Below are 230,686 nucleotides of genomic sequence, written 5' to 3'. Positions count from 1 at the left end.
ACAGTGCCAGCGCACCGACCGACAACGGCGTTGCCGCGCCGCCACCGACCAGTGTCGCGCCGTTCGCCAGTTGCACGGCGCCGCCGAACTGGCCGCTGCCGCCGAGGCTTGCGCCGCTGGCGACGTTGACGTTAGCGCTATTAAGCACGCCATTGACCAGCAGGCTACCCGCCTGCACCGAGGTATTACCGGTGAAGCCGTTGTTGCCGGTCAGGAGCAAATCACCACTGCCGGTTTTGTTCAGCGTGCCAGCGCCAGTGAGGTTGCCGGTGTAGCTGCCGTCGGCGTTCTGCGCGAAGGTCAGCGTGGCGTTGTTGACGATTGCACCTTGCAGGCTGCTGGTGTCGCCGAACGTGCTGCCGCCGTTCAGGGTGGTGCCGCCGCTATAGGTGTTGGCGCCGTTGAGGGTCAGATCGCCTGCGCCATTTTTCACCAGACTGCCCGTGCCAGTGACAGCGCCGATCAGCGTAGTGTTCTGGTTGCCGGCGAGGGTCAATTGCCCGCCCAGATTGATCGCGTTGGCCAGTTGCAGCGCCGAGGTGCTGTCGAGGCTGCCATTGCCGGTCACGTTCAAGGCACCGCTGCTGATCGCGCTGTTGTTGCCGAGAATCAGCGCGCCGGCGTTGAGTTGGGTGCCGCCGCTGTAGCTGTTATTGCCGTTGAGGGTCAGGCTCGACGCGCCGGCCTTGATCAGGCTGCCTGCGCCGCTGACCACGCCGCCCAGCGTCAGGGCGTTGGAGCCGGCGACGGTCAGGCCACCGTTGAGCACCACGGCATTGCCGAGGGTGACGGCGGTGTTGCTGTCCAGCGCGGTGCCCGCAGCGGCGGTCAACACACCAGTGCCGAGGGCCGCGTTGTTGCCGACCACGATCTTGCCGCCATTGAGCGCCGTGCCGCCGGTGTAACCGTTGGCCGCGTTGAGCACCAGCGTACCGGTGTCGTATTTGCCCAGCGTGCCGCTGCCGTTGAGCGCCACACCAATCGTTGCAGTGGCGTTCGGGTCTACCCGCACCGTGGCATTGCCCAGCGAACCGTTGACCAGATTCAGCGAACCCGCCGTGCCGTTGACCAGGCTGTAGCCATCGGTGACGAACTGCATGCCGGTGACGGTTTGCGCACCGTTGACGGTGACCGTGCCAGCCGCGCCCTGGAACACCGCGAAGTTGTTGGTCCAGGCTTGGTTGGTGGTGCCGTTGACGTCGGTCCAGTTGGTGGTGCCGGTGCCCCAGGTACCGCTGCCACCCTCTACCGAACCGTTGGCGACCAGCTGATTGCCGTCCCAGAACTGCACGGTGACGCCCGGTGCAGTCACCAACAGGTTGATCTGATTGGCCAGCGCGGTTTGCAGGGTCAGGTCGCCCGGGGTCACGCTGCCCGGCACGCTGCCGATCAGCATGCCGTTGTCGGTCAGGCCGCCGGTGTAGTTGATCAGGCGATACACGCCGCTGCCGAAACCACCGATGTCACTGACGTTGAGCGTGCCGTCGAGGGTCAGGTTGCCGCCGACATTGACCAGCGCATTGCCGCCACCGGACACCGGAGTGCCGAGGCCGACGTCGAAGTTGGAGTTGCCGTTGAACACCAGCGAGTCGACCGACAAGGTGCTGCCGGTAACGCCTGCCAGATGACCGCCATCCGCCACGGTCACAGCACCGGTCAAGGTGCCGCTGCCCCCGAGGGTGCCGCCGTTGTTGACCAGCACGTTGCCGCTGGCCAGCGAACCGTTGACCTGCAGGGTGCCGGCGTTGACGCTGGTGTCGCCGGTCAGGTCGCTGATGCCGCTGAGGGTCAGGGTGCCGGTGCCGAGCTTGGTCAGGCCGCCGTCGCCGCTGAGGATGCCGGCGAAGGTGCTGCTGATATTGTTGCCGCCAAGGCTCAATGTGTTGCCCGTGCCGATCAACGCCGTGCCGCTGCCAGTGAGGCTGGCCAGGCTGCCCGAGGCGCCAAGGTTGAGCGCCGCGCCGCTTGCGAGATTGAGCGTGGCATTGTTGCCGAGCGCCCCGCTGCTCAGCGTGGTCAGGCTGCCGGCGAGCACATCGAACGTGCCGCTGAACGTGTTGCTGCCGCTCAGCGTCATGTCGGACAGACCGTTCTTGGTCAACGTGCCCGCGCCGGCGATCACACCACCGAGGGTCAGATTATTGTTACCGGCCAGGCCCAGATTGGCGTTGACGTTGAGGTTGTTGGCCAGTACCAGCGGCGCGGAATTGTCGAGGGTCGAGGCGCCTGCCACGGTCAGCGCGCCGCTGCCCAGCGAGCCGCCGGTGCCGAGCGTCAGCGTGCCGGCGTTCAGCGTGGTGCCGCCCGAGTAAGTATTGATGCCATTGAGCGTCAGGTTCGACGCGCCGTTCTTGATCAAACCGCCCGCGCCGCTGACCACACCGGCGAGGGTCAGGTTGTTGCTGCCGGTGTTGCTCAGATTGGCGTTGAGCACGACGTTGTTGCCCAGGCTCAGCGCGCTGTTGCTGTCCAGCGCCGAGGCACCGGCCACGGTCAGGTTGCCCAGACCCAGCGCCGAGTTGCTGCCGGCGGTCAGGGTGCCGGCGTTGAGGGTGGTGCCGCCGAGGAAGTTGTTGTTGCCGCTGAGGGTCAGGTTCGACGCGCCGTTTTTACTCAAGCTGCCGGCACCGTTGACCGTACCGGCAAGCGTCAGATCTGCCGTGCCGACGATGCCGAGGTTGCCGGCCAGATTGACCGCGTTGTTCAACGACACCGCCGTGCTCGCATCCAGCGTGGTGCCGCCCGCCGCATTCAAGGTGCCGGAACCCAGCGCCGAGTTCGACGCCAGAATCAGTCCACCGGCATTCAAGGCCACCGGGCCGAGGAAGGCGTTATTGCCGCCAAGGGTCAGGTTGGCCGTGCCGGTTTTGATCAGGCCACCCGTGCCGCCAATCACGCCGTTGAGGGTCAGGGCATTGCTGCCGACCACGGTGAGGTTGCCGTTGAGCGTGGCCGCGTTGGCCAGCGTCACCGCCGCATTGCTGTCCAGTTGCGTGCCGGCATTCGCCGTCAACGTACCGGTACCCAGTGCAGTGTTGCTGCCCACGATGATTTTGCCGCCGTCCAGTTGCGTGCCGCCGGTATAGGCGTTGGCACCGCCCAGCACCAAGGTGCCGCTGTCGAGTTTATTGAGGATGCCGCTGCCATTGATGTTGGCGTTGATGGTCGCGGTCACGCCCGGATCGACGCGCAACGACGTGGTGCCGCCAGTGCCGTTGACTGCCGTGAGTTGCCCCGCCGCGCCATTCACTACGTTGTAGCCGTCAGTGAGGAATTGCATGCCGGTAAACGCTTGTGTGCCGTTCACCGTCACCGTGCCGGCGGTGCCTTGGAATACTGCGAAATCGCCGGCCCATGGTTGGTTGACCAGACCGTTGGCATCGGTCCAGTTGGTGCCGACCGCGTTCCAGGTGCCGCTGCCGCCATCGACCACACCGTTGGCGATGGTCTGACTGCCGTCCCAGTAACGGATGTTGACGTTCGGCGCCGACACTTGAATGTTGATCTGATTGGGCACGCCGGTCTGCACCAGCAGATCGCCGAGGCCGTAACCGACCGGCACGCTGGCGACGTCCAGACCGAGATTGGTCAGGGCGCCGGTGTAGTTGAACAGGCGATACACGCCAACGCCAAAACCGCCGGCATCGGTGACGTTGAGATTGCCGTCGAGGGTGAGGTTGCCGCCGACATTCATCAGCGACGTGGTCGACGGTGTTGCCAACGCGACATCGACGTTACTGCCGGCCGCGAGAGTCAACGCACTGGCAGACAGTTGGTTGCCCGACGACAAGGCCAGATGGCCGCCGCTGTTGATGTTGACGCTACCAATTGCCGAACCGGTGCCGGTGAGGGTACCGCCGGTGTTGACGTTGACCTGCGCACTGGCCAGCGAACCGCTGAGGTCGACGGTACCGCCATTGATCGCGGTGTTGCCGGTGATGCCGTTGATCCCGGTGAGGTTCAAGGTGCCGGTGCCGACTTTGACCAGGCCACCGCTGCCACTGAGATCGCCGTCGAAGGTGCTGGTGACGTCGCCGCTGCCGACGGTCAGCAGGTTGCTGCCGGTCAGTTGCACACTGCCGCTGCCGGTCAGCGCACCGAGGCTGGCGTTGCTGCCCAGATTGAGCCCGGCGCCGGCGCTGATGTTGACCCCGGAGGTATTGCCCAAGGCGTTGTTGTTGAGCGTGGTGACGCTGCCGGAGATGATGTTCAGCGCACCGGTGAAGGTGTTGTTGTTCGCCAGGGCCAGGTCCGACAAACCGTTTTTGGTCAGGTTGCCGGCACCGTCGATGATGCCATTCAAGCTCAAATCGTTGTTGCCGGCGACGGTCAGCCCGGCGTTCAAAGTGATCGCGTTGCCGATGCCGAACGACGCGCTGTTATCCAGCGTCGCCGCGCCGCCGACGATCAATGCGCCGCTGCCCAGACCGTTGGCATTGCCCAAGGTCAGCGTACCGGCATTCAAAGTGGTGCCGCCGCTGAAAGTATTGTTGCCGTTGAGGGTCAGGTTGGCAGTGCCGTTCTTGATCAGTGGGCCAGTACCGCTGGTGACGCCGCCGAGGGTGAGATTCTGCGTGCCGCCCACGGTCAGTCCGGCATTCAGGGCGACCGCGTTGTTGAGGCTGACCAGCGGCGAGTTGCTGTCCAGCGTCGACGCGCCAGCGACGGTCAATGCGCCAGAACCCAATGCCGAACTGTTGCCGACGGTCAGTGTGCCGGCATTCAGCGTGGTGCCGCCGAGGTAGTTGTTTGCTGCATTGAGAATCAGATTGGCCGTGCCGTTTTTCACCAGGCTGCCGGCACCGCTGACCAGACCGGTCAGCGTCATATTCGCCGTGCCGCCGATGTTCACGGCGCCGGCCAGCGCGACGGCGTTGTTCAGGCTGACGGTCGTGTTGGCGTCCAGCGTGGTGTTGGCCGCCGCGTTCAACGTACCGGAGCCCAGCGCGGTGTTACTGCCGACGATCAGTTTGCCGGTGTTCAACACGGTGTTGCCAAAATAAGTGTTGGCGCCGTTGAGGGTCAGGTCGGCAGCGCCGTTCTTGGTCAATCCACCGATACCGGCGACCACACCGCCAAGGGTCAGCGCATTGGTGCCGCCTACAGTCAGAGTGCCGGAGAGGTTGACGTTGTTGGCCAGCGTCGCGGCAGCGCTGGCATCGAGGGAGGTGCCGTTCGAGGCGTTGAGTGTGCCGGTACCAAGAGCTGTGCTGGAGCCGACAATCAGTGAACCGGCATTCAGCGCCGTGGTGCCGGTGTAGGTGTTGTTGCCGTTGAGGGTCAGGCTCGAAGCGCCGGTTTTGATCAGCCCGTTGCCGCCACTGATCACCCCGCCAAGGGTCAGTGCGTTGGCGCCGCCGGCGGTGAGGTTGGCGTTGAGAATCACGTTGTTGTTCAGGGTCACGGCCGAGCTGCTGTTGAGTGTGCCCGCGCCTTCCACCGTCAAGGCCCCCGTGCCCAATGCTGCGCCGTTGCCGACGGTGAGGCTGCCAGCATTCAGCGTGGTGCCGCCGCTGTAGGTGTTGGTGCCGTTAAGCGTGAGATTGGCGGCGCCGTTTTTCACCAGCTGGCTGGCGCCGCTGATCACCCCGCCGAGGTTCAGCGCATTACTACCGCCGATCCCCAGGCTGTTGTTGAGAATGACGGCGTTGTTCAGGGTCACCGCCGCATTACTGTCGAGGGTAGCTACACCGCCCACGGTGATGTTGCCGCTACCCAGCGCCGCGTTGGCGCCTGCGGTGATCGTACCGGCGTTCAGCGCAATGGCACCGAGAAAGGTGTTGGCGCCATTGAGAATCAGGTTGGCTGCGCCGTTTTTGGTCAGCCCGCCGCTACCGCTGACGATGCCGCCGAGGGTCAGGTTGGCGCTGCCGCCGACGTTGAGATTGCCGCCGAGCGAGACCGCGTTGGTCAGTGCGACTGCGGTGCTGGCGTCGAGCGTGGTGCCCGCCGCCGTGGTCAGCGCGCCAGTGCCGAGCGCGGTGTTGGAGCCGACAATCAGCGTGCCGGCATTCAGTGCGGTGCCGCCGGAGAAGGTGTTGTTGCCGCTGAGGCTCAGGTTCGCCGTGCCGCTCTTGATCAGGTTGCCGGCGCCGCTGACGACGCCGCTCAAGCCCAGTGCCTGGGTGCCGCCAATGGTCACGCCGCCGGCCAGTGCGACGGCATTCGCCAGTGTCACCGCAGTAGTCGCATCCAGCACCGTGCCGGCCGCCGCACTGAGTGCGCCGGTCCCCAGCGCGGTATTGCTGCCAACGAACAACGTGCCGGCATTGAGGGCGGTGTTGCCTGAGTTGCTGTTGTTGCCGGTCAGGGTCAGGCTGGCGGTGCCGCTTTTGGTGATGCCGCCAGTGCCGCTCAACACGCCGCCGAGGGTCAGCGCATTGCTGCCGAGCACGTTGAGCGCGCCGGTCATGCCGATGTTATTGGCCAGCGTCACGTTGGTGGTGCTGTCGAGGCTGGTGCCGGCGGCGGTGTTCAGCGCACCGCTGCCCAGCGAGTTGTTATTGGTCACCAGCAGGCTGCCGGCACTGAGTGTGGTGGTGCCGGTGAAACCGGAGTTGGCGCCGCTGAGGGTCAGGCTGCCGCTGCCGGTTTTGGTCAGGCCGCTGCTGCCGCTGATCAAGCCGCCGAGGGTCAGTGCGCCCGTGCCGCCGGCCGTCAAGGTGCCGCCGAGGCTGATGGCGTTGGCCAGGCTGATGGTGCCCGGTGCGCTCAGCGTTGTCGCGCCGGTGACGTTGAGGCTGCCGGTGCTGAAGGCCTGATTGTTGCTGACCTGCACCGTGCCACCGTTGAGCGTGGTGTTGCCCAGATAGGTGTTGGCGGCGCCGAGGTTAAGTTGTCCGGTACCGGCCTTGGTGAAACCGCCGCTGCCGGAAATCACCCCGCTCAGGGTAGTGGCATTGCCGCCTTGTACCGTGACGCCGCCGGCACCGACGGAAATCAGATTGCTGATGTTCAACCCGGCATTACTGGCCTGCAGAATCCCGCCGTTGGACGTGAGCACGCCGCTGCCGAAGGTGGCGTTGTTGTTGAAATTCGCGATACCGCCGTTGAGCGTGGTCGCACCGCTGACCAGTGGCCCCTGCAAGGTCCAGGTGCCGCTGTTGAGGGTCAGGTTGTTGAAGTTGACGTAGGTGGCGCTCGATGCCGTGCCATTCTCGGCGATACCGCCGCCGACGCCGCTGGTGTTTTGCAGGATCAGGCTGTTAGTCCCCCCCGCACCGCCATCCACCGTACCCGTCGGGGCGAAAGTCAGGTTGATATTGACCAGACCACCAAGGCCGACACTGATCTGCACGCCGTCACCGACCTGCACCGAAGAACCGGTCACGGCCGTGAAGGTGTTGGTGCTACCCGCGCCCATCGACACACCGCCGGTAATCGCACCGGCGTTGGTGAAGGTGTTGCCCGCCGCCGAGGTTTCGAAGGCTATACGGCCGTTGATGACACCAGTGTTGCTGTTGGTCATGTGGACCTGCGAGCCACCGTAGACGCCGATCACCGGGGTGTCGGCCAGGGTGATGCCACCGATCGAAAGTCCGGTCGAGGTAATGGTGCCGTTGTTGGTGAGGGTGGTGGTGCCGGCAGCGGCGTTGTTCACCGCGATGGCCAGGCCATTGACGCTGGTCAGGTTAAGCCCAAGCAACATGCCGGTACCGCGCATGATCGCGCCCGTATTGTTGAGCACATTGACCGTGCTGGTCGCGCCGTTCCCGATAAATGCACCGCCGCTCAACACCGATATCAGCCCAAGGACTGCCGGATCCATGATGCCGGAGTTGTTCAGGGTGATGCCGACCCCCGTCAGGTCCATGACATGCCCGCCAAGGGTCGCGTTCATCTGCGCGCCGCTGTTGACGTTGACCGTCAGGTTGTTCGTGGCACTGGCGAAGTCGTTGGGAACCAGTGGCAGTGGCGGCACCCCCGTACACGTCACGATTGAACCGGCCGTGGAGCATGTGGCCAGCGCAGGGGCACTGATCCCGCCGAACAGCAGCCCGGCGACGCTCAGATGCACAGCAAGGGAAAGAGGGGAAAAACGCGAAACGAGGGCGATACCAAACCTTGCTTCCACGGGCTACTCCTTGTCGTGGCCAATTTCTTCCTTGAAGGCGTGCAAAGCCGCGCTTATTCCACACGCGAATCAAGACTGCGACGGTCATCACAAAACCGTTGATTGGGGACAAAGCTAGTAGACGCCCGGCAATGGGGCACGGATTAAATGGTGTTAATACTTTAATACTAGAGGCGTCTGGAATAAGCGTTTCAGCCCGTATCCACGGGGCTCCAACCTGCCCCAGGACCTCGGGTATGGCCTTTGTGGCGAGGGGATTTATCCCCGATGGACTGCGCAGCAGGCCCACGCTTCCAAGGGCCGCTACGCGCCCCATCGGGGATAAATCCCCTCGCCACAGGATTCGTACCCGACGGCATTTTTTACGCTCTTGAAAAATGTGATCGTTCTGTCAGAAAAACCGTTGAAATCGACGAAATATCAACGAATTGAAAACATTGGTACGCCTTGTGCAAACGTTTGCGTAACGTCAATCTCAAGGTTTTCGTAACAAAACCGTACAAGCCCACGGAACACGGGCCTCGATCCGCAAAAAAGGACTTTGAATGCATACCGCATCCCCCTTTCGCGCACCGTTTGCGCGCACGTTTGCTGTTTCCTTGCTTCTTACTGGCGTTACCGGACTTCTCAGCGCCAGCGCTTTCGCTCAGCCCGCGCTGCCGGAAGAATCCGCCCAGGGCGAATCCCTCAGCCCGGAAGCCAGCCCGCCGAAAAAAGGTGCCTACCTGTCGGACTGGTACAACCAGGACCTGATGCTGATCGGCAGCAAAGACATCAGCTTCGGCCCGCAACCGGCCGACGATATCTACCTGGAATATGAGTATTTCGGCCGCAAGGGCCCGTTCGAGCTGTACGGCTACATCGACGTGCCGAAGATCTTCAACATCGGCAACAGCCACGACAAAGGCGTGTGGGACCACGGCTCGCCGGTGTTCATGGAGCACGAACCGCGCATCTCCATCGACTACCTCGCCGGCCGCAGCCTGGCCATCGGCCCGTTCAAGGAATGGTACGTCGCGTTCGACTGGATCTACGACCACGGCAGCCGTAAAGAGAATCGCGCCAACACGCTGTACAGCGGTTTCGGCACCGACATCGACACCCACTCGCGGGTCAATCTGTCGGCCAACCTCTACGGTCGCTACCAGTGGGAAAACTACGGCGCGAGCAATGAATATTCGTGGGACGGCTACCGCGCGCAGCTCAAGTACATCGTGCCCATCGACAAATTCAGCAACGGCGCCTCGCTGACCTACATCGGTTTTACCAACTTCGATTTCGGCTCCGACATCCACAAAGACAACCCCGCTCGCACCGCCAACGCGACGGTGGCGACCAACGTGTTGCTCTACTCCTTCACCCATCTGCGCTTCACGCTGGTGGGGCGTTATTTCCACAACGGCGGCAACTGGGAGGACGGCAGCGAGCTGAATTTTGGCGACGGTAACTTCCGCGCGCGTTCCAATGGCTGGGGTTACTACGCCGGCGTCGGTTATCAGTTCTGATTTTCAAGGAGGTTTCATGCAAGCAATGATGCGTTTGACACTGGCCGCTGCGGCCCTGCTCTCTTCCACCGCTTGGGCGGTTGAGGCGCCGATCCAGCCGAAAGTCGTGCTGATCACCATGTTCGCGCCCGAGGCGCAGCATTGGATCGATCGCCTGGAACTGAAACAGGAAATCCGCGTGCCGGGCCTGTCCGCCGAGTACCCGAGCATCCGCTGCAATACGCAGCAGGTGTGCCTGTTGACCACCGGCATGGGCCAGACCAACGCTGCCGCCTCGACCCTGGCGTTGGCGCTGTCGCCGAAATTCGACCTGCGTAAAAGCTATTTCCTGATCGCTGGGATCGCCGGGATCAGCCCAAAACACGGGACCATTGGCACCGCGGCATGGGCGCACTATCTGGTGGAGTTCGGCACGCAATGGGAGATCGATTCGCGCGATGCTCCGTCGAACTGGCCGACCGGTTATCTGGGTATCAACACAAAAGGCCCGAACGAAAAACCGCCGCTGGACTACAAGACCGAAGTCTTCGAACTGAACGCGAAACTGCAGGACAAAGCCTTCGCCCTGAGCCACAAGGTTGAACTGAGCGAGAGCAAGGAATCGGCAGCGTGGCGCCGGAAATATCCGTCAGCCCCAGCCAATCAGCCACCGGTGGTCACTCGCTGCGACACGTTGGCCGGCAACACCTGGTTTTCCGGTACACGCTTGAGCGAGCGGGCCGAGGTCTGGACCAAACTGCTCACGGATAACAAGGGCGAATACTGCACGACGCAGCAGGAAGACAACTCCACCTATGAAGCTTTATTGCGGGCCAGTCGTGAAGGTCTGGTCGATGTTCAACGCCTGGCCGTGGTGCGCGCCGGCTCTGACTTCGATCGCCCTGAGCCGGGCGGCAGTGAAGTCGACAACCTGCTGAAATACGCCGATCAGGGAGGTTTTGCCCCGGCGCTGGAAAACCTCTATCGCGCCGGCCATCCGCTGGTGCAGGACATCCTCACGCATTGGACAGCCTGGGAAAATGGCGTCCCGCAATCCTGAGCCCAACACAAATCAACTGTAGGAGTGAGCCTGCTCACGATAGCGGTGTGTCTATTAACGAATACTTCGTCTGACACACCGCTATCGCGAGCAGGCTCACTCCTACAGGGGGTTGGCGGGGGGTCAGGGAATCAGGATGACTTTGTCACCGCTGCCCTGATTCACATCCGCATAACGCTGAAGACCATCGGCCAATGGCGACTCGACCAGACCTTGCGGCAACGGCAACGCGCCTTCGTCGAAGAGTCGGCCAAACTGGCCCAACATCGCCGCACAGGCTTCAACGCCGTACAGCAACGTATTGACGCCCACCACCGAACCGCCCTTGCGGTACAGCGCCAGTGCCGGCAATTGCACATGGCCGTCTACCGGTGCGGCGATGATCGCGATTCGACCAAAGATTGCCAGTGCCGCCACCGACGCCGGCAGCCAGAAACCGGTGGTGTCGAAGATCACTTCAGCGCCCCCCTGATACACCGCGTTGACCTGCGCGCCGAGGTCTTCAGGTTTATCCAGCTGAATCGTCTGGTAACCCTGCGCCTGCAAATCCTTGACCTGCTCTGGACGCCGCGCCGCCGCCAGGATCTGCGCGCCGCGCACTTTGGCCAAGGCCAATGCCGCCGTGGCCACCGCACCGCCGCCGATCACCAGCAGGCGCGTGTCGGCTTTTACCAGACTGCGTTCCAGCGCATCCCACGCCGTGGTGTACGGCACGCCGAGACTGGCGGCCTGGCTGAAACTCAGACGCGATGGTTTGAGGGCGACACCGTTGGCCGGCAGTTTGACGAATTGCGCGTGAGAACCATCGGCGAAAAAACCCAGCTCGCGACCGGTGCCCCAGACTTGTTGACCGATCAATGCTGGCGGGCCTTCAACCACCACACCGGCGAAATCGCGACCGGGTATGCGCGGCAGCGTGGTGTAGGGGAAACGGCCGAGGACGTTTTTCACATCGCTGGGATTGAGACCAGCGGCCTTGATCTGTACCAGCACCTCGTCAGCGCCGGGGGTTGGGGTCGGAACGTCGACGAAACGCAGGGAAGACAGGTCGCCGGTTTTATCGAATTGCAGTGCTTTCATGGCTTGATCCACCGAAGAGAAAGGAAACTCAGGACAACCAGCCGGCGACCAGTTGCCGGCCCATCGGCCACAATTGCTCACCGGCCAGCATGCCGAGCAGACCGACCAGCGCGATGGCCGGCGGTGCGGGAGAACGGAAATCCAGCGCGCCGTACAGCAGGCCAACGCCCAGACCAATGGCCAGCGAAATCAGGTAGTTCATGGGGGAGGAACTCCGCCGATTGCAAGGAATGGGCAGAGTCTAGGGAATCGAGTGCGAAGGCATCGGCCAACGACTTCTGAATTTCGGCCAACCCTGCCGAAACCACCACAAAACCCTGTGGGAGCTGGCTTGCCAGCTCCCACAGGGTTTGTGCCGGTTCAGGAGGTAACGTTGTTACAGAGTGAATTGTGAGGGGGCGACGCCCAGTTCGCGGCGGAACATGTCGCTGAAGCTGCTGGGCGAGTAGCCGAGTTCGCGGGCGATCACGCTCACCGCCACGCCCTGAATCAACTCCGCCACCGCCGTCGCCAGTTGCACCTGTCGGCGCCACTCGGCGAAGCCCATGCCGAGACTGTCCTTGAACAGCCGCGCCAGGGTGCGCACGCTGGCCCCGGCATTTTCCGCGTGTTGCTCGAAAGGAATGTCCAGTGAGGGCGCCGCCATCACCGCTTGGCACACGTTCATCAGACGCCGATCGGAATCGTCCGGCAGCGGGATTTTCAACTGCGAACGGCGGGCGCGTTGCAGCTCCAGCAACGCCAGTCCGACCAGCGCCTCGTAGTACGCCGGGTCTCCGCTGTCGCCCTGCTCCACCAGCCCGACAATCAACTCGCGCAGCAACCCACCGACCTCGATCACCTGCACCGTCTGATCCAGCGTCGCCGCCAGCGCCGGGCGCAAGTAGATATTGCGCATCTGCAGATCCGACACCACGCGGATCCCGTGCGGCACACCGGGCGGCAACCACACCGCCCGCTGCGGCGGTACCACCAACGCTTCATGCGGCGTCTCGACCCACATCACCCCGCTCATCGCGTACAGCAACTGCCCCCAGGCATGCGCATGCGGCTCGATAAACAACCCACGCGGATACGTCCGCGCCACGCGCTGCACGGGCACATCGGTGTCACTGAGATCGGGGGGCGCGGCGAGGGCCATGGCGAGTATTCATTGGGGTTGGTGGAGGCGCCATGGTAACCAGTGCACCGATGCGTCGCCAATGACAGATACCGTCGGACAATCCGAGTGAATTTTCCCGGTGCGCCGCGATCCTTCTATTACCACAGGGAGGAATACGGGCTTTATGAACAACGCAAAACTCTATGTCATCGAATACACCCTTCACGGCACGCCCAAGTCGTTCATTATCCGCTCGGACAAAATGGACAACGCCGAGGCTTGGCACTGGGCAAGCTGCGACGCCGGCGTCGGGCGAATCCCGCGCTTTGGCCGTGAAAAGGTGCAGAAAACCAGCAAACCGATGGCGGAAAAATTCGGCGTGGAAAACGTCGTCTGGCGACCGACCAGCTAAGCTCAGCCTGGCGGTCGGCATCATTCGGGGGAATGCACAATGAGCAACATCAGCAGCGAGGCGCACCTGGACTATGGCTTGGACACGCTCTTTGGGCGCATCACCAAAAGTGTGGATTGTCGCGTGGGCCTGGAAGCGGTCGAGGATGATCCGTTCTGCTTCGCGCTGAGGGTACCAGCGCCGTTACCCGACGACCTCGACCAGGCGAAAACCGTGGTGGTCAGGGTCGAAGGCCGACGGCTGCAAGGGACGGTGCGCCATACCGAGCGCATGGATGATGCGAGTTTGAAACTGGAAGTGGAGCCTGATTAGGCTCCACTTTTTTTGCGCCGGGTTTATTTCGGATGCGCGCAATGGCAGCCCTTGCTTGAGCACTCCTCGCCACTCTTGTGGTGGTGAGCGCAGGCTTCGCAGCAGTAGTGTTTGCCGTGCACGGCGTAGGAATGATCGCCTTCTTTGATGGTGCATTTGCAGCCGGGGCAATCGCATTTTTTATCGGGCATGGAACAGACTCCTTGTGTGGTGGTTGTCTGAGGCTTGGAGGGCAAGCCGTGATACCCAGTGTAGGAGCTGCCGAAGGCTGCGATCTTTTGATCCGGATTTTTTATTGGGGTTTGGGGGACATATCCGTTGCTGCGGATATGGCTTCCGACGGTTTCGCTCTTATCAGCGAGTCCCTTTTTCAAACGCCGGAATGCCGGCCCGGCGAAAATTCAAAAACCAGAGCCAGATCAAAAGATCGCAGCCTTCGGCAGCTCCTACGGGGGATTGCATCGAAAGATTGGCAGGCTGCCAGCAAGCGAAGCCGATAAACCATGTAGGAGCTGCCGCAGGCTGCGATCTTTTGATCTTGCTCTTAAAAGATAAAGTCAAAAGATCGCAGCCTTCGGCAGCTCCTACAGGGGATGATGGTATGGCTGGGAGAGGTGGGTCGGCTGTCAGGCCGCCTTCGCGAGCAAGCTTTGCTCCTACGAAGAACAACAGCTGAACGCGCACCGCTTGCCCCCCAAAAAACCCGAATCAATCCCCCGTACGCACACTGCTCCGATACATAAACACCAAAGCCAACCCCAAACACCCCATCGCCAAAACCCGGCTACCGGACAAATCGATCGCCGGGTTGCCAAACCAGCCAAAATTATCGATCAACATCCCCATCCCCAACTGCCCGACAATCACCGCCACGGTCGCCACCGCCGTACCGACCCGAGGCACAGCGCCGACCATGACAATCATGTACACCACGCCAAACAGTGCCCCACTGAGCTGCCACTTCGGCACATCAAGCAAACTCACCGAATGCGCCGGTTCGAAAAACACAATCAGCAATCCGGTCACCAGCGCACCCACGGCGAACGTCAGCAAACTGCTGCGCAACACGCCGACAGTTTCCCCCAAGCGCCCATTGATCGCTGCCTGAACACTCAGCACCGCACCTGCCGCAACCACCACGGCCAACAAAATAATCAGACTCATCATCAACCCCGAGCAATCAAAACAAGTGCCGCCACAATCAGCAACAACGCCAGCCAACGTTCACCGTTGACCTTCTTGCGCGCCGTCCCGAACCAGCCGAAATGGTCGATCAACACACTCTTGCCGACTTGCCCGGAGAGGATCGCGATCATCGTCATGGCGATGCCGATGTGCGGCGTGGCCAGGGTCAGTACCACCACGTAGATCGGCCCGAGAATGCCCCCGATCAACTGCCAGCGCGGCAAGGTGTTCAGCGCCGGGCCCTTCTGCGGGCCGGCAAACAACAGCAGCAAAAACAGAATCGCCGAGCCCACGCCAAAGATGCTCAACGTCGCCCACAGATGCCCGACCTGCGCGCCCAATGGCCCGAGCAACCCGGCCTCTACCGACAACCCCATGCCCGCCATTATCACCAGCGGCAGCAATAACCAGCGCAGCCCCGGTTTGGCCACCGGTGCCGCCACATTCACTTCATCCAACGTTTGCATAAACACAATCCAGCCCAGTCAACGATGGCGCGGATTATCGGCTGGCGTCGCTGTGCGATAAATGGGAGCATCCGGACAACACTTTTGCGCATCACGCACAGCAGGACAGATCATGCACGGGCTCAGCGAACTCGGATTCAAGGCACTGCGGTTATTTGTGGCCGTGCTCGACCATGGCAGTTTTTCCGAAGTGGCCCGCCGCGAGGGCGTGGCGCCCTCTTCGATCTCCCGGCAAATCCAGTTGATGGAGCAGGCGCTGAACCAGCAATTGCTCTACCGCCACACCCGCGCCGTCACGCCGACCGAAGCCGGGCGCATGCTCGGCTACCACGCGCGATTGTTGCTGGTGCAACTGGAAGAAGCTGAACAAGCCTTGCAGGAACAGCAAAGCGAACCCACCGGCCTGGTGCGCATCAACGCACCGGTGGTCTTCGGTCAGCGGCATCTGACGCCGTGGCTGGGGCAGTTGTGCGCGCGCTATCCGAAGCTGCAACTGGATATCCAGCAGACCGACCACTACGTCGACCCGCTGCAGGAAGGCGCGGATTTGCTGTTTCGCATCGGCCCGCTGCACGACTCGAGCATGCAGGCGCGGATTGTCGCGCCGCACCGCTTTCAGGTCGCCGCCAGCCCGGCGTATCTCAAGCGTCACGGCACACCGCAACAGCCTGAAGACCTCGCGCAGCATCAATGCCTGGCCTACAAAGGCGCGGCCGGTCTGCAACGCTGGTTTTTCCGCCGCGAGGGTGAAGACTGGACACCGTATTCGGTGAAAGGCCCGATCACCGGCAACCATGCCGACACCCTCACGCAAGCCGCCGAACAAGGTTTGGGCCTGGTGATGTTTCCGTCGTGGCTGATTGGCGAAGCGGTGCGCGAAGGCACGTTGGTGCCGGTGCTGGGGGAGTATCAGGTGTCGAACAGCCTGGAACCGCAGCAGATCGCGGTGCTGTGGCCGGGCAGCCGCCGGCTGTCAGTGAAGGTGCGCACGGTCATCGACTTCTTCATCGAATGCTTCGGCGAAATCCCCTACTGGGACAGACCATGATTTCCCATGTAGGCGCTGCCGCAGGCTGCGATCTTTTGATCTTGATTGTTAAAAACCAGATCAAAAGATCGCAGCCTGCGGCAGCTCCTACATTGGATTGTGAGGGGAGTCAGATACGGAACTGGCCCACGAGTTTGCCCAGGCGCTGGCCAAGTTCGGCCAGGCTGCGTGAGGTCTGCGCGCCGAGTTGCGTCTCATCGGCGACGTTGTCCACCGCCACCGCAATCTGATGCACGCTGCGGTTGATCTCCTCCGCCACCGCCGTCTGCTCTTCCGCCGCACTGGCGATCTGCGCGTTCATCGAGTTGATCGTCGCAATCAGCGACGCCATTGCATCCAGCGACGCGCCAGCCTGATTGGCCTGTTGCGAGGTGCCGTCACCGGCCTCGCTGGAGCGGCGCATCGCCTCGACCGCCTGCTGCGTACCCGCCTGCAAGCGGTCGATCATGCCCTGAATTTCCTGGGTGCTGATCTGCGTGCGACTGGCCAACGCGCGCACCTCGTCCGCCACCACGGCAAAGCCGCGCCCGGCCTCACCGGCGCGCGCCGCTTCGATCGCCGCGTTCAGCGCCAGCAGGTTGGTCTGCTCGGCAATCGAACGGATCACCCCGAGCACGCCGACAATCGAGGTCACGTCCTGCTGCAGGCTGTCGAGGGAGACACCGCTGCTGCGGATGTCATCGACCAACGCATGAATCTGTTTGATGCTGCCCGCCACCACGCGCTTGGCGCTCTGGCCTTCTTCGTCGGTCTGCTGGGCGGCGACGGCGGCGTTCTGCGCGCTCTTGGCCACTTCCTGCGCGGCGGCAGACATCTCGTTGATGGCCGTGGCGACCTGATCAGTCTCGTGACGCTGCCGCTCCATCGCCTGATCGGAACGCTGCGCCTGATCGGACACCTGCGTCACCAGCCCGGTGAGTTGCGTGGTCATCTCGGTGATCTGCCGCACCAGGCCGTGGATCTTGTCGACGAAGCGGTTGAACGAGCCGGCCAGCTCGCCGAGTTCGTCCTGGCTGGTGATGTTCAGGCGGCGGGTCAGATCGCCCTCGCCTGCCGCGATGTCGTCGAGGTTGGCTTTCATCAGGGTCAGCGGACGCAGAATGGTATTGGCCAGCAGCATGCCCGCCGCCGCGATCACCAACAGCACCACCAACGCCACGCCGACGATGCTCAGCACCACGCCTTGCATGCGTTCCTGCACCTGCGCTTCAACCTGCGCCACTTGCGCTTCGATGCCGTCGAGATTGACCGAGGTACCGACGGCCATGTCCCACTTCGCCAGGTATTCGGTGTAACCGAGTTTCGGCACCAGCACTTGCGCATTGCCCGGCAGCGGCGAGCTGTATTGCAGATAGTGAGTGCCGTCCTTCGCGACCTTCACCAGGCCCTGATTGACGTAAACACCGTTCGGGTCGCGATTGTCCTTGAAGCTTTTGCCCACGCCTTCCGGGTCGTTGGCCTTGAACAGGCGCACGGTCTCGGAGTCGTAGCCGAAGAAGTAGCCGTCCTTGCCGTAGCGGATACCCGAGAGCAATTTGATCGCTTGCGCCCGCGCCGCTTCATCGCCCGGGGCGGCCGCGTCGTAGAGCGGTTTGATCGTAGTCATGGCCACGGCCACATAACTTTGCAGGGTCGCTTTGGCGTCGCCGAGCAGGCGTTCGCGGGTCTGTTCGACCTCTTTGTGCGCTTGTTCCTGGAGGATGAACAGCGTGGTCAGGCTGATGACCAGCGCAAAGAGCAATACCGGAAGAACGGCGAGGGACAGGACTTTAGCCTTGAGGCTCAGGCGCATTGTGGGGGCTCACTCTTTTGGTTTTATTGGCGTGGTTAAAGGCTTTAACGGCACGCCAGAGCAAAAGTTGAAGCCGCAAAAAAAGATCGCAGCCTTCGGCAGCTCCTACAGAGATCGATGTAGGAGCTGCCGAAGGCTGCGATCTTTTGATCTTCAGAGGCTAAATTACAACACCATCGCGGCCACCCAGCCGAACGCCAGCAGCGGCAGGTTGTAGTGCAGGAACGTCGGCACCACGGTGTCCCAGATGTGGTGATGCTGACCGTCAACGTTCAAACCGGAGGTTGGCCCCAGCGTCGAATCCGAGGCCGGCGAACCGGTATCGCCCAACGCCCCGGCAGTGCCGACGATGCACACGATCGCCATCGGGCTGAAGCCCAACTGCACGCACAACGGCACGAAAATCGCCGCCAGAATCGGCACGGTCGAGAACGACGAGCCGATACCGATGGTCACCATCAAACCCACCAGCAACATCAACAACGCGCCGATGGCCTGACTGTGATCGATCCACGCCGCCGCGCTTTCGACCAGGGTGCGCACTTCGCCGGTGGCCTTGAGCACTTCGGCAAACCCCGAGGCCGAGATCATGATGAAGCCGATCATCGCCATCATCTTCATGCCTTCGGTGAACAGGTCGTCGGTTTCACGCCATTTCACGATGCCTGACGCCGAAAAGATCAGAAAACCGGCCAGCGCGCCGATAATCATCGAGTCCAGCAACAGTTGAATGATGAACGCAGCCGCAATCGCCAGACCGGCAATGCCAATGGTTTTCGGGTTGTAGGCCACGCTGACCTGCTCGACCTGTTCAATCTTCTCCAGATCGTAAACGCGCTTTTTGCGGTAGCTGAAAAACACCGCCACCAACAGACCGAAGACCATGCCCAGCGCCGGAATCGCCATGGCGTGCATGACATTGATCTGGCTGATGTCGACGCCGGCCTTGCTGACGTTGGCCAGCAGAATCTGATTAAGGAAGATGTTGCCGAAGCCGACCGGGAACACCATGTAGGGCGTGATCAGACCGAAGGTCATGACGCAGGCGATCAGGCGGCGGTCGAGTTGCAGCTTGGTCAGCACATATAGAAGTGGCGGCACCAGCAGCGGAATGAAGGCGATGTGGATCGGCAGAATGTTCTGCGAAGCGATCGCCACCACCCACAGCAAACCAATCAGCAGCCATTTGACGCTGCCGCCGCCGCTCGAATGCTGCCGGTCAACCATCGCCAGGGCCTTGTCGGCCAGCGCATGGGCCAGGCCGGACTTGGCAATAGCCACGGCGAAAGCGCCGAGCAGCGCGTAGGACAACGCCACCGTCGCCCCGCCACCGAGACCGCTGTTGAACGCCTTGAGCGTGGCATCGATGCCCAGACCACCGGTCAGGCCACCGACGAGCGCGCCGACGATCAAAGCGATCACCACATGCACGCGGGACAAGCTGAGCACCAGCATGACGCCGACCGCGGCTATGACTGCATTCATTTCACTACCTCAAAAAACACTGCGATGGAAAACACACCGCCAGACAGGATGAGTCCGCCAACGGGTTACCGGCGGATTTGCAAAGAGGGTCTTATTAGAAGGGCGCGCACTGTGCCGCAGAGTGGCGGCGGTGTCAAAACTACAGGGTGATTGATCGTTCCCACGCTCTGCGTGGGAATGCCTCAATGGACGCTCTGCGTCCGCTTTGGGACGCGGAGCGTCCCGGGCTGCATTCCCACGCAGAGCGTGGGAACGATCACGTCCAAAGCATGACAGTGCGGCAATTGGTCATATTGTGTTTCAGGGATAAAGAAAGCCGATTTGCGGCCGTTACAGTGCAAAGTCTCAGATATTTATCGAATAAGGACGTCTCCATGTCGCTCAGACAACTTTCCATCCAATGGAAAATCACCCTGCTCGCCGGCCTCTGCCTGGCCGGTATCGTGACCCTGTTGGTGGGTCTTTCGCTGTATCGCATGGAGCACAGTTCCGAACTGGTGAAAGCCTCCAGCATGGAGATGCTCACCGAGTCCGCTCAGGCGCGCATCGAGTCGCAAGGCGAAGTGCAAGCCGCCGGCATTCGTCAACAGTTCATGGATGCCTATCAGTACGGCCACGGCTTCTCGCGGCAGGTGCTGTTCCTGCGCGAACAAGCCGAGAAGCGCTTCCTCGATGCCTTCGACCTGCGCGAAGACATGACCCGTCAGGTCAAATCCGCGCTGCAAGCCAACCCGGACCTGCTCGGCCTGTCGCTGGTGTTCGAAGCCAATGCGTTGGACGGCAAGGACGAACTGTTCGCCGGCCAGGCTGAGCTGGGCAGCAACGACAAGGGCCGTTTCGCCTTGTACTGGTCGCAACCGACCCCGGGCAAAGTCACCTCGATGGCCCTGCCGGAAAGCGACATGGCCGACACCAGCACCGGCCCCAGCGGCCAGGCCGCGAATGCCTGGTTCACCTGCCCGCGCACCACACTCAAACCGTGTGTGATCGAACCGTACTTCTACGTGATCGACGGCCACAACGTGCTGATGACCAGCATCGTTTTCCCGCTGACGGTCAACGGCAAAGTCATCGCCTCGCTGTCGGTCGACATCAACCTCAACAGCCTGCAAGCGATCAGTCAGGGCGCGAGCAAGAAGCTCTATGACGGCCAGACCGCCGTGAGCATCATCAGCCCGACCGGTCTGCTCGCCGGGTACAGCCCGGACGCCGGCAAACTCAGCCAGCGTCTGGACGCCGTGGACAAAACCAGCGGCAGCGAACTGCTGCGCATGCTCGCGGCCAGCAGCAGCGTCAGCAGCCTGCACAGCAATGGTCAGCTGAAAGTGCTGTCGCCGTTCCAGCCGATTCCCGGCGGCCCGTCGTGGGCCGTGTTGCTCGATGTGCCGGAGAAAGTCCTGGTCAGCCGCGCCGAAGCGCTCAAGCAACAGCTGGACGCAAGCAACAATTCGGGCACGCTGATCGAGCTGAGCCTCGGCGTGCTGGCCGCGTTGATCGGCCTGCTGCTGGTATGGCTGATGGCGCGCAGCGTGACCAAGCCGATCCTCGGCGTGGCGCACATGCTTGAAGACATCGCCAGCGGCGAAGGTGATCTGACGCGCCGTCTGGCCTACGACAAGCAGGACGAACTCGGCCAGTTGGCCGGTTGGTTCAACCGTTTCCTCGACAAGTTGCAGCCGATCATCGCCGACGTGAAGCGCTCGGTGCAGGACGCACGCAACACCGCCGACCAGTCCTCGGCCATCGCCACCCAGACCAGCGCCGGCATGGAGCAGCAATACCGTCAGGTCGATCAGGTCGCCACCGCCTCCCACGAAATGAGCGCGACCGCGCAAGACGTCGCGCGCAGTGCCGCACAAGCTGCCGAAGCCGCCAAGGATGCCGATCGCGCCACCCGCCAGGGCCTGACCGTGATCGACCGCACCACCGCGAGCATCGACACCCTCGCCGCTGACATGAGTGCAGCCATGGTGCAAGTCGAAGGCCTGGCTGCCAACAGCGAGAAAATCGGCACGGTGCTGGAAACCATCCGCGCCATCGCCGAACAGACCAACCTGCTGGCGCTCAACGCCGCGATCGAAGCGGCCCGTGCCGGTGAGGCCGGCCGCGGTTTCGCGGTGGTCGCCGACGAGGTCCGCAACCTCGCCCGCCGCACGCAGGAGTCGGTGGAAGAAACCCGTCAGGTCATCGAGCAATTGCAGAGCGGCACGCAGGATGTGGTCGGCTCGATGAACAACAGCCATCGTCAGGCACAGGGCAGTGTCGAGCAGGTAGGCCAGGCAGTGACCGCGCTGCGTCAGATCGGCGAGGCAGTGACGGTGATCAGCGACATGAACCTGCAGATTGCCAGCGCGGCGGAAGAGCAGAGCGCGGTGGCTGAAGAGATCAACAACAACGTGGCGACGATTCGCGACGTGACGGAGTCGTTGTCCGGGCAGGCAAATGAGTCGGCGCGGGTGAGCCAGTCGCTCAACAGCCTGGCGAATCAGCAGCAGAGCTTGATGGACCAGTTCCGCGTCTGACCCACACGACAGGTAGGAGCTGTCGAGTGCAACGAGGCTGCGATCTTTTGACCCTGCTTTAAAGATCAAAAGATCGCAGCCTGCGGCAGCTCCTACAGGGTGATGCGGGGGATCAGCGGCGCGGCAGTTCGATGAGGACTTTCAAGCCGCCCCACTCACTCTCGCCCAACACCAGCAACCCGCCCCACGTGTCGACGATGTCGCGCACAATCCCCAGCCCCAGGCCATGTCCGTGGGTCTGTTCATCCAGCCGCGTGCCACGACTGAACACCTGCGCGCGCTGTGCTTCGGGGATCCCCGGGCCGTCATCTTCCACGCTCAGGGCAAAACCATCCGTACGCTCGATCACACTCAAGCGCACCTCGGCATCCGCCCATTTGCAGGCGTTGTCCAAAAGGTTACCGAGCAGTTCGAGCAAATCCTCACGGTCCCACGGCAACTGCAGCCCGGCTGGCGCAACGTAGCTCAACGCCAGGTGCTCACCGTGAATCATGTTCAGCGTCGCCAGCAGCCCGGGCAATTCCGCATCACAATCAAACAGCGCGCCCGGCAGCGCATCACCGGACAACCGTGCGCGATTGAGTTCGCGATTAAGCCGCTGCTGCACCTGCTCCAGTTGCTCCTTGAGGATCTTGCGCAGCTCGGGATGGCCATCGAGTTTCTCACTCGACGCCAGGCTCAACAGCACCGCCAGCGGCGTTTTCAACGCATGCCCGAGGTTGCCCAAGGCATTGCGCGAACGCTTGAGGCTGTCTTCGGTGTGGGCAAGCAAATGGTTGATCTGCGCCACCAGTGGCTCCAGCTCCACCGGCACCTGATCATCGAGTTGCGAGCGCTGACCCTGCTGCAATTGCGCGATCTGCTCGCGCGCCCTTTCCAAAGGCTTCAACGCGCGGCGTACGGTCAGGCGCTGCAAGAACAGAATGAGCAGCAATGCCGCCAGACCCAGGCCGAGGCCGATCTGGCGCATGCGCTGAAAGCTCTCGCGCACCGGCGTGTAATCCTGCGCGACGCTGATCGAGATCGACTGTCCCAGACGCCGATAATCCGAACGCAGCACCAACAGTTGCTGACCGTCCGGGCCCAGTTGCAGGTTGCTGTGCAGACCGGACTGCTCCAGCAGCGGCAGATCCTGATCCCACAGCGAGCGCGAACGCCAGTGGCTGTCGGCAAAATCGATGCGGAAATAATGCCCGGAAAACGGCCGTTGATAGGCCGGCGACAGGTGCCGCTCATCCAGCTGCAAGCCTTGCGGGCCGCGCACCAGTGCCACCAGCAGGCTTTCGCTGTCGTTGCGCAGGCCGGCTTCGAGGTAACGCTGCAAACCCACTTCGAACAACCACAAACTGGTTTGCGCGACGACCAGACCGACGATCACCATCACGCTGATCAACCCCAGGCTCAAGCGGCGCTGGATCGACCTCACGAAGCCTGCCCGCCGAACAGGTAACCCTGGCCGCGACGGGTTTCGATGACACTTTTGCCCAGCTTGCGGCGCAGGTGATTGACATGGACTTCGAGGACGTTGGAATCACGCTCGGTTTCACCGTCGTAGAGGTGTTCGGCGAGGTGGCTTTTCGAGAGGATCTGCTCTGGGTGCAGCATGAAATAGCGCAGCAGACGGAATTCGGCGGCGGTCAGTTGAATGTCGGCACCGTCACGCACTACGCACTGGCGGCCCTCATCCAGATGCAGGCCGGCGGCCTTGAGCGTCGGCTGATTGGCCTGGCCCTTGGAGCGACGCAGCAGCGACTGAATCCGCAAGTACAGCTCTTCGGGGTGAAACGGTTTGGTCAGGTAATCGTCGGCGCCGGCCTTCAACCCCTCGATGCGCTCGGCCCAGGAATCACGCGCCGTGAGGATCAGCACCGGAATGGCCAAACCGCCGGCACGCCATTGCGCGAGCACCTCAAGCCCCGGCACGCCGGGCAGACCGAGGTCGAGAATGATCAGGTCATAGGGCTCGCTGCTGCCCTGATACACCGCATCGCGGCCGTCCGCCAGCCAATCGACCGCATAGCCCTGGCGTTGCAGGCCGGCGAGTAGCTCGTCGGCCAGCGGTACGTGGTCTTCCACCAATAGCAAACGCATCGATCAATCTTCCTTGTCTTTCACAAGTTCGCCAGTGTCGGCCTTCAGGTGCAACTCGCGGGCCACGCCTTCGGCGGTCAGCAACTCGACTTCATAAATGTAGACGTCGTGCTTTTCTTCCAGCTCGACCTCCAGCAGTTTCGCGCCGGGGTAACGGTCCATCGCCTGTTGCAGCACTTGCTCCAGCGGCAGAATCACGCCCTGCTTGCGCAGATTGAGGGCTTCGTCCGGACCGAGGTCGCGGGCCATCGCCGTCGAGCAAAACATCACCAGCGCCAACGCCGTGCGGCGCGTGGCGCAAACATTAACCTTCATTACGTATCCTGATGATCCTTGAGAACCTGCCCAGTCACCGCGTCTAATTCCAGATCCCACTCGAGACCCTGCGGATCACGCATTTCGACCTGATAAATGTACTTGCCGTACTGCTCTTCCAGCTCGGTGTCGGTGATCGTCGAGCCCGGATGTTTGGCCAGCGCCGTGGCGTTGAGCTTCTCGAAGGAGACGATAGTACCAGCGTCACGCAGACGCAGGGCTTCATCGGGGCCCAGATCGCGGGCGTGGGCGAGGCTGGCGGTGAAGCCGATGAACGCGGCAATGGACAGGGCAGTCAGGGTTTTCATGGTGTCTCCGTATTTTTTATGTGTTGCATACGGCGGGCACCTTAGCGATTTCAACTTAACTGAAACTGAATTGCCATCATCGTCCCACCCCAACACATCACCCCCTGTAGGAGCTGCCGCAGGCTGCGATCTTTTGATTTGGTCTTTTACTAAAAGCAAGATCAAAAGATCGCAGCCTGCGGCAGCTCCTACAGGAATTTGTGACATGTGCTTATAATTGTTTGCTTGCTAACGATCGAGACCGGTATGACCGCCATCCACATCAAATTCCCCGTCCTCACCCTTAAAGCCGGCCCTCGCGCCATGGCGCGGATTCGCGCGCAAGGCCTGAACGCCGCTGACGTCGGCACCCTGCCCGGCGCCGCGGGCGGGCCGAAGGCGTTGGGGATTCAGGGGCTGGATCTGGCGCTGTTCGGTGAATGGCTGCCGAGTGCGCCGCGCGAGCGTTCGCTGATCGGCGCCTCGGTCGGTTCCTGGCGCTTCGCCAGCGCCTGCCTGCCGGACGCCGCCGAAGGCATCCGCCGTCTCGGACATCTGTACGCCGAGCAGAACTTCAACAAAGGCGTGACCATGGCCGAGATCAGTCAGAGCTCGCAGCGCATGCTCAATGACCTGCTCGATGGCCGCGACGCGAGCATCCTCGACAACGCGCATTACCGCTTGAACATCATGGTGGTGAAAAGTCAGGGGCGTCTGGCTGATGACCATCGCGGTCGCCTCGGCCTGGCGCTGGGTTCGGTGATCGCCGACAACCTGCGGGGCCGCGCGCGGCTGTCGCGGCATTTCGAACGGCTGATCATCCACGATCCGCGTCTGGCGCCACCGGTGAATGCGCTGAACGACTTCCCCTCGCGCTTCGTCGCCCTGAATGTCGGCAACCTGCGTCAGGCGCTGCTGGCCTCGGGCTCGATCCCGATGGTCATGGAAGGCGTGCGCGACTTGCCGGGCGCCGGTGCCGGCACCTTCCGCGATGGCGGTCTGCTCGACTATCACCTCGACCTGCCCTACAGCGGCGACGGCATCGTGCTCTATCCGCATTTCACCGACCGGGTGATTCCGGGCTGGTTCGACAAGACCCTGCCGTGGCGCAAGGCTTCGGTGCAGCGCTTGCAGGACGTGCTGTTGCTCGCGCCGTCGAAGGAATATCTGGCGCGCCTGCCTTACGGCAAACTCCCTGATCGTAATGACTTCAAACGCTTCATGGGCGATGCGCCGAGCCGGCAGAAATACTGGCATGCGGCGATGGACGAAAGCCGCCGCCTGGGTGATGAGTTCCTCGAACTGGCTGCCAATGGTCGCCTCGCCGAGCGCTTGCTGACCCTTTAGTCAGCACGCCCAAACACAAGCTGGTAAACTCGCCGCCTGCCCGAATCGCTGCGGCGAACACCATCTGAACAGAGCCGAAAATACCGTGGAAATCTTCAAGGAATTTACTTTCGAATCCGCCCACCGCCTGCCGCACGTCCCGGACGGCCACAAGTGCGGACGTCTGCACGGTCACTCGTTCAAAGTGGCGCTTCACCTGAGCGGCGACCTCGATCCGCACACCGGCTGGATCCGCGATTTCTCCGAGATCAAGGCGATCTTCAAGCCGCTGTACGAGCGTCTGGATCACAACTACCTGAACGACATTCCCGGTCTGGAAAACCCGACCAGCGAAGTCCTGGCCAAATTCATCTGGAATGAAATGAAGCCATTGCTGCCGGAACTGAGCGCGATCCGTATCCACGAGACCTGCACCAGCGGTTGCATCTATCGCGGCGAGTAAAATGCAAAAAGGGTCGTGAGCTGCATTGCTCACGACCCTTTTTTTATCCGCTCACAGCGTTCATGCGCTGAGTGCGTCGATCACCGTCTTCAACTCGAGGGTCGCCCCTGCTTCCTGCGTTCGCCGCAGGGCCGTCATGAGTTGCTCGACATTCAAACGCTGCTCCTGCCCTTCGATGACCATACGCAAGAACATCGGTACACGCGATTCTTGATCCTGCGGCTCGACGTCGCGCACGATCAGGGTATGCGCATTGTCCGGATCGATCAGCATCAAGTGCCCTTGCGCTTCGGACAACAGCAGTCGCTCGTTGCCGGCCATCTCCAACACCAATGTGTGCTCGACCGATACCCCGTCTTCAGCCGCACGCCGACGATCCAGCACAATACACTCCAGTCGCTGCCAGGCCTCTTGCGACACGCGGCTCGTCTGCGTCAACGAGCCGAAAGCAAGGATCAGCGTCTCGACACCGTCGAGCAACAAGGGCTGCAAGTCACTGATCTCTACGGAGCTGTCCAGCGTGAGCACCTCGCCCACGCGGCCGGCATGGCTGTCGGTGAGCCAGATGTAATCCCTTGATCCGCGATTGAAAACCAGATTGTCCCGCGGGTCGAACAGCAGCGTTTCCTGCTGTTTCTTGACACCCAACAGCGCTGACCACTGCCCGTCGGGTCGTGCGCTGACCTCATACAAATGATCCTGATCCGCAACGTAGTAGGTGTAGCGCCCGCCGCTGCTTTCAACCGGCAATATCGGCGCGTGAGCATGGCCTGCCAGCAGAGCCTTCAGACGTTCGCGCAACGACAAACCGGAGTCTCTGGCTTGAGACCATTGATTTTCCACACTGACGATGCGTGCAGGTTGTCGATCCAATAGCTCCAGGTTCACGCCTTCACGCGTTCGCCCCCGCAACCCCTGGCCGTCAGCGACCACCTCGACAAACGCCCACTCGGACCAGACTTTTTCTGCCGCTGGCAGTCGTTCCGGCGACAGCAGTCGTGTGCCAGTGGCAAACACCTCTCGCAGATCTTTTAACGAACCTGTCGCCTGACGATAGAGTTGCCCTGCCTCGATATCCAGTAACCATGCCGCCTGGCCATCCGGGGTCAGACTGAGCAACGCCAGTTCTTTGCCGGGGCTGACCTGGCTCACTAACAGTTGACTGTCGACACACCAGGCCGCGAGCAACGTGCCATGGCTGAAACCCGCCAGGCCAATCACGGGAATGGGTTGCTTGCCATGCTGCTCGACCAGCGCAGGCAGTGCCCCCAGCCAGTCCGTGTGTTGTTCGAGCCAGCGCTTGCCGACGCCAATAAAGGTCAGCACGGCATTTTTATCGACCTCGAACAGTTGGCCATCGGCTTTCGTCAGGATGTAGCGTCCTGCCGAATGAGTCAGCTCTGTCACGTTGCTTTCGATGACTTCATCCAGTGCGGTGTCATAGCCTGAAGGATTGGAAAAAACCCGTAGCAGTTGCTTGTGGGTCACATCGTAGATCAGCATCGCGTCACTGGCCGACTCGTCCCACATCAGCATGATTCGCTGCACCGGTTCCTGAGCGAGCTGATCGTCATTCACATAGAACCTGTCGTCACTCAAACGCAGCCAGCCCGACAGGATCGCCGTGTTGTCGGCATACCCACGCAGCCCCACAAACGGCGCGGAGGTCCAGGTACTCATCGGTATATCCACAGCGATAATTTCATCCAGTTGCGGGTCAGGTTGGCGGAATCGATCCAACGGTGCCTTCCAGTACGCCTGCATGCCGACCGCTTCATTCCAATGACTTTCATAAGCGTTGATATGAAAGAAGGTGATCGTATTGGCAGAGATCAGATATTCCAGGGTGTAGCGGGTGGTCTCATCCCTGGTTTTTTCCTGGACGACGCGCAGCTTTCCATCAGCGGTCAACTCACAGCCGATGATGGTCGAACCTTTCCGCGGACTCAGCAGACGATAGGCGTGCCTGATGAGACCGGTGCTGACGTCGACGCGCCATACCGTTGCGTGCGCGGGGTGATAGAACCACGCCTGCTGACCCGAGACCGCGCCCAATACAACGCCCTCAAGCAACGAGGCCGGAAGGTTGCGCACGTACAGCACTCGGTTCTCGGCCACGTCGTAATAACCGGTGGTGTAGTGCACATCGGATTCACGGTTGAAGGGGACAATGAAGTGATGCAGCGCCACGTAATCGTTTGCCAGCCGGTTGGCCTGCGCAAGCGCACGCAGGCGCGTCAACACCAGGGCCATGTCGACCGGTTCATCGCTGCTGTCAGCCGTGCGCTTGTTCAGCGTGACAGACAATAACTGCCAAGTGTTTTTCTCACGATCAAACTGAAAGCGTTCGCCCCCCTTGAGCTGGAGGAAACCTTTGAAGCCAGTGATTCTGACTCCGTCGACGAGCAGATCATCGCCCTCGAATCCGACCTGTTTTTCACTCGCCCAAGGGGCACTGATCAACCAGCTCACATCATTGAAGGGCTCGTACTTCGCCAAGCGTACCGCGACGATCCCCGGGGTCAGTCCGAGCTGATAGACCCCGGATTGGCCGGTGATGTCGTAACTGATGAGCTGATGCCATTCCTTCGGCAATTCGGGAATAAGCAACTGCCGGGCCTGTTCATCGAGCTTCACCGTGATGGCGGTCGGCTTGTTGACGGGGAGCAGTTTGTAAAGGATGTGCGGCAGTGAGGGCGTGGAGAAAAACTTGAACCGCTGATCCGGGTCAGGCCAGGCAAATTCCAGCGTCTGCTTCCAGTCATCGAGAATGTTCGGAAACGAGGTGCTGATCGCCTCGATGCCACCCTTGTACGCGGGCCTGCCCTCGTAGACCGTCTGGTAGGTTCGCAGACGCAAGAAAAGATCCTCGTCCGGCCCATGCCCGGATGACCCTAACTGGTATTCATAACCGTAGTAACAAAGCGGTGTGCAGGGCAGCACGACGGCGTGGATTTGCCGCTCACTGTTGCCGGCAAATTCGAAGCTGTCCGCGCGGCCAAGCGCCTCGCGAATATTGATGGCCCGGTGCATGTCCTCCGGTTTCGCGCTGTAATCAGGCAGCCCCAGCGTCGAGAAATTCGCTGGGAAAAACTTCTGACTGTCGAACCTTACCCGGCGCGCCTGTAAATCCAGCTCGGTGATGACCGCTTCAACCGCAAACCTCAATACCCCGTCCTGACATTCGACACCCTCCTGCCCATAGGCTTCGTGAATCATGAACAGGTGCCGGCCAACGGCCCGGGCCTTGTCGCTGATCTGCCCCAGGTTGCTGGCAATCGCTGTAAAGCCGATGCCGAGCCCCAGCAACGGCACTGCCAGAAACGACGCCACCGTACCCACCGTCCCGCCAACCGCCAATGCGGTCAAGTCAAGTCCTAGCGCCGCCACGTTGAACACCAGCTGGGTGGTAAGTCGCGACCGCTCTTCATCATTGTTTGCCAGCGTCAGGCCATGGATGTCGAAGCCAATGTTGACCAGCGAAAAGCCGATCCCGACGCCGGTCGAGACCCGCCCGAGCAACCGTCCCGACAAAGAAGCATGTTGTTTGACCAACGCCTCTTCGCTGGCCGCCACCTGCCGTACCAGGTTGATCATCTGCACCGAATCCGTCAGCACGCCATAAGCCAGTTGCGCGTAACTCACATAAACTTGCACCTGCATGGCGATAGACAATGCCGGCACTGAACCCGCCTTTTGCTGATACTCGCGACTGCGCATTTCCGTCACCAGTGTCTGGATCGCAAAGGCGAAACTCAGCCGACTGCCACCCTCTCCCGCTCCAGGACCGCCGGCATTGCCGGAGACCGCATCGACCAGTTGCTGAATATGCTTTTTGATTTTGATGAAACGCGTATCGGCGGTAGTGACAAGGACCGTTTTTGCGGGATTGAGCGCGTCCACCATCGTCAGGCTGAAGCCCTGCGCTACGCTGCCCTTGACCGTCTCGAGCAAAGGCAGGTATTCGCCGCTCAGGGCGTATTTGTCACGCAGTTGTGTGGTCGCCAGATCGAGTTCACGCGTGAGGTAACGAGCATCCAGTTGTGACAGGCTTTCGCCCATTCGCGCGTTTTCCGAGAGCTGGCGTGTACGCAGCGTGGCCTGTTTATCCCACACGCCGACGGTCTGATCACCGGCAATCGGCGCGCTCTCCAGCAGACTGCCGACTTGCAGACTTGAAGGCAGCACTGTTTCAGCGATAGCGGCGGCGTTCAGTTCAACCACCCTGAACTGCAAGTCGGTCGCATCGGCCAGCCCATACAACCCGGCCAATTCAGCGCCGTCGCGCCGCAAATGGTCTTCGATACCTTGCTGCATCAACGCGCCCTGAGCAAAACCATACACCGCAAAATTCGGTTCGAAGAAGCGATAGCTGGTGTTGTCGCCCGTCACGACTTTGGCCACCAGCAACGCATGGCTACCGGTATCAAGCAACAGAACGGCGGTGTCTGTTTTCGCTTCGAGGGTTTGCATGATCGCTGGCAGATCGTGCTGCCCCAACAGCGTGCCGACCTCGAACAAGCGCACATCACTCAGATCGTCCAGTGCCGACAGCAAGGCACGGGAATCGGCTTCGTGCGCGTCCAGGCTGGCATTGGCGACCCGGCCGATAACGGCGCGCTCGGCACCCTCGCCACGGCTGAATGCTGCAGCCATGAGCAATGCCAGGGGATAACAGCGACGGCCGGGATCACCCGGCGAGTGCACCAGAAACGCCTGCGGCAATTGCCGGACAGACACCGCGCCACGGCTGAAAAACTGTTCACGGACACTCGCGGCATATTTAAGAATCCGCGTACGGTATTCCCATTGCGCGGTGCTATTGATTTGCGCAATGCGCTGGCCCCATTGCTTGAGGGTCATGGGTTCAGTCAACGCCAGTGCCTTGAGCGCATGGGCGCTCTGGTTGCCTGGCTTGGCCTGGCGCGCCAACGCTGCCTGGAAAGCCTGCGGCTGACGCGTCAGCAAGACTTTTTCGATCGCTTTAAAACGCGCGAAAACGCCACCGTCGGCGGTTTCACTGGCAAGTGCTTGCGCCGCTTGCCAGGCATCGGCAAATCCTGCGGCATCCAGAGTCTGTGCACCAAACAGTCCGCCGATGATAGCCCGATGCAACGGACTCAATTGCTCAAGCGGCAGCGAACCACGTTCCAGGTGCACCAGCAGCTCATTGAGATTACGCGGATGCTGCGCCCCGATGGATTGGGGTATTTCGTCGATCGTCTGATTGAGTATCTGCCGGCGTTCATCGAGGCTCAGACTGGCATTGCTCTCGAACACCACGTCACCCGTGAGCTTGTCGGTCATGGCGCGGATAAAGGGGTCGCCCAGATCATCGATCAGGCGTTGAACAATCGCGGTCACCAGCACCGGCTTGCCCTCGATCACCGGCCAGCCGCGCTTGAAGGTCAGCGTATTGCCGGGTTTAAGCAGTTCATGCAGATTGCCGGTGTAACGCGCTTTGAATTTGCCGTCGCGCCAGGCTTGTTGTTCGTTTTGCACCCATACAGAGTTGCCGTCAGCGCGTTCAATCCAGCCACTGATCAACTCCTCCTCAGTCGCGGTGTTATAGCCCTCTTGCAGGTATTGCGACGCCTGGATTTCTGAGGCGCCGCGGGTTGTGTATTGATAATCCGTGAATAAACGAGACGCCACCAATAGCGCTCCCGGCCCGGTCAAGGCGATGGTGCCTCCGGCGCCAGGCACCACACCATCACGATGGTAACCGTCAATGGCACTGATGATGCTTCCTTCATAAGTCTGCCAGATCTGCTTTAACGCGACGTTTCCGGAAAAAGGAAAGTCCACCTCACCCAACATGTTTTGAATAACACCAAAACTGCTCTCATCACTCCACGCTCGCCCGGTTTTATCCAAGTGAAGTTCTACCGCTTCAATCACATTGTAGTAATAACGAATCAGTTCCAGGGTGGCGCTGGTCATCCCCGCCCGCGGATGTGCAGCGATATACGCATTCATCAATTTCGGCGCAACATCACCTGTTGGCGGGTTAGAGGCCCCCATACCCAACATATCGCCAGAAGCAGCCTGGCGTATGAGGGGCGCAAAAATTCGATCAAGGGGCGGGTTACTTTCTGCAAACGCTTCAAGTGGGGGGAGGTACTCTTTCGGAATATGCTTTTTCAGATTTTTGTATCGACTTGCGTCGCGACCCGGCATTAATTGCCGATTGTGATCAAGTAATAATTGCAGGACACCTGAGCGAGCCTCATGGCTTAACGTTGAAAGATCAACTCCGCCCATTTCGCTGACCAATGGCGGTAAGTAGTCAAGGTCGCTGTAGGTACCGCCCTCCTGATAGACAGCTTGCAAACGCACCAGATCAGAAGCGGCTGCAAAGTTACCCCTCAAGGAAATTTCTCGGTCATAAGCAGACCACAGGAAATGCGATGCGAATTCCTCTCGGGCATTGCGCAATCGCACACGGTCGTCGGCCATGTCCAGATGGCTTTGCAGGTACCGTTTGCGCGCAGCGAGCAGTTGCGACTTATCCTGGGCAAACGCCTCGACCAGAAACTCGATACGTGCCTCGTCAGCACCAAGGCCGCGCCGTTGCGCCTGGTGGATGAAATCAAACGCCTGACGCCGCAGTACGGCCAGTCGTTCTTCATAGAGCTGGCCGAGCGCAACTCTGGAAATCGGTTGGTCGCCACCCGAGCGCATGGCATCTGCCTTGGCCGCCTGAATGAGCGTGCGACTGACATCGAAAGCCATCAACGCGTCCGGGTCGTACCAGATATTGAAAGTGAAACCTTCGGGAGCCCGGGCTTTCCAGATGTTGAAGTAATCGCGCTGGTTGGCGCCAAACATGGCACCGCCCACCCAGACAAAATGCATCTGGCTGGGCACCTCTGTTGCAGAAAGTGTCACTGTGTTCTGCAGACGCCGATGGTAATCATCAACTTTATTGCGCAAGTAGCCAATGCCTTCATCGTTAGAGCCTCGCCCTAACGTCTGCAGTGTTTCCTTCAACAGACTTATGACCTGGAACATACCCTCTGACGTTTCCTGTACCTGCGCAGCGGCGTAATACCGAAGCGCCGCCTCGTATTGCTCGGTACCGTGAAAGGCTGACAGAACTGCTTTAAATCCCACAGGATCAACAAAGGTGTGCCATTCCTGATGTTCACTGTTAACGAACTGCTCTAAAGCCATTTTCAATAAATCCATTTAATATGAAACAAGAAAACATTGACCCACGATTTGTCGCCACCTACTGGCAACGAGACCGACACGGCAAATGCAGAACTAAAACAAAACTACTCAGCCTGAGCAAAAACAGCAAAAACAATACATCACAGATCATTACTGACATATTCAATGAACAATGAACATTTCCAGACAAACACTACTGAACAATGAACTTGCGTGACCTGACATCCAACACTTGATAAAACTTCAACACGCCAGCCTTGATTGATTATGCTAGTGGCTGAAAAACGCGAGGAGGACAGCCCCATGACGAACGGATTGCTGGATCAAGTCTTCGACTTCAACGGTCAGCCGGTGTGGCATGCGGTCCGTGGCGACGGCCCGCCGCTGGTGTTCGTGCATGGCACGCCCTTCTCGTCCTGTGTGTGGCATCGCATCGCGCCCTTCTTTTTCGCCACGCATCGTGTGCACTGCTTCGATCTGCTCGGTTATGGGCGCTCTGCAAAACCCGACGCCGATGTCTCCCTTGGCGTACAAAATCAATTGTTGGCGCAGTTACTCGATCACTGGGCTATTCAAAACCCCGACGTCGTTGCTCACGACTTTGGCGGTGCCACGGCGCTGCGCACGCACCTGCTCAACGGCAAGGATTACCGCAGCCTGACGCTGATCGATCCGGTGGCGCTGACGCCGTGGGGGTCGCCGTTCGTGCAGCATGTCCGCCTGCATGAAGCGGCATTCAGCGGCCTGCCCGATTACATCCAGCGCGCCATCGTGCCGACCTACATTCGCGGGGCGATTCACCGGGCGATTCCTGACGACGAACTCGCACCCTACGTTGAGCCATGGCTCGGCGATCCGGGGCAAGCGGCGTTCTATCGGCAGATTGCGCAGATGGACGAGCGCTATACCCGTGAAGCAGAAAACTTGTATCCGAGCATCCGCTGCCCGGTACAGATTCTCTGGGGTGAGCAGGATCAGTGGATTCCCATCGAGCGTGGCCGAGCGTTACATAAAATGATCCCGGGATCACAATTCCACCCGATTCCCAACGCCGGCCACCTCGTCCAGGAAGACGCTCCCGAGGCCATCGTCGCCGCCCTGCTGCGCTTTCTCTGACCTTGATCGTTCCCACGCTCTGCGTGGGAATGCCTCAACGGACGCTCCGCGTTCGGCTTTGGGTGGGACGCGGAGCGTCCCGGGCTGCATTCCCACGCAGAGCGTGGGAACGAGCAAAAAACAAAATCAAAAGATCGCAGCCTGCGGCAGCTCCTACATTGGGCTTGGGGGTGTTCGGGTGCACTGTTTTCGCGCCGACTGGCGTGTCTCGTCTATACATAACCCGCGCCACCCGGCATTTGGCACGACCACTGCAACCCTCCCCCGCGTCTTCCCTTTTCAGCAAGGACCGCCCCATGACGCAGCACGCCCCCGGCAACGATTACCCCCTCAGCGAAGTACCGATGCATGCGCGTAAAGGCCTGGCCTCTACGGCGATGGTGTTACTGGGCTTCACGTTTTTCACCGCGACCATGTTTGCCGGCGGCAAGCTCGGCGTGGCGTTCAGTTTCGGCGAGATGATGGCGGTGATCATCGTCGGCAACCTGCTGCTTGGGTTGTATGCCGCAGGTTTGGGTTACATCGCCTTCAAAAGCGGCCTCAATTCGGTGTTGATGGGGCGTTTTTGCTTCGGCGAAGTCGGCAGCAAACTCAGTGACTTGATCCTCGGTTTCACCCAGATCGGCTGGTACGCCTGGGGCACCGCGACCGCTGCGGTGGTGCTCGGCAAATACTTCGAGCTCGATGAGGGCACCGTGCTCGGGCTGATGGTGCTGTTCGGTCTGGTGTTCTGTGCCACGGCTTACGTCGGTTATCGTGGGCTGGAGATTCTGTCGTACATCGCGGTGCCGGCGATGATGTTGCTGCTGATGCTGTCGATGTGGGTGGCGACAGTGAAAGTCGGCGGCTTCGAGGGTTTGCTCAGCGTCGTACCGAGCGGTTCGCTGGACTGGTCGACGGCGATTACTCTGGTATTCGGCACCTTCGTCAGCGGCGCAACTCAGGCGACCAACTGGACGCGCTTCTCGCGCTCAGCGCGTGTCGCGGTGCTGGCCAGCCTGATCGGTTTTTTCATCGGCAACGGTTTGATGGTGCTGATCGGCGCGTACGGCGCCATCGTCTATCAACAACCCGACGTGGTTGAAGTGCTGCTCCTGCAAGGTTTCGCCATGGCCGCGATGGCCATGCTGTTGCTGAACATCTGGAGCACTCAGGACAACACCATCTACAACTTCGCCGTCGCCGGTTGCAACCTGCTGCGCACCGGTCGGCGCAAGACCGTGACCCTGGCCGGCGCGGTGATCGGCACCCTGCTCGCGCTGCTCGGCATGTACGACATGCTGGTGCCGTACCTGATTCTGCTCGGCACAGTGATCCCGCCGATTGGCGGGGTGATCATGGCCGACTTTTTCTACCGCTGGCGCGGGCGTTATCCGCGCCTGGCCGACGCACGGCTGCCAGCGTTCAACTGGCCGGGCCTGGGGGCTTACGCGGTCGGTACCGTCGCCGCGTTCAGTTCGCCGTGGGTCGCGCCGCTGGTAGGGATCGCCGCTGCCGCGCTAACGTATGTCATCGTCACCGGCGCGCTCGGCGCTCGCAGCGCAGCCGCGCCACTACAAGACTTATAAAAAAGGATTCGCCTGATGCACATCATCAACGCCCGTTTGCGCAACCAGGAAGGTTTGCACGAATTGCACCTTGAAGACGGCCTGATTCGCAGCATCGCCCGGCAGACCGAAGCGCCGACACTGGGCCCCGACGACCTCGACGCCGGCGGCAATCTGGTGGTGCCGCCCTTCGTCGAGCCGCACATTCACCTCGACGCCACCCTCACCGCTGGCGAACCGCGCTGGAACATGAGCGGCACGCTGTTCGAAGGCATCGAATGCTGGGGCGAGCGCAAGGTCACCATCACCGAAGAAGACACCAAGACCCGCGCAAAGAAAACCATCCAGACCCTCGCCGCGCACGGTATTCAGCACGTGCGCACCCACGTCGACGTCACCGATCCACAACTCACCGCACTGAAAGCCATGCTCGAAGTGCGCGAAGAAAGCCGTCACCTGATCGACCTGCAAATCGTCGCGTTCCCACAGGAAGGCATCGAGTCGTTCCGCAATGGCCGCGAGTTGATGGAAGAGTCGATTCGCATGGGTGCTGACGTGGTTGGCGGCATTCCGCATTTCGAATACACCCGCGATCAAGGCGTCAGTTCAGTGAAGTTTCTGATGGATCTGGCCGAGCGCACCGGTTGCTTGGTCGACGTGCATTGCGACGAGACCGACGACCCGCATTCGCGCTTTCTCGAAGTGCTCGCCGAGGAAGCGCGCAGTCGTGACATGGGCGCCCTCGTCACCGCCAGCCACACCACGGCGATGGGCTCCTACGACAACGCCTACTGCGCGAAACTGTTCCGCTTGCTCGGGCATTCCGGGATCAGTTTTGTCTCCTGCCCGACCGAAAGCATTCACCTGCAAGGCCGCTTCGACAACTTCCCGAAACGCCGTGGCGTGACCCGCGTGAACGAGTTGCTCGAAGCCGGGATGAACGTGTGTTTCGGCCAGGATTCCATCGTTGATCCGTGGTATCCGCTGGGCAACGGCAACATCCTCCGAGTGCTTGAGGCGGGTCTGCACATCTGCCACATGCTCGGTTATCGCAATCTGCAAAGTGCGCTGGACTTGGTCACTGACAACAGCGCCAAAGCGATGCATCTGGGCGAGCGCTATGGGCTGGAACAGGGGCGCCCGGCGAACCTGCTGATTCTGTCGGCGGACAGTGATTATGAGCTAATCCGCAGCCAGGGTTTGCCGCTGTACTCGATTCGCGCCGGCAAAGTGCTGATGAAACGGACGATGCCGGTGGTGGAGTTCGTCTAAGGTGGAGAAACCGGCGTCGCCATGACGCCGGCAACCCCCTGCGATGGATGCTCCTTCATGCTGAAGTTCGTGCGTAGTTGATTAGCCGCCATCCTCAATTACTTGAGGATTTTCCAATGAACCACACACCCTCGCCCATGGCCTCGCTGTACCACGAAGGCCGACAGACGTTTACCGAACTTGTACCCGACGGCGGCGCTCGGCTCGATGCGCTGTTTCACACCGTGCCCGCGCTGGGTGAATTGGCGGTTGGGGTGGTTTACGGGCATTTGCACGCGCGCCCTGGCCTCGATCCGCGCCTGCGGGAAGCGGTGTCGTTTGCAGCCATTGTGGCGTCGGGCATGGTCGGCCCGCCATTGAGTGTGCATCTTAAGACAGGGCTGGCCTCGGGGTTGGCCCCCGGTGAAATGACTGAGGTGCTGTTGCAGGCCTCGGCATTCGCGGGGTTTGCGCGGGCGGTGAGTGCGGCGGAACAACTCAATCGGCTGTTCGACGAGTCTGGGTTGGCATCACCGCCGGCACCGACACCCCGTGAAATCGCGTTGGAATTCTGTGAGCAAGTGCGCGGCGGGCACGCGCCGATGCCGGTCAGTGCAGCGGTGAAACGCCTGTTGAAACATGCGCGGCAGCTGGCATTGCAGGCCAGTTCGGCGCACGCGGTGATTGTTGAATGTTTCGAGGATGAGCCGTCGCCCCGCGCATTGCTGCGGCTAGAAGTGCAGGGTGAGCAGGTGGTGTCGGTGACGTTGTTCAAGGCGCACTGACGCGGTGTCCTGGCGGGCCCCATCGCTGGCAAGCCAGGCTCCCACAGGGTTTGGGGGGTGAACACAAAAACCCGGTACACCAATAATCCACTGTAGGAGTGAGCCGGACCACCCTTCAAATCATATGTTGCCTGACTCACCGCCATCGCGAGCAGGCTCACTCCTACAATGGTTCAGAGGTGCACACAAATAATGTGGTCGCCGCAAAACCCTGTGGGAGGCCAGTTCGGCGCACGCGGTGAATGTTGAATGTTGAATGTTTCGAGGATGAGCCGTCGCCCCGCGCATTGCTGCGGCTAGAGGTGCAGGGTGAGCAGGTGGTGGCGGTGACGTTGTTCAAGGCGCACTGACGAGGTGTCCTGGCGGGCCCCATCGCTGGCAAGCCAGGCTCCCACAGGGTTTGGGGGGTGAACACAAAAACCCGGTACACCAATAATCCACTGTAGGAGTGAGCCTGCTCGCGATAGCGGACCACCCTTCAAATCATATGTTGCCTGACTCACCGCCATCGCGAGCAGGCTCACTCCTACAATGGTTCAGAGGTGCACACAAATAATGTGGTCGCCGCAAAACCCTGTGGGAGGCCAGTTCGGCGCACGCGGTGATTGTTGAATGTTTCGAGGATGAGCCGTCGCCCCGCGCATTGCTGCGGCTAGAGGTGCAGGGTGAGCAGGTGGTGTCGGTGACGTTGTTCAAGGCGCACTGACGAGGTGTCCTGGCGGGCCCCATCGCTGGCAAGCCAGGCTCCCACAGGGTTTGGGGGGTGAACACAAAAACCCGGTACACCAATAATCCACTGTAGGAGTGAGCCTGCTCGCGATAGCGGACCACCATTCAAATCATATGTTGCCTGACTCACCGCAATCGCGAGCAGGCTCACTCCTACAATGGTTCAGAGGTGCACACAAATAATGTGGTCGCCGCAAAACCCTGTGGGAGCCTGGCTTGCCAGCGATGGCAATTGTGAATTCAGCCGATCAACCGCGCCGTACCAAACAACCTGACGCGCACCCGCTCGCCGTCGATTGCTTCCAGCAGAATCGGTGCCGTGCCACCGGGCATGACCACCTGCACTTCTCCGGCTTCGACCCAACCCACCCGCCATGCCGCACACGCTACCGCACTGGCGCTGGTGCCTGATGACGCCGTCGGCCCTTCGCCACGCTCGAAGACCCGCGCGATGATTCGCTGCGCAGACTCACGCACCGCCCATTGCAGATTGACGCCCGCCGGACACGGGTCGCCAGCGCCGGTCGGCATGGCATAAGCGATCTGTGTCAGGCCTTCATTCAGTGGCGATTCACGCATTTGTTCGTTACTCGGCAAGGCTGACTTGTCGCCAAGCAGCGTCACGCAATGTGGATTGCCGATGCGCACAAATTGGCTGTGCGACCAGGTGGGATCAAGTGCCGCCAATGGCTGAATTCTGCTGACCTTCCGGCCATTGAAATCAACATTTTCAACGCTCTGCGCATCCACCGCGCACGGCCCAAAATCCGCTTGACCGAGGTCGAGCCAGAAGCCTTTCACGCCTTCGACTTCGGCAGGTTTCACCGACGTTTCCACCGCCTCACCTTTATCGTGATGAACGCGCAGCAACGCGCCCTGCTCTGCCAGCAAACCTTGCTCGGTCAGCGCCTGGGAAAATATCGTCAGACCGTTGCCACTGCGCTCGGCGAGGGTGCCATCGGTGTTGACGATCAACACATCGAACGGCGGCGAGGTCTGGAACGGGCCGATCAGCAGGCCGTCGCTGCGGTGGGATTTGCTGTTGGCTGGGCGCTTGCCATCGGGCCAGTCGCAGCAGCGTTTGATAGCGGCCTCAGTCCAGGACTGGCGCAAGGATGCGCACTCGGCAGCGCTGGCAGGCAGATCAATGCCCGCCTCGCGCAAGGCTTGCGGCGAAACCACACCGTAGATATTGCCCCGCGCATCATAAAACTGCGTCATCACTCGTAATCCCTGCAACCGAAAAAACCCACTGTAAACCGCATTCCCCTGTAGGAGCTGCGGAACGCTGCGATCTTTTGATTCTGATCTTGAAAACAAAGATCAAAAGATCGCAGCGTGCCGCAGCTCCTACAGGAGAAGGTAGGATGTCGTCTGTACTTCCTCGAATGACGGGCGATCGAACCTCGACGCCGTATCACTGTCCTTCGGGGACGCGAAGTTTTTTGCCAAGGATTGATATGACCAGCCTCAACGCCCAAGACACCTTCGTCCCCGGACGCCTGCAACAGATGTCCACGCGCATCGCCTTTTTCATTGCCGGGCTCGGCATCGCGGCGTGGGCGCCGTTGGTGCCGTACGCCAAGGCGCGCGCCGGACTGGATGAGGGCACGCTCGGTCTGTTGCTGTTGTGCCTGGGGGTCGGTTCGATTCTGGCGATGCCGCTGGCGGGGATTCTCGCGACGCGTTTCGGCTGTCGGCGCGTGGCCACGGGCGGCACGTTGTTGATTTGCGCGGCGTTGCCGTTGCTGGCGACGGTGTCGTCGATCCCGGCGCTGATTGCCACGCTGTTCATGTTCGGCGCCGGGCTCGGCACGGTGGATTCGACGGTCAACCTGCAAGCGGTGATCGTCGAACGGGCCAGCGGCAAGAACATGATGTCGGGCTTTCACGGCTTGTTCAGCCTCGGCGGAATCGTCGGCGCGGCGGGCGTCAGCGCCTTGCTCGGCCTTGGCTTGACGCCGCTCACCGCCATGCTGGTGGTGGTCGTGGTGCTGATCGCCGCGCTGTTCAAATGCGTGCCGCACATGTTGCCCTACGGCAGTGAAAGCTCGGGCCCGGCTTTTGCCATTCCCCACGGCATCGTGCTGTTCATCGGCGGGATGTGCTTTATCGTCTTTCTCACCGAAGGCGCGGCGCTGGATTGGAGCGCGGTGTTCCTGGCGCAGGAGCGCGGGATCGACACGGCCTATGCCGGATTGGGTTACGCGGCATTCGCGTTGACCATGACGGCGGGACGCTTGATGGGTGACCGGATTGTGCGGATCGTCGGCGCCACGCGGATCATTCTGTTTGGTGGGCTGTTGGCGGCGGCGGGTCTGTTTCTGGCAACGTTCGCACCGAGCTGGGAAGCGGCGCTGGTCGGTTATGCGCTGGTCGGCGCCGGCTGTTCGAACATCGTACCGGTGCTGTACACGGCGGTTGGCAAGCAGACGGTGATGCCGGAAAGCATCGCGGTGCCGGCGATTACCACGTTGGGTTATGCGGGGATTCTGGCGGGGCCGGCGGTGATCGGCTTTGTCGCGCATGCCAGCAGTTTGAGCTTTGCCTTTGGGCTGATGGCGGTGCTGCTGGTTGCCGTCGCGATTGGCGGGAAAGTCCTGAAAGTCTGAAGCAAAAGATCGCAGCCTGCGGCAGCTCCTACATGAGATCGTTCCCACGCTCTGCGTGGGAATGCCTCAATGGACGCTCCGCGTCCGCTTTTGGACGCAGAGCGTCCCGGGCTGCATTCCCACGCGGAGCGTGGGAACGATCAGTTAAAAACCAACACTCGCCTGCACAAAGAACGTGCGCGGCGCCCCCACGTACATCCCCGAATTGTTATCGCTGGAACGGGTGAAGTACTGCTTGTCGAAGATATTCTTCACCCCCGCGCCCAACTTCAAATTCGACACCTGCGGCCCGAAGTCATAGCCGCCACGCACGTTCCAGGTCACGTAACCGGGAATATCGCCGTACTGCCCGTCCGCCGTGCCTTCGGTGATGTAGTTGCCGTTGAAGCTGCCATCGGCATTCACCCCGGTACCCGGCGAACGCTGTTTCGACTGGGCGAAACCGTCGATGTTGTAGGTCCAGCGGTTGATGTCGTAACGCAAACCCACCGTCGCCACCTGACGCGAATAGAACGGCAGATCACGGCCCTTGAAGCCCGGAATTTCACCTTCATACGTTGCGCGGGTGTAGGTGAAACCGGCGTTGGCGGTCAGGCCATCAAGACGCGGATCCAGCGCCGCCATGTCGTAATGCACCGACGCTTCAAGGCCCTGGTGTTTTGTCGCACCGAGATTCGTCCAGCCGACGTCGTTGCTGATGTATTGCAGTTCGTCATCGAAGTCGATGTAGAACAGCGTCACTTCACCGCCCCACACATCGTCGTTGTAGCGCGTGCCGATTTCGTAGGTCTTGGCCTTTTCCGGCTCCAGGCCGTTGGCGGTCTGGTCACCCGAACCGCCCTGCCCCAGCTGAAAATACTGCAGGCTGCCGAACGAGGTTTCGTAGTTGGCGAACAGTTTCCAGGCGTCCGACAGGTGATACATCACGCTCAGCGCCGGCAGCGGTTCATTGCTTTCGATGCTGCGGTTTTTCTCCGGCACGCGTTTGCCGGCGGTGTCGAGCACGGCGCGATCGTGCCAGTCAGTGCTGATGTGTTCGAAGCGAATGCCGGGCGTGATCGTCCAGTTGCCAACGTCAATCTTGTTGTCGACGTAGACCGAGTTAGCCTCGGTGCCGCCGGTACGATCCTGGAAGACGTGACCGTCAGACGTCGGCGTTACCACCGGCTGATTGTTGACCAGCGCCAGACGGCTCGACTGCTCGTGCATAGCCTCTTTCAAATAGCGATAACCGACGCTGACTTCCTGGCTGGTCGGGCCGACATCGAACACTCGCGACACCCGTGGCTCGATGCCCAGCGTGTAGTAGGAACGCGGGTACGAGCTGAGGGTTTTCTGGTCGCGGGCGGCGATGGTGCTGCCGCGAAAACTGTCGGTGTAGTAGGTCAGCACTTCGGCCTGGGTGCGCTCGTCAATCTGGCGAATCCACTTGAACGACACGTCTTTGCGGCGACCGCTGAATTGGTCGTAGTCGCGCACCGAGTCGTACGGTTTGTCGTCGTACTGCTTTTGCGTCAGACCGCCGGGCATGTCGGCGCTGGCGTCGTAGTAGTGGAAGTTGAGGCTGAAATCGTCCTGATCGGTCGGCGCCCAGTGGGTCTTGAGCAGCACGTCGTCGATGTCGTTGCCGTTGTTGCGCTCGCGGTAACCGTTGCCATTGACGCCGGAATACAACAGCGCCACGCCCATGCCGTTGTCGGCGGTGCCGCCAAGGAACGCGCTGTCGATGTGTTTCCAGCCGCCGTACTGGGTGGTTTCCAGCGTGGTGCCGATTTCACCGGTGGCTTTTTCCGGAATCGCGCGGGTGACGAAGTTGATCACGCCACCAACGTTCTGCGGCCCATAACGTACCGAACCGGCGCCACGGACGACGTCGATGCTGTCGAGGTTACCGGAGGAAATCGGCGCCATCGACAGTTGCGGCTGGCCGTAAGGGGCGAACGCGGCGGGCACGCCGTCGATCAAGACAGTCGAGCGCGGCGACAGGCGCGAGGTCAGGCCACGCACACCGACGTTGAGGGAAATATCGCTGCCGCCGGTACCGTTGTTGTCCTGCACCTGCACGCCCGGCACACGCTTGAGCACGTCGCTGACGTTCATCGCCCCTTGCTCGACCATCGCTTCGCGGCGAATCACCGTGCGTGCGCCGGGGTGGTTTTGCACCACGGCGGCGTCGGCATCACCGAGCCAGTCGCCGACCACTTTGATGTCGGTGACGCCCAGCTCCAGCGGGCCGTTGCCGGCGGCGGAAGTCGTCGCGGGCGACAGCGTTACCGAGCCTTCGTTGATCTGATAATCCAGACCGCTGCCTTGCAGCAACTGGCGCAGCGCTTGTTCCGGCGAGATGTCGCCATCGACCGCCGGGGCCTGTTTGCCGGCAACCAGATCGGGGCTGAAAAACACTTGCAGCGAAGTTTGCTGGCCCAGCTCACTCAGGGCCTGCCCCAACGGCTGGGCGCGGATATGAATCGCTTCGCCAGCAAACGCCAGCGGCATCGCCGCATTGACCGCCAACGCGAGGGCCAGCGGTAACCAAGGGGATTTTTTATTGTGGGCAGTGGTGGTTTTCACGTCGTACGTAGTCCTGTGGATCGCAAGAGTGTGCGGCTGTTAATGCAAACCAGTTGCAGTTGAACAGGAAGACGATGAACTCGAAAAAAACCTGAATTTTATTTTGAAATTATTTCCTGGCTGCCGTCCGCATGGGTGCGAACCGCCACCGGCAGGATGCTCGGCAAGGCTTTGAGCAAAGCCTCGGTGTTATCGGATTTGAACACGCTGGTCAGGCGCAGGCTGGCCACGGCGGGGTTGCTGACCGTCAGCGGCTTCTCGCGATAACGTGACACTTCGGCGGCTACTTCGCTGAGGCTGGCATTGTTGAAGACCAGTTTGCCGCTGCGCCACGCGGTCAGTTCCGCTGGGTTGACCGCATAGGCTGCGGCGACTTTGCCCTGCGCATCAACGTAAGTGCCGAGGCCGGCAGTCAGACTTATGAATTCATTGTCCGGCGCATTGTGCCCCTGCACTTTCACCGTGCCCTGCTCCACCGCCACGCGGGTTTGCGTGACGTCGCGACGCACATCGAATCGCGTGCCGGTGACCGTCACCTTGCCGCTGCCGGCCTCGACCACGAACGGTCGTGAGGTATCGTGCTCGACACTGAACATCGCCTCGCCTTCGCTCAATTCGATCAACCGGCGATCTTTTTCAAAGCGCACCTGCAAGCGGCTGCGACTGTTCAGATCGATCACCGAACCGTCCGGCAGCGCTACGTGTTTGCGCTCGCCCAACGCCGTGCTGAATTCGGCGCTATAACCGCCCGGATGATTCAAACCGCTGAACAAGCCGAGACCGAGTGCCACCGCCACCACACTGGCGGCCACGGCATAACGCAACAACGGCCGCCGTTCGCGGCGCGGCGGCGGCGTTTCAACCAGCGCCTTGAGGCGCGGCGCCGGCAACAAATCAGCCGCGGTCCACAGCCCCTGCAGCAACTGAAATTCGTCGCGGTGCTGCGGATGCTCATTCAGCCAGGCGTCGAAGCGCTGCTGCTCGTCGGCACTCACGGCCGGCTCCTGCAAACGCACAAACCAGCGCGCCGCGTCATCGCGCACGGTGGTTTGCCCGCACGCGCAATCACGAGTATCCATCATGGAATGTCCTGTCCGGCCGGGAATATAAAGACACACAACCCCCTGTAGGAGCTGCCGAAGGCTGCGATCTTTTCGCCATAACGCCCATTCACGACTGCAACCCGTCCAGGCGATCACGCAAATGCCGCAGGGTGCGGATCATATACTTTTCGACCATGTTCTTGGACAACCCCAGGCGATCGGCGATTTCCGCCTGGGTCAGCCCTTCGATCTTCTGCCAGACAAAAATCTTCCGGCAGTTGACCGGCAGTTCGCCGAGCGCCCGTTCGATGGAATCGGCCAACTGGATCGCATGCATGTAATGCTCCGGGTCGCCGGACGACGACGCACTGTGATCGATCGCCTCCGACTCCATGGCACCCCGCCGATCCTCACACCGATAACCGTCGACCGCGATATTGCGCGCGGTCTGATGCAAATACGCCCGAGGCTGCTGCACCGTCGCCGAATCGGATTCGAGCACCCGCACAAAAGTGTCGTGCGCCAGATCCTCGGCCTGCGCGCGATTGCGCAGGCGCCGGGTCCAGGTGCCGATCAACTCTTCGTAATGCTCGAAAAAGCCGGGTCTGCGGGGACGCATGGGGGATTGGGCGGTGTGCTGAAGAAAGGGGCGTGAATAGTAATGCTTCCTATTAAGCCCGGCAAATCATTCCAGCCTGGTGGCGACTGTAGGTTTTCAAAAAAGATGGCAAAAATGGCAAATAAATGATCCAGACAGCCTATCTAACTAATTGTTTTCTTTAACGAAGCTCTCCACATGGAATGCGATAAAAGGGGTGAAAGCTTGCTTCAGCAGCGTGCTGAAAAGGGGTTTCAGCATTGCTGAAGATCTACAAAAAATTCTTCATCTTGGGCAAGCGGCTGCTCTTAGATAAGTAGCGAACCTTAATGTGCACTGCACATTGCACACTGCGCATTCGAATATCTATAAATACTTAACAAAATTCCGCCAGACACTTACTTATAAAAATACTTTTTACAAAAAAATAAATCTAACAACCTCGAAATAATTATTGTCATCGCGAATTTTATTGAATTAAGATTCGACCTTATCGGCGCGCCGAACCACCTCAGAAATACACTTACGTGTTATCGGCTTCGTAGTCAGGCGCAGAAATATACTTACGCGTTATCAACCCAAAGGCAGATGCCGGAATACACTTACGTGTTATGCACAGGAAGAGTATCTAAAGAGCTTTACACTTACACGTTATTGAACCCCTGATAGATTCAGGAAATTATAACTACGTGTAAAAATTGGTTAGCAAGACACTCTGGTTTTGCCGGAGGTTATGAGCCGTTCGTCATAAAAACGAAAAAAGCCAGAAATGAGTTTTAGACTCACTACCTAGCTTCAAGAGAGGAGGTACCAGAATGTAAAACGCGGCCAACCTTGAGGGGTTAAGACCGCGACGAAAAAAAAATGAAGCAACTACTAGTGTGGTGCTCGTAGTTTCTTCCATTTTTTCGTCGTCTGTCAACCCCCTCCCATAACTTCGATTTCAGCGAGGCTACTCGACGGGAAAGTGTTGCCTGTCGAAAGCCTCAAACCCAATGCACTTGTCGAGCGTTGTGTAGACGCACGCTCGTGAGGGAGTTGCAGATGCCTGTACGAAAAGTCGTAACGCGAAGGTCCAACCATTTCAGGGGATTTCACCCGTCACGTAAAAATGGACTGCCTATTGCTTGGGAATCCCAGTTGGAAGCTAGCTTCCTTCGTTTGCTAGAGCTTTCCCCTGAAGTCCTGACATATGAAGTCCAGCCGTCATTAGAAGTATTTTCCATGGACGACAGCGAAACCAAATATATACCGGACGTACGCGTCAACTTTGTCGATGGGACGACCGTGTGGTTTGAAGTTAAACCATCGATGCGCCTTCTCAACCATAAGGTGACGCTGAAAACCAAGGCGATACAAGCTCACTTCGAAAGTACGGAGCGCACATTTCATATTGCGACAGAAAAATTAATTCTCGCGATGCCAATGGCAGACAACCTTCTAACGCTGATGTACCACCGGCGCGGAGAGGATGTATCGGAAGCGTACAGTGAAAGCTTGAGTTCTAAGTTTAACAGCAATTCTCCTCAGACTCTGGCTGACTTGATTGAGCTATTGGGTGCGCAAGAAGCATGGCGATTATTGGGTTTGGGTTACATAGGTATAGATCTGAGAAATCCTATTTCCGCCTCGACTCCAATCTTCCTGAGCGGAGGTCATCGCCATGAAAACCTTTTCGCTTAAACCGTCCCTTGTGATAATCCATGAAGATCGAGCTATGCGCTTCATGGGGAAAAGCATAAACCACAAACTTATCTTCAAGGACGAATACGGAGAACCTATTATCTTCTCCGAGAGAGAATTTTATAGTCTTTTCAATGAACGAAAGATCACCATCGATCAAAATCAGCCTCACCTGGGCAAAATCCCATACGTTCGTAATGTCGCTCCAGATTTGACGTGTTTTCCGAAACATCACTCGGAAGAGGCGGTGCGACGTAAACGCTATCTCGATGCAGCAAGTTTTGAAGGCGAGTTACCTAGTAGAAAAGAACTGAATAAACAGCTTCCGGTGATTGCCAAGAAGCTTGAAGACCCGAAGGGAGCCCCTTCAGCGATTACGTTTAGACGCTGGTATTACAAAGCGAAAGGTAACAGCATTGTTGCTTTAGTACCTCTGCACACAAAAAAAGGTCGAGCAGCAGTATTCACTCCTGAGCTAGAGGACTTGCTCCTAGATGTTCTAAATACGATTTATTTTAAACCCGAGTCGGTACCAATTAAGCATGTTTACGAAGAATTCATTCGTCGGACCCTCGAATACAACAAGGATAAATTGCCCTCCGTACAGCTGAAACACATTTCTGAATCTACTGTTCGACGCTATATCGAAAAGCTCGACCCTTATCAGGTCGAAGTCAAAAAAAATGGACGGCATGCGGCAGATAAAAAATTCTCGAAAGCGGTTGGACAGCTTACCGTCAACAATATTCTTGATCGTTGGGAAATTGACCATACGGCACTCGATGTAATGGTGGTGGATCCAGTTACAGGCCGGGTGATTGGACGCCCTAACCTCACTGTCGTAATAGATCGCTACAGCAGGATGATCATGGCGTACTGGATTCACTTTGCCGCAGCCAATACGGAAAGTGTTTTGCGCGTGATAGAAAGAGCGATTACTCCCAAAGCATCTTGGCTCGCGAAATTTCCTAAGGTGATAAATGAATGGCCAGCTCGCGGCCTCCCCTTGCGTATTGTTCCTGATAACGCTGCCGAATTTCACGCTGACAATCTGGTGATCGCATTTACGGAAATGGGTATCGAAATAATGTTCCCACGCTCTAGGGGCCCTCAAATGAAAGGTGCTGTCGAGCGTTTTTTTAGAACGCTAAATATGGGTCTCATTCATACGCTTCCAGGCACAACCTTTTCAGATGTCAAAAAACGCGGTGATTACATTCCTGAAAAGCACGCGTGCCTAACGTTACAGGCCCTAGAGTCAGCCCTTATTAAATGGATAGTCGATATCTATCACCAAACACCACACAAAGGGCTTGGTTTGAAGACCCCCATGGCATTCTGGAAAGCCGTGGAGCCATCTCGTGTCATACAGATGCCAGCAGATCTTGACGCCCTTGAGACCGCGTTATCGCACAGAAAAATTTCGACTATACAAGCGTATGGCATACAACTGTCCAACAACTTTTATCACTCTGATGAGCTCGCCAGCTTACGAATTAGATTGGGCGAAGAAAAAAAGGTCCAGATTAGATATCGCGACGAGCTCGGTCACATTTGGGTACACGATCCTTTCCGCAACGTTTTTTTTGAAGTTCCTGCTAAGGACAAACGACTCGTAGGTATGAGCCGGGACTTATACAGGGTTGCGACAAAAGCAGCTAAATTCGAAAACGTAAGCAGTATAGATCGAGAGGCCATTCAGCGCGCATACCATCAACTCCGTGTAGATATAGAAGAGGAGCGTCGCTCTAACAAACTGCGTACTCGACGTGACGCTGCAAAAAAAGAGGCTACTTTGAATAAAAATTCTAGCAGCCAACCCATAGCAGCACCTTCACCGAACTCCTATGAATATCCTTTTGTGGAAAATGATAACGACGAAACTCCGTCGATGTTCCCTGTTCAATCATTTTCCCCAATGGAGGTGTGACATGAGTCTGACACCAGCCACCGGAGAGACCTCCAGGCTAAGCAACCATTTCATTACCACCCCTCAGATCGAGCGAACTTCGGCCCGAGTATATGAAGTTATCGATGATACAAGAGCCTCTGGAAAGGCGAAAGGACTTGTCATTTGTGGACCCAGCGGCGCTGGTAAAAGCACCATGATCAAAAAGATCATAAAGGATCGTCGCATTGAGGTCGCTGATGGTAATGAGTTTAAGACCATTTACATGGACATACCCTCAAAGCCCACCACAAAATCGATGGGGGAAGCGTTTCTGGAAGCTCTACAAGATCCTTTTGCGAGAAAGCATGGCCACTCGGCGGAGTTCAAATTGCTTCGAATTGTGGGCTTAATTAAGGCAATCGGAACTGAGCTAATAATTTTCGACGAAGTCCAACACATCGTTGAGTATCGCCGAAACACTGAAGAAACAAGCAAATGGATCAAGTATTTAATGAACCACACCGGTGTTGCTGTGATCCTTATAGGCATGCGAGAAACTCAAGAAATCTTGAACAATGACCAACAATTGCGCAGGCGTTTTTCCGCCACTATTGACTTTGACAGATTCAAAACCAGCAACTCTTCCTCAAACTACTTCTCCTCGCTACTCAAAACCCTGGAGACCATTATCAAAGTTAAGTCCGTCAGCCTCACAACCAGCGAAATGCTGCAGAGATTCTACTACGCCTCTTACGGGCTCATAGACTATCTGATAAAGATACTTGATCGCGCAGTATTTCTTGTTATGAAAAACAAACTGGAGGGAATTACCCTAGAGGTGCTTTCCCAGGCATTTGTCGACGAAGTTTGGAGTGACGCAAAGGACAACCGCAATCCTTTCTCCTCTCAGTTTAACTTCCGCTCCCTTATCGGGCGCAACGAACCTTTCTATAAAGTTGACAAGGATCAACAATAACGAGGAGCGCCACCATGCTTTATAAAAGCGCTGAACACGTCGACCAACAATTAATAATATTGAGAGAGCAAAATGAGGCCAGAGAACTTGCCGCAATGCTTAGAATGCACGCCGCAAATGAGGTGCCTGCACCACCCACCATCAATTTATTGATCAAAACCAAGCTTTTTCCTTGGGAAAGCCTTGAAAGCTTACTCTTCCGTGTATCTACGTTGAATCACCTTTCAGGTATCTCCATTCTGCAGCGTGCACTCATGCTTCCGGAAAATGGGGTGATGTCGACTACGCGACACCTGCAGTTAGGCGTAGCGCTAGGCCAGGACCTGAGAGCACTATCTCCAACCATTCCAACCCTAATGAGCAAATCGACGATTAGGCTGCAGGGGCATCTGTTACCGATCAAGCACCTCGCGCTCAGTTCGTCCCGCGTGTGCCCACATTGCGTGGAAGAACTTGGATACGGGAAGTCATATTGGTCGTTAGCCCCGTTTTCCGTCTGCGAGACTCATAAATGTATGCTGATCGACAGTTGCCCTGCATGTGAAAAGCCGTTATCAGCAACACGCCCCGCTTACGATCGTTGCTCGTGTGGCGCACGTTACTCAAAAATGTACTCAACTGACTGTTCTGAGCCGCTACAAGAGATGGGCAGCATCATTGCGGCCAAATTTACCAGGCAACCTATTGCTGATGGCAGTCGCTTTTATCCGGATGAAGTTCTTTCGATGGAGTTGCTTGACGTACTGGAGTTGCTGGCGTTTCTAGCTGCTCTGTCAGAAGACCCGGGTACGACGTACCTGGACTTAAACCGTAAAGTCGTGAGCCTAAAACTTTGTCATCGGCGCTGTAAAAAGGCGACCAGCGCACTATCGGACTGGCCGAATGGTTTCCACAGGCTACTAGCCTCCACTCGAAGTTTTAGGTCGTACAACGAGACGGCCGCCACTGTATACAACAGCATTTCTCACGTCATTGGCGCGATCCCTGCAGGGACGCAACGAAAGTGGTGCCGCTTTATTCTGTCCGGCGTGGAGAGCTTTTTGAGTAAGCGAGAATCGTGGAGCCATTCTTCTAATTAGAGGAGAGCGTACCGATGTTCGGCCTAACAGTTGACCTGAGTGTTATTCCTGGCGAAAGCCTGACGAATTTCCTGCAACGAGTAGCTGCCGCCAACTTTTTAAAGTTAACAGATCTCGTGGCACACTTTAGGGATTCTACAGGGCCGAACATTTTTCCGGACTCACTGCTCCCAACAACGTGGAGATCAGCCTATGAGCACCTGACATCTCAAACCACTAACAAAACGTGGTCTTGTCTAAATCCCAAAATTTGCACCTCCTGTTTTTCGGAGCATCAACAAATCAAGGAGCCCTGGGACCTGACACTAAACACAGTCTGCGCTTCACATAACATTTTGCTCAGAGATCGGTGCCACCACTGCGCAAGTCCATTCAACCTCCAAACCATCGAATGCCAAAAATGTCTGCGTTGTGGTGCCTCAATCTTTAACTGTGCAACAGCGCACGACATCGCCTCTCAAGAGGCGGTGTGGTTGTGTTGTGAATTTGAAAAGCGACTGAGGGGCACCTACTCCCACTGCGGCTCCCCCATCGACCAATTGGATGCCCTGGATCTTCACTGCATTACAATGTGGTTAGCAGACCTTGGAAGCATCGCTGAAAATGCCTTTTCAAAGAGAACCAACAACCTGCGTCAGGTAGAGAGCGTTTATCTCATGACCGCGATGGCCGGCCGACTTTTGTCGGACTGGCCAGCTTCACTTCATTGCTCACTTCAAAAACTGGATGCCCTTATTGCTACCTCCAAGAGGAATTCAGCGGCGAGACATGCAGATCGTTTGAGAATGAACATCTATGAAGGACTCACGAGCCACGCCTTTGATTTTGTTCGTTCTGAGCTTGAAACGCATTCACTTCATCCAGACTCCACCCGAGGCAATTCGCATCTCGGCTTCCATTTACCCAGTGAGTCCCGGCAACTGGTTTCTTTGGAGGTCGCTTCAAAGGCACTCAACCTTGACGTACAACTGCTTAAACGGTTGATCGCCGAAGGTGAACTTCTCAGCTACAAAGGCATCTCTGCATGCGGCAACAAAACGATTGTCGTCGATCTGATACAAGCTAGACAGCTCGCCGCTACCCTGCCTCCTTTGTTGAATATTGCGCAAGCCGCCAATCAACTAAAGCTGCCAATTAGCACCATCAAAGTGCTGTGCAAAAACGGCTGTTTTACTTGCCGAGGTGGTCGGCCCGCTGCAGGACAATCGTGGTGGATCGATACAAACTCGTTCGACATCTCCAAAGCATGCCTCAAACACCGACGACCAAGCACGAGCACCCTCTCCTTGAGTGATGCACTTCGTCATCCCTTCCTGTCAGGGGAATGGGTAATTCACCTTTTTGAAGCAATTCAGGAAGGCACCTTATCCGTCTCAATCAAAGCAAAATCGGATGCCAGTGTGATTGGAGAGTGGCGACTGGGAAGTAATGAATGGCAGGCCTGGCTCAGCGCGCATATAAGTCAAATGACTGCTTCTCAATCGCTAAGCGTTCCACAGGCTGCCGAAATTCTCCATATTGCAAACGACGTCGCCTATACCCTCATTCGTTACGGGCTGCTGAATTCGACCGTTGAACTCAAAAACGGTGTTGCATCACAACGGATCAATTTGGATGCGATCGAGAACTTCAAGCAATCCTACATTTTGGGAAATGAGCTTGCCAAAACCCTCTGTTTAACCTCAAGGAAGACGGCCAGTCACATGAAGAAGCTGGGTTTGGTACCCGTCGCAGGCCCCTTCTCAACTCCTCTGAAATGTCGGCAATACGTCTGGCAGAAAGATGCATTCTTAGAAAGCAACGACCGCAGCCCATGTAACGACTCTCATCGAAAAAAGCCGCCTTCCTCAGGGTTGCCCGGGAGGCTGCTCGGTATATCAAGGAACGAGACTTTCCACGGTTAGACAAAGCGGACCAGCTAATGGCATCCGCTTAATCCAATGAACTAAGTCATCTCAATGACCCGACTGTGGTCGCTTTTTTCTTGCGAAACACCCTCTCTTCCTCGATTTATCAAGACTTGGGCGCAGCACCTCCACCTCGCTTGGTAAGGTCAATACCGATGACCTTGATATCCTCAACATTGGGGTACTGGGGCGCCAGGGTTTCCCAATGCTGTTGCAGGGCAGTGACGAGTGCATTGAAGGAAACCCGCTTACTGCCAAGGGGAGCCCAGGTCTTTTTGCCCCCGTGATTGACTAATAAAAAGATCCCGCAACTCGATCGAACGTCTCGTAGATAGTCACCGCATAGCTGGTTCTCGAGGCGCTCGAAAAGCTGAGATCCAGTCCACTTATCCGCGAGCTTCAGTTCTACTGGGACGGGTCCATCAAACACACTGCTTTGGACCCTGAAATCAGGTCGTTTGTCGTCCGCAAGCTGCTCCTCTTGCGGAATGACATATCTCCCTGCTGCGCGATCGCGACACCAGTTGCCTATGAATTTGCGAATAGAGGTTTCTTGGCTAAACGGTATGAGAATCTCCGCAATGCTCGAGTCGCCATTCTCCAAGTCGTGTTTGAGGTCGCAAAGTCGATCAATGGCAAGGTTCCAGAGATCTCGATGATTGGATGGCGTGCTTTCCAGCGCCTCGTGAAACTCTACAACCTTCGTGGGCTCCCATGGAGGCGTCCTAGCATCTGCCGTAGCTTTCTGCTCAGCGTAAAAAGCGCTCCAAGCTCGAAGACGTTCTGCAGGGTGCTCACGAGCGATTTCTCCCAAAGCGAGAAAGGCTTCCTTGCCAGGAGTTTCTCGAATAAAAGCTAAAAGTGCGTCTCGAGCATCCTGAGCGTCATCTCTAAGGCCTGGCGAGTACACTCCTTTGCCAGCACGGTCGATGTCATCAGCCATACGAACGTGGGTGTGGATCAGCAGGTACAGAGACTTCGCATGCTCGACCGTTTTGTAGCTCTGCCGACACCGGCTGGCAAACCGGTTGCCCACAATGACCGTTAAGCAAAGCATGGCGAAATTCGCCTTATCCTCGTCACAGGAAAGTGTATCAAGACGAGCCGCCAATGCCGGAATAGCATGGGCAGGATCCACACCTATCCACACTGCAAACCATGTGGGAGCAATTTCTGGATTGATCTCTTCAGTGGCTCGCGTACTCGCAAGCGTGGCCAAGACTTCATCTTCTATAGGGGAGTCCTGAGCAATGCTCAAGGCTAGCTGAAGTGCCTCCAGGCTTTTCATTGGGCTTTCGAGACGCGCCAATAGCAGAGCAGCGAGCGACTCATACATCCAGCCCCCACCCCAGCGCACTTTTCGCAATATGTAGTAGTCGAAGGACTCCGTGTGCTCTGCTTCGAGCTCGTATTCAATTTCTCGCCATACAACCTTGAGGACCGACTCAGGGAAGCGCCCAAACAACTTCGAAAACCACTCAGGGAAACCGTTGAGCTCCAGTAGGCCGTAACGAGTTGCGCACTCGACATCTTCAGCAGAAAGCTGCGAGAAACACACGGGCTCTTCTTTGGTTTCAATGGCAATTCCCATCAGTCCAAAAATCACCTGATATGGCGTTGAGTTGACGACTGCACCCTCCGAGGGCAGCGTAGGGCGGTAACCACGCCAAAAGCTGATGGCGCCTTCGCGAAAGGCTTGAGCAACGGGCAAGCCGAACTCCCCTATGAGCGACTGCCAATCGCCACTGCCCCAGGTGTTTGATGCTGGCGAGCCCTCTTGCATCCGATCCACCAAATACGCTTGGCTATGAGTCATCACGCCCGGCTCATTGCTGTTTAATCTCTCAACGTCTGCAGCGAGACCGTTCCTCCAAGAACGACGGTGGTCTTCTTCCAGAGCTTGTCGCTGAGCTGCTTCTTCCTGCCACTGCGCCTGTTTTAGCTCCCATTCCTGGACTACTCGCTTCGGTGGGTTTCTAAGCGTTTCTAACTTTTCGGATAGCTGGGGATCGAGCCCGGCAGCCCTCTCCAGCTGCTTCTCCCAAGAAGTCGGGCGGTCATTTTCCGCGTAGATATGAAATGCCAGGCTGAGCGCCATGAGACGATCTTCCGTGGCCGAGCGGCTGAAGATGTCTTCGCAGACGAGATCGAAATTCTCTCTATTAAATGACCAGAATGGTTGGAAGCCGGTCAACTGCCAGACGTTAACCACTGGTTCTCCGCGATGGACGTTACCTTTACGGGCCAGTGCAACGTCATGCCAGAACAATTGATAGTCGAGTTGCGGCCAAGCCGGCACAATTTTTCTGAGACTGTCGGAAAGCTCACGAGCGTTCAGCTCATCATAAATCTGTGCTTGAGGAAGCATGCACAAAATCGACAGCACGGACGCGTCGAGCGTAAAGGCATCTCTCGCCTCAAGGAGACGCAGTATCGCCCTGCCAGCCATCTGCGCAAGCCAGCCATATTTTTTGGAAATAGTGCAGATACCGAGCTCAACAATCGGAGGCTTGCCCAAAAGTATGCTGAGCCCGCGGATGATTGCTGGAAGGCTCTCCTGGGGGCAGTCTGTGGCCAAGGTGGAAAGCTCGGATGCCAGCTTGTCACCACTACTGTAACGCGGTTTCTTGGCGGATCGCTCGACTGCCTCCAGCAACCATCGTATCCATTTTTCGTCGAACGGAAGGTTGTCCAGCATTTCGGCTAGCCAGTCGCGATTAATGTCACCGGTTTCTGCCAACAGTGCCTCGCGCACATGCTCGATATCTTCAGGTGACCCTAGATCGATGACTGCGCGAATTGCTGCAAGTCGGCTGTGCTTATTCTTCGCACTGAGAGCGAACTGCTTTGCTTCGCACAGTGCACCCACGACCTCCCCTTGCCATATCATTCTCAGCAGGAACCAAACAATGTCGTCGTTGGTGCGGTACTGCTGCAGCAGCTCTCTAATGTCTTGGGTGAGGTCGGTGTGAGCAAATCGTTGGACAGCCGAATAGTCGGTTAGCCCCCAGCTATGGGCTGGTTGCGCTAACTGCTCGCATGCTTTGGTCAAGACGCTGCGCCTCGTACTCAGAGGAAGCTGGCCTGGATCACCACCCTCAAAGAATACTTCCGGGGCGACCCGAGCCAACCGGGCGCAAACGCGCGCGTCCAGTAGCGCCAGCCACGGCAAAATTGGACGCATCGTTGGGTCGATGACTTCAAGCCCATACTGAGTGCGGAAAAACAGGTTCTCGATTCTGACACGAGATGCTTCGTCCAGAATTAGCTGATGTAACCACTCAGCAGTCAAATACTCTCGAACAGAGCGGTGATGGAAGCGAACCGTGCCGTAAATGCCTTCGTCGAAAACCGGGCGGCTCAGCAAAGCGGCGCACTCTCCATCATCCCAGTGCTTGAGCACTGCCCGAATGGGAATTCCTTTTTTGTTGTCCTCACCGTCAGGGACGCGAATGGCGGATGTCTGCCCCAGCGTTGTCGCTGCTGCAATGAGCCGAACACCTTCCCTTAGTTTCTCCGCAGAAATGGGCCGGAGTTCCGAGCGATTCTGGTCACGCTCTTCAAGGCGACGCTCGATACTGCTCTTCATCAGTTCAAAACGCGTTCCGATACGGTGGTGCTTGTGCCAAAAATCGACCAACTCCACAAAGTCCTGTGGGCGCGTGGTAAGAGACCATGCTTCCTTACGTTCTACCTCAGTACGAAACGCTTTGATGTCCTGGACGCCAGTGGCACTCAAAAAGCGATCGATCTGCTCTCCATGAATGTCGTCTAAGGTGACTAGGAGGAACGGGGCGTGTGGCTCTGCGTTGGTTTGAGCCAAAGTGTCCTGAGCATGCACTCCTTGCACCTCATCTATCCGTGAGGTGTCTGGCTTGTAAGGAAATACTTGTTTACAGAGCAAAAGATCCGTCCTAGCCCTCCACGCTGTGCTCCGACCCGTGATTAGAATGTGCGCTTGCGAACCAATGTCTTTGGTCAATAACCCAACCTTCCGGATCGCAAGATCGAAATCCCGAGGATCACGCAGCCGAGCTTCATCTACTGAATCCATGAGCAGCCAGCCCTCCGCGCCGGATGCACGCCAGCTCTGAAATTCCTCGAACGTACCTTCTTCGAAAGCACCCTCTAAGAATTCCCGGACGTATTCGATCCGAAGGAAGAAAGCGGATTTACCTTCACTACGAAGCTGTCGTGCGACATTTCGGATTTCCGCAGTCTTACCTGAACCCGCCTCCGACAGCACAATCACTCGGTGATGCCTGAGCAAATCAGGCCATTGCAGCGCCCCCTGTCTCCCCGGTCTGACGCTAAGACCCGTATCGTCGCTAGCGTCGGAGTCGAGAATGATTTTGGAAAAGGTGCGCTCGAGGGAAATGAAGGCGTCCAGGTGCCCAGTCATAGCAAAATCTCAAGAGGATGAAGAGGAGCCGAGTGTGGCCCGTCGAAACCTTCCCATCCTACATGAGCTGCCTCTTACTCGCGGGTATGACAACAACGTATTTACTCGTTTGTAGCGAGGCCACTGGGCTGCGACCAGTCTCATCGCCCCCTGTCGCATTAACATACGCAGCGTGTTCAGAAGTCGACAGTGAAACTGCCCCTGACTGACTTTGGGCAGGGGCTTAATGGCTTTCGTACGATCATGGCACGCCAAATGACGGCCACAGTCTCGGTGCATGGGTATTGGCGTTCAATTTTCCCGCAACCTTTCGCTTTTTCTTCCGGAGCAAATCAACACGGTTGAAATTGCGATTACGCCCAGATAAGTGAGGTTCTAGCCATCCTCCCTAGTGATGCCATGCTGCGCGAAAAGCTCCTTGAAAAAATTAACTGCCAATACTCGCGATTGATCACCAATTTCTACGGCACCATCGCGCAGGAATGTGTCCTGAAACTCGCCTCCACCGAAGCGGTAAACCTCGTATCTCAGTAACCTCAGACGTCGATCCTCGGCAACCATTGCTGCGTACCTAGCCGGAGCAGGCTTGCCATCGATTGCATAGTGATGCTGCCCATCCACCTCAATGACTATCCGGACACCGTGTTCAAGAAGTAACAAGAAATCCATTCTCTCCCGCAGCAGCACCTTGTCTGGCCCCCTCTGCCGTGAGGTTTTTGGATCGTAGTGAAGATAGACTTGTGGAATCAAAGCCGGTAACCGTTCTTTGAACTGTGGCGCCAACTCACGGTAGTAACTGTCGAAGAGCACTGCTTCGCCTGGGGATCGCGCTTGTTTCACCGAATCTCTCAATCGACGATAGAGGCTTCGCTGTGCGACATCCAGATCATCCACACCTTCGCGTCCTCCCCACCAGCCCACGAGATCGCTCCATAGCAAACCTTTCTCGCTCAATGCGCGGTCATAGATTAGGGCGTCATGTTGATTTCTGATGCCAACCTCATTGTTGATCGCATCAGTGAAATACAGATCTGGCTTGCTGTTGATCGAGGCAAAAATCAGGTTCTTGGCGGCGCCCTGTACCCCTGAAGAAATGCGTCGAATGCCATAAACATCCCGGCGTGAGATCTCCTTGATCACCGTCAGTGAAAAACCGTCAGCCACGAGTAGTTCATTAAGCACTGGCACCAGGACTTTCTGTTCTGGGTCTGTTCGGCATTCGGGAGATAGGACACAAGCGATCAGATCAAAAAAACGCTGTTGTGAGCATGTCATCGCTCCACAGTATTTCAGTACGGTGGAGTTGGAGTAGTCGTTGCGCTGTACGAAATGCTCTACAACGTCGGTGTAAAGCGTGTTGAGAAATCCGTGCTCGGGCCCAGACATACCCCAATTTGGATTCAACACGTTGAGTCCATCCAAAGCTGGAATCTCACCAAAAAGCGGATGGACCTGGTCCAAGGTTCCGAGGATTGCACGTCTGGTGATATCGGAGATGCGATGACTCTCAGGCGTCATCAGCTCACCGACCAAGTCCTCCAGTTCCGCATCCCCAATTTCATCGATGACATTTTTTGCGAGGGCGAGCAGCTCGTTCAGATTGTGACCGTGCAACCGAGAGCGAACGTATGACCGTTTGCTGCGATAGGCTTCTTCCTCGGTCCCTACCTCCAGACCAAGCTTGGTGCACAGCCCAGGCAGGTCGTATGCTTTAACACTGTGAAGCGAAGCAGCAATCGCGTCTCGTATGTCCTCCAGGCTAATGTTTTTTGCGTGCACCAATGGTCGCCCTCACTGATAAGAATTCGCGTTACAGCACTGTGTAGGCCACACCATCCGGACGTGCTTCGGCCCTTATATTTTCCAGGCGCATTCAGCCACCCTCCTGAACGACTGAAAAGCCACGCATCTATTAACCCTCAAGGAGCTTCAGATCTGTGCTATCGAAAACACTGTCACGTATTTGTACTTCTTCTTGAACTTCTTCTTGGCGTCCATTTCAGCAACGATTTTGCTGAGGGTACTGGTGTCGTAATGGACAATCTCATAATCACCCTCAAACACAGTTGACACATGCAGGGTAACCCGTAGCTTCGAAGACGCAGCTTTTGCAACGGTCGCAGATTTCGACCCTCGTGCCGGCCTCGAACCAACCGAGGTATCGACGCGGCCAGCTGACGTTGAGGTATTCGTAGAGTCCATTGCTCCGAAGAGCGCTCGACGCATCTCCTCTTCACTCAACTGTGTGGTCATTCATTCTGTTTCTTCATTTCGGTTAGGTTGGATGTCATTTTTTCTCAAATAAGGCACCTTTTGGATCGCCTAAATCAAAGGTACTGCTCTAAAGGCTTGGCAATCATAGCGATCGAGCTTGTCATGAGTTCACTCGTAAAGTTGCGACCAAGGTACAACAGCCTTACTCAATTGAAGGTTGCCCATACGGGACACAATTCTTAGCCGAGCATGCTGCCGGTGAAACTCCTGCCACTGAAATGAAAGCCTCTCATCTTCAATGACCGCCACCACGCCGTTCAGCGATCCTACTCGTACGTTTAAGGATTTATTAGGTACTGATGACAGAATTTAAACAGAAGCTGATCGAAGGTGTCAGGAGCAACGTGGTCAACAGCTGAGTTAGAACGACTCAGATTTTCGCCAGTAATTGAGCAACTGGATGTTGTCACCAGTGCCTGATCCCGGAAGTCGCGAATCTGATCCTGAACCGCTGTTCTAGCCCCGTTGCGAAAATCCCGCAGTTTTTGCGGTACGAGGGAGGCAGAGCGAGAGTTCGGCATCAGGCGAACAGCGTGAGAAAACGAGATGTCGATTTCTGCGCCACTCTGGCTGCGAACCACAAAACACCGCGTGCCGTGGATGGTGGTTTGAGCGGATAGCTCAGACACCCCGCCCGAAGACTTTTCGGCCCATTCGTCATGATGCAGAAAAAGGCAGAAGAGAAACTCAGCATCTACACCACCAATGCTGCAGCCGTCGGGAGTTCTTTTAAGTATCTGGCGACACCGCTCGGTGACCAGCGTTTTAGTGGCAAAGATCTCATCATTAATCAGGTATGGCACAGAATCGACTCCCATTGTGATGACCGTCGGCGACAGCGCAAGGAGAGCGCAGCTAGCGTCTACAGGAATTGCGCCAAACCTACATACCATACAAGATGAGCGCTCAAAACCGAGACCACTCAAGAGGATCCGGCTTCGACCATGACTCTCAGAATCCGCCCCTGCGTTTGCGTTAAAGGAGACCTACAGTTTTACGCAAACGGCCAATGCATCGCCTGCAAAGGAACTGGGGTACTAGACACATACCGAGTCGGCGTTCTCAAGAATAACCTCAATGCTAAGCGTCCCAGTTTTGAAGAGTATTTGTCGTTTGATGGCGCACACTGTCACCGTATCTACAAACGGCTTTCGGAAGACTGGCGTTGCCCGGGTTGTTGGCGGACAAAATTTGAAATTCTGCGATGGACAATACTTTTTCCGCACAAGCCGGAAAGCCGTCGCCCTGGCTGGGCCGGTGGGTACCATGAGCACCATGACCATGCGTGCAATAGGTATTTCAGTCCTGGAGGATTGTCCTCGTGCAAACCTCGCTTCGCTCCCAGCGTAGTTTGTGAGCAATGTAACTCTGCTGACAGCGCGGCGAAGAAAGTACTGAAACTACCGACTGATTTCTCATTTTCTCCTACGGAAATCCGTCAGTTTGTGTCCGCCTATGCGCACGGTAAGCATCTGGTCGACTATCAGATAGCTCATGCCATCTATCTAGCACTTCAGCCGTGATCTGTTGAAAATGGGCGATGCCCAAATGCCCCTTGCCTCAGCGCGATGCAAGGGGCTACAAAGGTAAAATCCCCTCAACGAAGTAGGGCTGAACCTAACGTGTGAGTTAGCGCGGAGACCAGCAAACTTCACCTTCCTGAATCACTCCTGGAGTCCGACCATAGCGATCTACCAGAATAGGAGTCAGCGACGAATGCAGGATTTCCAATTCGGGAACCATCATTGCTACATACTCTTCGAAGCTGGGGTGCTTTTTCCAATACCCTGAGTCGATCGCTCTGTGGAGTGATCGGTCAAACCAACCCCGCGTAACTTTCAGCAGACCTTCGACCCGATCAGCCACCTCTTTGCCGTGGCTTACCTCGTCGTATCCGTCCTTTTTCATTAGCTCGCGCTCCACAAAAGTACCTGGTCGATACTTCAGCTTTTCTTCCGCCTCCATGACGCGCTCGTGAAAATCTCGATGCAGCTTTTGATCTGACTTCAGGTCAGCGGCGAAACGATAATCACAGTAAAGACAGTGGCTAACACTATTAGAACCTTCAGGTGTGTCCACATGCTGATTGATGACCACATCAAACCATCGGTTCAATTCGTGAAAATTTCGAGCGCCGCACAGTTCAGCAGCGGCCAAATCCAAACGATTCGTGTGAGGCAGTTCGGGTGCAGTGGCTTTGAGTTGCTTGGCAAGATGCTTGACGCGTTGTACGTCAGCGAATGTAAGAGTGCGTTTCATTACAGCCTCCGAGGCTGGGCCTGTCATCCACTACGAGAACCCAATACAGGGTTTGTTCAGTACGGTCACGGTAGTGCCTTGGCTTTGCGTTGGTGGATGGCAGGCACCTACCGGATGCCTTCTGTAAAGACTACGCTAGACAATCCTCTTTCTGCAAATCCCAGAAGTCACAATTGACAACACACCGCATGTGGTGAGCGAATCCCAATCTGATCCAAGCAGAAATCATCACCCAATCCAATTGGGTCGAGTGATCTGACTGCGCCCGCATGTGAGAGGTTTACTCTGAGGTCCGGCAAAAAAACATTCGCCAGACTTACTCCCAACACCACCGTTTTGCGACTATTGTTGAGGCTCCTCACGGAAGACAAAAAAGTATGCCGACGCGCGATGTATCGTTAGCCCTCTTAGAGCACAGTCTTCAAGAGCCCGACCTGGAAATGTTGCGGCCGACGGAGGCCAGCTACACGTGCTTACTGCTGCAGCCCTGTGGGCCGATTTTTGCCTCAGAGCAGCGCATTGGTAGCTACGATGTGCCCCTCGCCACGGCCAAGAGCTTGTCGATGCTACGGATGGCACGTGATAGAGGCGCGCACCTTGCCGTCACGCCTGAATATTTCATGCCGTGGGCAGCGCTGGAGGAGGCTATAGCCACTGGCATCACGCCAGCTGAAGGTGTCCTTTGGGTTTTGGGTTGCGAGAGCATCACCCAAGAAGCGCTGGGGCAATTCCAACAGAGCGTTAGCGATCACTGCTTAGTTATTCATGAACCATGGCAAGGCTTAGAAATCGATCGCGATCTCTTCGACCCTGTAGTTCTGATGTTTCAGGCCAAACGCCCAGACGGGTCTTCTAGACTGGTCGCGCTTGTTCAATTCAAAACGTTCCCTTCTAGAGATGAGTTTTTTCTGGAGGAGCGATTGTTGCGACGGGGAACTCAGATCTATAGATTTCGAGGCCGTAGTGGACATCTAACAGCGGCCGTCATCATCTGCTCAGATGCCTTTGCTTTAAGGGATGAATGGCTAGCTGACTTCAATGATCGCTCTACATTGATTCATATTCAGCTCAATCCAAGTCCACGTAACGCAGCATACCGAAACTATCGAACCACAACGTTCAATACAGACCCGCGCGCCAGCAATTGCCATATCGTCTGCCTAAATTGGGCGCAATCCATCGTCCAATACGGTGCCCCTGGAACCCCTCCTGACGCATGGAGCAACGTTGCTGCATCGACGTGGTACTGCTCCGCAGAGGATTGCTCATCAAAAGATGAGATCGTCATACCGAATCATAATCTGGGCATCTACTACGCCTACATGACTGAGCGGCGCCACGCTCTTGTTTTCCACTATGACGAAGCGGTATTCGAGCTACGAGTACCGAAAGTGTTAACTGTTGGCAATGCAATCATCGCCAATCGCAACGGTCCGATTGCGTTCCAGCGATACACATGGGCGCCTGTTGCTCAAAAATGGATGGTAGGAGAAGCCCCTGATGCAGGGTTCACTGCACTTGCTGCTGGCGACCCGCGTTCGCAAATTGCGCTCCAGCAAGTAATTGCCTCCCAAAACCCTTTGGCCATTGAACGTGTACTAGCGTTAAGCGCTGGACAAATCACTGGCCGCCCGAATTGGTGCGCACTGAAAGATATCGACTCCTGCAAGATTGGCCCTGACGAAGTCGTACGCAGATTGACCGTCGCTCAGGACCGTGAAGGCCGAGATTTTCGTCATCAACGACTTAGTACAGCGGCTCAAATTCACCATGAAATACTGAACCGCGTTGAATGGCCTCCGCAGGTGGATGGAGTCGATGCAACGTCTATTTTGCGATGGGACGCGGCAGATCCTAATTTCAATGTGATGACATCAGATAACAAACCCACGCTCATCGCTTACCTAGGTGACTTGCCCCCACCTCACGAATTAGAAATGATCGCAGACAAACTTTATGAGCTGCTACGCCAAGCCGGTGGCCCCCACCAAAAGCGGTTGTGCATAGCATACCGGGAGTTTGGTGAACTCAAGTTTGCGGGAATTGATGCTCTAACCCGCTTCGATGACCCTGCAGACGACAAGACCGAATTTCTCGCTGTTACTCCGCTCGATCACACGGAACCCTCATATGGTTGATTCAGCCTCGTTACGTCACACGATCACGGAAAAACTCTCCCGGGTTCAAGACTTGGGCGACGGCATTTTTCGCGGGGAACGCATCTACCAAGGAATAACCTTCGCAACGGCTTACATCGACCTATCAGACAGTGTTATCCAGCGGGCAGCGAATCTTGCGAAATTTCAAGAAGGCTTGCTTGGGAGTGAATTCTTCACGGCTGATGGCGACCAGCGCTGGAACAGCTATCTGTACTTTTGGGCAGGCCCTCAATCGCAGATCGACGATCGCTTTTTGGAAGCAAAAGCACGCATCGAGAGGGATCGACATTTTGCGAGAAAGTTTGTGCTAACTGAGGAGGATCTCCTCGGTCGTTTTGATACTCTCTCGACTCAAGAACACAGCGCATTGGTATCCACAGATGCTAGCGTTCAATGGGAAGAAATTTTAAGGGCGGCAGCTCTCAGCAGCTTGTTGGAGAAACGCGCGCGAACCCAACAAATCGAACTGATCGGTTCAGGGGAAGCCTTTAGTGCCGATGCAATTCCGGTAACGCGGCCGCTTCCTCAGCCACTCTCTGATCCTCTGAGCGCTGGGTTGATTCGTCGGTTTCAGGTAGGCGAATTTAGATCGGCCATCAGCGGAAAACAGTTTCAGTTTGGCGATGTGAATTTGATATTCGGACAGAACGGTGCGGGCAAAACATCGTTGCTTGAGTCCATCGAAGCCTTGTATTGCGGGCGTATCCGTCGCGATCCTGAAGCCACATTCAAAAATATCGAAGCGGATGTCGTCACTGCATCCGGTGAATTACTCACTGTTAAGAGCACCACATTGCCGGCCACCCTTAAGGCGCGCAATCTCGCCTGGTATGGACGCTCAAATCCAAATACTGGCGCACTCGCCCAGTCATTCACTCGATTCAATTTTTTGGACACCGATGCTGCATTCCGCCTCTCCGGTGAATCGACCCCAGATAAACTAAAACAAGACCTGAGTTTGTTGCTGGTAGGTGGAGAAACATCGGCACTTTGGACCGATCTCTACAAGCTGCATGATGACGCCGTGGCGAAGCGCACGAGTTTCAGCGAACGCATTCCTTCCCTGCTTAAGCAGACCGAACTGCTAGGTAACGAGGTCAAGCGATTACAGGACTCCCCTACTGAATCCTCAACCTTTGCAAAATCATTTCGTGCGAGTTTGCGTGAGCTCGGGGCTATCTGGATTCAAGAAGGTGACAATGAGCCTTTGTCTCCCTCGGACCGAACTCGCCTTGAATCGCTTTCGCGAGGGCTAAACCAAGCTATTAATCTGGCACAAACCTCGCCTGCCACAATTACTCAACTACGGCAGAGCGCGCAGGCTTTGCTCACCGCGCTCGAAAAAATTCGGGAACTGGAAGAGTCAGACCTACACAAGCGTCAGGAGCTCCGCGAGTATGAAGCTCTGATTGAGAGCTACAAGGAAGAACTCGGTGATCTAGAAATATGGTCGATCTACTGCGAGGCCGGTGCACCAGCGCTTGCCAGATCAATTGAGCAGACCAAGCGTGTGGTTTCTGATGCAAGAATCGCCCTCGCGGGAACGTCCTTGGACGACGTCCATGAGCTACCTGTTGAATATGCCGTTCGTGGGCTCTCCGAAGCTCTTCAGGTCGCCACGGACAGCCTCGCTCTCGCTGAGCAGCAGGAGAAATCAGCCTCCGAAAGCCTTTTGCAGCAGGAGCGTCTTGGTCAGTCGTTAATTTCCCTTCGTGCTGATCTACGCGGACTTGTCCAATCCATCATTGATCACACAGGCGATGCACTGCATTGCCCTGTCTGCTCTACCCCCCATTTAGATGGGGAGCTGCTTCATAAAATCGAATTGCTAACCTCTTCTGACAATTCAAGCTTCACCAATGGTCTTCATCAGGCAGCACAGGTTGCTAGAGATCGTGTCCAACGAGAGCGTGAAGTGATAGCTGCGCTCCAGGTATTGCAGCGCTTTCACGATGCAAATGGCGCACAGGATTCGACTACCGTACGCGATTTACATCAAAGCCTGCTTGTGAAACATCATGAGTTCATCGAAGCGAATATCGAGCTGGAAAGCCTGGAATCAGCCATGCGTTCGCTCGACCAGTATGGGGCCGATCAAGCAGGTTTCTCTGGCGCAGAGGCAGCCGCAATCCAATGGTTGGGGACTAAACAGGATTATTCGAGTCTGGCAGTCATAAATACACGCATCGACGAGATTCAGACGAGCACAGAGGAAACGAACGAATCTGCGGCTGATTTGCGCGAAGCTTTGAAGCTTACGAATGCACAGGTGAGCGCTATTGCAGTATCAACAGGACTTTCTGCAGAAAACGCCAAGGAGCTGATTCTTTTGATCCAACGGCAGTTGGAAAGACACCACGCTTCAACGCTTTTCTTCGAGGATGCCGCACAATTAATTACTATTGCGGATGATCAACCACTAGAACCGATTTTGCAGGCTGTCGAGGATGCAATTAATGCGTTCGATCGTGCCCTGCATGCGGAAAATATGGAAACAGAAGCGCGTACTGAGCTAAGCGCCAAAACGGTCGAGCTTCAACAGAGCGCGAGCCTTCTCAAAGCGGCCGTAACGCGGAAGGACAATTTCACAATAGCCATTAACGCACTGGCCGACATCGTTGAAAACCATTCCCTTGAGAAAGCAACGCAGGAAGCTCTTGAGTCGATACGTGGACATGTCAGCGAAATATTCGCCAGGATTCACTCTCCAGCTGAGTACACGCTGGGCGACTTCAATGGAGAGCATCTCCTCATCACACGAGATGGCCATCGTACGCATACAGCTACACAGGTAAGTACAGGCCAGCGTGCCGCACTAGCGCTTTCGATATTTCTAGCGTTGAACCGCAGCGCAGAAACTGCCCCTCCGGTGCTGTTGATCGATGACCCCATTGCGCACATTGATGATCTAAACGCGCTGTCATTCTTGGACTACCTGCGTGATCTTGCCGTCAGTATGCGCAAGCAGGTTTTCTTCGCAACAGCAGACGCTCGGCTCGCCGCCTTGTTTCAGCGAAAATTCGAGTTTTTGGGCAACGAGCGATTCAAAAAAATTGTTCTATCTCGCTCATGAACCTGCAGCCTATTTTGATCAGACTGAACACCTTTCAGAGGGCAGTACAGCAACGAGTAATCTATGATTGGCGTATCCTCATTATGGAATCTGTAATGGCCTGAGCATTTGCGTCCAAGGCTTCCATGGCCGACATTGCATTAACAGCGACATTTTTCACCCCGTTTTCTGATAGCCCTTGGTTATTTCTTCTATCGCTGCACCCAGGGCGTGCTGGTTGTGCAGGAGCAATGTTATGGCGTCCGCCGTAGCGATCTTGCAGTCTGAATTATCTGGCATGGTGGTCGTCCTTGAGGCTGATGCAGGAAGCCTAGTTCATCTCACCGTAGCATCGAGACAGGCTTGCGACCTCGAAGAAAAAGCTTCGAGGGCTCCTGAAGTCCAGATTCAACATTAACGAGCTCCTCTTCCTAACAGACGCGCATCCCTATCGCTAGGTAAAGTTTGCCTCTTCACTTAAGCCGACTCGGGCTAGCGTTACGCTATCGAATCGGCGCAAAAACTAAACGCCACGATAATTTTGCCAATGCCACTTTTTCACAACTGAGAGGTGCTCTCTGCTGAGGGAGGCCTTATTGCACCTGGTTGCTGGTGCGCGAAGTATGCTCCGACCCGAAACGCAAATCCGGGGTTATCACGCTGATCAACTGCTCCCGAATCTCTCCACTGCTCGCCGCCAGATCAACCGTAGCAAACCGAATGTAGTGTCCCTGTATCACCACACTCTCATCCACCCTTTCCCCAACCGCTGGATGCAACAGCAAACCGCGGGCGGTCTGTGTGAGAGGGTCCGCCTCAGTCACCTGAGAGCGAAGATATGCGTATATTTGATAAAGGTAGGCACTATGCAACGTCTGCGCGCGATAAACGCTGCGCTTGTAGATTGCCGTGAACTTGGTATCAATCACCATCCGCTGCGCCAGCGCCGCATTCTCAAGCATGATATCAACCGTCATCTGCGGGAAGACCGCATCCAACCCCGGGGTATGGTCGCTGCTATTCCATCTCAGTTTCACTCCCCCGCGAACAGTCCAATCGTCCTTAAGTGCCACACGGTAAAACCCAGTTACGGCCTTCTCGAACAATCGGCGAACCCAAACTTCGTCGCGATCTGGTTGGTGCATGTATTGCCTGCCTGCAGACTCACTTGGGATGGCCATGTCATAGGCGAGTTTGGCAGCGGAAACCATCAGACGATCTGCCGTATCGTGCCGCCCGAATCGTTCCAAGTCGATCTGCGAACGAACCACGCCCAGATTGGAGACCCTCAGATTTGTGAGGCGCTGCGCAAGTTGTCGGCAGCGTCTCCCGACCGGGTGCCGACGCAGTAACCCCGCCACTCTTTCCAAAGCAATTCGCACAAAGCGATTACGAACCGTGTCCAGTGTCAGCTCGTCGAATCGACAAGCTATTTGCCCACGCATTAAAAGCTGTTTGCGTTCAGTAGTGAGGACATCAATCCGGCCGCGCACACGATTGACGATCTGTTCCCGATGCTGATAGCCCAGCCCCAAATGGCGGCGCAACCGCGCTTCGACGGCATCGGCCAGGATTTTTCCCACCATGCGCGGCAGATCGTCGGGCATGGCTTCGCTAGCGGTCCTGGCATTCCCCAAGGCCCGATAGAGATCCGAAGCATAGAGCATCAGCAGCCAAAGATTTCTGACCGGAATACGACCCACCATTCGTTCGGGGCTAGGAATGAGTGTCCCTTCTGCAAGGTTTGGCATATCACCAGCCTGCTAAAAGGTTGGCGGCTGCCTCTTTCGCACTGCTGGGGGTGTCCACCCAATATTCGTCCAGTAAAGGCAGTATCTCGCTTTCTACCACTCGTATGAACCAGTCCCGGGTAGTGCCCTCTTCAAGCGTCTCGCTTGGCGTCACGTAGCTATGACCAACCTGGAACTGCTTACCCAGTCGCTCATCGTCGGCAAGCACGGTATTGAGTTCTGCAATCCGCCTTTCGATGTGGTGCGCCAAGTTTGCGTCTACACCACATTGCTTGATAACCCATTCGCGCCAACGGCCTCCAAACCTTGGGGCCAGGCTGATAAACGCGAATCTGCGCCGCAGCGCCAGGTCAACCAGGGCCAACGACCGGTCGGCCAAGTTCATGGTCCCGACCACATAGAGATTCTCTGGGATATGGACAGCTGTGCGATTGCCGTCTACGTCGGGATAGCTCAATTCCAGCGCTTCGCTTGGCGTGCGCTTGCCCGCTTCCAGCAAGGTCAGCATCTCGCCAAAGATTTGTGCAGGATTGCCGCGATTGATTTCCTCGATCACAACGACAAACTTTGAATCTGGATTATTGAGCGCTGCTCTTACCACCTCCATGAACACACCTTCGGCCAGGGCGAGACCTCCTCGACCGTCTGGGCGCCAACCTCTGACAAAATCCTCATAAGACAGGTTGGGATGGAATTGAACAGATCGAACTTTTTTGACGTCTCTAGTGCCGATCAATGCGAACGCAAGGCGCTTGGCGAGCCAAGTCTTACCGGTACCCGGAGGCCCCTGGAGAATCAAATTTTTCTTCTCGCGCAAACGAACGAGCACGCTTTCCAACTCGGCACGCTCCAGAAAACAACCCTCTGCGAGGATGTCTTCTAACGTGTAGGAGGGCAAGGCAGGATGGCTAGCGATGCTTGGCTCGACTTCTGTCGGCTCCAGTCCCTCGTCCATATCGTCTGGGGATAGTTCGTCGCTATCGAGCGGAGAATCAGGCTCTAAACCCCAAGCTAACAGCGACAGCTCAGGGAATGAATGCGCGGGGTAGCTACTTTCCTGAAACCGTGGCTCAAGTACTTCCACCACTTGCAAGTAGTCTGCAGCGGCGCATCGCCTGTTTGGGCCGTTACGGTTGATCGTGATCGTTAGAGTGTCCTTGATGAAGGTTCTGGACAACTCATCAAGGCTGAGCAATGCCCAGGGCCGGGCCCAATATAGCCCCATGGTCAGATTCCATGCGACGCCCATTCGACCATTACTATCATCGAACGCCTTGGCGAATGCAGATTTGGTGACCTCTTCCTGGCCTTCTTCACTATCGGCATAGGCGATGGCTGTCGCGAAGGTTTCCCACAGCGAGTCAATGTGATCACGGTCACGGTTCTTTTCGCGTGGGAAATACCAAGACTTCAAGTTGTGCAGCACGGGCACACCTTCAAACGACTGCGGCACCGGCTCTTCAACACCAAGAAAAATTGCGATCTCGGTGGCAATTGCTTTCCGGTTAACTTCTTTGGTTTGGCGGTTGAAGGTGCCCATGACAGTGAACGGGCAAATGTCCCGAACAAAGCCTCGCTTGCCGTTTGGATAAATGTCCGCTTCCAAATAACCCAGCGCCGGTACCCGAGTGGATATCTCCTTCAGACCTGCCACTAAGGCTTTCCGATCACGCCGGTGCTTCAACAGCTTGTCGGCGACCTCCATGTAAAAGCGAGTCCAGCCAAATTGTTCCGAGGTCGCAGTCTGGCGACCGAAGCGTGCTCTCCAATAAGGGGCATCGCAAAAGCGCTGAATATCCTGGGCGTGGCCTTCAAAGGTGAAGTCGATCAGTCCATCAGTTTTCCAATCACCCGGCAGTACACGCCAGATCGTCCCGCGGTGGGTGTAGAAATACCATTTATGTCCTGCTTTGACGGGCTCCCAGTCGACCTTGACTTGTCGGCCGTCATTGTAATTCTCAGTGATAATACCAGTAGCCTTGATGGTCATAACCGAGACTGTATTCCCCCGGTTATCGAACGGCAGGTCATGCAATTGGGTGTAAGCCGACTTGATCGCAATGCGCTCGCCCACTTTCATGCTACGCACGAGATCAAGGTGCTTGTCGTCGTAGCCATTTTCCCAGATGCCCTCACGAAGAAAGCGCGCAGTCTGATCATCTTTCCTTCCGTAAGCGGCGCCGACGAACCACACGGGCTGGGTGGAGATTCCTTTCGATGCGGTAGTCATGTCATTCCCTTAAATAGCAATGTATGAGGGTGGGGAAAAATCAGTGGCAGTTGATTGCGTGAAACATTCGGTGGTTTTCGATTGCATTCTGGCAATAGCGCGCCCAACCAACCGCCAGGGGCGAATGTAGACAGGCGTTCATTGAATGCGATTTGCAATCAATGAACGGGTCGATAAGGACACCCGATTCCTTTTTAACTAGTGACAACTACAGCTAGCCTGCCCGGCTGGAGCTAGCCAAGCCAACGTACCGGAATAGAACTCCATCGCCACACTATGTGAATAGGGCGCAGTCCCAGGCCGACACAACGTACAAAACCGTTTCTCCTGCATATTGATGTAGTCATTGCAAGGTCGCTTGCGAAACCTTCCATCGCTGCGCACCCAGGTGACACCCACGGAGGCCAAGCTGTTCACGATTGTATAGACGTTGGCATTCGCTTCTGAGCCGTGATGAGGAACGGTGGCGATAGCACTCGAAAAGTTGAAACTGGAAAGTCCAGCAATCCCCTTAAGGTTTGAATCGGCGTTGAACAGCACACCGGGGGCTGCGCTATCAGCTGGAGAATAGAACACCAGACTTTCTCGATTTGATTTGGAAAGGCACAACTCAGTGAATGTGCTGTTGCTGCTGCGTGCAGCCACTACTTCGCGCGCGTTAACAGGGATCAAATCTTTTCGCCCTCCGCCGGGCGAGTTAGGTGAAAACTCGAACCAACGCACGGGGATACTCCTTTGCAGGGCAAGTATCAACAGCTCCGCGATGTTGCGAAGATCCTCCAGCGCTTCGAGGTACAAAGCCAAGACTGGTACGCTAGGAGAAGTGCCAAAATGAAGCATGCTCGCGACAGAAGCACGGTATCTGCCGTACCTGCCACAGGCAAATCTCATTCTGTGCAACGATCTCAGCCACGTGTATCGAGTTCTGCTATCCGACAGGCCCTCCCGTTCCTCCGGGAACCATCTGATATCGTTTTCCGAAGGCTCCATTTGTTCGGTATGTCTTGGCCTCTCCTCTTGACGATTTAGTAACAACTTACCGTTGACCATACTATCCAGAGGGGCATCCGCATCCTCGTCGAAAGCTGTATAGGATTCACAAAAGCGTTCGATGTCCGCCATCAACTCCCGATGCATAAGCGACGGAGAATGCAAAACGCCTGAGATCAATGTTAGCCACTGCGCGGGTAACCACAGTTCGTCGCAATGCAGCGTGGAGTCTAAATATCCCAGCAACCCTCGAATATGGTCAGCATCATTGTGCGTACACACGATCACATTCACACTTTTACGATCGACGGTGGACATGAACAAATCAGCAAAGCAACGACGTCCTTTTCCACCATCTACTAGAACTGAGAAATTTTCGCGCTCCAGATAAAAAGCATCTCCCTGTCCCACTGGAATCGCTACAAACCTTGCCATTACTTATCCTTATGTTGCGTTGCCGTCCGTTGATGACATCTTCTGCATTTGGGTTGTAAGCAACCTTGAATGGCTCGTAGCACCTCATCAAAGCGGCCCCTACCTCTCTCCGCTGTAGAGTGGTCTATTGCACCATCTCATTCAAGATTTCCCGATCCTTAAAAGCGCTGGTCTTTTCTAGTGAAAACCAGCGTATTGACGAAGACCTGGATCACTTAGCTCAAGTAACTGTCGCGGCGGCGAACGCTCCTCATCAAGGCCTAGGTTCACCAATGCGTACCAGAGAAGCGCACGTCGACAATCGAATCTAGCGCTACCGTTAGACATTCCGAAGTCTGCGGCAACCAGCTCAGCTTGAGCCCGATTCAGTTGGTGGTGAGGACGAATTTCAACCTCAACAAATTCATGCCACTGCACATCGGTAATGGGATCGACTGTCCGCGGAGCTGTCTCATCGGCTATCTCCATTCGTCCTAAAACAAAATCTCTGAATCCGCTCCTCTCTCGGCAGTAAGCCCTGACATGCCATCGGCGACCATCTGATACCAAGCAATGCGGTTCAATCCATCGCCAATGTCCGGCAGGAGTTTCCATCGAGCGGTAGAACACCTTTAGGGCAAAACCTGTTTGAGCTGCAGCGATGACATTACGTGCAACTCCAGGATCCGCTGCCCGATTTGGGGATGGTACTAACTCAAACGGTGGTCGCGGCCCTGGCAATCCATCCTCCAGTACGCTGTGCGCAAAAAGCCCCTGGAGAGCGGGAGCCCCAAAAATCGGTAGGAAGCGCTTGCCTGCACGGTAGACCTTGTTGCTACGGTCATAGACAGCATTGCGAGGAGCTAAACGCCGGTACTCCGCCAAGTCTTCTGAAGCCACGGAGCGATGGATTGAATAGTGGTCTATCAGGTCGGATCGATTAATCCTCCCCGACCAGAAAAGGCGCGCTTCGATGAACCGTAAACGCTGCTGCGAAAACCAATTGCCACGAGATCGCTCCGCCAGATGCACAGCGACCTCTCGCCGCCGCATCGGCGTCTTAATCGTAAAAAGAGAAGAATCCACACTCACTGGTCACCTCCTAATGAAGGCTTACCTTAACAATATAGGTCGTTTTAGGCGACTGACCTTGAACTCCTGCAAGTCGGTGCTTTACTGAAAATCAGTCGGTTAAAACGACTGACAAAAAATCGGGGTATCACCGATGGATGCGATAGAGCTGCCTGCTGACGTGCTGATAACCGCCCTCACCTCTCGATTGACGGATCTCCAGTGCGCACGCGTCGAATCGGACTCTTTGCATATCTCCGCGCCTCATCCTCAAGACGGCGCTGATCGCCGCGCGCTAGTGGCGGGCCAGTTGCTTGGTCAGCTGGAGCGGCGTCTGATTGATGGCAGCAACGAATTCGTTCCTGTTCATGTGTTGTCAGAACACATGCGAGAAACACTGAGGGACCTGAACACAGAGGAGGTACGTTTTTGCGCTCGCTTTCTCGACAGGGATCGAGAAATCCGCTTTCGGACTGAGGAAAATACTGAAAGCCGTCAAACCCGCTCCTGGTCTCGCCTTGTTCGATACCAAGCTCGGTTGGACAGGGTTAAGCTCTCTGAAGCCGGAAGATTGTTCTTAAAGATATTGAAGCATCGGCGTGACTGGCTGTACGAAGACAAGCACATTGAAACGCTTTCCCGAGCGTTGCAGAGTGGGCTGTTTGACGAAATCCCACGTCTCAGCCAGGAAATACTTTCATCCCTGCGGCTTTTCAATGAGCAACTGACTCAGATCCGCGAAAGCCCATCCATTGAAGAAATGGCTGAGCAATACGAAAATCGTCGCCAACATTTCACAGAGATGCTCCAACAATCTCTAATCGCGGCACTGGCTGCACTGGAGCTCCTGCAAAGCCAACCGGTACAGAAGCGACTCGAACAGTTCCGCCAGGATCATCCTGATCAAGCAGTTTCTTTGGGCGCAATCCGGCGTCGATTGAAAGTCATTCACCAAGCAACGGAAAGCCTTAACCGTAATTGGGCAAACCTACTCGCAGATCTTCAACGAACTCGACGTCAACGATTGGGAGTACTGCGGTTTGACAACATCATCACTGAATTTCTTGATGCTCCGCCTTCGATAAACGCTATGGAAAGCTTGCTCGGCGGTTGCTGCGGCTGGGTTCGACGAAGCCATTTTGTCAGTGTTACACCCTTTATTGGGTCGGTTGAATCTGCAGAAGATGCTCCCGAACCTCAAGATGTGGTGTTCAATGATGATCCTAAACAAGCCCATCAAAGTGAAGCATTGGGTTCGTGGCTAAAGCAGCATGCCGTGCTAATCATAGAAGCCGTGCGCCAGGGCCCTGTTCGCCTTCGAGAGCTGCTTGCTAACCCGCAATTAGGCCCCCTTCCAATCGATACCCTCGAAGATCTCGTTGGCATACTGGGTTTATATGTCATCAGCGAACCACTCGAACGGACCATTGAGCTCGAGGTGACCTGTTTTCCAGGCCTGCACAAGCAGCAGATGGGCAATTACCAAATACTCGTCTCTGATTTGGCAATTCAGCTACGTAAGGCTCCCACGGAGGCATTATGACTGCTGAAGAAATCGGTCTGATATTCAATCAACTCGTTTCTCGTCGAGCACTCTACAGCTTTGCGCTCAGCGGACGTCGGCGTCTGCAAGAGGAGAAAGATGCCGTAGACATCTTGGAGCACCAGTATGGTCGCACATCTGACCTCGAAGATTTCCTGCGAACTCAAGGTCTTCGAATGCAGGTGTTGGACGCCTCTGCCCTCGGTCTTGCAAACGCCGGCCGAATCTACGTCGCTGTTCGTGATCCGCTGCAACGAGCGCCTGAGCATCTGGAAACAAGCGCCTTGCTGATGGAGCTTATCGATGAGCGGAGATCGGAAACTTCAAATGCTGCTGCTGTCTGGGCTACCTTCTTTTTGCTCACGCTCTTCTACTTCCTGTACACGATCGATAACCGACCTATCGAAGCGATTAGTGCTTTTAAGGATAGCTCCGTAGATCTTGAGCAACTGCTAGAGGAAGTACAGCGACGTGTCGAGCAGCTCCGTGTGAGGGCGGAGCCCGCAACTGAACCACATCAAAAATTTGTCCACGACGTATTGACCAACCTCAGCGATGGCGCCCTAGAAAATCGCACGAAAGTATTCTTCAACAGCATGCTCAACCTGGGAGTACTCGAACCAATCCCAGGCGTGGAAGGTTATCGGCAAACCCTCTGGTCTGCAGTCGATGTCGCGACAAACTTCCAACGACACGCTGGTAGCCTCGGCGTTGCAGGGCTAGAGGCTGTGCTGTCGGTCGTAACTCCAGAAACCGAAGTTTCTCCAGCTCAATAGCGGGAGCGGCAAAATGTCAGTCATCAATCGCATCGAGATCAGTAACTATCTCAATCTGGACAACCGGCGTCCTTCCGAACAGCAGTGGACCCCTCATTGGCGCCACGTAGCGATAAACGCCCGAGGCCTGAGCACAGCCATTGTCGCAACCAACGGCGTCGGTAAATCCACAGCGAACAAAGCCATTTACGCCATCCTCACACGAGATCGAACTTTTGTTGCAGAGAGTCGTGAACGTGCAGCACCTAAACGGCGCGGCTTGTGGAGCCACGTGCGAATTGAGGTTCTATATCACGATGTCTCTGAATTCATACAACCAGGTTTGATTGGCGATGCCGTACGAGGCGAGGCATACGTGATCGGTTTCTACGGCTTTTCCGACGAGGAGCTGCATTTTTATCACTACCTGGGCCACCTTGAGCAATGCCCGGTCGTTGACATCAACGGGCACCTTAAAAGGATGATCTCCAATGCTGAATTTCTGACAACCCTTAAAGGGTGCGATGGCATCGCACTCAACCTGCCTGTTGCTGATTGGAAACGCTTTATCCATCGTAATTTTGATCCAAGCCTGATTCACCAGCTCCTGAACTATCAAAAAGCAGGAGGTGGGGACGGCGCAGAAAACTTTTTCAAGGTGCAACGCCGCAACGGTGAGGATTACGATTCTGCCTTTTTTTACACCCATATCGCTCCGGAAGTATTGGTCAACTGCATGGATGTTTTTGGCGAAGAGGGAGAATATCGCTTTGAAGACACCCTTCTTGAGAGCGCGCGCCCCGTTCTTGCTGCGCAGCGTAAAGCTGAGGATCGCGCTAAAGCGGTCAAAGACGCCCGCCTCGTCTTTGAGGGCCTTGAGGGTGTGAAGGAAAAAGCGGATGCCTATCTGACGACAGAAGGTGATATCTCGCGAACAATTGCAGCCTCGTTCAGCGAAGCCGCTTTTATTCGGGAGATCGTTGAAAAAAATCCAATCCTTGGTATCCCACAACCACTGCGCACGCAGAATCTTGAAGTAGCATTCATCGCAAATCGATTAGTCTGCGCAGATGGCACTTGGCTGATTCCGGACAACGTCATCGCAGAAATTCTTGCCAGCGAAGCCAGGGTAATCAATCAAGAAGCGAGTGAAAAAAAGCTTTCATCAATAACTCTCAAACCGCATCAAATAATTGAGAAACCTGCCTGCAATGCTTCGTCGGAGCGATCGCAATCCGGAGGGTTGTCGAACCGCGGCTACAGTCGGGAAGCGGCGCTAGCGTTGATCGAACACCGAAAATGCTTCGCCGATAATTGGGACACCGATAAAGCTAAGCGAGCCATCAACTGTGCCTTTGATTGGCAAACAACGACTGGCGAAACCAATCCGTTACGCAGCGCCGCAAATCGCCTGGTGCAGGACCAATTGCAACTAAAAACAAGCATTGAAGATACGAGAAAAAGGAAATCCGAGTGCGTCGATGAGCATCAGCAATTGCAGGAGCAACTGCAAAATTTACAGGCCGCAGAGACTGCACTCTCGACCATGCGCCAAAGCGGCCTTTTTTCCGCAGACGAGCTGGCGGCACCATTAGCAACTCAATCGATAGTGTTTGACCAGCAAACCCATGCACTAGATGCGCGAGAGGCTCATCAACTGCACCACGCTCAATTGAAAGAATATCGCGATGCCCATCACGACATCGGACAGGAATTTCCCAACCGTGTGGCGGACGATGTCCGTAACGAACTGATTCTACTGAATGACCAAGCTTCTTCAGCGCTCCAACAAGCGAGGGCTGATCAGGCTACGTCGACCAAGGAATACTCAGAGACTCAAACCTTAAGCGAGGCTGCCCAGCTAACGCTCTCAACCGCGAAGTCGAATTACACCCAAGTCACCACCCTACTCCCGAAAGTTAAGCTCTTTGAGGCTGCCTTCCCGGGTGAGTCCGCTGCTGGCCTTAAGGTATTCGTCCAGGAACAGCTTTCCTCTGCCGAACGTAGGCATGCAGAGTTGAAAACAACGATTGAACAGCTCGAACTCGAAGATCAGGGAATTGCAGACCTACTTGGAGATGTCGAGCACTATCACTCGCGCTTCAACTATGAAGATCCCTACGCAGTTGCAAAAAGCGTTGGGCGCGATCTTGAGGCGGGCCATGCGTCGGAGAAAGATGCCGTTAGACGTCAGGAAGAGACACAGATCAAGCTGGCAAAACTGAGCGATGGTTTCCAGGCCCTTAAAACTGTTCATCATCGTTTTGGTGTGAATTCGAACGTCCTAGATCTGGAACGTACGCTCAATGATGAGTTCGCTCTGCGAACTGGAGAAAAGAATATCCTTTCAGCCGAGATTGAGGTCTTAGATCCACTCGTTCACGCCGCAGAGGCATATAAGGTGCGCTTCGGCAAGCTGGAAAATGCCATCTCCACGGCGGCATCACGGGCAAAGCGCTTACCTCAATGCGGTCGAACACGTGACTATAAGACGGCGAAGCTGGAAGACCTTCAACGACAACGCGCCGAACTTGAGAAGGCCCGAGCAGCCGCTGGCAGCATTGCCCAAGAAGTCTTGAATTGTGTCGGTGAGACCCTACCTCGAGTACATCAGATTATTGAAGACTTAGAGATTTCTCCAAAGCGGCGTGAGCCAATCCTCGTACACTTTTCTCAAGTCTTGCACGCTCCAGTCGTCAGCGACACTGAAGCCGCACAAACGGCCTTGAGAGCACTTGATGCTGCAGGGTTGGAGGCACCCATTTTTTTCAAATCAGAATTGATTCGATTTTGTCACCAGGGCGATCTGACCGAAAAAAATGGGTTGGCCTACTCTTTTATGATTGGAGCACCAACCCTACAGGTTCGGGCTCTTATCAACCCAGCCGAAATTGAAAACGTCAAAGCGAACCTGGACGGACAGATTGCTGTCCTCGTTCCCCAGGTCGAAGCGCTGGAAAACGAATACGCCGATCTTTCTCCAGAGTCTGAAACCAGCCGACTAATCCGGCTCGCTTGTACCGCTTCTGAACGACAGGCCCCTGCTACTCTGCGCACGGCTCGTGAAAGTTTAAAAAACGTTGAAATCCGACTCAGAGAACTGGAAGAGCAACGTAGCGAAAAGGTCATCCTTCTGATTCGCCGCGCGGCTGAGTTTCTATGTGAGGATGGTGAAAAAACGCTGGCTGCCACTGAAGAGAGCTTGACCGCCCTCGTGCAAGAGCTCGAGTTGTTAAGGGGAAAGCTACCGACTCTCGAACTGCGCGCATCCGCAGAGAGCTCTCAATGGATCGATGCCACATGTCGCTTTCTGGATAAAGGCGGTGCGACAAGACTGACATGGATCCGCAATAGTAAAGCGCAACATGAAACCGAGTTGAGCGATATAGCTAAACAGCTGCCGATCCTTCGCCAGCGTGTATCGCAGCTTCCAATTATCGAGGCCGCAGAGGAGTTTTTAACATTAGGCGGCTGGGAGTGGGCGGCCTCCATAGAAAAAGAAGTCGATCTCGCTGAGGATGCTTGTGACGAATGCAAGGTACTTCTGGAACAAAAGCAATCAATCTACAACGAGCTGAATTCTCGTGTCGTGCGGCTCCAGCAAAACGCATCAGCCGCCTCGTCGTACTTGTTGAGATGGGAAACCATCCTCATCAAAGCTCAGGAATACACCAATCAAGATGGTCCCGCGTTCGATGAGACCTACGAGCAAAAACTTGAAGGCCTTCACGTTGAAGTAAATTACGCGATCCAGAGGACACGATTTGACTTCAAGCATGCCCAGCAAGCAGTCGATGATGCTCGCGTACCCAACGGCCGCGCTTTGTTAATCGAGCGACGCGACTACCTTTTACGAGAGCTCACGGCTCTAGAGCAAAATATTACGGATGCACAAAATCTCTATGAGAGCCAATTGGCGCGACTGCAAGCGCTGCAGACTTCCGCGGCTAAAATCGATCAAGCCGTGATTGGTATCCTCAGGCAATGGAAGATGGTACGGGATCTTCTAGACATCATTTCTTCTGCCCAGGTATCAGGATCAGAGGTTGAGAGCATCTACTTGCAAAGCGCAAAAGCGCTACACCTCGATCTTGTTGAGCAGGTCAACATTGGAGATTTGGATGCGCAGGCAGAACTGTTCGATAGCCTGGCCAGCGATATCTCCAACTTCCCACTGAACGACCATCGCACGAAGCTCGCTAATTTGCGCCAGCAACTGGACCGACAATTTAGAGATCTAACACGTGAGCTTGATCGAGTCAGAAAAAATCATGAAAACCAACTATCGGTCACTGAGCGGGAAGCCCTAACTTCTGACCGCACCCCACAAGCCATGCTTAAGGATGCCAACCAACTCTATCGTCACTTCGAAAATTATCTCCTGAATATGGAGCGGCTACATGGACAAAGCGAAGTGGATCTACAGGACGCGCGTGAGCGCTTGGTTGCTTCGATCTCAGGCTTTACAGATAGTTTGGGCGAAAATTTCAAGCTACTGAAGACGGTTCTGGATCGGCGTGATACCGGCGGAGTCGCTGGACTGCACATCGCCGGCGAATTGATTGATCGCAACGCAGTGCGTGAAGAAATTGATGCGGTTGTTCGGGAGCTTGATCGTCAGCAGCGCCGACGAGACGAGGACAAAGCGGCGGGGAAAACAACGAGCAGTGAAGCTGAGTTTGAAGAAACCTTGAAGCAAGAAATTCGGGCAACATTCTACCGGACTGTGTTTCGCGCACCTAAAGACAGCGATGCTACAGGACCAACAGTTACGTTCCAGCATCCGGAAATCGCGAGCGGACGGCCAGTACGCTTAACCCCAAAGCTTTCTACGGGCCAAGGCAACGCGCTGGCTCTGCTGATCCTAACCAAACTTGCCGACTTTACCCTGCATCGGGATGCATTGGCGGACGCCGGCAGTATAGACACTCGTCGTCGCATCAAACCGTCTGCCACTCGTGTCGTGATGATCGATGGCCTGTTTTCCAACCTAAGTGACAAGAAGATGATCAGACATTCGCTGTCGGTCATCCGAACACTCAAAGGCTCGTTCCAATTGATCGGTTGGATTCATAACGAGCTGTATGAAAATGATCCGAACCTGTTCCCCTCCTATTGCGCCCTACGTCGGGTAGGTGGAGAGCGAGGGTTTGTGCTCGTGGACAATTCCGTGTCCCAGGAAGATATATTCCATGAGGGTGAGATCAAATCGATCGAGCTTCATGTGGACCAACTGCGAGAATAGCCGGTGGACATAACTGAGCAGGTGGAAATTGTCCTTCGGCGACTAACAGCAGGAGGAAAAAAACTTCGTCCAGTTGGCCTCATTGGAAGGCTTTCCAAGCTTTCGGGCATTCCCCAACTAGATGTTCAGATGGCTCTAGGGGAATTGGTACGGGCAGGCAGCCTCAGCGGCATATCCAAGTCAGGTCAACCTTTAAGACTGGTCGGTTGGATCGGCACGGCTCTACCGCTCAGTCAAACCGAGATATTGTTAACGGAGGCAATCTCAAATTTTAATGATGAGTCGTCTAAAGCGACCCTTAAGCCACTGCTCAAATCTGCCGGGCTATTCACAGGACTTTCACTGGCTGACATCACCTTCGTCCTCCAAGGCATGCTGCAGTGCAAAGAGTCGATCAACTGTGACCCGATTTTCGCCTCGGCAACTAACATCCTGGGCTCTGCAAAGGCGCTAAATAATCTGCGAGGGGCTGCACGCAACATCGGGATTGAATGGCCCATTGACGCGTACAGCGAGCTGTACGCCCTTACTGCCGGCCCGGCACAACCGACTGCGGTTGTCCTGATAGAGAACATTAGGAGCTTCACCGCTTTCGCGCGATCACGTCACGCTAAATACGCCGTTGGTGTTGCGACATTTGGCTATGGATTGACGATGGAAAATTTCGGTAATCGCCTTGCAACTGGCCAGATTGTTGCCTGCCGTGCTTACGGAGACACCGTCAATTTGTACGATGTAATCAGCCATCTACCTTCCTTCTTTTGGGGTGATCTGGATCGCGAGGGCGTGCGTATTTTTGAGTCTTTGCGCCGACAGATTCCAGATTTAGCACTGAGCGCAGCTTACGCTTCCATGGATAATCGCCTTACGAATCCCCAGCTTTGCCATCCCTATCACGCGTTATTTGAAAAAGATGGGCAACGTGTCATATGCGGAGCGACGCCTGAAGCGACATACCTCGCAAGGAGGTGTGCTGACCGTGCAGTGGATCAAGAGGCACTGGGATCAGAACTCGATGAGGTGGAGGTCGCTGCTCCATTTCGACTGCTTCAGGAAGAATTACCAGTGATTAACTGATCATGGGTCTTCGATGGCCACCAATTTTCGTTGTTCGTTGAGGAATGTTTGCGCAGGTGCTCAAGGCTGTTCACGCCAGAATTGAGCGCTGTAGTTGTTGAGTCCTCGACTGTAGGGATCGGTTGTCGCTTGAAACGTCAGCGGAATAGTGTTTCCGTCACCACCCAACCTGAAATACTCTTTGACCGAATGAAGCGCCAGCTCCATCAGGTGCACCCATGTGCGAGACAGCTTGTCCAGTCGATCTCGCTGTAGTTTGGCAGCGCTGGGTTTTCGCTTGGTAGCAGGCATGGTGTAGTCGGGTCGTGAGTCGACTTCGTGAAAAAAGGTAATACTGCCCTCCAACCAATCATCCTCAATTATTCGACGCCAGCGATAGCCCACTCGCACAGACAGTCGCTCACTGAAACTGTAGGGGTGGACGAGTTGGTCATCAACGTAGAAGAGCTGCCCTTCCTTCTCTTCCGTTTCCATCCGGCGCTTCATCTGTTGGACCGCATGTGCCAGATCACTGCCAGCGCTTCGGACATCATCCTCTGTCTTATTTCGTTTTTGAGCAGTCTTGGCGTTGCCGTGCTCCTTCAGCGCCTGTTCGAATGCTCGAAGCCGCGACGCAACGTACGGCCCACAATTCGCAAGGCGAAGGTGTTGAAGAGCGCGCGGTGTCTCTTCATACGCGGCCTGCTCAATGAGTTTGTCCAGCACATCAACATCGACCGCGCTCAGAGCATCCTGCTCGTGGCGCGGAATATTGATCTCGCCCATACCTTCTTCCTACATTTTGGTAAGCAAAAACTCATCATACCGGAGGACGAAGCAGGCCCTCGGTCATCCTCGAACGGAATTTCTCATTTCATGTTTATTGTGAAAGCTCGCATGAAACGGTAGTTGGAAAGGTCGTCGATCAAGACAATGCTGAATGCCTCCATTTCCTTTGCCCCTTGCTCACGTCTTCAGCCCCTATCGCCACTGATTACCGAGCATCTGGGGCTGTGCTAATCCCCAGCAAAAAGAGAAATACATCGGGGTGTGTATATCTTTTTTTACACTGTTAACCGCTATGGTTAACAGTGTAAAAATTAGGTTTACAAGGTGGTGAAATTACCGCGATTTCGCAGAGAGGGGATCGCCCTTTCTGATGGAAAACCACCGATGTCAGCCTTCGGCTTCGGAACCTTCACTACCTCCCGAAATCGATGAAACTTGACGCTCTGACCAATCGATACACTGCTATACGAACCTTCCGGTTAAGACGGCAATCTGTGGCACCCTATTGGATGCCCGGTTGCGGTAAGCTTCGCGCTATACAAGGGTAGTGAGAAGTAAAATGGCAGACAAGGATTTGGTTCGACCAAGCCGCGATGGAGATCAATTCCACTATCACTGGGCAGCAAGGCAGTGCCTGGCCTTGTTGCCGGGCTCGAGCGATCTAAAAGCGGTCACTGTCGAAGGTCCGTCTGCTGATGAAGGCGAAGAGGAGATTGAGCAAGGCATCGACCTCATCGACGTTGGGCTCTATTACGGCTCGGAAGCGCTAATGGAAGCCCGATGTGTTCGCTACATCCAGCTCAAGCACTCAACGCGGCAAATTGTGGAACCATGGCAGGCTGGTGGTTTGAGCAAGACTCTGCGTGGATTTACCAAGCGGTATAAAAAACTTCTTGAGCAATTTTCCGTTGCTGAAATGAAACAAAAATTTCGCTTCGAGTTCACCACCAACCGGCCCATCGACCCTAGACTGAAAGAAGCACTCCAAGACTTGGCCAAAGGCGCCAGGGCGCGCCATTCCTCCATTGAAAAGACGCTGTTGGGGTATTCAGAACTTTCCGGCACGCAGAACAGCGACTTCTTCAGTTTATTTTCATTTGATGGGGAAGAACCAAGCCTGTGGACACAGCGAAATCTGTTATCCCAAGATATCGCCAGGTATCTTGCGGACGCCGATTACGATGCTCCAGTTCTGTTGAAGGAGCTCGTCACGCGCAAGGCTGGCAGTGAATTTACAAAAGACCCTGCAATCCGGCGACATGATGTGCTTCGGGCGCTAAAAGTGAGCGAGCTGGTACTCCTACCGGCACCCTGCCAAATTATTCGCCCGGAGAATGTCTTCGCGCGAGAGCAGGAAAACAAGATTCTCGAGCTCATCCTGCATTCCGCACACCCGGTGATCGTTCATGCAGATGGCGGCGTGGGAAAGTCGATCTTGGCTCAGCGGCTAGCTACTTCAATGCCTCATGGCTCGGAGTCAGTGTTGTACGACTGCTTCGGCGATGGGCTATACCGCAATGCGCTGCACTATAGACATCGTCATCGTGACGCCTTGGTGCAGATTTCAAACGAGCTTGCGTCGCGAGGACTTTGCCATCCGCTTATTCCCTCCCCCCTTGCTGACTCCAAGCAGTACATGCAGGCATTTTGTAGCCGACTGGCCCAGGCGATCGGAATATTGCGAGCTGAAAAAGCAGGCGCAAGTCTCTGCCTGATCATAGACGCTGCCGACAACGCGGATATGGCTGCCGAGGAGCTCAACGATCAGGCCTTTGTCAAAGATCTGATACGAACGTCGATGCCCGATGGAGTACGTCTGGTTTTTACCTGCAGGAGTCATCGACGACATCGCCTGAACGCTCCGCTGGACAGCACAGAGGTCGAGCTCAAGCCTTTCAATGAGGCTGAGACCGAGCAGCTTTTACGAACTCGCTATCCTGAGGCGACCCATGCCGAAGTTGCCGAATTCGCATTTCTGAGCAGTTCAAATCCGCGAGTTCAATCTCTGGCACTTGAGCGACGGTTACCCATTCTGGAGATGCTCAAGCAGTTGGGGCCGGAGCCTACATCCGTGGAGCGTGCAATCGGGGATTTGCTGCAATGTGCAGTCGATAAGCTGAAAGATCAGGCCGGAGTCGAATCCGATCAGATCGACTTCATTTGCCAGGGTTTGGCAATCCTGCGCCCTCTCGTGCCGGTAGGAGTACTCGCAAAGATTTCCGGCACTTCGGAAAGCGCCGTGCGATCGTTCGCGCTTGACCTTGGAAGACCACTTTTCGTGAAAGGCGAAAGCCTCCATTTTCTCGACGAGCCTGCAGAAACCTGGTTTCACGAAACGTTCAAACCGGATGCAGACGGTTTGAACCAGTTCCTCAATCGCTTGCGTCCGCTTGCCAGTGAAAGCTCCTACGTCGCATCGACTCTTCCCCAGATCCTCCTGGCCGCAGGACGGATGGATGAGCTAATCGATCTAGCGCTTTCCGGAGAAGGATTGCCCGAAGCTAAACCCCTCGAACGCCGTGATGTCGAGCTACAGCGATTGACGTTCGCTCTCAAGGCCTGCCTTGAACAGGGACACCACCTGCCCGCAGCGAAACTCGCGCTAAAGGCTGCGGGAGAAAACGCAGGAGAGGCACGGCAGACGAAGCTGATTCAAGAAAACACAGATATCGCTGCCCGCTTAATGCCACCAGATCGAGTCAACGAGCTTGTTTCGAGACGAATCTTCGAGTCCACTTGGATGGGGTCGCATCATGCCTATGATGCGTGCCTGTTGTCTGGAATCAAGGAGTTCACCGCCGAGGCCTCGAGCCGGCTGCGGATGGCGATGGACTGGTTATATGCGTGGGCAAGAAGCGCCCCTGATGACGGTCCACGCGAACGCGTCACAAACGCCGATAGAGCCGAAATTGCATTAGCGACGCTTCGACTCCAAGGCCCCGAAGCCGCCGCGCAATTTTTGAGACGCTGGAAGTTCCGGCACTTCGCGATGATGAGCGGCAAGTCTATTGCTCAGAGACTAATAGATCTGTGCGAGTACTCGGATCTTGACGCCTTGGCGTATGCCGCAGGAAATGATGTGTGGCTTCTTCTCGGCCTCGCCAGTGAAGTCGCACATGCCGGCGTAAACTTTCCTGCCCCGCCGTTGGCACGGCTCATCCGCCTCCTGGCCGATCGACGTGTAAAATTGCCAGAGTCCTCGGGCTGGGACGAGCGATGGGAGGTGCTATATGCGGTGCAATCGGCGCTTTCACTTGCAATGCGAACCCTTCCGATTGATCGTGAAACTTGGATAGCGATTATTCAGCGCTATCTCCCTCCATCGCCTCCTACTCTATTATCCGATTCATACGGATCTGAACGTGCTCCGATGATCCGCGCTTACGCGCTCGAAGCTGAGCTGCGCGGGTGTGAGCTAACGCTGCTCGAGTTAGCTCCTACCGAGGTGCGCCAACAGCTCGCTAAAACTAAGTCCTACGGACAAAGCCGTGAAACAGAGGTATTCAAGCGTGACGTTGGCGGACTGCTTCCATGGATAACACTTTCAGTGAAAATCAGCTGTGGTCGATGCCCTTCTGATCTGGGAGCACACATTGCAGCAGCGATTCAAGCCACCAAAAATGCTGAATCACGCGACTATCAACGCCACTCGACGATTCGTCAGGCCGCGGCGATTGAATGGATTCGAATCCTGCGCGACTCACCGATCGTGAGTTCGCAACACCACTCGGCGTTACAGGACTGGATCAATAACCGAGAACTGCCGCTGTGGCCGGACACCCTGACAACCTTATGCCGTCTCGCTGCTCGAACCCAAGAGCTGACTCAACTCTCATTCGATTTTGCCTTCGCCGCCTACGAAGCTCTGGAGCAACTGCGTGATGACGCGGAAACACGAACAAATGCTTACGTGCGCCTGGCTCGTGCCATTCTGCCGTTAAGCCCATCGGAGGCGAATGCCTACTTCAGTCGAGCCGTCGAAATCGCAAGCAGAATCGGTGATGAGAATTTATCTCGCTGGACGGCAATGCTTGATCTGGCCCAGGCAGCTTCATCCACGGAGTCAAGGCCCGAGACAGCCTATCGCTTATCCAGGGTAGCCGAGTTGACTTACGAGTTTGTCGCTCGCGATAAGTACTTTGACTGGAACAGGACCGTAGAGGCGCTCGCCGACCTCTGCCCCTCATCAGTACTTGCTATTTTGAGCCGTTGGCGGGATCGGCGATTTGGCGATGAGGCTCGACTGCTACCGGTAGCCATCAACCACCTGGTGAGCCGAGGCCATCTTCCGACCATCACTCCGGTGGCGCTCGCTGGGATCGATGCTCACTGGAGTAGACTGAAAGACCTACAGACAACACTTGATGACCCGAAGTCGCCATTCGATGTCCGTACGGTTACGCAAATCGCCTATCGGTACCTTCGCACACAGTCTCATATGCCAGACGCTTGGCAGGCATTAATTCAGATTGGTCGCGACATTGATCTCGAATTACCGGATGCTCAGCGCTTGTGGGTGGACAGCCAGGGCGCACCGGCAGCTGATCATACAGAGATGGCTGCGGCTGAGAGCCCGCCACACCAGCCCATCGTCAGAAGCACACCAGATTGGCTGCACTTTTTCGACGGGACTGACATGGCAGATTCTTCAGCATTGAGGACTGCGTACGCCGATCTCAAGACATACGATACGCCGTATCAGTTCGACGAATTTTTCCGTGAGGGAATTCGTCATGTCGGGCTCGCCGGGATGCCCGGATTCATCCAGGCGGTCACGGCATGGGTCGAATTTGGCGTATTTGAATTACGCTATCTGCTCGATGCGATTCCAGATACAGCGTTACGAATGGTGTCTTCAAAAACAGCTTTGCGCGAAGCAGTGCGCTGCGTGTGTAAGCGTGAGCCTGAGCGCACGGGTCGCCACGGATGGGCAAGCTTACTGCCGTTTGAGCGGATCGTCGCGTCAGGGATAATCACCAATCGGGACATCGCACAGGCCACCGTAGAAGGCTTTGCGATGCATGCTGACAAGTTAAACGCTAGCGGGCTGTTTCAGCTGATTGAGCCGGTGGCTTCATTTCTGAACCCCATTGAGGCGGATGAAGCTTTGAATTACGGGCTCGATCTGCTTGAGGACGCCTTGTGCCCAGAAGATGGCGATGGGCCTTGGTCTGAAAAGCTACGTACGCCCGCAAACTGTGTCGACGCGCTTGCAGGTTATATCTGGGCAGGGCTGGGATCGCCAGTTGCAGCTATGCGGTGGGAGTTCGCCCATGTCGTGCGAGCATGTTCCGAACTGTCGTGGCTCGAGCTGTTGGATGCACTTGAGCGCTGCGCACTAGCGAGGACCGCTCCATCCTTCGTTGATCAGGGGCTGGAGTTCTACGAATGGCATGCTCAGCAGTGGATGCTGATCGGCCTGGTCCGGGGCGGGCGTGAGAGTCCCCAAAGCCTCATCCCATTCCTCTCCTTCCTCCATGTCTGCTTGAAAGAAGAGCATGTGCTGTTGCGTACTTTTTCTGCGCAGGCACTGCGTTTGGCACGGGATGCGGGCTTGATCGCAAAGGTGGTCGACCCCGATCTCGACTCTGTTAATACGCCCCACCTTCCGCCAAAGATTTACAGCGGCTGGGTTGAGCTCGATGCGGATGACGACAACCTGACTGACACTACTGTTGGAAATGACGAGCGCTACTATTTCGGTGTCGACATAGGCCCATACTGGCTCGCTCCTCTCGGCAAAGTATTTGGGGTCAGTGAGAACGCGATGGAAATCCATGCCCGCAAGGTCATCCACGACCGGTTCGGAGACCCTACAGGATGGTCAAGAGATGATGCGCGCTACACCCGAAAGATTTTTGTAGAGCGTGAAACCATGCACTCTCACGGCTGCATGCCTCAGACGGACGACCTTTGCGCATATCATGCGTATCACGCAATGATGATTATCGCATCCACTCTTTTGGAACAGCGAGCCATTCGGCACGAAAGCGACAAAACAAAAAATGAATTTGACCAGTGGCTGAGTGAGCATTTGCTCACCCGCTCGGATGGTGGCTGGCTTGCTGATCGTAGAGATCCGCCGCTTGTAACGCGACCGCCACCGAAGGAGAGTTATTCCGATAGCACTTGGTGCTGGCGAGTAACCCTTGATTATCTTGACCAGCACCTGCTCACCGACGACGGGCTGCGTGTATTTTGGGGGTCTTGGAGCACTGGGGACCAGAACAATAGAGAGATGGTATCCATCCGAAGCGCGCTAGTATCTCGAACGGGCGCCCATGCATTGATTGCAGCGCTTCAAACCGCACCGCAACTCGATACCTTTTCCCTGCCCTCTACCAATCACAATGAGCTGCAAACGATCGGCGATTTTTCCCTGAAAGGTTGGATCGCACACGACGGAAACTCACTCGGCCTGGACGAATACGATCCGTGGGCTGCGGAGATTGGTTATCCTGCAATTTCGCCCAGTGCCACAGCGATTGAAGATCTTGGGCTTCATGTGTCAGAGGATGGGCGGTGGTGGAGTTCCGAATCCGGCGGGCAACTGCGTGGTGAGTCCTGGACTCAGGCTGTAGGATATGGGCGCGAGGCAGAGCGTGTGAAAGGCGCGCGCCTGAGTGGTAATCTTGCATTCGTCCAGTCGTTGCTCGAAAGGTATCCGTTGGATTGCTTGGTGTTCAGCGTTTCGGTTAGACGAATCCCCCCTCGTAACCGCCAAAAAGGCGAAGAGTTCGAACCCTATCCAGCCCCCTATGTGCGTTACTACCTAATGGACCGCGATGCAATCAAGCACCCACTCTAAAGCAGTACTGGAACTAGGTAAGCGCTTGGTCGCGAAGCTTGGGCTTGCCGACGACCTCCTTGGCCAATGGATGGCGCATGACATCTCGGCCCGTATCGACGCGATCGAGATTAATCCCGTGCAAGCTACCTCAGCGATGCGCGATGAATGTGCAAAAGCCATCCTTACTCTCTGGGGGCACAGGAATACGTTACCCGCCCACCTGAGGCCGTTCCAGGAAATTGAGCCAATCACCAGAACACTGGCGGCGCTGGATGTCGAACGCGGGGATGACTATCGCTATTTTCGGCCTAATTTGAGAGAGGCAGCGCTGGATGCCGTTGATGAACCTACCCGTCACTGGCTGGAGCTAGCTTTCAGCCTCGATTACTCCGCGCGAGTGCTCATCCAACATGCCCTGCGGACCGCAGGTGCAGCGGCAGCGTCTCAAGCGCAGTCATGGGTGGAGGCTGCACTGAAGGCGGGTGTAGAAGCAGAACCTGATCGACAGACCATCGATTTTTTGATAGAGCGCTTGTACTCCGACGATGCTGACCGCGAAGAAAAAACGGAAATAGCTAGAAAGAAAAGCCTAAGCGACAAAATCGCCAAACTCGAAAAGTTTTCCATGCTGGCCAGCACCGTGGCTACCGAACTTCGTGAGCAGCTGGGCACCGGTCTCGATCCTCAAGACGAGCTATGAACCACTATAGTCGCTGGCGCTGCATGAAAATTCGCGTTCACATTGTCCGATGTGGGTCGTTCTCTGCCTGTCATGTCCGCGAAGTGTGCTAGTCAAATCCGATGCAAATGACTGGTCAGGCCGAATGCAAATGGGTGGGCAAGTCTATTCAATTACCCAACGAGGCTCATCTCTTGGTGAAAGCCTCCGATATTCCAAAATAGGTCGTTTAAGACGACTAGTTTTGCACTCGTGAATTTCGATGCATCAGTGATGATTAGTCGGTTAAAACGACTGATCAAAAATCAACGGCATTCAGTCAGACACTATAGAGCTAGCTATGGAGGAATCGAGAGGGGATGTTTGCGGTAAACCTGCGGACCAATGCTCAACACAGACCACTCAAATCGCCACGCAAGAGAGTTGCCCTAGACCTTGGGCAATTGGCTATGCCTGAAAAATCAAGTGTGAAAAATGACCTATGGACTCTCATACAAAAGATGTTCGTCTGCGCCTTTTTGGCGAGCCTCCTCGAAGGCATCAAGTAACGCTTTGGCTTCCTCCGATTGTTGGATCAGGTAATTGCTCCGAAGCACCCTCCACCCCAGATTGGGGTGAGTCAAATTTTGATCAAAGAAAACGGAGGGCTTTCCCGTCTCCATGGCACCAAACTCATCGAGCGTTCTATAAGCCTGCATGTTCCAGCTGAGCTTCGCCAGCTCTATGGCTACCCAGTTCGCTTCAAGCGATGTTGTTGAGGCTGGTGCCGACTGTCCCCATTGGCGAAGGAGCCCTGCTGCGAACTCGTCGGCTTTCTCTTCATTTGCTTTCGCAAGACTTGGGTCGATGTTCAGTTGCGACAAGGCGCCGTTGGTAAATTCCGCGCCTGAAGTTCGCTTGCTCAGGTGACCAATTTCATGGAGCAGCATAAACGCCAGCAGGTACTTAGGTTCCAACGACATGCGTCCTTGCCCGGTAGAGTGAGCTCGCATCCATAACTCGAAGGCCATCCGATTAACAAAGATGCACCAACAGTCCCGCGGCACTACAGCAGGTGTCGAGAGGGTGCCAGAGGGCGAGGCCACTAGATAGACAGGCACAGATCGCCCATTGTCGCCGTCCCAGCTCCAGGATGGAGAGAGAACTGGTCCACTCGGCGCAGAGATTAGATTTGCGGACTTAATGGCCGACTCGAAAGCTGGCCATTTAGAGTCCGAGTGCTTCAAACCGCGAATGATGCAGTGGTCTAATTTCCCCGGACACCCCGATAGGTGGAAAATACATCTATCGAGGAGTTATTCATGACCAAAAAACGCAGGGCATTCGACGACAGCTTCAAGCTGCAAGTCGTGAAGATGATCAAGGATCAGGGGCTAACCGTTACGCAGGTTTGCCAAGATTTGAACATTGGTGAGACAGCCGTTCGACGCTGGGTTCAACAGTACGAGGCAGAGCAACTGGGGCAGGCCGGAATCGGCAAGCCATTGACGGCAGAGCAACAGCGCATCCGGCAATTGGAACAGGAAAATCGCCAGCTCAAGATGGATAACGACATCTTAAAAAAGGCTACGGCCTTCTTTGCCCGCGAGCTGAAGTAAGGTATCGACTGGTTCGGCAGCTGCAACAGAAGGCCTACTCAGTGACACATGTCTGTCGGTTACTGAGCATCAGTCGCTCGGGCTTCTATGAGTCGCAAAAGCGTGCTGATGCGCCCGTCCGGCAGAGTTGTCCTGTCGTTGTGCAACTCAAGGCGTCTTTTGCCGAGAGTGGTGGCTGCTACGGCAGCCGGCCCTTGCGCGACGCTTTGCGCGGCAAAGGCCTGTCTGTTGGGCTGTATAAAATCCGCCGTTTGATGCGTGCCAATGGGCTACGTTCGGCTTGGAAGCGCAAGTTTGTGCACACGACCGATAGCAATCATGATCTGCCGATTGCCGAAAATGTACTGAGCCGAAAATTTGATCCGGCGGCGCCAAACAAGGCTTGGGTGGCAGACATCACCTACATCCGCACCCGCAGTGGCTGGCTGTATCTGGCCGTGGTGTTGGACTTGTTTTCACGCAAGATCGTGGGCTGGTCGATGGCTCCGAACATGCCGGCAGAGCTGGTGTGCACTGCGATGCAACTGGCCATCGCACAGCGCCAACCGCCGCCAGGCCTGATTGCCCACTCGGATCGTGGCAGCCAATACGCGAGTGCAACTTACAGAGAGTTACTGGCAAGAAACGACATGCAGCAGAGCATGAGCCGTAAAGGTAATTGCTGGGACAATGCGGTGATGGAACGCTTCTTCCTGAGCTTGAAAATGGAGCGGGTATGGCGACGTGACTACGCCAATCATACCGAAGCGATCCGCGACATCACCGAGTACATCGTTGGGTATTACAACAACGAACGGCTTCACTCGAAACTGGGATATCTGCCACCGACAGTCTATGAGCGGGCGATGGCGTCAAAACCACCTATCGAGGTGTCCGGAATTAGTTGACCACTGCATGATTACTGGATCCTCCGCCGCGATCCCTTGCGACCCAAGAACACAAAACACACCAAGTCCTGCGACAAACGCAAGAGCGTGAGATACGCTTCTGTAGGCATAGGAGCAGTATTCGCTGGCCATTCAGGTTCTTGAGTCAGAATGTCTCTGAGGAGCATGGTGCGATCCTTCCAGCCGCAGCACAAGAGACAAGGAGAATAAGCATGCTGAGCCGAGCCATTGTGACTTTGGGGACGATTGCACTTTCCTGGCAATTGGCCTGTGCCGAAGATGCCTCGACAAAACCCCCGCCTCCGCCTGACATCCTGCCGTCCCTTGAACAGAGCAATCCGCCTGTCTTATGTATCGGATGCGATGAGCCATTCGACATGAGCACCCACAAAGAGGTGCTCGAAAGCTTAGCAGCGAACCCCTACCTCGCCGAACTGCGCAAGGCCCTCTACCAGCAAGACATCGCTCATCAATTCGAGTCCAAAGCGCATTTTGACAATTGCGATTTTGATTCCGCAATCACCTACGTTACGAGCCTGTTGGATGAAGCTGACGTAGAAGTGGGAACTGCGCAGAAGGCCAAGGACGTCGGAGACCTAAAAGCTATGGAGGCAGCCGCGGGTAGCGCTTTTTTTTCCATCGGACAGGCCTTGCATGCTGTGCAGGACTTTTACGCGCACAGCAACTATGTAGAGCTGCAAGCGCCCAAAGCCAAGAAGGTAACCGAGATTGAAGTTGTAGCGCCGTGGCGACCCAAAGGCCGTGATCGCATCAATGAACTTCGACAACAAGGCCTCTACTCTGGCTACGTCTTCTGGGGGTTTCCACAGAAGTGTCCAGCGAACACGACGTCGCATGGTGATCTTGCAAAGGATACCGCTACCACTAAGAGCGGAGCAAAAAAACTTCCTCATATGCAGAACATCAGCCAATACAAGGTGGCGGTGTTTCTAGCTAGAGAGGCCTCGTTGCAACTGATGGAGGATGCATTCAAGCGATGGCCCCTGCTCAAAGACCTGAATGGACAGCATTTAGCTTTTGAGACACTGGTAGATCGACGCGGCATCGACGGAAAGGAATGATCATGCGGATCGCACTGCAAGCGGTATTGGCTGGCTGGTTATTTTTCTCTCTCTCAGCAAATGCACAGGTAGTTCCAGCCTGCCGACTGGATAGCACCGCTGCTCAATTGGTTGCGGAGACTATCAAGCGGGCCGCACAGGCATACCGCGAGCTCGGAAAAACGCTGCCCTTTGACACTGTCGCCGTAAATCCGCGATCGGCCACAGATACGCCTAGCACTCTGACCGTCTACATCGTGTCCGACGCGAATTTAAGTAAAACAGACGCTAAAGGCTGCACTAGGCAATCAATGAGCAAGGAAGAGCCACTTGATGAACTGAGCGTGCGCGGCGGCTGCCTCATCGTTGCTGCCGACAAGATGGAACTCCGGTGTTCTTCGAGGGCAGTATCGTTATTCGCAGATGTTGGAGACAAACCAGATCGAGCCAATCCGGCGCTGTTATACGTGCTCGCCCACGAACTCGGTCATATCTATCAACGGCACACTGGTGAGTACGAGGGGCGGGTTGTCCGAATTGACCTGGCTCAGCCTCGTGAGATCAAGCTTCAGGCAATACAAACCTCATGTGATCCTGCCTCTACAACCAGAGAGGAAGAAGCAGACGCCTTAGCGGTGGATGTGATGAAAAAGCTTCTTCCAAAACCACCATACCGAGAGCCCCTTTTTTCTGAGCGCGGCTCTCTGCTCTGGAATGTGGACCAACTCGTGTTAACAGCTAATGATTGGCAACGACTCTCATTAGAACAGGAGTTCATTAGCCGTCCAGCGGTCCATAAAGCTTTCGTGCCGACCGAATTTCCGACGCCAAAGTCAACAGTAGAGGCCAACGCCCGAAAATTTGTTTGCGACACACTGAATGGTCGTAAAGGAAAGATCTATCACCCTCTGCAATCCACCACACACCCTTCCCTCGATCAGCGTATGGGACGTATAGCTGAGGCAATGAGGCTGATATCGGCCGATCTACCGGATGACACCAGCAAAACTCAGTTTAAATCAGTTGCACAGCTTCAGACCGAGTTGAGCCCTATTTTCAGCCATATTTACCGGGAAATGGCAGTGTACATGGATGCAGTCCAGGCAGACATTTGCACGATGGTGAATGCTCCTATGCCCCCCTCGTGCAAATAAGAGGCGACGCGATCCGCTCAGCCGTGAACTATCCAGAGAGCTAAGCGGATTGGTCCATTCGGAAGACCACTTCGGCTTAGATGTTCGGATGTAATCGGTGCTGATCTAGGGACTCAGTGATACGCGCACATGGTTTGGAGGCTTACGTATGTACGATTTGCACCGGCTCGGCTGGAACAGCTTTCAGCAACTTTGCCTCACCATAGCCCGTGAAGTATTGGGGCAGACAGTACAGACATTTCTGGACTCAAATGATGCCGGGCGCGATGGTGCTTTCGCTGGATACTGGACGATTACGCCTGGCCTGTGCTGCAGCGGGAAATTTGTCATCCAGTGCAAATTTTTAAGTAAACCTGGGGATCGCCTCACCAAATCTGACGTCACAGATGAACTGCCCAAGGTACGTAGGCTCGTAGCTGACGGTTTATGTGATGTCTATGTTTTGATGACGAATGCTGGGATAAGCGGAAAACAGGACCAGCAGATTCAATCAGCGTTGATTGAAGCCGGGGTCAAACACGTTCTAATTTACGGCCGCTCTTGGATCGAGGATCAAATCAAAGAAAGCACCCGTCTACGTATGCTCGTTCCCCGCGTGTACGGGCTAGGAGATCTGAGCCAAATTCTGGATGAGCGAGCCTACGCGCAGGCTCGTGCTGTTCTAGAGTCCCTGCGAGAAGACTTAGCTAAAGTTGTCATCACCGACTCATACCGAAACGCAGTCCGGGCCCTCGACGAACATGGCTTTGTGTTGCTCATCGGAGAGCCTGCTGCTGGCAAAACAACTATCGCCTCCATGTTGGCAATGGCTGCCGCCGATATGTGGAAATCTCAAGTGCTCAAGCTCGCCGACCCCGCAAAGGTCGTAGAGCGCTGGAATGTAGATGAGCCCTCGCAGTTTTTTTGGGTCGATGACGCATTCGGCGTAACGCAATATGAGTCTCCCTTGGTGCTAGGTTGGAACCACTCTTTGCCGCAGGTCAAAGCGATGCTGCGTCGTGGAGCTAAGATCGTTATGACCTCGAGGGACTACATCTACAATCGTGCCCGTCAGGAGCTCAAAGAAAGTGCCTTTCCACTTCTCAGTGAAAGCCAAGTCGTAATTGACGTTCACGATTTGTCCGATGATGAAAAACAACAAATTTTGTACAACCATCTCAAGCTGGGTAAGCAGCCTTTATCATTTCGCTCTGAAATCAAACAATACTTGGAACATATTGCGTCACACCCTCGTTTCATACCGGAAACAGCCAGACGCATTTCAGATCCTTTGTTTACGAAAAACCTATATTTGAGCCAATATCACTTGGTGCAGTTCGTTGAGAAACGCGAGCAACTTTTGCTTGAGGTAATTCAGGGGCTTGACTCGAAAAGCAAGGCTGCGCTCGGCTTAATTTACATGAGGAAGGATTCTCTCGAAAGTCCGATCACATTACAGGGAGCGGAGCCGCAAGCTCTGGAAAGACTCAACAGTACGTTGGGTGAGTGTATTTCTGCGCTTGATTCACTCAACGGCAGTCTTGTGGCTCAAGTGCTCATTGATGATCAACTGGTGTGGCGCTTCAAACACCCAACCATTGGTGACGCCTATGCCACTACACTCGCATTCAGCCCGGACTTGCTCGGAATTTTCTTGAGTGGCAGCTCAGTGGAAAACCTTACATCCCAAGTCACTTGCGGGAATATTGGGATTGAAAAGGCCGTTATCGTCCCCAGGTCTTTGTTCTCATTGATGATCGATCGGCTACGCGACTTCTCGTCTACTGAAAGATACAAAGTTCAGTGGCTTTCTTCATGGATGGCCCGCGATATTCTCTATCGTTTTTTGGCCAAGCGCTGTTCTAAAGAGTTCCTTGTCTTATATCTCGAAAACGATTCTGAAGTCCTGATGCGCATTGCAAAGCCAAGGCTAAGTCTAACCTTTTCTCCTGAAGTAGATCTCGTGGTACGCCTGCACGCATTTGGTTTACTGCCAGAGGAAATCCGTCTGGAATTTATTAGAGCTGTCAGCAACTATGCAGTCGAGGGTGACGATGTATCCGCACTGAATGATTCCGGCATGCGAGAGATCTTCACAGATGTTGAGCACGAGACACTTCTGGATTCAGTCCGGACTGAACTCCTACCCAGGCTGGCAGCACTGAGGAGCAACGCTGAAATGAATTATGATCAGACCCAACCACCCGATGAGCACATGCAGGGCCTTTTCGAAGCGTTTGATACGCTCCAAAACGTGTTTAGTAACCATGATGAGGCCATCAAGATCATTGAACGAGAAACCGCGTTAGCGAATGATTGGATCGCGGAAACGGAAATCCCCGAACCAAAAGTAAACCCACGGGTTCTCGGGGCTTTGGAACCTTCTGAAAAAAAACACGGTACGAGAAGCGTATTTGACGATATCGACGAGAGTGATCAATGATGATTTGAACACCCAGCCAGCGCCTCCAGATATTACTCTGGAAGCACTTCTGGGCATCGGGATACTTAACTCAATCAATTTTCTCGCTGCTATCATTCGGCATTCAGCCATCGATCTGCGGCTAGTCAATCGCGTTTCAAGCCTGGGCGTCGACGGCTAAGGAACCACGCCGCAACTACGTTCAATTCCGGTTGTTTGCGCCACCGCATTAGAGACAGTCCCATCAGTAGCCCAATCGCCCCAGAGATCAACCCTGCGGCTATCAACTCGAAGCTTGGCCAACCTGACAATTTAGCAATTATGGCCGCCACGCCACCGGCCATAAAACACCCAACGGGCCAAGCGAAAAACCGAAGCAGCTCAAATTGATATCCTTTTATGTCATGCCACTTGATCGAACTCCCGGCGACTCCACTTGTAATCTGCTTTTCAAACTCAGCCAGTTCTCGTAAATCTACTACTTCCCTTTTCCCTTGGGCGATCGCAGCACAAATCAGATCAAGACTGGGTACACCTTCGAGCGACTCAAAATTAGTGATTTCCTTCACGCCATAAGCGGACAAATACCAGCGAGTTATATCGGGTCGCTCGACTACTTGTAAATAACGCCCATCCAACAGTGCAAAATACCGCCAATACCGCCCGGATACTTTCACGATCTTTATCCGGTCAGGCGCTGGATAGCCAATTGGTGTTATCCGTGCAGCAATAGGCAAATCACCCTGATCACGCATGAAGGCAACACGATGCTTACCTTCATTGGCAACAAAGACACCCAGAGGCTGGTACCACCAATACTGAGCTCTGGAGAGCCCGTCATCGTGATGCTTGGAATAGTGTGCAATTCGCTCTGGGATCAAGTGTGGCGCGATATCCCGCGGCTTCCCCTTGATCGAAGCGCCCAAAACCTGACGACAATCCACCATAGCCTGGAAGTGCTCTCCCATTACCTCATCGCAGACATTTAGAAACGGAACGACCATCGATAGAAAATCAGATCCGAAAAAAGCGCAGGTGTTGGAAGATCCCATCCAATCGTTTTGAAAAGCCTGCAAGATCCCTTCGCGTGAATCCATATCCATTCGATATTTCAGATCACAAAGCATGCGCGAAACGTCTTTCATTCGTTCCAGGACTTGCAAGTCTAGAGTAAGACTAGCTGTTAAATTATCCATAACATCTCAACTTAAGTCTGGCACTGAGTATAGATAGTGAATCCAAAGACGTGATTCAACTTCCTTTTTCGCGGGCACACTCAGTCAATCAGCACTTTTCGCAGTTCCCCTTCAAGATGCTTTACGGCTGCATCGACGTTGGACAGCAAAGTCTCATCGAGAGGTCGGTAGCCACACACATGTCGGTACATCATCACATCTTTGGACATGCGATCTACATTGCGCCAATATGGAAGCGCCTCCATAGCGGACTCTCGGGCGAGCACAATGCGCATAGCGCTCGAGCCATTAAACGGTGTTGAGTACAGGTCTCTGCAAATCCGGTAGAGTTTGAGGTCATTGGTACCGACCCAGTTATCAAGCGAAAACTCCCCCACGTCGGTCTTAATCGTCGCGCCAAGGTCCTCTGACAAACTGGCTCCCCTAAGCCAGTGCAAATCCATTGCGCCGTTAAAGGCTGCTCGTTTGCATTTGCTGACAGTGGACTGCTGCTTCGTAAAATTTTCCTTTATATCCCCTCGTCTTAAGCGAACTCGATCAGGAAGCTTGTCTATATTAACATGCGAAATTTCCCAGAATGCATACTTGGCGATCTCAAGCTCAAAAGCGCTGATCAGGTCCAGCATGCCAGCCATACTGTGGAGATACACCTCAAATTTTTCTTCGGGACTCAATGACGGGTACGTTCGGCGGATGTTCTGCATTTGCAAAAGAGCAACGTAGGACAGACCGTATACACACCTTGCACCCTCGCTCAACTCTGTGAACTCCACCCAACGATCTGCGGAGTCTTCATCAAACTCTCTATGAGTAGACTCAAAGTCGTCTTTGTGACCGGGCCAAAACGCTGCACAAAAATTCTCGTATGCCCAGTTAGCCTTTGCGACACGATTTCCAGGCATCTCATGTGTCCCAATGGCGGTTAGGGCGACACCAGGAGCACACTGCAAAAACTTGATCAACGGGAGAAGTCCAACCGCTTCAGCTGCTGCCCTGGATGGCTTGGCTGGTAGTTCCTCCATTCTCTGCAACGTGCAGTTATCCAAGCCTATTTGAACAATACGCCCTTGTTTCAGCATGTCCTGAGCGTACTGCGGCGTAAGGACACGATGATCTTCATGGGGGTCACGACATGGCTTAATAAACTGAATGACTGATCTTTCGCTCAACTACAAATCTCCTAAAAATATACGACTGCAGCCCGAGCAGATTCGAGTCAGCGCCGCCTTGCCGTTCAATTGGCCTACTTTGCGGTACCTGGGATCTATAAAGCAGGTGGACTACAGATGCCTCTCTCTATAGTCAGCTCACTCCTGCGGCAGGTGAGGTAGATGAATGTAGGCTCCGGTTTTTCAGTTGCGCTACGCGGGCAGTCCTCTGTTCGTGGGCGCGAGCCAAAATATCCATTGTTGGATCACCGAATGCCTGCTGCAGGTCATTCGGCGCCATGCGCGCTCGGCCAAAAAGGAAGACCGTGCACTGTTTGAAACCTTACGGTTGCTGCAGTGAGGTAACCCTGCCGTTTTATGCCTGTTTCGCCAAGACGTCCTTGGGTCAAACCTAGCCGTAGGTCTCAACGCAAAGCGTTCGCTTTTGAGTATTTACTGCACGCGGCGGATGGCGGTTTGTGTCAGGCGAAGCCCCCAGTTCTCCGCAGACATAAACGGCATATTTCGAGGCAGAAGCAGCTCTTTTTACACCTATTTTCGGTGGCAGTAATTTTTCAATCGGGCACTCTTACAGGGAACCAACTACCGAGCGAATGTACATGCTTATACGAATGACCGCCGTTGCAGTCCTCATCGCCCTTTCAAGCACCGTATCCGCGTCGGATGATTTGCCGCAGCTATCAGACGGGGTAATCACCATTCGAAAAACGGAAAATGGCGTTATCGTTAATGCTTTCCGCCACCTTAATGGTAGCGACCAACGAGACACTACAGGACCTATCACTGGAGTCCCCCCGTCGGGGTTCGGCACCTTTCGACTGCGATTCGAGGACTGCGGCGTGATTGAGTTTATGCAGGTAGAAACAGGCGTTGTCGAAGGACTTGAAATCGGTCGAGGTCGAACTAAACAGTGCCAAGTCACGAACTGGGACAAACGATGGCGCGTAACCCACGAGGATGCCTGATTAAAAGACTCGATCCTGATTGATCAAGGCTTCCTAGGTTCTGCGCAAAAGCCCTTGAGATGTTCTAACGGATCAAACCCTCCATCTACCCATAATGGCCTCGAGTCCTTGTTCGGTATGCCATATTGTACGCAGCTGATTTTCGTAGCTCAGTCCGTTCGTTTGAGCGCATCGAGTAAATGAAGAAACGGATCGAGGCCGTAGACGGGAAAAAAAACCAGCCGAAGCTGGTTCATTTTTTTCGAAAATTTCAAAGGTTTTTATCAACAAAACTGAAAACCTAATGAAGCAGTCCTGTCAAAAAAAGTGCGCAACTTATTGATTTTATAAACCATGAAGAATCATATTTTTTGAAGGCCCACAGCGACTGTCGCATTCAGAAATGATCGCCTTGCACCTGAGTTAGAGCGGTCGCGCTTTCAACGCTAAAAAACAACAGGCAAACCGATTTGACAAGCCCGGATCCGCTGCTACGTTCATGCGACTGCTTAATATCATGGACGATAAAATGACCGTCGCCCCGCTCAACAGAGGATCGATCAGCTTGGCAGGCGCTCACTATGACGCCGCCGCTATCGTTCTTCGTCGTGGTCTGTCCATAGACCAAAGCCTGCTCAGCGCTATCAATCGTCCACTCGCCAGATCGCCGGCGTTGCGCACTGCAGTTCGTCGCCGACTTCTTCCCTGAACAATCAACAGGCTATTAGCCTGCGCATTACCGTGATCCAGAAAAATATAAAAACCCATGTGCTTATTAAAATAAAAAGGAGCGCGAAATGGATATTCCGCACAGTTTCGAACCGTTGTTCAGAACCAGCCCCTTCCTCGATCTGCTCGGTCCGTTCTTTTATCGCAAAGATGCCGAAGGCTTGACCATTGGCATTCGTGTAGAAGAAAAACACACCAATGCGCGCGGACTCGCCCATGGCGGGTTGTTCATGGCGCTGGCGGATGTTGCCTTGGGCTACAACACCGCTTTCTCGAAAAATCCCCCGCTCAAACTCGTCACCACGACACTCACCACCGACTTTGCCGGCTCGGCCAAGATCGGCGACTGGCTGGAAGCCAGCGTTGACATTCAAAAGACCGGCAGCCGCCTGGTGTTCGCCAATAGCTATATCAGCGTTGGCGAAGAGCGAGTGGTGCGGGCCAGTGCGTCTTTTCTAGTCGTCAGTTGAGGCGACAGCACCGTTACTGTCCATAACGAGAGTAACGGTCACCTCTAGCGTATATACGATTTGTCACGGAGCGATTGACGATGGACAGTGCTGCGCGTTTACCCGAGCTGGATCAGATTCCGCAAGATAAAAGCCAAACCAAAGATGTAAAACGCAAAGCGATCAGCAGCCCGTATTTCCATCGACTGCAACGCAAGCATTTTTTAATGTTCGATGTGCTTCCCGTACTGGGTGTCATCCTGGCGGGAATAATGGCGTTTTACATTCCGGTCAGTGGCGTCGATATCGGACTGTTTATCGCCTTCTGGGCGTTGACCGGAATCGGTGTCAGTGTCGGTTACCACCGGTATTTCACGCACCGTTCATTCAAGGCCAGGCCTGCCGTCGCTGTGGCCCTGACAATCCTCGGTTCGATGGCCGGGCAAGGCGCCCTGCTGTCGTGGGTCGCCATGCATCGGCGTCACCACGAATTGAGTGATCAGCCGGGAGATCCGCACTCGCCCAACCTGCAAGGCCCCGGTTTCAAAGGCCTGATCAAAGGGCTGGTGCACTCGCACTTCACCTGGATGAAAGAACACGACTACCCCAATGTCGCCTACTACGCGCCGGACCTGATCCGTGATCCGCTCATTGCCAAGACCGCGCGGCATTACTACACCTGGGTGATTCTCGGGCTCGTCGCCCCGGCCATCCTCGGCGGCCTGCTGAGCCAGTCGTTGTGGGGCGTGGTGAGCGGTTTCCTGTGGGGCGGCGCGGTCAGAATGTTTGTCGTCGGCCACATCATCTGGTCCATCAACTCCCTGCTGCACCGCTTCGGCACCCGCCCCTATCAATCCAGAGACCACAGCCGCAATGGTGGCCTGTTCGGCTTATTCACCTTTGGCGAGTCGTGGCACAACAACCACCATGCCTTTCCCGAATCACCTTCTTTCGGGCTGCAATGGGCGGCCTTCGATCCCGGCTACTGGTTTATCCGTGGCTTGAGCCTGGTGGGGCTGACCTGGGATCTACGCGTGCCCACCGTGCAGCGCAGAACCAGTCGCAAAAAAAGAAACGTCCAAACCCAACAATAAGGAACACTCGATCATGACCGCCTATGAATCTGCTCCGATCACAAAAGAACTGGCTATCCAATGGTGCAAAGGCCAGATCAGCCAACTGCTCAATGCGCCCGGCAGCACTATTGACGAAGATAAAGACTTCAGCGAGTTGGGACTCGACTCGTCTCTGGCCGTGTCGTTGCTGATTGAGATCGAACAGGAATACGGCGTGGAAATTTCCGCAGAAGAATTGTTCGATAACCCCAACATCACAGCGGTCGCCGAACTGATCATCGCTGGCGCCGGGAAGTCGGGAAAATGAACGACCTGACCGCCGAACATCGATTGCAACAAGAGTCGAAAGCGATACGTCATCACTACGATGTCGGCAACGACTTTTTTGAGCTCTGGCTCGATCCGACGCTGTCCTATTCCTGCGCCGTGTGGGCCGACAGTGAAACGCTGGAAAGCGCGCAAACGCAAAAAATCGACTATCACCTTGAAGCGATAGGCGCGAAAAACCTGCAATCGGTGCTTGATATCGGCTGTGGCTGGGGCGGTGTGCTGGCGGCCCTGGAGAAGTTGCCCAACATCAAGCACGCCGCCGGTTTGACGCTCAGCGATGAACAAGCGGCCTATGTCCGCAGCCAGGCCTATTCGAAAGTCTCTGTGGAGATCAAAAACTGGCAGGAGTACGCCCCCGCCGAACCGTTTGACGGGATCATTTCCATCGGCGCGTTCGAGCACTTCGCCTCTCCCGCCGACAGCGTGGAGGAAAAAATTGCCATTTACCGGCGTTTCTTCACGGCCTGTCGTGACTGGTTGAAACCCGAAGGAAGACTGTCGCTGCAGACCATCGCTTACGGGGCGATGTCCCGGGACCAGGCCAGCCGTTTTTTCAATGAAGACATATTTCCCAATGCCGATCTGCCGACCCTGGCAGAGATCGCCAAAGCGGCGGAAGGCATTTTCGAAATCCAACGGGTCGACAACGGCCGGCTGGATTACGCAAGAACCTGTGAAGAATGGTATCGCCGCTTGTCCGCCAACAAAGCCGTGGCGACACAACGTGTCGGCGAGGCGATTGTGGCGCGTTATCTGCGCTATCTGAAGATGTCGGCTTATGGATTTCAGTTCGGCAAGATCCAACTGCTGAGACTGCAACTGCAAGCCATTCGATAATCCATCTGGTGGAAGGAACCTCACGATGTCTGATGGTGCTCAGGGCCAACTGTTGTCCTCCGGCAAACCGCCGCAATTGCCGCGTTTCAATCCTTTTTCCGCTGAATTTCGTGAGACGCCGTACGCGGTTTACCGTCAATTACGCGAGCTGAACCCGCTGCACAAAGTGCTCGGGATGTGGGTCGTCACCCGGCATGCCGACGTCATGAGCATCCTGCGTGACCGCAGCTGCAACGCCAGCATCATTCCCAGACAGGACGATAACCAGGCGGCGCGGTTTGGTCGCGACAACGCGCCGTTTCAGCGACTGGCCTACAAATCAATCGTCTTCACCGAGAACCCCGACCATCATCGTTTGCGAAAGATGATGAACATCGCTTTCTCGGCCGTGGCCATCGACGGCTTGCAAGACTCGATTGAAGTGATAACTCAAGCGCTGCTGCAAGACGCTTACAAGCACGGCGGCATGGACATCATCGCGGGCTTGGCGCAGCCCTTGCCGCTTCGCGTGATGTGCGAATGGATCGGCTTACCGGCTGAAATGCACGCGACCATCGATACCTGGACCCATGCCATCCGCTTCCTTCTGGAACCGGGATTGATGGTCAAAGACGACTTCGAAAAAGTCAGCCAGGTGCTCGATGAATACATGGCCTATCTGTCCGGCGTGATCGCCGAACGCAAGCGCAACCCGAAACAGGATCTGATCAGTCAACTGCTGGCCCTGGAAATCGACGGCGACCGCCTGACCGACGAAGAGCTGATCTTCGTCTGCATCATGTGTTTCGTTGCCGGCAATGAAACCACTAAAAGTCTGATCGGCAACGGCATTCATGCCTTGCTTGAACAGCCCGATCAATTGCAGTTGCTGCAAGACCGACCGGCGCTGATTGCCGGTTGTGTGCAAGAGGTGCTGCGCTTCGAAACGCCGCTGCAACACACCAAACGCTTCGCCACCAAGGATCTGCTCCTGGATGGCCAGACCATCAAGGCCGGTGATCAGATTCTGCTGTGCCTGGGTTCCGCCAACCGGGATGAACAGGTCTTTGCCGGGGCCGAGCGCTTCGACATCGAGCGCAGGACCAAAGGCCATCTGGCCTTCGGCTACGGCATGCACGGTTGCCTCGGCGCGTTATTGGCCGAGCGGCAGATGCAGACCGTGCTGCAACGATTGCTGGACGGGCCGCGCTGGGTGCGTCGTGACGAAAAGCCGTCGTGGCAGGCAGGCAGTTTCATCGTTCGCAGCCTGTCCTCCCTCGATGTCCAGTTTGTATGACACGCTCAGGCAGGTTGAAATGCACACACCGACACGCTCGCTGATCTGTTTCCCTCATGCCGGCGGCAGTAACGCCACGTACAACGGATGGGGATCGCGTCTCGCCGATTCCGTTCGAAGAATCAAACTCGCCTGCTTTGACAGCCCTGCGCATCGCGCCCGGTTTACCGATGTCGACAGCCTGTCGGCGCAAATCGCTGAACAGCTGCGCCACGAACGCCAGCCACTGGCGTTTTATGGTCATAGCATGGGGGCGATATTGGCTTATGAGGTGGCCTGCAAGCTTTCACTGGTTAATCCGCACCAGGTTGCGCACGTGTTTGTTTCGGGCCGACGCGCGCCGCAGTTGGCCGCTCGACTCGCGCCGATCCACACCTTGTCCGACTCGGCGTTTCTTGGCGAGCTGATCGCCTACGGCGGCGTTCCGGCCGCGATCGGCAACAACAACCGAATGTTGAATGCACTGTTGCCGGTCATCCGCAGCGACCTCGCCCTGGTAGAGCGTTATGACTTTGAGCCGGCGCGCAGACTGAATTGCCCGATCACGGCCATCTACGCCACCCACGACCCGGTGGTTGAAAGTGCTGAGCTGATGGCCTGGCGCGAACGCACCACGGGCGCCTTCCATCTCCATGAATCGAGTGGCGACCACTTCTTCCATTCCTCGCAACCCCAAGCGTTGGTCGACATCATTCATCACGCGCTGAACGCTGACGGCACCCGGAGGGCTGAATGCAAAAGTTTCGCGTGATGACCGACTGCCTCGACCGCCATAACGAGCAATGCCCGGATAAACCGGCGTATATTTTTCTGTCAGAAAAACTCGCGCCGGAAACACAGCTGACCTTCGCCGAGCTGAGAAACCAGGCGAGGCAATTTGCCGGGCGGCTGTTACAAACCACACAAAAAGGTGACCGGGCGTTATTGATCTTCCCCGCCGGGCTGGATTTCATCGTCGCGTTTCTCGGCTGCCTGTACGCGGGTGTCGTCGCCGTTCCCCTGTGCCCGCCCAACAAGAAGCGCTCGCAACGCACCCTGCAAGGCATCATCGATGACTGCTCGCCGCGCCTGATCATTACCCTCAAAGCCTTGAGCAGTGCGCTCAAGGATCCCGAGCAGCAACCATCGCCGTTGTGGCTCGAAACGGACCACTGGCCAGACGCGCAACCGCTGGACCTGACGGCGCTATGGCCGAGCGTGGAGGCGCAGGACCTGGCGTTTATTCAATACACCTCAGGCTCAACGTCCGCGCCTAAAGGCGTGATGGTCACGCACGCCAATATCGTTGCCAATCAGGCGATGATTCGCCAGGCGTTCGGCCACGACCCCGACTCTACCGTCGTCGGTTGGGTGCCGCATTACCACGACCAGGGCCTGATCGGAAATATCTTGCAGCCGCTGTACGTTGGCGCCACCAGTGTGCTGATGTCGCCCGTCACCTTCATGCGCTGGCCACTGCGTTGGCTTCAGGCGATTTCCCTGTATCAGGCGCGCACCAGCGGCGGGCCCAACTTTGCTTTTGGTGCCTGTGTCAAAGCGCTGGAACGTGAGCCGGACATCGAACTGGATCTGCGCAGCTGGCAACTGGCGTTCAACGGCGCCGAGCCCATTCGCATCGAGACGCTGCAAGCGTTCGCAACGGCCTTCCAGCGATTTGGCTTTGATCCGGCAGCCATGTATCCGTGTTATGGCCTGGCCGAATGCACGTTACAAGCGGCGGGCGGCATCAAGGGAATCGGCGTGAAGACCCTCGATGTCGACGGGCCGGCGCTGCGCGAGGGCAAGGTTGTGCCCAGCGATTCGCCCTTCAGCCAAACGCTGGTGAGCTCAGGCGCAGCGTTGCCGGGCACACATATCGCGATCGTTGACCCCGTCAGCGGAGGCGCCTGTGCACAGCTGGCCATCGGCGAGATCTGGATAGCCGGCGCGCATGTTGCGCGGGGCTACTGGCAGCGTGAATCGCTCACCGCGGAAACTTTCTCCAACCGGTTATCAGACGGTATTCAACCGACCTATTTACGTACCGCCGACCTTGGTTTTATTCACCAGGGGGAGCTATATGTAACGGGGCGAATAAAAGACATGGTCATTATTCGCGGCAAGAACTATTACCCCCAGGACATCGAGCACAACGTGTGGTCCGCACACCAAGGCCTGGAGCATTCTGCTTGCGCGGTATTTTCGCTGCCCGATGCTGAGGACAAGTTGATCATTGTTCAAGAAGTACGCCGGGAGTGGCGCAAGAAAATGCTTGCCGACGACGTTATCCCGCTGATCCGTCAGGCCGTGGTGGTGAACAATGAAATAACGCCCTACGACATCGTTTTACTGATGCCGGGGAAACTGCTGAAAACCAGCAGCGGCAAAATCATGCGCAACGCAATACGCGCTCAGTACATGGATAAAACACTCGAGCGATGGCTCGGTTAGTGTCGTTCATCAATGCAGACGTTAAGGATAAAGACCATGGAAGATTTCACTGCAAGCAACCCTGATTTCGACAAACATGTTCAATTCGCCGTACTCAGTATGCCGGCGGCAAAACTGCTGGGTTTCCATTACAACTTCCTCAAACCCGGCCACTGTGAAATCGAGCAGCCCACGCGCAAGGAACTCACCCAGCACAACGGCTACTTCCAGGGCGGCATCATCGGCGCCCTGGCTGACTTCGCCGGTGGTTCTGCCGCAGGCACCCTGCTGCCCCCCGGCTGGATCAACATGACCACCGATTTCACCGTCAAACTGATCGCCCCCGCCGACGGTGAAAAGCTGCTGGCACGAGGACGCGTGATCAACGCCTCGCACAACACCACGGTGGCGGCTGCCGATTTGTTTGCGGTGAAAGAAGGCAAGGAAACACTCTGCGCGACCGCGCTGGTCACGATGCGAAATATTCCGTTGAAGGCATGAGGACGAAATAAAAAAGGCGCGAGCCTGCTCGACTTCGCGGTATTTCAGAGCCCAATGGCTTGGCTGAAATAACGCGATCGCGAGCAGGCTCACACCTTCAGGTTTGACGGTGGTCCTTTAGCCTTTGTGGTCGATACCGGCCTGCAGGGTCTGGCTGTCCAGGTGCCCGCTGAGGGTGACCGGACCGACTTTCAGGTTGCCGTTTTCAAGGGAAACCCTGGGCACGTTTTCCTCGGTTTTTTGTGGCAGGTCCAGCCCCGCTTTTACCCCGAAGTCACGGTTGTTCAGCTCGGTGCTGCTGACCTTGGAGCCGCCCAGATCAACCTTGCCCTCAGCCGACGAAATCCGCGCGCCGGTCAACTGCGTGGCGCCGCCCACTGCCAGGTTCACACCTTGGCTGCCACTGAGGCCGGACGCCTGCGTGACGCTGTCCTTGTGCGCGTATTCACCCTGCGCTTTCAGTGTCGGTTTGTAATCGGTGCCGGCAAGTTTTTCCTTGTCGCCCGGTGGATTTTTCTTCGCGGTCAGGCCCAGGTCGACCTCGACTTTGGCCTGGTTGCGGCTGTCCTGACGGCTCTCGACAGTCAGATCGCCAGCGACGTGGCCGCTGACGTTTTTCGCCTCGATGCGCGCGCCCGCCAGTTGTGCATCACCGCCACTGTTGAGCACCACGGTGTCAGCCTTGATCTGGCTGTTCTGCTGGGTGGTGCCTTGCGAGTAATCGACACCAACCTTGGCCCCGGCATTGAAGCCGTGATCGCTGCTCGCTTGCTCATCAGCAGCGGTCGGTTTCTTGCTGCTGAGGTTACCGCCGGCATTCAGCGCGACATTCCAGTTATTGCGGCTGTCGGTCGACTGCGCCGACTCCTGCACGTAACCGCCCTTCTGCGCATCGATGCTGACGTTCGGCGCGCTGACCTGGGTGCCTTGCAGGTGCACCGCATCGCCACTCAATGCGATACCGCCCGAAGCATTGAGCTGCCCACCGCTGAGGGCTTGCGAATGCTCATTGATTTGGCCGATGTTGAAGTTGCCACTGAGATTGCCGCCCTGATCGCGGCTCTTCTCGCTGCTGGTTTTGCTGCCGCCGCCCTTCAGGCCACCGCCCAGATTGCTGCCGGTAGCGTTGTGCGTGGCGGTGGCCGCTTGCAGATCGAGCTTGCCGTCGGCGTGCAAATCGATAGCACCCGCGCTGTCGATCTGCGTGCCTTGCTGGACCTGATTGCCGCCGCTGCTCAACTGCACGCCATTGCCGCTGATACTTGCCACGTGCGCTTGAGTGTCAGTGGTTTGCTTGCCGGTGTGATCGAGTTGGAACCCGGCGCCGAGGTCAACGTTGGTGCCGTCGGTGCCCGGCAAGGTGCCGACCGTCAGCGAGCCATTGCCGCGCAGGCTGCTGTCGCTGCTGTGTTGACGATCAGTGGCCTGATTCAGCGCCATATCACCGCCGGTGTGGATGTTAACGCCACCCTTACCGCCGTCGAAACGGTTGCCGGCGAATTGCGCATCGCCCGCAGTGTTGATGTTTACGCCCTGGCTGCCGGCATAAGCGCCGACCACGGCGGTGGACGTGTCTTTGCTGGTGGTACTGCTGCCACCCGCGCCGCTGCCGGCAACGTTTACGTCTTCGCCGGTTTTGGTGTAGACGCGCACGTCGACCTTGGCGTCGACCTTGTTGTCGGTGCTGCTGTGAGTGTTGCTCGCGGCATCGGCGACCAGGGTGTCGGCGCTGATGTTCACTTTGCCGGCGCCGGCATTGTACTGCGTGCCCTGGTCGTGCAGCGTGCCGGCGACCTTCACGTCGACAGTGCCGCCGTCAAAACGGCTGACCACGGCGTTGCTGTTTTGCTCGGTGTTGCTGGCGCTGCCATGGCCCACCGCAACATCGATACCGACGTTCGGTTGACCGAGATTGGCCAGCGCGTCTTTGTCCGGCACCTTGCCGGCGAGCACGTCCTTGACGGCACCGGCGATCGGCCGGGCGATGTCCTTGTACTCGACATTCGCGCCAACATCCGCCGACCAATTGCTCTCGCTATGGTGGCTGCTTTCAGTGTTGCTGGCCGCGCGATTGTCGACTTCGTTGGCGGCGACATTCAGACCGTTACCGGCCTTGAGTTGCGCCCCCTCGGTCGTGACTTTGTCGGCATTGATGGTCAGGCTACCGCTGCTCTGCACCTGGGTGGTTTGCGCGGTGGTTTTGTCGGTGCTGTCCTGCGCCGTGCTGTGGGCAAAATCGACGCCACTGCCGGCACGGTCAAGGCCGCCGGTGTAGTAGAAACCGCCGCCGGTGCTGCTGTTCTCGGTGGAGGTTTTATGGCTGTCTTGCTCAGCCAGCAACGAGACATTTTTGCCGGTCAGCGTGGTATCGCCTGCGCTGGAGTTGACCTCTGCGCCCTTGATCGTCACATCGCCGCCAGCGTTCACCTGAACGCTGGCGCCAGTGAGGCTTGAGCCTTGCTGGGTGACGTCGTTGCGGGTCACGGTTTGCTGCTTGTCTTCGTAATGCACGCCGGCGCGATATTGCTCCGGGCTCTGCTCTTTGGCGTAAGCATCGAAGCCACGGGTTTGCGTGGTGGCGCTGCTGTCAGCGGTGTTCTGCGCAGCATGCACATTGACATCCCCTGCCGCGTCAGCTGTCAGCGCACCGCCAGCCTTGACCGTCGAGCCGGCCACTTCAATGTCCTTGGCGCTCTTGAGCTTGAGATTGCTGTCAGACACCAGTTCGCTGCGCACCGTGGTGCTGTCCTGGCGGTTCTGCCGCGACTCGTCTTTGGTGATGCCAAAGAACTTGCTGTCCTTGTCGTGGTTGTTGCTGTGCGAGGTGTCCTGCACGCCGTCGATGATCAGCGAGCCCTTGTCGCTGATCACGCTCGCCTCCGTGCCACCGCGCACCTGGCTGCCGCTGATGCGCACATCATCAGCCTTGACGATCAGTTTGCCGGCGGCGTTGATCTTGCTGCCCTGATGCTGGGTCTGGCCTTTGTCGGCATCGCCGGTCTTGCCGAAGAAACCACCGCCGACCAGGTCACCGGAATAACGGTTGTCGCTGCTGCGGTTGGTTCGTGTCGCCGTGGTGATTTCTACCTGTTTGCCGGCCAGTTGCACGTCGCCCGAGCTGTTCAGCTCGGCGCCTTCGGAGCGCAAAAGTCCAGCAGTTTGCAGGGCGATGTTGCCGCCCTTCAACTGGCTGGTGACGCTGCGCTGTTCTTCGCTACTGGTGTTCCAGTCGGCTTTCCACAGGTGTTTGCGATGGTTGCCCTGATCGGTCTGCGTATGGCTGTCGGTGGCGGCGGTCAGGCGCAGATCGCCGCCACTTTTGACCTCGAGCGTCTTCGCCGCTTCGACTTTGGCCGCTTTCAGTTCAGTGTCTTGGCCGGACGACAGCTTGACGTCGCGGCTGGCGACGATCTGGCTGCCGTGCTGACGCGATTCGCTGTCGGTCTGGGTGCGATCGTAGGTTTCCCAGGTGATGCCGATGGTGCTGTTGTTCCAGTTTTCACGCTTTTCCTGAAGCTTGCGGCTTTCGACCGTACTCAGGGTCAGGTTGCGCTTGGCGTCGACCGCAACGTCGCGGCCGCTGACATCGGTGGCCGCCAGGGTCAGGTCTTTGCCGCTGTGCAAGCCGACATCGCCCTGACTGCTGCGAATCCCGGCGCGGGTGACGTCGAGGCTGTTGGCTACGGCTTCACCGCTGACCGTGAGGTCACCGGCAGAGCGAATCTGCACGCCGTCACGACCGGCGACTTGCACCGCCCCCACGCGCACACCGGCACCTTCGGCGGTGCTGACAATGTTGATGCGCCCGGCTTGCATCGCACCGAACAGGCTGGCGTCGATGCGTTGATCAGCCGTGTTGCCCGCCGGGTCCACGGTTTTCACCTGGCCGCTGGCGTAATCGACCTGATTGCGGCCGACCGTGAGGTTCAATTGATCGCGCGCGCTGATTGCGCCCTGGCTGTCGATGCGCGGGGCGATCAGGTTGATCGAGCCCTCAGCGTTACGCAGACCACCGCCCTGAATCTGCAACTGACCGCTGGCGTCGCGGGTGTTCAGGCTTTGCAGTTTGCCGTCGACCAACTCCGGACGACCGACCAGCAGATTGGCGTTTGGCGTGTTGATGAAACTGCCGCCATTGACCGAGATGCCGTTAGGGTTGGCCAACACGTAATCGGCAGCACGGCCGAAAATTTCCTGCGCGCCATTAATGGCCGACGGGTTGCGGCTGATCACTTCGTTGAGGATCACGCTCGCCGCTTGCCCCTGCAGTTGCGGGTTGGCCGCCAGTTGCCCGGCGAGCTGCGATTGCCCGGCCTGCAAGGCATTGTTCAGCACCAGGCCCTGCCGGTCGACGTTGTAGTCGAGGAACTGGTTATGCGACAGGCCCGAGCCGTTGGGCGCGACGATGTTGACGATGGGCACACCGCCCTGGACTTGCAATTGCGCGGTGCCGCCGGGGCCCGGTGCGACCACGACGCCGCCGGCCATCGCGCTCGGCAGGTGCACGGCGAAGAACAGGCTGGCAATCGCCCAGCGCAATTTGCCCCGTGGCGAAAGATGAAATGCAAAGGTGTGGGCTGGCATAAAAACGTCTCCATGTGAGTACGGCATCACGTCGCGCGTTTTAATTTTTGGCCGTGGCTGACGCGCTCAGATCCGACGGCTATTGGTTCACTGCGTTAGCGGTTCATGTGGCGGTCATATCTGCACCCCGACACGCATCAGCCAGGTTTCTGGCTCGTGCTGCAAGCCGTTCGGGGTGTTGAGGGCGCGTTGGTAATCGACGTCCACTTGCAGATTTTTCCAGCCCAGGTTGAGGCCGACATTGGCGCCGCTCAGACGTTGGCCCTGAGCGCCGTGATCGGCCTTGATCCAGCCATTGTCGAGGCCCACGCGCGGGGTGATCTGCACCGGCCATTCGCTACGCAGCGGCAGGCGCAAGGTGTTGCGCCAGATCGCGCCACTGGCACCCGACGCACTGCTGACGCGATAACCGCGCACCGCCGAATCGTCGGTGCCGAGCAACTGTTCGATCGCCGGCAAGGGGTCCGGGCTGTATTGCACGTTGAGCTGGCTCTGCCATTGCCAGGTTTGCCCGCCGAGCTGGCCGTTGCGCCACTGGCTGAGGCCGGCGCGGTATTTGCGAAACTGCGCCTTGGGCAGGTTGTTGATCTGATGCTGCGAATCGTTGTCGGCACCGAACCAGCGCAGGCCCTGGGCATAATTGAGGTCGAGGTTCCACACCGCGCGGTCGAGCCAGAACAGGTTGAGCCCGGCCTCGGCCACGGTCAGCGTCGGGCTCTGAATGCCCAGGCGCACGTCTTCCAGATAACTGTCGACGTCCTTGTGCGCCAGTTGCAGGTTGGCGCTGAGCTGACGGCTCTGATCGCGCCACAACACGCGGTCGGCGCGCAGGCTGACCTGGTCGGTGATGCCGGTGCTGTGAAAGGTCACGCTCGGCAGTTTGAACGGCGCGCGGTATTCGGCATGGCTGGCGAACACGCTGTACGTCCAGTAGCCGTAGGGAATCGCGTAATAAAGACTGGCGTTGCGGTTGTAACGATCGCCCTGATTGAGCGTGTCGCTGGCACTGACGCTCAGCAGATCATTGAGTTGCAGCGGGCTGTCGAGGCTCAGGCTGACGGTATCGCGGTCGCGCCCGGTGCTGGCGCTGCCGAGGTTGTCGACACCCGCGCTCAAGGCCCAGCGTGAAGGCGTGGCGCCGCGCGAACGCAAGATGATCCGCGACGCACCGGGCTGGCTGCCGGGGGCGATGTCGGCGGTGAGATCGAGTGAGCGCAGGCGATTCAACTGATCGAGGCCCTGCTCCAGATCGCGCAGGTTCAACGGCTCGCCGAGCATGTTGGGGAACGCGCCACCGAGGGACACTGGCAGGCTCTGATCAGCCAGTTCGATCGACTCGATGTAGCCTTCGTCAACGCGAATATCCAGCGACTGTCCCGCCGCCGGGGCGCTGACCAGGTACGGGCGACTGGCGATGTAGCCTTTGTCGACGTAGCTCGCCGTGATGGTCGCCAACAGATGATTGATCTGGCCGACGCCCATGCACGGTGCCAGCAGGGGTTTGATGCGCGCGTTGAGTGTGGCGCTGTCGATCAACGTGACGCCGCCGATGCGCGTGCCGCTCAACGGCCAGCAGTGCTCATCGGCGGTGACGGTTGGCGGGACGGCCGGCGTGACCGGCGCCGGGCCGAACGCGCCGCGCTCCAGTTGACGACGACGCTGTTCGATTTGCAGTTGTTGCAGATCGCGCTGCTGCTGTTGTTGCTGGCGCAGCACTTCCTGGCCCGGCGCGACAGGTTCGGCCGCTTCAATCGAGGAGGCACAGACACTCAACACAAAGGCCGACAACAGCGGGCAACGCGTGGCACGACGACGAAAAACAGCGCGAAACGGATACGGCACGCAACTTCCTTGCGATCATCAAATGGCGTAATGCCATGTCATCAATGATCGTGATAGTCGGAGCCCTCCTACACAAATGCAAGACGCTTCCTACAGCGCTTACATTTCTTAAACAATTGCTTTGATTGGCTTTATCGTCAGCAGCAGGGCCACGGCGCTGCACGCTATCAGGGTTTCCCCGAGTGCCTGAGACCAGCCGGCGAGCATCAACCCAGCGCCAATCAACAGGTAATACATCAACCCCAACAAAGCCCCGGCTGTGCCCAAACGATCGGCGTAATCAACCAGCGCCATGCCGAGAATATTCGGAATCGCCATGCCGAACGCCAACACGATCAGCAACATCGGCAACACAAACGCGACGCTGTCCTGCAGCCACCAAACGCCGAATCCACCGAGCAGACCGCTGACGGCGGCGAGGCGAATCAACTGCAGAGCGTTGCCACCCGCCTTGAGTAACCGTCGGTTGAACCATGCTCCAAAACCTGAGCCCAGCGCGAGGATCACGCCGCTGTAGCCGAACCAGGCATCACTCAGGCCCAGACGCAGAAACTGGAACGGCGCGAGGCTGTAATAACTGAACAAGGCGACGTTGAACGCAGCGACCCACAAGGCCGAACGCCAGATGCCGAGGTCACGCAACATGCGCCCGAGGGTTTCCCACAGGCAGACGTGTGGCAGCTGCTCCGGCCGGGTTTCCGGCAAGCTGTAAACGCTCCATACCCAGAGCAGCGAAGCCAGCAACAACAACGCGCCCAACACACCGCGATAGCCGAAAGCCTGAACCAGACTGGCACCGCTGAACAAACCGATCGCGGGGCTGGCCGCCAGCGCGATGCCCACCAGCGAAAACACCTGCGCCAATTCCGCGCCCTTGAAGCGATCGCGCAGCACGGTTTGCGTGACCACCGAGCCGACCGCCGCCCCGAATGCTGCCACCGCCTGAACCATCAATAGTCCGGTAAAACTGTCGACCCGCAACCCCACCACCGTGGCCAGCGCGTAAATCGCCAGCCCCGCGAGCATCGTCGGCCGTCGGCCCATGCGGTCGCACAACCGCCCCCAGACCACCACGCCCACGGCAAAGGCGAGGAAATATACCGACAAGGTTTGTGCCGCCGCTTCCGGACCAACGTTGAATACCCGGCCGATATCGCCCAACGCCGGGCTGTAAAGGGTTTGCGCAATCTGCGGAAACATCAGCAGCGCAATCGCCAGCAGCAACAGATTTCTGTTGTTCATCCTTTGTCACTCCTCAAGTAAAAGCGCTGAGGAGTTTAAGAAGCGTCAGCTGGCGTATTATCCGAATCCTGCCAACTTATCGTTGAAATCGGACAACCCATGGCCTGGCTAGATGCCCACGCAACGTTTGACGCCGACAGTTATCCCGCGCCCGTCATCGGCATCGCGGCGACCTTGGGCGACCACGATTCCGGCTTGCATCTGCACCAGCGTGGGCAACTGCTATTCACTCGTCAGGGCTGCACGCGCATCACCCTCGCCCAGCAGCTATGTTTGCTGCCACCGTCGCGGGCGGCGTGGATTCCGCCGGGCGTCAGTCATCGTGCGGTGATGCAGCAAAGCGTCGATTACCGCTCGATCTATCTGAGCGCCGAACTCTGTCGCGAGCTGCCGCAGCAGGTGTGTGTGATAGAGGTCAGTGCGCTGCTGCGCGCGGTGCTGGAGCCAATGGCCACGGCGGATTTCGACACCGATTGGCAGCAAGGCAAATTCGCTCATCTGCTGGGCCTGTGCCTGAGCGAAATGGCAGAAGCAGCGCAGCAACCGATGCTGTTGCCACTGCCTCGCGACAAGCGCCTGACTCCGCTATTGGCCCAGCCCGAGCAGTTGCCCCCGGAGCTGCAAGTGCTGGAACGGCAGATCGGCGCCAGCAGCCGCACCATCGGCCGGATCTTCCAGCGCGACACCGGCATGAGCTATCAACAATGGCGCCAGCAATGGCGGCTGATGCGCTCGATGGAATTGCTCGCCACCGGGCGCAGCCTCAGCTACTGCGGTTTCGAGCTGGGGTTTGCCAGCGACAGCGCGTTTATCGCCTTCTTCAAGGCTATGACCGGCAGCACACCGGGGCACTGGCTCAAGTAAGCACCTGACGACCGGCTGCAAAAATCAATTGCGACTAAATATTACCTGCGTCATATTATGGCCGTAATAACGATCCGTTTCCTCAGGTATTCCGCCATGACCAGCATGCCCACCCTCGAACCTGTTGTGGTGAAGACCCGGCCTCCCCTGCTTAAACGCCTGTTGCTTCCCGGTGCCGGCCTGCTCGCACTGATCTTCGCCGGCGTGTACGCCGTGCATTGGTGGGGCGCCGGGCGTTTTCTCGAGGAAACCGACGACGCCTACATCGGTGGCGACGTAACGGTGATCGGGCCGAAAGTAGCCGGTTACATCGACGAAGTACTGGTCAGCGACAACCAGCACGTCAAGGCCGGCGACGTATTGATTCGCCTCGACGCCCGCGACTACCGCGCCAATCTGGCCAAGGCCGAAGGCGCCGTGGCCGCTGAAGAAGCGTTGCTGGCCAACCTCGACGCCACCGAACAGCTGCAACAAGCGGTGATCGGCCAGGCCCGCGCCGGCATCGATGCGGCCGGCGCGGAAACCGCGCGTTCGCGGGATGACAACGCGCGCTACAAACGGCTGGTGACCACCAATGCCGTGTCGGTGGAAAGCGCGCAGCGCGCCGACGCCACCTTCAAAACCGCACAGGCCCTGAGTGCCCGTGCCCAGGCCGAACTGCTTGCCGCGCAACGCCAACTCGCCGTCATCGACACGCAAAAACAGCAAGCCCGCGCCGCCCTCCAGCAAGCCCGCGCCGAACGCGATCTGGCGCAATTGAACCTCGTTTACACCGAGCTGCGCGCGCCGATGGATGGGGTCATCGGCAATCGCCGTGCGCGGGTCGGCGCTTATGCGCAGGCCGGTTCGCAGCAACTGTCGGTGGTGCCGGCCAGCGGCTTGTGGGTCGACGCCAACTTCAAGGAAGACCAATTGGCGCGGATGAAGCCGGGCCAGCGTGTGAGCATTCGCGCCGATGTGCTTTCGGGTCACGAATTCCACGGTCGTCTCGACAGCCTCGCACCGGCCACCGGTTCGCAGTTCAGTGTCTTGCCGCCGGAAAACGCCACCGGCAACTTCACCAAAATCGTCCAGCGTGTGCCGGTGCGCATCCTCCTCGATCCGGCCGACGGAGTGCTCGGTCATCTGCGTCCGGGGCTGTCGGTGACGGCCGAAGTCGACACCCGCGCCCAACCTGAAACCAGCGCCGTGGCTGTTGCGCCATGAGCGCCACCCTCGCCGCCCCCGCGCAACCGTTCAACCCGGCGGACATGGCCACGGCGACCAAGGTGTTCGCCTTCGCAACCATGTGCATCGGCATGTTCATTGCGCTGCTCGACATTCAGATCGTCTCGGCATCGCTGCGTGATATCGGCGGTGGTTTGTCCGCCGGCACCGACGAAACCGCGTGGGTGCAGACCAGCTACCTGATTGCCGAAATCATCGTGATTCCGCTATCGGGCTGGCTGTCGCGGGTGTTCTCGACGCGTTGGTTGTTCTGCGCGTCAGCGGTAGGTTTCACCCTCGCCAGCCTGCTCTGCGGCATCGCCTGGAACATCCAGAGCATGATCGCCTTTCGTGCGCTGCAAGGTTTTCTCGGCGGCTCGATGATTCCGCTGGTATTCACCACGGCGTTCTTTTTCTTCACCGGTAAACAACGGGTGATTGCCGCGGCGACCATTGGTGCAGTGGCTTCACTGGCGCCGACCATGGGCCCGGTGATTGGTGGCTGGATCACCGATATTTCCTCGTGGCACTGGCTGTTCTACATCAACTTGATCCCGGGGATTTTCGTCGCGGTGGCGGTGCCGATGCTGGTGAAGATCGACCAGCCGGAACTGTCGCTGCTCAAGGGCGCGGACTACCTGAGCATGGTCTTTCTCGCGCTGTTTCTCGGTTGTCTTGAGTACACCCTCGAAGAAGGGCCGCGCTGGAACTGGTTCAGCGACCAGACCATTCTGACCACCGCGTGGATCAGCGGCCTCGCTGGATTGGCGTTCATTGGCCGGACATTGCACGTGGCCAATCCGATCGTCGATCTGCGCGCATTGAAGGATCGCAATTTCGCCCTCGGCTGCTTCTTTTCGTTCGTCACCGGCATTGGTCTGTTCGCGACGATTTACCTGACGCCGCTGTTTCTCGGGCGGGTGCGCGGCTACAGCGCACTGGACATTGGTCTGGCCGTTTTCTCCACGGGCGTGTTCCAGATCATGGCGATTCCGCTGTATGCCTTTCTGGCCAATCGCGTGGATCTGCGCTGGATCATGATGGTCGGGTTGGCCTTGTTCGCGGTATCGATGTGGGAGTTCAGCCCGATCACCCACGACTGGGGCGCAGGGCAACTGATGCTGCCGCAGGCGCTGCGCGGAATTGCCCAGCAATTGGCGGTGCCACCGGCCGTGACGCTGACCTTGGGCGGGTTGGCGCCAGCGCGGTTGAAGCATGCGTCGGGGCTGTTCAACCTGATGCGCAATCTTGGCGGGGCGATTGGCATTGCCGCGTGCGCGACCATTCTCAATGATCGCACCAACCTGCACTTCACCCGGCTGGCCGAGCATCTGAACAGCAGCAACGAAGCGATGAATCAGTGGCTGTCGCAGGTCGGCGGCAACCTCGCCACCCTGGGTCAGAACGGCGACATTGGCGTCACCGCCAGCCTGCGGCAGTTATGGCTGCTGACTTACCGTGAGGCGCAGACACAAACCTACGGCGACACCTTCCTGATGATCGGCGTGTGCTTCGTCATCGCCACGGCGATGGTGCCCTTGATGCGCAAGGTCCAACCCCCCGCCGCGCCGAGTGCCGACGCCCATTGATAAACCCCTGCGATCTTTGGATCTGGCCTTGAACATCAAAATCAAAAGATCGCCCGGGGGCGCCTGGGTTCTGTAGGAGCTGACGAGTGCAACGAGGCTGCGATCTTTTGATCTGGCTTTGAAAGTCAAAATCAAAAGATCGCAGCCTGCGGCAGCTCCTACAGCTTGGGTTTTAGGCTTGTGGGGTTTTGCGGAAGCCGACGGCCAGGCGGTTCCAGCTGTTGATGGTGCTGATGGCCACGGTCAGGTCGACCATTTCCTTGGGCGTGAATTGCGCGGCGACGACGTCGTAATCTTCGTCCGGGGCGTGGGTCAGGCTCAACTGGGTCAGCGACTCAGTCCACAACAGCGCGGCACGTTCGCGGTCGCTGAAGAACGGCGCTTCACGCCAGGCCGTCACGGCGAACAGGCGGCGCGGGGTTTCGCCGCCCTTGATCGCGTCAGCGGTGTGCATGTCGATGCAGAACGCGCAGCCGTTGATTTGCGAAGCGCGCAGTTTGACCAGTTCGATCAGGGTCTTTTCCAGCGGCAGTTTGGAGACTGCGGTTTCCAGCGCGATCATGGCTTTCAAGGCGTCAGGCGAAGCGGTGTAGAAATCGGTACGAGGTTTCATGCTGGCTTTCCGGGGCGAGTGAATGTGTGCCTACGGTAGTCCTGGGGGGCGGTTCGGCAAATAGCCAATATTCCAGAAGATCAGGAGGCCACTTGCTCACACCGTTGACCGCTCGTCAGCCAACCGGCACCAAGCCTTCGGCGTGCCAGACCAATATCAGGTAAATCCCCTTTTTGGAGACGTACCATGATGACGCGCAAACTCACCTCGTTACTGCTTGCCGGCCTGCTGGCTACGGCCTCGGCTGCCAGCTTCGCCGCCAATGACGGCGCTGATGCGACCGGCACCAAATCCGGCGCCACCAGCGGCTCGACCATGCCACCGGACAACACCCCGGGCGCGCCATCAGGCGGTAACAGCTCCGGCGGTGCAGGTTCCGGCACCGGCACCAATGGCGGCGCCAGCGGCTCAGGTTCAGGGGCTGGCGGCGGCACTGGTTCGGCCGGCGGCGGGACGGGCGGTGCAGGCGGTGGCACTGGCGGCTGAACGAACAAGAGCCACTCGTGGTAAACGCAAAATCCCCTGTAGGAGCGAGCCTGCTCGCGATGGCGTCAGCACATTCAACGTTTCATTGAATGACACTGCGCTATCGCGAGCAGGCTCGCTCCTACAGGGGTTGTGTTGGATGTGGGGTTAGCGGTCGGAGCGCATCAGCTCGGCGATGCCGCCATCCAGCGACAACACCGCCGCGCGGTTACGCCCGGCATTCTTCGCCTGATACAACGCCGCATCCGCGCGCTGGATAAACACTTCCAGACTGTCGTTGCCATTCGGAATAAACGAATAACAGCCAAGGCTCACCGTTAGATAGCCGGTCGGCGAACCGCTATGAGTGATGTGTTTGTCGATCACGCTGCGCCGAATCTGCCCGGCAATCGCCAGCGCGCCGTTGATGTCGGTGTCCGGCAAGAGCACCGCAAATTCTTCACCACCATAACGCACCGCCAGATCAGCCTTGCGCTGGCAGCACGTCTTGACCACCTGCGCCACCTGCGTCAGGCAGTGATCGCCGGCGACATGCCCGTAGGCATCGTTGTAGCGCTTGAAGAAATCAATATCGAGCATGATCAGGCTGACCGGGCTGACCTGCCGCGCACCACGGGCAAATTCGATCTCCAGCGAGCGCTCGAACAAACGCCGATTGGCCAGCCCGGTGAGGCTGTCATGCGTCGCAATCTGCTCCAGCGTCAATTGCGCCTTGCGCAGGTTCTTCTCGATCCGCTCACCGTCACGCACCTGATGAATGAACACCCAGCCGAACAGGCCGACACCGAGAATCAGCAGCGCAACGATCACGCTCGATTGAACCGCCCGCTCGTACCACCCCTTGAGAATCGTGTCACGCGAGGTCGCGGCGGCCACCACCAGCGGATACGCAGCCAGCTGTCGATAGCCATACAAGCGCGTGACGCCATCGACCACCGAATTGATCATCGCTGTGCCGGCGGGCGCGTCGGGCAGCAACTTGCGATAAATCCTGCCTTGGGCCAACGAGCTGCCGACCAGGCCTTCATCGAACGGCCGACGCGCCAGCAGCGTGCCGTCGGTCAAGCCGAGGAACATGATGCCGTTGTTATCGAGGCTGAAGCTTTCGAAGAACCGGTCGAAATACGACATCTTGATCCCGGCCATCAGTACGCCCTGAAAGTTGCCCGCGCGGTCGTTGATGCGTTTGGAGATCGGGATGATCCACTCGCCGTTTTCGCGGCTGCGAATCGCCGGGCCGATGTGCGCCACGGTCGATACGTTCTGCTGATGGAATTTGAAGTACTCGCGATCGGCCACGCCGTTGCCATGGGGCAAGTCCGGGTAGGAGGTGATCACCCACTGGCCCTTGTTGTCGAACAGGAACATGCCGTGCAATTGCTCGAGTTGCTGCACACGCCGGGCGAAGGTTTTCTGCAATCGGGTCTTCTGCGCCGCGCCGTAACCATCGTCCTCGACCCAATCGACCAAGCTGGTTAACACCAGATCCGCCGCCAGGAACGTGTCCTCGGCCTGCTGCGCCATGGCCCGGGTCAGGTTGGCCGAGGCCATTTGCGCCACCGCCAAGTCCTGGCGCCGTGACTGCTCCAGTTGCAGATACAACAACCCGAACAGGCACAGACACACCGCCACGGTAAACAGCACAGCCGCTTTGCGCAGCGGCAGCCGTTTAAGGGAGCCTCCGGGGGCCTGGTGCGGATCGTGAATGGGGATTGGCAAACGCATGTCCTGAGCAGGTACGACAAGGGCAAAGGCCCGAAACCCTTATGTTTTGTGAGCGTAGCCCACCAAGATGCACCGGGCAAACGCCAGCCGCCCGCGCCGTTGTATCGGCGCGCAGTGAATTAGGATGATTGTTTGACGAAAATATTTTCCAGCGCCGTATCAGCAGTCATAAACCGTATGAACGCAGACGCGAAGAAAAGCAGGCTTGTGGAGGAACATCTGCCCCGGCAACATTCTTTAAGAACGCAGGAAACCCTCCGAATCAAAAAGGCCGCCCTCTGCATGAAGTCACTGCTGTTGTTTGCCGCCATCGCGCTGTCGGGGGCGATGTTCGTGGGTTACTACGAAAAGATGGAAGACGCTGATCCCGAGAAGGTGTTCTTCATCAAAAAGCACCCGACCTTGCAGATAAAGTTCGTCAATATCTTCGCCAACGAAGCGGACGATAAAAAGCTCACCCGGCTCAGTGATGTGGAAAGACAGTACGTTATTGATTACTGCAACTATCGGCTGGGCATTTCGACCGAACTCAAGACTCAGCAAGATCTGGAACACTGCAAGCAACGCTAGCCTCATCGGGGCCGAAAAATCCTGTGGCGAGGGAGCTTGCTCCCGCTTGAGTGCGCAGCGCTCACAAAATCTTTGGGGCCGCTGCGCAGCCCAGCGGGAGCAAGCTCCCTCGCCTCAGGTTCAGTCCTCAGTCTTCAGCCGATCGACTATGGATCATCAGCGCGACGGCGGCACACGGATGTCGCCAGCCCGGCACTGGGTTTTCACGCCCTTGCCGCACGCGCCCAATTGCAGATCCTTGCCCATGCACACGCGCACTTCCGACAGCTCCGGGCCGCTGCAGATCACCGCGATGCCATCTGCCGGAATCCCCGGGTTGGCTTTGCGGAACAGGTCGGCGATCTCCTGCGCTTCGAAGTAATACGAGCTGCTCAACGGTTGCAGCTCATCAGGGATTTTCACCGCTGCGACCGCTTTGTCCGCCTCGTCCAGATAGCCCATCGCGCCGAGGCCGCTGCACGTGCCGTGCTTGGACCATTCGTGATCGAGCAGTTTTTTGGTCGGGAACAGCGTCAGGCCCTTCGCGGTTTCCGCCGCCGACAGCGTGGTCAGCGGTGGGCATGATTCCGGCCAGCCGCCCTTGGCGTATTGCGGCCACAAGCCATGCAGCACGAAGCCGTAACCCTTGCCGGTGCACTGCGAATCGTCCTTGTGGGTCAAACAGAAGGTCGGCGACCAGGACAGCGCCAGCAGGTAGTAATCGAACACCCCCGCCACCGCTTCCGCCTGCACCTGGCTGGATTGCGACTGACGCGCCGAGCTCAAGCCGATGCTACCGGCCGTCAGCGCAATCACTGCCAAAATTGTAAACAGCTTTTTCATCTACCCGCTCCTTGGGACGCCTGCGTCCGTGGTTTTCCATCCTGGCCGGACTGGCCAGCGTTGATTTCGACACGCTTGTGTTGCAAGCGCATGACGCAAGGCAACGCCGTACGTCGTTGAAGGGTCTACGATTAACAGGCAGACATCAAACCAAGGGATCCGAAATGAGTAAAGCAGACGAACTCGCCGCCAAACTCAAACAAACCCGGCACATCCACGCGGATGCGGCGCTGGAGATCGATTGCTGGCCGGCGCAGGTCTACGACCTGTATCACCGCATCGAGGCGTGGCTGCAACCGGTGACTGAAGTCGGCCTGAAGATTCGGCGCAATCCGACCCACGTTTGCGAAACCTCGCCCGATGGCGAAAGCCATGATTACGCCATCGACCAACTGGTGATTGAAGCCAATCACCAAAGCCTGACATTTGATCCCATTGCCCGGTTTACCGAGGACGGCGCTGGACGTGTGCAAATCAGCCCGTCAGCCACAGACACCTACTTGCTGCGCACCGTGGATGAACACGGCGAAAGCCACTGGTGGATGCAGTCGATTGAAACCGGACAACAACTGGATGCGATCGCACTGACCGAGAACAACCTGTTGCTCGCTGTGCAGGAAGGTCTCGGGCTGTAAGCGCAATTACTGCCGTCGTGTGGAGCAAAAATCAACGATCACCGGCGATAGCAGGTCGATCATCTGCGGGTCGGCATGCTGGGCGGTAAACAGGCGAAATTGCGCATCCGGCAGCGTCGGTAAACCGTGTTCTGCACCGAGTGCTGTCAAGCCTTGTCCAAGCTGACTCAACGGCATGGGTGCCACGGCAAATCCGGACAATGCCGCCGCGCGCAATCCGCCAGTGCTTGAGCACAGCATGGCGGTACGCTGGGCGATACCGGCCTGGGCCAACCGGGTCAGCGCGGCTTCGCGATACGGACACGGCTCTGGAAACAGCGCCAACGGCAACGGTGTCGGCAGTTGCGTGAGCGGTTGTGCTGCCCACGCCCACACCAACGGCTCTTGCCAGAGCAAGCGTCCCGATTCGCCGGTTTCACATTGCGAGCCAATGACCATTTCCAGATTCCCCAGGCTCATCTGGTTGAGCAGTGTCCCGGGAATGTTCACCTGCACATCGATCTCCATGCCGGGGTGCTGCGCCACGCAATCCTGCAACGCCCGCAACAATCGCGCCTCGATAAAATCCTCGGAAACGCCAATCCGCACCTTGGCCTGCAATGGCACGCGTGTGAGCTGCGCCCAGGCATCGCGATTCAGCGCCAGAATCGTCCGCGCGTAGGCCATCAGACGCTCGCCATCCGGTGTCAGCTGTTGCGATCGCGTGGTGCGCTTGAGCAGCGGCTTGCCCACCTGATCCTCCAGCCGGCGCAAATGCCCGCTGACTGCCGATTGCGTCAGATGCAATTTTTCGGCGGCACGGCTGAAACCGTCTTCGTCGACGACGGTGACAAAAGTCTTGAGTAGCACAGCGTCAAACATAGTGAGATACGTGATCAATGGCCTGTTTATTTATGATTTATAGTTAGAAGCGCTCTATGTTGCAATGCCTCGCATTCATCCCGCACATGCCGAGGCTCACGTGACCACCCTCCTTCACATCGAATGCTCACCGCGCAAACAACGTTCCGCTTCGCTCGAGGTGGCCCGCAGCTTCATTGATCGCCATCAGCAACATCACCCGCAAACGCACATCGAGACGCTGGATCTGTGGAGCGTGCCACTACCGGAGTTTGGCGAAGAAGCCATGAGCGCCAAATACGCCGGCCTCGCCGGCATACCCCGCACGCCGACCCAGCAATCAGCCTGGGAGGAACTCGAAGCGCTCGCCGCCTGCCTGCACCGCGCCGACATTCTGGTGTTGTCGGTGCCGCTGTGGAATTACAGCATTCCGTACAAGCTCAAGCACTTCATCGACCTGGTGTCGCAGAAAGACATCCTCTTCAGCTTCGATCCCGAGCGGGGTCCACAAGGTTTGCTGCAAGGCAAAACAGCCGTGGTCGCCTATGCCCGCGGCCTGGATTTTTCCGCGCAATCGACGACGCCGGCCGAACGTTTCGACTTTCAGAAACCTTACGTGGAAGCCTGGCTGGACTTTATCGGCATCACCGACATCCACGAAGTGATCGTCGAGAAGACCATTCTCGGCGACGACATGGACCGCGACTCGCGGCTTGTCGCCTCACAACAGGCGCGGGATCTGGCAGATCGCCTTGTGCGGGCTGGATGACACTGACGAAAGCCTTTCACTACACTGGGCGACCGTCCTTCCCGGAAGCCCGATCTCAATGACAACTCTAAAAAACACGATGATCTTCTGCGCGGCGCTGACATTGGCCACTGGCGCACACGCCGAGACAATCGCTTCGCACCTCGACAGCATCCAGCAACAAGGCCAACTGCGCGTCTGCACCACCGGCGACTACAAGCCCTACACCTTCAAACGCGACGACGGCGATTTCGAAGGCATCGACATCGCCATGGCGCGTTCACTGGCCGACAGCCTCGGCGTCAAGGTGCAATGGGTGCAAACCACCTGGAAGACCCTGATGCCGGACATGCAGGCGGGCAAATGCGACATCGGCATGGGTGGCATATCGGTGACCCTGGAACGGCAGAAAAAAGCCTACTTCAGCAACACCCTCGACACCGACGGCAAGATCCCGCTGGTGCGTTGCGCCGATCAGTCCAGGTACCAGACGGTCGAGCAGATCAACCAGCCCGACGTGCGCCTGGTCGAACCCGCCGGCGGCACCAACGAAGCCTTCGTCCACGCCTTCCTGCCCAAGGCGCAACTGGCCCTGCACGACAACGTGACGATCTTCCAGCAACTGCTCGACAACAAGGCCGACGTGATGATCACCGACGCCTCGGAAGCGCTGTATCAGCAGAAATTGAAACCGGGGTTGTGCGCGGTGAATCCGCATCAGTTCATGCAGTATGGGGAGAAGGCTTATCTGCTGCCGCGCGATGACATCAGCTGGAAACTGTACGTCGACCAGTGGCTGCACTTGAGCAAAGCCACCGGCAAATACCAGCAAACCCTAAGCGAATGGATTGCCGTGCCTGCCGCCCAATAACCCTGTGGCTCCCCACGAAACCTGTGGTGAGGGGATTCATCCCCGATGGACTGCGCAGCAGTCCCGACTTTTTGACATTAGAAGCGGGGGCCGCTGCGCGCCCCATCGGGGATAAATCCCCTCACCACAAGTTACGCGTCGCTAATCAATCGTCATGCAACATCCCGGAACTGTACTGATTGAGGCTACTGCCAATACTGTTCCCGCCAAACTTCAACGTCGTCGCATTACTGCGCCCCTCTGGCGACTGACAATCCGCCGAAAAACAACTCGTGGTCGTCAACCCGCCCGTCCCCGAACATGCACTCAATACCGACACAGCAGCAGCAATCAACAGCACTTTGACGACATTGGCGCTCATGGCACGGCTCCCCTCGGGATGAAAAAGCAAGACAACTCGACGTGATGCCAGCATCCTAGGCCCCCGCCACAAACGGCAACATGAAACTTCACCGATCGACAGCGCGGGTTCAGCTGCAAACGCTCGCGAGACAAGGACAGCCCCATGCATTTCCTTCCGCTCACCGACGCCAGCCCCACTGTCCAGGCACACGTCCGTACCTTGCGCAATCAGCCGGACGTGCGCAAATACATGTACACGTCGCATGAAATCAGTGAGCAGGAACATGCCAAATGGCTGACCTCTTTGCAGGGCAACCCACGTCAGCAAGTGTTTGTGGTGATCAAGGATGAGCAAGCGCTTGGCGTGGTTTCTCTGAACGCGATCAACGCTTTGCAGAAGACGGCGGACTGGGCGTTTTATCTGGATATTGCGTTGCAGGGCAAGGGGCTGGGCAGTCTGGTCGAGTTCTGGATGCTCGATTACGCGTTCAATGTCGCCGGGCTGGACAAGCTGAACTGCGAAGTGCTGGCGATGAACTCGGCGGTGGTAAAGATGCACCAGAAGTTCGGGTTTGAGATTGAAGGCGTTCGTCGGCAGAACGTTGTGAAGGATGGGGTGCGGGTTGATGTGGTTTTGTTGGGCATCACTAAAGAAGAATGGCAGAACAAGCGCCCTGCCCTGGCGCCTGTAATCGAACGTCTTAATACCGTATAGCGCCTGGAGCCGAGTTTGAAACGTGAACTGAGTCCTGCCGAGCTTTACGAAGTCAGAGCAACGTTGTCCTGGATCTTTGTCCACACCGGCGTGGACGTCCCCTACATCGCCAGCAAAGTCGAGGGCTACGACCCGCAACTGATCAAAGACATTTTGTATGCGGAAGTCGCCGTCATCTGCGCCGGGAATCTGGAATGCGTACTGCCACCAAACTGGACAGGTTTCGACCCTGACGCGTTGAACCAAGATATCGAGCAAATGTTGCTCGCAAACCAGAAAAGCTGGATTCGGCGACAACTTCACAAGATGCACGCCGCCTGGCTGCGGTATAGCTATCGGGAAGTCTGGGACGACATCACCGCTCACTGCGAAGGCTGGCGTTAATACAGCCCTCCGTGGCAACGGGGCATCAGCGCAGCGACATACAACGCTTTGAAACGAGAGAGATGATTGCCTCCCTGCCCGCTCATTCCTTTCCCGGTTTGGGTATCGCAAAACGGCTACCGGTCTTGACCTCGCGCAACGCCAGGCTGGACTGAATGGAGGCAATCCCCACCTGACGCCTGAGCACCTGCTCGATGAAGTCGCTGTAGCTATCGAGATCCTCCGCCAACACCTGCAACACATAATCGGCATCGCCAGTGATCTTGTGACAGGCCAACACTTGGGGCAATTGCGCAATCACCGCCTCGAAAGCGTCCGGTGCGTGGTCGGCATGGATGGAAAAACGAATGTGCACGAACGCCATGATATCCAGCCCGAGCATCCGCCGATCAAGATTGGCCTGATAGCCCTTGATGACCCCGGCCTCCTCCATGCGCTTGCGCCGCCGCCAGCAGGGCGTAAGGCTCAACGACAGCCGCTCGCTGAGTTCAGCGTTGGAAATACTGGCGTCCTCCTGCAACAACTCGAGAATCGCCAGGTCGGTCTCATCGAGGCTGATGCGTTTGGATATTTTTTTCTGCATAACGCCATTCCTGAGTAAAAACGCCCGATTAATCCACCAAACCACGAACACAAAGCAAAGAAAGCGCAGCCCAGCCGGAACAGAATATTTGCACTGGCTAACAATAACGGATGCGCAGAATGTTTACAGTTTTCAGTGATTCCCACCGTTTGCACCACGGCACCGAATTGAAAGACGGCGTGCTCAAACCGTCGTTCGAACAACCGAGTCGCGCCGACACCGTGCACAACCGCGTCAAACAGGTCGGCCTCGGACAGATCGTCGAGCCCCGCGCATTTGACCGCTCGTGCTACGTCAACGCGCACAGCGAGCGCTACGTCAGTTTTCTCGAAAGCGCCTGGGGCGAATGGTGCGCCACCGGCCGCACTCACGACGCCTTGCCGCTGGTCTGGCCGGTGCGCGATCTGGCCGGCGAAGAGGTGCCAACGTTCATCGACGGCAAGCTCGGCTTCTATGCGATGGACGCAGGCTCGCCCATCACCGCGACGACCTGGCAAGCGGTGAAAACCAGCGCCGACATCGCCCTCACCGGCCTGGCCCTGCTCGATGAAGGCCACGACAGTGCCTTCGCCCTGTGCCGCCCGCCCGGCCATCACGCCGCACGCGAATACATGGGCGGTTATTGCTACCTCAACAACGCCGCCATTGCCGCACAACAAGCCATCACCCAAGGCGCCAAACGTGTCGCGGTGCTCGACGTCGACTTCCACCACGGCAACGGCACGCAGAACATTTTTTACCAGCGCAGCGACGTCATGTTCGTCTCGTTGCACGGCGAACCGGCGGTGTCCTATCCGTACTTCTCGGGCTACAGCCACGAAGTCGGCGCGGGTGTCGGCGAGGGTTACAACCTCAACTATCCATTGCCGAAAAACACCACCTGGGAGAGCTATCGCAACGCCCTGCTCCACGCCTGCAAAAAACTCCAGCAGTTCGCGCCTGAAGTGCTGGTGATTTCCCTCGGTGTCGACACGTTCAAGGACGACCCCATCAGCCACTTCCTGCTCGAAAGCGATGACTTCATCGGCATCGGCGAACTGATTGCCAGCGTCGGCTGCCCGACCCTGTTCGTGATGGAGGGCGGCTACATGGTCGATGAAATCGGCATCAATGCCGTCAACGTGCTGCACGGTTTCGAGAGCAAACGCAGCTGAGCCAGCCCGCGCTCTACAACCTTTCAATGACTGGATCGGAGAATAAGAACATGACGCTTTTTATTGATGTCGATGATGCTGCACGCCTGTTCACCCAAGTCGGTATCCGCCGCGCCATTCGCGAAATGGCCGGCTATATCAAAGCGGACTACGCGCGCTGGGCGCAGTTTGATAAATCGCCACGTACGGCCAATCACTCGGCAGAAGGCGTGATCGAGCTGATGCCCACCGACGACGGCCAGCAGTACTCATTCAAATACGTCAACGGCCACCCAAACAACGGCCAGCAGAATTTGCTCACGGTCATGGCCTTCGGTCTTCTGGCCGATGTGCAGAGTGGCTATCCGACGCTGCTCAGCGAACTGACCCTGACTACCGCCGTGCGCACCGCAGCCACCTCCGCCCTGGTCGCGCAATCGCTGGCTCGCCCCGGTGCGACCTCAATGGCCCTTATCGGCAACGGTGCGCAAAGTGAATTTCAGGCGCTGGCCTTTCATGAAATGTTGGGTATCAGCGAAATTCGTATCTTCGATATTGATCGCGACGCTTCCCTCAAGTTGAAGCACAACCTCGCGGCGTTCCCGGACATCGAAGTGATTCTGGCCAGCTCGGTGAAGGACGCGGTCAAAGGCGCGGACATCGTCACCACGGTCACCGCCGACAAAGCCTACGCAACCATTCTGACGCCCGAGATGATCGAGCCCGGCATGCACATCAATGCGGTCGGCGGTGACTGCCCGGGTAAAACCGAACTGCACGCCGAGATCCTGCGCAACGCCCGGGTCATCATCGAGTTCGAGCCGCAAACCCGCATTGAAGGCGACATTCAGCAACTGGAAGCCGATTCCCCGGTGATCGAATTTTTCCGCATTGTGCTGGGCGAAGTCGCCGGACGCGAAAACGATGCGCAGGTGACGGTCTTCGATTCGGTGGGTTTTGCCCTGGAAGATTTTTCCTCCCTGCGCTACCTGAAAGACCTGGCTCAGGCACAGCAAATCGGCCAGCGCATCCACCTGGTGCCGACGCCGGCCAACATCAAAAACCTCTTTCAACTGCTCGATCCGCAACCGGCCAAAACCTCGCGACTGCGCACCGTCAGTTGATCACTAACCGCCGCCCCCGAGCCACAGGGGGCGACTCACCTCGTGATTAGCCGCTGCACCTCTAACAAGAACGCTCGACACCTACTTTCTGCCAAAACTCAAAAACATAAAATCAAGAGGTTTTGCAATGAAATCGAACCCTTCCGGGCTGCTTGAACAGCCCGCGCTGCAGCGCACGCTCAGCAATCGTCACATCCAGTTAATGGCCATGGGCGGTGCCATCGGTACCGGCCTGTTCATGGGCTCCGGGAAGATCATCGCCCTCTCCGGGACGTCGATCATCCTCATCTACATGATCATCGGGCTGTTCGTGTTTTTCGTCATGCGCGCCATGGGCGAAATGCTCCTGTCCAACCTCAACTTCAAAACCTTTGCCGACTTCGCCGGTGCCTACCTCGGCCCGCGCGCAGCATTCTTCCTCGGCTGGTCGTACTGGCTGAGCTGGAGCGTCGCGGTGATCGGCGACGCCGTCGTGGTCGGCGGATTCTTCCAGTACTGGTTCCCCGACGTACCGGCGTGGATACCCGCCGTCGGCATGCTGGCAACCCTGTTCGCCCTCAACGTGCTGACAGTCAGGTTGTTCGGTGAAGTGGAATTCTGGTTCGCGATCATCAAGATCATTGCCGTCGTAACCCTGATCGGCGTCAGCACCGTGCTGATCGCCAGCTCGTTCGTCTCGCCCAGTGGCGTCACCGCGTCCCTGAGTCACCTGGTGGACAAACAGGCGGCGTTCCCCAACGGCTTGTTCGGCTTCTTCGCCGGATTTCAAATGGCGATTTTCTCCTTCGCCGGCACCGAACTGATCGGCACCGCCGCCGCCGAAACCCGCTCGCCGGAGAAGACCCTGCCCAAAGCGATCAACTCGATTCCGCTGCGGATCATCCTGTTCTACGTCCTGGCGCTGACCTGCATTATTGCCGTGACCTCGTGGCAACAGGTCTCCCCCGTCAAGAGCCCGTTTGTCGAACTGTTCCTTGTTGCCGGTTTCCCAGCAGCAGCCGGCATCGTCAACTTCGTCGTCCTGACCTCAGCGGCCTCATCGGCCAACAGCGGCGTGTTCTCATCGAGCCGCATGCTGTTCGGACTGGCCAACCAAGACAACGCGCCCGGCATATTCCGCCGACTGTCGAACAACAGCGTGCCGCTACTGAGCCTGGCGTTCACCACGCTGTTGATGCTGGTCGGTGTGCTGGTGCTGTTCATCGTGCCGGAAGTCATGACCGCGTTCACCATCGTCTCCACCGTGTCGGCGATTCTGGTGATTTTCACTTGGTCGACCATCCTTGCGTCTTACATCGCCTACCGGAAAAAGCGCCCGGATCTGCATGCGAAGTCGGCTTACAAGATGCCGGGCGGTGTGCCGATGGCGTGGTTTTCGTTGGCGTTTTTGGGGTTTGTGCTGGGGTTGCTGGCGTTGCGGCCTGACACGCGGATTGCGTTGATGGTGATGCCGGGGTGGTTTGTTTGGTTGGCGATTGCTTATCAGTTGACGCGGTTGAGGAAGCCTAAATCTGCGGTTGAGTCGGCGAGTCAGTTTGGCTAGATCTGCAAGCGAAAGCCGTCACTTTTGGGTGACGGCTTTTGAGTCTTTTAACGAGCCTGATCAGAGGGAGGAGTCAGCTCCAACACCCGATTTCGCCCGCCCTCGGCCAACAGATAAGTCCCTCGGCCACTGGCGACGATCGACTGCGGCGCTTTGAGAAAAGACAGTATGGTTCGCTGAATCCCGTCATTGCCGATCAGCAGCAGGCGCGCACGATGGGTCGAATCTTCCGAGATCCAGAGCCCGCGCTGATCGCACATCAGGAAAGTCGGCTGATTCAGATTGGCGAAAACGATGGGATCGCTGCCGTCCTCGCTCAAATGGCGCACCACGCCTTTGTCTTTTTCCGTGTAGAGCATGCGACCGTCTGTGCAGCGGATGATCGACTCGGCCTCATCAAGCCCGTCACGCAGAACGACCAGGGATTGGTCGCTCCACGTATAGCGAAACAAACGTCCATTGGCATGACGATCTTCAATCGCATAGAGGTGATCGCCTTCGTTCCACAGACCCTGAACGTTGGAGCCGTGAAACAACTCGGTGACCTTACCCTGCAGTAGGAAATTAACGGCAGCAGCGCCCTCCTCCTGACTGAAGACCCAGCCACCCCGAGCTGAAATCATCCCGTCCGGTTTGGATAAACCGCTGACGACACTCTCGCGCTGACCGTCGCCGGCAATCCGCACAATACTGCCGCGGCCGTCGCGAAGCTCCTGACTGACCATCAGCCCGCCGCCGTCCATCACCACCAGAGCGGCTGCTTTCGGCACATCACCGTGGATAACGCGATAGCTCCATTGGCCGGCAGCCTGTACCGGGTAGAAACTTTGCCACGCGAAGAAAGCCAAGGTTGCCACAAGCAACAGTATTAAAAGCCACAGAACTAGACGCAGTGTTTTGGATAATTGACCACGACTTGCCGGAATAGCGGTTACGTTCGACATTAGCCCTCGCTGGTACGTCATCCTGACGGTTGGTTTTCATCGCCCGAGTATAGGATTGTTTTTTTGGGGTGTGGCTCGATCAGGCTTGATACGCTCGCGCTCATTGAGACAGGGAGTCAAACATGGAAAATCCAGCCCTCACGCCCACCACCCGCACCAAGCGCGACTGGGCTTCAGCAACAGACAAAGAGCGCGCCGATGTCCATTGGTCGCTGTCTGACGCGTTTGTCGACAATGAGGTCAACTACGCATTCATCGCACGCCAAACCCAGGACTACGATCCGCAAGAGATCAGGCGAATCCTCTATGAAGAAGTCGCACCGGTGTGTCACACCAATCTTGAAACCGTCATTCCGATGATCTGGTCCGCGTTCAATCTGCAGCAATTGCAGGCTGACATAGCAGAAACATTGAAAGCCCGAGAAAGTAGCCGCTTCAGACGTCAGCTAGACAAACTGCTGATTCGCTGGCTGGAATTTCGATACAAATACATATGGCAAGAAATCTCCAGGCACTACCCAAAATAACCAGCCCCACCGAGGCGGCAGTCGAACCGCTCGCCACGGTGGGACAGGATTTACGCCTTCACCTCAACGTTATCCAACGCCTGATTCACCGCCAACTCCCCCAACATCACCACCTGCGCAATGCCCAGCGCGGTTTTGCGCTGCGAGGGGTCTAGCGCCGCGGCGAAGTTGATGAGCATCTCCGAGGCTGAACCGAGGGTTTCACTGGCGTTGGCCAAGAGGGATTCGGTGTCGTACTTCGGATTGGCGAGGTACATGCGTTCGGGTTCGTTGGTGCTGGCCATGATGTGGCCGGGCGGGAGGAGATAGTGATCGAGGGCGCGCTCGGCGGCTTCGTGGAGTTTTTTGGAGTCGAGGGATTCGTAGGGGGATGTGGGGTCGGTTTCTGGCGGATTCGGTGTTGGTTTGAACATGGTGTAACTCCTGACGGATAAACGAAAAGGAGCCATCACTCTCGCTACCAAACGAAGGGTGGAGGCCATACGCAGGTTGGTAGACCGGTCGTCAGGAACCCCGGCGCGCCCGAAGACGCCCCGCGCATGACCACCATAAAACGAAGACGAAAAACGCCCTCGCAAGACAGTAGTCTTGTGCTTCTGACGGAGACGGGCTACCAAACCCGATCACTGGTTTTCAGTGACATGGGAACGATAGAACGTGCGGGGTAGAGGCACAAGCCGGGGGATTCTGTCTTAGGTGTAGGGGGAGGCGCAAGGTGGTGTAGGGAATAGCCGCAAATCGAAAGCACTCTTTAAACAAACGAAGCCACTTCTGTTTAGAAATCTCCTCACCTGCCCCTTCTACTAGTTATTATAAAATTAAGCCGCACGAGCAAGCTCTATAGCTATCAATCCACACGCTCGCTCACCTACCAATTTTACGCACACCACTTTCGATATCAAGTATTCGCCAGCACCTTAAACTTATCACACCAAAGCAGATAATCTTACACAGCCCAAACACCAACCAATAAAAACCTTAAAAACAGGTCATCGAAACTGATTAAGAAAAGAATCAACCGTAGAAAGCGAACGACGTGCATCGTTCAATAATTCGTTCAGCTCGGGATCATCACCTTCATACTTCCAAAGCGTACGCCCAGATTCATCTAGTACAGATATATTTACAACCCCTGCCCAGTAAAACTCAAACTCATCTACAAATCGCTTGTATTTAATTTCGTACACTGCAATTCGCTGCCCTTGGTAAACAGTCTCCAGAAAAATCGGAACAATGAAATTCGACCCCCTTTCAATAGGAGTAGGAACGTCCTCTACAGACCATGAAATGCTCCTTCGAGACGTCTCTTCCAAAAGCTTCATTACCAAATTATTAGCGATTCTGTCTCTCATATACCACCTGCCGCACGATCTTTAACCAAACCCTGAAGATGCACCGAAAAACCTTGAAGCTTGTTGTGCACTTCCCAAGCATTGCTAGAAGAAACCACTCGATATTCGTTAGAAGCCCACCACAAACATCCTTTTTTCTTGAAAATCGAGACTACGACCTCATCCGCGCTTTTCTTCTGAATAGAGTCTAGCCGAGGACGAATATTTTGCACATGTGCAATGGCTTGATAAAACATAGTGTTTATTTCTCGACTGAAACCTTCCACCACAGCTACATCGTGTTCTTCTGCCCTTTCCACTTCGTCCCACTCTTTTAGAACGCCGCGAACACTCGAAACCAATATAGCCAAATCAGAAATAGCCTCTGAAACTCTGACTTTACTTTTAAGCGCCCGACTTATTGTTCCTGCTAGAACAAGTGTAACAATAGCCAAGAAAAAACCGGCGATTGTAAGAACAGTCCCTGTTTTATCCGCAAATTCCCAAATCTGATCGCTATCCAATTCCCTGAAAACCTCAAATCCTATAGTGCTTAATTGAACGAAATACAGAGCTTTCCATGCGTACTCAGACCAAAACTATAAGCGCTTCGGCTTTCACACGCAAAAACATTACTTGCAAAGTGTGTACCTTGGCTACGCACCAGCGTTCGAAACCTAACTGGTTCTGGGCTCCTCGCCTTAGCCGACTGATCTCAGTATTACGCTCCCATTCCTGATAAAATCCCCTACCTTCCTGCCACACCGATTCCGTATCGACAATGTCCACAATAATCGCTACACCCGCCCCACTCTCCCGCCGCTTCTCCGTCGCCCCGATGATGGATTGGACTGACCGCCATTGCCGTTTCTTCCTACGCCTCCTGTCGAAGAACGCCCTGCTCTACACCGAAATGGTCACCACCGGCGCGCTGCTCAACGGCGATCACGAACGTTTCCTTCGTCACAACGAAGCCGAGCACCCGCTCGCGTTGCAGTTAGGCGGTAGCGTTCCGTTGGATCTGGCCGCCTGCGCGCGCATGGCCCAGGAACACGGCTACGACGAGGTAAACCTGAACGTGGGCTGCCCAAGCGATCGTGTGCAAAACAACATGATCGGCGCCTGCCTGATGGGTCACCCACAGTTAGTGGCGGATTGCGTGAAGGCAATGCAAGACGCAGTGACAATCCCGGTGACGGTAAAGCACCGCATCGGCATCAACGGCCGGGACAGTTACGCCGAGCTATGCGATTTCGTCGGCACAGTCCGCGATGCCGGGTGCACCAGTTTCACCGTGCATGCGCGGATTGCGATTCTGGAGGGGTTGTCGCCGAAGGAGAATCGCGACATTCCGCCGTTGCGCTATGACGTGGCGGCGCAGCTGAAGGCGGATTTTCCGGCGTTGGAGATTGTGCTGAATGGCGGGATCAAGACGATGGAGGCTTGCCATGAGCATCTGCAGACTTTCGACGGGGTGATGTTGGGGCGTGAGGCTTATCACAATCCGTATGTGCTGGCGGAGGTGGATCAGCAGTTGTTCGGCAGTTCGGCGCCGGTGATCAGTCGGGCTGAGGCGTTGGCGCAGTTGCGTCCTTATATAGCCGAGCATTTGCAGGCCGGTGGCGCGATGCATCACATCACCCGGCATGTGCTGGGCCTGGGCACGGGGTTCCCGGGGGCGCGAAAATTTCGTCAGTTGTTGTCGGTGGATATTCACAAGGCCAAGGATCCGCTGGCGTTGCTGGATCAGGCGGCGGCGTTGCTTGAAGGCCGTTGATTGAAGTTTTGAGTGTGCGGGTGACGCATGAGCGTTGCCCGCAGTTTTGTTTTGCAGACAGGATGTCTTTTGGGTATGCCCGCGTTTAACTTTTCCGGTTTCAAGCGTTACACCTTTCTCGCTTTGTTTAGTGTTACCTCCAATGCTTATGCGCACTGCGATGGCTTTTGTATGGGCCGCACCGAGACGCCGTGGGAGGTGACGCAGTTTTCCGGCCTGTCGATCATGGTGCTGTTGCTGACGCCCTTCTCTGCCACCAACAACACCACGGAAAGCTTTAAACGCGTTTACTCCGCCGAGGAGCAGGAGGACGCGCGGCTTTATCTGGCCAGCGACGGCATGCTGCAGGCCGCGTATTTCACCTCGGCCTTGCAGCGTTTTCGCCAGGAGTCGCCGGATTCGGCGTTAAACGATCTCGCCGTTGCGGCGTTGATCAGCGCTCAGTGATCAGGCGGCCGCCGCTGCTGTCCAGTTAACCCAACCAAACACCCACGTCGCCAGAATCAGCAAGCCGAACGCGATCCGATACCAGGCGAACGCGGCGTAGCTGTGGTTGGCAATAAACTTGAGCAAACCGCGCACGGCAATCATCGCGAAGATGAACGCCGTAACGAAGCCGAGGGCGAAGACTGGCAGGTCGTTCGGCTGGAACAGGTCGCGGTATTTGTAGCCGGAATACACTGCGGCGCCGACCATGGTTGGCATGGCGAGAAAGAACGAGAACTCGGTGGCGGCCTTGCGCGACAGACCGAAGAGCAAGCCGCCGATGATGGTCGACCCGGAGCGCGAAGTGCCGGGAATCATCGCCAGGCATTGTACGAAACCGATCTTCAGCGCGTCAGACCAGCGCATGTCGTCGACGTGATCGACGCTGATCACATGATTGCGCTGTTCGGCCCACAGCATGATGATGCCGCCAACCACCAAGGCAACGGCGACGGTGATCGGGTTAAACAGGTATTCGTGGATGGTGTCCGCGAACAACACGCCCAAGACCACGGCGGGCAGAAAGGCGATCAGCAAGTTGAGGGTGAAGCGCTGCGCATTGCGCTCGGTGGGCAGGCCTTTGACGATGTTGATGATCTTCGGGCGGAACTCCCAGACGACGGCAAGAATGGCACCCAGTTGAATAATGATGTTGAACGCCATGGCGCGTTCGCCGCCGAATTCGAGCAAGTCGGCGACGATGATCTGGTGGCCAGTACTGGAGATCGGCAAGAACTCAGTCAGGCCTTCTACTGCGCCTAATATCAACACCTGGAAAAGGGTCCAGAAATCCATTAATCCTCCGTCAGAGCGCTCTGGGTGAGCGACCGGCTAATAACACTCAGGGGTTGAGTATCTGAAGTTACACAATTGGTTTAGTTGGAGATCAAAAGATCGCAGCCTTCGCCAGCTCCTACAGAGGAACGTATTGCAAATGTAGGAGCTGCCGCAGGCTGCGATCTTTTGATCTTGAAGAATAGTTCTTATGAATTGCCACACTCAAGCCATGTTAGTAATCGTCGGCCGACGAACTAAACGGAAAATATTTAGGCTTCAGATAGAAAAAAACTTGCCCCGCCGACAAAGTGTGATCAATATCACATTATTCAGAGATGGCCATACAATGGCAAAAGGACATAGACAAAGCCATCGCAATAGACTCAAAATAGTGGCACCATTGCATATCGCCACCATCTAAGCACTAGTTCACCACCCCGAGAAAATCAACTAAAAGCTTGAAAAGCTTATTTATTGTTAGAAAACTCGGGAGACACGTCTAAAATCCGCGTAAATGTTACCAATTGTCAGTCACAGATGAGAACCGGTGCTTTAACATCCCGATGTCAGCACTAATTCGAGTCAATGCATGATGCTCTCAGGGAACTTAGCGCCTAGAAGCCCGCGCCCCACAAATGCCGAACCCGGAGTTCTCACTCTGGGTCGCACCCGTGGCGTGGCTGAACATTTTAGAGCACTGGTAGCCCAGCATGTGCGCACCGATATGGTACTAGAGGTCAACGATTACCTTAGTTCATATCAGCAAAATGAATATTGCAGTTCATACCGTGCCATCTTCCTCGTCATCGATAGCCCGCAGGCTCTTGAGGAAAACCTCGCGTTGGTGGAAAACCTGCGAGCCGATAATTTGAAACCGATCATTTGCGCGGTCATCACCGGTCGCGGCGCCGTCAACAAGATCAAATACTATCTGGCCGGCGCGGATGTTTGTATCAAGCTCAATACCCTTTCCGATGATGGCGCTGACTTGCTGGCCGAATTCTTCAGCAGTGAAGAATGGCAGCGCGAGATCAATCTCACGCTCGACCCGACACGCATCTGTTTGATGGACAACGGCCAGAAACTCGACATCTCGTTTGCCGAGATGAAGATCCTGGAAGCGTTTGCGCAGACCCGTAATCACATTCTGAGCCATGATGAAATCGCTGGCATCATGGGCCTCAATACCCATTTCTACGACCCTCGCGCGCTGGAGAAATCGATCAGCCGCTTGCGTGGAAAAATCAAGGACATGTATGGTACAAACGCGATTCAGAGCATTCGCGGCTATGGCTATCGCCTGCTGCGGGGTCTGATATCGACTGCCTGACTCAAGGGCAGCCACCCTTTTGCATACGAACGAAGGATCGTCTGATGCAACCATATAGCTCTCGTTGTATTTCTAGCCTGTCTATAAAAAAGCGATTGAATGAGCGCGACACCATAACAATAAACTTAACAACATAGCAGCAGATCGAGTGGAACTTATCGAGGGCCATTTTCGGGCCCAGACCCTGCCTGTCGATTACTTCCAAGGAAGTCATTGCTCGCCTGCCGATTTACCTTTTAGCCAATTTTGGTACGCAGTTAAGGAGAGAGACATGGAAACTAGTACAACCCTCCCCAGAAAATATTTTGTCGTCGTGACTCACAGTACAACTTCTCAACGCGAACTGGAGAGCATCTTGTCCAGTGAGCGTTTCAATTCGTTTGGCACGTCCCAGGCGCAGATGTTTGTTGAAGGCGTTGCTTCGCCCTCTTCGGCGCCAATGGTGATGGAGTTCACCTATCCAAGCGTCAGTCGAAAGAACGTCGCGCGCAGTATCGAACATGATACTCAGCGAATATTGGCCACGCTTGAATCCGAATGGCTGGCCGCACAATCAGCCAACCCTTTCCAGAGCATTCCGGTCAGCACCAGCGATAGCAGCAACAGGCCACCCGTTGTTGAAGGTGATATGCCTTGCAGCGAGACGTGGCACCTCGACAATGTTCAAGGCGCATTGGTTAAAGACGACGTCGAGATCAGTCTTACCGGCCTGGAAACAGCATTGGTCAGGAAAATGCTCAACCATGAAGAGCGGGTTGTCAGCCGCGATGAACTGATCCTGAGCATCGGGCGAGAGCCGGAACAATATCGCGGCCTGGAAATGTGCCTGAGTCGCCTGCAGGACAAATTCAAGAGCGCCAGTAAGGGTGAGCGGCTGTTTCGTGCCGTGCGCAATCGCGGTTATTGCCTGATCCAGGAAATCGTCGCGTAACCACGGTCGATACCTGCGAACACCACAAACAGAAAAAGTGCGATTACAAAAACAACAAGAGCACTCTGTTTGGTTACACCCTCCCTGATCAGATTCAAACTCCCTGCCTCGACCCTTTCAACAGTAACAAAATCAACATCATTTATTCACCCCCTGCTCTACGACCTTTTCTAACACTGTTCTATTTAATTATTAGAAAGTTGGCATTGTGCCATCTTGTTAGAACTCGTCAGACACCATTTCAGGCAATAACTTAGTCTATTGACTGACGACAGTTCGACCTCTCGATGTTGTTACCTCCGGACACTTACAACAACAAAAACAATCCGTCTGCCTGACAACTCGGCTTTCAACTGTTGAAACCTGAATGGACGTCTTTTGGGGATATCGTATGGAACTTTCTCTTAGTATCAATCGAAACACGGGCCTCAAGGGACTGACCTTTTGGGGCCAATGGGCGCTGGCACAGGGCTTTGTTGTAACGCTGCTGTTCATCCTCGCGGAACAGCACACCGGGACCGTCGCGTTCTACTACCGTATGTGCGCAACACTGGCAGTATTGGCCTCGGTGCCGGCTTATACGTTTAGCGGTGTTTACCGCAAACGCGATAACTATCTGACCGGTCTCGGTCGACTGTTCATGGGTTGGTCAATGACCATGGCGGCGCTGGCGTGCATTGCGTTTGTCTGCCAGGCCGATGAACTGTTTTCGCGGCAGGTGATTCTCAGCTGGGCGGTGTACGGCTTCCTCGGTCAGGCGCTGCTGTATGCACCGCTGCATGCGTTTTCGAAGTTCTATCAGCGTTCGCGTAAAAGTGAGCACAAGACCCTGATTGTCGGGACAGGCGAGCTGGCGCTGGGCTTGGCGAAGAAGCTCAGTCAACTGGAGAATCTGCCACTGGTCGGTTTGGTCAGCAATGGCGATGTGTCGTCGCTGGACGCCGATGCACCGCGTGTTATTGGTGCTCAGGAACAGTTGCTGGAACTGATCGAGGCCCATGATATCCGCCGCTTGTACATCACCCTGCCGCTGTGCGAAGCAGCGAAGATCGAAGCGATGTACGTCGATTTGCTGGGTGCCAACGTCGATGTGGTCTGGGTGCCGGATTTGAACAGCCTGACCCTGCTCAATCACTCGGTGAAAGTCGTGGACGGCCTGCCGGCGATCTACTTGAACGAGAGCCCGCTGACCAGTCGCCCGACGGCTGCCTTGAGCAAAAGCCTGGTGGAGAAAACCGTGGCCTTGCTGGCGATCATCGCGTTGAGCCCGATCCTGTTGATCATCGCTCTGGCGGTGAAGCTCAACTCGCCGGGCCCGGTGCTGTTCAAGCAGGATCGCCATGGCTGGAACGGCAAGGTGATCAAGGTCTGGAAATTCCGCTCGATGAGCATGCACGACGACCGCGATGTGAAGCAGGCGAGCCGCAACGACTCGCGCATTACTGCCGTTGGACGCTTCATTCGCCGCACATCGCTGGACGAATTGCCGCAACTGTTCAACGTGCTGCAAGGGCATATGGCCCTCGTGGGACCGCGTCCGCACGCGGTCGCGCACAACCATTTCTACTCGGGAAAAATCCTTGCCTACATGGCGCGTCACCGGATTAAACCGGGGATCACCGGGCTGGCGCAGATCAGCGGTTGCCGCGGTGAAACCGACACAATCGACAAGATGCAAAAGCGTGTGGAGATTGACCTGCAGTACATCAACAGCTGGTCGTTGTGGCTGGATCTGAAGATCCTGGTGAAGACGCCGTTTACGTTGTTGTCGAAGGACATTTACTGAGGCTCAACACTGCACACCGCATGGGGACGAAAGTCCCCTTTTTGTGCCTGGGATTTGGGCTCGACGCACAAACCGGTGGGAGCTGAGCTTGCCAGCGATGGCGGTGGGTCAGGCGACATTGATGCTGGATGCGCCGGCCTCATCGCTGGCAAGCCAGCTCCCACAGGATTTGGGCGAGGCATGGATTCTGGCTCCACCGCATAACTACTGTAGGAGTGAGCCTGCTCGCGATGGCGGTGGGTCAGGCCACATCAATGTTGGATGTGCCGGCCTCATCGCTGGCAAGCCAGCTCCCACAGGGATTTGGGCGCGGCGTGGATTCTGGCTCCTCCGCATAACTACTGTAGGAGTGAGCCTGCTCGCGATGGCGGTGGGTCAGGCAAAAGGGATGTCGACTGCTCGGACGCTATCGCGAGCAGGCTCACTCCTACAGGGGGTTTGGGGTGGGTTCGGGATTTGTGGTGTGACAAATAACCAATGTGGGAGCTGGCTTGCCAGCGATGGCGGTGGGTCAGGCGACATTGATGTTGGATGCGCCGGCTTCATCGCTGGCAAGCCAGCTCCCACAGGGATTTGGGCGCGGCGTGGATTCTGGCTCCTCCGCATAACTACTGTAGGAGTGAGCCTGCTCGCGATGGCAGTGGGTCAGGCAAAAGGGATGTCGACTGCTCGGACGCTATCGCGAGCAGGCTCACTCCTACAGGGGATTTGGGGTGGGTTCGGGATTTGTGGTGTGACAAATAACCAGTGTGGGAGCTGGCTTGCCAGCGATGGCGGTGGGTCAGGCGACATCGATGTTGGATGTGCCGGCGCCTTCGCGAGCAAGCTTTGCTCCTGCAGGTTTGGGTGATGGTGGTTACTCGGTGATCTTGTCGAAATTACGGTAGAACATGTCCCCTTCCCGGCTGTCGGTCATCGAGTGCAGCTGGAAGCTGCGGCTGAGTCGGGCGCCGCCGTCACGGGTCAGCGGTGCCCAGACCAGGTTGGCGCGGCGCATGGTCGACATGCTCATCATTTCGTCGAACGGAATCGACAGGTAGAGACCCTTGTCGAAACTACCCTCGCCATACTCGGCGCTGCTCGCCGTAGTGATCGTTGCCCACGCGCCAAAGCGCACACCGTTGAAAAACTCTCGCGAGATATCCAGCGTGCCGCCCCAATCCCCAGCCAGATACCGGCCCACGCTGACAGCCGCCAATGTGTCGAACGGCAGGTCCGTATACCCGGTGATATGCCCGGTCACCACCGAGTAATCGCGCAGCGCAAACCCTTGATCGAAATCACGCTGACGCACCCAGTTGATGTCCGCGCCCACCGACCAGCGTTCACCGGTCGGACGGAACAACACCTCCCCGCCCACACCGGCAAACATCGATTCCAGATACCCGCCATACACCATGCCATACAAGTCTTTATCCAACTGCTCGGCGTGGCTGACCTGAAACAACGGCATGGTCGTATTGGACGTGGTCAGGTACTGACGCAGATCCGTGCGCACACGCGGCAAACCGCTCGGCGCGTCGTAGCTGAATTTGTCGAAGTTGTTCACCAGGTTGGCACTGAGCAAACCGTTCCACCAGGTGTTGCGATTGAAACGGTACTCGGCATCGGCATCGGCAGTGAACTGATAGAGCAAACCATCCGGGCCGCCAACGTTCTGCTTGAAGCCCAGCCCCACGCCATAACTGAAATGCTGCGGCGCTTCGGTGTAGAGGGTTTTCTCGTTGTGCGGCATCGCCGGGTTGATCTCGGTGGTGCGGTGCAGCGACTGCAACGGCTCCTCGTTATTGATCACTTCACGGAAGGCCTGACGCGGCACGCTGGTTTCTTCCAGAGGCAAGTCGTAGCGCTTATTGACCACGGTGAACCAGTCGATGTCATCGCTGACACTGTTGTCGAGAATTCGGCTCGCGCGGCCGACCGCCTTGGGCGAATGGAAGTAACGCTGCTGTTCGCCATAGACGATCAGTTCGGAATCACGCTGAGTAATGCGCTCGACTTTGTAGCCGGCATTCTGCTGCAAGCGCTGCGACACATTGGCCCAATCGACCTGCGCCATCGAGGTGGTCGGCATCTTCGCCGGCAGCGGCTCGGGTGTCGGGTCGTAGGTCTTGGCCGGGGCCTTGCGGGTGGCGAAATTGGTGTGGAAGGTAATGCCGAACATCGCCGTATTTCCACGCTCCCACGCAGCGCTGACGTCGACCGAATCCGCCACTTTGAACACCGCACCGAGGTTGATCGGCGAGTCCTGCTTGATGATGTTGTCCTTCGGCTCGTGCTTGTAATCGTTGCCTTCGTATTCGAGTTTCAGGCTGAGACGATCCCAAGGCGTCTGGTAACTCACGCCGCCGAAGAACGAAGGCCGGCCACGAAAGTACGAACCCGAGTTGACGTCACCGGTGCCTTCGAGCGCGGGCCGGGTATCGAAGCGATCACTGACATAGCCCAACGGGTTGTCGATGTCGCCGCGATTACCCAGATAACCCCAGGCGATCCCGGCACTGAAGTCGAGATTGTCGTAGCGCTTGTTGGCGACGAAAAACTCACTGGAGAACAAACCGGTACCACCGATATCTCGGAAGCCCAGCGCCACGTCGGGCAGCCAGTGGCTTTCCTGCCACAGCCGGACTTTGACGTCGACCGCCTTATCCTTATAGCTTTGACTACCGCTCAGGGCCTCCGAGCCGTACGGCCGGTTGGTGATCGCGGTGTAGCGAAACGAGCCTTCGAGCCAGTCCAGCGGCTGCAACGACACGCTGTAGCGACTATACGGTTCGGTGCGGTTGGCATTGACACTCAACTCGCCGGCCGGGGCCATGCGCGCCGTTGGCGTCTGCAACAGCCCGGTGCCACCGAAGTCATTCTGGGTAATGCGCGGTTCGGCGTGAACCAGTCCACAAGGCAATAACAACACAGCTGCAAAACGTAACTTCAACGAACCACCTCGGCCAGCTGCGTGGCAATAAATTCGGCCAACTGCTGATTCAGTTCAGGTAGAGGCGGATCAAGATCATCATTTTTCACCGGCACCAGAATCTTGCTGCCGGCCACGGGAAAGTGCCCGCTCTCGCGATTCCAGTGGGCAATGCCGACACGCTGCGAGGCGCCGTTGGGCTGGATCAGCCACAGGTAATCGGCCTCGGCATCGCTCAGGATCGAACAGCCCAGCAGGTAGTCGCGGGCCTCCTGTAACGGCTGATACGGCAAGTGGCACGGCTCGGCGACGGCACCGAGAACTTGCACCTCATCAACGCGCGTCGGGTAGATCAAACGGTCGCCATCGTCGAGACGAATGTTGCGCGCGAAACCCACTTCCAGCGCCACCGGATCAAGGTCGGCTACCTGCCGTCCGGTGACCGGCATCTGCCGCACTTCTGCGGCAAGACGCTGCGCCAACGCCGCACGACTCGGCCGGTCGAACAGCATCGCCATGCGCTGCAACACGTCGAGATCAAACAGCACGCCAACCTTGAGCCGCGTCTGCTCCTCGATCAGCGACTGGCGCAACAGAGCACCCGCCAGCCAGTAACCTTCGGCATTCGGTACTGCTTCGCTGATCACATCGAGCAAGCGCCCGCCGGGTGGCAAGGTGACCGGCCCGGGATTGGCGACATCGCCCGACACGGTGACGGCCGCCTGGCTGACACTCGCGACCAGCATCAGGCCCGCCGATAACATTTTCAGGCGCATCACGGCAGGTGCCTGCGATCTGGGGTCAGTTGCACAACCTTGACGCGCAACTGCGAGGTCAGCTGCTGCTCGCTCTGCAAAATGAAACCGTCACGCGGGTCGACCCAGTAACGATTGGTCGCGCTCAGGCCAATGGCCGGGGCGTCAATCTGCTCATCGACACGCAGCACGGTGTATTCCTTGTCGAGAATCTGCAGGGTCTGTTCCGAGCGGCGAGAGAAGCGGCTGTTGACGATCACCCCGACTTCCTGGCCCTTGTAGAGGTCGATCCAGCGTCGCGTGGTGAAGCCGTCTGCGACGTGCTGCAGACCCTGTTTGAACGGCGAGTCATCGGCCAGGCGCGTGCCGTCGAGATCGCCCTCCAGGCCCAGGCCGATACTGCGTACAGCCAGACCATTGCGCAGCAACAGCACTTGTTTGCCGGACGCGACCCAGAACTGCAGGTCTTCGCGCTCACGCACCAGCGCCAGCACCCCGGAGCCGGACGGCGTGGTCAGTTTCAGTTGCGGATAGTTGACCCCGGCCACTTCGGCTGCACTTACGTCCACTTCATCCGGGCCGACGACTGCGGCCTTGAGGTTGTTCAAGGACGCGCTCATCAACGGGTTGCAACCACACAGCAACGAGGCCGCCATCAGGCACAGGCCAACTTTCAGAATGTTCAAAGTCGGCGACCTTATTTGCTGTTGTTACTGTATTCGCTCCAGTTCTTCGCAGCGGAAGCGCCCGTGCCGACAATCGATGCCGACGGCACCAATTGACTGATCAGGCGGTTCCAGCGAGTCACGTTGGCAGGCCCGACATACACCACGTCCTGCGGGCGGACTTCAAAGTGCGAGGCCAGCGCCATGGCGGTCGGCGATTCGGCTTCCAGCTGATAAATCTTGGCCGGCTCGACATCGAGGTTTTCCACGCCACGAATGACGTACACCGCGTTGCCGTTGGAGGTGGTCTGGCTCAAGCCACCAACCGATCCGAGAACATCGGTGAGGTTCATGGTCGCGGTCTTGAAGCTCAGCGCGCGCGGCTGGTTGACCTCGCCCATCACGTAGATGCGCTTGTTGTCGTTGTACGGCAGATAGAGTTGGTCGCCACCCTTGAGGTAGACGCCCTGCAACTCGGAATCCTGTTGATTGAGCGAATCAAGATTCAGCGGATAAGTGCGCCCGTTGCGCGTCAGCAACAGCCCGGACAAATCGGCGTTGTTGGTATCGATACCAGCCGAACCGAGCGCTTCGACCACGCTCAGCGGATTGGTGGAAATCGCTTGCGGGCCGGCCTTGGCCACGGCGCCGGTGACCACCACTTTCTGGCTGGCGAAACGCAACACGGCGACGTCCACTTGTGGCTCGGCGATGAACGCCGACAGTCGCTGTTCGATGTCCGAACGCAGTTGCTGGATCGTCCGGCCGGCGGCCTGGACTTCCTTGATGAACGGGTAGTACAGCGTGCCATCGGAGCGCACCAGTCGGCCGTTGGCATCGATCTGTTGTTGCGCGCCCGATGGCGCGGTCAGCTCGGGGTGATCCCACACCGTGATGTACAGGACATCGTTGTTGCCGATGCGGTACTCGGCAGGTGTCACCAACAGCTCCGCCGGCAACGACTCACGCTTTTGTGTGGCGCGGTTCATGGCGATCAGCTTGGGGGTGATCGGGATCAGCTCGACGCGGCTGCTTTCACTGGCGCCCTGGCGCGTGATGCTGCCGGTGCTGAGGTATTGACCGGGGGAAAACATGCAACCTTGCAAAGCGAGACTTGCCAACATTAAAAGATAAACACTACGAGTCATAATGGCACTACGCTATTCAAGGGCGAATCCAAAAACAAAGTCACCCGACTTGCGTCGGGCGACCCTGTACTGCACTAACAGAACTTCCTGTTAGTTATGCGTGCCGGTTGTACCGGTGGTACCCGTCGTACCGGTGGTACCGCCGTTGGCACTGCCACCGCTGTTAGACGCCGCGACTGCACTGGCGACCATTGCAGTACTGGCTGCCGGCGCTTGAGAAGCCGCCACATTGCCACCTACATTGGTCACCGCAGTAAGCGGTGCTTCAGCGGCGGCAGCCCAGTTGCTCAACATCGTCAACAGGGCAACTGCCATCACTTTTTTCATAACAACTCCTTTCTAACATTCGATCTGTTAAAAAACCGATCTGTGTTAGCGGTGGTAGCGTTCAAGTCCGCAAAAAGCGCGAACATGATCCGTTGTTCTTTCACAGTCTTACCCAACTGATAAAAGTCGAACGGCAGGTTTATATCTACGGACTTGCAAAAGGCATTGCCAGTGTAATTTCCCGACGTTATCTAACAACCTGACTGAAAATAACATTGGACTAAATGGCCATCATCGCAAGTAACCATTGGGATGGCTGGATTGCCAGCGCCAGGTGTCGGTGACCATATCCTGCAAGCTGCGCGTGGCCTTCCAGCCCAGCTCTTTGGCAGCCTTGGAGGCATCGGCCCAGCTCTCGGCGATATCACCGGAGCGGCGCGGCATCATGCGATACGGCACCGGTTGGCCACACGCCTGCTCGAAGGCGTGCAGCACTTGCAACACGCTGTAGCCATCGCCAGTGCCGAGGTTCCAGGTGTGAATGCCGGTGCGCCCGGCGATCGACTGCAAGGCCTTCAAATGGCCGTCCGCCAGATCGACGACGTGGATGTAATCGCGCACACCGGTGCCATCGACCGTGGGGTAATCGTTGCCGAAGATCGACAGCTCTTGCAGGCTGCCCACGGCCACCTGGCTGATGTAAGGCACCAGATTGTTGGGGATACCGTTGGGGTCTTCGCCCATGTGGCCGCTGTCGTGGGCGCCGATCGGGTTGAAGTAACGCAACAAGGCGATGCTCCAGCGCGGCTCGGCCTGACTCAGATCGCGCAAGACGTTTTCTACAATCAGCTTGGACTGGCCGTAAGGATTGGTCGGCGTACCCGTGGGGAAATCCTCGCGGATCGGCATTTGCTCAGGCTCGCCATAGACGGTGGCCGATGAACTGAATACCAGGCGAAACACCCCCGCCGCCGCCATCGCCTGGCACAGCGTGATGCTGCCGCTGACGTTGGTCTCGTAGTACTCAAGCGGCTTGCGCACGCTCTCGCCCACCGCCTTCAGGCCGGCAAAATGCAGCACCGCCTCGATGCTGTGCTCGCGAAAAATCCGGTCGAGCAGTGCCCGGTCGCAGACATCGCCGCGGATCATCCAGGCACTCTTGCCGCAGATGGTTTCAACGGCATGCAATGCCGCTTCGCTGCTGTTGCAAAGATTATCCAGTACGACAACTTCATAACCTGCTTCAAGCAGTGCAAGTGTGGTGTGCGAGCCGATATAGCCGGCGCCACCCGTTACCAGAATCTTCATGGCGAGGTCCGTCTTTGGATGAGTGACAAATAGCGTGTCAAGCCTCAATTGCTGAAGGTGTGTTGCATTCCACACAAATAAGGCGACAACAACAGAAAACAAATTCAGTTCAATGACTGGCGAAAAATATTTTTGCAAGTCACACTGTATTCGCCGCTACTTATTAGCACCGCTAGTGCACTCATCACTATCAACAGATACCGACTAAAAATAACTAATAACGCACTTGCCGACATCTCATAACATTGTCAGGTTTAACCACCACTGTTCATTGCCATTAACAACCTGAGTCAGGTATTAAAGCAGTCGTTCAATACCCATTGAAACTTGCACGCACTTAATGAGTGCGCGCATTCGTTGCCTGTGTTCCATGACTGTCCAGGATACTTTTATGATTCGTAAATGTTTGTTCCCCGCTGCCGGTTATGGCACGCGTTTCTTGCCGGCGACCAAAGCCATGCCGAAAGAAATGTTGCCGATCGTCAACAAGCCATTGATCGAATACGCCGTTGAAGAAGCGCGGGACGCCGGCCTGCAACACATGGCCATCGTCACTGGCCGCGGCAAGCGCGCGCTGGAAGACCATTTCGACATCAGCTACGAACTCGAACACCAGATCCGAGGCACCGAGAAAGAGAAATTCCTCGCCGGCACCCGCGAGCTGATCGACACCTGCACCTTCTCCTACACCCGCCAGGTGGAAATGAAGGGCCTGGGCCACGCGATTCTCAGCGGCCGCCCGTTGATCGGCGATGAGCCGTTTGCCGTGGTGCTGGCCGATGACCTGTGCCTGAACCTGGAAGGTGACGGCGTCCTGACGCAGATGATCCAGCTGTACAAGAAATTCCGCTGCTCGATCGTCGCCATCCAGGAAGTCCCGGCCGACCAGACTCACAAGTACGGCGTCATCGCTGGCGAGCTGATCTCTGACGGCATCTACCGGGTCAACAACATGGTGGAAAAACCGGCCCCACAAGATGCGCCATCGAACCTGGCGATCATCGGTCGCTACATCCTCACGCCGGACATTTTCGACCTGATCGCCGACACCCAACCGGGCAAGGGCGGCGAAATCCAGATCACCGACGCGCTGATGAAACAGGCGCAGAACGGTTGCGTGCTGGCTTACAAGTTCAAAGGCATGCGCTTCGATTGCGGAGACGCCGAGGGTTACTTGCAGGCGACCAACTTCTGCTACGAAAACGTCTACCTGAAGGGCCGCTGAGACGGCTCCGCTCCTTACTCCACGAGGCCACCATGAACATTGCACAACATTCCGTAGAGATTGAACGCGAGGTGGGCAACCTCGGGGTGATCAGTTGGTTGTCGCGCCACCAGCCGTTGCCCAGCGCCAACGAATCCTGGTTGGGCACGATTTTGCTGGTGGAGCGCATCGGTGTGTTTCCCGCATCGGGAGATATCCGCCGGCCGATGCGCGACCCCTACCCCCTGCTCGCGCATTTGAAGGCAATTTACGCAGAGCAAGCCCTGGAAATCGATGACGGCGATGGGCTGAAAGTGATCTTCGGCGACTGGCGCTTTCGCGTGCGGATTTGCTGCAACGACCCGGCGATCATCATCAACGTGGAAACCCGTTGCGATACGCGCTTGATGCCAAAGAAGCTCACGGAATTGCTCGATCAGATCGACACGTTCACCGACGCCTGAACTGTCCCCTGTAGGAGCTGCCGAAGACTACGATCTTTTGATCCTGTTTTTAAAAGACAAGATCAAAAGATCGCAGCCTTCGGCAGCTCCTGCAGGGGCTAGTTATTGCAGCGTATGTGGGTGCCGGTGATCCAGGCGTAGAAGTAATCGGCAATGACCTTGCCGCCCGTGGCCGGCACGGGATGAATCTTGTCCGGGCCGATCATTGCAGCGGCATACCGCTTCACATCGGGACCGAAGGCGCATTGCAGATTGGTGTACCCCAGACGCTGCTCACGCGCCCAAGGCGCCAGCACCTGCGCATACGCCGACATCGGGTAAGCGCTGGAGCGCGTGGTGTCCTGACGCATGATCAGGTTGATGCTCGCCTGCGGTTGAATCTCGCGCAGCATGCCCACCAGCCCCTGAACATTCTGCAAGTACTGCGCAGGTTTCACGCCGAAACCCTGATCATTGCCACCGAGCATGATCAGGTACACATCGGCGGGGATCTTCGACACGGCGGCTTTCCACTGAGTCTGCCACTGCGGATCCTTGTGATAAAAGTCTGCCGAGGCCGCACCGGAGGCTGCCAGTTTCGACACGCGTACGCCGTTCTGATCGTTGCTCATCCATAGGCCAAATAACGTCGGCGCGCCCTTCACCACTTCCAGTTTGAAGGACCAGTCTTTCGCAGCGGAGAGCCCCGTGAGCGCTACCTCCTGAACGCCTGAACCTTCAATTTTAACGGGCTGCCAGTCTTGTGCGGGTGACCAGCGATAGCGGATTTCGCTGGGTTCGCCATTACCCAGGTAAAGCAATTTCGCCTGAGTGACCGCTGTATCGATGCGCGGCGAAGGACTGGCATCCACCTGCAACCAAGCGCCGGGACGGCCTGTCACCGTGCGGCTGTCCGGGCTCGCCTGACCCAGCTCAGAAACTTTCCAGCCACCGCTGAAATACTTCTCACTGCTGCGGGTGTATTTGAAATGCGTACCGCCCAGCGCTGCGCCGTGATTGAACCCGACATAACCGGGCCCGGCAAAACCGACCTCCCCGGCCACACGCTGCACCAGTTTGTTCAAGTAGAAATCCTGCCCGGCGCTGTAGCTGTCGCCAATCACCGAGACCGACAACACCTTACCCGCCTTGCCTTCACGCCATTGCGCAAAACGCTCACGCGCATCGCCCACCTCAACTACCGACGCTGCAACGGGTTGCGCGTCATCCACTGCCAACATGCAAAATCTCCTTCAGCCCGTAAGGGCCCACTGAATACCCGATCAACTGTAGGAGTGAGCCTGCTCGCGATCGCGGTCGATCCGATACAAATTCATTGACTGACCCAACGCCATCGCGAGCAGGCTCACTCCTACATTTAACGTGGTCACCCACTAAATCTGTGCCCCCGAGGGTGTGGTTCGCACAGATCCCTGTAGGAGCTGCCGAGTGAAACGAGGCTGCGATCTTTTGATCCTGCTGTCGAAAAAACAACATCAAAAGATCGCAGCGTGCCGCAGCGCCTACAGATCAGGTTTGCGGCAACGGGGTGATGGGTACCAATGCTTTCTTCTTCGCCGCGCGCTCACCAAGAAACAGCACCGAGGTGAAATTGAACCGGCTGAAAATCATCGACAGCACCACCGGCCCCAGCAACCCGAAGCTCAACCCGCCCAACACCAGCAGGCTCTCATCCTTCACCCCCAAACGCCCCAGCACAAACCGCGAGGTCGCCGCGAACAACACGTGGAACAGGAAAATCGCATAGGAATACCCGCCCAGCCAGGTCAGCGCTTTCGAGCGCATATCACTCGACAGCAACGCGATGCACGACACACAGCCCACGGTCAGCCCAATCAGACTACGACGATCAACAATCAACTCGCGATCAATCGCCGCCACGTACAGCAACGTCAACGAGATCAGCACAAACACCAACGGCCCGATCACCTTGAACGTCTGCTTCAACCGGTCGACGTTTTCCTGGCCAATCATTCCCGCGACAAAAAACGGCAGCAGGTAAATCGCGCCATTGATCCCGAACGCATCGAACTTGAACGGCGGCAGCAGAAACAACAGCGCCGCAAACACGAACAAGCCATACAAGCGCGTCGCCGAACGCAGCATCCCGCGCCACTCCAGCAGCCCGACGAACATGAAAATGATGAACACCGCCTGGAGGAACCAGAAGTGGTTGATCGGCACCCAGAACGATAACAACGCGTCGATCACGCCGACGTCCTTGTTGACCCCCGGCCCCACCGCCTGCAGCACCGAAAACGGCACACCGACGCAAAACAGCGGCACGATCAAGCGTCGTACCTTGCCGCTGAAGAATGCCGAAAAGTCATTGCCGCGAATTTTGTAGATCGAATAGATGTACCCGGAAATAAAGGTGAACAGCGGCATGCGCACGTACACCATCGAATCGGCAATCACCCGGAACGGCGAACCGATGTCGATCTTCAACCCGCCGCCCAACGGCCCGATGACGTGATAGAGCACCAGCAGCAGGCACGCCAGGCCGCGCAGGGTTTCGATCTCCAGGGACTTTTTCTTGCTCGACATAAAGCACCTGCCTCAATTCAGAATTCTTGATTCAACCTGCACCGGTTTGTTCGCCCGCAGCATCAAACCGAGGCCGACGAACAACACCGGCACCACCATCGAAAAGTGCCGGGCGAAAGAGCCGAAGTCCGGTTCGAACAATCCCTGCACCAGCAGAAACGCCATCGGGATCGCGATCAGTTCCTTGGGTTTGGTCTGGATCGGCGCGCCTTTGTAATCGGTCGAGGTAATGACCTTGAACAGCAGCAACGCGGTCATGATCATCAACGACACGAAGATCACCTGGCCCGGGCCGGACAACAGAATCAGTTCCACCGGGAACGACAGCCGGAAGAAAATGATCATCGAATCCAGCGCCTGCGAGACGAAGTCGCTGCCGCTGAGCCACGACACGATCAACGATTTCGAGCCCTCCTCGCCCGCCGTGCGCAGTTCGTTGTTACTGGCGCGAATCGACGACACCGGGAAGCCCAGCGCCAGCTGGATCGCCGTGGCCACCGCCAGATAGAACAGGAACAGCATGAGGAAAAAGGTCGTGCGCGAGACGTACTTCTTCATCACGCAGACGCCCACCCACGACAGCGAAAACAGAATCCAGTACGGCCGGATCAGCACGCCGTAGATCACTGCCGATAAGAAGAACCCGCCGCGATATTTGCGCGTCAGCGAGCTGAGCAAAATGCTCAGCACCGCGACCGACACGATGATTTCCTTGGTCAGGTTTTCCAAAAAGAACGAGCGCACGATCCCCCACAGACACAGCGTGCCGAAGATCGCCAACGGCATGCGCCGAAACACCACCACCGGAATCGCCGTGAGGAAAAAATTGCAGAACATGCCGTAGGCCCAGGCATTGGTCAGGTTGATCCCGGTGGGCCGCAGCAGGAACGCCGAACACTCGTAAGAGGAGCGATCAGGCGAGAACGGGTTCCAGAAGTTGCAGTTGTCGGCCCGCGCGTAAGACGACCACAACGTCATCGCATCCGGGCCTGGATCGCGGGGGATCAACAGCGGCATGGCCACCGACAGAAACAGCCCGGTGAAGAGGATCAGGAACGACAGCGAAGAGTCGAGTTTCTTGCCGCGAAACTCGATGCGCGGCAATTTCAGGCCCATGACAACGCAGCCTTTTTCGCTGTCGTCACACGGGTCAACAAAGCAATCACACTGAGCTGCACAACGATTGCGAAGACGTTGCCCCACGCCGCGCCGTAGATCGAATAGTGCTTGATCAACACATAGCTGACCGGCACCGACACCAACAGACAGATCGCCGCACTGGCGAGCGAAACCCGGCTGTTTTTCGAGGCAATCAGGCCGCCCCAGACGATGTCGCCGATCGCCCGCAGAGCGAAGGAAAGGATCAGCACGCCAAGGATCGCATTGTCCGGACGCGGCACGCTGGTGGCGACGTAATCGAGCACCACGTTGAAGAACAGATAGATCGCCACTGCCACGGCTGCCGACACCACCAGCGAGCGCATGACCCACTTGTTGACGAACAATTGCTTGACCGTAAACGCCTGCTGATCGGCCTGAAACCGCTTGGCCAACACCGGAATCCCGACCACCGCGACCACCGCATACGACAACGCTTGCAAGGTGTTCGCCGCCGACCACGCGTACACGTATTTACCGAGACTGGAGTAGGGTTCCAGGTCGATGATGAGGAAGCGCTCGGCATACTGACTCAACGCGATCAAACCGGTGCCGAGGTAGAACGGCAACCCGGCCTTCCACACCGCGCCCGTCGCCAGCGTCGAGCTCTCGCGGCCCTTGTGCACATTCACCACGATCAGATAACCGGCGATGATCACCAGCACGTTGGCGGCGACCCACAGCCACAACACACTGGCGATCCCCGACACCCAGCCGAGCATCATCCCGCCCACCGCCAACACCGCCCACAGGCCGGTCTTGATGAAAAACAGCAGCGCACCCGCCGTGGCTTTCTGCGCGGAAAACACGAACGAGTTGATCTCGAACGACAGGTGCTCGGTGAGCAACACCAGCGTCACGCAGAGAATCAACGCAGCGGTCGCTTCAACTGTCTGGAACAGTGAATAAATCAGCACCGTCACCACCGACAACAGCAGCCCGACGGTCAGGTACAGCAACAGCACTTTGTCGACGACACGACGCGAGCTGCCGCCGACGCTGATCAGCCGATTGATTTCGGAGCTGAAACCCACACTGTAGAACTTCGACGCAATCAAGGATGCCGCGACCACCACGCCGTAAAAACCCAGCGCCTCGTAACCGAGGTAATGGGTGATCGCCAACACCAGCAAAAACTTCGCGCCCAAGGCTCCGCCGCGAAGCAACAGCCTGAATATCATCGAACGATACCTTTGATGATGTCGTCCATGGCCACGGTTTTCGCTTCGATTTCACGGCAGGTATCGGTCAGGCGCTTGCCGAAATTCGACAGCGCATTCGGCGCGTAAACCGTATTGATGATGGTGTCGACATCGATGTCGCCGCCATTGATCACCCAGTCCTCGACGCCCATGTCCTGATAGGCGCCAAAGCCTTTGCGCTCGTAGCTGATGTGGTACGCCGGCACGCCCGAAAGCAGCGATTCGATGGCGCCGTGCAAGCGCACGGAAATCACCAGGTCCGGTTGATATTTGGCAATTGTCGCCTTCAGCGACAGCAGGTCTTCGGTGATGCCCAGTTCGCGATAGAACGCGCCGTCATCATTTCCGCGCACAGCGCTCTGCACCGCGCAGACCACTTTGCTTTTTTGCTTCAAGCGCTGCAGCAGCAACTTCAAGTTGGCGACGTAGGCGACTTTCTTGTCTTTGCTCCACTCCGGTGGCTTGCGCAGCACCACGCAGACCGTGGCCGGCGATGCCGCGCAGCGAGTGAACTTCGGCTGCTGAAGGATTTTGCTCGCCAGCGACTGCACGGCCAGGTCTGGCGCACGGTAGACATTTTCATGAGCGTCGAAAATCGCCGAGGAACGGTTGTCGCGCACAAACACCGCGTCGGCGCTGGCGTAATGCTCGACGATCTTGCTGCTCTCGCCATGGAATGGCCCGATGCTTTGCGGCAGGTACACCGACGGCACCTTGCTGAGGATGGCGGTTTCCAGTTGCTTGGCGTGGCCGAGCTTGAGTTTGATGTGCTCGAAAGCGCTTTTCGAACGCATGTAGCCGCCACCGACGCCAACAATAAGATCGGTTTTCTTCAACAGATCCGCCAGCCCGGCATAGGACTGGTTAAGAAACACTGCCTGCTTGACCCGGCCCAAGCCCTTGGCCGCCATCACCGGCGCGTCGAAACGCGGGTGCGGCAAGTAGCTGAAAGAATCCGGATCGGAGGCGACCACGCTGATCGCAGTGTCGTCACCAAAGTTGCGCTGTACCAGGGCAATGGCCAAATCGACGAGCAAGCCGTCACCGGAGTTGGACGCACTGTAGCCATGCAAAATCGTTACGTTCATAAGCTGAGTTCTACTTAATAAGTGGGAGCGCAATACACGTCATAGGTCTGGCGGATCATCAACGCGGCGCTGAAGCGCTCGCGGACGATGCTGCGCCCTTCGCTGCCGAGGTCGAGCAACCGCGGCTTCTGGATTTGTGCCAGCACATCGGCCAGCGCCTGGTGATCACCAGACGGGAAGACATAGCCCGAGACGCCGTGCGTAACCAGTTCCGGCAGCGAGGTGCAATTGCTCGCGATCACCGGCAACCCCATGGCCATGCCTTCCAGCGGCACCATGGCAAACCCTTCCCAGCGACTCGGGACGATCAGCGCATCGGCTTTCTGGTACAACGCCTGCACTTCGCTCGGCGTGACCCATGGCAGGTATTCGACCGAATCCATCGGCGGGCACTCGACCGAATCCTCGTTGACCGCGCTGCCGACCACCGTCAGTTTCAGGTCATTGCGCTGCACCTTGGCGAAGGCCTTGAGCAGCACGTCGAAGCCTTTCTGGTAATCGAGACGACCGACAAACAACAGATGAATCGGCTCGGGACTCGCGGCTTTCGGCGCGTCATCCTTGTGATGAATGCCGTTGTAGATCAGCTTCATCCGTTTGCGCTCGATGCCAAACCGCGCGGCTTTGTCGAGTTCGTACTGGCTGACGCAAATGATCACGTCGGTGACTTTCTGCAGCACTCGCTCGATCCACGCATAGACTTTCTGCTTGATCGGCGAGCTTTCCATCAGGAACGAAAACGCGTGTGGGCAGTAGACGATTTTCGGCTTGCGCCACGGTCGCAACAGCACACACACGCAACGGCCGATCACCCCGGAAAAGGTGCTGTGCAAATGCACCACATCGGGTTTTTCCTTGAACAGCACTTGCCCCAGACGCCAGGCGAAACGCAGCAACGACGACACATTGCGCCCGGTGCGCGGGAACGTGCGGATCTGTTGCGCTTGAATGCCGTGCAGTTCTTTTGCCTGATCTTCCGGCACCAGATACACCAGCTCGTAGTTCGCCGCATCGCCTTCGGGGGAATCCGAGATCGTGCGGATCACGGTCGCGACGCCACCTTTGATCGTCTCTGCCACGTGCAGTATTTTTTTCACAAATCACCCACTTCAAACAGGAAAAAACAGTCGCTGACAGTCAGGATTTGTCGGACGCGTATTCGTAGCTGTAGCCGTAGCCACCGTTGCCGTAGTAGCTCGCGGCACGCTTCTCGACGCCGTTGAACACCGCGCCTTTCAACTCGATGCCGTTCTGCGCGAAGCGGCGGATGGTCAGTTCGATCTCCTTGGCCGGGTTCACCCCGAAGCGCGTGACGATCAGGCTGATGCCCGCTTCACGGCCGACAATCGCTGCGTCGGTCACCGCCAGCAGCGGCGGCGTATCGATGATCACCAGGTCGTAGCGTTCGCTCAGCTCGGCGAGCAAGTCGCGGAAGTTGGCGTGCATCAACAGCTCGGAAGGATTGGGCGGCACCTGCCCGCGACTGATGAAGTGCAGGTTGTCGACTTCGACTTTGTTGATCGCCTGATCGATGCTGCAGCGCTTGACCAGCAGGTCGGACAAACCGTTGGTGATCGGCGTGTTGAGGGTTTTGTGCAGATGCCCTTTACGCATGTCGGCGTCGATAAGCACCACGCGCTGGCCGCTCAGCGCCATGACCGCCGCGAGGTTGGACGAAACAAAAGTCTTGCCGACCTGCGGGCTCGGCCCGGAAATCATGATGCGGTTGTTGGTCGAATCGAGCCCGGCGAAATGCAGGCAGGTGCGCAGGCTACGGATTGATTCGATCGACAGATCGGTCGGGTTGCGCAGCGCCAGCAGGTACGCCGGCTTATCCACGCCGTCGCGGGCACGCCCCTTTTTGTTGTCCTCTTCCTGCTGTAACGCGCTGTAAGGAATCGACGCGTACACCGGCAAACCGAGTTGCTCGATGGCCTCCGGGCCTTCCAGGCCTCGGCTCAGGGATTTGCGCAGCAGCACCAGGGCCACGCCGACAAAGGCACCGAAGAATGTCGCGATCAGCACGATCAGGGCTTTTTTCGGTTTGACCGGGCTGGTCAGGTCGACGTCCGCGGTGTCGATCAGGCGCACGTTGCCGACCGCACCGGCGCGGATGATGTCCAGCTCTTGGGATTTGTTCAGCAGTTGCGTGTAGATCTGCGAAGCGACTTCGACATCGCGGGTCAGGTTAAGCAACTCTTGCTGCGTGGCTGGTAAGTCACCGACCTTGCCTTCGAGCGACTTCTGCTGCTGCACCAGTTCACCGAGTTGGCTCATCAATGCACGATAGGCCGGGTGCTGTTTGGTGAACTTGCGATCCATCTCCGCCTGCTGCATTTTCAGCTCGGAGATCCGCGTTTCCAGCGCCACCGACTGACCGAGCACCGATTGCGTTTCCAGCGAGATATTCACGGTCTTGCCGTGGGTCTGGTAGGCATTGAGCGCGTCGCTGGCCTTGGCCAGATCACGCTTGACCTGCGGCAATTGGCTTTGCAGGAAGGCCAGGCTCTGCGCGGCTTCGGCCGAAGTGCGGCGCACGTTCTGATCGACGTACAGCGACGCGATCTTGTTGAGAATCTTCACCGCTTCTGCGGCGTCGCTGCTGGCGAGCGCCAGCTTGATAATCCCCGATTCCTTGCCCTGCTCGGAAATATCCAGCGCGTCCTGATAGCCCTGAATGGTCACGATCCGTGGGTTGCGCACCACTTCGAAACGCGTGCCGGGGTTGGCCAACAACTGGCTGATTTGCCCTTCTACGCCGTCCTGCGCGAACGCTTCACCGGCGACGCCGTCGGCCAGCAAATTGTCGTTGTCATCGAACAACTGAAAGCGGTGTTGCTCGCCAGCGACCAAGGTGAGTTTCTTGCCGAGCAGTTCTTTGGGCAGATTGAGCCGGGCGAACTCCAGACGCTCACCGCCCCAGGCATAGCTGCTCAGGCCGAAACGCGGCGCGGCGACGCTGGTATCGGTTTCACCGCGATAACGCCGGGCGAGAAAGCCACCGATGACCGGGAAGGTGTTGGGCGTAACGTCGATGTCCAGGCGCAGGTCGTCGACGGTTTTACCGATGACGGCGCGGGATTTGATGATGCCGATTTCGGTCACCGACGGCGACTGCCCGCCGAGCATGCTGTTGAGGTCGGAAAAACCGAGCATGTCGTTCTTTTTCGGCTCCACCTGCACCAGCGCGTTTGCCAGATACACCGGCGTTGCCAAAACCGCATAGGCCACGCCGGTGACCATGAAGGCGCCGGTCAGGGCGCCGATCAACCACTTCTGGTCAATCAGGCTGCCGAAGATGCCGAGCAGATCAATACTGTCTTGATCATTGTCACGGGTGCCGATTACTGACGGTAACTGCATAAGTCTGTTCTTACCATTCACTGTTCTGAAGAATATTGATCAATGCCCGAGGCGCTGCGCCCATGAACTAACAGCATCTTCAATCAATGCATGAGCATGAATAAAAGCGGCCTTGCCTTGACGATACGGGTCTTGTATTTCGCGCTCACTCTGCCACTTGCCGAGCAGAAACACTTTGCCTCGCGCATGAGAGGCAATCTTCAGTACTTGATTTACATGCTGTTTTTCCATGACCAGAATCAGGTCTGAGTCATTGACGATGTCCGATGTCAGTTGCCGTGCCTTGAAGGCTTCGGCACAGTGCCCATGGTCTTCGAGCACCTGCCGGGCCGAAGGCTCGACGCCCTCACCCACGCGTGCGGCAAGGCCTGCGGAGGCCACCGTGATCGCCGAGGAGCCCAGCGCGTTGCGCAGCAACAGTTCGGCCGTAGGACTTCGGCAAATATTGCCCACGCAAACAACGAGGATCTTTCTGAACAAGGTTTTACTTTCCTGTGTAATGTCAAACGGCCAACATCCCGAGGGCATTTGAATGAACCCTCAAGATCTTCCTGCACTCAGAAATAGATTCGCCCTGTTAGTACTGGAGCATTAAGTACCACAGCGTTTAAAAGCGCCCCAACCACAATTAGCGGACTAAAAATAACTGTGATTTTCAGATCTTTGTTTTCCGACAAAAAATAACATTCGTGCACTAAGTGCCATCACCTCACTCGAAAATTGAGCAACGAGATCATTCTTCGTAGTTGTCACTTCTCTTCGGGAGAGCAGACATGAAAATCAAACATCTCAAAAAAATCGGCGCGCTGGCGCTGATGATCGCGGGCGCTACCACTCAGGTTCATGCGAGCGAAACGTTTCCCAACCTTCCGGCCAAGAACATCGGCGTTCAGGTGAAGATTCAAAACTTCTCTGCCGCCGACGCCGCGCAAATCAAATCGGCAGGTTTTGGTTTTGTACGCTTCGGCGTGTGGAGCGACAGCCTGACGGCCAAGGCTTATCAGAAACAGGTCAGTGATGCGTTTGCGGCGGCTGGATCGGCTGGTCTGCCGGTGTTGTTGACCGTGCGCGCGATCAAGCCGTTGACGGCCTCACCGGACAACACCGCTGAGCTGGCGGGCGCTGGCGAGGCATTTGCCAAAGCCGTAACAGGACTGGAAACCTCCTACGGTTCGCAATTGGTGGCGATTGAACTGTGGAACGAACCGGATCTTGAGACCTACTGGCCGACACGAAATTTCGACACGACCTTCGTGCCGTTCATGAGCGCCGTGTGCAAGTCGTTGCAAGGCAAACCGCCAGCAACACCGGTGGTCGGTTACGGCTTCGCCCGGCCCCCGACCGCAGGCTCGGCCTCAACCGTGGCGCTAAACCGCATCGTCAGTGAATACCCGAAATGCCTGAGCGCCGTGTCCTATCATCCCTACGGCATGACCGCCACGCAGATCAGCAACGCGCAGGCGTTTATCCAGCAAAACTTTCATTTACCGGGCGTGATCAGTGAATGGGGGATCTCGGCGCTACCTTCCAACGGCGGTGCCGAAGGACAGGCGAGCAAGATCAACGCGTTCATCGGCGACGTTAAAAAACTCAAGATCCCGCTGACCTCCATCTATGAATGGAAGAACAGCGACTCCGGCAGTAATGAGCGAGAGAAAAACTTTGGCTTGCTGACCTCGGACGGTCAGCCGAAACCGGCGCGAATGTCGATCGAAGCCTTGTTGAAGGCCGAGTAGGCCTGTGCAGCCGACCTGTTCACAGGTCGGTTGCTTTGAACCTGTTGGCTGTTTTGGCATCGTATTCATCGATAGCGCGCCCCACCTTTCAAACAATCGTCCTCAGGTTGTTGCCACAGGGGCCATCGATACACATATGTACCCTTGAGTGGCTGTCAGCGCTCGGGTAATGTCATCAGACCCATAGGACAGAGCACGCCCATGACTTCCAAGCTGGAACAACTCAAACAGTTCACCACCGTTGTTGCCGATACTGGCGACTTCGAAGCGATCGCCCGGGTCAAGCCGGTCGACGCCACCACCAACCCTTCCCTGCTGCTCAAGGCGGCGGCCATTCCGGCGTACGCCGAGCTGCTGAATGCCTGCGTCAGCGACTGCAAGGGCGATGTCGGCCTGGCCAGCGACCGTTTTGGCGTCGCCGTCGGCCAGGAAATCCTCAAGGTGATCCCGGGCCGCATCTCCACCGAAGTGGATGCGCGCCTGTCGTTTGATAAAGATGCCGTGCTCAAACGCGCGCATCGCCTGATCGAGCTGTACGACAAGGCCGGCATTGGCCGCGACCGCGTACTGATCAAGATCGCCTCGACCTGGGAAGGCATCCGCGCCGCCGAAGTGCTGGAGAAGGAAGGCATCCAGACCAACCTGACCCTGCTGTTCTCCTTCGCCCAGGCCGCTGCCTGCGCCGACGCCGGCGTATTCCTGATTTCGCCGTTCGTGGGCCGCATCTACGACTGGTACAAAAAGGCCAACGGCAACGACTACACCGGCGCCGATGATCCGGGCGTGCAGTCGGTGACACGCATCTACAACTACTACAAGGCCAATGACTACAAGACCGTGGTCATGGGCGCCAGCTTCCGTAACCTCAACCAGATCGAGCAACTGGCCGGCTGCGACCGCCTGACCATCAGCCCGGACCTGATCGACAAGTTGGCAGCGGACACCGGCAAACTGGAGCGCAAACTGGCCCCAGGTCACGCCGGTGAAGCCCGTCAGAGCCTCAATGAAGCGCAATTCCGCTGGTTGTCCAACGAAGACGCGATGGCCACCGAGAAACTGGCCGAGGGCATCCGTCAGTTTGCTCGCGACCAGGAGAAGCTTGAGGCGCTGTTGCAGGCCAAGCTGTGATTTGAGTTATTGAAATGCAAAAAGGGCGAACCTGTGAGGGTTCGCCCTTTTTAGTGGCTGCTGGAAATATTCGGTGTTCTTGCGGAAGCTATCGCGAGCAGGCTCACTCCTACAGGGGATCTGTGGAGTGATTGCGATTATGTGGCTAGTGAAGAACCCTGTAGGAGTGAGCCTGCTCGCGATAGAGGGCCAGCAGCCCCTACCCCATTTCAGGCCATCAATGCCGCTCCAGGGCATTGACCAGGTCATGGAACGCTTCACGATTGGAATCGTTCAGGCCCATGAGGATCTTGTGCGCTTCAAGCACCTTGATCCGCACCACTTCTTCCGACTGGTCCTGATCCGGCAGGTCGTCCAGGCACTCCGGGCACGGCACCGGGTGGTTGACGATGTTGAACACCTGCTCGAACCCCATCGATTGCAACAGACGGGTGATGTCTTCGTGGGTGGTGACGACAGTCGGCAGCAGGCCGACCTTCTGCCGCGACAGGATCGACAGCTTGGCCAACAGGCCCAACGTCGTGCTGTCGATGCTGCGGGTTTCGGTCAAATCGATCACGATCGCGTTGAAATTCAGCGCGGTGAAGATTTTCTCAATAGTCGCATCCAACGCCGAACACAGGGTCAGGCGAACTTCACCGACGAACTTCAGGACGAAGGTGCCGTCCTGCTCGGCGAACTGGATTCTACCGGTACTCATTAAAGATTCCTGCTCAACACCAACAGGGCGATATCATCCGGCATCTCCCCTAGCGTGGCCAATCCGAACACTTGCCGCAGACCATCCAGGCTGCCGCCCGCCGACTTCACCCGTTGAGGCAAAGCGGCTTCTTTTTCTTTGAGCGTAGGTTCTGGCAAAAGATCCAGAATGCCATCGGACATCAGCGTCAGGCTGAACGTCGGCGGCAGCTCAAGCACGTGGTCTTCGTAGGTGGCTTCATTGAAGAGGCCCACCGGCAGACCGCGTCCTTCCAGATAACGAACACTGTCAGGCGTGTACAACACAGGCAACGGCAGATGGCCGCCGATGCTATAGGTCAACAAACCGGTCTCCTCGTCGATGACTCCACCGACCATTGTGACGTGTTTACCCAGCTTACAACTGATCAGCCCCCGGTTGATATGACCAAGGACTTCCGAAGGCTTGAATTCCGGCAAGGTGCCGTTGCGCTTGGATTCGAACAGCAAGCGCGTGGTCATGAACTTCAGCAGCACCGTGACGAAGGCTGAAGAGGCGCCATGACCGGATACATCTGCCAGGTAGAACGCAACCCGGCGCTCGTCGACCCGGAAATAGTCGACAAAATCACCCGACAGGTACAACGACGGGATGATCTGGTGGGCAAACTTGAACTCGTCGATGCTCCACGGGCTTTCCGGCAGCATGTTCATCTGCACCTGGCGACCGGCGTTCTGGTCTTCCTGGAGCAGGTTCAGGCTGGCCTCAAGCTCGCGGTTGGCCTTTTCCAGCTTCTCGCGGTAGCGCTGGTTTTCCAGCAGCAGGCGCGCACGATCCAGGGCCCGGCGCACGGAGTGCTCGAGCACGGCCAGATCTTCGAGGGGCTTGATCAGGTAATCCGCCGCGCCGAGGCGCAGGGCCTCGACCGCGTCGTTCATCACGCCGGCACCCGAAACCACGATCACCGGCGTTTGCGGTGACAGCTCGGTGACCTGACGGATGAGTTCGAGACCGCCCATCTGCGGCATGCGCAGATCGCAGATGACCAAGTCGGGCTGTTCTTGCTCGAATACCTGAAGACCCTGTTGGCCGTTGCTGGCCTGCAGGACGCTGAAACCACTGTCTTCCAAATAGGCCGCGAGGCTCGCGCGCACTACTTCGTCATCATCGATTATCAGCAGCGTGGCACTGGTTTTTGGCATGTGGGCAAACGGCGCCAGAATTAGGTTGGCGTAGTTGGCGAGGCATTTGGCCCTGCACAGACTACTGGATTCGCTTTCTAGCCTCTCTGCTGCACCGCTTTCGAGCATTGGCCGTGAACGCGGTTGCACCAGAGGTGCCCTTCTAAGGCGCAGACGGTACTCCCATCCGCGGGGTGTTTCAAGCTTGCGCCGATGGTCGCTTGACGACTTTACTTGTCAAATCACCGAGAGTTATAAGAACAGCTCAAACCGTAACCCAATGGAAGGACGACGCCATGAGTCAAACCGGTCGGGACTACAGCGAAAAGCGCGATTTCATCCGCATGCGGGTCGATGCCGATGTCGTGTTGATTCATCAAGGGGATGAGGTTTCAGCGGTGTGCATCGATCTCTCCAGCAGCGGCATGCAGGTCGAAGCGCCACGCCAGTTCGCGGTCGGTGATCGCTTGAGTGTGCGGATCGACTCCGATCACGCGGCGCTCAGCGGGCTTGAAGCCGAGACCGAAGTGGTCTGGGTCCGGTCACAGGATGGCGGCGGCCAGAAGCTCGGCCTGACCATCCTGGAGATGAAATAGCTGCACACAAAAAAGGCGACCCTGAGGTCGCCTTCCTTTTACCGGTCGAGATTAAAAATCGTCTTCGACCTGGCCATCCTTCACTTTGAACTCGCGGTTCTGCAAGTAAGCGTTGCGGATGAAGGTGTATTTGTCGCCGCTGATCAGCTTCTCGCTCGACAGCAGGCTGGCGCGGGTGTCGACGATGTTCAGGCCGAAGATCGAGTTACGCACCGGCACATCGTTGATGTAGCGGTACATACCGGTGTAGCTGTCGACATACTTGGAAGGCGCGTCACGCAGGGTGCTTGGCCCCATCAGTGGCAGCATCACGTATGGACCGCTGCCGACGCCCCAGTAGCCGAGGGTCTGGCCAAAGTCTTCGTCGCTGCGGTTCAGGCCCATTTGGGTGCCGACGTCGAAGAAGCCGAGCAGGCCGAACGTGGTGTTGAAGATCAGGCGTGCAGTGTCGACGCCAGCCGCAGCCGGTTTGGCCTGCAGAATGTTGTTGGCCAGGTTGGTGACATCACCGACGTTGCGGAACATGTTGTGGATGCCGTCTTCGAGGAACTGCGGCGTCACGAACTCATAACCCTGCGCCAGCGGTTTCAGGGCGTAGGTGTCGACGAAGTCGTTGAACTGGAAGATCGGACGGTTGACGCTTTCCCAAGGGTCTTCTTCCGTTGCGGCCTGAGTGGCGAACGGAGCCAGCAACAAGCCGGCACATACACTTAGCTGAGCGAGCGGATTGCTCCAGCGCATAGAAAAACTCCTTGGATTTGTACTGTCGCAGGCGACGGGGCCCACGGTTCAAGGGCGACAGTATAAGCGCAAACGGCGTTTTGGGCAGTCCACCTGAATTTCGTCTGTAGGACGTTTCCCGCAGGCCTGTCATCCAACTGTCACTGACCGTCCCTAGCCTTGACGCTATTTCAGGGACGTTTCCATGTCACAGGCCGAATCCTTGCCCCTCGCCGTGCCCAGCCTGACTGCCGTGTTGTTCGGACTCAGCGGTTGCCTGGTGGATTTCGGCGCCCGTACACGACAGCTCACCAGCGTCTTGCCTGAACACGCCGAAGCCACTCCCGGCGCATTGGAGAGTCTGCACAGCCTGCAACGCCAGCGAATTCCGTGTGCCTGGATGGATGAATTGCCTTCGGCCCTCGCCCTGCCGCTGTCGGCTGCCTTGCCGACGTGGGTGAAGCCATCGCAACATTCCGCAACAAACAATCCATGGCCTGCTCCCAACGCTTGCTGGCAAGCATTGATGGGGTTGAATGTCGATCGTCTGGACGGCTGCGTGCTGGTCAGCGGCGAGCCGCGATTGCTCCAGGCCGGCCTGAATGCCGGGCTGTGGACCATCGGCCTGGCGTCCTGCGGTTCGCTGTGCGGCCTGGCGCCGAGTGAATGGCACGCCCTGGCGCAAAAACAACGCGAGCAATTGCGCGGCAAAGCCACCGTGCAACTGTTCGGGCTCGGCGTGCACTCGGTGATCGATCATCTTGGCGAGCTCGACACCTGCCTGGCAGACATCAGCCTGCGCCGGTTCAAAGGCGAAAAGCCCTGATCGGGATCATGCACGTTTGACGCGAGTGGATTAATCTAAAGGTCAGCCATAGACCTTTGGCGCGCGGCTGCGGTCAATGCCAGTGCCTCTCGATAAAAGGAAAACACCATGCCCGCCCAAGAACTGCAGAAACAGCTCGATACCCTGCGCGAGCAGCTGGAGCAGAATCCACCGCTGTCGGAAGCTGAACGCGAAGACCTGCATGCGCTGATGGCGCAGATCGAATCGGAAATAAAACTGGAAACCGCCACGCAAGATGCGAGCATCGCCGACGGCGTGAACCTGGCGGTTGATCGCTTTGAACTCGAACACCCGGCGATTGCCGGCACCCTGCGCAATATCGTCAACGCGCTGGGCAGCATGGGGATCTGAGATTCCCTGAGCCACAAAAAAGCCCTGCCATCACTGGCAGGGCTTTTTCATTTCAACTTTGGCAATGCATTCCCCTGTAGGAGTGAGCCTGCTCGCGATAGCGGTGTGTCAGTTAACATCATCGTCTGCTGACACACCGCTATCGCGAGCAGGCTCACTCCTACAGTTGATCTTTATTGACGCACCAACCGATGGTTCGGCAACTGCACGTTTTCAGTGCTGCGATACGGGTTGATGTCCAGACCACCGCGACGCACGTAGCGTGCAAACACCGTGAGCTTCTCAGGTTTCAGCAGCCGCTGCAGATCAAGGAAAATCCGCTCCACACACTGCTCATGGAAGTCCGAATGCTGGCGGAAGCTGACGATGTATTCCAGCAAGCTCGCATGATCCAGCGCTGAACCACGATACTCCACCACCACCGTGCCCCAGTCCGGCTGACTGGTCACCGGGCAGTTGGATTTGAGCAGATGGCTGTGTACCGTCTCTTCGACAATTCGCGAGTCATCGCAACGCAGCAGTTCCGGGCGCGGATGTTCATAGTTGCTGACGCTGATATCCAGATCATCGATGCACACGCCCGGCAACGCCACAACGCCTTCCGCCTCAACATCCTTCAGGCTACGCACGCGCACGCCAACCGGTTTGCCGGCAGCGGCTGACAGGTCCTTGACCAGCGTTGCTTCCAGCGTCGCAACGTCGGCAAACGGCGTCTGGTTCAACGAGTTCAAATACAGCTTGAACGACTTCGACTCGATGATGTTCGGCGAATCCGCCGGGATGCTGAATTCGCCGATCGCGACCACCGGTTTGCCGGACGGCAACAGCCACGACAACTCGAAGCAGTTCCAGAAATCCACGCCTTTATACGGCAGGGTTTCGGCGGTCAGACCCAACTCGGCCCATTTCGCGGCGCGCGGAATCGGGAACAGCAGGGACGGCGTGTACGTGGCGATGTATTCGCTGGATTTGCCCAGCGGCGAGTGTTCGGCTGCGGGATGCATGGCGGAAACCTGACTGAAGAATCAGCGGATTCTACCAGCCTTTGCGCGTGCCTTTGAGTGCTTACTGACTGACAGTCAATTTGCCGACCATGCCCGCCTGGTAATGGCCGGGAATATTGCAGGCGAACTCCAGGCTCGTTGCCTTGCTGAAGGTCCAGGTCAGTTCGGCAGTCTTGCCCGGCTCGACCAGCACGCTGTTCGGGTCGTCATGCTTCATGCCATGGCCCATCGCTGCGTGATCCATGCCGGCCATGTCGTGGGACATTTCTTTCATGCCGGTAGGCGTGAGCATGCCGCTTTGCTGCATCTGCAACATTTCCTGCTGATGCTTGGCATGCATCGCCGCGTCACCGAGGTTGAATTCGTGCAGTAACTGGCCTTTATTCACCAGCACAAAGCGAACTGTCTCACCGGCCTTGACCTCAATTGCCTTGGGATCGAACGACATGTCATTCAGCACCACTTCAACACTGCGCGTGGCTTGGGCTGCGGGCGCCGGCTGGCCGAAATCATAGGTATGGGCTGGCGCGGCCCACACTGGCGAACTCAGCGCCAACAAACACAAGGCAAGGGATTGGCGTAAAAACATGGTCGTTCTCCAACAAGATAAGGTTCAGCCTGTGGGAAACTCTAGCGGGCCTGAGCTGGCATCTACCTGACCGACAGATTACAACTTTGTCAGGTTGGCGTTTGTCGCGTGCCCGCAAGGTATAACGCTTTCATTTCTGCACCCCGAATCCACTGAGTCGCCCATGAAACTGCTGATCGTCGAAGACCAAGCGAAAACCGGCCAATACTTGCACCAGGGTCTGACCGAGGCCGGCTTCAACACCGAATGGGTGGCCGACGGCAACAGCGGTCAGCAATTGGCACTGAGCGGTGATTATGCGCTGCTGATCCTCGACGTGATGCTGCCCGGGCGCAACGGCTGGCAGATTCTGCAAACAGTGCGCAGTGCCGGGCTGGATACGCCGGTACTTTTTCTGACGGCCAAAGACGCCGTGGAAGACAGGGTTCATGGCCTTGAGCTGGGTGCCGACGATTATCTGGTGAAACCTTTCGCCTTCTCTGAACTGCTGGCACGAGTGCGCAGCCTGTTGCGTCGCGGCAGCGCCACACCGCAGGAAACCAGTCTGCAACTGGCGGATCTGCGCCTGGACCTGATCCGCCGTCGGGTTGAACGCAGTGGCCAGCGCATCGACCTGACCGCCAAGGAATTCGCCCTGTTGGAGATGCTCCTGCGTCGCCAGGGGGAAGTGCTGCCGAAATCGCTGATCGCCTCGCAGGTCTGGGACATGAATTTCGACAGCGACACCAATGTCATCGAAGTGGCGATCCGCCGCTTGCGCCTGAAGATCGACGACGAATTCCCCAACAAACTGATCCACACCGTGCGCGGCATGGGTTACGTGCTTGAAGAGCGTTGTGCCTGATGCGCCGCTTGTCCCTGAGTTCACGTCTGGCGTTATTGTTTGCCGCTTGCACCGCCGTGGTTTCGCTGTTCGCCGGCGTGTTGTTCAACCGCGCCAGCGAGGCGCACTTCATCGAGCTCGACCAGCAACAACTGGATGCCAAACTGATCGGCCTGCGCCGCGCCCTGCAAAATGTGCGGCCCGCGGAAAGTGCCGCGCGGCTGGCCGATGAGCTCAGCCGTCAGGCCGACTTGTCGCTGAGGATCACCGGCGGTGACGGCCAACGCTGGTATGACAGCTCGACGCTGATCCCCAAGGATTTACCGCCACCACCCGGTCTGTCGACAATCAGCAGCGCCGGCACCGATTATCGGGTGCTCAACGCCCCGCTCTACCCGGACAAAACTGATTCGCCGCAACTGACCCTGTTGCTCGACATCACCCATCACCAGCACTTTCTGCAGCGCATGCAGCACTTGATCTGGCTGACCGTCGGTCTCTCGGCACTGGCTACGGCGCTGCTCGGCGCATGGGCTGCCCGCAGTGGTTTGCAGCCATTGCGGCGCATGAGCGCGGTGGCTCGCGGGATTTCCGCACACTCGCTCAACGCCCGACTGCCAGAAGCGCAAATTCCTCCCGAGCTTGCGGAAATGGCCCACAGCTTCAACGCCATGCTCGCCCGCCTCGACGACTCGTTTCAGCGGCTCTCGGCGTTCTCGGCCGACATCGCCCATGAGCTGCGCACACCGCTGTCGAACCTGCTGACCCACACGCAAGTCACCCTCACCCGCCCACGGCCGATCGAGGATTACCGCGAAGCGCTGCACAGCAATCTCGAAGAGCTGCAATGGATGGCGCAACTGGTCAATGACATGCTGTATCTGGCCAAGGCTGACCACGGTTTGCTGATGCCCAAACGCGAACCGCTGGAGCTGGCGGATGAGGCGGATGTGTTGCTGGAGTTTTTCGCACCGCTGGCGGAGGACGCCGGGGTCAGTCTGACGCGCGAAGGTCATGCGCGGATCGACGGTGACCGCAGTATGTTGCGGCGAGCCTTATCGAACTTACTGGATAACGCGTTGCGGTTTACCCCGGCTGACGGCGGAGTGAATGTGCGGATCGTTGATCAATCGAGCGCTGTGCGGGTTTACGTGGAGAACAGCGGCGACGGGATTGCAGCTGAGTTGTTGCCACGACTGTTTGACCGGTTTTATCGGGCCGATCCGGCGCGGCAGGAAGGCAGCAGTGAGCATGCCGGATTGGGGCTGGCGATTACGCAGTCGATCGTCCGCGCGCATGGGGGGCAGATTCATTGCGAATCCGAGACGGGGTGGACGCGGTTTGTGATTGAGTTGCCTCGAACCTGATCATTCCCACGCTCTGCGTGGGAATGCAGCCCGGGACGCTCCGCGTCCCTTCCAAAGCCGAACGCGGAGCGTTCGTTGAGGCATTCCCACGCAGAGCGTGGGAACGAGCATGGAGTGGCTTACGAATATCTCAGGGCGTGAGCCGGCTCGATCTTCGCCGCTCGCCACGCCGGATACACCGTCGCCAGAAAGCTCAGAATGAAACCCGCCGAGCAGATCAACAGCACATCCCCCGCCTGCAATTCCGACGGCAGATTGCTGACGAAATACACGTCTGAACTGAAGATGTGCTGGCCGCTGACTCGCTCGATCCAGCCGACGATCTGGCTGACATTCAGCGCGGCAATCACACCCAATACGCCGCCAATAATGGTGCCGACAATGCCGATTACTGTGCCCTGCACCATGAAGATCGCCATGATCTGCCGTGGCGTGGCGCCGATGGTACGCAGGATCGCGATGTCCGCGCCCTTGTCGTTCACCACCATGATCAACGTCGCGATGATGTTGAACGCCGCCACCGCGACAATCATCAGCAACAGCAGGCCGATCATGGTTTTTTCCATTTTCATCGCGCTGAACAGACTGCCCTGAGTGTGCGTCCAGTCGTCAGCCTTGAACTCGGCGCCGAGACTGGCGGCGATGTCCGTGGAGACTTTCGGTGCGGCGTACAGGTCTTTGACCGCCAGACGCACGCTCTGCACCTGATTCGGTTCCCAGTGCTGCATGGTCGCGGCATCGGCGACATGGATCAGGCCCATCGAGCCGTCCAGTTCAGCGCCAACCTTGAACACACCCACCACGTTCAGCCGTTGCATGCGCGGGGTGATGCCACCCGGTGCAGTGCTGACTTCCGGGACGATCAGGGTGATCTTGTCGCCGACGTTGAGGCGGAAACGTCGTGCAGTGATTTCACCAATCACCACACCGAACTCACCCGGTTTCAAGGCATCAAGACGGCCCTGCACGATGTGCTGGGCAACAATCGAGACCTTGCCTTCTTGCGCCGGATCAACGCCGCTGATCTGAATCGGCTGCATCAAACCCTTGTAGGAAAGCATGCCTTCCATTTCGGTGAATGGCACAGCGGCAGTCACTTCAGGATTTTTCATCGCAGCGGCGGCGACGGGCTGCCAGTCATCGATCGGCTTGACGCCAACGATGGTCGCGTGCGGCACCATGCCGAGGATGCGCGAGCTCATTTCGCGCTGGAAGCCGTTCATCACCGACAACACCACGATCATCGCCAGCACGCCGAGGGCGAGGCCGATCATCGAGGTCATCGAAATGAACGAAACAAAGCGATTGCGGCGCTTGGCGCGGGTATAGCGCGTGCCGATAAAGATCGATAACGGTCTGAACATTCGCTGGGGCACCGTATAAAAATAAAAGACCCGACGCCGTTTCCGGCGTCGGGTTTCAGCCAATCAGATAGGCGTGAGGCGACCTTCTTGCAGGTGCAGTACGCGATCCATCTGGCGGGCCAGGTTCATGTCGTGAGTCACCACCAGAAACGCGGTGCGCATCGAGGTGCTGAGTTCCAGCATCAAATCCTGAATGCCCTGGGCGGTGTGGGAGTCGAGGTTGCCGGTCGGCTCGTCGAGCATCACCAGGCCTGGCTTGTTCACCAGAGCGCGAGCGATGGCGACACGCTGACGCTCACCACCGGACAGTTCCGAGGGTTTGTGCTCCAGGCGATGACCGAGGCCGACGCGCTCCAGCAAAGCGGTCGCACGCTGACGCGCTTCCGGGATCGGCGTCTTGCCGATCAGCAGCGGCATGCAGACGTTTTCCAGCGCGGTGAATTCCGGCAGCAAGTGGTGGAACTGGTAAACGAAACCAAGTGCACGGTTGCGCAGCAGGCCGCGCTTCTTCTCGCTCAGCGCCGACAGTTCTTCACCGTCGAGCCAGACGCTGCCCTTGGTCGGCGTGTCCAGGCCACCGAGCAGGTTGAGCAAAGTACTTTTGCCCGAACCTGAGGTGCCGACAATCGCCACACGCTCGCCCGGGTGCAACTCCAGTTGCAGGCCGGCCAGCACTTCGACCGACTCCGGGCCTTCCTCGTAGGATTTGCCCAGGTTGCGGCAGCTCAAGATTGCTTGTTCACTCATGCCCGACTCACTCATAACGTAGCGCCTCCGCCGGCTGGGTGCGCGCGGCACGCCAGGCGGGATACAGGGTGGCGAGGAAACTCAGAACCAACGCCGCGGCGCAGACCATGACGACATCCTGGCTCTGCACCTGCGACGGAAGATAATCAATGAAATACACGTCAGCATTAAGGAATTTATGGCCGATCAGGCCTTCCAGTGCCGAGATCGCGGCGCTGACGTTAAGCGCAGCGAAAATACCGACCACCGCACCAATCGCTGTACCGACCACACCGATCACCGTGCCTTGCACCATGAACGTGCGCATGATCGTGCCCGGCGTCGCGCCCAAGGTGCGCAGAATGGCGATATCGCCCTTCTTGTCATTCACCACCATCACCAACGTGGAAATAATGTTGAACGCGGCAACGGCGACGATCAGCAGCAACAGCAGGCCGATCATGGCTTTTTCCATGCGGATCGCCTGATACAGATTGCCGTGGGTACGGGTCCAGTCGCGGGCGTAGTAATGGTCTTCGCCAAGCTGCTGGGCGATGTTCCATGCCACACGCGGCGCCTGGAACAGGTCGTCGAACTTCAGGCGGATGCCCTGTACCTGATCCGGTTTCCAGCGGTGCATCTTCGCCAGATCCTGCAGGTTAGTGACGCCCAGATAGCCGTCCAGCTCACCGGCGCCAACATGGAAAATGCCGACCACGGTAAAGCGTTTCATGCGCGGGAACATCCCGGCCGGGGTCACGCTGACCTCCGGCGCGACGAAGGTGATCTTGTCACCGATGCCCACGCCCAGCTTGGTCGCGGCCTTGTCGCCAATGACGATGCCAAAACTGCCCGGCGTCAAATCGTCGAGTTTGCCCTGCTTCATGAAGTTGTCGATGATCGACACGTTGCGCTCGAGCGCAGGGTCGATGGCATTGAGCAACACCTTGGAGACTTGGCCGTTATTGGTCAGCAGACCCTGCATCTGGGTGAACGGCGCAACGGCCGTCACCTGCGGGTTCTGCTTGACCTTGGTGGCCAGGCTTTGCCAATCGTTGATCGGCTCGGTGGATTCAATGGTCGCGTGGGGCACCATGCCCAGCACGCGGGTGCGCATCTCATGATCGAAGCCATTCATCACCGACAGCACGACGATCATCACGACCACGCCAAGGGCGAGCCCGATCATCGAAGTCAGGGAAATGAATGACACAAAATGATTGCGACGCTTTGCACGGGTATAACGCGTGCCGATAAATACGAAGAGAGGTCTGAACATGTCGGGGCTTGTTCGGAGGGAAAAGGAACGTCCTTGTGGCGGGGGTCGATAACCAGCTTTACACTCAGACCACCGCCGCTACCATGGGTTCGCCATGTCGACATTAGATGAAGAAGATCGCCGCGAATACTACCGTATCGAGGACACGATCGCACTGGAAATTCGGCCCCTGTCCGCTCCCGAAGCCGCAGGCCAGGAAGTGTTGCAGGATGCTTCCCCACTGTTCAACCTGCTCAGCGAACTGCACCTGAGCGAATTCGAGTCGCAGCACTTGTTGCGGCAGATCAGCGAGCGCGACCGGGCCATCGCCGCGTTCCTCAAATCGCAGAACAAACGCATCGACCTGCTCAGCCAGGTGGTCGCCCTGACCGTGCTCGGCCACATTGGCGAGCCGCAACCCGTGATCATTTCCGAAGGCGGGATCGACTTCCAGCACCCGACGCCGATTGCCGCCGGCACCCACCTGTCGGTGAAACTGGTGCTGATGCCGCAAGCGCTCGGCCTGCTGCTGCGCGCCCGTGTCACCCATTGCGACCGCAAGGGCGACGGTTATGACGTCGGCACCGAGTTCGAACACTTGACCGACGCCCAGCGCCAGTTGCTCGCCCGCTATATCTTGCAGAAGCAGGCCCAGGAACGACGACTGGCCCGCGAACAGAACGAATCAGGCATTTAATTTAAGGAAGAACCGTGACCCTCATCTACGGCCACCGCGGCGCCAAGGGCGAAGCACCGGAAAACACCCTGAGCAGTTTTCAGGAATGTCTCAAGCACGGCGTGCGCCGTTGCGAACTCGATCTGCACCTGTCCAAGGACGGCGAGTTGATGGTCATCCACGACCCGACCCTCAAACGCACCACGGATCGGCGCGGCAAAGTCGTCGAGCACACCGCCGCCGAGCTGGTGACCTACGATGCGCGCAAGGGTGGCCCGGGCTGGATCAAGCCGTGCCCGATTCCGACGCTGGAAGAGTTGTTCGAGCAATGCGATTTCGAGCACTGGCAATTGGAAGTCAAGAGCGCTTCACGCACCCGCGCCGCAACCACGGTGCTGGCGATTCGTGAAATGGCCCAACGCCACGGCCTGCTCGACAAGGTGACAATCACCTCGAGCTCGCGGGAAGTTTTGAAAGCAGCGCTGGATCTGGTGCCGGACGTGTCGCGCGGACTGGTGGCCGAATACGCCTGGCTCGACCCGTTGAAGGTCGCGGCTAGTTATGGCTGTGAGTTTCTTGCGTTGAACTGGACGCTGTGCACGCCGGAACGCCTGCAGAAGGCGCAGCGTCAGGGGCTGCATGTGTCGGTATGGACCGTCAACGAGCCTGCGCTGATGCGCAGACTCGCCGACTTCGGCGTTGACAGCCTGATTACAGACTTTCCCGGTTTGGCCACTGCCACGCTCGAGAATTGCTGAAATCGGTCTCCCCGGCCGGCTCAGGCCACCGGCCGGAGCCCGTCAAAAAAGCCGGTTGAGGCCGTCGTACGCCGCTACCCGATAGGCTTCGGCCATGGTCGGGTAGTTGAACGTGGTGTTGACGAAGTACTTCAGGGTGTTCAGTTCGCCCGGCTGGTTCATGATCGCCTGACCGATGTGAACGATCTCCGACGCCTGATAACCGAAGCAGTGAACACCCAGCACTTCCAGGGTTTCACGGTGGAACAGGATCTTCAGCATGCCTTGCGGCTCGCCGGCGATCTGTGCACGCGCCATGCTCTTGAAGAACGCCTTGCCGACTTCGTACGGCACTTTGGCCTGAGTCAGTTCCTGCTCGTTCTTGCCGATCGAGCTGATCTCCGGAATGGTGTAGATGCCGGTCGGCACGTCATTCACAAAGCGCCAGCTACCGTTATCAACGATGCTGCCAGCGGCCGAACGGCCCTGGTCATGGGCGGCACTGGCCAGGCTCGGCCAGCCGATCACGTCACCGGCACCGTAGATGTTCGGCACGCAGGTGCGGTAAGCCTCGTCGACTTCGATCTGGCCACGGCTGTTGACCTTGACGCCGATGTTTTCCAGGCCCAACTGGTCGGTGTTACCGGTACGGCCGTTGCACCAGAGCAAGGCGTCGGCCTTGATCTTCTTGCCCGACTTCAGGTGCAGAATCACGCCGTTGTCCACGCCTTCTACGCGGTCGTAGTCTTCGTTGTGGCGCACGGTGATGTTGTTATTGCTGAAGTGGTAGCTCAACGCCTGGGAGATTTCCGAGTCGAGGAAGCTCAGCAACTGACCACGGTTGTCGACCAGCTCAACCAGTACACCCAGACCGCTGAAAATCGACGCGTATTCGCAACCGATCACGCCGGCGCCGTAAACGATCAGTTTGCGCGGGGTGTGGCCGAGGCTGAGGATGGTGTCGCTATCGTAGATACGCGGGTGGTGGAAATCGATGTCCGCCGGGCGATAAGGACGCGAGCCGGTGGCAATGATGATGTGCTTGGCCACCAGTTTTTCGACCACGCCGTTGGCGCAGACCACTTCGATGGTTTGCTCGTCAGCGAAGCTGCCGGTACCGAAGAACACGTCGACGCGGTTACGGGCGTAGTAGCCGGTACGCGAAGCGACTTGTTTGGAAATGACTTTCTCGGCGCTTTTCAACACGTCCGGGAAGGAGAACCAGCGTGGCTCGCCGATCGCCCGGAACATAGGATTGGTGTTGAACTGCATGATCTGCCGCACCGAGTGACGCAGTGCCTTGGACGGGATGGTACCGAGGTGGGTGCAGTTGCCGCCGACCTGGCGACGGCTGTCGACCATCGCGACCTTGCGCCCTGCTTTGGCGGCGTTCATTGCCGCGCCTTCTCCCGCCGGGCCGGAACCCAGCACCACCACGTCGTAGTTGTAGACAGCCATGCGTACTCCTCAGAACAGGCCGCGGTGCCAGCAGCACCGGCGGCTAAATCACGCCGAACGGCGGCGCGAAGGAACAATTGGGGGTCAATCAAGAACCCGGACACAGTCTATAGAAGCGTCAACGCCGCGCACATTAACCCTTGGTCGCGTCGTAGGCTACTTTTGCCTGCACTACAACGCCAGCTTTCGTATTGTTCTCAGTCAGTTTTTTCGCCACTGAGGCGCTCGAAAGCCTTGTTGGTGCGGACGATAAAACCTGTATCGGCACGAATCACAAAGAATGCACCAATGTCATGTTTTTCGGCATAGTCCCACGCCCTTTCGGGGCCGAGAATAAGCAACAGCGTCGATAGTCCATCGGCCATCAACGTTGAAGGATGAATCACCGTGACTGACGCCAGGTCATGTAGGACGGGCGCACCGGTACGCGCATCGAAGGTGTGGGAATAACGCCGACCGTCCTGCAGGAAATAGTTGCGGTAGTCGCCGGAGGTCGAGACGCCATAGCCATCGACATTGATGATGCGCTCGGCGATTTGTTGATCGTCGCGGGGTTGTTCCAAGGCAATGCGCCAAGCTGAGCCGTCGAGTTTTTTGCCTTTGGCCTTTAATTCGCCCGTGGCTTCAGCCAGGTAATCGTGAACGCCCAGCGCGGCGAGCCTGGCGGCGATGGTGTCGACGGCATAACCGGCGGCGATGCTGTTGAAGTCGACTTCGACAGCGGCGTCTTTACACAGTTGATCGCCATTGATGCGCAGATGCTGATGGCCAACCCGCGGCATCACCTCTGCCAGTACGGCGGCATCAGGGACTTTCTCTTCACGACCTTGCGGACCGAAACCCCAGAGATTCATCAGCGGCTCGACAGTGAGGTCGTAGGAACCTTCGCTTTGCACTGACAGTTGTTCGCCGACGCGGATCAATTCGAGTACCGATGCGGGCATCTTCTGACAGCTATTGGCGGGCAAAGCGTTGAAGCGTTCGATGTCCGAATCGTTGCGATAGGTGGACAGCTGCCGATCGACTTCGCCGAGGATGCCCTCCACTTCACTGCGAACCTGCGTTGATTCAGGCATGCCAGCGTGACGCACGTACTTGATCGAATACGTGCTGCCCATGGTTGGCCCGCCAAAGCTTTCCATGGAATCGCCATTGCCGCAGCCAGCCAATATGCCAGCCAGCATCACAAGCCCAAGCAACCGTCCAGTGAACAATTATTCATCTCTCCGTAAAACCACGGCGGCCATTATGAATTAAAGGATCTGCAACATCTTTATACAAAATCCAATAGTGAGTACCTGAACATGTCCTCCACCACGGGCAAAGGCAAAGCGATCTTCCGCGTTGTCAGCGGCAACTTCCTCGAAATGTTCGACTTCATGGTCTACGGCTTCTACGCCACGGCCATCGCCAAAACCTTCTTCCCCACCGACAGCGCCTTCGCTTCACTGATGCTTTCGCTGGCGACCTTTGGTGCCGGTTTCCTGATGCGACCGCTGGGGGCGATCTTCCTCGGCGCCTACATCGACCGTCACGGTCGTCGCCAGGGTCTGATCATAACGCTGGCGTTGATGGCGGCCGGCACTGTACTGATTGCCTGCGTGCCGGGGTACGCCACGCTTGGGGTCGCTGCGCCACTATTAGTGCTGTTCGGCCGTTTGCTGCAAGGTTTCTCGGCGGGCGTGGAGCTGGGCGGCGTGTCGGTGTATCTGGCAGAAATCGCCACGCCGGGCCGCAAGGGCTTCTTTGTCAGTTGGCAGTCCGCCAGCCAGCAAGCGGCGGTGGTATTCGCCGGTTTGCTCGGTGTCGGCCTCAACCACTGGCTGAGCCCCGAGCAAATGGGTGACTGGGGCTGGCGCGTGCCATTCCTGATCGGCTGCATGATTGTGCCGGTGATTTTCGTCATTCGTCGTTCGCTGGAAGAAACCCCGGAATTCCAGGCGCGGAAACATCGCCCTACCTTGCGGGAAATTGTCCGCTCGATCGGTCAGAATTTTGGCATCGTCATCGCTGGCATGGCGCTGGTGGTGATGACTACGGTTTCCTTCTATCTGATCACCGCGTACACCCCGACCTTCGGCAAGGCCGAGCTGCACTTGTCGGATTTCGATGCGTTGCTGGTGACGGTGTGTATCGGCCTGTCGAATTTCTTCTGGTTGCCGGTGATGGGCTCGGTGTCTGACAAGATCGGGCGCAAACCCCTACTGCTGGCGGCGACGATTCTGGCGATTCTTACCGCTTACCCTGCCCTGTCGTGGCTGGTGGCGAATCCGAGCTTCAGCCATTTGCTGATCGTCGAGTTGTGGCTGTCGTTCCTGTACGGCTCGTACAACGGCGCGATGGTGGTGGCGCTGACCGAGATCATGCCGGTGGAAGTGCGCACAACGGGGTTCTCTTTGGCCTACAGCCTGGCGACGGCGACGTTCGGCGGGTTTACGCCGGCGGCGTGTACGTACCTGATTCATGTGCTGGATAACAAGGCTGCGCCGGGGATCTGGCTCAGTGGCGCGGCGGTACTGGGGTTGATTGCAACGTTGGTACTGTTTCGTGGCAACAAGCATGAACTGCGCACGGCGCAAGCAGCCATCCCTGGTGGCGCCCGATAGGACGCTATCGCTGGCAAGCCAGCTCCCACAGGGTTTCGGGTGTTAACGCAATTGTGCAATTCACCAAGAAACCTGTGGGAGCTGGCTTGCCAGCGATGAGGGCATAAAGCAAAGATCGCAGCCTTCGGCAGCTCCTACAGAATCAATGCGATCTTTTGATCTTCCCCCAAACAAAAACGCCCCGACCAAAGTCGGGGCGTTTTCATGTGCAGCTATCGCTTAGCGCGGGAACGCTGGCGGATTCACATCAGCCATGTCTTCCATCACGCGGATCACCTGGCAGCTGTAACCGAACTCGTTGTCGTACCAGACGTACAGAACAACGCGGTTGTCCTGAACGATGGTTGCTTCAGCATCGACCACACCGGCGTGACGCGAACCCACGAAGTCAGTCGAAACCACTTCCTGCGAGTTAACGAAGTCGATTTGCTTGTGCAGATCGGAGTGCAGCGCCATGTAGCGCAGGTACTCGTTCATCTCTTCACGGGTGGCGGCTTTCTCAAGGTTGAGGTTGAGAATGGCCATCGACACGTTAGGCGTTGGAACACGGATCGCGTTACCGGTCAGCTTGCCGGCCAGCTCAGGCAGGGCCTTGGCAGCAGCGGTGGCAGCACCGGTCTCGGTGATAACCATGTTCAGCGCGGCGCTACGACCACGGCGATCGCCTTTGTGGAAGTTGTCGATCAGGTTCTGGTCGTTGGTGTACGAGTGAACGGTTTCGACGTGACCGTTGATGATGCCGAACTTGTCATTCACAGCTTTCAGCACCGGCACGATGGCGTTGGTGGTGCAGGAAGCGGCGGAGACGATCTTGTCATCAGCGGTGATTTCACCGTGGTTGATGCCGTGAACGATGTTCTTCAGCTTGCCTTTGCCAGGCGCGGTCAGAACAACGCGGTCGATACCCGGGCACTGCAAGTGCTGGCCCAGGCCATCGGCGTCACGCCATACACCGGTGTTGTCCACCAGCAGCGCGTCTTTGATGCCGTACTGGGTGTAATCCACCTCAGTCGGGTTCTTCGCGTAGATCACCTGGATCAGGTTACCGTTGGCGGTGATGGTGTTGTTTTCTTCGTCGATGGTGATGGTGCCGTTGAACGAACCGTGTACCGAATCGCGACGCAGCAGGCTGGCGCGTTTGGTCAGGTCGTTGTCGGCGCCTTTGCGCACGACGATGGCACGCAGACGCAGACCGTCGCCACCACCGGTTTTCTCGATCAGGATGCGCGCCAGCAGACGGCCGATACGACCGAAGCCGTACAGCACAACGTCGGTGCCTTTACGTGCGGAAGCGTTTTGCTGGCCAACCACATCAGCCATTTCTTCACGAACGAATTGCTCGGCGCTGCGGCCATTGCCTTCGTTGCGGAATTTGAACGCCAACTTGCCCAGATCTACCGAAGCCGCGCCGAGCTTGAGCTCGCTCATGGCTTTGAGCAGTGGGAATGTTTCGTGGACGGAGAGTTCGCTGTCGTCGGAAGAACGGTGGCGCGCAAAGCGGTGAGCTTTGAGAATCGCGATGACAGACTGGTTGATCAGGCTGCGGCCATAGATCGAGCTCACCACGTTGTTATTGCGGTAGAGCTGACCGATAAGCGGAATCATCGCTTCTGCGAGTGCTTCACGGTCGATCCATTCACCAAGACACTGGTCGGGCTTCTGAGTCACGGTAACCTTCCACATGTAGGGGCAGAAAAAAGGGGCTACATTATGCCGCCCACAACCTCATTCAGCAATGCGCGCTTGTCGCGAAATCGGTAACAAAATTCCTTTCAAAAAAATCACGCCTCGCGCCAGCCCAGTAAATACGCGGCTTCCAGCGCTGTCAATTTTTCGTCGACTGTTAGACGATGTCTGTAACCCTCCGTAACACGAGCCAATTTTGGCACTACATAATCGCTAAAAAACGCCTGCTTTTTATGGTTACCACTACATTTCGCCGAAACAGCGAAGATAGACACAGTCTGCAACTGACAGGCGACACCGGACGCCGCTACAATTACCGACTTTGTCGCAAAGCCTGGAGCTCAACCTTCCGTGCCCGTTCTGCGTCTACCGCAACTCCCTGCCGAGGCAGGTAAACAGCATTGGGGCAATTTGCCCGGCGCTGCCCTCAGTCTGGCGATTGCCGAGGCTGCCAGCGCTGCCAAGCGCTTCACCCTGCTACTGACCGCCGACAGCCAAAGCGCTGAACGACTGGAACAGGAGCTGAGTTTCTTCGCCCCGGATTTGCCCGTTCTGCATTTCCCCGACTGGGAAACCCTGCCCTACGACCTGTTCTCGCCGCATCAGGACATCATTTCCCAGCGCATCGCCAGCCTGTATAGGCTGCCGGAACTGGAACATGGCGTGCTGGTGGTGCCGATCACCACGGCCCTGCATCGTCTGGCGCCGACCAAATTCCTGCTCGGCAGCAGCCTGGTGCTGGATGTCGGGCAGAAGCTCGACGTTGAACAGATGCGCTCGCGCCTCGAAGCCAGCGGCTATCGCTACGTCGACACGGTGTATGAGCACGGCGAATTCACCGTACGCGGCGCGCTGATCGACATGTTCCCGATGGGCAGCAAGTTGCCGTATCGCATCGACCTGTTCGATGACGAAATCGAAACCCTGCGCACTTTCGACCCGGAAAACCAGCGCTCCATCGACAAGGTCGACTCGGTCAAGCTGCTGCCGGCGCGTGAATTCCCGTTGCAGAAAGACGCGGTCACCCGCTTCAAGGCGCGCTTTCGCGAGCGTTTCGACGTCGACTTCCGGCGCTGCCCGATCTTTCAGGATCTGAGCAGCGGGATTACTCCGGCCGGTATCGAGTACTACCTGCCGCTGTTCTTCGACGAAACCTCGACCCTGTTCGATTACCTGCCGCAGGACACGCAAGTGTTCTCGCTGCCGGGCATCGAGCAAGCGGCGGAGAATTTCTGGAACGACGTGCGTAATCGTTATGAAGAGCGCCGCGTCGATCCATCGCGTCCTTTATTGCCACCCGCCGAATTGTTCCTGCCGGTGGAAGACTGCTTCGCCCGCCTGAAGAGCTGGCCGCGAGTGGTTGCCAGTCAGCAAGACGTCGAGACCGGCGCCGGTCGCGAGCGCTTCCCGGCGCAAGCCTTGCCGAATCTGGCAATCGAAGCAAAAGCCACGCAACCGCTGGCAGCGCTGGCTGGCTTCCTCGATGAATTCCCCGGGCGCGTGCTGTTCACTGCTGAATCCGCGGGCCGTCGCGAAGTGCTGCTGGAGTTGCTCGAACGTCTGAAGCTGCGGCCGAAAACCGTCGACAGCTGGCCGGACTTCGTCGCGAGCAAGGATCGTCTGGCGATCACCATTGCCCCGCTCGACGAAGGCCTGATGCTCGACGATCCGGCGCTGGCGCTGGTCGCTGAAAGTCCGCTGTTCGGCCAACGTGTCATGCAGCGTCGTCGCCGCGAGAAACGTGCCGACGGCAACAATGATGCAGTGATCAAGAACCTTACCGAGTTGCGTGAAGGCGCACCGGTGGTGCACATCGATCACGGCGTCGGTCGCTATCTCGGCCTGACCATTCTGGAAATCGAAGATCAAGCTGCCGAATTCCTCACCCTCGAATACGCCGAGAACGCCAAGCTCTACGTGCCGGTGGCCAACCTGCATCTGATCGCGCGCTACACCGGCAGTGACGATTCGCTGGCCCCGCTGCACCGCCTCGGCTCCGAGACCTGGCAGAAAGCCAAGCGCAAAGCCGCCGAACAAGTGCGTGACGTCGCTGCTGAATTGCTCGACATCTACGCCCGCCGCGCCGCTCGCGAAGGTTATGCGTTCGCCGACCCGAAAGCCGATTACGCGACATTCAGCGCCGGTTTCCCGTTCGAAGAAACTCCGGATCAACAAACCACCATCGAAGCCGTGCGCGCCGACATGCTCGCGCCGAAACCGATGGATCGTCTGGTCTGCGGCGACGTCGGTTTCGGCAAGACCGAAGTGGCCATGCGCGCGGCATTCATCGCCGTACACGGCGGCCGCCAAGTGGCGATTCTGGTGCCAACCACCCTGCTCGCCCAGCAACACTACAACAGCTTCCGCGACCGCTTCGCCGACTGGCCGGTGAGCGTGGAAGTGATGAGCCGCTTCAAATCGGCCAAGGAAGTGAGTGCGGCGATTGCCGATCTGGCGGAAGGCAAGATCGACATCGTCATCGGCACGCACAAACTGCTGTCCGATGACGTGAAAATCAAAAACCTCGGGCTGGTGATCATCGACGAAGAACACCGCTTCGGTGTCCGCCAGAAAGAACAGCTCAAGGCCCTGCGCAGCGAAGTCGACATCCTCACACTGACCGCCACGCCGATTCCGCGCACGCTGAACATGGCGGTGTCGGGCATGCGCGATTTGTCGATCATCGCCACACCGCCGGCGCGACGCCTGTCGGTGCGCACCTTCGTCATGGAGCAGAACAAGAGCACGGTCAAAGAGGCCCTGCTCCGCGAACTGCTGCGCGGCGGTCAGGTTTATTACTTGCACAACGATGTGAAAACCATCGAGAAATGCGCCGCCGACCTCGCCGAACTGGTGCCGGAAGCACGTATCGGCATCGGTCACGGGCAGATGCGCGAGCGCGAACTCGAACAGGTGATGAGCGACTTCTATCACAAGCGTTTCAACGTGCTGATCGCTTCGACCATCATCGAGACCGGCATCGACGTACCGAGCGCCAACACCATTATCATCGAGCGCGCTGACAAATTCGGCCTGGCGCAACTGCATCAGTTGCGTGGCCGTGTCGGCCGCAGTCACCACCAGGCGTATGCCTACTTGCTGACGCCGCCGCGCCAGCAAATCACTTCGGACGCGGAAAAGCGTCTGGAGGCGATCGCCAATACTCAGGATCTCGGCGCCGGCTTCGTACTGGCCACCAACGACCTGGAAATCCGTGGCGCTGGCGAACTGCTCGGCGATGGCCAGAGCGGGCAGATTCAAGCCGTCGGTTTCACGCTGTACATGGAGATGCTCGAGCGCGCGGTAAAATCGATCCGCAAGGGCGAGCAACCGAACCTCGATCAACCGCTCGGCGGTGGCCCGGAGGTCAATCTGCGCGTGCCGGCGCTGATTCCGGAAGATTATCTGCCGGACGTTCACGCCCGTCTGATTCTGTACAAGCGCATTGCTTCAGCGACCGACGAGGAAGGCCTGAAGGATCTGCAAGTCGAGATGATCGACCGCTTTGGCTTGTTGCCGGAACCGACGAAAAATCTTGTGCGCATCACAGCCTTGAAGTTGCAGGCTGAGCAGTTGGGCATCAAAAAGGTCGATGGCGGCCCGCAAGGTGGGCGCATCGAGTTCGAAGCGCAGACGCCGGTCGATCCGATGACGTTGATCAAACTGATCCAGAGCCAGCCGAAACGCTACAAATTCGAAGGCGCCACGATGTTCAAGTTCCAGGTGCCGATGGAACGCCCGGAAGAGCGCTTTAATACTGTAGAGGCGCTGTTTGAGCGCCTCCTCCCGAAATCTGTTTAAAGGACGCCGCATGCGCCTGTTTCGCTCGCTGACTTTGCTACTCACCCTGGTAGCACCTTCGGTTTTCGCCGATGACCTGTATCAGGTCGAAATGATTCTGGTGCGCCAGAACGCCGTGCCGGCCATCGTCAGCCGTGCCGCGCCGGAAGACTGGGCCGCTGGCGCCCAGCGCCTGGCCGAAGGCAGCCAGCGCACGCCGGCGTTGAATGACGTTGTCACAAAACTCACCGCCAGCGGCGACTACAGCGTGCTGATGCACAAAGCCTGGCAGCAAACCCTCGGTGAAGCGCCAGCGAAAGTCGCGGTCAGCGACGGTCAGGAGCAGTACGGCCAGTTCCCGATCGAGGGCACGCTGGAGATGAAGCTCGGGCGTTTCACCGACGTCGCGGCCGATTTCTGGGTCAATCAGATCGACAGCAACGGCCTGGTCACCGCCAGTGAACGCTTGAAACAGGACAGCCACACCAAGAACGGCCAACTCAACTATCTCGACAACGGCCATCTGGCGCTGCTGATCAAGATCACTTCCCTGACCGCACCTGCGCCACGGGAAGCGCCTGAAGCGATTCCGGACTGATCGAAGTCCTTATGAACCCGCCGCTGAGTAAACCGTTGGCGCCCTCCTGGGTCAGCCGATTCAAGGAACAGAGCCTGGAGCGTGGCCGCCGCTACGCCCTGGAAAACCGGGTACGCATCGCCCAGGTCGGCGATGCAACGATCACCGCCAGTTGCGAAGGCTCTGGCGGTAACGTTTATCGTCAGACGATTCATCTTCGCGAGTCAGCCAAAGGCACTTTGCTGCTGGTCGATGCCGGCTGTACCTGCCCGGTGCGCAGCAACTGCAAACACTGCGCAGCGGTGTTGCTGAAAGTGCAGGAAACCCTCGATTACCCCGCCGCCGCCAAAGACGCCGAACTGTTGGAGAAACTTCAAGCCGTGCTGGAAAACCGGGGTCCGAAAGCACCGCCGCAAGTGCTGGTCGACAACGTGCAGCCGATGCCGCGGCTGTGGCTGGCCAGCGTCGAGTTCAGCGCGTTCGAACCGCGCAACGGCAAGATGCAGCGTTATATTCAGCACCGCGCGGCGCTGTCGTTCAACTATCTGGATGAGTACGTCAGCGGGCAGAAAAACAGCGACATCCTGATCCGTCAGGAAACCCAGACCCTGCGGATAAAACGTCACCCGGAAGTCGAACAGTCCTACCGCGAACAGTTAAGAATCCTCGGCTTTCGTATCGCCACGCGGCAGAGCAAAGCGCTGCCGGAAAGCGCGGGCGAGCTGTACGAGATGGTCAACGACAGCGCCTGGCTGACGTTTACCCTCAACGATTTGCCGAAGCTGCGCACCCAAGGCTGGGAATTGCAGATCGACGAGGAGTTTGGCTTTGACCTGACTGCCGTGGATGACTGGTACGCCACGGTCGAGCAGGCGCCGGAGCGCGACTGGTTTGATCTGGAGCTGGGGATCATCGTCAACGGCGAGCGCCTGAGTCTGCTGCCGATCCTGCTCAATCTGATGCGCTCGCACGCGGAAATCCTCAATCCGGAACGCCTTGCGCGCCGTCGCGATGACGAGCTGATTCTGGTCAACGTGCCGCAACGCAATATTGAGCACGGGCCGCTGCAAGTTGCTTTACCGCTGGGCCGGTTGAAACCGGTATTGATGACGCTCGGCGAGTTCTATTTGCAGGAGCCGGGCGAAACCACCCTGCGCCTGAGCAAGGCCGACGCCACACGCCTCAACTCGCTGGAAGGCCTGCCGCTGCTGTGGGAGGGCGGCGAGCAGATCCGCACGTTCGCCCAACGCTTGCGCGACATTCGTGACTTCAGCGCTGAAGCACCGGAAGGACTGAACGCGACGCTGCGCCCTTATCAGCTCGAAGGCCTGAGCTGGATGCAATCGCTGCGGCAACTGGAAGTCGGCGGGATTCTTGCGGATGACATGGGTTTGGGTAAAACCCTACAGACCCTGGCGCATATTCTCAGTGAGAAAATCGCCGGGCGCCTCGATCGCCCGTGCATGGTGGTGATGCCGACCAGTCTGATTCCGAACTGGCTGGATGAGGCGGCACACTTCACGCCGCAGCTGAAAGTGGTCGCGCTGTACGGCGCCACTCGTAAAAAGCATTTCGATAATCTGGCCGATTTCGACCTGATCCTCACCACCTACGCGCTGCTGCCCAAAGACGTCGAACGTTTGGCCAAGCAGCCGCTGCATGTACTGGTGCTGGATGAGGCGCAGTACATCAAAAATCCGAACAGCAAAGCCGCTCAAGCCGCGCGCGAGCTTAATGCACGTCAGCGCCTGTGCCTCAGCGGTACGCCCCTGGAAAACCACCTCGGTGAGCTGTGGTCGCTGTTTCACTTCCTGCTGCCGGGCTGGCTCGGCGACGTGAAAAGCTTCAACGCCGATTACCGTGTGCCGATTGAAAAGCGCGGCAGTGAAGTCAGACTTCAGCACCTCAACGGTAGGATAAAACCGTTCCTGCTGCGCCGCACCAAAGAGCAGGTCGCCACCGAGTTGCCGCCGAAAACCGAGATCATCCATTGGGTCGATCTCAACGAAGCGCAACGCGATGTATACGAAACCATGCGTTTGGCGATGGACAAGAAAGTCCGCGACGAGATCACCCGCAAAGGCGTGGCACGCAGTCAGATCATCATTCTTGAAGCGCTGTTGAAGCTGCGTCAGGTTTGCTGTGATTTGCGCCTGGTCAACGACGCCACCCTGCCCGCTCGCGGCAGCACTTCGGGCAAGCTCGACAGCCTGATGGAAATGCTTGAGGAATTATTTGAGGAAGGACGGCGGATTTTGCTGTTTTCGCAGTTCACCTCGATGCTGGCCTTGATCGAAGCAGAGCTGAAAAAACGGAACGTTTCCTACGCGCTGTTGACCGGCCAGACCCGCGATCGGCGTACACCGGTGAAGGAATTCCAGAGCGGCAAGCGTCAGATCTTTCTGATCAGCTTGAAGGCCGGCGGTGTTGGCTTGAACCTGACGGAAGCGGACACGGTGATTCACTACGACCCGTGGTGGAACCCGGCGACCGAGAATCAGGCGACGGATCGTGCGTACCGGATTGGTCAGGAGAAGCCGGTGTTCGTTTACAAAATGATTGCCCGGGGCACGGTAGAAGAGAAGATTCAGCACCTGCAAAAGGAAAAATCCGACCTGGCGGCAGGCGTACTGGATGGGCGCAAGGCTGGGGACTGGAAGTTGCAGAGTGATGATATTGAAGCGTTGTTTGCGCCGTTGCCGGACAAGCTCGACAAGCGTTGAGACCTGCGTCGCCTGTTAGATAGCCATCGCTGGCAAGCCAGCTCCCACAGGTATCGAGTTGAAACACAGTTTTGTGTACGACTCACAACCCTGTGGGAGCTGGCTTGCCAGCGATGGGACCATCAGATATTGCTCTATTACTTAGGGCTCAGCCCTTGGCAACAGGCAACGGCGCAAACAGCGCTTCGATGTCACTCTGCTCCAGCTTCCAGCCACCCGTCGTCCCACCTTCAAGCACCGCACCGGCCAACGCTGCTTTCTCCTGCTGCAACGCCTGGATTTTCTCCTCCACCGTGCCGCGAGCGATCAGCTTGTAAACGAACACCGGGTTGTTTTGCCCGATTCGATACGCACGATCCGTCGCCTGATTCTCCACTGCGGGGTTCCACCAAGGGTCGAAGTGGATCACGGTGTCCGCTGCGGTCAGATTCAAACCAGTACCCCCGGCCTTGAGACTGATCAGAAACAACGGCACCTTGCCGCCCTGAAAATCCTTCACCGGCGTGCGCCGATCCGTGGTTTCACCGGTCAGCAGCGAATAGGCAATGTCACGTTGCTGCAGTTCTTCCTCGATCAAGGCCAGCATCGAGGTGAACTGTGAGAACAGCAGGATCCTGCGACCTTCGCCGAGCAGCTCTTCGAGCATCTCCATCAAACTGACCAGTTTGCCACTGCCGGAGCGCAGTGCCTTCGCCGTCAGCGGCATCTTGATCAGGCGCAAGTCGCAACAGACCTGCCGCAGCTTGAGCAAGGCATCGAGAATGATGATCTGACTGCGCGCCACACCACTACGGGCAATTTCGTCGCGGACTTTTTTATCCATCGCCACGCGAACCGTTTCATAGACATCGCGCTGGCCGTCGCTGAGATCAACCCAATGGACTATTTCGGTCTTCGGCGGCAGTTCGGTGGCGACCTGATCCTTCTTGCGGCGCAGCAAAAACGGTTTTATCCGCGCTGTCAGGTGCTGCATGCGCTGAACATTGCCGTGCTTTTCGATTGGCGTGCGGTAATCGCGATTGAAGGATTTGCTGTCGCCAAGCCAACCGGGCATGAGGAAATGAAACTGCGACCACAGCTCGCCCAAGTGGTTTTCCAATGGCGTGCCGCTCAGGCACAAGCGCTGGCGGGCTTGCAGATCACGCGCGGCTTGCGCCGCTTTGCTGATCGGATTTTTGATGTTCTGCGCTTCGTCGAGAATCAGCACGCTCCACAGCTGCGGCTGCAGAACCTCGAGATCCCTCGGCAGCAACGCGTAAGTGGTCAGCACCAGATCGTACTCGGCCAGATTAGCGAAATCCTTTTGCCGCCCAGTGCCGTGCAGCGCTAATACTCTCAACTGCGGGGTGAAACGCTCGGCCTCGTCGAGCCAGTTGGGAATCAGGCTGGTCGGCATCACCGCAAGAGCCGGGCAATCAAGGCGACCGGCGTGTTTTTCCGTAAGCAGATGCGCCAGGGTTTGCAGGGTTTTGCCCAGCCCCATGTCATCGCCCAGAATGCCGCCGACCTCAAGCTCGCGCAGGGTCTGCATCCAGTTCAGGCCTTCGAGCTGATACGGGCGCAATTGCGCGTTAAGACCGGCCGGCGCAACGACGTGGGTGTGACTGGAATTCTGCAATCGCTTGGCGAAGGTGCGCAGCCGCTCGCCCCCCTGCCAATCCAGCGGCACGCCATCGAGCATACTCAAGCGCGCGGCGTCCGGGACACTCAAGCGCAGTGCATCGCCCTGATGACCGCCCAAGTACAACTCGCCCAGCGTGGCCATCAGCGGCTTGACCCGACTCAGCGGCAGCGCGACCTTGGCGCCCGAAGAGTCACCAAAACCGCTGGGTTTCAGTTCGATCAGGAGTTTTTCGTCATCGCTGCGTTGTGCCAGATTGACCGGGTCAAGCAAGCGCGGCTGGGTGCGCAACAAGTGCAGAAGGATTGGTAGCAAACTATATCGCTGGCCATTGACGACGATACCCAACTGCAAGTCAAACCACTGATGCCCAGACTCTTCTTCGACCTCGGCGTACCAATGCTCAACCGGTTGCACATTGAAATGAAAGCCGGGACTCATCTCCACTTCCCAGTTCGAGGCGCGCAACGTGGCAAGCCCTTCGTGCATAAACCCGAGCCAGGCGGAATCATCCGGCAACGTGAACATCTCGCCGGGACGATCCAGCGAGCTCTTGCGCGTGGCTTTTTTGAAACCGAGCTTTTGCAGGATCTGGCGCAGTTTCTTTTCCACCGCAGGCTGGCGTTGAATGCGCTGGGTTTCGGTACCGTTGAGGATCATTACTTCCGGGTTGCGATCCACCGTCGGCTGGCCGTTGTAGGTAAACACCAGGGCAGCGCGGTGCTCCAGAACGTATTCCCAGCGCGAGCGCTCCCGACCGCTGACGAGAGTCAGTTGTGGCTGCGGTAGTACGTCGTCGATGATTCGTTCGGTCAGTTGGTGTGGCGGCGGGATTCTCGTCGCGGCGCTCATGCGATGGCTGAACTGCATGGCCTGACGCGCCGGAATGTCCGGCGCCAGAGTCAAATGGCTGGCCAGTTTTTCTTCCAGCTCATTGAACAGAGGGCCAATCTGCCGCTGTTCACGATCCAGGTAATAAAGCGGCTCCAGCGCCAGCACAGTTTCCTGCGCAGCCTCGGCACTGCTCCACTGCGCGCGGAAACCGCCGTCGGCCTGCTCGGCCCAGGCGAACTGACCGATGCGCTTCGCGCCCGGCACCAACGGTCGCAGATCCTCGAAATCGAGGAACAGCCGCGAGGTGCGCAGGAGCATTTCCAGCAGTTCGGCGCCGCTGCTGCCTTCCAGCGGATAGCCGCTGTAATAGGCGTGGTGAGAGTGCATGGCAACCAGCAGCCTGGCAACGCGCAGATCCAGCTCGGACAGGTAGCCGGGCTGACGCATGAGCATTTCCGCTAGCGAATACATCGGTTTGACTTCGCGTAACTCGCCGCTCTTGAGCTGGGAAACCTTGAAAATATCGAGCAGCCACTTGCCGCTCACAGGCGTTGGCTTGAGCTTGTAAAACAGGCGCGTGCCTGCGGTTTGCGCGCCTTCTTCAGCAGGTTTGGCCGGCACGGGAATGGTCGAAAGCCAATGTTCCAGCGCCCGACCCAACGGGATCTGTGCGTCACTTTCAGACGCACTATGATCACTGCCCTGCAGGTGATAAAGCACCGCAGCGCAATGCTTGCAGTCGATAGCGACAGGACAGGTGCACAGGCAACGCAAATAGACGGAACCTAGCCGATCTTCAGACAGGTAAATGGTTTGTTCATACGCCTGATCTTGCGAACCGACGCAAAACGCCTCGATCTTTCTGTCATCGATCTCGATGATCTCTACCCGGTCCTCGGCGGCATAAGCCCGAGCCTTGGCCAGCGCGGTGCTAGTGAATTCCTGAGTCCAGGCCAATGACTTGAGCTGTTCGATGAAAATGCTCATTGGCGGCCCTTAGCTGGCCAACACCCGCGCCAATGCCGACTTCACCTTGCCCATGCCGTCATGCAGCGCCTGTTCGATCTCGGCCATGGTGATCACTTCGGTGGTCTTGCCCGCCGCAGGGTTCACCACCAGCGCCAGACAGGCGTAATCCAGATCCAGCTCGCGGGCCAATGCCGCTTCCGGCATGCCGGTCATGCCGACGATGTCGCAGCCATCACGTTCCAGACGCACGATCTCGGCGACCGTTTCCAGGCGCGGGCCTTGGGTGCAGGCGTAAACGCCCTGATCGCTGTAATCGCAGCCTTCAGCCGCCACCGCGGCGATCAATTGCTGACGCAGCGGTTCGCTGTAAGGAAAGCTGAAGTCGATGTGGGTGACGTGTTCCAGGTCATCAGCGAAAAAGCTGTGCTCGCGACCGCTGGTGTAGTCGACGATCTGATGCGGCACGCAAAAGTGCCCGGTGCCCATCGCAGGATGAATCCCGCCCACGGCATTCACTGCGATAATCGCTTCGGCACCCGCTTGCTTCAGCGCCCACAGGTTGGCGCGGTAGTTGACCTTGTGCGGCGGGAAGCGATGCGGATGGCCGTGACGGGCGAGGAACAGCACTTCCTTGCCGGCGTATTCGCCAATCTGTACGTCGGCCGATGGCGCGCCGTAGGGCGTGTCCACCGCCAGCGATTGACGAATGGTCAAGCCTTCGAGCTGGGTCAGGCCGGTGCCACCGATGATTGCGTAAACCGTCATAGCGAAAAATCCTTAATCGATCAGTTGAGCGTCTTTGAGCGCGCCGATAGCGGTGAGCCAGCGCGGATCCTGGCGATATTCGGTGCTGGCGATGGCCTGACCGCGCATGCGGGCGATTCGCGCGGATGGCTTGACCTTCATGCGTTGCGCAGCACTCAGGGCGAGTTCGGCAGCGGCGCGGTCGTTGCACACCAAGCCCATGTCGCAACCGGCAGTCAGTGCAGCTTCGATGCGACTGGCGGCGTCGCCGACCACATGGGCGCCGGCCATCGACAGGTCATCGCTGAAGATCACGCCATCGAACTGCAATTCGCCGCGCAGGATGTCCTGCAACCAGCGCCGGGAGAAACCGGCGGGCTGCGAATCAACCTGCGGATAGATGACGTGCGCCGGCATGATCGCGGCCAGTTGTTTACTGAGTTTGGCGAACGGCACGAGGTCGTTGGCACGGATCTCGTCGAGGCTGCGCTCGTCATTCGGGATCGCCACGTGCGAATCGGCTTCAGCCCAGCCGTGACCGGGGAAATGTTTGCCGGTGGCGGCCATGCCGGCGCTGTTCATGCCCCGGATAAAGGCTCCCGCGAGCAGTGCGGCACGCTCTGGATCACCTTCAAATGAACGGGTGCCCACCACGGCGCTGCGCTGGTAGTCCAGGTCAAGCACCGGGGCGAAACTCAGGTCGAGACCGACCGCCAGCACTTCAGTGGCCATGATCCAGCCGCACTGCTCGGCGAGGTATTCGGCATTCGGGTTATCGGCGATAGCGCGCATCGCCGGCAGGCGTACGAAGCCTTGGCGCAAGCGCTGCACGCGACCGCCCTCCTGATCCACCGCCAGCAGCAGGTCCGGGCGAATCGCGCGGATCGCGGCGCTGAGCTCACGCACCTGGCGCGGATGTTCGATATTGCGCGCGAAAATGATCAGGCCGCCCACCTCGGGCTGGCGCAATAATTGGCGATCTTCAGCCGTCAGCCAGGTACCGGCGACGTCCACCATCAACGAGCCTTGCAGGCCAGCAGTCATAGAGATTCCTTGAAAACGAAAAACCCGATCCGCAGCAAATCGCTACCGTGAGCAATGCTCGGCAGGTCAGCAATTTCTATCGAGATCGGGTTCACAACGAGAGTCGGCATGGGCGGCTAGCTTAGCGGATACAAGCTGCCGCGCCCACCCGTGTACGGTTAAACCTTGGCGGCAACCGGTGTCGATTTGCTACGCGGGCGCAACTGCGCGGTCGCCATCGCCGCGTCAGTAACGCCGGTTTCGGCGCGCATGCCTGCGGCGAGAAACGGCACCATCAGGCGCATGACTTGTTCGATGGAAGTGTTGACGCCGAAATCAGTCTCGGCAATCGCACGCAAGGCCTTGATACCGGACATGCTGAACGCGGCGGCACCAAGCATGAAGTGCACGCGCCAGAACAACTCGATCGGCGGAATCCGTGGCGCGGCTTCGTTGACCAGCAGCATGTAACGACGGAACACCTTGCCGTACATGTCTTCCAGATACCGGCGCAAGTGGCCCTGGCTCTGGCTGAACGCGAGGCCGAGCAGACGCATGAAGATCGACAGATCGTTGCCGCTGCGTGGCTGCACCACGAGCGCTTGCTCGACGAGGATTTCCAGCAGTTCTTCAAGGGTCGGCTTGTTTTCAGGCTTGGCCTGACGGCGCTCCAGCTCTTTATCGAGGCTGATGCAGAACGGCCCGAGGAAGCGTGAGAACACTGCCTGAATAAGGGCTTTCTTTGAGCCGAAGTGATAGTTCACTGCTGCCAGGTTGACGCCAGCCTTGCTGGTGATCAAACGCAATGAGGTTTCAGCGAAACCTTTCTCCGCGAACAACTGCTCGGCAGCATCAAGAATGCGTTCAACGGTTTCCGACTGGGCCATGGCTACTCCGCCTGACAAACACTTGTTTGAAACATACGTTTCAGCCTGTGCGTTGTCAAGCCTGCCGGTTCGTTTTGGGAATGGTCGGTCAGCTATTTAACCACACATGCCCGCCGCATTAATAAGCGCACCTGCCGACCGTCTGGCGGCGTGCAAAAAAACGGGCATTGCCAAGACCGCTTCACTGTATATAATCCCAGTCACTGTATAAAAAGACAGAGCGATCAATATGCTAAAGCTGACGCCACGCCAAGCCGAGATTCTGGCCTTTATCAAACGTTGCCTCGAAGACAACGGCTACCCGCCGACCCGCGCGGAAATCGCTCAGGAACTGGGCTTCAAGTCGCCGAACGCGGCCGAAGAACACCTCAAGGCACTGGCTCGCAAGGGTGCCATCGAGATGACTCCCGGCGCCTCTCGCGGCATTCGCATCCCTGGCTTTGAAGCCAAGGCTGATGACTCCACCCTGCCGATCATCGGCCGTGTGGCTGCCGGTGCACCGATTCTCGCCCAGCAGCACATCGAAGAGTCCTGCAACATCAATCCAACCTTCTTCCACCCTCGTGCCGACTACCTGTTGCGCGTGCACGGCATGAGCATGAAGGACATCGGCATTTTCGATGGCGACCTTCTTGCCGTCCACACCACCCGCGAAGCGCGAAATGGTCAGGTTGTCGTTGCACGTATCGGAGACGAAGTGACCGTCAAACGCTTCAAGCGCGAAGGCAGCAAGGTCTGGCTGATGGCCGAAAACCCTGAGTTCGCCCCTATCGAAGTCGACCTGAAAGCTCAGGAACTGGTGATCGAAGGCTTGAGTGTCGGCGTTATCCGCCGCTAATGGAGGCTCTATGCAGTTCCCACACACACCTCAGCAAACACAACTGCCTTTATTCGAAGCGTTTCTGGCACAACCGATGGCGCCAACCCTCAAAGAAGTGGTCGAGCGCCCGTGGACTGCCGAACCTGAAGTATTCAGTGAGCTGTCACTGCGTGGTGCGGCGGGGAACTGCCTGAACCTTCTTGCCCCGATCCTTCGCGAACTGAGCGAGGACCAGGATGCTCGCTGGCTGACGCTGATTGCGCCACCGGCCAGCTTGACTCAAACCTGGTTGCGCGATGCTGGCCTGAACCGCGAGCGCATCTTGCTGTTGCACCCGCGCGGCACTCAAAGCGCTCAACAACTGGCGTGCGAGGCATTACGCCTGGGCCGCAGCCACACGGTGGTGACCTGGCTCAACCCGCTGAACGCAGGTTCACGGCAACAGCTGATCAGCGCTGCACGCACGGGCGACGCTCAGAGCCTGAACATTCGATTGGGTTGATTGACGAGTAACGTGCGCTGTGTGAAGCGCAGGGCTTCTCCAGGGACAGAGAAGCCGATCTGAAGCGGTAACGATAAAAACGAAATGCAGGCGGGGATCAGTGAAGAACCCGCGGCCCCTCTTCCTTATCAAACTCACCTTCGATCATCCGGCCTGCCATCTGCACGCCGACGCTCAACATCGCCTTGGCGATTTCCACATGCTGACCTTGAAGGAAAGTCTTGGCATCCTCGGAGAAATCCAAAGTCACCAAAGAACCTTCGTCCTCAGCCCTGCGCAGTTCGATTCGGCCGTCTGGTAACTCGACAATTTCTAGAAAGGACGTTGGCATATAGGTCTGTTCTCCACGAAAGGCAGGGATTATATAGACATCATTCAGGCTTCGCTCGGGATCTTGACCAGCAGCATGTTTCAGATTGCCACCGTGTCAATCATCCTCAGCACTCGTTCAACCCCTCGCGAAAACGCAGCGCCAAGCCTTTGAGGTTCTGCCGCCAGCTCTCCAGCTCCTCTCGGCTCAGCTCATCTGGCGCCTCTTCCTCGTCCAGATTAATCGCCTGAATCAGTGGCTGTGTCACATCGCCCTTGGGCTTGTGCGGCACCCGCGGTGGTTGAAACAGCGCTGAATGTGCAGCCAGCAGTTTTGCCAGCCAGGTTTCCGAGTTACCCGCCAGTTCAATCATTTCGGCCAGCTCGGGAATCGCAATCGACTCCAGCACTTCACGTGTCAGCAACGCCTCAGCCCGGGGCGCGCTGGCTTGGGGCAGACGATAGAAGCCCGCGATCTCATGGCAAAGCCCCAACAGAGCGCCGTAGAGGTGAAACAACGCCGATTCACGACCGGCCTGAATCAGCGCCAGGGAATTCATCGCCCGCCCCTCTTCAGCACGAGCCAGGGCTTCCAGCGACAGGCCGGCGAAATAGATTTTCTGATTGGTACGGGTATAGAGTTCGTGAGCCATGACGGCGCTCTCCACAACGAAATAATTGCTTCACACAGGCCGGACAGTGTCGTGGATCAGCCGATCCCACCGCAAGCAGAAAACCAAAAGGCCGCATGAAAACCCGAGGGTTCGCATGCGGCCTTTTCAGTGCCGGACTAACGCTTACTCAGCCTTGGCTTTTGCGCGCTTGTCTTCAACGGTCCACTTGCCGCCGTCGTAGTAAGCTTTCCAACCGGTAGGCTTGCCGTCGACTTCGGTCTGCACGTATTGCTCCTTGGTCTTGCGGCTGTAGCGGATGACCGCTGGCAGACCATCAGGATCCTTCTTCGGCGCATCGCAGAGGAAGTGGTACTTCGGATCGATTTCGTCCTTGTGCGGCACAATCTCGATCACCAGCGGAGCACGAGTCTCGCGGTTTTTCGGGAACTGACTCGCCGCCAGGAACAGACCGGAGGCACCGTCGCGCAGGATGTAGGTGTCGTTGACCTTTTCGCATTTCAGCTCAGGCATCTTCACCGGATCCATCTTCGGCGGCGCCGCGTCACCGCTCTTCAGCAGTTTGCGGGTGTTCTTGCACTCAGGGTTGGTGCAACCGAAGAACTTACCGAATCGGCCGGTCTTGAGTTGCATCTCGCTGCCGCACTTGTCGCATTCCAGGCTCGGACCTTCGTAGCCCTTGATGCGATAGCTGCCTTCTTCGATTTCGTAGCCTGCGCAATCGGGGTTGTTACCGCAGATGTGAAGCTTGCGCTTCTCGTCGAGCAGGTAAGCGTCCATCGCCGTGCTGCAGATCGGGCAACGATGCTTGCCGCGCAGCACCAGCGATTCCGATTCACCTTCGTCGTCCGCAGCGATTTCGTCGCCCGGTACCAGATTGACGGTGGCCTTGCAGCGCTCTTTCGGTGGCAGGCTGTAGCCCGAGCAACCGAGGAACACGCCAGTCGATGCGGTGCGTATCTGCATCGGACGACCGCAGGTGGTGCACGGAATATCGGTCATCACCGGCTGATTGGCACGCATGCCGTTGTCCGGGTTCTCGGCTACTTCGAGTTTCTTTTTGAAGTCGCCGTAGAATTCGTCCAGCACGCTTTTCCAGTCGCGCTCGCCCTGTGCAACGTCATCGAGGTTCTCTTCCATGCCGGCGGTGAAGCCATAGTCCATGAGGTTCGAGAAGCTCTCCGACAGACGCTCGGTAACGATGTCGCCCATCTTTTCCGAATAGAAACGACGGTTGTGCAGAGTTACGTAACCGCGATCCTGAATGGTCGAAATGATCGCTGCATAGGTCGAAGGACGACCGATGCCACGTTTTTCCATTTCTTTAACCAGGCTGGCTTCCGAATAACGCGCCGGCGGCTTGGTGAAGTGCTGGGACGGATCAAGCTTGATCAGCTTCATCACGTCGCCCTGCGCCATATCTGGCAGAACGTCGTCATCGCCTGGTTTGGCGATCTGCGGCATGACGCGGGTGTAACCGTCGAACTTGAGGATGCGGCCTTTGGCACGCAGCTCGAAATCGCCAGCGCCGACGCTGACGGTGGTCGACAGGTACTGGGCTGGCAGCATCTGGCAAGCGAGGAATTGGCGCCAGATCAGCTCATAGAGACGCTCTGCATCACGCTCCATGCCCGCCAGCTTGCTTGGAATGGTGTTGGCGTCGGACGGACGAATCGCTTCGTGAGCCTCTTGTGCGCCTTCCTTGCTGCTGTAGACGTTTGGCGTTTCCGGCAGATACTTCTTGCCGAACTCGTCTTCGATATAAGCACGCGCCATCGTCACGGCATCGGCCGAGAGATTGGTCGAGTCGGTACGCATATAAGTGATGTAGCCAGCTTCGTACAAACGCTGGGCCATCATCATGGTTTTCTTCACGCCAAAGCCCAGGCGGTTGCTCGCAGCCTGTTGCAAAGTGGACGTGATGAACGGCGCCGACGGCTTGCTGCTGGTTGGCTTGTCTTCGCGTTTGACGATGCTGTAGCTGGAAGCTTTGAGCTTCTCCAGCGCGGCCGTAGCCTGAGCTTCGTTCAGTGGCTTGAAGGCTTCGCCTTTCTCGCGGGCCACTTCGAATCGCACGGTCGAGCCTTTGGTGGTGCCGAGATCGGCATGCACTTCCCAGTACTCTTCCGGGTTGAACGCTCGAATTTCGCGCTCACGCTCTACGACCAGCTTCACAGCTACAGATTGCACGCGGCCAGCGGACAGGCCACGGGCGATCTTCGCCCACAGCAGCGGCGAGACCATGTAACCGACAACGCGGTCGAGGAAACGACGCGCCTGCTGAGCGTTGACACGATCGATGTCCAGCTCGCCCGGCTTGGAGAACGCTTCCTGAATCGCCTTCTTGGTGATTTCGTTGAACACCACGCGCTTGTAGCGGCTGTCGTCACCACCGATGGCTTCGCGCAGGTGCCAGGCAATGGCTTCCCCCTCGCGATCCAAGTCGGTTGCGAGATAGATGGTGTCAGCATCTTTGGCGAGCCGGCGCAGCTCTTCGATGACCTTCTCTTTGCCCGGGAGGATCTCGTACTTGGCTTTCCAGCCATGATCGGGATCGACACCCATACGCGAGACCAGCTGCTTGCGCGCTTTCTCTTTCGGCGAGAGCACCGGACCTTCGCCCGCAGCTGCCTTGCCGCGCTTGGCGGCTGGCTCTTTGCTGGCGCTAGCCGAACCGCTGGTGGGCAGGTCTCGGATATGGCCGATACTCGACTTCACCACGTATTGGTTACCCAGATACTTGTTGATGGTCTTGGCCTTAGCCGGGGATTCCACAATGACCAGCGATTTGCCCATGGATCAGAAAATTCCTGAATTCTAGAAGTGAAAGGCGGTTGGCGCCTGACGCGGCACCGCTATATATAGTTGATACAAGGTGAGGTCAAGCACAGGGTTCTGTGCGCACTCGCCTTATGCCTTGGAAAAAAGGCTCGGTTCGGCTTGCACCAAAGCAAAGCGTGGCACCTGCTCGCCGTCAACCTCGACCGACTCGAGAAACATGCTCAAAGGGCGCACCCAAAAGCCGTAATCGCCATACAGGGCTTGGTAAAAGACCACTTCTTCTTCGGTTTCCGAATGCCGTGCGACACTGAAAACACGGTACTGCGGACCTTTGTAATGTTGGTAGAGCCCAGGTTGTATCGGCATGCTTTGGCCCTCACTCAAATTTTTTCAAAATAAAAACAAAAATAAATCCACAAAAACAAAAACCGGGGCACTTGGCCCCGGCTTCCATCAACGAGACGCTTAAACGCGTTCGAAGACGGTGGAGATGCCTTGGCCGAGACCAATGCACATAGTGGCCACCCCGAAGGTGCCGCTATTCTGCTTCATCACGTTCAGCAAGGTGCCGGAAATACGGGCACCGGAGCAACCGAACGGGTGACCCAGGGCGATCGCGCCGCCGTGCAGGTTAACCTTCTCGTTCATCTTGTCGAGCACTTTCAGATCTTTCAGCACTGGCAGGGCCTGTGCAGCGAAAGCTTCGTTGAGCTCGAAGAAGTCGATATCGTTGATGCCAAGACCCGCGCGCTTCAGCGCTTTTTGTGTCGCCGGAACTGGACCATAGCCCATGATTGCCGGATCCACACCCGCCACTGCCATCGAACGGATAACCGCCATTGGCTGGATACCCAGGTCCTGTGCACGCTGTGCCGACATCACGATCATGCACGAAGCACCGTCAGTGATCTGCGACGAAGTACCGGCAGTCACGGTGCCGCCCTTTGGATTGAAGGCAGGCTTGAGGGCCGCCAGACTTTCCAGGGTGGTTTCCGGACGAATGGTTTCGTCGTAGTCGAACAGTTTCAGGAAACCGTTCTCGTCGTAGCCCTGCATCGGGATGATTTCGTCTTTGAACTTGCCTTCCACGGTGGCCTTGTGAGCCAACTGGTGGGAACGCACGCCGAAAGCGTCTTGCTGCTCGCGAGTGATGCCGTGCATTTTGCCCAGCATTTCAGCGGTCAGACCCATCATGCCCGAGGCTTTTGCCGCGTACAGCGACATGTGCGGGTTCGGATCGACACCGTGCATCATGCTCACGTGGCCCATATGCTCGACGCCGCCAACCACGAACACGTCACCGTTACCGGTCATGATCGCTTGCGCAGCAGTGTGCAAAGCGCTCATCGACGAGCCACACAGGCGGCTGACGGTCTGACCGGCAGCAGTGTGCGGGATCTGCGTCATCAGCGACGCCATGCGCGCGATGTTCCAGCCCTGCTCCAGAGTCTGGTTGACGCAGCCCCAGATCACGTCTTCGACTTCGTTCGGATCAACCTTGACGTTGCGTTCCAGCAATTTGCTGATCAGGTGCGCCGACATGTCTTCGGCACGGGTGTTGCGGTGCATGCCGCCCTTGGAGCGGCCCATCGGAGTACGACCGAAGTCGACAATCACGACGTCTCTTGGATTCAAGCTCATAAAATTTCACTCTCGCTCAAAAGTTGGGACGCTTAACCGAAGAACCGTTGGCCGGTTTTGGCCATTTCACGCAGTTTCGCGGTCGGGTGGTACAGCGCGCCCAAATCAGCGTACTGGTCAGCCAGGGCAACGAACTCGGCAACACCGATCGAATCGATGTAGCGCAGTGCACCGCCACGGAATGGAGGGAAACCGATACCGTAGACCAGACCCATGTCGGCTTCAGCGGCGGTTTCAACGATGCCGTCTTCCAGGCAACGCACGGTTTCCAGGCACAGCGGGATCATCATCCAGTTGATGATGTCTTCGTCAGTGACTTCGCGCTGCTCGTAAACGATCGGCTTGAGCACTTCCAGCACCGACGGATCGGCGACTTTCTTCTGCTTGCCTTTCTTGTCGGCCTCGTAGGCGTAGAAGCCCTTGCCGTTCTTCTGACCCAGGCGCTTGGCTTCGTACAGCACGTCGATGGCCGAACGACGGTCATCCTTCATGCGGTCCGGGAAACCTTCAGCCATCACGTCACGACCGTGGTGACCGGTGTCGATACCGACCACGTCCATCAGGTACGCCGGGCCCATCGGCCAGCCGAATTTTTCCATGACCTTGTCGATACGGACAAAGTCCACACCGGCGCTGACCAGCTTGGCGAAACCGCCGAAGTACGGGAACAGAACGCGGTTGACCAGGAAGCCCGGGCAGTCGTTGACGACGATCGGGTTTTTGCCCATTTTCTTGGCGTAGGCAACGGTGGTAGCTACAGCCAGTTCACTCGACTTCTCGCCACGGATCACTTCCACCAGCGGCATCATGTGCACCGGGTTGAAGAAGTGCATGCCGACGAAGTTTTCCGGACGCTTGAGGGCTTTTGCCAACAGGCTGATGGAAATGGTCGAGGTGTTGGACGCGAGGATGGTGTCCTCTTTGACCTGACCTTCGACTTCGGCCAACACAGCTTGCTTGACCTTCGGGTTTTCAACGACCGCTTCGACCACCAGATCGACGTGACCGAAGTCGCCGTAGGACAGGGTCGGACGAATGGCGTTGAGCACTTCGGCCATTTTCGCAGCGGTCATGCGACCTTTATCAACGCGGCCAACCAGCAGTTTGGCGGCTTCGGCCAGACCCTGCTCGATACCGTGCTCGTTGATGTCCTTCATCAGGATCGGCGTACCTTTGGAGGCCGACTGATAAGCGATACCGCCACCCATGATGCCGGCGCCGAGTACGGCAGCCTGCTTCACGTCTTTGGCGATTTCGTCGTAGGCCTTGGCCTTTTTCTTCAGCTCCTGATCGTTCAGGAACAGACCGATCAAGCTCTGCGCGGCAGAGGTCTTGGCCAGTTTGACGAAACCGGCGGCTTCGACTTCCAGCGCCTTGTCACGACCGAAGTTCGCGGCTTTCTGGATGGTCTTGATCGCTTCAACCGGCGCCGGGTAGTTCGGGCCGGCCTGACCGGCAACGAAACCTTTCGCGGTTTCGAAAGCCATCATTTGTTCAATGGCGTTCAGTTTGAGCTTATCCAGCTTCGGCTGACGCTTGGCCTTGTAATCGAACTCGCCGGAGATGGCGCGTTTGATCAGCTCAAGTGCCGCTTCCTGCAGTTTTTCTGGGGCAACCACAGCGTCGACGGCACTGACTTTCAGCGCGTCTTCAGGACGGTTTTCCTTGCCGGAGGCAATCCACTCGATGGCGTTGTCGGCACCGATCAGGCGCGGCAGACGCACGGTGCCGCCGAAGCCTGGGTAGATGCCCAGTTTGACTTCCGGCAGACCGATCTTGGCCTTGGTGGACATGACGCGATAGTCAGCCGCCAGGCACATTTCCAGACCGCCGCCCAGGGCGATGCCATTGATGGCCGCTACGGTCGGAACGTTGAGGTCTTCGAAATCGCTGAAGATCTTGTTGGCTTCGAGATTGCCAGCAACCAGCTCGGCATCCGGCAGCTTGAAGTTGTCGACAAATTCGGTGATGTCGGCGCCGACGATAAACACGTCCTTGCCACTGCTGACGATCACGCCCTTGATCAAAGCATCTGCCTTGATGGTGTCTACGGCCTGACGCAGTTCGTTCAGGGTTAGACGGTTGAACTTGTTGACGGACTCACCCTTGAGGTCGAATTTCAATTCGACGATGCCACTTTCAAGAGCTTTAACCGTGATGGCTTTACCTTCGTAAATCATCAACTGATCTCCACGATATGGAAGCTGAACAGTACACGTCGGACGCAGGCGAATGGCTCGGCAGGACGCTTTTTCGTCGATGCTAACGCCAATCCACCCGGCACACCCGCCAACGCGATAGTCGGGATTCTGTAGGAGCGGTCAGTAAGACAAACGCTCAATTCATACGCCCGTTTGATTTGGGTACGTCACCTTCACGGAATTTCCGACAATTGTCAATCGCCCAAAATGCGGGTTGAAATGCGACTTTGCGGTCATTTCCGTACCACGAAGACCAGCAACACGCGTCTGCATGTGAAGCCATTCATAGAATCAATAGTTAGAAAATTCGCCCTAATTCACGCCGAGCCCTGTTTAACGGGCTACGCTGGCTGGACTACAGGGAAATGCACTTAATGCACCCGGCACATCAGCAAAGAATTACCGGCCTGCCTGGCCAACCCCGCCCGATGAATCATGTCGGGCTTTTTATTGCGCGTCTGCCGGAAGTTCCCCACCGTTGCAGTGGGAAAAGTCCGCGCGTCACGCCAGCGCTTTCAGCGTGGCGTCGATATCTTGCAATACCGTGGCTTCGCCCTTCTCGCCCCAATACAAGGCAATCATCTGCGCATCCGCCTCAATTTTGAAAACGTTGCCCGGCAACTTTTCGAAATGATTGAGCAGCGCGCGGTCTTCGCAGACCTCCTGCCATTGATTGACCCACACACCCGGCGATTTCTGCCAGTAAGTCCAGCACGCGGGTTGCTTGCTACGCCGCGGGCGATGGTATTGCGCACACGGGCTCGGCGGCTCTTGCGACAGCCAGTGCGGCCATTCCTGAGGCGCCAATTGCATGGACAGGCCAATGCGCCGCGCCTCCATGCGCAGGGCAATACGGCCGCTTTGCGCGCGCGATGGGCGCAACCATGCCAGCGGACTTAAAACCACCAACAGGATTGACACCACCAACCAGACCGTCATATCTCTACTCCCCATTCTTGGTGAGCGCATTGTGTCACTTTGGAACCAATGCGCTTGAAACCAGCCATACTTAACAATATTGAAACCTCAGGAGGAGCACCTCATGCCCTACCACCACATCCTGGTCGCTGTAGATTTGACTGAAGAGTGCGACCCTGTGATTCACCGCGCCCGCGAGCTTTCCGTGAGCAATGGCGCCAAGCTGTCGCTGGTGCATATCGTCGAGCCAATGGCCATGGCGTTTGGCGGCGACGTGCCGATGGATCTGTCACAACTGCAACAACAGCAGTTCGATCAGGCCAAGGAGCGCCTAGAGCGCCTGAAGCTCAAGTATTCCGAACTCGAAGGCGCCAATTGCCACCTGACCTACGGCCAGCCACGCCAGGAAATCCATCATTTCGCCAAGGAACAAGCGTGCGATCTGATCGTGGTCGGCAGCCATGGTCGTCATGGTCTGGCGCTGTTGCTCGGCTCCACTGCGAATGACGTGCTGCACGGCGCACCTTGCGATGTCCTTGCCGTGCACCTGGTCAAACGCTAACCCTTGTGTAGGAGCTGCCGAAGGCTGCGATCTTTTGACGTTGGTTTTAAAAACCAGATCAAACGATCGCAGCCTTCGGCAGCTCCTACAAAAAGCCCGGCCTCACGCAAATGAGGCCGGGCTTTTTTGTTACCGGATCAATCAGGCATCGAGCTCGGCCCAACGCTCCATCAACGCATCCAGCTCAGCCTGCAACTGCTCAAGCGATGCAATCACCTTGGCCGTTTCCGCCGCAGGACGCTGATAGAAGCCGGCGTCAGCCATTTCGGCTTCCACGGCAGCGATCTGCTGTTCCTTGGCATCGATATCGCCCGGCAACGCTTCCAGCTCGCGCTGCAGCTTATAGCTCAGCTTCTTTTTGGCCGCCGGGGCGGCAACGGCAGGTTCAGCCACCGCAGCCGGCTCAGCGGTCACTACAGCCGAATTCAGGTCAGCTTTACCGGATTTGCTTTCAGTCACGCCCAGCAGACGCGGCGAGCCGCCCTGACGGATCCAGTCCTGATAGCCGCCGACGTATTCACGCACCTTGCCTTCACCTTCGAAGACTAGTGTGCTGGTGACCACGTTGTCGAGGAATGCCCGGTCGTGGCTGACCATCAGCACGGTGCCGTTGAAGGTCAGCAGCACTTCTTCGAGCAGCTCCAGCGTTTCCACGTCGAGGTCGTTGGTTGGTTCGTCGAGGACCAGCAGGTTGGCCGGTTTGCTGAACAATTTGGCCAGCAACAGACGCGCACGCTCACCACCCGACAGCGCCTTGACCGGCGTGCGGGCACGCTGCGGGCTGAACAGGAAGTCGCCGAGGTAACTCAACACGTGACGGCTCTGACCATCGATATCGATGAAATCGCGACCTTCGGCGACGTTGTCGATAACGGTTTTTTCCAGGTCCAACTGGTGACGCAATTGGTCGAAGTAGGCCACGTCGATCCGCGTGCCCTCTTCCACTTTACCGCTGGTCGGTTGCAGACCGCTGAGCATCAGTTTCAGCAGGGTGGTCTTGCCGGTACCGTTGGCGCCAAGCAGACCAATACGGTCGCCGCGCGTCAGCACCATCGAGAAATCCTTGATCAGGAACGGGCCGCCCGGGTGAGCGAAACTCACGTTCTCGAGCACCATCACCTGCTTGCCGGACTTGTCGGCAGTGTCCAGCTGAATGTTGGCCTTGCCGGTGCGCTCACGACGTTCACTACGCTCGACGCGCAAGGCTTTCAGGGCGCGGACGCGGCCTTCGTTACGGGTGCGGCGCGCCTTGATGCCCTGGCGGATCCAGACTTCTTCCTGGGCCAGTTTCTTGTCGAACAGCGCGTTGGCGGTTTCTTCAGCGGCCAGCGCGGCTTCTTTGTGCACGAGGAAACTGGCGTAGTCGCCGTTCCAGTCGATCAGGCCGCCGCGATCCAGTTCAAGGATGCGCGTGGCGAGGTTTTGCAGGAAAGAACGGTCGTGCGTGATGAACAGCACGGCGCCCTGGAAATCTTTCAGCGCTTCTTCGAGCCAGGCAATCGCACCGATGTCCAGGTGGTTGGTTGGTTCGTCGAGCAGCAGCAGATCCGGCTCGGACACCAGCGCCTGCGCCAGCAACACGCGACGACGCCAGCCGCCGGACAACTGGGCGAGGGTCTTGTCGGCCGGCAGTTGCAGGCGGCTCAAGGTGCTGTCGACCAAAGTCTGCAAACGCCAGCCATCACGGGCTTCGAGGTCTTGCTGAACGTGCATCAGCTTGTTCAGGTCTTCTTCAGTGACGCAGTTCTGTGCAAGGTGATGGTATTCGGCGAGCAACGCGCCCACGCCATCAAGGCCTTCAGCGACCACGTCGAACACTGTCCGATCGTCGGCCACTGGCAATTCTTGCGGCAATTCGCCGATTTTCAGACCGGGTGCACGCCACACCGAGCCGTCATCAGGCTTCTGGTCGCCCTTGACCAGTTTCATCATGCTGGACTTGCCAGTGCCGTTGCGGCCGATGATGCACACCCGCTCACCACGGGCGATCTGCCAGGATACCTTGTCCAACAACGGCATAGCGCCGAACGCAAGGGACACATCGCTGAATTTGAGCAGGGTCATGAGCTTCTCCAAAAACCGGGCGCGCATTCTACCTGAGTTAGGGCTTCAACAGGCCGGCAATTTGTCTGTCGAAGCACTCTGCACAACATTTGTTGCGAACTTGTGCTGTGAGGCCGGCAAAGCTTTCGCCGCTTGCTGGCAAAAGGCTAAGCTACAGACAATTCAGTGCTGATTCGTGTCGGCACTTGTCATGATTTCTCTGCCCGGATGTCTCATGCGCAGTCGCCTTTTCAGTGTTTTGTCCTGTTTGCTACTTTCCGCCGCTGCCGTTCAATCCGCCCAGGCGGTGGACCTGTCCACCCAACGCCAGTATTACGATGAAGCCAAGCGCGCCCTGGCCAAGGGTGATACCGGCCCGTATTTCCGTTACAGCCAGGCGCTGGCCGATTACCCGCTGGAACCGTATCTGGCTTACGACGAATTGACCGCGCGCCTGAAAAGCGCAAGCAACGAGGAAATCGAAAAATTCCTCGCCGAGCACGGTGACCTGCCCCAGGCCAACTGGATGAAGCTGCGCTGGTTGCGCTGGCTGGCCGACCGTGGCGATTGGGCGACTTTCGTCAAGTATTACGACCCGAAACTCAACTTCACCGAACTGGACTGCCTGAATGCGCAGTACCAGATCACCCACAACAAGAAAGCCGAGGGCTATGCCAACGCCGACAAGCTCTGGCTGACCGGTAAATCGCAGCCCGCCGCGTGTGACGCGCTGTTCGGCATTTGGGCCGCTGACGGCCAACTGACTGAACAGAAACGCTGGGAGCGCACCAAACTCGCCGCCCAGGCGCGCAACTATCCGCTGGCCAACAGCCTCGTTAACGGCCTGACCACCCTCGCCCCGCGCGGTCGTTTGCTGGTCGATGTCGCACAGAAACCCGAGTTGCTCAACCAGCCGTCGCGCTTCACCCCGGCCGATGAGCCAATGTCTGACGTGGTCAGCCTCGGCCTGCGCCGCCTCGCCCGTCAGGATCCGGACAAGGCCATGGCCCTGCTCGACGGTTATGCCAGCAGCATGCATTTCTCCCGTGATGAGAAAGTTGCGATCGCCCGTGAAATCGGCCTGACCCTGGCCCGGCGTTTCGACAGCCGCGCGCTGGACGTGATGACCAAATACGACCCGGAGCTGCGTGACAACACCGTCTCCGAATGGCGTTTGCGCCTGCTGTTGCGTCTGGCGCGTTGGGACGATGCCTATCAACTGACCAAACGTCTGCCGCAGGATCTGGCCACCACCAACCGCTGGCGCTACTGGCAGGCACGCAGCCTGGAACTGGCGCAACCGCAGAACCCGGAAGCGCAGAACCTGTACAAAAATCTGGCGCGCGAACGTGATTTCTACGGCTTCCTCGCTGCCGACCGCTCGCAATCGCCGTACTCGTTGAACAACAAGCCACTGGTGCTCAGCCAGGCGCTGATCAACAAAGTGCGCAACACCCCTGGCGTTCGCCGCGCGCTGGAATTCCATGCCCGTGGGCAGATCGTTGACGGTCGCCGTGAGTGGTACCACGTCAGCCGTCACTTCAACCGCGACGAAATGGTTGCCCAGGCGAAACTGGCTTATGACCTGAAGTGGTACTTCCCGGCGATTCGCACCATCAGCCAGGCGCAATACTGGGACGATCTGGACATTCGTTTCCCGATGGCCCACCGCGACACCCTCGTGCGTGAAGCCAAGGTTCGCGGCCTGCATTCGAGCTGGGTGTTTGCCATTACCCGTCAGGAAAGCGCGTTCATGGACGACGCCCGTTCCGGCGTCGGCGCCAGCGGCCTGATGCAGCTGATGCCCGCCACTGCCAAGGAAACCGCGCGCAAATTCAGCATCCCGCTGGCCTCGCCGCAGCAGGTGCTCGATCCGGACAAGAACATCCAGCTCGGCGCCGCCTACCTGAGCCAGGTTCACAGCCAGTTCAACGGCAACCGCGTCCTCGCCTCCGCCGCCTACAACGCCGGCCCGGGTCGAGTGCGTCAATGGCTGCGTGGCGCTGACCACCTGAGTTTCGACGTCTGGGTGGAAAGCATCCCGTTCGACGAAACCCGCCAGTACGTGCAGAACGTACTGTCGTACTCGGTGATCTACGGCCAGAAACTCAACTCACCACAGCCGCTGGTGGATTGGCACGAACGCTACTTCGATGATCAATGACCTGTAGGAGCTGCCGCAGGCTGCGATCTTTTGATCCTGTCTAAAAAAATGCCCGCATTTTCATGCGGGCATTTTTAATTCAAAAGATCGCAGCCTGCGGCAGCTCCTACAGGTGCCTATAGACCGATCGTCCCCCGATGCGAGCAATGCCCATCAGTGTTGATCAGCCGTGACTTTTCCATCATTGAATTGCAACGCCGCCAACCGCGCGTACAGCGGATTGCTGGCAATCAGTTCCTGATGGGTGCCGATAGCGACAAGCTGTCCCTGATCCATCACCGCGATCCGGTCGGCGTTTTTCACGGTAGCCAGGCGATGGGCGATGACCAGCGTGGTGCGGTTCTGCATCAGGCTCGGCAGGGCTTCCTGGATCAGGTGTTCGCTCTGAGCATCGAGGGCGCTGGTGGCCTCGTCCAGCAGCAGGATCGGTGCGTCGACGAGCAACGCGCGGGCAATCGCCAGGCGTTGGCGCTGGCCACCCGAAAGGCCCAGCCCGCCGTCGCCCAGATGGGTCTGGTAACCATTGGGCATTTTTTCGATGAAGTCGTGGGCGTGAGCAATTTTTGCAGCGTCCTTGACCTGCTCCAGGGTCGCTCCGGGATTGCCGTAACGAATATTCTCTTCAACGCTGCCGAAAAACAGCGCCGGCGACTGAGACACCAACGCAAAGTGGCGACGCAGATCCAGCGGATCGAGACGGGTCAGCGGCACGCCATCGATGAGGATCTGCCCTTCCAGCGGGTCGTAAAAACGCAACAGCAGGTCGTACACCGTGGACTTGCCAGCACCGGACGGCCCTACCAATGCCAGTGTTTCACCGGCCCGGATCGTCAGATTCAAACCGTTGACCGCGTAACTTTCCGGACGCGACGGGTAGGAGAACCGTACATCCTGCAACTGCAGTTCACCCGTGACCCGCTCCGGCAAGGTCACCAGCCCCGTGGCAGGTGGCTGGATGATGTTTTGTGAACCGAGCAACTCTGCAATCCGTTCGGCTGCGCCCGCCGCGCGTTGCAGTTCGCCAATGACTTCACTCAGGGTGCCGATCGCACTGCCGACGATCAGGCTGTAAAAGACAAAAGCGGCCAGTTCGCCACCGGTGATTCGCCCGGCAATCACGTCCATGCCGCCGACCCACAACATCACCGCCACCGCGCCCAGCACCAGCACGATGACCATGGTGATCATCCACGAGCGCTGGAAGATGCGTTTGCGCGCCGTGTCGAAAGCCTCCTCGACCGTAGACGCAAAACGCCGCTCGTCCTGCACCTGATGGTTGTAGGCCTGTACGGTTTTGATCTGGCCAAGGGTTTCGGACACATAGCTGCCGATATCGGCGACCCGGTCCTGGCTCAACCGCGACAGGTTGCGTACGCGGCGGCCGAAAATCAGGATCGGTGCAACCACGAACGGCAAGGCAATCACCACGATGCTGGTGAGTTTTGCATTGGTGACGAACAGCAGGATGACGCCGCCGATGACCATCAGCAGGTTGCGCAAGAACATCGACAGCGACGAACCGATCACCGATTGCAACAGTGTCGTGTCGGCTGTCAGCCGTGACTGAATCTCCGAACTGCGGTTGTTCTCGTAAAAGCCCGGGTGCAGATAAACCAGATGGTTGAACACCTCGCGGCGAATGTCGGCCACGCAACGTTCGCCGATCCATGACACCCAGTAAAACCGCGCGAACGTGCCCACCGCCAGGCCCAGCACCATCAACATGAAGATGCCAATGCTCTGGTTGAGCTGATGCGGCGACTGGGTCATGAAGCCCCGATCGACCAGCAGTTTGATGCCCTGCCCCATCGACAATGTGACGGCAGCGGTGACAATCAACGCCAGCAGCGCACCAATGACTTGCCAGCGGTAAGGGGCCAGAAATCGACTGGTCAGGCGCAGGGCGCGACGGTGCCGTGAGGAAAACTTCGGGGTCATTCAGGTACACATCCGTGTTGATGAAAGGGCTAGCCTAAACCTTCTATGGGGTGGAACTCTGTAAATCACAATGAGTCAGGTTAAATATGCCCCCAAAGACTAGGCCATAGTTGCTATCGGTCTAAGGTCTCGGTTGAGACCAGCGGTCATTTCTGTTTGAGTGGAGATGCCGCTGTCGACAGACCGCAGGGAGTTGTCACAGCCCGGTCTCGTGGCGGTTTTAACCTGAGTACACAACCTGATGAGGAGACAGGCCATGTCCTTGCAACACAGCAGCGATGACGAGATTGAAGTGATCCGCACCAAACCCGGCCAGACTCTGGGTTGCTCGATTATTGATGAACAGGGCCGCGAAGTACCGATCACTGAAGACATGATCCAGCAAGCGTGCAGCGAACTGGACAAGCGATTGGTCAAGCCTGCCGAACAAGAGTGATGTAGCCACCGTCTTCCTGACCCGGCCCTTTTTGGCCGGGTTTTTTCTGTCTGAACACTTGAGCTTTGCGTTGGAGCGATCGCTGGCAAGCCAGCTCCCACAGGATTTTCGTCGTGCTCAAAGTCCGAGTACACCCGCGAAACCTGTGGGAGCTGGCTTGCCAGCGATGAAGCCACCTCGGTCTTTAAACAGCCACCGCGCCGAGTGCCGCCACAATCTGCTGCAACGCCGGTGATTCGCCTTCGATGCGCACTTTCAGTCCTTCGATCTCGCGCCGCACCGGATACTGCTTGCGCAACACATCAAACGCCGCACGCTGCTCAGCCACATTGCCTACGAGACTACGACGAAAATCCGCATCATCGCGGCGCGGGTCGTACACGCCACGGCACAACATCGCCAGCGCCCAGGCCGGATCGCTCTCGCCGTGCAGGGAAACTTCCGACAACCACGGTGCTGGCAGCAAGTCACTGAGCTGGATGCTCGCGGGCTGACCGATAAATTCACAGTACGCCTGATAGATCTGCGCCGTGCCGCGCTGTTTGCCATCGAGGCTGTAACCGGCGATGTGCGGCGTAGCCAATACGCAGAGCTCTGCCAGCGCGACGTCGACTTCAGGTTCGGCTTCCCAGACATCGAGCACCGCTTGCAGGTCTTCACGCTCCAGCAGGACATTGCGCAGCGCAGCGTTATCGACCACCGGGCCACGCGCGGCGTTGATCAGCCAGGTGCCGGGCTTGAGTTGCTGCAAACGCTGCTGATCGAACAAATGCCAGGTCGCGCCATCACCGCTGCGGGTCAACGGCGTGTGCAGACTGATCACGTCGCACTGCTCGATGATCTGTTCGAGGCTGACGAAATCGCTGCCCTCGGCAGCCTGACGCGGCGGATCGCAGACCTTGACGTTCCAGCCCAGACCTTGCAGAACCTTGATCAGCCGACCGCCGACCTCGCCGGCACCGACAATGCCGTAGGTGCGTTGAGTCAGATCGACGCCCTCGATTTCGGCGAGCGTCATCAGGCTGCCCAGCACGTAATCGACCACGCCACGGGCGTTGCAGCCGGGGGCACTCGACCAGGTGATGCCGGCTTCATTAAAGTAATCGAGGTCCAGATGATCGGTACCGATGGTGCAGGTGCCGACGAATCGGACCTTGCTGCCCGCAAGCAGCGCCCGGTTGACCTGGGTCACCGAACGCACAAGCAGCACGTCGGCCTGCTCGACCGTCGCACGGTCGATGGAACGGCCCGGCACTCGGCGGATCTCGCCGAAACCGGCAAAAAAAGCGTCGAGCAGCGGAATATTTTCGTCGGCAACAATCAGCATAGGGGGCTCCTTGGGCGAATCGGCAGTCTAACTGTAGGAGCTGCCGCAGGCTGCGATCTTTTGATCCTGATCTTAAAAACAAGATCAAAAGATCGCAGCCTGCGGCAGCTCCTACAGATTACAAATGCGCAACAGAGGATTTTTCCTGACCAAGTCGTCAGCGGCGTAGAATGCGCCGCCATGCGCATCAATTTCTGTGGACGCTTTGCCTGTGAATTCCGTAACTGACCAACCCCTCGCCGCCTCCCTCACCCGCCCCGCGCGGATTCGTCTGGAGTTCAAGAACCTGCTCGCCCTGGCGCTGCCGATCATCATCGCGCAGCTGGCGACCACGGCCATGGGCTTCGTCGATGCGGTGATGGCCGGGCGCGTCGGGCCGAAAGATCTGGCGGCCGTGGCGCTGGGCAACTCGATCTGGGTACCGGTGTTCCTGTTGATGACCGGCACCCTGCTGGCAACCACGCCGAAAGTCGCCCAGCGTTTCGGCGCCGGTACCCACAGCGAAATCGGCCCGATCGTGCGTCAGGCGTTGTGGCTGGCGCTGGTGGTCGGCTTGATTGCTACCGCGATGCTGGTCGCCGCCGAGCCGGTACTGCACCTGATGAAGGTCGATCCGGAGCTGATCGGCCCGTGCATGCAGTACTTGCACGGCATCGCCAGCGGCTTGCCGGCGGTGGCGTTCTATCACGTGCTGCGCTGCACCAGTGACGGCATCGGCCGTACCCGCCCGGCGATGGTGCTGGGCCTGTGCGGTCTGGCGCTGAACATCCCGCTGAACTACGTGTTCATTTATGGCCACTTCGGCGTACCGGCCATGGGCGGCGTTGGCTGCGGCTGGGCCACGGCAATTGTGATGTGGGTGATGGCGCTGGGTCTGGCTGGTTATGAGCGCTGGGCCCCGGCGTATCGCTCGAGCGAAATTTTCAGCCGTTTCGACTGGCCGCAATGGGCGGTGATCAAGCGCCTGCTGTCGATCGGTCTGCCGATCGGCATCGCGGTGTTTGCCGAATCGAGTATTTTCGCGGTGATCGCCCTGCTGATCGGTAGCTTGGGCGCCACTGTCGTGGCTGGGCATCAGATTGCGCTGAACGTCAGCTCGCTGGTGTTCATGATTCCGTATTCGCTGGGCATGGCGGTTACTGTGCGCGTCGGTCAGGCCCTGGGCCGTGAAGAACCGCGTGAAGCGCGCTTTGCGGCCGGCGTCGGCATGGGCACTGCGCTGGCTTACGCCTGCCTGTCGGCGAGCATGATGCTGTTACTGCGTGAGCCGATTGCGGCGATCTACACCGCTGACCCGACGGTGATTCACATTGCGGCGATGCTGATTGTGTACTCGGCGCTGTTTCAGTTTTCCGACGCGATTCAGGTCACTGCCGCCGGCGCGCTGCGCGGTTATCAGGACACTCGGGTGACGATGATTCTGACGCTGTTCGCCTATTGGGGCATTGGTCTGCCGGTGGGTTACGCCCTCGGTCTGACCGACTGGCTCGGCGAGCCACGCGGCCCGAGCGGCTTGTGGCAGGGTTTGATTGTCGGCCTGAGCTGTGCGGCGCTGATGCTGTCGATCCGCCTGACGCGCAGCGCGCGCAAGCGTATTCGGATAAGCCGTTCGGCGGGCTGATCGCCCATAAAAAAAGACCTGCAAATGCAGGTCTTTTTTTTGTCCTGACTCAGGACTTTTTGCGAATCCAGTACAGATAAGTCCCGGCCTCTTCGTGCTGGCCCACCAGTTCGTGGTCGAGAAACACACAGAACTTGGGAATGTCGCGACGGGTCGAGGGATCGGTGGCGATCACCTTGAGCAGGCCGCCGGGCACCAGGTCACGGATGTGCTGGTGCAGCATCATCACCGGCTCCGGGCAATTGAGGCCGGTGGCATCGAGGGTGCCGTCGACCGGGGTATCGATCATTTCACTCATGATTCACTCCTGAAACTGGCCGGCATTGTCGCGCATTGCCGGGGCGTTACACCACACTCCCCTGTAGGAGCTGCCGCAGGCTGCGATCTTTTGATCTTGATCTTTCAGAAAGACAACATCAAAAGATCGCAGCCTGCGGCAGCTCCTACAGGGTTTTGCAGTGTTTTAGCGGGATTTTGTTTTTTTGATGTCGTGTCGGCGCAGGTGGCAGGTCACTTCCTCGCGGTCGTGATAGAGCTGTTTGCAGCCGATATCGACTTTGATCCCGCGCGCCTTGAAGCCATCGGCAATGCGTTCAAGCAAGCGCTTCACTTCGGCATAACGCTGCTTCATCGGCAACTTCAGGTTGACCACTGCCTCGCGGCAATGCCCCTCACCAATCCACTCTTCGAGCATCGCCGCGTTGCGCGCCGGCTTCTCGACAATGTCGCAGACCATCCAGTCCACCGGTTGCTTGGGCTTGAAGGTAAAACCGTCCGCCATCAAGTGCTGCACCAGACCGGTGTCCATCAGGCTTTCCGCCATCGGGCCGTTGTCGATCGCGGTCACCAGCATGCCGCGATTGACCAGTTGCCAGGTCCAGCCGCCCGGTGCGGCGCCAAGGTCAACGCCGGTCATGTCGCTGTGCAGGCGGTCTTCCCACTGATCGCGCGGGATGAAGTGGTGCCACGCCTCTTCCAGCTTCAAGGTCGAGCGGCTCGGTGCTTCGCGCGGAAACTTCAGGCGCGGAATGCCCATTGGCCACATCGCCGAGTTACCCGCGTCAGCCATACCGAGAAACACTTCACGACCACTTTTGAACGTCAGCAGCAGACGCGGCTTGCTGGCGTCATCGACCAGTTTGCCGGCGCCGGTGAGCGCCTTGCGCAGCGGGCCTTCGAATTTCTTGCAGAAGTTCGACAGTTCCTTGCCGTCATTGGTGTCGACGACCTCCAGCCACAGGCTGCCGCACACCGGGAACTCGGCCATGTGCGCGAGGATCACGCTGATGCGGTCGGTTTCCGGCAGATCAATGAAGACGCCGCGCGCCCATTGGCGCGGGAAGATCAGCTCGGCAAAACGCTGACCGCGCATCAGACGCTCGGCGCCGTCTTCTTCGGTGCAGACAAACTCGGCGCAGGCGGTGGCCGCTTTGGCCTTGGCGTAGCCAGCCACGTTGAGTTGGGCGGCGAGGTCGGAAATCTCCGAACAGACTTCGCCTTCGAAACCTGGCCGGCAATGCATGAATAGGGTGTTCATTCTTACTCCTGGGCAGCGGGCGATCATTCGGCCCCTGCGCGATGTCCAGACCTTGCGTTGCAGCAAAGCCTGTCACGAAAACCGGCGCATGATAGCCGATGTCGGAACCTTGGTTCCGCTCATAGAGTCCAGTTATTAGCCAGCTAATGAAAACAGGGCTACGTTGATAGCTCTGCCCGTCCCCTCAATCCGTAGCCGTGCGGATTCAAAGGAGTGATCGTAATGCCGTCCCTCGATAGTCTGAAGACCCTAAAAACACTGCAGATTGACCAAAAGACCTACCACTATTTCAGCCTGCCGGATGCCGCCAAAAGCCTGGGCGATCTCGACAAGCTGCCGATGTCGCTGAAAGTCCTGCTGGAAAACCTGCTGCGCTGGGAAGATGAAAAAACTGTCACCGGCGCCGACCTTAAGGCAATTGCCGCGTGGCTCAAGGAGCGTCGCTCCGATCGGGAAATCCAGTACCGTCCGGCCCGCGTATTGATGCAAGACTTTACCGGGGTGCCCGCCGTGGTCGACCTTGCCGCCATGCGCGCGGCGATGGCCAAGGCCGGCGGCGACCCGCAACGGATCAACCCGCTGTCACCGGTGGATCTGGTGATCGACCACTCGGTGATGGTCGACAAGTTCGCCACGCCCAGCGCTTTCGAGCAGAACGTCGACATCGAAATGCAGCGTAACGGCGAGCGGTATGCCTTCCTGCGCTGGGGCCAGAGCGCCTTCGATAATTTCAGCGTCGTGCCGCCGGGCACCGGCATTTGCCATCAGGTCAACCTTGAATACCTCGGCCGCACCGTGTGGACCAAGGATGAAGACGGCCGCACCTACGCTTTCCCTGACACATTGGTCGGCACCGACTCCCACACCACCATGATCAACGGCCTCGGCGTGCTCGGCTGGGGTGTCGGCGGGATCGAGGCGGAAGCGGCGATGCTCGGGCAGCCGGTGTCGATGCTGATTCCGGAAGTGATCGGTTTCAAACTCACCGGCAAACTCAAGGAAGGCATCACCGCCACCGACCTGGTGCTGACGGTTACGCAGATGCTGCGCAAGAAAGGCGTGGTGGGCAAATTCGTCGAGTTCTACGGTGACGGCCTCGCCGATCTGCCACTGGCTGATCGCGCAACTATTGCCAACATGGCCCCGGAATACGGCGCGACGTGCGGTTTCTTCCCGGTCGACGACGTGACGCTGGAATACCTGCGCCTGTCGGGTCGCCCGCCAGAAACGGTGAAACTGGTCGAGGCCTACACCAAAGCCCAAGGCCTGTGGCGCCTGCCCGGTCAGGAACCGGTGTTTACCGACAGCCTGGCGCTGGACATGGGCAGCGTCGAAGCAAGCCTGGCCGGGCCAAAACGCCCGCAGGATCGCGTGTCGCTGCCGAACGTGCCGCAAGCCTTCAGCGACTTCATCGACCTGCAATTCAAACCCACCAGCAAAGAAGAAGGACGCCTGGAAAGTGAGGGCGGTGGCGGCGTCGCCGTGGGCAATGCCGATCTGGTCGGCGAAACCGAATACGAATACGAAGGCCACACCTATCGCCTGAAAAACGGCGCCGTGGTTATCGCCGCCATCACCTCCTGCACCAACACCTCCAACCCGAGCGTGATGATGGCGGCCGGTCTGTTGGCGAAAAAAGCCGTGGAGAAAGGCCTGACGCGCAAGCCGTGGGTGAAGAGTTCACTGGCGCCGGGCTCGAAAGTGGTGACCGACTACTACAAGGCTGCGGGATTGACGCAATACCTCGACCAACTCGGTTTTTCATTGGTCGGTTATGGCTGCACCACCTGTATCGGCAACTCAGGGCCGCTGCCCGAGCCGATCGAAAAAACCATTCAGAAAGCCGACCTCACCGTCGCGTCGGTGCTGTCCGGCAACCGCAACTTTGAAGGCCGCGTGCATCCACTGGTGAAAACCAACTGGCTGGCCTCGCCGCCGCTGGTGGTCGCGTATGCCTTGGCTGGCAGCGTACGCAGCGACATCAGCAGTGAACCGCTGGGCGAAGACAAGCAAGGCAATCCGGTGTATCTGCGCGATATCTGGCCATCGAGTAAAGAGATCGCCGATGCGGTGAATCAGGTCAGCACGGCGATGTTCCACAAGGAATACGCCGAAGTGTTTGCCGGCGATGAACAGTGGCAGGCGATCGAGGTGCCGCAAGCGGCGACTTATGTGTGGCAGGACGACTCCACTTACATTCAGCATCCACCGTTTTTCGACGATATTTCCGGGCCGTTGCCACAAATCAAAGATGTCAAAGGCGCGCGGGTTCTGGCCTTGCTCGGCGATTCGGTGACCACTGACCACATCTCCCCCGCCGGCAACATCAAGGCTGACAGCCCGGCCGGGCGTTACTTGCGCGAAAAAGGCGTGGAACCACGGGACTTCAACTCTTACGGCTCACGGCGCGGCAACCACGAAGTGATGATGCGCGGCACGTTCGCCAACATCCGTATTCGTAACGAAATGCTCGGCGGCGAGGAAGGTGGCAACACGATTTACATGCCGACCGGCGAAAAACTGGCGATCTACGACGCGGCCATGAAATATCAGCAATCGGGCACGCCGCTGGTGGTGGTTGCCGGGCAGGAATACGGCACCGGTTCCAGCCGTGACTGGGCGGCCAAGGGCACCAATTTGCTGGGCGTGAAAGCGGTGATCGCCGAGAGTTTTGAGCGGATTCACCGTTCCAACCTGGTGGGGATGGGCGTGTTGCCGCTGCAGTTCAAGCTCGATCAGAACCGCAAGAGCCTCAACCTGACCGGCAAGGAGACTTTCGAGATCCAGGGTTTGACCGGAGTCGAGCTGACCCCACGGATGAACTTGCCGCTGGTGATCACCCGTGAGGATGGGCGTCAGGAGAAAATCGAAGTGCTGTGCCGGATCGACACCTTGAACGAGGTGGAGTACTTCAAGTCGGGCGGGATCTTGCATTACGTCCTGCGCCAGCTGATCGCCTCATAACACATTAACCCTGTAGGAGCTGCCGCAGGCTGCGATCTTTTGATCTTGTTTTTAAGATCAGGATCAAAAGATCGCAGCCTGCGGCAGCTCCTACAGGTGGGTGTACTTTTCTCTGGGCGAAAAAAAACCCGCCGAAGCGGGTTTTTCCCAAGACCATTATCGACTCCCTGTCGGCAGCGATCCTTGCATATGGTCGATCATCCGTGATCCTGAAACACTCCCTGTGTCTCAGTTGATGGGTGTAGATTACGTGTCGGATCCAATCAGCAATAGTCGACATAGCTACCATCGCGTGTAAGACATTCGCCATAGAAGACCTTCCGAAAACCCCTAGGCCTGTCAGGCATCGAGCATGAACGCCGCGATCTGCGCGACTTTCAGCTGCCCCGAAGCCTGTTCCAGTGCGTCATCCTCCAGAAACCACGCTGCAGACAAACCGGCGAACGCCAGCACCCATTGCAACAGTCTTCGGCGATCGAGTCCGGCGGCTTCGCTGATCACTTCGAGTTGCCGGCGAAAACGCTGGGGATCAATGGCCGTCGACAGGTCCGGATTGCAGATCAGGTTGGCGTAATCAAAACCGCGCTCGCCCCTGACCCGTTTCGGGTCGATGGCCAGCCAGCCGCACGCGCCGAAATCCAGTACGTTGTCGTGATGCATATCGCCGTGCAGTACCACCACATCCTGCGGGTTGGCGAGCAAGCGTTCAGCGGTTTGCAGGCTCAGTGTATAGAGGCCGCCATGCTGCGCCGCCGCGCTACGCAGCGAGGCAAACCAGGGGCTCAACTCAACCAGCGGCGGAGGCGGTGTTTCACGCGGTGCATGCAAGCGCGCCAGCGCTGCACACAAAATCCGGCTGGCCTCGTCGTCCTCGTCATTCAGCGCCATGTGCATCAGCGAACGCCGCCCCATGGCGCGCGCCATCAGCAAGCCATCCTCGTGATGCGCCAGCACCTGCGCGGCACCGTCGCCGTTCCACCAGGCCATCAGCCGGTTGCCGTGCTGCTCGTCAATATCCATCGCCACTTTGAGCATCGCTGGGGTATCCCCCTGGCGTACCGGCAGCAGATGGCTGCCCGGCGTGATGATGGGTGCGCCGTCCGGCAGCAGTGACCAGCGTTTGAGCCAGGGTTCGAAAATATCAGCCACCGTCACGCTCACGGGCTTTGGCGCTCTCGGCGAGAAACTGTTCGAGCCGGTTCAGTTGCTCCTCCCAGCCTCGGCTGTCCATAAAATAAGCCTCTTTCTGGCGAACATCGGGGATATGCGCGAAGCCTGACTCGGACACCTTGAGCAGTGTGCCGTCTTCGTAATCCTGTAATTCGAACTTGACCAGCGTGGTCGGCTCCTGGGAATAGTCGATCTTCGGATTGACCGCATACGGATGCCAGCGAAACGAAAACAACTGCTGCGGCTCGACCCGCTCGATCAGCACATTCCACAGCACGTGTTCATAACCGGGATAGGTGACCTGCCCTTGCGTCCATTCGCCAGCAATGAATCGCCTGCCCTCCAGCGCCACGCCGAACCACTGGCCAAACGCCTCGGCATCGACCAATGCACGCCAGACATGCGAGCGCGGTGCCTTGAGCGTTATTTTGCGTTCGAAACTATTGGGTACTGGTTTCATACGTCACCTCCTGTTTTGAACACTAGGCCTGTATGACCACATGTCCAATGTGAAGTTGTATCAAACCGGTGCAAAAGAGAAACATCCGGCTGCATTTGCGCGCCGCTGAATGAATGGATTCAGCCCCCGTTCAAGCAGCGAAACTGTTACCTTTTCCAGCGAAATCGAACCAGACAAGGACGACCCATGCTGCCCTCCCTCGCCGAACGTTATCGCGGCGCCCTGCTCGGCCTGGCCTGCGGTGACGCGGTCGGCACTACAGTAGAGTTCAAGCCGCGGGGATCATTCCAACCGTTGACCGATATGGTCGGTGGCGGCCCGTTCCACCTCAAGCCAGGGCAATGGACCGATGACACCTCCATGGCGCTGTGCCTGGCGGAAAGCCTGCTGAGCAAAAACGGCTTCAATGCCGTCGATCAGATGGGCCGTTACCTCAACTGGTGGCAGTGGGGTTATCTGAGTTCGACCGGTGAGTGTTTCGACATCGGCATGACCGTCAAACAGGCGCTCGCGCATTACCAGCAAACCGCAGAGCCCTTCGCCGGCTCGACCGACCCCTACAGCGCCGGCAACGGTTCGCTGATGCGCCTGGTGCCGGTGGTCTTGTTCTACTTCCCCGACGCCCGGCAGATCCGCCAGTTCGCCGCCGACAGTTCGCGGACCACCCACGCCGCCCCTGAGGCCATCGAGTGCTGCCAATTGCTGGCCGGGCTGATCGCCAGAGCGCTTGAAGGCGCAACCAAGGCAGAGTTGCGCCAACTGCCCTCTGCGAACTTCTCACAACCCAAAGTTGCCGCCATTGCTCGCGGTGATTACCTCGGCAAGCCCGAAGCGGACATCAAAGGCAGCGGTTACAGCGTGCAGTCGCTGGAAGCGGCGCTGTGGTGCTTTCAGCAGACCGACAGTTTCGCCGCCGCAATCCTCTTGGCCGCCAATCTGGGCGATGACGCCGACACCACCGCCGCAATCACCGGTCAACTGGCCGGCGCTTATTACGGCGTCCGTGGTATCCCCGAACACTGGCTGGACAGGTTGCATGACGGCGCCGAAATTGCGGCGACTGCAGATCGTCTGCTTGAGGCCTCCAGAATGCGCGTCCCTGAATAGCGGCGACTGATTCGCTACACTGCCTGGCACTTCCTTTCGACATAGAGAGAATCCCCCATGTCCCCACGTTCGCTCCTGGCCCTGTCGCCACTGCTGTTCATGCCTTTCGCCCACGCTGCCGTCGACTGCGCCAACGCCAGCGATCAGGCGACGATGAACCAGTGCGCCGGGCAAGACTTCAAAGCAGCGGACAAGGAATTGAACACGCTGTATCAGCAGATCACCGGGCGCTTGAAGGACAACCCGGACGGCAAGAAGCTGCTGGTCAGTGCGCAGCGCGCGTGGCTCGGGTTTCGTGATGCCGAGTGCAAGTTTTCATCGTCAACGGTGACGGGCGGGAGTGTGTATCCGTGGGTTTACAGCAGTTGCCTGACCGGAGTGACCAAGGTGCGGGCTGAGGCGTTGAAGCGGTATTTGAAGTGCGAGGAAGGCGACATGAGTTGCCCGGTGCCTGGAGTCTGATTTTCGGCGGTTTTGCAGGATTCTTCGCAAGCAAGCTCGCTCCCGCATTGGAACGCATTGCAAATATGGGAGCGATGGCAGCCACTGTAGAGCGCTTGGAGTTCCGACAGGTGAAGCGAGTTAACATTATCGCCAGCAACCAAGCCTCTCTGTCCGCTCAGGTACGTTCACCCCCCTGCAATGCGTTGCGCGTGATCATGTTTTGCACAGGCCGATACGACTCGGTCCTGGGCACACTCGCGCACACGACAGGAGCACCACTGCGCAAACTTTCTTCAAGCACATGCCGTAGCCGCAACAAACCCTCCCGTTGCATCGTGAGGCTGGCCTCGATCTGGCGTATCTCATCCATACGGATATCGATTTGCTCGATGGTCAGCGATTTGGAACAACTTCCGTCCTCCAAAAACAGGCCGCGAATGGTGTCGAGAGAAAACCCCAGCCGCTGGGCATCGCGCACCAGAATCAATCGCGCGACAGCCGCCTCGCCATAGTGTCGATATCCATTGGCGTCACGGGTAGAAGACTCCAGTAAACCCTGTTCCTCGTAATAGCGTATCGCCGAAGCGGCCACACCTGTGCGCTTGGACACTTCTCCAATCTTCATAAAAACTGCTTGACCTTCAAGTTGGCTTTAATCGTTAGCATAAGCCCAGGCTCAGCACGACAGCCAGTCGTTATTGACCCACCTGAACATCTTTCACCTTTACGGAATTTGATGATGAGCACACTGACAGACCTGCTGAAATGGCGCTACGCAACGAAGAAATTCGATCCTTCCAGGACCGTGCCGGAAGAAAAAATCGAACGCATTCTGGAAGCGGTGCGGTTAACGCCGACATCAAGTGGACTGCAGCCCTTTGAATTGCTCGTGGTGACCAATGCAGAGATTCGCGAAAAGATCAAAGCCGTCAGCTGGAATCAGCAGCAGGTAACCGACTGCTCTCATTTGCTGGTGTTTGCCGCGTGGGACGACATCACCGCAGAGCGGGTCAACATGATGTTTGACCTGACCAACGAAGTACGCGGGACCGTTAATGAGGGCTGGGAAAATTACCGTCAAATGCTCTTGGGCATTGTCGCTGGACGTGGCAAGGAGGCTAATTATCAGGCGGCTGCTCGGCAAGCCTATATCGGTTTGGGCTCGGCGTTGATCGCCGCCGCGTTTGAAGAAGTCGATGCCACACCGATGGAAGGTTTCGACCCGGCAGCCATCGATGAAATCCTCGGACTCGCGGCCCGCAACCTGCGCAGTGTGGTGATTCTGCCGCTAGGGCATAGAGCCACTGAGGGAGATTGGTTGGTCAACCTGAAAAAGGTTCGTCGTTCGCGGGAACACTTCATTACCGAGATCAAGTAAGCCCGTTAAGAGCGGGGAAATGAAGCATGCCTGTGGCAGGTACCCCGCTCTGATCCATCCCTGAACCTGTCATCGATATCAGCGGCCACCGAATGGGTCGCGTCCCTCCCCTGTTCTCGACTTGCTTCGAGCTCGATGCCCTATCGACATTGAAATCCTCCCAAATCAATTGAACTGAGGTTCATTCTATAGCCCTGCGTCCGATGCCAGTGGCCCCCTTCACAAAACAAGAACAATTTATTATTGCCATTCGATAATTTAACATCGAGAATTAGTCATTCCCAATGACACCGCAAGGATTTTTCATGAGTACTCGTAACAACGGATTGGCACTGCAGCGCATGCATTGGGTCGGACTACTGGCAGCTATTCTTGTCTGGGTTTTGGGGGTGACCGAGGTCGGTGGCAACGCTTCGATCTGGTTCTTCAAGACGGATGAAATGCTCGCAGCTCTGCTCTACGCTTTCGCTGAAAATTCGCCGCAATTGCTTGACCCGTTTGTCGAAGGCGCGCTGCTCGCCCCCGACACATGGCTCTCGCCACTGGTCACCGCGCTGCTCGTCATTCTGGATTTCCTGCCCGTCCTGCTTTCGACCTACGTGCTCTGGCTGACCGGGTTGTTTTTCCTGCGCTTGTCCCGCGGCGAAACCTGGACCGAGCGCAATATCAAGGTGCTATGGCGAGTGGGGATTCTGTGCATCATTTCTCCGGCCGCCTACCCACTGGTAGAGACCTTGCAAGGTTTGACTCTGTCTATTGATCTGCCGCCCGGAGAGCGCATTTTTCAATTCTCGATCGGCCTGTCTTCCACTTCTGCCTACGAGATTGTCAAAGGCGTATTGCTCTGTTTGTTTTCAATTATCATGCGCGATGCAAAAGTACTCAGCGATGAGCAAAGCCAATACATATAGAACAATACAATGACCATTATCGTCCGCCTTGACGTTGTCATGGCCACGCAAAAAATTCGCTCGAAAGAGTTGGCCAGCCTGCTGGGCATCACCGAGGCCAACCTGTCATTACTGAAGAATGGCAAGGTCAAGGGCGTGAAAATGGCCACCTTGGACAAGCTGTGCGCAGCACTCGATTGCCAGCCAGGCGATTTGCTGGAGTACCAGAAAGACTGAGCCTTGCCCATCCGCGCACGTTAATTGTCGCCAGTCCCCACCGTTTAACTCTTATTCAATCCTTGGTTGTAAGGCGACTTTGTCATGATCCGGTTTTTATTCTGCACGCTGTTTTTACTGACAGCGTTGATCAGCGGCTGCGCCACACAAATGGACGTGGCGCTAAATGCCACACCTGATCCGGACTATCACTTCGATCGAAAAGCGACTGTGCTGGTGACTTCTGCGGGCGGCAGTGACGAAAACGCACTTAATGCCCGCTACTACCTACGGGACATGGTTAATGCGCTTAAAGACAGGGGCTATCAAGAGGTTTATACCGATACCAGTCTGCCGAAGAACCACGCGCCAATAAAAATGACCGTCAGCCTCGATGTCGGCAGCCGACAGGTGACTTACCGTTATACCGCCACCGAGTATGGGCAAGTGCCGACCAGCACCTCTACTGTGTGCAAGACCGGCAAGAAAAAAGATGACCGGCTGACGTGTACGAGTAAACCGAACACGACCTATGGCCCGATAGGTACCTCGGAACGAACCGGCTACACCACCCTCAGCACCTTCATTGCCACAGCCCGGGATGAGACCAGCAAGCGCACCGTCTACCTGCTGCGCGCCTCGTCCTATAACGATGACTGCCAGTCCACCAAGGTCGAAGACTTTCTGGTGGAGCAAGGCTTGCAGAATCTGAACTTCGAGGACCGTGTGCAGCGCAACTACACCGTCACGATGCCCGAAGGTTACCGCTGCAAGTAGGCTTTGCAGGGCGACCCACAGCCTCGGCGCAACCAGCAGAGCCGAGGCTGTAAACCGTTAGACGTGCGGGTCACCCGGCGCTTTGGTCGGCGCTGCGTATTGCGGCTTGAGATGGCCGTCCTGATCGAGTAGCCAGGCGTCCATGATCTGCCGCACCACCGGACCTGCCACACGACCACCGGCCTCGCCGTTTTCGATCATCACCGAAATCGCGATCTTCGGATGCTCGGCCGGGGCGAAACCGACGAACAAGGCGTTGTCGCGGTGGCGCTCGAGGGTTTTCTCGCGGTTGTAACGCTCGCCCTGCTTGATCGCCACCACCTGCGCCGTACCGCTCTTGCCGGCGATGCGGTACTGCGCGCCCGCCGCTGCCGCCCGGGCAATGCCGCGTGCGTCGTGCATCACCATCTGCATGCCGTGGTTAACCTGCTCCCAGTCACGCGGATCCTTGAGCAGGATGTTCGGCATTGGATGCTCGTCGACCGGGGCGACGCCGTCGACAGTCTTGGCCAGGTGCGGACGGTTCCATACACCCTTGTTGGCGATCAGCGCGGTGGCCTGGGCCAGTTGCAGTGGCGTGACCTGCATGTAGCCCTGGCCGATGCCGAGGATGACGGTTTCGCCCGGGAACCATGCCTGGCGGCGGGTGGCGCGTTTCCATGCCTGCGACGGCATCAGACCCGCCGACTCTTCGAACATGTCCAGCGAGACTTTCTCGCCGAGCCCGAACATGGCCATGTAGTCATGTAGGCGATCGATGCCGAGTTTGTGGGCCAAGTCGTAGAAGTAGGTGTCGTTGGAACGCATGATGGCCGCGTCCATGTCCACCCAGCCGTCGCCGCTGTGGTTCCAGTTACGGTATTTGTGATCGAAGTCCGGGAGTTGGTAGTAACCCGGATCGAAGACGCGGGTCTGCGGGGTGACGACACCCGCATCGAGGCCGGCAATCGCCACTTCCGGCTTGATCGTCGAGCCCGGCGCATAAAGACCACGCAGTACGCGGTTGAACAGCGGCCTGTCGATGGAGTCACGCAGCGCCGAGTACTCCTTGGAGCTGATGCCGGTCACGAACAGGTTCGGGTCGAAGCTGGGGTTGCTGACCATGGCCAGTACTTCGCCGGTGGAGGGGTCGAGCGCTACCACCGAGCCACGACGGTCACCCAGGGCCGCCTCGGCGGCTTCTTGCAGTTTGACGTCGAGACTCAGAACAATGTTTTGCCCTGGCACCGGATCGGTGTGCTTGAGCACGCGCAAGACGCGACCCTGAGCGTTGGTCTCGACCTCTTCGTATCCGACATGGCCGTGTAACTGCGCTTCATAGAAACGCTCGATACCGGTTTTGCCGATGGATTGCGTGCCGCGGTATTCCACCGAATCGAGGGTCTTGGATTCCTTTTCGTTGATCCGGCCGACATAACCGATCGAATGGGCGAAATGGGCGCCAAGTGGATAATGACGGACGAACTGCGGCTCGACATCGAGGCCCGGCAAGCGGAACTCGTTGACCGCCAATACGGCGATCTGCTCTTCCGTCAGTTCATAAAACAACGTCACCGGCGTGAACGGATGACGGGATTGCTTCATGGCCTTGTCGAACACCGAACGATCTTCAGCAGGCAGGTGCAGCAGATTGATGACCGCGTCCAGCTCCTGATTGACGTCGGTCGCACGCTCGCGGGTGATGGTCAGGTTGTAACTGGGACGGTTATCAGCGAGCAATACGCCGTTACGGTCGTAGATCAGGCCGCGTGTCGGCGTAATCGGCAGGACGTGGACGCGGTTGTTTTCAGAGATGGTGGAGTGGTAGTCGAATTCGACCACTTGCAGGATGTACAGGCGCACAACCAGCGCGCAGCTGATGGCGAAGACGAACAAGGCGCAGGCGATCAATCGTTTGTTGACCAGGCGCGTCTCTTTTTCGTGATCCTTGATCGGGATAGGTTCAGGCATTTCTACAGCAACTCTTTGACATAAATGAATGCCGATCCGTGGGCATGACATCAGTCCGTTAAAAAACGAGCTGCACCATACCAAAAACTGCCCGGTCACTTCAGAACGATTTTCCCCAATGGCAATGCTTGCGACGGCTGGGGTAGTTCGGTGGTCGCTGAAACTTTTCTTACGGGCAAAACAAAACCCCAACTGCTTTCGCAATTGGGGTTTCGGAATTTAATCTTGACGATGACCTACTCTCACATGGGGAAACCCCACACTACCATCGGCGATGCATCGTTTCACTGCTGAGTTCGGGATGGGATCAGGTGGTTCCAACGCTCTATGGTCGTCAAGAAATTCGGGTACTGAGTCGTGGCCAGATGGCCTCGCTTCAGCAAATTGGGTATGTGACAGCTTTCGGTGTTTGTGAACATCGAACTTTCGGTTCGTTTCGTCTTCACACACCGCAATCTGGCCTTTCGACTCAAATTGCTTGGGTGTTATATGGTCAAGCCTCACGGGCAATTAGTATTGGTTAGCTCAACGCCTCACAGCGCTTACACACCCAACCTATCAACGTCGTAGTCTTCGACGGCCCTTCAGGGAACTCAAGGTTCCAGTGAGATCTCATCTTGAGGCTAGTTTCCCGCTTAGATGCTTTCAGCGGTTATCTATTCCGAACATAGCTACCCGGCAATGCCACTGGCGTGACAACCGGAACACCAGAGGTTCGTCCACTCCGGTCCTCTCGTACTAGGAGCAGCCCCTCTCAAATCTCAAACGTCCACGGCAGATAGGGACCGAACTGTCTCACGACGTTCTAAACCCAGCTCGCGTACCACTTTAAATGGCGAACAGCCATACCCTTGGGACCGGCTTCAGCCCCAGGATGTGATGAGCCGACATCGAGGTGCCAAACACCGCCGTCGATATGAACTCTTGGGCGGTATCAGCCTGTTATCCCCGGAGTACCTTTTATCCGTTGAGCGATGGCCCTTCCATACAGAACCACCGGATCACTAAGACCTACTTTCGTACCTGCTCGACGTGTCTGTCTCGCAGTCAAGCGCGCTTTTGCCTTTATACTCTACGACCGATTTCCGACCGGTCTGAGCGCACCTTCGTACTCCTCCGTTACTCTTTAGGAGGAGACCGCCCCAGTCAAACTACCCACCATACACTGTCCTCGATCCGGATAACGGACCTGAGTTAGAACCTCAAAGTTGCCAGGGTGGTATTTCAAGGTTGGCTCCACGCAGACTGGCGTCCACGCTTCAAAGCCTCCCACCTATCCTACACAAGCAAATTCAAAGTCCAGTGCAAAGCTATAGTAAAGGTTCACGGGGTCTTTCCGTCTAGCCGCGGATACACTGCATCTTCACAGCGATTTCAATTTCACTGAGTCTCGGGTGGAGACAGCGCCGCCATCGTTACGCCATTCGTGCAGGTCGGAACTTACCCGACAAGGAATTTCGCTACCTTAGGACCGTTATAGTTACGGCCGCCGTTTACCGGGGCTTCGATCAAGAGCTTCGCGTTAGCTAACCCCATCAATTAACCTTCCGGCACCGGGCAGGCGTCACACCCTATACGTCCACTTTCGTGTTTGCAGAGTGCTGTGTTTTTAATAAACAGTCGCAGCGGCCTGGTATCTTCGACCGGCATGAGCTTACGGAGCAAGTCCTTCACCCTCACCGGCGCACCTTCTCCCGAAGTTACGGTGCCATTTTGCCTAGTTCCTTCACCCGAGTTCTCTCAAGCGCCTTGGTATTCTCTACCCAACCACCTGTGTCGGTTTGGGGTACGGTTCCTGGTTACCTGAAGCTTAGAAGCTTTTCTTGGAAG

Annotated in this window: 174 protein-coding genes, 2 rRNA genes and 5 pseudogenes (2 of these 181 only partly in view); 87 read left to right on the top strand and 94 right to left on the bottom strand. The window is 57.4% G+C overall.

The features are described from left to right. On the bottom strand, window positions 1–8,074 hold the 5' portion of the coding sequence (locus ACZZ0B_RS07085) for an autotransporter-associated beta strand repeat-containing protein (protein ID WP_463544708.1). 2,450 nt of this gene lie to the left of the window's left edge; the window shows 8,074 of its 10,524 coding nt (coding positions 1–8,074); it begins with the start codon at window positions 8,072–8,074; the stop codon falls past the left edge of the window. A 545-nt stretch (window positions 8,075–8,619) separates the two neighbouring features. Here ACZZ0B_RS07085 and ACZZ0B_RS07080 point away from each other — a divergent pair. Further along, window positions 8,620–9,579, top strand: coding sequence for a nucleoside-specific channel-forming protein Tsx (locus ACZZ0B_RS07080; protein ID WP_463544707.1), 960 nt, complete (start codon window positions 8,620–8,622; stop codon window positions 9,577–9,579). Between the two features lie 16 nt (window positions 9,580–9,595). Then, on the top strand, window positions 9,596–10,618 hold the full coding sequence (locus ACZZ0B_RS07075; protein WP_008081481.1) for a purine-nucleoside phosphorylase: 1,023 nt from the start codon (window positions 9,596–9,598) through the stop codon (window positions 10,616–10,618). Window positions 10,619–10,741: 123 nt separating this feature from the next. Here ACZZ0B_RS07075 and ACZZ0B_RS07070 read toward each other — a convergent pair whose 3' ends face one another. The 3 genes from ACZZ0B_RS07070 to ACZZ0B_RS07060 all read right to left on the bottom strand — a co-directional run bounded on the left by ACZZ0B_RS07070 (window position 10,742) and on the right by ACZZ0B_RS07060 (window position 12,839). Then, a complete protein-coding gene (locus ACZZ0B_RS07070) occupies window positions 10,742–11,698 on the bottom strand; it encodes a quinone oxidoreductase family protein (protein ID WP_008081482.1) in 957 nt (318 codons plus the stop codon). Between the two features lie 28 nt (window positions 11,699–11,726). Continuing rightward, complete coding sequence (locus ACZZ0B_RS07065; protein WP_007969534.1) at window positions 11,727–11,900, bottom strand: DUF1427 family protein; 174 nt, start codon at window positions 11,898–11,900, stop codon at window positions 11,727–11,729. 174 nt (window positions 11,901–12,074) lie between these two features. Beyond that, window positions 12,075–12,839, bottom strand: a complete 765-nt coding sequence (locus ACZZ0B_RS07060) for an AraC family transcriptional regulator (RefSeq protein ID WP_463544706.1) — start codon at window positions 12,837–12,839, stop codon at window positions 12,075–12,077. 145 nt (window positions 12,840–12,984) lie between these two features. Here ACZZ0B_RS07060 and ACZZ0B_RS07055 point away from each other — a divergent pair, with 145 nt between their 5' ends. Beyond that, entirely contained in the window at window positions 12,985–13,212 is a 228-nt protein-coding gene (locus ACZZ0B_RS07055) for a DUF6555 family protein (protein ID WP_008081484.1), read from the top strand. Window positions 13,213–13,251: 39 nt separating this feature from the next. Further along, window positions 13,252–13,524, top strand: a complete 273-nt coding sequence (locus tag ACZZ0B_RS07050; protein WP_463544705.1) for a hypothetical protein — start codon at window positions 13,252–13,254, stop codon at window positions 13,522–13,524. Between the two features lie 23 nt (window positions 13,525–13,547). On the opposite strand, the gene ACZZ0B_RS07045 is transcribed toward ACZZ0B_RS07050, so the two are convergent. The 3 genes from ACZZ0B_RS07045 to ACZZ0B_RS07035 all read right to left on the bottom strand — a co-directional run bounded on the left by ACZZ0B_RS07045 (window position 13,548) and on the right by ACZZ0B_RS07035 (window position 15,176). Beyond that, window positions 13,548–13,715, bottom strand: coding sequence for a metallothionein (locus ACZZ0B_RS07045; RefSeq protein WP_123529467.1), 168 nt, complete (start codon window positions 13,713–13,715; stop codon window positions 13,548–13,550). Between the two features lie 517 nt (window positions 13,716–14,232). Further along, window positions 14,233–14,691, bottom strand: coding sequence for a DMT family transporter (locus ACZZ0B_RS07040; RefSeq protein ID WP_158834343.1), 459 nt, complete (start codon window positions 14,689–14,691; stop codon window positions 14,233–14,235). Then, window positions 14,691–15,176, bottom strand: coding sequence for a DMT family transporter (locus tag ACZZ0B_RS07035; RefSeq protein WP_440095325.1), 486 nt, complete (start codon window positions 15,174–15,176; stop codon window positions 14,691–14,693). Before ACZZ0B_RS07035 ends, ACZZ0B_RS07040 begins: the two co-directional genes overlap by 1 nt. Before the next feature lie 112 nt (window positions 15,177–15,288). On the opposite strand from ACZZ0B_RS07035, the gene ACZZ0B_RS07030 reads away from it, so the two are divergent. Then, window positions 15,289–16,224 carry a LysR family transcriptional regulator gene (locus ACZZ0B_RS07030; RefSeq protein WP_463544704.1) on the top strand — a complete coding sequence of 312 codons (936 nt, stop codon included), beginning with the start codon at window positions 15,289–15,291 and terminating at the stop codon, window positions 16,222–16,224. A 109-nt stretch (window positions 16,225–16,333) separates the two neighbouring features. On the opposite strand, the pseudogene ACZZ0B_RS07025 reads toward ACZZ0B_RS07030, so the two are convergent. The 3 genes and pseudogenes from ACZZ0B_RS07025 to ACZZ0B_RS07015 form a co-directional block, all read right to left on the bottom strand. Continuing rightward, window positions 16,334–16,927, bottom strand: a pseudogene (locus ACZZ0B_RS07025) (methyl-accepting chemotaxis protein); the annotation flags it as partial. Between the two features lie 312 nt (window positions 16,928–17,239). Continuing rightward, window positions 17,240–18,016, bottom strand: a pseudogene (locus tag ACZZ0B_RS07020) (cache domain-containing protein); the annotation flags it as partial. Window positions 18,017–18,181: 165 nt separating this feature from the next. Then, window positions 18,182–19,501: a Na+/H+ antiporter family protein gene (locus ACZZ0B_RS07015; protein WP_008081492.1), complete on the bottom strand. Its 1,320-nt coding sequence runs from the start codon at window positions 19,499–19,501 to the stop codon at window positions 18,182–18,184. Window positions 19,502–19,686: 185 nt separating this feature from the next. Here ACZZ0B_RS07015 and ACZZ0B_RS07010 point away from each other — a divergent pair. Together ACZZ0B_RS07010 and ACZZ0B_RS07005 are read left to right on the top strand one after the other, a co-directional pair. Continuing rightward, a pseudogene (locus ACZZ0B_RS07010) lies at window positions 19,687–21,165 on the top strand (PDC sensor domain-containing protein); the annotation flags it as partial. Between the two features lie 102 nt (window positions 21,166–21,267). After that, window positions 21,268–22,023 carry a methyl-accepting chemotaxis protein gene (locus ACZZ0B_RS07005; protein ID WP_440095591.1) on the top strand — a complete coding sequence of 252 codons (756 nt, stop codon included), beginning with the start codon at window positions 21,268–21,270 and terminating at the stop codon, window positions 22,021–22,023. Between the two features lie 112 nt (window positions 22,024–22,135). On the opposite strand, the gene ACZZ0B_RS07000 is transcribed toward ACZZ0B_RS07005, so the two are convergent. Genes ACZZ0B_RS07000 through ACZZ0B_RS06985 form a run of 4 tightly spaced genes read right to left on the bottom strand, consistent with a single transcriptional unit; the run spans window position 22,136 to window position 24,737 of the window. Then, a complete protein-coding gene (locus ACZZ0B_RS07000; protein ID WP_463544703.1) occupies window positions 22,136–23,449 on the bottom strand; it encodes a sensor histidine kinase in 1,314 nt (437 codons plus the stop codon). Further along, window positions 23,446–24,114, bottom strand: coding sequence for a response regulator transcription factor (locus tag ACZZ0B_RS06995; RefSeq protein WP_008081496.1), 669 nt, complete (start codon window positions 24,112–24,114; stop codon window positions 23,446–23,448). Before ACZZ0B_RS06995 ends, ACZZ0B_RS07000 begins: the two co-directional genes overlap by 4 nt. Before the next feature lie 3 nt (window positions 24,115–24,117). Further along, window positions 24,118–24,429, bottom strand: coding sequence for a PepSY domain-containing protein (locus ACZZ0B_RS06990; protein WP_008081498.1), 312 nt, complete (start codon window positions 24,427–24,429; stop codon window positions 24,118–24,120). After that, window positions 24,429–24,737 carry a PepSY domain-containing protein gene (locus ACZZ0B_RS06985; RefSeq protein WP_008081499.1) on the bottom strand — a complete coding sequence of 103 codons (309 nt, stop codon included), beginning with the start codon at window positions 24,735–24,737 and terminating at the stop codon, window positions 24,429–24,431. Before ACZZ0B_RS06985 ends, ACZZ0B_RS06990 begins: the two co-directional genes overlap by 1 nt. 246 nt (window positions 24,738–24,983) lie before the next feature. Here ACZZ0B_RS06985 and ACZZ0B_RS06980 point away from each other — a divergent pair, with 246 nt between their 5' ends. Further along, on the top strand, window positions 24,984–26,063 hold the full coding sequence (locus ACZZ0B_RS06980; protein WP_463544702.1) for a patatin-like phospholipase family protein: 1,080 nt from the start codon (window positions 24,984–24,986) through the stop codon (window positions 26,061–26,063). Between the two features lie 85 nt (window positions 26,064–26,148). Continuing rightward, entirely contained in the window at window positions 26,149–26,505 is a 357-nt protein-coding gene (gene queD, locus ACZZ0B_RS06975) for a 6-carboxytetrahydropterin synthase QueD (RefSeq protein WP_007915588.1), read from the top strand. A gap of 60 nt (window positions 26,506–26,565) precedes the next feature. Here queD and ACZZ0B_RS06970 read toward each other — a convergent pair whose 3' ends face one another. After that, window positions 26,566–33,696, bottom strand: a complete 7,131-nt coding sequence (locus tag ACZZ0B_RS06970) for a TcdA/TcdB pore-forming domain-containing protein (protein WP_463544701.1) — start codon at window positions 33,694–33,696, stop codon at window positions 26,566–26,568. Between the two features lie 288 nt (window positions 33,697–33,984). On the opposite strand from ACZZ0B_RS06970, the gene ACZZ0B_RS06965 reads away from it, so the two are divergent. From ACZZ0B_RS06965 to ACZZ0B_RS06950, 4 genes are all read left to right on the top strand, one after another. Continuing rightward, window positions 33,985–34,797, top strand: coding sequence for an alpha/beta fold hydrolase (locus tag ACZZ0B_RS06965; RefSeq protein ID WP_463544700.1), 813 nt, complete (start codon window positions 33,985–33,987; stop codon window positions 34,795–34,797). 296 nt (window positions 34,798–35,093) lie between these two features. Then, the gene (gene codB / locus ACZZ0B_RS06960) at window positions 35,094–36,365 is read left to right on the top strand and encodes a cytosine permease (protein ID WP_008085403.1); all 1,272 of its coding nucleotides are present in this window, start codon (window positions 35,094–35,096) and stop codon (window positions 36,363–36,365) included. A gap of 15 nt (window positions 36,366–36,380) precedes the next feature. After that, window positions 36,381–37,616 carry a cytosine deaminase gene (gene codA / locus ACZZ0B_RS06955; RefSeq protein WP_463544699.1) on the top strand — a complete coding sequence of 412 codons (1,236 nt, stop codon included), beginning with the start codon at window positions 36,381–36,383 and terminating at the stop codon, window positions 37,614–37,616. A gap of 116 nt (window positions 37,617–37,732) precedes the next feature. After that, on the top strand, window positions 37,733–38,380 hold the full coding sequence (locus ACZZ0B_RS06950; RefSeq protein ID WP_008085400.1) for a carboxymuconolactone decarboxylase family protein: 648 nt from the start codon (window positions 37,733–37,735) through the stop codon (window positions 38,378–38,380). 969 nt (window positions 38,381–39,349) lie between these two features. Here ACZZ0B_RS06950 and ACZZ0B_RS06945 read toward each other — a convergent pair. Further along, the gene (locus ACZZ0B_RS06945; protein ID WP_463544698.1) at window positions 39,350–40,330 is read right to left on the bottom strand and encodes a diaminopimelate epimerase; all 981 of its coding nucleotides are present in this window, start codon (window positions 40,328–40,330) and stop codon (window positions 39,350–39,352) included. A 239-nt stretch (window positions 40,331–40,569) separates the two neighbouring features. Here ACZZ0B_RS06945 and ACZZ0B_RS06940 point away from each other — a divergent pair, with 239 nt between their 5' ends. Further along, on the top strand, window positions 40,570–41,721 hold the full coding sequence (locus ACZZ0B_RS06940) for an MFS transporter (protein WP_008085394.1): 1,152 nt from the start codon (window positions 40,570–40,572) through the stop codon (window positions 41,719–41,721). Window positions 41,722–41,865: 144 nt separating this feature from the next. Here the strand turns inward: ACZZ0B_RS06940 and ACZZ0B_RS06935 are convergent, their stop codons facing one another. The 3 genes from ACZZ0B_RS06935 to ACZZ0B_RS06925 all read right to left on the bottom strand — a co-directional run bounded on the left by ACZZ0B_RS06935 (window position 41,866) and on the right by ACZZ0B_RS06925 (window position 45,954). Further along, window positions 41,866–44,292 carry a TonB-dependent siderophore receptor gene (locus ACZZ0B_RS06935; protein WP_463544697.1) on the bottom strand — a complete coding sequence of 809 codons (2,427 nt, stop codon included), beginning with the start codon at window positions 44,290–44,292 and terminating at the stop codon, window positions 41,866–41,868. A 98-nt stretch (window positions 44,293–44,390) separates the two neighbouring features. Continuing rightward, entirely contained in the window at window positions 44,391–45,374 is a 984-nt protein-coding gene (locus ACZZ0B_RS06930) for a FecR family protein (protein WP_463544696.1), read from the bottom strand. An 88-nt stretch (window positions 45,375–45,462) separates the two neighbouring features. Beyond that, window positions 45,463–45,954 (bottom strand): sigma-70 family RNA polymerase sigma factor, encoded by a 492-nt coding sequence (locus ACZZ0B_RS06925; RefSeq protein ID WP_463544695.1) that lies wholly within the window; start codon window positions 45,952–45,954, stop codon window positions 45,463–45,465. A gap of 1,023 nt (window positions 45,955–46,977) precedes the next feature. Between ACZZ0B_RS06925 and ACZZ0B_RS06920 the strand changes: the two genes are divergently transcribed. From ACZZ0B_RS06920 to ACZZ0B_RS06900, 5 genes are read left to right on the top strand one after another with little or no spacing between them, the layout of a single operon-like run. Next, window positions 46,978–47,616, top strand: coding sequence for a TnsA endonuclease N-terminal domain-containing protein (locus ACZZ0B_RS06920; RefSeq protein WP_463544694.1), 639 nt, complete (start codon window positions 46,978–46,980; stop codon window positions 47,614–47,616). Then, complete coding sequence (locus ACZZ0B_RS06915) at window positions 47,597–49,546, top strand: Mu transposase C-terminal domain-containing protein (RefSeq protein ID WP_463544693.1); 1,950 nt, start codon at window positions 47,597–47,599, stop codon at window positions 49,544–49,546. The genes ACZZ0B_RS06920 and ACZZ0B_RS06915 overlap by 20 nt, the downstream gene beginning before the upstream one ends. A gap of 1 nt (window position 49,547) precedes the next feature. Beyond that, window positions 49,548–50,483, top strand: a complete 936-nt coding sequence (locus tag ACZZ0B_RS06910; RefSeq protein ID WP_463544692.1) for a TniB family NTP-binding protein — start codon at window positions 49,548–49,550, stop codon at window positions 50,481–50,483. A 14-nt stretch (window positions 50,484–50,497) separates the two neighbouring features. Next, window positions 50,498–51,562: a TniQ family protein gene (locus tag ACZZ0B_RS06905; protein WP_463544691.1), complete on the top strand. Its 1,065-nt coding sequence runs from the start codon at window positions 50,498–50,500 to the stop codon at window positions 51,560–51,562. A gap of 14 nt (window positions 51,563–51,576) precedes the next feature. Then, a complete protein-coding gene (locus ACZZ0B_RS06900; protein WP_463544690.1) occupies window positions 51,577–53,466 on the top strand; it encodes a TniQ family protein in 1,890 nt (629 codons plus the stop codon). 109 nt (window positions 53,467–53,575) lie between these two features. Here the strand turns inward: ACZZ0B_RS06900 and ACZZ0B_RS06895 are convergent, their stop codons facing one another. From ACZZ0B_RS06895 to ACZZ0B_RS06875, 5 genes are all read right to left on the bottom strand, one after another. Next, window positions 53,576–57,871, bottom strand: a complete 4,296-nt coding sequence (locus tag ACZZ0B_RS06895) for an NACHT domain-containing protein (protein ID WP_463544689.1) — start codon at window positions 57,869–57,871, stop codon at window positions 53,576–53,578. A 375-nt stretch (window positions 57,872–58,246) separates the two neighbouring features. Further along, the gene (locus ACZZ0B_RS06890; protein ID WP_463544688.1) at window positions 58,247–59,650 is read right to left on the bottom strand and encodes an AbiJ-related protein; all 1,404 of its coding nucleotides are present in this window, start codon (window positions 59,648–59,650) and stop codon (window positions 58,247–58,249) included. 150 nt (window positions 59,651–59,800) lie between these two features. Then, on the bottom strand, window positions 59,801–60,124 hold the full coding sequence (locus tag ACZZ0B_RS06885) for a hypothetical protein (protein WP_463544687.1): 324 nt from the start codon (window positions 60,122–60,124) through the stop codon (window positions 59,801–59,803). Between the two features lie 299 nt (window positions 60,125–60,423). Continuing rightward, a complete protein-coding gene (locus tag ACZZ0B_RS06880) occupies window positions 60,424–60,948 on the bottom strand; it encodes a DUF3223 domain-containing protein (protein ID WP_463544686.1) in 525 nt (174 codons plus the stop codon). Window positions 60,949–61,774: 826 nt separating this feature from the next. Further along, window positions 61,775–62,404, bottom strand: coding sequence for a hypothetical protein (locus ACZZ0B_RS06875; protein WP_463544685.1), 630 nt, complete (start codon window positions 62,402–62,404; stop codon window positions 61,775–61,777). Between the two features lie 440 nt (window positions 62,405–62,844). Here ACZZ0B_RS06875 and ACZZ0B_RS06870 point away from each other — a divergent pair, with 440 nt between their 5' ends. Continuing rightward, a complete protein-coding gene (locus ACZZ0B_RS06870) occupies window positions 62,845–64,542 on the top strand; it encodes a hypothetical protein (RefSeq protein ID WP_463544684.1) in 1,698 nt (565 codons plus the stop codon). Further along, the gene (locus ACZZ0B_RS06865) at window positions 64,535–67,636 is read left to right on the top strand and encodes an AAA family ATPase (RefSeq protein ID WP_463544683.1); all 3,102 of its coding nucleotides are present in this window, start codon (window positions 64,535–64,537) and stop codon (window positions 67,634–67,636) included. The genes ACZZ0B_RS06870 and ACZZ0B_RS06865 overlap by 8 nt, the downstream gene beginning before the upstream one ends. A gap of 61 nt (window positions 67,637–67,697) precedes the next feature. Here the strand turns inward: ACZZ0B_RS06865 and ACZZ0B_RS06860 are convergent. The 5 genes and pseudogenes from ACZZ0B_RS06860 to ACZZ0B_RS06840 form a co-directional block, all read right to left on the bottom strand. Beyond that, window positions 67,698–67,915, bottom strand: a pseudogene (locus tag ACZZ0B_RS06860) (hypothetical protein). 293 nt (window positions 67,916–68,208) lie between these two features. Beyond that, entirely contained in the window at window positions 68,209–69,366 is a 1,158-nt protein-coding gene (mcrC, locus tag ACZZ0B_RS06855; protein WP_463544682.1) for a 5-methylcytosine-specific restriction endonuclease system specificity protein McrC, read from the bottom strand. A 1-nt stretch (window position 69,367) separates the two neighbouring features. Beyond that, complete coding sequence (locus ACZZ0B_RS06850) at window positions 69,368–71,596, bottom strand: McrB family protein (RefSeq protein ID WP_463544681.1); 2,229 nt, start codon at window positions 71,594–71,596, stop codon at window positions 69,368–69,370. A gap of 198 nt (window positions 71,597–71,794) precedes the next feature. After that, entirely contained in the window at window positions 71,795–73,021 is a 1,227-nt protein-coding gene (locus tag ACZZ0B_RS06845; RefSeq protein WP_463544680.1) for a hypothetical protein, read from the bottom strand. A 177-nt stretch (window positions 73,022–73,198) separates the two neighbouring features. Further along, window positions 73,199–74,092 (bottom strand): WYL domain-containing protein, encoded by an 894-nt coding sequence (locus tag ACZZ0B_RS06840; RefSeq protein ID WP_463544679.1) that lies wholly within the window; start codon window positions 74,090–74,092, stop codon window positions 73,199–73,201. Window positions 74,093–74,225: 133 nt separating this feature from the next. On the opposite strand from ACZZ0B_RS06840, the gene ACZZ0B_RS06835 reads away from it, so the two are divergent. From ACZZ0B_RS06835 to ACZZ0B_RS06820, 4 genes are read left to right on the top strand one after another with little or no spacing between them, the layout of a single operon-like run. After that, on the top strand, window positions 74,226–75,614 hold the full coding sequence (locus tag ACZZ0B_RS06835) for a hypothetical protein (RefSeq protein ID WP_463544678.1): 1,389 nt from the start codon (window positions 74,226–74,228) through the stop codon (window positions 75,612–75,614). Then, a complete protein-coding gene (locus ACZZ0B_RS06830) occupies window positions 75,611–76,390 on the top strand; it encodes a hypothetical protein (protein WP_463544677.1) in 780 nt (259 codons plus the stop codon). The genes ACZZ0B_RS06835 and ACZZ0B_RS06830 overlap by 4 nt, the downstream gene beginning before the upstream one ends. 13 nt (window positions 76,391–76,403) lie before the next feature. Continuing rightward, the gene (locus ACZZ0B_RS06825) at window positions 76,404–81,614 is read left to right on the top strand and encodes a coiled-coil domain-containing protein (RefSeq protein WP_463544676.1); all 5,211 of its coding nucleotides are present in this window, start codon (window positions 76,404–76,406) and stop codon (window positions 81,612–81,614) included. Between the two features lie 3 nt (window positions 81,615–81,617). Then, window positions 81,618–82,691 carry a Wadjet anti-phage system protein JetD domain-containing protein gene (locus tag ACZZ0B_RS06820; RefSeq protein WP_463544675.1) on the top strand — a complete coding sequence of 358 codons (1,074 nt, stop codon included), beginning with the start codon at window positions 81,618–81,620 and terminating at the stop codon, window positions 82,689–82,691. Between the two features lie 60 nt (window positions 82,692–82,751). Here the strand turns inward: ACZZ0B_RS06820 and ACZZ0B_RS06815 are convergent, their stop codons facing one another. After that, on the bottom strand, window positions 82,752–83,456 hold the full coding sequence (locus ACZZ0B_RS06815) for a hypothetical protein (protein ID WP_463544674.1): 705 nt from the start codon (window positions 83,454–83,456) through the stop codon (window positions 82,752–82,754). A 562-nt stretch (window positions 83,457–84,018) separates the two neighbouring features. On the opposite strand from ACZZ0B_RS06815, the gene ACZZ0B_RS06810 reads away from it, so the two are divergent. Together ACZZ0B_RS06810 and ACZZ0B_RS06805 are read left to right on the top strand one after the other, a co-directional pair. Then, complete coding sequence (locus ACZZ0B_RS06810) at window positions 84,019–90,267, top strand: NACHT domain-containing protein (protein ID WP_463544673.1); 6,249 nt, start codon at window positions 84,019–84,021, stop codon at window positions 90,265–90,267. Continuing rightward, complete coding sequence (locus tag ACZZ0B_RS06805; protein WP_463544672.1) at window positions 90,245–90,949, top strand: hypothetical protein; 705 nt, start codon at window positions 90,245–90,247, stop codon at window positions 90,947–90,949. Before ACZZ0B_RS06810 ends, ACZZ0B_RS06805 begins: the two co-directional genes overlap by 23 nt. A 458-nt stretch (window positions 90,950–91,407) precedes the next feature. Here the strand turns inward: ACZZ0B_RS06805 and ACZZ0B_RS06800 are convergent, their stop codons facing one another. Beyond that, complete coding sequence (locus ACZZ0B_RS06800; protein WP_463544671.1) at window positions 91,408–91,890, bottom strand: hypothetical protein; 483 nt, start codon at window positions 91,888–91,890, stop codon at window positions 91,408–91,410. Window positions 91,891–92,229: 339 nt separating this feature from the next. On the opposite strand from ACZZ0B_RS06800, the gene ACZZ0B_RS06795 reads away from it, so the two are divergent. The 4 genes from ACZZ0B_RS06795 (at window position 92,230) to ACZZ0B_RS06780 (ending at window position 98,050) form a co-directional block, all read left to right on the top strand. Continuing rightward, window positions 92,230–93,413, top strand: a protein-coding gene (locus ACZZ0B_RS06795) for an IS3 family transposase (RefSeq protein WP_202949186.1) whose coding sequence is annotated in 2 segments (ribosomal slippage) — window positions 92,230–92,494 and window positions 92,494–93,413 — 1,185 coding nt in all. Because the reading frame shifts where the segments join, the coding sequence is not laid out codon by codon here. 212 nt (window positions 93,414–93,625) lie between these two features. Beyond that, the gene (locus tag ACZZ0B_RS06790; RefSeq protein ID WP_463544670.1) at window positions 93,626–94,495 is read left to right on the top strand and encodes an HET-C-related protein; all 870 of its coding nucleotides are present in this window, start codon (window positions 93,626–93,628) and stop codon (window positions 94,493–94,495) included. Between the two features lie 2 nt (window positions 94,496–94,497). Then, window positions 94,498–95,628: a hypothetical protein gene (locus ACZZ0B_RS06785; RefSeq protein ID WP_463544669.1), complete on the top strand. Its 1,131-nt coding sequence runs from the start codon at window positions 94,498–94,500 to the stop codon at window positions 95,626–95,628. Window positions 95,629–95,776: 148 nt separating this feature from the next. Continuing rightward, window positions 95,777–98,050: an nSTAND3 domain-containing NTPase gene (locus ACZZ0B_RS06780; RefSeq protein WP_463544668.1), complete on the top strand. Its 2,274-nt coding sequence runs from the start codon at window positions 95,777–95,779 to the stop codon at window positions 98,048–98,050. 125 nt (window positions 98,051–98,175) lie between these two features. Here the strand turns inward: ACZZ0B_RS06780 and ACZZ0B_RS06775 are convergent, their stop codons facing one another. Beyond that, entirely contained in the window at window positions 98,176–99,225 is a 1,050-nt protein-coding gene (locus tag ACZZ0B_RS06775) for a hypothetical protein (RefSeq protein WP_463544667.1), read from the bottom strand. 80 nt (window positions 99,226–99,305) lie between these two features. Then, entirely contained in the window at window positions 99,306–100,394 is a 1,089-nt protein-coding gene (locus ACZZ0B_RS06770) for a hypothetical protein (protein ID WP_463544666.1), read from the bottom strand. Between the two features lie 247 nt (window positions 100,395–100,641). Here ACZZ0B_RS06770 and ACZZ0B_RS06765 point away from each other — a divergent pair. The 9 genes and pseudogenes from ACZZ0B_RS06765 to ACZZ0B_RS06725 all read left to right on the top strand — a co-directional run. Further along, window positions 100,642–100,734 (top strand): annotated as a pseudogene (locus tag ACZZ0B_RS06765) (hypothetical protein); the annotation flags it as partial. A gap of 1,401 nt (window positions 100,735–102,135) precedes the next feature. Continuing rightward, window positions 102,136–102,537 carry a PaaI family thioesterase gene (locus ACZZ0B_RS06760; RefSeq protein ID WP_158829009.1) on the top strand — a complete coding sequence of 134 codons (402 nt, stop codon included), beginning with the start codon at window positions 102,136–102,138 and terminating at the stop codon, window positions 102,535–102,537. 80 nt (window positions 102,538–102,617) lie between these two features. Then, window positions 102,618–103,610, top strand: coding sequence for an acyl-CoA desaturase (locus tag ACZZ0B_RS06755; RefSeq protein ID WP_158829007.1), 993 nt, complete (start codon window positions 102,618–102,620; stop codon window positions 103,608–103,610). Window positions 103,611–103,623: 13 nt separating this feature from the next. After that, entirely contained in the window at window positions 103,624–103,899 is a 276-nt protein-coding gene (locus ACZZ0B_RS06750) for an acyl carrier protein (protein ID WP_008085377.1), read from the top strand. After that, window positions 103,896–104,759: a class I SAM-dependent methyltransferase gene (locus tag ACZZ0B_RS06745; RefSeq protein ID WP_463544665.1), complete on the top strand. Its 864-nt coding sequence runs from the start codon at window positions 103,896–103,898 to the stop codon at window positions 104,757–104,759. The genes ACZZ0B_RS06750 and ACZZ0B_RS06745 overlap by 4 nt, the downstream gene beginning before the upstream one ends. 25 nt (window positions 104,760–104,784) lie before the next feature. Then, on the top strand, window positions 104,785–106,035 hold the full coding sequence (locus tag ACZZ0B_RS06740) for a cytochrome P450 (protein ID WP_463544664.1): 1,251 nt from the start codon (window positions 104,785–104,787) through the stop codon (window positions 106,033–106,035). Further along, window positions 106,019–106,786 (top strand): thioesterase II family protein, encoded by a 768-nt coding sequence (locus tag ACZZ0B_RS06735; RefSeq protein ID WP_463544663.1) that lies wholly within the window; start codon window positions 106,019–106,021, stop codon window positions 106,784–106,786. Before ACZZ0B_RS06740 ends, ACZZ0B_RS06735 begins: the two co-directional genes overlap by 17 nt. Beyond that, window positions 106,768–108,465, top strand: coding sequence for a fatty acyl-AMP ligase (locus ACZZ0B_RS06730; RefSeq protein WP_463544662.1), 1,698 nt, complete (start codon window positions 106,768–106,770; stop codon window positions 108,463–108,465). The genes ACZZ0B_RS06735 and ACZZ0B_RS06730 overlap by 19 nt, the downstream gene beginning before the upstream one ends. A 36-nt stretch (window positions 108,466–108,501) precedes the next feature. After that, complete coding sequence (locus tag ACZZ0B_RS06725; protein WP_008085372.1) at window positions 108,502–108,945, top strand: PaaI family thioesterase; 444 nt, start codon at window positions 108,502–108,504, stop codon at window positions 108,943–108,945. A 117-nt stretch (window positions 108,946–109,062) separates the two neighbouring features. Here the strand turns inward: ACZZ0B_RS06725 and ACZZ0B_RS06720 are convergent, their stop codons facing one another. The 3 genes from ACZZ0B_RS06720 to ACZZ0B_RS06710 form a co-directional block, all read right to left on the bottom strand. Further along, window positions 109,063–113,529 carry a hemagglutinin repeat-containing protein gene (locus ACZZ0B_RS06720; RefSeq protein ID WP_463544661.1) on the bottom strand — a complete coding sequence of 1,489 codons (4,467 nt, stop codon included), beginning with the start codon at window positions 113,527–113,529 and terminating at the stop codon, window positions 109,063–109,065. Between the two features lie 114 nt (window positions 113,530–113,643). Then, entirely contained in the window at window positions 113,644–115,371 is a 1,728-nt protein-coding gene (locus ACZZ0B_RS06715; protein ID WP_463544660.1) for a ShlB/FhaC/HecB family hemolysin secretion/activation protein, read from the bottom strand. A 108-nt stretch (window positions 115,372–115,479) separates the two neighbouring features. Beyond that, window positions 115,480–116,613: an MFS transporter gene (locus tag ACZZ0B_RS06710; protein ID WP_463544659.1), complete on the bottom strand. Its 1,134-nt coding sequence runs from the start codon at window positions 116,611–116,613 to the stop codon at window positions 115,480–115,482. Between the two features lie 99 nt (window positions 116,614–116,712). Between ACZZ0B_RS06710 and ACZZ0B_RS06705 the strand changes: the two genes are divergently transcribed. The 3 genes from ACZZ0B_RS06705 (at window position 116,713) to ACZZ0B_RS06695 (ending at window position 120,272) form a co-directional block, all read left to right on the top strand. Then, the gene (locus ACZZ0B_RS06705; protein WP_008085363.1) at window positions 116,713–117,477 is read left to right on the top strand and encodes an AraC family transcriptional regulator; all 765 of its coding nucleotides are present in this window, start codon (window positions 116,713–116,715) and stop codon (window positions 117,475–117,477) included. 96 nt (window positions 117,478–117,573) lie between these two features. Continuing rightward, the gene (locus ACZZ0B_RS06700) at window positions 117,574–118,683 is read left to right on the top strand and encodes an HlyD family secretion protein (protein WP_463544658.1); all 1,110 of its coding nucleotides are present in this window, start codon (window positions 117,574–117,576) and stop codon (window positions 118,681–118,683) included. After that, window positions 118,680–120,272, top strand: coding sequence for a DHA2 family efflux MFS transporter permease subunit (locus ACZZ0B_RS06695; RefSeq protein ID WP_463544657.1), 1,593 nt, complete (start codon window positions 118,680–118,682; stop codon window positions 120,270–120,272). Before ACZZ0B_RS06700 ends, ACZZ0B_RS06695 begins: the two co-directional genes overlap by 4 nt. Window positions 120,273–120,444: 172 nt before the next feature. On the opposite strand, the gene ACZZ0B_RS06690 is transcribed toward ACZZ0B_RS06695, so the two are convergent. After that, window positions 120,445–120,885 carry a carboxymuconolactone decarboxylase family protein gene (locus ACZZ0B_RS06690; RefSeq protein ID WP_008087552.1) on the bottom strand — a complete coding sequence of 147 codons (441 nt, stop codon included), beginning with the start codon at window positions 120,883–120,885 and terminating at the stop codon, window positions 120,445–120,447. A 186-nt stretch (window positions 120,886–121,071) separates the two neighbouring features. On the opposite strand from ACZZ0B_RS06690, the gene ACZZ0B_RS06685 reads away from it, so the two are divergent. Next, window positions 121,072–121,371: a hypothetical protein gene (locus ACZZ0B_RS06685; protein ID WP_008087554.1), complete on the top strand. Its 300-nt coding sequence runs from the start codon at window positions 121,072–121,074 to the stop codon at window positions 121,369–121,371. Between the two features lie 147 nt (window positions 121,372–121,518). On the opposite strand, the gene ACZZ0B_RS06680 is transcribed toward ACZZ0B_RS06685, so the two are convergent. After that, a complete protein-coding gene (locus ACZZ0B_RS06680) occupies window positions 121,519–123,090 on the bottom strand; it encodes a sensor domain-containing diguanylate cyclase (protein ID WP_008087555.1) in 1,572 nt (523 codons plus the stop codon). Window positions 123,091–123,378: 288 nt separating this feature from the next. On the opposite strand from ACZZ0B_RS06680, the gene ACZZ0B_RS06675 reads away from it, so the two are divergent. Further along, window positions 123,379–123,666, top strand: a complete 288-nt coding sequence (locus ACZZ0B_RS06675; protein WP_440096844.1) for a hypothetical protein — start codon at window positions 123,379–123,381, stop codon at window positions 123,664–123,666. A gap of 156 nt (window positions 123,667–123,822) precedes the next feature. On the opposite strand, the gene ACZZ0B_RS06670 is transcribed toward ACZZ0B_RS06675, so the two are convergent. Beyond that, window positions 123,823–124,488, bottom strand: a complete 666-nt coding sequence (locus ACZZ0B_RS06670) for a ribonuclease T2 (protein ID WP_463544656.1) — start codon at window positions 124,486–124,488, stop codon at window positions 123,823–123,825. A 164-nt stretch (window positions 124,489–124,652) separates the two neighbouring features. Here ACZZ0B_RS06670 and ACZZ0B_RS06665 point away from each other — a divergent pair, with 164 nt between their 5' ends. After that, window positions 124,653–125,123, top strand: coding sequence for a hypothetical protein (locus ACZZ0B_RS06665; protein WP_008087559.1), 471 nt, complete (start codon window positions 124,653–124,655; stop codon window positions 125,121–125,123). Window positions 125,124–125,129: 6 nt separating this feature from the next. On the opposite strand, the gene ACZZ0B_RS06660 is transcribed toward ACZZ0B_RS06665, so the two are convergent. Next, window positions 125,130–125,984, bottom strand: coding sequence for a LysR family transcriptional regulator (locus ACZZ0B_RS06660; protein WP_463544655.1), 855 nt, complete (start codon window positions 125,982–125,984; stop codon window positions 125,130–125,132). 100 nt (window positions 125,985–126,084) lie between these two features. Between ACZZ0B_RS06660 and ACZZ0B_RS06655 the strand changes: the two genes are divergently transcribed. Both ACZZ0B_RS06655 and ACZZ0B_RS06650 read left to right on the top strand, forming a co-directional pair. Continuing rightward, window positions 126,085–126,732 (top strand): FMN-dependent NADH-azoreductase, encoded by a 648-nt coding sequence (locus ACZZ0B_RS06655; RefSeq protein WP_463544654.1) that lies wholly within the window; start codon window positions 126,085–126,087, stop codon window positions 126,730–126,732. A 58-nt stretch (window positions 126,733–126,790) separates the two neighbouring features. Further along, window positions 126,791–127,582: a transporter substrate-binding domain-containing protein gene (locus ACZZ0B_RS06650; protein WP_463544653.1), complete on the top strand. Its 792-nt coding sequence runs from the start codon at window positions 126,791–126,793 to the stop codon at window positions 127,580–127,582. Window positions 127,583–127,727: 145 nt separating this feature from the next. On the opposite strand, the gene ACZZ0B_RS06645 is transcribed toward ACZZ0B_RS06650, so the two are convergent. Then, a complete protein-coding gene (locus tag ACZZ0B_RS06645; RefSeq protein ID WP_158828971.1) occupies window positions 127,728–127,943 on the bottom strand; it encodes a hypothetical protein in 216 nt (71 codons plus the stop codon). A gap of 144 nt (window positions 127,944–128,087) precedes the next feature. On the opposite strand from ACZZ0B_RS06645, the gene pseH reads away from it, so the two are divergent. After that, window positions 128,088–128,639 carry a UDP-4-amino-4,6-dideoxy-N-acetyl-beta-L-altrosamine N-acetyltransferase gene (gene pseH, locus ACZZ0B_RS06640; protein ID WP_463544652.1) on the top strand — a complete coding sequence of 184 codons (552 nt, stop codon included), beginning with the start codon at window positions 128,088–128,090 and terminating at the stop codon, window positions 128,637–128,639. Between the two features lie 15 nt (window positions 128,640–128,654). Next, window positions 128,655–129,023: a DUF7079 family protein gene (locus ACZZ0B_RS06635; RefSeq protein WP_463544651.1), complete on the top strand. Its 369-nt coding sequence runs from the start codon at window positions 128,655–128,657 to the stop codon at window positions 129,021–129,023. Between the two features lie 82 nt (window positions 129,024–129,105). On the opposite strand, the gene ACZZ0B_RS06630 is transcribed toward ACZZ0B_RS06635, so the two are convergent. Then, a complete protein-coding gene (locus ACZZ0B_RS06630; protein WP_463544650.1) occupies window positions 129,106–129,606 on the bottom strand; it encodes an Lrp/AsnC family transcriptional regulator in 501 nt (166 codons plus the stop codon). Between the two features lie 119 nt (window positions 129,607–129,725). Between ACZZ0B_RS06630 and ACZZ0B_RS06625 the strand changes: the two genes are divergently transcribed. The 3 genes from ACZZ0B_RS06625 to ACZZ0B_RS06615 all read left to right on the top strand — a co-directional run bounded on the left by ACZZ0B_RS06625 (window position 129,726) and on the right by ACZZ0B_RS06615 (window position 133,406). Then, window positions 129,726–130,760 (top strand): histone deacetylase family protein, encoded by a 1,035-nt coding sequence (locus ACZZ0B_RS06625; protein WP_463544649.1) that lies wholly within the window; start codon window positions 129,726–129,728, stop codon window positions 130,758–130,760. A 50-nt stretch (window positions 130,761–130,810) separates the two neighbouring features. Further along, on the top strand, window positions 130,811–131,863 hold the full coding sequence (locus ACZZ0B_RS06620) for an ornithine cyclodeaminase (protein ID WP_463544648.1): 1,053 nt from the start codon (window positions 130,811–130,813) through the stop codon (window positions 131,861–131,863). 127 nt (window positions 131,864–131,990) lie between these two features. Then, window positions 131,991–133,406, top strand: a complete 1,416-nt coding sequence (locus ACZZ0B_RS06615) for an amino acid permease (protein ID WP_463544647.1) — start codon at window positions 131,991–131,993, stop codon at window positions 133,404–133,406. A gap of 47 nt (window positions 133,407–133,453) precedes the next feature. On the opposite strand, the gene ACZZ0B_RS06610 is transcribed toward ACZZ0B_RS06615, so the two are convergent. Further along, complete coding sequence (locus ACZZ0B_RS06610) at window positions 133,454–134,350, bottom strand: SMP-30/gluconolactonase/LRE family protein (RefSeq protein WP_463544646.1); 897 nt, start codon at window positions 134,348–134,350, stop codon at window positions 133,454–133,456. A gap of 122 nt (window positions 134,351–134,472) precedes the next feature. Here ACZZ0B_RS06610 and ACZZ0B_RS06605 point away from each other — a divergent pair, with 122 nt between their 5' ends. Further along, window positions 134,473–134,877 carry a DUF7079 family protein gene (locus tag ACZZ0B_RS06605; protein ID WP_008087584.1) on the top strand — a complete coding sequence of 135 codons (405 nt, stop codon included), beginning with the start codon at window positions 134,473–134,475 and terminating at the stop codon, window positions 134,875–134,877. Between the two features lie 50 nt (window positions 134,878–134,927). Here ACZZ0B_RS06605 and ACZZ0B_RS06600 read toward each other — a convergent pair whose 3' ends face one another. The 3 genes from ACZZ0B_RS06600 to ACZZ0B_RS06590 form a co-directional block, all read right to left on the bottom strand. Further along, complete coding sequence (locus ACZZ0B_RS06600) at window positions 134,928–135,290, bottom strand: DUF6124 family protein (RefSeq protein WP_463544645.1); 363 nt, start codon at window positions 135,288–135,290, stop codon at window positions 134,928–134,930. A 576-nt stretch (window positions 135,291–135,866) separates the two neighbouring features. Continuing rightward, window positions 135,867–136,229, bottom strand: coding sequence for a hypothetical protein (locus ACZZ0B_RS06595; RefSeq protein WP_463544644.1), 363 nt, complete (start codon window positions 136,227–136,229; stop codon window positions 135,867–135,869). Continuing rightward, a complete protein-coding gene (locus tag ACZZ0B_RS06590; protein WP_463544643.1) occupies window positions 136,226–136,732 on the bottom strand; it encodes a hypothetical protein in 507 nt (168 codons plus the stop codon). The genes ACZZ0B_RS06595 and ACZZ0B_RS06590 overlap by 4 nt, the downstream gene beginning before the upstream one ends. Before the next feature lie 257 nt (window positions 136,733–136,989). Here ACZZ0B_RS06590 and dusA point away from each other — a divergent pair, with 257 nt between their 5' ends. Beyond that, entirely contained in the window at window positions 136,990–137,985 is a 996-nt protein-coding gene (dusA, locus tag ACZZ0B_RS06585; protein WP_463544642.1) for a tRNA dihydrouridine(20/20a) synthase DusA, read from the top strand. Window positions 137,986–138,012: 27 nt separating this feature from the next. Beyond that, on the top strand, window positions 138,013–138,432 hold the full coding sequence (locus ACZZ0B_RS06580) for a DUF2388 domain-containing protein (protein ID WP_463544641.1): 420 nt from the start codon (window positions 138,013–138,015) through the stop codon (window positions 138,430–138,432). On the opposite strand, the gene ACZZ0B_RS06575 is transcribed toward ACZZ0B_RS06580, so the two are convergent. Continuing rightward, a complete protein-coding gene (locus ACZZ0B_RS06575; protein ID WP_008087676.1) occupies window positions 138,433–139,266 on the bottom strand; it encodes an undecaprenyl-diphosphate phosphatase in 834 nt (277 codons plus the stop codon). A 571-nt stretch (window positions 139,267–139,837) separates the two neighbouring features. On the opposite strand from ACZZ0B_RS06575, the gene ACZZ0B_RS06570 reads away from it, so the two are divergent. From ACZZ0B_RS06570 to ACZZ0B_RS06560, 3 genes are all read left to right on the top strand, one after another. Next, window positions 139,838–140,578, top strand: coding sequence for a winged helix-turn-helix domain-containing protein (locus ACZZ0B_RS06570; RefSeq protein WP_463544640.1), 741 nt, complete (start codon window positions 139,838–139,840; stop codon window positions 140,576–140,578). Between the two features lie 271 nt (window positions 140,579–140,849). After that, the gene (locus tag ACZZ0B_RS06565) at window positions 140,850–141,509 is read left to right on the top strand and encodes a winged helix-turn-helix domain-containing protein (RefSeq protein WP_008087680.1); all 660 of its coding nucleotides are present in this window, start codon (window positions 140,850–140,852) and stop codon (window positions 141,507–141,509) included. A gap of 391 nt (window positions 141,510–141,900) precedes the next feature. After that, window positions 141,901–143,295, top strand: a complete 1,395-nt coding sequence (locus tag ACZZ0B_RS06560; RefSeq protein WP_440096824.1) for an undecaprenyl-phosphate glucose phosphotransferase — start codon at window positions 141,901–141,903, stop codon at window positions 143,293–143,295. Window positions 143,296–144,151: 856 nt separating this feature from the next. Here ACZZ0B_RS06560 and ACZZ0B_RS06555 read toward each other — a convergent pair. From ACZZ0B_RS06555 to galE, 6 genes are all read right to left on the bottom strand, one after another. Beyond that, entirely contained in the window at window positions 144,152–146,230 is a 2,079-nt protein-coding gene (locus tag ACZZ0B_RS06555) for a YjbH domain-containing protein (RefSeq protein WP_463544639.1), read from the bottom strand. Next, on the bottom strand, window positions 146,227–146,985 hold the full coding sequence (locus ACZZ0B_RS06550) for a capsule biosynthesis GfcC family protein (protein ID WP_463544638.1): 759 nt from the start codon (window positions 146,983–146,985) through the stop codon (window positions 146,227–146,229). The genes ACZZ0B_RS06555 and ACZZ0B_RS06550 overlap by 4 nt, the downstream gene beginning before the upstream one ends. Beyond that, window positions 146,985–147,650 carry a YjbF family lipoprotein gene (locus ACZZ0B_RS06545; RefSeq protein ID WP_008087688.1) on the bottom strand — a complete coding sequence of 222 codons (666 nt, stop codon included), beginning with the start codon at window positions 147,648–147,650 and terminating at the stop codon, window positions 146,985–146,987. Before ACZZ0B_RS06545 ends, ACZZ0B_RS06550 begins: the two co-directional genes overlap by 1 nt. 11 nt (window positions 147,651–147,661) lie before the next feature. Next, window positions 147,662–148,777 (bottom strand): polysaccharide biosynthesis/export family protein, encoded by a 1,116-nt coding sequence (locus ACZZ0B_RS06540; RefSeq protein WP_177323342.1) that lies wholly within the window; start codon window positions 148,775–148,777, stop codon window positions 147,662–147,664. A gap of 90 nt (window positions 148,778–148,867) precedes the next feature. After that, the gene (locus ACZZ0B_RS06535; protein WP_007910552.1) at window positions 148,868–149,104 is read right to left on the bottom strand and encodes a hypothetical protein; all 237 of its coding nucleotides are present in this window, start codon (window positions 149,102–149,104) and stop codon (window positions 148,868–148,870) included. Window positions 149,105–149,335: 231 nt separating this feature from the next. Continuing rightward, window positions 149,336–150,352 carry a UDP-glucose 4-epimerase GalE gene (galE, locus tag ACZZ0B_RS06530; RefSeq protein WP_008087692.1) on the bottom strand — a complete coding sequence of 339 codons (1,017 nt, stop codon included), beginning with the start codon at window positions 150,350–150,352 and terminating at the stop codon, window positions 149,336–149,338. A 391-nt stretch (window positions 150,353–150,743) separates the two neighbouring features. Between galE and galU the strand changes: the two genes are divergently transcribed. Both galU and ACZZ0B_RS06520 read left to right on the top strand, forming a co-directional pair. Continuing rightward, window positions 150,744–151,577 (top strand): UTP--glucose-1-phosphate uridylyltransferase GalU, encoded by an 834-nt coding sequence (gene galU / locus ACZZ0B_RS06525; protein ID WP_008087693.1) that lies wholly within the window; start codon window positions 150,744–150,746, stop codon window positions 151,575–151,577. A 32-nt stretch (window positions 151,578–151,609) separates the two neighbouring features. Then, entirely contained in the window at window positions 151,610–152,020 is a 411-nt protein-coding gene (locus ACZZ0B_RS06520; RefSeq protein ID WP_440096822.1) for a phosphohexomutase domain-containing protein, read from the top strand. A 98-nt stretch (window positions 152,021–152,118) separates the two neighbouring features. Here ACZZ0B_RS06520 and ACZZ0B_RS06515 read toward each other — a convergent pair whose 3' ends face one another. The 8 genes from ACZZ0B_RS06515 to ACZZ0B_RS06480 form a co-directional block, all read right to left on the bottom strand. Beyond that, the gene (locus tag ACZZ0B_RS06515) at window positions 152,119–153,240 is read right to left on the bottom strand and encodes an SGNH/GDSL hydrolase family protein (protein WP_463544637.1); all 1,122 of its coding nucleotides are present in this window, start codon (window positions 153,238–153,240) and stop codon (window positions 152,119–152,121) included. 289 nt (window positions 153,241–153,529) lie between these two features. Beyond that, window positions 153,530–154,567 (bottom strand): acyltransferase family protein, encoded by a 1,038-nt coding sequence (locus ACZZ0B_RS06510; RefSeq protein ID WP_463544636.1) that lies wholly within the window; start codon window positions 154,565–154,567, stop codon window positions 153,530–153,532. A gap of 12 nt (window positions 154,568–154,579) precedes the next feature. Then, entirely contained in the window at window positions 154,580–155,683 is a 1,104-nt protein-coding gene (locus ACZZ0B_RS06505) for a hypothetical protein (protein WP_008087701.1), read from the bottom strand. Beyond that, entirely contained in the window at window positions 155,674–156,906 is a 1,233-nt protein-coding gene (locus ACZZ0B_RS06500) for an MATE family efflux transporter (protein ID WP_463544635.1), read from the bottom strand. Before ACZZ0B_RS06500 ends, ACZZ0B_RS06505 begins: the two co-directional genes overlap by 10 nt. Beyond that, complete coding sequence (locus ACZZ0B_RS06495; RefSeq protein ID WP_463544634.1) at window positions 156,903–158,015, bottom strand: polysaccharide pyruvyl transferase family protein; 1,113 nt, start codon at window positions 158,013–158,015, stop codon at window positions 156,903–156,905. Before ACZZ0B_RS06495 ends, ACZZ0B_RS06500 begins: the two co-directional genes overlap by 4 nt. A gap of 14 nt (window positions 158,016–158,029) precedes the next feature. After that, window positions 158,030–159,112: a glycosyltransferase family 4 protein gene (locus ACZZ0B_RS06490; protein ID WP_463544633.1), complete on the bottom strand. Its 1,083-nt coding sequence runs from the start codon at window positions 159,110–159,112 to the stop codon at window positions 158,030–158,032. A 40-nt stretch (window positions 159,113–159,152) separates the two neighbouring features. Continuing rightward, entirely contained in the window at window positions 159,153–161,378 is a 2,226-nt protein-coding gene (locus tag ACZZ0B_RS06485) for a polysaccharide biosynthesis tyrosine autokinase (protein ID WP_463544632.1), read from the bottom strand. 39 nt (window positions 161,379–161,417) lie between these two features. Then, complete coding sequence (locus tag ACZZ0B_RS06480) at window positions 161,418–161,858, bottom strand: low molecular weight protein-tyrosine-phosphatase (RefSeq protein ID WP_158828862.1); 441 nt, start codon at window positions 161,856–161,858, stop codon at window positions 161,418–161,420. A gap of 293 nt (window positions 161,859–162,151) precedes the next feature. On the opposite strand from ACZZ0B_RS06480, the gene ACZZ0B_RS06475 reads away from it, so the two are divergent. Then, the gene (locus ACZZ0B_RS06475; protein ID WP_158828860.1) at window positions 162,152–163,114 is read left to right on the top strand and encodes a glycoside hydrolase family 5 protein; all 963 of its coding nucleotides are present in this window, start codon (window positions 162,152–162,154) and stop codon (window positions 163,112–163,114) included. A gap of 201 nt (window positions 163,115–163,315) precedes the next feature. Beyond that, complete coding sequence (gene tal, locus ACZZ0B_RS06470) at window positions 163,316–164,242, top strand: transaldolase (RefSeq protein ID WP_008087712.1); 927 nt, start codon at window positions 163,316–163,318, stop codon at window positions 164,240–164,242. Window positions 164,243–164,459: 217 nt separating this feature from the next. Here tal and rssC read toward each other — a convergent pair whose 3' ends face one another. Both rssC and rssB read right to left on the bottom strand, forming a co-directional pair. Further along, the gene (gene rssC / locus ACZZ0B_RS06465; protein ID WP_003226553.1) at window positions 164,460–164,942 is read right to left on the bottom strand and encodes an anti-sigma factor antagonist RssC; all 483 of its coding nucleotides are present in this window, start codon (window positions 164,940–164,942) and stop codon (window positions 164,460–164,462) included. After that, window positions 164,942–166,123 (bottom strand): two-component system response regulator RssB, encoded by a 1,182-nt coding sequence (gene rssB / locus ACZZ0B_RS06460; RefSeq protein WP_045123320.1) that lies wholly within the window; start codon window positions 166,121–166,123, stop codon window positions 164,942–164,944. Before rssB ends, rssC begins: the two co-directional genes overlap by 1 nt. Window positions 166,124–166,398: 275 nt before the next feature. Here rssB and ACZZ0B_RS06455 point away from each other — a divergent pair, with 275 nt between their 5' ends. Beyond that, a complete protein-coding gene (locus ACZZ0B_RS06455) occupies window positions 166,399–166,698 on the top strand; it encodes a PilZ domain-containing protein (protein ID WP_008087716.1) in 300 nt (99 codons plus the stop codon). A gap of 51 nt (window positions 166,699–166,749) precedes the next feature. Here ACZZ0B_RS06455 and ACZZ0B_RS06450 read toward each other — a convergent pair whose 3' ends face one another. Next, on the bottom strand, window positions 166,750–167,439 hold the full coding sequence (locus ACZZ0B_RS06450) for an MlaA family lipoprotein (protein ID WP_158828858.1): 690 nt from the start codon (window positions 167,437–167,439) through the stop codon (window positions 166,750–166,752). A gap of 184 nt (window positions 167,440–167,623) precedes the next feature. Between ACZZ0B_RS06450 and ACZZ0B_RS06445 the strand changes: the two genes are divergently transcribed. Next, window positions 167,624–168,244, top strand: a complete 621-nt coding sequence (locus ACZZ0B_RS06445; RefSeq protein WP_463544631.1) for an HAD family phosphatase — start codon at window positions 167,624–167,626, stop codon at window positions 168,242–168,244. Window positions 168,245–168,352: 108 nt separating this feature from the next. Further along, on the top strand, window positions 168,353–168,616 hold the full coding sequence (locus ACZZ0B_RS06440; protein WP_008087721.1) for a DUF4404 family protein: 264 nt from the start codon (window positions 168,353–168,355) through the stop codon (window positions 168,614–168,616). Between the two features lie 173 nt (window positions 168,617–168,789). Here ACZZ0B_RS06440 and queF read toward each other — a convergent pair whose 3' ends face one another. After that, window positions 168,790–169,620: an NADPH-dependent 7-cyano-7-deazaguanine reductase QueF gene (queF, locus tag ACZZ0B_RS06435; RefSeq protein WP_463544630.1), complete on the bottom strand. Its 831-nt coding sequence runs from the start codon at window positions 169,618–169,620 to the stop codon at window positions 168,790–168,792. A 61-nt stretch (window positions 169,621–169,681) separates the two neighbouring features. Continuing rightward, complete coding sequence (gene copI / locus ACZZ0B_RS06430) at window positions 169,682–170,209, bottom strand: copper-resistant cuproprotein CopI (RefSeq protein ID WP_008087724.1); 528 nt, start codon at window positions 170,207–170,209, stop codon at window positions 169,682–169,684. A gap of 163 nt (window positions 170,210–170,372) precedes the next feature. Between copI and ACZZ0B_RS06425 the strand changes: the two genes are divergently transcribed. Both ACZZ0B_RS06425 and ACZZ0B_RS06420 read left to right on the top strand, forming a co-directional pair. After that, on the top strand, window positions 170,373–171,053 hold the full coding sequence (locus ACZZ0B_RS06425; protein WP_158828851.1) for a heavy metal response regulator transcription factor: 681 nt from the start codon (window positions 170,373–170,375) through the stop codon (window positions 171,051–171,053). Continuing rightward, a complete protein-coding gene (locus ACZZ0B_RS06420; protein WP_463544629.1) occupies window positions 171,053–172,399 on the top strand; it encodes a heavy metal sensor histidine kinase in 1,347 nt (448 codons plus the stop codon). The genes ACZZ0B_RS06425 and ACZZ0B_RS06420 overlap by 1 nt, the downstream gene beginning before the upstream one ends. Before the next feature lie 119 nt (window positions 172,400–172,518). Here the strand turns inward: ACZZ0B_RS06420 and ACZZ0B_RS06415 are convergent, their stop codons facing one another. From ACZZ0B_RS06415 to ACZZ0B_RS06405, 3 genes are all read right to left on the bottom strand, one after another. Continuing rightward, window positions 172,519–173,763 (bottom strand): lipoprotein-releasing ABC transporter permease subunit, encoded by a 1,245-nt coding sequence (locus ACZZ0B_RS06415; protein ID WP_463544628.1) that lies wholly within the window; start codon window positions 173,761–173,763, stop codon window positions 172,519–172,521. Between the two features lie 63 nt (window positions 173,764–173,826). Continuing rightward, window positions 173,827–174,525 (bottom strand): lipoprotein-releasing ABC transporter ATP-binding protein LolD, encoded by a 699-nt coding sequence (gene lolD / locus ACZZ0B_RS06410; RefSeq protein WP_008087731.1) that lies wholly within the window; start codon window positions 174,523–174,525, stop codon window positions 173,827–173,829. Continuing rightward, window positions 174,518–175,768 carry a lipoprotein-releasing ABC transporter permease subunit gene (locus tag ACZZ0B_RS06405; RefSeq protein WP_158828845.1) on the bottom strand — a complete coding sequence of 417 codons (1,251 nt, stop codon included), beginning with the start codon at window positions 175,766–175,768 and terminating at the stop codon, window positions 174,518–174,520. Before ACZZ0B_RS06405 ends, lolD begins: the two co-directional genes overlap by 8 nt. Before the next feature lie 94 nt (window positions 175,769–175,862). On the opposite strand from ACZZ0B_RS06405, the gene ACZZ0B_RS06400 reads away from it, so the two are divergent. Continuing rightward, window positions 175,863–176,444 (top strand): PilZ domain-containing protein, encoded by a 582-nt coding sequence (locus ACZZ0B_RS06400; RefSeq protein ID WP_463544627.1) that lies wholly within the window; start codon window positions 175,863–175,865, stop codon window positions 176,442–176,444. Window positions 176,445–176,458: 14 nt separating this feature from the next. Next, the gene (locus tag ACZZ0B_RS06395) at window positions 176,459–177,181 is read left to right on the top strand and encodes a glycerophosphodiester phosphodiesterase (protein WP_463544626.1); all 723 of its coding nucleotides are present in this window, start codon (window positions 176,459–176,461) and stop codon (window positions 177,179–177,181) included. A gap of 42 nt (window positions 177,182–177,223) precedes the next feature. Here ACZZ0B_RS06395 and sthA read toward each other — a convergent pair whose 3' ends face one another. Beyond that, window positions 177,224–178,618, bottom strand: a complete 1,395-nt coding sequence (gene sthA / locus ACZZ0B_RS06390) for a Si-specific NAD(P)(+) transhydrogenase (protein ID WP_007984277.1) — start codon at window positions 178,616–178,618, stop codon at window positions 177,224–177,226. Between the two features lie 197 nt (window positions 178,619–178,815). Then, window positions 178,816–179,802 carry an FAD:protein FMN transferase gene (locus ACZZ0B_RS06385; protein WP_463544625.1) on the bottom strand — a complete coding sequence of 329 codons (987 nt, stop codon included), beginning with the start codon at window positions 179,800–179,802 and terminating at the stop codon, window positions 178,816–178,818. 120 nt (window positions 179,803–179,922) lie between these two features. Between ACZZ0B_RS06385 and tcuC the strand changes: the two genes are divergently transcribed. Next, complete coding sequence (tcuC, locus tag ACZZ0B_RS06380; protein WP_008087743.1) at window positions 179,923–181,224, top strand: MFS transporter; 1,302 nt, start codon at window positions 179,923–179,925, stop codon at window positions 181,222–181,224. A 219-nt stretch (window positions 181,225–181,443) separates the two neighbouring features. On the opposite strand, the gene ACZZ0B_RS06375 is transcribed toward tcuC, so the two are convergent. Next, a complete protein-coding gene (locus ACZZ0B_RS06375; protein ID WP_008082184.1) occupies window positions 181,444–182,907 on the bottom strand; it encodes a glyceraldehyde-3-phosphate dehydrogenase in 1,464 nt (487 codons plus the stop codon). Between the two features lie 354 nt (window positions 182,908–183,261). Between ACZZ0B_RS06375 and mfd the strand changes: the two genes are divergently transcribed. Genes mfd through ACZZ0B_RS06360 form a run of 3 tightly spaced genes read left to right on the top strand, consistent with a single transcriptional unit; the run spans window position 183,262 to window position 189,990 of the window. After that, entirely contained in the window at window positions 183,262–186,711 is a 3,450-nt protein-coding gene (gene mfd, locus ACZZ0B_RS06370) for a transcription-repair coupling factor (protein ID WP_463544624.1), read from the top strand. A 10-nt stretch (window positions 186,712–186,721) separates the two neighbouring features. Further along, window positions 186,722–187,288, top strand: coding sequence for a CsiV family protein (locus ACZZ0B_RS06365; protein WP_008082186.1), 567 nt, complete (start codon window positions 186,722–186,724; stop codon window positions 187,286–187,288). Between the two features lie 11 nt (window positions 187,289–187,299). Next, window positions 187,300–189,990: a DEAD/DEAH box helicase gene (locus ACZZ0B_RS06360; protein WP_463544623.1), complete on the top strand. Its 2,691-nt coding sequence runs from the start codon at window positions 187,300–187,302 to the stop codon at window positions 189,988–189,990. Between the two features lie 148 nt (window positions 189,991–190,138). Here the strand turns inward: ACZZ0B_RS06360 and ACZZ0B_RS06355 are convergent, their stop codons facing one another. From ACZZ0B_RS06355 to ACZZ0B_RS06340, 4 genes are all read right to left on the bottom strand, one after another. After that, a complete protein-coding gene (locus tag ACZZ0B_RS06355; RefSeq protein ID WP_463544622.1) occupies window positions 190,139–193,432 on the bottom strand; it encodes a DEAD/DEAH box helicase in 3,294 nt (1,097 codons plus the stop codon). Window positions 193,433–193,441: 9 nt separating this feature from the next. Beyond that, window positions 193,442–194,179 (bottom strand): S-methyl-5'-thioinosine phosphorylase, encoded by a 738-nt coding sequence (locus ACZZ0B_RS06350; protein WP_463544621.1) that lies wholly within the window; start codon window positions 194,177–194,179, stop codon window positions 193,442–193,444. Between the two features lie 12 nt (window positions 194,180–194,191). Continuing rightward, window positions 194,192–195,202 carry a beta-N-acetylhexosaminidase gene (nagZ, locus tag ACZZ0B_RS06345; protein ID WP_008082192.1) on the bottom strand — a complete coding sequence of 337 codons (1,011 nt, stop codon included), beginning with the start codon at window positions 195,200–195,202 and terminating at the stop codon, window positions 194,192–194,194. A 158-nt stretch (window positions 195,203–195,360) separates the two neighbouring features. Continuing rightward, window positions 195,361–196,068: a TetR/AcrR family transcriptional regulator gene (locus tag ACZZ0B_RS06340; RefSeq protein ID WP_007910473.1), complete on the bottom strand. Its 708-nt coding sequence runs from the start codon at window positions 196,066–196,068 to the stop codon at window positions 195,361–195,363. A gap of 229 nt (window positions 196,069–196,297) precedes the next feature. Between ACZZ0B_RS06340 and lexA the strand changes: the two genes are divergently transcribed. Together lexA and sulA are read left to right on the top strand one after the other, a co-directional pair. After that, a complete protein-coding gene (lexA, locus tag ACZZ0B_RS06335; protein WP_463544620.1) occupies window positions 196,298–196,906 on the top strand; it encodes a transcriptional repressor LexA in 609 nt (202 codons plus the stop codon). 10 nt (window positions 196,907–196,916) lie between these two features. Continuing rightward, window positions 196,917–197,390, top strand: a complete 474-nt coding sequence (gene sulA, locus ACZZ0B_RS06330; RefSeq protein ID WP_008082198.1) for an SOS-induced cell division inhibitor SulA — start codon at window positions 196,917–196,919, stop codon at window positions 197,388–197,390. 97 nt (window positions 197,391–197,487) lie between these two features. Here sulA and ACZZ0B_RS06325 read toward each other — a convergent pair whose 3' ends face one another. The 7 genes from ACZZ0B_RS06325 to ACZZ0B_RS06295 all read right to left on the bottom strand — a co-directional run bounded on the left by ACZZ0B_RS06325 (window position 197,488) and on the right by ACZZ0B_RS06295 (window position 205,893). Next, the gene (locus tag ACZZ0B_RS06325) at window positions 197,488–197,721 is read right to left on the bottom strand and encodes a hypothetical protein (RefSeq protein WP_008082203.1); all 234 of its coding nucleotides are present in this window, start codon (window positions 197,719–197,721) and stop codon (window positions 197,488–197,490) included. A gap of 106 nt (window positions 197,722–197,827) precedes the next feature. After that, on the bottom strand, window positions 197,828–198,352 hold the full coding sequence (locus ACZZ0B_RS06320; protein ID WP_158828824.1) for a DUF6586 family protein: 525 nt from the start codon (window positions 198,350–198,352) through the stop codon (window positions 197,828–197,830). Between the two features lie 144 nt (window positions 198,353–198,496). Then, entirely contained in the window at window positions 198,497–201,127 is a 2,631-nt protein-coding gene (gene topA, locus ACZZ0B_RS06315; protein WP_008082212.1) for a type I DNA topoisomerase, read from the bottom strand. A gap of 114 nt (window positions 201,128–201,241) precedes the next feature. Continuing rightward, the gene (locus ACZZ0B_RS06310; protein WP_007910467.1) at window positions 201,242–201,478 is read right to left on the bottom strand and encodes a DUF1653 domain-containing protein; all 237 of its coding nucleotides are present in this window, start codon (window positions 201,476–201,478) and stop codon (window positions 201,242–201,244) included. Window positions 201,479–201,577: 99 nt separating this feature from the next. Then, entirely contained in the window at window positions 201,578–202,753 is a 1,176-nt protein-coding gene (fadA, locus tag ACZZ0B_RS06305) for an acetyl-CoA C-acyltransferase FadA (RefSeq protein WP_008082213.1), read from the bottom strand. A 32-nt stretch (window positions 202,754–202,785) separates the two neighbouring features. After that, window positions 202,786–204,933: a fatty acid oxidation complex subunit alpha FadB gene (fadB, locus tag ACZZ0B_RS06300; RefSeq protein ID WP_463544619.1), complete on the bottom strand. Its 2,148-nt coding sequence runs from the start codon at window positions 204,931–204,933 to the stop codon at window positions 202,786–202,788. Window positions 204,934–205,455: 522 nt separating this feature from the next. Then, window positions 205,456–205,893, bottom strand: a complete 438-nt coding sequence (locus tag ACZZ0B_RS06295; RefSeq protein WP_463544618.1) for a hypothetical protein — start codon at window positions 205,891–205,893, stop codon at window positions 205,456–205,458. Between the two features lie 103 nt (window positions 205,894–205,996). Between ACZZ0B_RS06295 and ACZZ0B_RS06290 the strand changes: the two genes are divergently transcribed. Then, a complete protein-coding gene (locus ACZZ0B_RS06290) occupies window positions 205,997–206,434 on the top strand; it encodes a universal stress protein (RefSeq protein ID WP_007910454.1) in 438 nt (145 codons plus the stop codon). Between the two features lie 141 nt (window positions 206,435–206,575). On the opposite strand, the gene ACZZ0B_RS06285 is transcribed toward ACZZ0B_RS06290, so the two are convergent. Further along, window positions 206,576–208,498, bottom strand: coding sequence for an ATP-binding cassette domain-containing protein (locus ACZZ0B_RS06285; RefSeq protein WP_158828816.1), 1,923 nt, complete (start codon window positions 208,496–208,498; stop codon window positions 206,576–206,578). A 214-nt stretch (window positions 208,499–208,712) separates the two neighbouring features. Between ACZZ0B_RS06285 and ACZZ0B_RS06280 the strand changes: the two genes are divergently transcribed. Beyond that, window positions 208,713–210,641, top strand: a complete 1,929-nt coding sequence (locus ACZZ0B_RS06280) for a transglycosylase SLT domain-containing protein (protein ID WP_008082225.1) — start codon at window positions 208,713–208,715, stop codon at window positions 210,639–210,641. Window positions 210,642–210,794: 153 nt separating this feature from the next. Here the strand turns inward: ACZZ0B_RS06280 and ACZZ0B_RS06275 are convergent, their stop codons facing one another. Next, window positions 210,795–212,579, bottom strand: a complete 1,785-nt coding sequence (locus ACZZ0B_RS06275; RefSeq protein WP_463544617.1) for an ABC transporter transmembrane domain-containing protein — start codon at window positions 212,577–212,579, stop codon at window positions 210,795–210,797. Window positions 212,580–212,835: 256 nt separating this feature from the next. Here ACZZ0B_RS06275 and ACZZ0B_RS06270 point away from each other — a divergent pair, with 256 nt between their 5' ends. Then, window positions 212,836–213,015 (top strand): PA1571 family protein, encoded by a 180-nt coding sequence (locus tag ACZZ0B_RS06270; protein WP_463544616.1) that lies wholly within the window; start codon window positions 212,836–212,838, stop codon window positions 213,013–213,015. Between the two features lie 184 nt (window positions 213,016–213,199). Here ACZZ0B_RS06270 and pdxB read toward each other — a convergent pair whose 3' ends face one another. After that, entirely contained in the window at window positions 213,200–214,342 is a 1,143-nt protein-coding gene (pdxB, locus tag ACZZ0B_RS06265; RefSeq protein WP_463544615.1) for a 4-phosphoerythronate dehydrogenase PdxB, read from the bottom strand. A 211-nt stretch (window positions 214,343–214,553) separates the two neighbouring features. On the opposite strand from pdxB, the gene ACZZ0B_RS06260 reads away from it, so the two are divergent. Next, window positions 214,554–215,963, top strand: coding sequence for an MATE family efflux transporter (locus ACZZ0B_RS06260; RefSeq protein WP_008089009.1), 1,410 nt, complete (start codon window positions 214,554–214,556; stop codon window positions 215,961–215,963). Between the two features lie 49 nt (window positions 215,964–216,012). Here ACZZ0B_RS06260 and tusA read toward each other — a convergent pair whose 3' ends face one another. Both tusA and rlmM read right to left on the bottom strand, forming a co-directional pair. Continuing rightward, complete coding sequence (gene tusA, locus ACZZ0B_RS06255; protein ID WP_008089007.1) at window positions 216,013–216,261, bottom strand: sulfurtransferase TusA; 249 nt, start codon at window positions 216,259–216,261, stop codon at window positions 216,013–216,015. Between the two features lie 165 nt (window positions 216,262–216,426). After that, entirely contained in the window at window positions 216,427–217,500 is a 1,074-nt protein-coding gene (gene rlmM, locus ACZZ0B_RS06250; RefSeq protein ID WP_008087427.1) for a 23S rRNA (cytidine(2498)-2'-O)-methyltransferase RlmM, read from the bottom strand. Window positions 217,501–217,722: 222 nt separating this feature from the next. Between rlmM and acnA the strand changes: the two genes are divergently transcribed. Continuing rightward, window positions 217,723–220,464, top strand: a complete 2,742-nt coding sequence (acnA, locus tag ACZZ0B_RS06245) for an aconitate hydratase AcnA (protein WP_463544614.1) — start codon at window positions 217,723–217,725, stop codon at window positions 220,462–220,464. 339 nt (window positions 220,465–220,803) lie between these two features. Here acnA and ACZZ0B_RS06240 read toward each other — a convergent pair whose 3' ends face one another. Both ACZZ0B_RS06240 and ACZZ0B_RS06235 read right to left on the bottom strand, forming a co-directional pair. After that, window positions 220,804–221,604, bottom strand: coding sequence for an aminoglycoside phosphotransferase family protein (locus ACZZ0B_RS06240; protein ID WP_463546914.1), 801 nt, complete (start codon window positions 221,602–221,604; stop codon window positions 220,804–220,806). A gap of 1 nt (window position 221,605) precedes the next feature. After that, on the bottom strand, window positions 221,606–222,094 hold the full coding sequence (locus ACZZ0B_RS06235; RefSeq protein ID WP_008085960.1) for an SRPBCC family protein: 489 nt from the start codon (window positions 222,092–222,094) through the stop codon (window positions 221,606–221,608). Window positions 222,095–222,280: 186 nt separating this feature from the next. Here ACZZ0B_RS06235 and ACZZ0B_RS06230 point away from each other — a divergent pair, with 186 nt between their 5' ends. Continuing rightward, on the top strand, window positions 222,281–223,201 hold the full coding sequence (locus ACZZ0B_RS06230) for an ADP-ribosylglycohydrolase family protein (RefSeq protein ID WP_463544613.1): 921 nt from the start codon (window positions 222,281–222,283) through the stop codon (window positions 223,199–223,201). Between the two features lie 57 nt (window positions 223,202–223,258). Further along, window positions 223,259–223,663 carry a lysozyme inhibitor LprI family protein gene (locus tag ACZZ0B_RS06225; RefSeq protein ID WP_440096790.1) on the top strand — a complete coding sequence of 135 codons (405 nt, stop codon included), beginning with the start codon at window positions 223,259–223,261 and terminating at the stop codon, window positions 223,661–223,663. 157 nt (window positions 223,664–223,820) lie between these two features. Here ACZZ0B_RS06225 and ACZZ0B_RS06220 read toward each other — a convergent pair whose 3' ends face one another. Beyond that, window positions 223,821–224,270, bottom strand: coding sequence for a MerR family transcriptional regulator (locus ACZZ0B_RS06220; RefSeq protein ID WP_463544612.1), 450 nt, complete (start codon window positions 224,268–224,270; stop codon window positions 223,821–223,823). Window positions 224,271–224,381: 111 nt separating this feature from the next. On the opposite strand from ACZZ0B_RS06220, the gene ACZZ0B_RS06215 reads away from it, so the two are divergent. The 4 genes from ACZZ0B_RS06215 (at window position 224,382) to ACZZ0B_RS06200 (ending at window position 226,906) form a co-directional block, all read left to right on the top strand. Beyond that, window positions 224,382–225,023 (top strand): NAD(P)H-dependent oxidoreductase, encoded by a 642-nt coding sequence (locus ACZZ0B_RS06215; RefSeq protein WP_008085952.1) that lies wholly within the window; start codon window positions 224,382–224,384, stop codon window positions 225,021–225,023. A gap of 305 nt (window positions 225,024–225,328) precedes the next feature. Further along, window positions 225,329–225,934, top strand: coding sequence for a hypothetical protein (locus ACZZ0B_RS06210; protein ID WP_008085950.1), 606 nt, complete (start codon window positions 225,329–225,331; stop codon window positions 225,932–225,934). A 9-nt stretch (window positions 225,935–225,943) separates the two neighbouring features. Then, a complete protein-coding gene (locus ACZZ0B_RS06205; RefSeq protein ID WP_007910409.1) occupies window positions 225,944–226,150 on the top strand; it encodes a helix-turn-helix domain-containing protein in 207 nt (68 codons plus the stop codon). An 84-nt stretch (window positions 226,151–226,234) separates the two neighbouring features. Next, complete coding sequence (locus ACZZ0B_RS06200; protein ID WP_463544611.1) at window positions 226,235–226,906, top strand: hypothetical protein; 672 nt, start codon at window positions 226,235–226,237, stop codon at window positions 226,904–226,906. A gap of 57 nt (window positions 226,907–226,963) precedes the next feature. On the opposite strand, the gene mrdA is transcribed toward ACZZ0B_RS06200, so the two are convergent. From mrdA to ACZZ0B_RS06185, 3 genes are all read right to left on the bottom strand, one after another. Next, window positions 226,964–228,856, bottom strand: a complete 1,893-nt coding sequence (mrdA, locus tag ACZZ0B_RS06195; RefSeq protein ID WP_463544610.1) for a penicillin-binding protein 2 — start codon at window positions 228,854–228,856, stop codon at window positions 226,964–226,966. A gap of 223 nt (window positions 228,857–229,079) precedes the next feature. Beyond that, window positions 229,080–229,195, bottom strand: a 5S ribosomal RNA gene (gene rrf / locus ACZZ0B_RS06190). 150 nt (window positions 229,196–229,345) lie between these two features. Next, a 23S ribosomal RNA gene (locus ACZZ0B_RS06185) occupies window positions 229,346–230,686 on the bottom strand; it runs 1,553 nt beyond the window's last position.

This window comes from Pseudomonas sp. AC247 (assembly GCF_979258015.1).
Note: the sequence above shows the minus strand (reverse complement) of the source record. Positions and strands in the feature narration are given on the sequence as shown.

Bases quoted from the DNA above. Each gene is read 5' to 3' on its own strand.
- ACZZ0B_RS07080 (WP_463544707.1), top strand. From the start codon at position 8,620: ATGCATACCGCATCCCCCTTTCGCGCACCGTTTGCGCGCACGTTTGCT.
- ACZZ0B_RS07075 (WP_008081481.1), top strand. From the start codon at position 9,596: ATGCAAGCAATGATGCGTTTGACACTGGCCGCTGCGGCCCTGCTCTCT.
- ACZZ0B_RS07070 (WP_008081482.1), bottom strand. From the start codon at position 11,698: ATGAAAGCACTGCAATTCGATAAAACCGGCGACCTGTCTTCCCTGCGT.
- ACZZ0B_RS07065 (WP_007969534.1), bottom strand. From the start codon at position 11,900: ATGAACTACCTGATTTCGCTGGCCATTGGTCTGGGCGTTGGCCTGCTG.
- ACZZ0B_RS07060 (WP_463544706.1), bottom strand. From the start codon at position 12,839: ATGGCCCTCGCCGCGCCCCCCGATCTCAGTGACACCGATGTGCCCGTG.
- ACZZ0B_RS07055 (WP_008081484.1), top strand. From the start codon at position 12,985: ATGAACAACGCAAAACTCTATGTCATCGAATACACCCTTCACGGCACG.
- ACZZ0B_RS07050 (WP_463544705.1), top strand. From the start codon at position 13,252: ATGAGCAACATCAGCAGCGAGGCGCACCTGGACTATGGCTTGGACACG.
- ACZZ0B_RS07045 (WP_123529467.1), bottom strand. From the start codon at position 13,715: ATGCCCGATAAAAAATGCGATTGCCCCGGCTGCAAATGCACCATCAAA.
- ACZZ0B_RS07040 (WP_158834343.1), bottom strand. From the start codon at position 14,691: ATGATGAGTCTGATTATTTTGTTGGCCGTGGTGGTTGCGGCAGGTGCG.
- ACZZ0B_RS07035 (WP_440095325.1), bottom strand. From the start codon at position 15,176: ATGCAAACGTTGGATGAAGTGAATGTGGCGGCACCGGTGGCCAAACCG.
- ACZZ0B_RS07030 (WP_463544704.1), top strand. From the start codon at position 15,289: ATGCACGGGCTCAGCGAACTCGGATTCAAGGCACTGCGGTTATTTGTG.
- ACZZ0B_RS07015 (WP_008081492.1), bottom strand. From the start codon at position 19,501: ATGAATGCAGTCATAGCCGCGGTCGGCGTCATGCTGGTGCTCAGCTTG.
- ACZZ0B_RS07005 (WP_440095591.1), top strand. From the start codon at position 21,268: ATGGAGCAGCAATACCGTCAGGTCGATCAGGTCGCCACCGCCTCCCAC.
- ACZZ0B_RS06995 (WP_008081496.1), bottom strand. From the start codon at position 24,114: ATGCGTTTGCTATTGGTGGAAGACCACGTACCGCTGGCCGACGAGCTA.
- ACZZ0B_RS06990 (WP_008081498.1), bottom strand. From the start codon at position 24,429: ATGAAGGTTAATGTTTGCGCCACGCGCCGCACGGCGTTGGCGCTGGTG.
- ACZZ0B_RS06985 (WP_008081499.1), bottom strand. From the start codon at position 24,737: ATGAAAACCCTGACTGCCCTGTCCATTGCCGCGTTCATCGGCTTCACC.
- ACZZ0B_RS06980 (WP_463544702.1), top strand. From the start codon at position 24,984: ATGACCGCCATCCACATCAAATTCCCCGTCCTCACCCTTAAAGCCGGC.
- ACZZ0B_RS06970 (WP_463544701.1), bottom strand. From the start codon at position 33,696: ATGGATTTATTGAAAATGGCTTTAGAGCAGTTCGTTAACAGTGAACAT.
- ACZZ0B_RS06965 (WP_463544700.1), top strand. From the start codon at position 33,985: ATGACGAACGGATTGCTGGATCAAGTCTTCGACTTCAACGGTCAGCCG.
- codB (WP_008085403.1), top strand. From the start codon at position 35,094: ATGACGCAGCACGCCCCCGGCAACGATTACCCCCTCAGCGAAGTACCG.
- codA (WP_463544699.1), top strand. From the start codon at position 36,381: ATGCACATCATCAACGCCCGTTTGCGCAACCAGGAAGGTTTGCACGAA.
- ACZZ0B_RS06950 (WP_008085400.1), top strand. From the start codon at position 37,733: ATGAACCACACACCCTCGCCCATGGCCTCGCTGTACCACGAAGGCCGA.
- ACZZ0B_RS06945 (WP_463544698.1), bottom strand. From the start codon at position 40,330: ATGACGCAGTTTTATGATGCGCGGGGCAATATCTACGGTGTGGTTTCG.
- ACZZ0B_RS06940 (WP_008085394.1), top strand. From the start codon at position 40,570: ATGACCAGCCTCAACGCCCAAGACACCTTCGTCCCCGGACGCCTGCAA.
- ACZZ0B_RS06930 (WP_463544696.1), bottom strand. From the start codon at position 45,374: ATGATGGATACTCGTGATTGCGCGTGCGGGCAAACCACCGTGCGCGAT.
- ACZZ0B_RS06925 (WP_463544695.1), bottom strand. From the start codon at position 45,954: ATGCGTCCCCGCAGACCCGGCTTTTTCGAGCATTACGAAGAGTTGATC.
- ACZZ0B_RS06920 (WP_463544694.1), top strand. From the start codon at position 46,978: ATGCCTGTACGAAAAGTCGTAACGCGAAGGTCCAACCATTTCAGGGGA.
- ACZZ0B_RS06915 (WP_463544693.1), top strand. From the start codon at position 47,597: ATGAAAACCTTTTCGCTTAAACCGTCCCTTGTGATAATCCATGAAGAT.
- ACZZ0B_RS06910 (WP_463544692.1), top strand. From the start codon at position 49,548: ATGAGTCTGACACCAGCCACCGGAGAGACCTCCAGGCTAAGCAACCAT.
- ACZZ0B_RS06905 (WP_463544691.1), top strand. From the start codon at position 50,498: ATGCTTTATAAAAGCGCTGAACACGTCGACCAACAATTAATAATATTG.
- ACZZ0B_RS06900 (WP_463544690.1), top strand. From the start codon at position 51,577: ATGTTCGGCCTAACAGTTGACCTGAGTGTTATTCCTGGCGAAAGCCTG.
- ACZZ0B_RS06895 (WP_463544689.1), bottom strand. From the start codon at position 57,871: ATGACTGGGCACCTGGACGCCTTCATTTCCCTCGAGCGCACCTTTTCC.
- ACZZ0B_RS06885 (WP_463544687.1), bottom strand. From the start codon at position 60,124: ATGACCACACAGTTGAGTGAAGAGGAGATGCGTCGAGCGCTCTTCGGA.
- ACZZ0B_RS06875 (WP_463544685.1), bottom strand. From the start codon at position 62,404: ATGAAACGCACTCTTACATTCGCTGACGTACAACGCGTCAAGCATCTT.
- ACZZ0B_RS06870 (WP_463544684.1), top strand. From the start codon at position 62,845: ATGTTGCGGCCGACGGAGGCCAGCTACACGTGCTTACTGCTGCAGCCC.
- ACZZ0B_RS06865 (WP_463544683.1), top strand. From the start codon at position 64,535: ATGGTTGATTCAGCCTCGTTACGTCACACGATCACGGAAAAACTCTCC.
- mcrC (WP_463544682.1), bottom strand. From the start codon at position 69,366: ATGCCAAACCTTGCAGAAGGGACACTCATTCCTAGCCCCGAACGAATG.
- ACZZ0B_RS06850 (WP_463544681.1), bottom strand. From the start codon at position 71,596: ATGACTACCGCATCGAAAGGAATCTCCACCCAGCCCGTGTGGTTCGTC.
- ACZZ0B_RS06845 (WP_463544680.1), bottom strand. From the start codon at position 73,021: ATGGCAAGGTTTGTAGCGATTCCAGTGGGACAGGGAGATGCTTTTTAT.
- ACZZ0B_RS06835 (WP_463544678.1), top strand. From the start codon at position 74,226: ATGGATGCGATAGAGCTGCCTGCTGACGTGCTGATAACCGCCCTCACC.
- ACZZ0B_RS06830 (WP_463544677.1), top strand. From the start codon at position 75,611: ATGACTGCTGAAGAAATCGGTCTGATATTCAATCAACTCGTTTCTCGT.
- ACZZ0B_RS06825 (WP_463544676.1), top strand. From the start codon at position 76,404: ATGTCAGTCATCAATCGCATCGAGATCAGTAACTATCTCAATCTGGAC.
- ACZZ0B_RS06815 (WP_463544674.1), bottom strand. From the start codon at position 83,456: ATGGGCGAGATCAATATTCCGCGCCACGAGCAGGATGCTCTGAGCGCG.
- ACZZ0B_RS06810 (WP_463544673.1), top strand. From the start codon at position 84,019: ATGGCAGACAAGGATTTGGTTCGACCAAGCCGCGATGGAGATCAATTC.
- ACZZ0B_RS06805 (WP_463544672.1), top strand. From the start codon at position 90,245: ATGCAATCAAGCACCCACTCTAAAGCAGTACTGGAACTAGGTAAGCGC.
- ACZZ0B_RS06800 (WP_463544671.1), bottom strand. From the start codon at position 91,890: ATGTCGTTGGAACCTAAGTACCTGCTGGCGTTTATGCTGCTCCATGAA.
- ACZZ0B_RS06790 (WP_463544670.1), top strand. From the start codon at position 93,626: ATGCTGAGCCGAGCCATTGTGACTTTGGGGACGATTGCACTTTCCTGG.
- ACZZ0B_RS06785 (WP_463544669.1), top strand. From the start codon at position 94,498: ATGCGGATCGCACTGCAAGCGGTATTGGCTGGCTGGTTATTTTTCTCT.
- ACZZ0B_RS06780 (WP_463544668.1), top strand. From the start codon at position 95,777: ATGTACGATTTGCACCGGCTCGGCTGGAACAGCTTTCAGCAACTTTGC.
- ACZZ0B_RS06775 (WP_463544667.1), bottom strand. From the start codon at position 99,225: ATGGATAATTTAACAGCTAGTCTTACTCTAGACTTGCAAGTCCTGGAA.
- ACZZ0B_RS06760 (WP_158829009.1), top strand. From the start codon at position 102,136: ATGGATATTCCGCACAGTTTCGAACCGTTGTTCAGAACCAGCCCCTTC.
- ACZZ0B_RS06755 (WP_158829007.1), top strand. From the start codon at position 102,618: ATGGACAGTGCTGCGCGTTTACCCGAGCTGGATCAGATTCCGCAAGAT.
- ACZZ0B_RS06750 (WP_008085377.1), top strand. From the start codon at position 103,624: ATGACCGCCTATGAATCTGCTCCGATCACAAAAGAACTGGCTATCCAA.
- ACZZ0B_RS06745 (WP_463544665.1), top strand. From the start codon at position 103,896: ATGAACGACCTGACCGCCGAACATCGATTGCAACAAGAGTCGAAAGCG.
- ACZZ0B_RS06740 (WP_463544664.1), top strand. From the start codon at position 104,785: ATGTCTGATGGTGCTCAGGGCCAACTGTTGTCCTCCGGCAAACCGCCG.
- ACZZ0B_RS06735 (WP_463544663.1), top strand. From the start codon at position 106,019: ATGTCCAGTTTGTATGACACGCTCAGGCAGGTTGAAATGCACACACCG.
- ACZZ0B_RS06730 (WP_463544662.1), top strand. From the start codon at position 106,768: ATGCAAAAGTTTCGCGTGATGACCGACTGCCTCGACCGCCATAACGAG.
- ACZZ0B_RS06725 (WP_008085372.1), top strand. From the start codon at position 108,502: ATGGAAGATTTCACTGCAAGCAACCCTGATTTCGACAAACATGTTCAA.
- ACZZ0B_RS06720 (WP_463544661.1), bottom strand. From the start codon at position 113,529: ATGCCAGCCCACACCTTTGCATTTCATCTTTCGCCACGGGGCAAATTG.
- ACZZ0B_RS06710 (WP_463544659.1), bottom strand. From the start codon at position 116,613: ATGAACAACAGAAATCTGTTGCTGCTGGCGATTGCGCTGCTGATGTTT.
- ACZZ0B_RS06705 (WP_008085363.1), top strand. From the start codon at position 116,713: ATGGCCTGGCTAGATGCCCACGCAACGTTTGACGCCGACAGTTATCCC.
- ACZZ0B_RS06700 (WP_463544658.1), top strand. From the start codon at position 117,574: ATGACCAGCATGCCCACCCTCGAACCTGTTGTGGTGAAGACCCGGCCT.
- ACZZ0B_RS06695 (WP_463544657.1), top strand. From the start codon at position 118,680: ATGAGCGCCACCCTCGCCGCCCCCGCGCAACCGTTCAACCCGGCGGAC.
- ACZZ0B_RS06690 (WP_008087552.1), bottom strand. From the start codon at position 120,885: ATGAAACCTCGTACCGATTTCTACACCGCTTCGCCTGACGCCTTGAAA.
- ACZZ0B_RS06685 (WP_008087554.1), top strand. From the start codon at position 121,072: ATGATGACGCGCAAACTCACCTCGTTACTGCTTGCCGGCCTGCTGGCT.
- ACZZ0B_RS06675 (WP_440096844.1), top strand. From the start codon at position 123,379: ATGAAGTCACTGCTGTTGTTTGCCGCCATCGCGCTGTCGGGGGCGATG.
- ACZZ0B_RS06670 (WP_463544656.1), bottom strand. From the start codon at position 124,488: ATGAAAAAGCTGTTTACAATTTTGGCAGTGATTGCGCTGACGGCCGGT.
- ACZZ0B_RS06665 (WP_008087559.1), top strand. From the start codon at position 124,653: ATGAGTAAAGCAGACGAACTCGCCGCCAAACTCAAACAAACCCGGCAC.
- ACZZ0B_RS06660 (WP_463544655.1), bottom strand. From the start codon at position 125,984: ATGTTTGACGCTGTGCTACTCAAGACTTTTGTCACCGTCGTCGACGAA.
- ACZZ0B_RS06650 (WP_463544653.1), top strand. From the start codon at position 126,791: ATGACAACTCTAAAAAACACGATGATCTTCTGCGCGGCGCTGACATTG.
- ACZZ0B_RS06645 (WP_158828971.1), bottom strand. From the start codon at position 127,943: ATGAGCGCCAATGTCGTCAAAGTGCTGTTGATTGCTGCTGCTGTGTCG.
- pseH (WP_463544652.1), top strand. From the start codon at position 128,088: ATGCATTTCCTTCCGCTCACCGACGCCAGCCCCACTGTCCAGGCACAC.
- ACZZ0B_RS06630 (WP_463544650.1), bottom strand. From the start codon at position 129,606: ATGCAGAAAAAAATATCCAAACGCATCAGCCTCGATGAGACCGACCTG.
- ACZZ0B_RS06625 (WP_463544649.1), top strand. From the start codon at position 129,726: ATGTTTACAGTTTTCAGTGATTCCCACCGTTTGCACCACGGCACCGAA.
- ACZZ0B_RS06620 (WP_463544648.1), top strand. From the start codon at position 130,811: ATGACGCTTTTTATTGATGTCGATGATGCTGCACGCCTGTTCACCCAA.
- ACZZ0B_RS06615 (WP_463544647.1), top strand. From the start codon at position 131,991: ATGAAATCGAACCCTTCCGGGCTGCTTGAACAGCCCGCGCTGCAGCGC.
- ACZZ0B_RS06610 (WP_463544646.1), bottom strand. From the start codon at position 134,350: ATGTCGAACGTAACCGCTATTCCGGCAAGTCGTGGTCAATTATCCAAA.
- ACZZ0B_RS06605 (WP_008087584.1), top strand. From the start codon at position 134,473: ATGGAAAATCCAGCCCTCACGCCCACCACCCGCACCAAGCGCGACTGG.
- ACZZ0B_RS06600 (WP_463544645.1), bottom strand. From the start codon at position 135,290: ATGTTCAAACCAACACCGAATCCGCCAGAAACCGACCCCACATCCCCC.
- ACZZ0B_RS06595 (WP_463544644.1), bottom strand. From the start codon at position 136,229: ATGAGAGACAGAATCGCTAATAATTTGGTAATGAAGCTTTTGGAAGAG.
- dusA (WP_463544642.1), top strand. From the start codon at position 136,990: ATGTCCACAATAATCGCTACACCCGCCCCACTCTCCCGCCGCTTCTCC.
- ACZZ0B_RS06580 (WP_463544641.1), top strand. From the start codon at position 138,013: ATGAGCGTTGCCCGCAGTTTTGTTTTGCAGACAGGATGTCTTTTGGGT.
- ACZZ0B_RS06575 (WP_008087676.1), bottom strand. From the start codon at position 139,266: ATGGATTTCTGGACCCTTTTCCAGGTGTTGATATTAGGCGCAGTAGAA.
- ACZZ0B_RS06570 (WP_463544640.1), top strand. From the start codon at position 139,838: ATGATGCTCTCAGGGAACTTAGCGCCTAGAAGCCCGCGCCCCACAAAT.
- ACZZ0B_RS06565 (WP_008087680.1), top strand. From the start codon at position 140,850: ATGGAAACTAGTACAACCCTCCCCAGAAAATATTTTGTCGTCGTGACT.
- ACZZ0B_RS06560 (WP_440096824.1), top strand. From the start codon at position 141,901: ATGGAACTTTCTCTTAGTATCAATCGAAACACGGGCCTCAAGGGACTG.
- ACZZ0B_RS06550 (WP_463544638.1), bottom strand. From the start codon at position 146,985: ATGCGCCTGAAAATGTTATCGGCGGGCCTGATGCTGGTCGCGAGTGTC.
- ACZZ0B_RS06540 (WP_177323342.1), bottom strand. From the start codon at position 148,777: ATGACTCGTAGTGTTTATCTTTTAATGTTGGCAAGTCTCGCTTTGCAA.
- ACZZ0B_RS06535 (WP_007910552.1), bottom strand. From the start codon at position 149,104: ATGAAAAAAGTGATGGCAGTTGCCCTGTTGACGATGTTGAGCAACTGG.
- galE (WP_008087692.1), bottom strand. From the start codon at position 150,352: ATGAAGATTCTGGTAACGGGTGGCGCCGGCTATATCGGCTCGCACACC.
- galU (WP_008087693.1), top strand. From the start codon at position 150,744: ATGATTCGTAAATGTTTGTTCCCCGCTGCCGGTTATGGCACGCGTTTC.
- ACZZ0B_RS06520 (WP_440096822.1), top strand. From the start codon at position 151,610: ATGAACATTGCACAACATTCCGTAGAGATTGAACGCGAGGTGGGCAAC.
- ACZZ0B_RS06515 (WP_463544637.1), bottom strand. From the start codon at position 153,240: ATGTTGGCAGTGGATGACGCGCAACCCGTTGCAGCGTCGGTAGTTGAG.
- ACZZ0B_RS06510 (WP_463544636.1), bottom strand. From the start codon at position 154,567: ATGTCGAGCAAGAAAAAGTCCCTGGAGATCGAAACCCTGCGCGGCCTG.
- ACZZ0B_RS06505 (WP_008087701.1), bottom strand. From the start codon at position 155,683: ATGGGCCTGAAATTGCCGCGCATCGAGTTTCGCGGCAAGAAACTCGAC.
- ACZZ0B_RS06500 (WP_463544635.1), bottom strand. From the start codon at position 156,906: ATGATATTCAGGCTGTTGCTTCGCGGCGGAGCCTTGGGCGCGAAGTTT.
- ACZZ0B_RS06495 (WP_463544634.1), bottom strand. From the start codon at position 158,015: ATGAACGTAACGATTTTGCATGGCTACAGTGCGTCCAACTCCGGTGAC.
- ACZZ0B_RS06485 (WP_463544632.1), bottom strand. From the start codon at position 161,378: ATGCAGTTACCGTCAGTAATCGGCACCCGTGACAATGATCAAGACAGT.
- ACZZ0B_RS06475 (WP_158828860.1), top strand. From the start codon at position 162,152: ATGAAAATCAAACATCTCAAAAAAATCGGCGCGCTGGCGCTGATGATC.
- tal (WP_008087712.1), top strand. From the start codon at position 163,316: ATGACTTCCAAGCTGGAACAACTCAAACAGTTCACCACCGTTGTTGCC.
- rssC (WP_003226553.1), bottom strand. From the start codon at position 164,942: ATGAGTACCGGTAGAATCCAGTTCGCCGAGCAGGACGGCACCTTCGTC.
- rssB (WP_045123320.1), bottom strand. From the start codon at position 166,123: ATGCCAAAAACCAGTGCCACGCTGCTGATAATCGATGATGACGAAGTA.
- ACZZ0B_RS06455 (WP_008087716.1), top strand. From the start codon at position 166,399: ATGAGTCAAACCGGTCGGGACTACAGCGAAAAGCGCGATTTCATCCGC.
- ACZZ0B_RS06450 (WP_158828858.1), bottom strand. From the start codon at position 167,439: ATGCGCTGGAGCAATCCGCTCGCTCAGCTAAGTGTATGTGCCGGCTTG.
- ACZZ0B_RS06445 (WP_463544631.1), top strand. From the start codon at position 167,624: ATGTCACAGGCCGAATCCTTGCCCCTCGCCGTGCCCAGCCTGACTGCC.
- ACZZ0B_RS06440 (WP_008087721.1), top strand. From the start codon at position 168,353: ATGCCCGCCCAAGAACTGCAGAAACAGCTCGATACCCTGCGCGAGCAG.
- queF (WP_463544630.1), bottom strand. From the start codon at position 169,620: ATGCATCCCGCAGCCGAACACTCGCCGCTGGGCAAATCCAGCGAATAC.
- copI (WP_008087724.1), bottom strand. From the start codon at position 170,209: ATGTTTTTACGCCAATCCCTTGCCTTGTGTTTGTTGGCGCTGAGTTCG.
- ACZZ0B_RS06425 (WP_158828851.1), top strand. From the start codon at position 170,373: ATGAAACTGCTGATCGTCGAAGACCAAGCGAAAACCGGCCAATACTTG.
- ACZZ0B_RS06420 (WP_463544629.1), top strand. From the start codon at position 171,053: ATGCGCCGCTTGTCCCTGAGTTCACGTCTGGCGTTATTGTTTGCCGCT.
- ACZZ0B_RS06415 (WP_463544628.1), bottom strand. From the start codon at position 173,763: ATGTTCAGACCGTTATCGATCTTTATCGGCACGCGCTATACCCGCGCC.
- lolD (WP_008087731.1), bottom strand. From the start codon at position 174,525: ATGAGTGAGTCGGGCATGAGTGAACAAGCAATCTTGAGCTGCCGCAAC.
- ACZZ0B_RS06405 (WP_158828845.1), bottom strand. From the start codon at position 175,768: ATGTTCAGACCTCTCTTCGTATTTATCGGCACGCGTTATACCCGTGCA.
- ACZZ0B_RS06400 (WP_463544627.1), top strand. From the start codon at position 175,863: ATGTCGACATTAGATGAAGAAGATCGCCGCGAATACTACCGTATCGAG.
- sthA (WP_007984277.1), bottom strand. From the start codon at position 178,618: ATGGCTGTCTACAACTACGACGTGGTGGTGCTGGGTTCCGGCCCGGCG.
- ACZZ0B_RS06385 (WP_463544625.1), bottom strand. From the start codon at position 179,802: ATGCTGGCTGGCATATTGGCTGGCTGCGGCAATGGCGATTCCATGGAA.
- tcuC (WP_008087743.1), top strand. From the start codon at position 179,923: ATGTCCTCCACCACGGGCAAAGGCAAAGCGATCTTCCGCGTTGTCAGC.
- ACZZ0B_RS06375 (WP_008082184.1), bottom strand. From the start codon at position 182,907: ATGTGGAAGGTTACCGTGACTCAGAAGCCCGACCAGTGTCTTGGTGAA.
- ACZZ0B_RS06365 (WP_008082186.1), top strand. From the start codon at position 186,722: ATGCGCCTGTTTCGCTCGCTGACTTTGCTACTCACCCTGGTAGCACCT.
- ACZZ0B_RS06360 (WP_463544623.1), top strand. From the start codon at position 187,300: ATGAACCCGCCGCTGAGTAAACCGTTGGCGCCCTCCTGGGTCAGCCGA.
- ACZZ0B_RS06355 (WP_463544622.1), bottom strand. From the start codon at position 193,432: ATGAGCATTTTCATCGAACAGCTCAAGTCATTGGCCTGGACTCAGGAA.
- ACZZ0B_RS06350 (WP_463544621.1), bottom strand. From the start codon at position 194,179: ATGACGGTTTACGCAATCATCGGTGGCACCGGCCTGACCCAGCTCGAA.
- nagZ (WP_008082192.1), bottom strand. From the start codon at position 195,202: ATGACTGCTGGCCTGCAAGGCTCGTTGATGGTGGACGTCGCCGGTACC.
- ACZZ0B_RS06340 (WP_007910473.1), bottom strand. From the start codon at position 196,068: ATGGCCCAGTCGGAAACCGTTGAACGCATTCTTGATGCTGCCGAGCAG.
- lexA (WP_463544620.1), top strand. From the start codon at position 196,298: ATGCTAAAGCTGACGCCACGCCAAGCCGAGATTCTGGCCTTTATCAAA.
- sulA (WP_008082198.1), top strand. From the start codon at position 196,917: ATGCAGTTCCCACACACACCTCAGCAAACACAACTGCCTTTATTCGAA.
- ACZZ0B_RS06325 (WP_008082203.1), bottom strand. From the start codon at position 197,721: ATGCCAACGTCCTTTCTAGAAATTGTCGAGTTACCAGACGGCCGAATC.
- ACZZ0B_RS06320 (WP_158828824.1), bottom strand. From the start codon at position 198,352: ATGGCTCACGAACTCTATACCCGTACCAATCAGAAAATCTATTTCGCC.
- topA (WP_008082212.1), bottom strand. From the start codon at position 201,127: ATGGGCAAATCGCTGGTCATTGTGGAATCCCCGGCTAAGGCCAAGACC.
- ACZZ0B_RS06310 (WP_007910467.1), bottom strand. From the start codon at position 201,478: ATGCCGATACAACCTGGGCTCTACCAACATTACAAAGGTCCGCAGTAC.
- fadA (WP_008082213.1), bottom strand. From the start codon at position 202,753: ATGAGCTTGAATCCAAGAGACGTCGTGATTGTCGACTTCGGTCGTACT.
- fadB (WP_463544619.1), bottom strand. From the start codon at position 204,933: ATGATTTACGAAGGTAAAGCCATCACGGTTAAAGCTCTTGAAAGTGGC.
- ACZZ0B_RS06295 (WP_463544618.1), bottom strand. From the start codon at position 205,893: ATGACGGTCTGGTTGGTGGTGTCAATCCTGTTGGTGGTTTTAAGTCCG.
- ACZZ0B_RS06290 (WP_007910454.1), top strand. From the start codon at position 205,997: ATGCCCTACCACCACATCCTGGTCGCTGTAGATTTGACTGAAGAGTGC.
- ACZZ0B_RS06285 (WP_158828816.1), bottom strand. From the start codon at position 208,498: ATGACCCTGCTCAAATTCAGCGATGTGTCCCTTGCGTTCGGCGCTATG.
- ACZZ0B_RS06280 (WP_008082225.1), top strand. From the start codon at position 208,713: ATGCGCAGTCGCCTTTTCAGTGTTTTGTCCTGTTTGCTACTTTCCGCC.
- ACZZ0B_RS06275 (WP_463544617.1), bottom strand. From the start codon at position 212,579: ATGACCCCGAAGTTTTCCTCACGGCACCGTCGCGCCCTGCGCCTGACC.
- ACZZ0B_RS06270 (WP_463544616.1), top strand. From the start codon at position 212,836: ATGTCCTTGCAACACAGCAGCGATGACGAGATTGAAGTGATCCGCACC.
- pdxB (WP_463544615.1), bottom strand. From the start codon at position 214,342: ATGCTGATTGTTGCCGACGAAAATATTCCGCTGCTCGACGCTTTTTTT.
- tusA (WP_008089007.1), bottom strand. From the start codon at position 216,261: ATGAGTGAAATGATCGATACCCCGGTCGACGGCACCCTCGATGCCACC.
- rlmM (WP_008087427.1), bottom strand. From the start codon at position 217,500: ATGAACACCCTATTCATGCATTGCCGGCCAGGTTTCGAAGGCGAAGTC.
- acnA (WP_463544614.1), top strand. From the start codon at position 217,723: ATGCCGTCCCTCGATAGTCTGAAGACCCTAAAAACACTGCAGATTGAC.
- ACZZ0B_RS06235 (WP_008085960.1), bottom strand. From the start codon at position 222,094: ATGAAACCAGTACCCAATAGTTTCGAACGCAAAATAACGCTCAAGGCA.
- ACZZ0B_RS06230 (WP_463544613.1), top strand. From the start codon at position 222,281: ATGCTGCCCTCCCTCGCCGAACGTTATCGCGGCGCCCTGCTCGGCCTG.
- ACZZ0B_RS06225 (WP_440096790.1), top strand. From the start codon at position 223,259: ATGTCCCCACGTTCGCTCCTGGCCCTGTCGCCACTGCTGTTCATGCCT.
- ACZZ0B_RS06220 (WP_463544612.1), bottom strand. From the start codon at position 224,270: ATGAAGATTGGAGAAGTGTCCAAGCGCACAGGTGTGGCCGCTTCGGCG.
- ACZZ0B_RS06215 (WP_008085952.1), top strand. From the start codon at position 224,382: ATGATGAGCACACTGACAGACCTGCTGAAATGGCGCTACGCAACGAAG.
- ACZZ0B_RS06210 (WP_008085950.1), top strand. From the start codon at position 225,329: ATGAGTACTCGTAACAACGGATTGGCACTGCAGCGCATGCATTGGGTC.
- ACZZ0B_RS06205 (WP_007910409.1), top strand. From the start codon at position 225,944: ATGACCATTATCGTCCGCCTTGACGTTGTCATGGCCACGCAAAAAATT.
- ACZZ0B_RS06200 (WP_463544611.1), top strand. From the start codon at position 226,235: ATGATCCGGTTTTTATTCTGCACGCTGTTTTTACTGACAGCGTTGATC.
- mrdA (WP_463544610.1), bottom strand. From the start codon at position 228,856: ATGCCTGAACCTATCCCGATCAAGGATCACGAAAAAGAGACGCGCCTG.